The following is a 169,712-nucleotide window of genomic DNA, read 5'->3' as shown; positions in this document are numbered from 1 at the left end:
GACTGCAGCAAGGCAGCCATTCCAACATCTTTCGATTCTCCTAGAAATAATTGATGCAAAAGTTCGGAATCTACGCTAATCTGATATTGAGTCATACCAAAATCCCTCCAATGAATGTTGTCTCGACAACTCCATTCTAAACGAGGATTYTGGCTATGGCTCCCTTTTTTTGAGATCCTAGCTTTTTACACAAGTATACGGACTCAACTTATATTAGTCCGTTTTGCTTACGTATTGTATGATAAATCGTACAAAGTCATTGACCAGGGGCACCACGAGTTCGACTATTATTTTTCGCGAATCCAAACCAGCATTTCCCCCGGCGTCCGGTTACCCCAGTAAGCGTATGGGACGGCCGTTATGGGAACGCTCTTCTTCTTTCGCGTAACCGGCCTGTACAGTTCATCTTCCCAGGTATGATCAGATCGCAGCCCCTCTCCTGACAAAACGACGATACCGCCTAGTACGTCTTCCCTATTCACCGCTATGAATTCAGAAGCCTCGGAAAGGCAAATATCCGTGAGGTCTGGGCCGTTGTCCACTTCCTCCAAGCAATAAACGAGTGGACCGTATTGCAAAGCGATTTTACCGGCATTCTCGTGCACTTTGGGATTCGACTCGATACGCTCGACGACCATCGGGAAATGCAGCTTGATGTTGTCGCTATCCATCCATTTTCTATTGATATATGCATATCCGCGCTTGACGATCGCATCCAGCGCCAGCAGCTCCCCGTTTACCGTGATGGAGGGGTTTCTGCACCAGGAAGGAATCCGGAAAGAAAGCGTGCAGCCCGTCGGCTCATCCGTTTGCATTCGGATCTGAATCTCTCCGTTCCATGGATAACGCGTTTCCGTATGCAATATTATTTTTTGCCCTTGAACGTCGAATGTGCTCTCATTGGAGGCATAAAGATGCATGGCGATCTCCGCCCGGTTTTGCGTAAAGAAGTAAGTATCCAAAGATGTCATCAGCCTCGCAATATTGGGCGGACAGCAAGCGCAGCCGAACCACGGAACGCGTTCGGTTTTGACATGCTGCATATCGTAACGGTACTCCGCGACAGCAGGATGGACTTCCAATGGATTCACGTAAAAATAACGCGTGCCGTCCAGCGACATCCCGCTCAGCACCCCGTTGAACAGAACGCGTTCCATCACATCCCCGTAGCGGCTGTCATTTTCAATTTGAAGCATTCGGAATGCCCACATGACAAGTCCGATGGACGCGCATGTTTCCGTGTATGCCGTGTCGTTAGGCAAATCGTAATCAATCGTAAACCGTTCGGCATGGCCTTGCGAGCCGAGCCCTCCCGTAATATACATTCGCTTGGTGGTCACTTGATCCCATAGTTTGCGAAGCGCTTTGGTTAGCGTAGCGTCTCCGTAAGCAATCGCGAGATCCGCCATAGCCGTATACAGATACATGGCACGGACAGAATGTCCGTCTGCCGTTTCCTGTTCTCTCACGGGGGCGTGGGCCTGATGATAATCCAGATCGAACCAGCGATCATTGGATGGGCTGCGAAACCCCGGATCCTCCTTCAGGAAACTCGGCTGCTTGCCGCGCTCCTCCACGAAGTATCGGCTTAATTGCAAATACCTTTGTTCTTTCGTCGTCCGGAACAGCTTTATGAGCGCGAGCTCAATTTCCTCATGACCGCAATACACGTGCATTTGGTCCGAATCAGGTCCTATAATCCCGTCTATATAATCAGCGTAGCGGCACATCATGTCCAGAAAGGCCCGCTTGCCCGTGGACTCGTAATAAGCCACCGCAGCCTCGATCAAGTGTCCGGCGCAATAAAGCTCATGCCCGAAAGAAAAATCGTTCCATCGCTTTTCCGGTTCGGCGACCGAATAATACGTATTCAAGTAGCCGTCCGGCCGTTGAGCCCGTCCCATCAAATCTACAACCGCATCGATGACGGCTTCTAGCTGCGGATCAGGAAATTGCCGCAGGCTGTACGCGGCAGCTTCGATCCATTTCGCCACGTCGCTATCCTGGAAGACCATGCCGTAGAAAGTTCCCGTCTGATCTCCTGCCGAGATGCGGAAGTTTTCTATGGCATGACTCGGCTCGGCGCCTTCGATTTCATCGTTCAACGCCTTCCACTGATAAGGAATCGTTTCCTGGACAGTCTGCCTCACCTTGGGCTGCCAGAATTGATCAATAAGCTTAACATGCATATCGATAATTCTCCTTTCAATAACACAACGACCGGACTAATTTTTCAACCCGGTCATCGTGATTCCCTCTACGAAATACTTTTGACCGATCAGGTAAAAAATGACGCCAGGCGCAAAGGACATGCACGTGGCTGCCATCGTCAGCGACCAGTCTGACTTTAATTGACCTCTAAAGTTGGTAAGCCCGAGCGCTATCGTATATTTGTCGCTCGAATTAATGTAAATCATCTGTTGGAGCAAATCGTTCCATAAGCCGATAAAGATAAACAATGCGACGACGATCATAGCCGGCTTGATCACTGGAATAATAATGCTGAACAAGATGCGGAAGTATCCGGCGCCGTCGATTGTTGCCGCTTGGTCGAGTTCTCTCGGTATGGAAAGAATAAACTGCCGGATCAAAAAGATATTAAAAGCGCCGCCGCCGCAAAAATAAGGCAAAATCAATGGCAGATAGCTGTCGCTTAGCCCTAGACCCCGCGTCCACCCGATATATAGCGGGATGAGCGTTACCATGGCAGGCAATAGCATAGAACCGACGCAAAGAGCCCAGATCAACTGTTTACCTCTAAACCGCAGCCTTGCAAAGGCATATCCGCACAAGGTGGCCGTAAACGTTCCCGCCAAGCAGGAAGGAATGATGATTATCATCGTATTCCATAAATACTTCCAGAATTTAAATATTTCCAGTGTCTTTTCATAATTGGAGAACAGCCAACTGTCCGGCAACAATGAGGGAGGAAATCTATAAATCTCGGCATTCGTCATCAGAGACGTTCGGAATATCCACCAAATCGGGAAGAGTACGAGTACGGCAAAGAAAATAACGACGGCAAGCGTTAGGAAATTCATAATTCGATCATTGCGTTTTTTGCTCTTTAGTCTGCTATATGCGGCTTCGCTCATTTGTCATCGCCTCCTTCAGAGAAGATCCACCGATTTGACGTTTTGAACAACACGCCGGTAAAGGCGGCAAGGATGGCAAAAATAATAAAGGTCGTCGCACAAGCATAGCCCAACTTGTAATTGACAAAAGCTTGATCGTACATCAGGTAAGTCATGAACCTTGACGAGTTGCCCGGGCCGCCATTAGTCAGAGCAAGGGCTGGCGTAACGATTTGGAGATTGGCGATCAGGCTCATCAGCAAATTGTAAAAGATAATCGGCGTCATGCAGGGCAACGTGATATGCAAGAAACGTTTCCATCCGTTCGCGCCATCCATTTCCGCCGCTTCGTAATAGACGTTCGGAACGTTCTGAAGCCCGGCCAAAAAAATAACGATCAAGTTCCCAGACAGCCAGACCGCAATCATGGAAAGGGATGGGACCACGTAGCTGGAATCTGCAATAAACAGAACTTTATTTAATCCCATTTCGGAAAGGATATAATTGAAAAATCCGAAATTCGCTTCATACAGCCAAGACCACCCTACGTATATGGCTACGGCAGGCAAAACAAACGGCACATAAAATATGGCTCTAAAGAAACCTCTTGCCGGAATTTTTCGGTTCAACATGATTGCGATAAAAAGCGAATAAATCATGCTTCCGACTACCGATAACATGGCGAAGTAGATCGTCGCGATTATCGAATCTTTGATATAAGGATCGGTAGTAAATAGATTGATATAATTATCGAAGCCGATGAATTCCGGTTTGGCCAACCCCGTCCAATTCGTCAAGCTGATCCCGAGCACCCCGACAAGAGGCGCATAGGTCAGAAAGAACAGCCCAAGGAATGCGGGAATCAAACAAATATATGCAACGCGTTGCTCGCTCGAATGTATGCGGGAACGACGTTTCACCGTACGTTTATTGATTGTTTCCATAGCTCGCTCCCCACCTCATGTAGGAAGGATGACCGCCATTTAACGTGATTTGGCGGTCACCCTTCAAACCTTTATTTTTCGCCTTTATTTGCCGCTTTCAAAGCATCGAGATTTTTGGTAATCGCGTCCTTGGCAGTCGTCTTACCGGTCCATACATCCCCAAGAACCGATCCGAGCAAGGTGTTGAACTCCGTCGTATTATTCGTAAAGAACCAGGAAGCCGGTCTCGCTGCGGAGGATTGCGCATAATCGACTACCGCAGACTTGTATTCCTCATACGGAGGGAAGTTCGGATTCTCAACCCATTTGCGGGTGAGCGTCTCGTCCTTATACCACTTATCCAGCACCGGCATCCAAATGCCCGACGAGATGAGTCCCCAGTTGTTTTCTTCGGAACTGTACCATTTGAGCCATTCCATCGCTTCTTCCGGATGCTTGGTTTGGGAGAATACGACATTGGCGCCGCCTGTGTTAAGGGTAATCTTCTCCTTCATGTAAGGCAGTACGGCTACGCCGTAATTAAGTCCTGCTTCCTTAGCCGTGTTCAAGCTCGTTCCTACGTTCCACTGGCCGTTCGTGGCCATGGCGACCGTTCCCGCAATAATCGTGCGCTGAATGCCGTCATCGGTCTGTCCGACGGACAACGGGGCAACATGATCTTTCAAGTACAGATCCGCGACTTTCTGAATCGCTTCTATGCTGGAGTCTTCCCCGATTTTCACTTCTGTGCCGTCAGCGTTATAGTATCCTCCGCCATTGCTGATCGCCCAAGTTTCCAACTGCCATGGCAAGTTCTCGACGGATGCGCCGTATTGGACGATGCCCTGCGGATCGAAGCCATCATCGCCTGGATGTTTGCCGTTCTTGTCATTCGTCAGCTTCTTGGCTGTTGCTACGAATTCATCCCATGTCCATGCTTTATCCAGTGCTGACGGCGGATAAGGTACGTTCGCTTTGTCGAACATGTCTTTGTTGTAGTATAGAAGGAGGATTTCATTGGCAGCCGCATAGGCAACGGGTTTGCCTTTGTATGTGTAGGCCAAGCTATCCAGCGGCTTGCTGTCGCTTCCCTCGTACATAGCGCTTACGTCGTTCAGCATGCCTTGGGAGGACCATTGGATAACGCCGTCTTCCCGCATCATCCCCGTATCCGGCAGTTGCTTTGCCGTTGCAAGCGTATTCAATTTGGTCATGTAGTTCTCCCATGGAATGGCTTGCACTTCCACTTCGATTCTGTCTTGGGTAGCGTTAAACTTGTCAGCTACTTCCTGCGTTTTGCTTCCCTCTTCTGCGCTTCCCCACATCGAGTAAATAATTTTGACTTTCTCATTCTTGGAAGTCGTTTTTGTATCGTCGTTGTTGCTGCAGCCAATGACCCCGAATACCAATGCAGCCGAGAGCAGACCTACACCAAGTCTCTTTCCTGCTTTCATTGCCTCGTTCCCCCTTCATCATTTGAAATAACATTTATGTCTAACCGTTTGACCCGACTCCTTGGACATCCCAAGTTGATAAGTTAAACGTTTAGCATCAACATAACTGCCCTATCCTCAGGCTGTGTCCGTTATACCAGGACACTTTTTTCGGAAAGCGCTTTAATTGAATTGTGACATGAAATATCTTCAAAAAAAACAACATTTTTCAACCTGATTTTTAATATTTACAACCTTAGCAAGACTGCCTCGGAATTTCGATGCACTCCACGGATCACTCCACCGATTTCCCGATACCGGACGATCTGCAGGAAACTCTTTATTTAAACGATGAGTATGTTGTATCATAAAAATAACAACATTTTCTAGATTTATATTCACTTTACATTGGGAGGAACGAGTGTGGATTCTGCGATTCTTCACTTTATCTCGCCGCCGATTCCCTATTTCGTAGATTGCGGATATGCCCATTACGGGGTAGGAGATACCCATATCGACCGGAACTGCATCAGAGTATTCGATCTGATTGTCGTCCGCAAAGGGGTTCTCCCGATCGGCGAGAACGGCCATACCTGGGAAATCAATGAGGGAGAAGGACTCATTCTTCTTCCTGACGGACACCATTACGGCAGCGCCCCCTGCAAGGTAGACACAGAAATCATCTGGATTCATTTTCAAACCTTCGGCAGCTGGCAGATGTGCGGTGACATGGACGAATGTCTCGGTAACCAGCTGAAATTGATCGAGGAACACAAAAATTTAGCGTATCTCAACCATGCCGATGTCTGCTCTATCTTCATTCCGAAGCATATGAAGCTGTCGACGAAGGCCATGGAGGCGCTGGAGACCTTCTTCCAGCAGGAGCACGAGCCGCAGTCGCTTCGAAACTGGAGGCGACAAGCTTCCTTTCAGTTGTTCCTGCAGCACCTGGATCGCGATCTCGCTTCCCCCACGAACGTCACCGCGATTCAGCTCGCCGAGCGGATCGAGTTGTTCATCCGCCAGAACTATGCCAGCGAAATCACGAATTCGGTGCTGCAAAAGAAGATGAACTATCATCCCAATTACCTGGCTAAGGTGATGCTCAAAGTGTACGGTATGACTCCCATGACCTTTCTCCTGTATTACCGGCTCGAACAGTCCAAGCGGCTGCTATTGCAAACTTCCTGGTCTATTGCCCGAATCGCAGATGAGGTCGGCTTCCATCATATCTCGCATTATTCTACCTCCTTCTCCAAGAAAGAAGGCCTCTCTCCCTCGGGCTTCCGCAGCAAATTCGCCAAGGAGCGCTGACCTCTGCTGACGCAGCTTAGTCGACGAGAACTTTAGCTTGATACAGACAAAGCCTGCCTGAGCATATATTTCTCTGCTCAAGCAGGCTTTGCTTATATCTTTTCTATTCAATTGCTCCTAATGCTTAGAGCAGTCTGATGAATACGACAAGCTGACAAATTCCTTCGTCGTCGGCAGCTTCTCAAGTGCAATGACCGCCGCCAGCATACTCGCCATTTCCTCTCGGGATAGCGGCTGATCGGGGCCTCAAGCTTCCGCTTCCACAAAGTCTAATAGTCCATGCTCCTTGGCTATCGCTACCCCGTCGAAATACCACGCGCTTTGCTTTACATCCTCGTATGGCGCTGTGCTGCTTGCAGCTGTACCGCGTCCAAGCGCTCTGACGAGCATAGCGGTGAACTCCGCTCTGGTCATGGATTGATTTGGCGCGTACTGTCCTCCGCCAATACCGGCTACTAATCCTTTCGCCGCTGCAAGCTCGACGAACGATTTGCCCCAATGCTTCTGCACATCGGTGAAGCTCACCGCATTGTCTGCTACAACGTATATGCTGTTGGTGTACGAGCTAATCATCGCGTACCATACGCCATTGATTTGCACCTTCTTCGCTGCAACAAACTCAAGCTTCTTCGATGTTTCATTATAGCGGAACGCACCCCATTGCTCCGGCATGTCAGACATATTCTTCGGCATCGGAATTACTCTGGTCAGCGCTTGGCTGAACCTATCTGCCGTTCCAATGGTTTCGTTTGTCTTGGTATTGATGATTTCAATGCTGAAATCCACAATCGCGCCCCTCGCTTTGCCGTTCGGCAAACCGTTTGCGAACGCCGCTTGAATGTCCTTAACACCGGACTTGTCAGTCAGTGTGATCTTGAAGCTGATATCCACGGCTGTAAGGTTATTAGCGGCAAGTAAATCCTTAAGACCCGGTATAAGCGATGCCAGATTGACTGGTACCTGATAACTGCCGTAGGGAGTCTTTATCTCTATGACGAAGATTTCGTTTTTACGCTACCAGCTGGATAATACTTTTGCCGGAATAGTCACAAAAGCTACGCCTTCCTTAGGCTTTACCTCCAACGTAACGGAAGGCTTCGACGCGTCGATAGTCGACGAATCGAGCGGTTGCCCGTTCAAGTCGATTAGAGGCGAGCCGTTTGACGTTGAGGCGTTTGGCGTTACTGTATTGATATTATTGATTGTGATAATCTCGACCGCTCCGTTGCCGGCTTGATCCTCCGTGTATACTGTATAGACTCCGTTTGAAGTTATGTCAAAGCTGTCTCCAGTCAACAGCGTACCGACGCTTGCAAAAAAGTCTTCTGTCCGCGCACCATTCGTCCACTTCATTTTCACAATATCGCTACCCGTTCCGTCGGTTGCCACTGTTATCTTCACCGATCCCTTGGTCGGCGATGCGCTGAATTGCCTCTTTTCCTGAGCTGACGGGAGAGTTAGCTAAAGGCTTTTTACCTTATTGGAGCCAAGGGGGATATGACTCGCTCTAGCTCGTCTTTTCATTATGGGATGTCCGAATCTTGATTAAATGGCTCACGAGGCTTAGTCGACGAGGACTTTTAGCGGTAGATTCAGACGCCGTGCTCCTCCGCATTCGCTCCGTCCGCGCGGGCTGAACCTCGGGGTTCGCCCCCTTTTTGGCTCTACCAAACAATAAAAAAACCACTTCGGATGAAGTGGTTGAATTTATTGTTTGGTGGAGCCAAGGGGGATACGACTCGCTTGGCTCGTCTATCCAACATGGGATGTCCGAATCTTGATTGAATGGCTGTCGAGGCTTAGTCGACGAGGACTTTTAGCGGTGGATTCAGACGCCGTGCTCCTGCACTTGATGTAATTGCTTCGAAGCATTATCAACCGCTCCGTCCGCGCGGGCGAACCCCAATCTAGGGGTTCATCTCCCCTTGGCTAACCATCATAATAAACAGAAAACCACGTCCGGTGGACGTGGTTGATTTGTTTATTATGGTGGAGCCAAGGGGGATCGAACCCCTGACCTCTTGCATGCCATGCAAGCGCTCTCCCAGCTGAGCTATGGCCCCAAATGACGACAAAGATGATGATAGCATGATGTCGCCAAAATTGTCAATCTATATCTCTTAAGCTGTTCAGTGGGCTGTTCAAAGGGTGCTTGGACAACAGGTTGTTAAGCTCTTTCATGAACATATCGATGTCCTTGAACTGGCGGTACACGGACGCGAAGCGAACGTACGCCACCTCGTCTACAGGGTAGAGCTGGCTCATGACGATCTCGCCGATATCACGGCTCTCTACCTCGGCCAGTGCCGTCGTGCGGAGCTCCTTCTCGACCTCTGAGACAATAACCTCGAGGCGCTCGACTGGAACGGGACGCTTCTCGCAGGCGCGGATAAGTCCGCGCAATATTTTGTCGCGGCTGAATTCCTCGCGGCTGCCGCCTTTTTTGATGACGATAAGCGGTGTTTCCTCAATCATTTCGAACGTCGTAAAGCGGCGGTTGCACTTCTCGCACTCGCGGCGGCGGCGGATCGATTTGTTCTCGTTAGCCGGACGTGAATCTAACACTTTCGTACCTGCGTAATCGCAATAGGGGCACTTCATTGGATTGTTTCCCTCCATTCATCCTGATGCTTTATTTATCATACCGATATCGACTTTAGCTTAAGTTATTCCCATACCTTACCTGTAATGAACTCTAGAATAACGCACATAATACAGTTACCAACCGCAAGGAGGTGAACATACATGAGCGCAAACAGCAGCAACAGCAACCAATTGCTTGTACCACAAGCCACTGCAGCATTGGACCAACTGAAATATGAGGTGGCACAAGAGCTGGGTATTGCCATTCCGCAAGACGGATATTATGGAAACATGGCAACCCGTGACGCAGGCTCGATCGGTGGTTCCATTACTCGTCGCCTGGTGCAAATCGCCGAGCAATCTCTTGCCGGCCAATACAAATAATGATTCATTAAGTTTGTATGAATAACAGAAGCCTTGGGAAGCTCGTCCATGAAGCGGCGAGCCTCTCAAGGCTCATCTTATGTTCTAAGTTAAAAGTCAGGGTACAATTCCTTGTACTTATTATAATAATAAATGACGCGTTGTACATAGTGGCGGGTCTCGCCGTACGGAATTTGCTTCACCGTATCCAGCTTTCCATCCCACTCTCCCGTATTCAGCCATTCACTGACTCTCGTCGGTCCGGCATTATATGCGGCAATTGCAGCGATGGAGTTCTGATCGAACCTTTGATGCAAGGAGCTTAAATACCATGACCCAAGCTCTATGCTAACATCCGCGCGATGCTTGAGCATGTCCTCCGTCACTTCGGTGAATCCTGCCCTCCGAACAACATCCTTAGCCGTATTCGGCATCATCTGCATTAACCCAACAGCGCCTTTATCCGACTGACTGCTTGTTTTGTAATTGGATTCCGTTCGAATAACGGCAGCTACCAAATGAGGCTCCAATCCGTAGTTCGAGGCGCTTGCACGAATATCGTCCTTATAATACACGGGATACATATACTCGCCAAGCCAGTCCGACTTCAAGAAAAGGATAGCGATAAATCCTAGCAATAATACGAGCACAACTCGTTTGCGCAAAAGTACCTTCATAATATTCCCTGACTGCGCCAAAAATCATCGATCTGGCGTTCCGTTTCTGCTAGCGGACCGCTATTGTCGATCACCCAATCTGCGCGTCTTCGCTTCTCTTCAATATCCATCTGCAGCGATATTCGCCGCTTCGCTTCCGTCTCATCCATCTGATTACGCCCCATTAACCGCGTAAGTTGAATCGTCTCAGGTACATAAACGACCATTATACCTTCATATAATGCTTGCTGATTCGTCTCGTATAGCAACGGGACGTCGGCAACAACAAGTGCCCCCGGATTCTGCTCGGCATATGTATGTATTCTGTGCTGCATGCGCTGTCTAATCGCGGGATGCGTGATCGACTCGAGCTTCGCTAACGACGCCTTGTCCTGGAACACAATTGCGCCAAGCGCGGAACGATCCAAGGAGCCGTCCGCCTGAAGTACAGCTTGTCCGAAAGAAGAGGCGATCGCCTCAAGTGCCGGCTCTCCCGGCTGAACAACCTCTCTTGCTACTTGATCGGCATCGACCAGCAGCGCGCCGCGGTGGGCGAGCAGCTGAGCGATGGTGCTTTTGCCGCTGGCTATACCGCCGGTTAATCCGATTATCATTCCATTCACCTCGAAGTTATAACAGCTTCATAATACCCATGATGATCAATAATATCCCTGGAAGGAAGGACAGCGTCTGCATCCCGCGCCAATTCGAGCATTGGAACCCAAACCGGATTCCCCCAAGGAGAAAAATAGCGCTGAACGCAGCGATAATAAGCGCCGTCATTAGAGCAGGCAAACCTATCATCGCGGCGCCAAGCCCTGCGCCGAAAGCATCAAGCGACAAAGCGACACCGAGCATAACGGCCTCCGAGGCCGAGATCGTACCCGACTTATCGACGTCGGCGACCTGTGGCGTACGCAGGATCTGGATGACGAGGCCGAGCCGTTTAAGCTCCACCATCACTACGAGCGCTGTGTTGGAAGCGAGAATACGCTCCGTTGCAGAAGCGGAAGACGTTTCCACAGCCTTATGCTCGATAGTTGCCGCCACTTCCTCCGCATCGGCTGTAGCGCTCTGATCGTCGCGCCCGCGCCTTAATTGGAACAAGGCGAAACCGCCAATCACGATGAGCACGCATGCGCCGATCAAGCGAGCGGCGAACTCGGATAAGTAACCCGACAGCCAGCTTCCTACTTGCATCGATAGCCAAATAATAAGTCCAGAGCAGCAGGCAATAATAAAAACCGATAAAAACGGAATTTTGATTCGCCTCAGCCCGTACGTAACTCCAACGCCAAAACCATCCAAGCTAACTGCAAAAGCGATCACTAACAGTGGAGCCAAATGCGCGAACAACGAATTCCCTCCCCGCATCGCGACTGCCCGGTATTAGCGGCCTATGTCTAGGACAGAAGCCGTTGATACGGGCGATCGCCTATGTTCTCTTAACAAGAACATCATATGCGGATAGCGGATGACGGTGCATAACTGTAAGCCTAGCCGATTAAGCGGCTTATGATACTTCGGTGCAGCTATTCCTTAGGAACGGGCTGACACTTCTCGCATATATGCGTTCCTCTGCCGCCCAGGACGAACTTCTTGATGGGACGCGAGCATACTTTGCAAGGCTCGTCCTTCCTGCCATATACAGAGAATGAATGCTGGAACATGCCCATCTCGCCTTGCCCGTTCACATAGGATCGGATCGACGAGCCGCCCGCCTCGACAGCGCGTCCAAGCGTTGTGCGAATCGCCTCATGCAGCCGTTTCCACTCTGCAGGCTTCAGCGAATTGGCTGATCGCTCCGGATGAATCCGCGCCAAGAACAGCGCCTCATCGACATAAATATTGCCTAACCCGACGATATGCTCTTGATTCAGCAGAAGCGGCTTAATGCTCATCTTGCGTTTATCCAGCTTATCGCGAAGCGCCTGCAGGGTGAACCCCGGCTCTAACGGCTCGATGCCCAGCTTGTTAAGCGGCGCCATCTCGAAGTGCTGCCCAGGCTCGAATAGATGCATCGTTCCGAACTGACGGACATCCTTATAACGAAGCTCTGTGCCATCGTCAAAATGAAAAATGACATGCGTATGCAACGGAGTCGGCTCATCAGCCCCATTAACGCTATAACGCCCCTCCATACGAAGATGCGATACGAGCACCAGACCGTCGAGCATGATTAGCAGAAACTTCCCGCGCCTTTCTACGGTTTGAATCGTATGTCCAGCTAAAGCGGCAGCGAACTGCTCCGGCTCAACAGGACGTTGTATAATACGCGGCAGCTTAACGGTTACGGATTGAATACGTTTGCCCGCGACTAGATCGATCAATGTACGTCTTACGGTTTCTACTTCCGGCAATTCCGGCATTTGTCCTCACCTCGCCATCTATTATAACGCAAATAGAGAGCTAGCGGGTTACTTTGCCTCATACCAATTGACACCGAAACTGACATCTGCTTTCAGCGGAACATGCAGCTGCAGCGCGCCGGACATCACTTCCGGAACAAGTGACTTCATGAGCTCCAGCTCGTCCTCAGGCACTTCGAATACAAGCTCGTCATGTACTTGGAGCAGCATGCGGCTCTTCAGCTTGCGCTCGCGCAGCGCTTCGTCCATCTGCACCATGGCTAGCTTAATAATATCAGCGGCAGTCCCTTGAATAGGGGAGTTCATTGCCGTTCTCTCCGCGAATGAGCGCAGATTGAAGTTCGACGCCTTAATCTCCGGCAAATACCGTCTGCGTTCAAGGAGTGTCGTTACGTAACCGTCGCGTCTTGCTTGGACGACGATATCCTCCATGAATTGGCGGACGCCCTTGAACACTTCCTTGTACTGCTCAATGAACTTAGCGGCATCATTCCTTGTAATGCCCAAGTTCTGCGAAAGACCATAATCGCTAATGCCATACACGATGCCGAAGTTAACGGCTTTTGCTTGACGGCGCATATTGGAATCCACTTGCTCGGCAGTAACGCCGAAGACGTCCATCGCCGTCTTCGTATGGATATCCATATCGTGAATGAACGCTTCCTTCAAGTTCTCGTCGTCTGCAATATGAGCTAATACACGAAGCTCGATCTGCGAATAGTCGGCGGCAACGATGTACCAGCCCGGCTCGGAAGGGACGAAAGCCTTACGGATCTGACGGCCTTCCTCCAGCCGGATCGGGATATTTTGCAAATTCGGAAATTGGCTGCTAAGACGTCCGGTTGCCGCTATCGTCTGACGGTAATACGTATGGATCTTGCCCGTCTCTCCGCGCACTTCCTTCAGCAGCCCCTCGACATACGTCGATTGCAGCTTCGCAAGCTGGCGGTAATGCAGAATAAGAGGAATGATCTCGTGATACGGAGCCAGATCCTCCAGCACCTCGGCATCGGTTGAATAACCGGTCTTCGTCTTCTTGCGCGCAGGCAGACCAAGTTTCTCGAACAATATATCGCCCAGCTGCTTAGGAGAACCTATGTTAAACTCCACGCCCGCATGCTTGTATATATCGCTCATAATCGTGGTCAGCTGCGACTCCAAGCTGCGCCCCAAATCTTCAAGCTCTTGTTTCTTCACCGTTATGCCTTGAAGCTCCATCCCTGCAAGCACGCGAGACAATGGCTGCTCCAATTCAAAATACAGCTTGCTCATGCCGCCCTTCGCAAGCTCTGCCGTCAAGATCGGCACAAGCTTCCGAACCGCGTCAGCGCGCAGCGCCAAATGGCGATACAGCGTGTCCGGTTCCGGCACCTTGAACTTCGCTCCCTTGCCATAGACCGCTTCATCGGAAGCGATACCAGGCAGCCCCTGCTTATCCGTAATTGCGCTAAGCGATAACGCTGTATCAGTCGGATCAAGCAAATACGCCGCTAGCTGAACATCGAATGCCGTTCCCGCATACTTAATGCCGCTCCATGCAAGCGCAAGCTCAACCTTATGTAAATCAAAGCCATACTTCGGCATATCCGACCCAGTAAGCCATTCGACTAACCCCGCTGTGAAAGGCTGCTTAAGCGCGCTGTAAGGAAGAACGTACACGGCTTCCGCAACAGCTACAGATACGCCGATGATCTCCGCCTGATGCGGGTTCTCGCCGATGGCTTCGATGTACAAGCCGTGTTCCTCGTTCGTCTTCAGCGCAGATAGCAGCTGCGCCAGAGAATCGCCATCCGATTCGGATGCGATGATCGAAATATTCAGTTCGGCAGCGGACTGTTTCGCCGCCTCGGCTGAATCCACGACTGACTCGCCGAAATCCATACGCTCCAGCAAGGATTTGAACTCCAGCTTGCGGAACGCCTCAGCCAAGGCAGCGCCGTCATAACCGCTATAGCGCATCTCCTCCGTTCCGCTCTCGACCGGAACTTCGCGGAAGATCGTCGCAAGCTTCTTGCTCATCAGAGCGCTGTCTTTGTGCGTCTCGATATTTTCCTTCAGCTTGCCTTTCAGCTCGCCTACATTTTCCAATACTTGCTCTACAGAGCCATGCTCATGCAACAGCTTAAGCGCTGTCTTCTCGCCTACGCCGGGCACGCCAGGAATGTTGTCGGACGTATCGCCCATAAGACCCTTCAGATCGATAATCTGCTGCGGCACTAACCCGTATTTCTCTTGAATCGCTTCCGGCGAGTACATGTCGACCTCGCTTACGCCTTTGCGCGTTACGGCAATCGTAACTTTGTCCGAAGCAAGCTGCAGCATATCTTTATCGCCGGATACGACGACCGTCTCTACCCCTTGCTCATCGGCCCGCTTGGTGAGCGTGCCGATAATGTCGTCCGCCTCATAGCCGGACAGCTCGAATTGCGCGATGCCGAAGGAACGAATCAGATCCTTCAGAACCGGGAATTGCTCGGACAGCTCCGGCGGCGTCTTCTGCCGTCCGCCCTTGTACTCGCTATAGCCTTCGTGGCGGAACGTGACCTTCCCCGCATCGAAAGCAACAAGAACATGGGTAGGCTTAAGCTCGTCCAATAGTTTAAGTAGCATCGTCGTGAAACCGTACAACGCATTCGTATGCTGACCCGCCGAATTCGTCAACGGCGGCAGTGCGAAGAATGCGCGGTACGCTATACTGTTGCCATCAATTAACATCCATTTTTCCATTAACATCAACACCTCGCCTAATGACCTGCTTGCCTTCTATCATACCATAAAATGCCTAGCGCAAAATGGGCTTTCCCAAAGCATCGTCCGCTTTGAGAAAGCCCATACCTGAAGCCTATCCATTCACAACATGCCATGATCGTCCGACATCGCAGCCGGGCGTCCAAGCAAGTACCCTTGCGCATAAGAAGCGCCAAGCTCTCTAACCTTGGCAAGCTCCTCCTGCTGTTCAATGCCTTCGGCTATGATCGATATGTCCATCTTGGCAGCAAGCTGCGCCAATGTATGAAGAATGTGAGCCTTCATCTCATCGAGATGAATATCTTGAATAATCGACCTGTCGACCTTCAAGTAATCCGGACGCAGCTCGACGATCGATTGCAGGGATGAATAACCGGCGCCTACATCGTCGATGGCAATCTGATAGCCTTGGCTGCGGTAATGCTCCAGCGCCTTCTTGACGGCTCCGAAATCCTCGATCGAATTGCGTTCCGTTATCTCGAAAACAACGTTATGCGGCGACAAGCCCCGCCGCTCCAATAAGCTAAGCGTCTGACCGGGCGAGAACTCCGGGTCCTCGATAATTTGAGCCATCACGTTGATGAACAGCTTCTGCTCGCGCTTAAGACCGCCGCAGCCTTCGATCGCCTTCTCTCTCGCCAGTCGATCAAGCGCATAGGCTACCCCTTCCTGCTCAGCGAACGAGAATAAAGCCAGCGGTCCTTCGAACCAAGTTCGCTCCCGCGTCCTCGTCAGTGCCTCGAAGCCGAACACTTTATCCTCGCCGAGTGCCATGATCGGCTGGTAGACAGGATCGATCGACCGCTGCTCCATCAGTCGATCGAATGCCCTGCGCTTGATGCTCCGCTCCATGCCGCCCGCCGATTGCCCGTGCAGCATCGCCTGCTTGACCGCTTCGTACCAAGCAGGTTCTTCGTCCTCGCTGCTCGTGAGCTCGGCCACGGCTGCGCCGATGTACAGCTTGCCGCTCCAGTTCTGCTCGGTCTGCTCCCACATATGCGCAGCGAAGCGCTGTTCCCAATTCGACGTATGCTTGAACGCCGTCTCCAGCAGCCAGCCCTCCATCGTTTCTCGGCGACCGCCCGGAAGACGCATATAGATGAATAGATCGTCATGAATCCAATCCATTCCCTCGAACAACACAGAGCTCTGGAACGCCGCCTCGCTCTCGCGCTGGGCGAACTGCTTCCACTCCGCTCGAAACGACTTGCCGCTGCCGCTCTGTTCCGGTTCGCCGGATTGCTGCCATGACAAATACAGAACGCCGATTAATCCGGATTGACCGGCTAATACGCCTGACATTGTCCATATTCCGCTTCCAAACTGGCTGATACGCTGACTTTCACGTAGACGTTTCACGTATATTTTCGATCCTCTCCATGATGCATTCCTGTTATATGCTCGAGCACATAGACGCTGCCCTTGCTCGCCTTCGCCCGCTTCTTCAGCTTCGCGGCAAGTCTTGATATGTCCTCAGGCGTCAAGGGCACAATGCCGTCCCAGAGCATGAGCGATAAGGATAACGTGACGCCTTCCTGCTCGACGATATTGCCGTGGCGGTCTTCTACGGATGTAACCTCGACTCCCCCATAGAAAGCTTTGACACCTTGCTCGAACCTCATAATTAACGATTGGCAGATCAACTCTGCTTGGCCGGCTCCCGCTACGATAATGAAGTCATCGCCGCCGATATGACCGACGAAATCACCCTGCGTTCCTTGCAGCTCCAGCTCCTTGCATAACGTCTCGGCCAAGTATCGAATCATTTCATCGCCAAGTCCGAAGCCGAAGCAATCGTTGAACCATTTGAAATAGTCTAGATCCGCATAAATAACAGCGAAGGGAATACCTGCCTGAATTCTTCGCTGAAGCTCTGACTGAATGCCTTCATTGCCTGGCAGACCCGTCAACGGATTGGCCTCCCTAGCCGCCTCCGTTCGCATCGCAGTCATACATTCCAGTATCGACCGAATCGAGGCCGCACCAGCCAATTGACCGTTCTGAGTGATAATAACGACATCGTACAGATGGGCATAATGCCTGCTCATCGCCAGCTGCGACACTTGCTCCACCGGCATCTGCTCGTCCACGATAAGAGGCTGATCATTCATGATTCGCTCCACCCCCCTGTTCCAATAGAGCGGCAGACCGAATTGCCCCGCCAGCAGCTGATGCAGCTTTTCCTTCATGAGCAGCCCGACTGGGCGGTTGTCTACGACTATTATCGCGCCGGGCGCCTTCGGGTTCGTGTCGAACATGTAGGCAACCTCAGAGACGAGCGTCTTTGATTGGAACACGGGAAAAGGACCTGCCAGCTGTCCGATTGCAATAGGCTTACCCGTATGGTAAAGCACAATCGGCTGCTTTCTTGCTTTCTCGCTCGGCTGAACGGTTAATTCAGCCGGCTCCCCTGCATCAGCCTGCCCGAAGACGTATGGCACGGCAGCCGAGTATGTATTCAGCAGCATAGCGTCCCGCAGCAATCGGTAGACGACCGTCTCTGTCGAGCGGCCGGCGGAGGAAGGGAACGCCACGGCGAATCCGATATGCGCCTTCACCGAATCCCTCCTCGTGTGGGAATCGCCCATATTCATTCGATTGTTCAATTGATCGGCGGCCGATTGCGCGAGCTGCTCGATTGGCTGATCACCGGTCTGCCTAGCAAGCAAATAATAATATTCGTTCTCCAGTCTCAGCCGCCAAAACATCCTTCGTTGGTCGCTCTCCCATAGCAGAAGCGACGGCTCTGCTGCCGTCTGCCCGCTATCGATGCGGACATAGATCGCGCCGATGCCTCCATTATTCCAGCGCTCCTTAATTCCCCGAATCATATCCCTGTTGAACAGACCATAACCAATCTCTTCCATTAGGATCCCCTCGTTGCTTGCATGTCGTTAATGCTCACTTTAGTCTTAACACTAACAAACATTTGTGAAGTAAGATGCGTGAAAACGTTAAATTTCGGTAAACTTCTACAAATTGTGACATTAGGAATCGATATCGACTCAGCCAAGCTTATCGTTCATTGAAGGACAATGACGTGGATGTTTTAAAAAAAATGAACGGAGCCCATCAACAGATGTTGATAGGCTCCATGGGTTTATAAATTAGAATGGATTCATGACGTGGAAGAACACATTCGGACTCGCCATCCGGTAGTAATGGCTGCTCCAGCCGACGCCTTTGCTATTGAACCGATTAACGGTGCTGAACGGCAGCCGCTCCTGCTCCAATTCCTCGATCCGGTCGAGTTCTCCGCTCGCGTAAGCGAGCAAACGGACCGCTGCGGTATCGAGCCTATTGATGACGCCGCCGTAGCGAATGTCTAGCACCTCCCATCCGAACGGCTTGAACATCTTCAGCCATTGCGTGCGGTGAGCGATGCGAAGCTCATTGACCGCCGCCGCGATAGCAGGAATCCCCTCGGTCGCCGCATGGCGCAACGTCGCCTTATCCCTGTTATCATACGCTCGCTTCAATTGTAAGCCTAATTCGCTCTTCTGCTTCAGTACCGCGCTCAGCTTCTGCGGAACGTCGAAGATCCAATCAAGTGAAGCGCCTTCGACTCTCGCATTCTGGAATTTCTCTTCAAGCGCCGCATAATGCGCATTTAACGGCAAGCCGTCGATCTGGAAGTCGAACAATCCGAGCAAAACGTCTTGATACAGCAGAAACTTCGAAGGATTGCTCTGCTTCCGGTTGTCCGGCTCGGAGCCGGGCACCTCGTCCAAGTCCTTCATCAGCAGGTATGCGTCTGCCTCGATGCCGGTGCAGAACTTCGCCCGTTCGGCAACGACGCTCCAGTCCGGCTTCTCTTCCGAATAAGCGTGCTCCGCGTAGAGTTGCAAGCCTAGCAGCGCCGCGAACGGATTGCCTTCGTTGCCGTCGTCGCCCCACATCGTCGCGTACGCCTCGCGTATGCCTTCGCGCTTGCATGCTTGCAGCGCGACATCGGAAGCGTTCAACGACATGCCGTAATTGACGCCGAATGTATTGAAGATCCACACCGCTCCGGCAAACACAAGGTTGCAGCCGAGCGGGCGGTGATTGGATATGACGCTCGCATAATGCTTTGGCTCCATATGAACATAATCCCAGTACACCATGTCTACATCCTTCGGAATTCGACTGGCCATCTCTTCTGGAATTTTCGTATCTGTATTGTAATAATCGCTTTCAGTGCCTCCGTTGCCGACCGCGAGCTTCAAGAACATATCGCTCCACATCATCGACTTCAAGCCAAGGCGACGAGTGACGTCAAGCACCTTATTCAGATGTCCGGTCATGATGTCTATTCGGTCAGCATATCCGTAGCGATCCAAGTACTTGCCCCGCCCAAGCTCTTCCGCCTCGTCCATTCCGATATGGATTTTGCGGCTGCGGAATGGCGCGGAAGCCGAAAGAATCATGCGCTCGACGAGCTGGTCCACCCGTTCATCGCCGACGAGCAGCGCGCCCTTCGTGTCCTTGTACGCTTTCACCGGCTCCCACTTGAGGAACTCCTCCAGATGCGCGAGCGTCTGGATGCTCGGGAACGCTTCGATACCGAACATGTCGGCGTAGTCGTCGATTTCCTTCAATTCCACCGCCGAATAGCGCCCGCGCATGTAGCCGAAATAAGGCTCGCCCTCGATCGCGTAAGTATCTTCCATATACAGCATGACCGTATTAAGTCCCATAAGCGCCATTCGATTCAGCATCGTCTTGAATGCGCCTACCGTCAGCACGCCGTTGCGGGATAGATCGAACATCGGTCCGATCGAATCGAACTGCTGCTTCTCTATGCGCATTAACGACTCTCTCTTGCGCGCATGCTGCACGACCAGGCCAAGTCCGCGATAGAATTGATGCTTTCGCTCATAACGGATACACGCTTTCCTCTCTCCCGGCACGTATCCGACTTCCAAGCCGTCCGATGCACGGCCGACGACCACCTTTATCCCCTCATTCTCTTCGAGCGCATAATCCGATTCAAGCTCAATGCCTAGCTCTGTCGCGATGGCCCGAATGCCCGGCAGTAACTCCTCGTATAAACCTTCGAAATACAATTTCATAAGGAACACTCCTCCCCGAATATGACGCTGAGCCCGCACCACCGTGGTACGGACTCAGAGAGTTTGGCTTAACCTTTGACGGCGCCTGCGACCATGCCCTGCATGATCGATCGTTGGAATATCAAATAGACAATAATCGTCGGCACGACCGCTATCGCCAGCGCGGCCATCGTCAATTCGTAGTCGGTCATGTAGCCCGTTGCGAACTGCGACAGACTCAGCGGCAACGTCTTAAGCGCAGGCTTGCTGATGAACACGAGCGCGAAGGAGAAGTCGTTCCAGAACCGCAGGACAGCTAAGATGCCCACCGTCGATAACGCCGGAGCAGATAGCGGAAGCATGATTTTCGAGAAAATCCCCCAGTATCCCAAGCCGTCGAGGTGTGCCGCTTCTTCGATTTCTTTCGGAAAAGTGTTCATGTATGCTTGGATGATAAAAATAGCGATTGGCAGCTCGAACGCAACGTACGGAAATATAAGCGCACCGTATGTGTTGAGAAGATGAATCTTGTTCATGACGATGAACAGCGGGACGAGCGTGCTATGGATCGGAATGAGCATGCCAAGCAGGAATATGCCCATGACAGCTAACTTGAAACGGAACTGGAACCGGGACAGAATGTACGCGGCGAGTGCACCGATCGCGAGCGTAAGCACGAGCGACGCACCTGTCACGATGACGGAGTTGAGCATGCTCGTTCCCATATCGGATACTTTCCACGCACGGGCGAAGCTGTCGAACTTCCAGCTGGTCGGCAGTTGGAACGGGCGGGAGTAAAATTCCTCGTTCGATTTGAATGCACTAATGAACAACCAGTATAGCGGATAGAGCGTGACGAGCGCGTAAAGGGTCATCAGACCATTCGCGAGTCCGCTGCTGAAACGGCGACGCAACATGTGAGGTCCCCCTTATCGGTTTTTCGATTTCATGAGATATTGGCTGCCGGCGACCAGGATCAAGCTAATGATGATGATTGCGGTCGATACTGCGCTGCCGTAACCGAAACGGTAAATCGCGAATGTATTATTGTACATATAAGACGCGAGCAATTCTGTCGAATGTGCAGGACCGCCTCCGGTCATGATATAGATCAAGTCGAACGACTTGAGACTGCCGGAGATGCAGAGGACTACAGCGACTTTGATCGTGTCCCATATTAATGGCAAAGTTAGTGAGAACAGTTTGCGGGAGCCTTGAGCTCCGTCGATTTTGGCTGCGTCGTCAATCTCGCTTGGAATGTTGTGAAGCGCAGCTATGAACATGACCAAGTAAGGACCAATGTAGTTCCATATGATTGGGACCATGAGCGAATACATCGAGATGTCCGGGTCGCCTAGCCATTGACGCTTCCAAGCTCCGAGGCCGAGACCATCCATCAGGAAGTTTAAGATACCGATTTCCGGGTGATAAATATAGCCCCAAATGATACCGACGACAACCGACGACAACACCATGGGCATGAATACTGCGGTACGGATGAACTTATGAAGCCAATTGTTTTTGAGTAGCAGCAACGCCAGCACCAACGCGATTGGCACTTGGCCGAACACGGATGCGACAACGACGAGCATGTTGTTTTTTAATGAACGCCAGAACACTTCGTCATGAATAATTTCCGAATAATTCTCGAAGCCGATGAATTTCGCGGCTCCGATTCCTTTCCAATCAAAGAAACCATAATAGGCAGACCATATAATCGGGACAATGACGAAGAAAGAAAACAAAAGCAGCGCGGGAAGAAGACCGATAACGATAAATCTTCTGGTGCGTACGGCAGACGTCATAACGCCCCCTCCATTTCGATCGCTAGTAGAATGGTAATCCGTTCTTCCCCCCAGCCTTAACTAAAGAGGAAGAACGAATCCCGAATGAATTGTTATTGTGTGAAGAGTGAAGATTACTTCGATTCTTTCTCGATTGCTGCTTGTACCTTCTTCGCGATTGCTTCCGGCTTGCCGCCCATGAGCAGCTCCTGCAGGCCGTTGTTCAGTTCGTCGGCTACTGCGGAGGACAAGACACCGTCATATACCGGAGTACGAGTAACGCTGTTCACAAGCTCGTATACTTCGGCGAAGATCGGAGTAACCTTCGATTTATCAAGATCAACCTTGTAGCTGACGAGTTGGTTGCTTTCCAGAACGCGCTTCTGAGCGTCCGGACCAGCCATCGCGTACATGAGATCATATGCCGCTTGCTTCTTCGCGCCATCTACTTTCGCGCTCATGCCGATACCTGTTCCAACGACACCGGAGATCGTGTTCGGATCACCTTTGCCGCCAGGGATGGAAGGCAATACGGCCGCACCCATCTGATCAAGAGCTTCCTTCGAAGCCGAAGCCGCTAGATTCGTCAATGCCCAGCCGCCGTCGATCATCATAGCCGACTTGCCTTGAGCGAAGTATTGTTCCATTTGCGTATTGTCGATGGAGTTGAAGCCTTCTTGGAAGGCGCCTGCATTACCGAGCTCTTGAAGGTAAGCGAGCGACTGCACGAACTCAGGATCCGTGAATTTCGCACCATCTTGGGCTGCCGCTTTCAAGAACCATTCCGTACCCGTCACGCGGTCAGCCAGCGAGCTGAAAATACTCGATTGCGCCAGCCATGCCGCTTTGTTGCCTAGCGAGATTGGCGTAATTTTCTTTTCTTTCAATACTCCGACAGCATTCATCAGATCGTCCCACGTTTTCGGAGGCTGCAAGCCGTTCGCCTCGAGAATCGATTTGTTATAGAACAGAATCGAAGTCGGGGACAACGCGATCGGTGCGCTGAAGATGTCTTCGCCGATCGTGAAGCCGTCGAAGGAGCCTGGGAGGAATCCTTCTTTCCACTCCGGCTTGCTGTCCAGCAGCTCGTTCACTGGTTGAAGCAGGTTGCCAGCTTGGAATTCCTTTGTCATAACGCCCGGCCACATCACGAACAGGTCAGGCATTTCATTTGCTGCCGCTACCGTTTTAAGTCGCGTGCGGTAGCCGTCTGGCGGAATAGCCTGAACGTCTAGCTCTACTTCCGGGTGATCCTTCTGATACTGCTCGATGATGGAGCGCATCGTTTGGGCGCGTTGATCGTCGCCTGTATAGTTGTGCCAGATCGAAAGCGTTACTTTCTCCTTGCCGTTGTTATCGGAACCGTTGGGAGCCTTGCCAGCTTCAGTATTGTTGCCGCAAGCGGCCAGTACGAGTGAGGCGGTGACGAGCGATGTAGCAACGATAGAAAGCTTCTTGTTCATCTAAAAATCCCCCCTGATAAATGTTTGTAGTCTTCTGCAACAGTGTTGCGATGGAATACTTTCAGTATAAGCCCGTCGATTGCGGAGAGGCAGGGGACACACTTCAGATCGAGGGGGGACATCGATCAGGTCTTATTGCGGTATTCGGACGGCGTCTGCCCGGTCGCCTTCTTGAACAGCTGGCCGAAATATTTAACGTCCTCGTAGCCGACACGGCCCGCGATATCGCTGATCTTGATCGGGGTGCTGTCCAGCAGTTCCTTGGCGCGGGTAATACGTTCCTTTGTTACAAACTCAATATAGGTAAAACCGGTCTCCCGTTTGAACACTTCGCTGAAGTGGTTCGGATTCAGATGGACATGCTTCGCCACCTGCTGCAGCGTTAAGTTTTTGTCCAGATGGTCGTTAATGTACGCAATCGCTCGTTTGATATATGATACCCGCTCTCCAGACATCGTTTCCGTGTACAGGTCCATGATCGACTTCAGCGAGCGGAACAACGACTCGTGCACATTTTCCGAGCGGTTGAGTAGATCTGTGCGTAACTGCTCAGCCATGGGAGGCTGGCCCCCAACCGTTGCAATGACTCTCTCCAGCCAACGTCGTCCAGACAGAACGATCGATTGTAAATACGCGTGCATAGTGTCCGGCGTCACTTCGGGATCAGACAGCTGGGCGGACACCGTCTCGTCGACCCAGTGGCGCAGCTGGATCACGCTTCCGGACTTTACGATGGCGATGAACTTCGTTTCCTCCTCTTCCGAGCAGACCGTCTTGCCCCCCGCCCGGTCCTTCACCATCTCATACCGGATGAACGCATCTTCTTTGGAAATGGATAGGTACGTGAATGCATGCTCGGCTTCCTCAAATGATCGCTTCAGTTCCTCGATCGACCTTGCGGCAGAACCAATGGCCACGAACAACTTGCACTTGAGCTTCCTGCTGACTCTTCCGAGCTCCATCTCGAGCCTCTCCGAAGTTGTCACGCCTGCATTGAGGTTCACGACAACGAGAACCCGATCCTTATGCAGCAGCGTCTCGCAAGGCAATATCTCCTGTACCATGTTTGCGACGGCAAAATGCGCGAGCGACAAGTCCTCCGGCCGTCCTCCCCACCCGCTCGCAGACAGCAGCAGCACCTGCAACGACAACTTCTGCTCCGCAAGCCCAAGACACGGCAGCAGCACGCTGGCCGATTCGACCGTCTGATCGCTTAGCATCCCTTCTCTGGCCAGCTTCTCGAGCAGACGATCGCGGACCGCCGATCGGCCGCGGCTCTCCTGCTTAATGGACTCCCAGCGCAACTGCAACCGCTGCTTCGCCTTCATCGCCGCCCTGATGATTTCTTCGGGTCGGCTCGACTTCAGCAAGTAATCACTCACCCCTTCGCGGAGTGCTTGCTGGGCATAGGAGAACATATCGAAGCCGGTCAATATAATGATTTCCGTATCCGGCGAAAGCTTCTTTATCTCGGCCGCCAAGCCGATGCCGTCCATGCCCGTCATCTGTATGTCGGAGAGCACTATGTTCGGCTGTTCGTCCTGGAACCGGTCCAGCGCTTCCTCGGCTGAAGCGGCGGGCGGGAGAAGCTTGAAGCCAAGCTCCTCCCAATTGATGACAGTGCTGAGTCCGTTGCGGATGATGACCTCGTCGTCCACGATCATGATTTTCATGCGATTGAATCCTCCGTTACCGGCAGCGCGAACGAAATTTTCGTCCCAGCGCCTGCCGTGCTTTCGATTTTTAGCCCCGCGTCGGCACCATAATGAAGCAGCAGCCTCAGATGCACGTTCCGAAGTCCGTAATGGTCCTTGGACTCGCCTCTTGTATCTTCCGGCTCGTTAAGCCGGGCAAGAATAAGCGCCAGCTTGTCCGGCTCGATGCCCGCTCCCGAATCTTCCACGGTGAACACCATCGACGACGCTTGCAGATTCGCATACACGCTGATCTCCCCCCTGCCCGGCTTCTTCAGCAAGCCATGGACGAGCGAGTTCTCGATAAGGGGCTGGAGCAATAGCTTCAGTATCTTCTTGCGGTACAATTGCGGATCGATCGCGAACTCGATGTCGAACTGATCCGGGTAGCGGATCGCCTGAATGTTCGCGTAATGGCGTACGTGAGCGATCTCCTGTTCGACGGAAGTGAACTGGGCGCCCTTGTTGAGACTGAAGCGAAGAAAGTCGCTTAAGTTGCCGACCATATCTGCCGTCTGGTGATCCTTGCTCATTAGTGCCATCCAATGAATGGACGAGAGCGTATTGTATAGGAAGTGAGGATTGATCTGCGCCTGCAGCGCCTGCATATCGGCTTCCGTCCTTATCGCTTCGTTGCGCTTTACCTGGTCGGTCAACGCCTCGATTTTGCCGCTTAGCCTGTTGTAGCTGCGCACGAGCTGACCTACCTCATCCATCGATTCCACCGGATACATGCGCATCGGCTCCTCTGGGTCGGTCTTGTTCAAGAAATTCGTCAGCATGCGAAGCGGACGGGTGAGCCGTTGAACGAAGAACACGACGAGCACAACGATGGCCAGCAGCGAGACGCCGACTGCCACGGCGGTAAGCGTAAGCACGTATCGGTTCTGCGCCTTGTAGTCGGCGAAAGGAATGACGCCGATTAACGTCCAGTCGGCCTCGGACAGCTTGTGATACAACACCGTCTTCTTGTCTCGCCCGATTCCGTAGTTGACGGAGCCTGCTCCTTCTTCTAGGCGCGACAGCTCCGGCAGAATGTTGGCGATGTTGTTCGGAAGCGGGGACATCGAGCCCGACAGGACATTACCCTTCCCGTCAATGAGCAGCATGAAACCGTTAGCGCCGATACCTGATTTCTTGAGCGTATTCTCCACTACCCTCTCATCAAGGCTGATAACGAGCTTACCCAAGTTTTTGAACGAATTTACGTTGCGGATCGGACGAATGAGCGAAATGATGTTCTTCTTCCCCGCCGCCGTATGAATCGGATAAAGCGACGTCCACCAGTAGGGATGATTGGCGAAATAATCCGGATCGTGAATCGTAATATCGGGTACGCTTACCTTGAAGATCGTCGTGTTGGACACTGGAAGCGCTTCGCTAGCGGGATAAATCGTAATATCCGATATATAATTCTTGGAATACATCAGGTTGGACAAAAATTCGGTCATACGGTTCTGCCGCATGTTCGCTTCTTCCTTAGAGACGTTCAAATATAGCTGAACGTCCTTATTTCCGATGAGGAACAAAGAACTGTTCTCGATGTCGCGCATAATAAACTCGAGGTTGGAGGCCATCTGCTTCATGATGCTCATACCCGATTCCTTCTGTTTTTTCTCGGTTAAATCGGACGCGATAAAATAAGAAAACAAACCTAATGATAATAGCGGCAACAAAATCGAAATGAGGAGCAGGAACGTGATTTTGCGCTTCAACGATCTTCTGAACCAGCCGTTCATGCCGTCCATTCGACCTCCGTCCGTTCAAAATGAAGTTCATTTATATAGCAGCTCTACTACATATTCTGAGCTATTAAGCCAGAGTGAATATTATAATTTCCTATATTTCAAAACAAACTCCCTCTCGGAAGAGAGGGAGTAAGCCGTTCACACGTCGTAATTGACGACGTAATGATGTTGATCTGTATCGTACAAGCCTTCGCTATATTCGACCGGCTCGCCATTCTCGTCGTAAGAGTAGCGCGCTCGCTTCAGCAGCGGTTTGCCTGTTCGGAGCTCAAGCGCCTCCATTGCACGTGGAGGCGCGCTGGCTGTAACGGAAAACTCGTCGCGGTACTTGTCCAGCGTCACTTGACGCTCTTCGAGTAAGTCGTATAGTGACTGCTCATTCAAGTCGTTAGGTTCGATCCCGGACACCTTGTCAGTCAAATAATGCGTGTAGTAAATATAAGGCGCACCGTTAAGCCGATATAGGCGCTCGATCTTCACGCATCGATCGCCAAACAATTGCCTGGCGACCGAGCCTTCCTCGGTCAAGATGACTTCCGCAGCAAGCAGCTCCTTGCGGATGCGGTATCCTTCGTCGACGAGCACCTCCGTGAACCGCTTCAGCTTCGACAGCTTCGAGGACGAAGTGTTGCGGATGACCTTCGTGCCTTTGCCGCTTCCCTTGTCCACGTAGCCATCTTGCGCGAGCTCCTTGATGGCGGCGCGCACCGTAATTTTGCTGACGCCAAATTCCGCTTCCAATTGCGGCTCGGAAGGAATCAACGTGCCTACCGGGTACGTCCCGTGAAGAATTCGGTCCTTCAATACGCTCATGACCTGCAAGTAAAGCGGTTTGTTGCGAGAACGCCGCACAGCGGCACCTACCTTTCCACGTCGCCGACGGCTCCCGTCATGGCGCGAATAATGTCTTGCTCACCCGACATCGGCGTATCTCCGCTAATCGTATGAGCGAGCATGGCTGCCGCGACGGCGAAGCGGACCGTACGGTCCGGCTCGAATCCGCTGAGCTCGCCATGCAGGATACCGCTTGCGAACGCGTCGCCCGCTCCAATTCTGTCGTGAACGGCAAATGTTACCGGATCAGCGAAGAAGAAGCCGTCTTTGTACAAATAACCTTGCAGCGTATGCGTATTATTCTCGTTGATGGTGCGATGCGTGCCCGCGATCGCGGAGATGCCGTACTTCCTTGCGACTTGGGGCATAAGCTCGGTCAACTGGTCGAACCGCCCTGTTTGTTCCGTTGCCATGCCAAGCGTTCGTATGGCGTCTTGCTCGTTCATCAGGACGATATCGGCCAGGGAAAGCATCTCTTCGTAATAAGGCCGCGCCTTCGCATGGCCGTCTTCTCCCCAATGACCAGGACGATAGTTGCAATCGAATACGATCCGGCGGCCCTTCGCCTTGACCGCCCGTGCCAGCGCGATCAGGTGGCTGCGGACGAGGTCGTTCATCGCCAGCGTAATGCCGCAAAAATGCGCGATTTCGACGCGCTCTGCGATTGACTCGTAATCGTATGTTCCGGCTGGCGCCGTGTTAAAGCTGCTTGCCTGACGATTGGAATAAGTGACCCGGCCAGGGCGTGCGCCGAAGCCGTTCTCCAGAAAATACATGCCGATGTATTGCCCCGACCTGACGACGAAATCCGTCGACAACCCGAGCTTGCGCGCGAACGCTGCGGCCGCGTCTCCAAGCGGATTGCCCGGCAACGTCGTGACGAGCTCCGCACGATGCCCGAAGCGAGCGAGCGCGGAACCGACGTTAACGCCTGTTCCGGAGAACGAATAATGCAAGCTGCTTGCTTGTGTCAGCAGCTCGTAACCAGGCGTCTGCAGCCTCATCATCACTTCGCCGAAGACAGCAACTGCCTTACGATCGTCATGGTTACGTTCAGCCATGGGCGTCAACCAATCTCTTCATCGTAGCCAGCAATGTCTGGACGTCTGCCACGTTCGTCTTGCCCGTCGCCTTGTCGATGATCGACGAGTAGACATGGGGGATAACTTGAGGGACGCCCGCTTCCAGCGAAATGCGCAAAATCGGTTCGAAGTTGTCCATGTCAATGCCTCCCGTAGGCTCAAGCGCGAAGCCTTCCTCGCCGCATGCTTTCGCTACTGCTCGAAGCTCGTCTTCCCGGCTTAATCCGTTCATCGGGAAATACTTGAGCGCGTTGCCGCCCATGTCCCGGACGAGCGCGATCGCGGTCTTGACCGGCACGATCGCTTGCTCCGGCTGAGCAGCGCTGTAGGGTCCAGTCGAAATGTTGACGTACCCCACTTGCCCCGTCGGCGAGACAAGGCTGTTGATCCAGCACTCTTGACCGTTCAAGTTGGCACGAGTCGCGCCGACCGCCGGGAATACTTGGTTAATATGCGTGCCCGGATAATATTTCGCAATCTCCGCTACGACCGCCGCTTGCCGATTGTCTCCCGCTCCGAGACCGATGGAGACAGCGTCGTCGATCGCCTCTCCATACTGCTTCATCGCTTCGACGGCTGCTTCGACAGTCGGATAGTCTTTGGACAGTACGCCAACAAGCACATGCCCTTCTGCGGCATCGAATACTTCTTTGGCATTCTCTACGCTGTTCGCAAGCACATTCAGCGCTGCGCGGCTATTATACAATCGTCTGTTCATGTTGGACATATTAGTTGCCTCCCGTTAGCTTGCTAATAGTTGCTGCAATCACGTCAATGTCGTCGCCGAGCAGCGGACGCGGATCGATGTCGAAGTAGCCCTGCTTCACGCCGTAGTCGCGCGTATAGATAGCGATGTCGCCGTTCTGCAGCCGCTGGACGACTTCTTTGGCCGATGTGCCCGTCAGCGCAGGATCGATCTGAATTCTAGCGCGGAATATCGCCCGCCCCGCCTCGTCCTGTACGATCGTCACTTGAACGCCCGGTTGTTCGCCGAGCGGCATAAGCGCTTGAAGCGCCGCCTTCTCCCGCTCGCTGTTATCCGGCTTGTTCAGATACTCGTCCAGCGCTTGGAGCAAGCCGAACGTCGTCTCCTTGCCGACCTTCATGCTGCGGCCGATACCATGCAATTGGACCTTCACCATCTCCACGTAATGCCGTTTGCCGCCGACAATGCCCGATGTCGGCCCTTCGATCGCTTTGGAGCCACTATAAATCGCCAAGTCCGAGAACTTCACGTACTTGCGAATATCCTCTTCCGCTGCCGCATCGACGATGAGCGGCACGCCGCTCTGCTGCGCTACCTCCCATGCCTCCTCGACGGAAATCATGTTCTTCTGCACCGCGTGATGGGATTTCACATACAAAATCGCTGCCGTACGTTCGCTGATCGCATCCTTGATATGCTCGGCTTTGCCTTCGTTCGCGTAACCGACTTCTAGCAACTTGCCCCCGCCGAGGAATACCATCGTCTCCACCGGCGCTCCGTATTGAACGTTATGACCCTTCAAAATAATGATTTCGTTCTTTTCTATCGGATCTTGGTGCAGCCGTTCGCTTCTGCGCCGATTGCCTTGCGTTACGATACCGGCCACGCATAACGCGATACCGCTAGAAGCAGAGTTGACAACGACTGCCGCTTCCGATCCGAGAATCCCGGCGATATGATCGCCCGCCTTATCAACGAGATCGGCGATTTCCACGTAGCTTTGCCCCCCGCGCTTCATCGCATCCATAACCGTGTCGGTTGGTGCCGATACGCCGAGGATGCTCATGCGCCCGCTTGCGTTAATGACACGCTTCAATCCGTATTTAGCATTCAACAAATTTGCCATTGACGATTACCCCTTTTGCCCCAATATGTTGATCTCCCACGCGCTTCTCCCCTTCGGAGTCGATAAACTCCGTCTTCTCATGCTTCACGGCGAAAAAGGTAAGATGCGCTTTGTCGCCTACTTGGATACGTCCGAGTTCGGGCTTGTTCAACCAGTTCGCTGCCCGAACGGTAACGGCGTCAACCACATCGGCTAGCGGGTAGCCCAGTAACAAGAACTTGGACATGACATGCGCCAAGCTGTGAACGGGACCTCTCAGTCGGTTGCCTCTATAGATATCGGAGCTAATAGTGTCGAACCCGATCCCGCTCTCCTTCGCGGCTTCAGCCGTCTTGAACGAGAAGCTGGCTGTGCCGTGTCCGACATCCATACGCACCCCTCTGGCGATTGCTTCCTTAAGCTCCGGCAACGGTTGCCCGGCATCGTCGAACAAATTATTGCTCTTCCCGTTCAAATAATGAGTTACGACATCGTTCTCATTCAACAATGGCAATATATCCTGGATTCGAGGCGGCGCCGAGCCAATATGAACCATAATCGGCAAGCTCATCTGATCTGCCATTGCTCTAGCTATCCTCAGCGGTTCAATGCCGCTTTCCTTCACGACGCTCCCGCTCATTCTTGCTTTCAAGCCGACGATGAAGTCTGGGTAGCTGCGAACGGCTTCTACCGCCAGCTCGCGGTCGATCCAGCTGAGGTCGGATAACTCGTCAATCCGATGCAATCCGATCTTCGAGACGTTCAGCAACGCCAGCACGTTCGTGAGCGCTTGTTCCCGGCTTGACGCCAATTCGCCGATCCGATCCGCCCCGCAGCTTCCCGCGTCGACGATCGTCGCGACTCCTTGCCCCACGCCGATCTCGTCGATCTCATCTCCGTACGGGTCGAGCTCGGCGAACGCGTGAACATGCACATCGATCCAGCCGCTGGAGACATACAATCCAGAGCCGTCTCTGACGTCATTCCCTTCATTCGCGCGGCCCGCAGCCGTTACTTCCGTAATGATGCCGTGCTCGACGGCTATATCGATTGCTTCGCCATTCGTTCGCTTAACGTTGCGCCATACGATCCGTTCTTGCTTCATGCAGCTCACCTTCAATCCAGTTAAGATTATAACGTTATAATGTTTAAAGTACACTGATTTTAGGCTCAGGTCAACAAACATTATAATGTTTGTTTGTTCACATAGAAAAAAACCGCAGAGGAAGTCCAGCTGCGGCGCGGACTTCCTCTGCGGTAAGGTTTATTGTTCGATCATTTAAATTATTGATTCAGGTCAGGACGGTTGCCCGTAACCAAGTAAACGACGCTTTCGCCAATATTCGTTGCGTGGTCGCCGAATCGCTCCATATAGCGGCCAACGAAGCTAAGCAGTGAAGCCTGGGCGATATTGCGAGGGTTCTCCATCATGAGCGAGAATAGCTCGCGCGTGATCTGACCGTACAACGCATCGACCTGATCGTCGTCCTTTGCCATTTTGTAAGCAAGATCTACATTCTCCAGCACGAAGGATTGAATCGACTCATACGTCATCGTCTGAACGATCTCCGCCATGCGCGGCAAATCGATCAGCGGCTTAATGAGCTCTTGTCCTTCTAAACGCAATACGACCTTCGCCACGTCAACCGCGAGATCGCCCATTCGTTCGAGGTCGCTGGCAATCTTGAACGCCGACAAAATGCGGCGCAAATCCTTCGCAACCGGCTGCTGAGTAGCGATAAGGCGCGAGCCGATCTCCGTAATTTTTTCTTCCATTTGATTCAATTGCGGATCTTTCTTAATAACAAGCTTAGCCCGCTCAACATCAACGACCTTGAGCGCTTCCATGGAATCCACAAGCGCGGCCTCTACGAAGCCGCCCATCTCCACCAGCAAATTATGAAGCTGTTCCAGTCCTTGATCGAATTCTTTGCGTTTCGTCATCACAGCTAGTTTCCCCCTATTAGGTATTCGTTCAATCGCGAATACAGTCGCGGCTTAGCCGAAACGTCCGCTAATATAATCTTCCGTGCGCTGATCGGTCGGGTTGGAGAACAGCTTCTCCGTATCCGAATATTCAATGACCTCGCCGTTCAAGAAAAATACCGTTTGGTTGGAAACCCTTGCTGCCTGATGCATATTGTGCGTAACCATAACGATCGTATATTTATCCTTCAGCTCCTGCGCCAGCTCTTCGATCTTCAGCGTGGAAATCGGGTCAAGCGCCGAAGTAGCCTCGTCCATGAGCAAAATATCAGGGTTCACCGCAAGCGCGCGCGCAATGCACAGACGCTGCTGCTGCCCGCCGGATATGCCGAAGGCGGAGCGCTTCAAGTGGTCCTTCACTTCATCCCAGAGCGCGGCCGACTTCAGACTCGTCTCCACGATTTCATCGAGCTGCTTTTTGCTCGATACGCCATGCAGGCGCGGGCCGTAGGCAACATTATCGTAGATCGATTTAGGAAAAGGATTCGGCTGCTGGAACACCATGCCCACCTTTTTGCGGAGCGTCTCGACATCTACTTCGTTCGAATAAATTTCCGTTCCGCCGATGGCGATGCCGCCTTCGATGCGCGTGCCGGGAATCATATCGTTCATACGGTTGAGCGTGCGGAGCAGCGTCGACTTGCCGCAGCCGGACGGGCCGATGAAGGCGGTGATCGCTTTCTCCGGAATCGTTAGCGATACATTTTTGAGTGCATGGAAAGTGCCGTAGAACAAATTCAACTTGTTAATATTAATAAGTGCTTCCATTTCGCTCGTCTCCTCCAACCGTTATTAAACGTTTTTGCTATATTTGTTGCGAAGCAGTATAGCCGAGAAATTCATAAGCAGCAGCAGCGCCAGCAATACGATAATGCCGCTTGCCGCAAGCTCCTGAAACTCCACCTTAGGCTTGGACAGCCAGTTGTACACTTGAATCGGAATAACGGTGAATGAATCCGTAATGCCCTTCGGCAAGTAAGCGACGTACGTAAGCGCGCCGATCATAACAAGCGGAGCCGTCTCCCCGATCGCCCTCGACATCGCGAGAATAACGCCGGTCAAGATGCCGGGAATAGCCGACGGCATTACCGAGCGAGCCACGGTTTGCCACTTCGTCGCGCCTAGAGCGAACGAGGCGTCGCGGCGAGACTTCGGCACGGCGCGAATCGCTTCCTGCGCCGACACAATGATAATCGGCAGCACGAGCAGCGTCATCGTAAGTGCGCCTGCGATCAAACTCTTATCGAGCGCCAGCAGCCTTACGAACAAGGCGAGGCCGAGAATGCCGTATACGATCGAAGGAACGCCGGCAAGCGTACTAATGTTGAGCTGAATGATCCTTGTGAAGCGGTTTTTGCTTGCGTATTCCTCTAGGTAAATCGCTGCTCCTACGCCGAAGATAAAGGAGATCGGCGCCATAATGAGCAGCATATAGATCGTGCCGACAAGAGCGGACTTCATGCCTGAGCCGTCTGCCTTGCGGGACGGGAAGTTGGTGAACAAGTCTGGCTGAAGACGTGCAACACCGTCGATCAGTATGTCGATAAGCAGAGCGCAAAGCGCGATTACGCCGATCGAGGTTGCCGTAACGAACAAGATATGCAACAGCCAGTCCGTTCTGCGGCGGCCGGCAATCTGCTTGCGGTTCGCATCGTGAAAGATGTTCATATTAATACTCCTCCCTGAATCTTCTTGCTACGTACTGGGCAAGAATATTAAGCAAGAACGTGATGACGAACAACGTCATGCCTACTGCAAATATCGAGCCGTATTCGACAGTACCGTGCGGCGTATCGCCTAAGCTGACTTGAACGATGTAGGCGGTCATGGTCTGAATACTATCCAGCGGATTCATCGTCATGTTCGGCGTCGATCCCGCTGCAAGCGTCACGATCATCGTCTCGCCAATTGCACGTGAGAATGCAAGTACAGCAGATGCTACGATACCCGATAATGCGGCAGGTACAACGATTTTAAGGGCAACCTCGAACCTGGTAGCTCCAAGCGCATAAGCGCCGTCGCGCAAGCTGCGCGGTACGGACGACATCGCGTCCTCGCTTAGCGAGCTGACCATCGGGATAATCATGATCCCGACGACAATTCCGGCGCTGAGCGCATTGAATATGCCGGCGCTTGGGAAGATGCTTTGAATAATCGGCGTAATCAAGCTTAGCGCAAAATAGCCGTATACGATTGTCGGCACGCCGGCGAGCACCTCAAGGATGGGCTTTACGACTTTTCGTACTTTTTTGGGCGCATATTCCGATAAGTAGATGGCACTTGCAAGCCCGATCGGCACGGCAACAAGACAAGCAATGACGGTAATCATCAGCGTTCCGGTAAGCAGCGGCAGCACTCCGAAGCTCTTAGGCGGGATTAGCGGCGACCATTTCGTTCCGAACAAAAAGTCCGTTATCGGTATCGTTTTGAAAAACTGGATGGTTTCGGTTAACAATGTCACAACGATTCCGATCGTTGTCATGATGGATACGGACGCGCAAAGAAACAGCAGGATTGGCATTACTTTGTTCATGATGCTGACGCGCTCGTTTTTGAAATTGTATGCGTCGACTTTTACGGTAGTGGTTTGCGCATTATCTTTGCTTTGCAGAGCTTCGCTTTGCATGCCGGCGGCCTCCTTCTTGCCATTTACAATTCATTAACATATGCGGCGTGAAAAATGTGATGTCTCGCGAGACATCACATATTCATCACCAAGTACGAGCTTATTTATTATTGGATTTTGGCAGCTTCTGTTGCGTATTGCTCATCTGGCAACGATACGTAGCCAACTTCGCCAGCCAATGCTCCGATGTTTTCAATGTAGAACTTAGCGAATTCTTTCACTTCAGGACGCTCAAGCTCTTTGTTGTTCAGGTAGATGTAGAGCGGACGGGACAATGGCGCGTAAGTGCCGTCTTTGATCGTGTCGTACGTAGGCTCGATTGGGCCGGAACCGCCGTCAACCGGAACGACTTTCAGCTTATCGGCGTTTTCTTCGAAGTATGCGAAGCCAAAGTAACCGATGCCGTATTTGCTGCCTGCTACACCTTGAACGAGTGCGTTGTCGTCTTCGCTGAAGCTGATTGCTTTATCGTTGCGAATGCCTGCTTTTTCAAGGATTGCTTCGTTGAAGTAGTCATAAGTGCCGGAATCAGCACCTGGCGAGAACATAACGATCGGTTCTGCAGGCCATGTGTCGCGAACGTCTTTCCAAGTAGCAACCGTGCTGCCTGTTGTGAAGATTTTGTTCAATTCTTCAACCGTCAGGTGGTCTACGAAATCATTTTCTTTGCTAACGACAACCGACAAACCGTCGAATGCTACCGAAAGCTCCGTGTATTCGATTGCTGCGTCCTTACAAGCTGTAGCTTCTTCGTCCTTGATCGGACGCGATGCGTCTGCGATTGCAATTTCGCCAGCGCAGAACTGCTTGAAGCCACCGCCTGTGCCGGATACGCCGACTGGTACGCGTACATCCGAATGCTCTTTGTTGAACTCTTCAGCCGCTGCTTCCGTTAATGGAAACACTGTGCTGGAACCGTCTATTTTAATTTCGCCCGACAGCTTAACCGCTTCTTCAGTTGGCGCATTGGTTGCCGTATTGTTCGTTGCTGCTCCGCCATTATTCTCCGAGCCGTTATTTCCGCTATTGGCGTTATTGCCGCAAGCTGCTGCGAATACGATCAACATGGACATCATCAACGTTACTACGACTTTCTTTTTCCCCTTAAACAACTCTACCACTCCTCTTAATTTGTCTAGTATGTGTTTTCCCTAACGAGTTCAATACTACTAGCCGTTTGTAAATCGGGTACTCTCTTTTTGTAAACTTCATGTTAAAAATACGACTGCCGCAGTTTCTCCATTTCATCGGCGACATGAATCGACTGACGATGCGCTTGCTCCGACAGTTCTCCGACTTGCTTCGCGCTTCCGCGATTATCCGCAGCCGCTTGGAACAAGCGATTGAACGCTTCAACCGCGGCGAGAACATACGCTTCGCTGGCCGTCGTCTCTGTCCGCCCCGATCGCGTAAGCGCCGCCGTCTCGCCGATCGCATCGACGATCGACTTCGTCAGCATCGTAATCTCTCCGGCCAGCTGCTTCGTCTGGCCTGCTAGTTTCATAACCTCGCCGGCCACAACGGCGAAGCCGCGCCCGTGATCGCCCGCACGCGCTGCTTCTATAGAAGCATTGATCGCGAGCAGATTGCTTTGGTCCGCCAGCTCGCGGATCACCTTGGACACGCGGCTGATGGATCCCGCTTCCGCTTGAAGCTCGTTCATGCGCTGCTCTTGACGCTGTGAGGAGTTCGCTATCGATACGAAAGCGTTGCTTACCTTGTCCAGCTCGTTCTTGCCGCTTAACGTCAGATCAACCATCTCTACAGACAGCGATTCCCCTTGTTCGGTTGAGCCTCGGACTGCGCTTGCCGCCTGCTCAATCTGCCTTACCCGCTGTTCCGCCGATTCAATGATGCGGCGCTGCGCATGAACCGCTTCCTGCTGCAGCTCTCTCGACATCTTAAGCATGTCCGAAACGGTCAGCACGCCAACCAACAATCCGTCCTGCTGCGTCACGATCACGCAATCATATAGGATGCCCTCATCGCGGCTGAGCGCGCTGTCGATGATCTGCTGCGGCGCATCCGCTCTATGTACCATTAACGGGCTTGTATCCATCAGCTTCGTTACAGGCTTCTCATAGTACAGATCGGCGCTGAACCGATGACCCAGCTTTAAGAAAAACCGGTTGCGCATCATGAGACCGACCGGAATCTGATCACCGCTTCGTATGACGACTACGCACTCGCAATCGGGATGCTGCTTGAACACGCTTATCGTCTCGCGGCAGGTGCGCTCTTCTTCAACGGTCGGCGCCCCGCGCATATAATCGGCAATCCGAACGGACCGCTCCTCTGTCATTTCATCTGTTGTTTCTTCTTTAGCTGTTAATGATGTTTGATTAAGTTCTCTTTCAATAAATAGGAGCTCCGATTGTACCAAAGCTTCTGTTGCAGCTTCGGAAACGGCCTCTGCGGCAGGTGGTACAACTTCAGCTGCAATCGCTGCCGAAGACTTTCCTTCTTCGTGCTCAACCACTTCTTGCTTCATTTGCTTATCCAGAACGGACACCGTCATTCACGATCACCCTTCCTTCCATATCCTCTCAGAAACACTATAGGTCTCAAGCATCAACTGTAGAGGCGCGAAATGTTATCGGAATGTTAAATTCGACAATAATTGATAAATAGATTTATGAGTTGCCAGTCTGCATGATCGAATGTGAGCTGTAAGTGCCCATGTGCTCTTATGGCGAAGGAGTAACTTGGTGGGACAGCCTGTAAGAGCTTATGTGAGCTTACAGGCCCAGTTTGAACAAGCTACTTATTCGAATGTGAGCTGTAAGTGCGTATGTGCTCTTACGGCGAAGGAGTAACTTGGCGAGGCGGCGTGTAAGTGCGCATGTGCGCTTACAGAGGCAGTTCAACCACAACGCAAAAAAACTGTGCAGCACGTACGTCTTTCGTACGTGCTGCACAGTTTTTTAGGAATACAAGAATGTTATTTCGATGCGCGCTTCAGAAGCTTCATGCTGTGGCCTTCAAGCTCAATTGATGAGCCTACAGCCGCACCTGTCAGCAGTTCCGTGTATACGCGGCCGTCCAGCTCTACCGACTTGCTAGCATCCGTGAAGTTCGAGACGAATACAAAGTCTTGCTCGCCGTCCGTACGAAGCTGAGCGGTTACGCCTTCCGGCAGCTCCGACTCGATGACGCGTTTCACGCCAGCTTGCTCGAGTACGCTTGCCGTCAATTGTTTAATGAATTCATTGTCATTGCGCGACGCAATATAATACGCTTTACCCTTGCCAAGCTTGTTCACCGTTACGGCTGGACGTCCTGCATAGAAGTCTTCACCGTATACTGCGAGCGCCTCAGCGCCTTCGAGATGAATAAGGTCGCATAGCTCGCGAGCAGTAAACTCGCCGCCGAAGCCTAGCTCGTTGCCTTCGTTCATCACGACACGGTTCGAGTCGTGATCATGGAGCGAATCGATCTCCTCAGACCAGATGCCCAGCGTCTTGCGAAGCGGACCTGGGAAGCCGCCAAGGAAGCAAAGGTCGTTCTCGTCGACAATGCCGCTCCAATAAGTCGCGATGAACGTACCTCCGTTCTCGACGAAGCGTTCAATGCGCTCGCCAACGCCCGGACGCACCATATAGAGCATCGGCGCGATAAGCACCTTATAAGAATCGAAGCTGCATTCGGAATCAATAACGTCAACCGATACACCCAGATCCCACAGCGGACGGTAATGGTTGTGCAGCGTTTGCTCGTAGTGCAATCCGCCGTTGCGCGGTCCTTGCGAATCTTTCACCGCCCAGCGGTTTTCCCAATCGTTAATAAGCGCTACTTCCGGCTTCACCGAAGTGCCAACGACTTCCGTCAGCTTCTCCAGCGTCTGTCCAAGTTCGGACACTTCGCGGAAGACGCGTGTGTGCTCGTTGCCGACATGGTCAACAACCGCACCGTGCAGCTTCTCGCTCGAGCCCCTGCTCTTGCGCCATTGGAAATATTGAACCGTGTCCGAGCCATGCGCTACCGCCTGCAAAGAGGACAAGATATGAACGCCCGGACGCTTAAGCTTGCTGACCGGCTGCCAGTTCGTCATGCTCGGCGTGCTTTCCATCAGCATGAACGGTTTGCCGCCTTTGAGCGAGCGGAACACATCATGGTTAAAAGCAATCCAAGACGCCAGCGAGCTGTCGTCGCCAAAATTGTCATGCCATGTCGGATAAGCGTCCCATGAAATCATATCGAGCAGGTCGCTGAACTTCCAATAGTTAAGCGGCTCGAAATCAAGCATGAAGTTAGTCGTAATCGGCAGTTCCGGATTAGCGGCACGCAGCGGCGCAATCTCATGACGGCAGAAATCGACCGTTTGATCCGTAACGAACCGTCTCCAATCCACGTTTTGACCATGAACGGCATTCTCGCCGCGCGCGGTAGGGGATTCCACCTGCGTCCAGTTCGTATACGTGTGGCTCCAGAACGTCGTCCACCATGCATCGTTGAGCGCTTCGAGCGAGCCGTATTTATTTTGCAGCCAGCCGCGGAATGCGTCTTCGCAGTAATTACAGTGGCACTCGCCGCCGTATTCATTGGAGATATGCCAGCCGATAACGGCAGGATGCTGCGAATAACGTTCAGCCAGCTTGCTGTTCATAATCTCTACCTTCTCGCGGTAAACCGGCGAGGAGAAGCAGTGGTTATGTCTTGCGCCATGCAGATTGCGAATGCCGTTCGGGGCAACGCGCAATACTTCCGGATACTTCTCCGACATCCAAGCCGGACGCGCGCCGCTTGGCGTTGCCAGCAGGGCAAAAATACCGTTCGCAGCGAACTTGTCCAGCAGCGTATCCAACCACTCGAAAGTGAATCGGCCTTCCTCTGGCTCTAGCGCCGCCCATGCGAAGATGCCTACCGACATCACATTGCAGCTAGCCAGCTTCATTAAGCGTATATCTTCCTCCAGCACCTCGGGATACTTCTGCCATTGGTCCGGGTTGTAATCTGCTCCATGCAGCATTTGCGGGATCTTGCTACTGATCGGCGGGAACTTTGTTGTCATGATGTGAGCCTCCTATATCGTCTTGTGAATCGTCGTAATTGGGTAGACTATAATGATATTCATATTATAAAATGAAAGCATCTCCATTAAAATAATAGTATTTTCGCATTGATATCAAAATATGAAACAGGAGTGCTGCATACAGATGGACACGATGGTCTTCCCGACGCTTACAGAAGCCGATACAACGCTTCCCCTCTACCTTACGAGCATCGGTCATTGGAGCAACCAAGAAACGATCGACCGTCCTGACGGATATCCGCATTTTCAGTGGCTGCAGGTCATGAACGGAGCAGGCATTCTTCAGGTCGGCGAGCATAAAATGTCTGTTCAAGCCGGACAAGGCTTCTGTCTCTTACCGGGCGATCCTCATGCTTATTATGCAACGGAAGAGCCCTGGGAAATCTTCTGGCTTAGCTTTCGCGGCGATCTATCGGAAACGATGCTGCGGCAAGCAGGGATTAAGCAATCTGGCGTCTATTCGACAGCCGATCATGATATGATGTTGACACATATGAAAAATATCTTTGCGATGACGCAATCCGGCCGCTCTTTTCTCGGCTTGGAATGCTCTAAGCTCGTTTACATGTTTTTGCTTGATTTGATGAAAGTTATTCTCGTAAGCTCGCAATCGGCGGAGCATCATATATTGAAGCTGAAGCCGGTACTGAAGTATATTGAAGACAACTATGACAAGCTTATTACGATCAAGGACTTAGCCGCTTGTATCGACATTACGCCGCAATACTTATGCCTGCTGTTCAAGAAAGCGCTGAAGATGCGGCCGCTGGAATATGTGAACCGTGAGCGCATCAACCGCAGCAAGGAGCTTATGTTCCATGAAAGCGATATTAAGATGAACGAGATCGCAAGGCGGGTCGGCTTCGACTCCCCCAGCTACTTCAGCTCGGTATTCAAGCGTCTTGAAGGCCTTAGTCCTGAGCAATTCAAAAAAATTCACGGCATGCGGTAAAATGAGACTAACGATATGAGGAGGCATATTCTCTGCGATGACCAACAAACAAACCGTATTCAATACGATTGACGAGCATGGCGAAACTTTCCGCTCTATTTCCCGCTCGATCGGGAACAGGCCGGAGCTTGGCCATGAGGAGTTCTTCGCTGCGGAGCTGCTAACAAAGGAGCTTGCGCGCTTCGGCTTCGAGGTTACGCGCGGCATTCTTGACATAGAGACTTCTTTCATCGCCGTTTATGATTCCGGCAAGCCTGGTCCTACCGCGGGCTTTCTTTGCGAGTATGACGCTCTTCCGGAGATCGGCCACGCTTGCGGGCATCATCTCATCTGCTCGATGAGTATTGCGGCGGCCGTTGGACTGAAGTCGGTGATCGATCAATTAGGCGGCCGAATCCGCATCTACGGCACGCCTGCCGAAGAAACGAAAGGCGCGAAGGTGCCGATGGCTGCAGCCGGACTATTCGATGATTGCGACTTCGCCTTAATGGCGCACCCTTATTACACCTTCGAGCGCTCCGGCGAATCGCTTGCGCTTGACGCGATTCAATTCGAATATGCAGGCGTTGCCGCTCACGCAGCGGCAAGTCCGTACGAAGGCGTGAATGCGCTCGATGCGGTGCTTATGCTGTTCAACAGCATCAACGCGCTTCGCCAGCAATGCCGCAGTGACGCTCGCATTCACGGCATTATCGACAACGGCGGCAAAGCGCCGAATATCATTCCCGATTATGCTTCGGCCAAGTTCTACGTGCGCTCCGCTTCACGCACCTACACGAACGAGCTAACAGAGAAGGTGCTGCGCTGCGCCGAAGGAGCCGCTCTGCAAACCGGATGTACGCTAACCACGAACAAATATGAGTTCTCGTATGACGAGCTGCTTACGAACGAAACACTGTCGGCTCAATTCAACCAAAATCTGATTGACGCTGGCATCCTACCCGAAGAAATTGCATTCGGCAAGGACCACGGATCCCTCGATCTCGGCAACGTATCCGTTCGCTGTCCGGCCATTCATCCCTACGTCAAAGTAGTCGAGGAACGATTCCTGCTGCACACGGAAGCGTTCCGTGATGCGGCTATGACAGAACAAGCGTACGACCGCATGTTGTTCAGCGCCAAAATGCTTGCTGCGACGGCTTATGACGTATGCGCCGATCCAGCCCTGCTCGCTCGCATCCGCGAGGAGTTCGAGCGGCAGACGAAGCAGCCATGACGGCAAACGCTCAGTCTACCGACGATAACGGCCGCTGCGACATCTCGCAGCTCTGCTTGCTGGCAGGTAAGATCATCCTCCAGAACGGCGGCGAAACCTACCGCGTGGAGGATACGATGGTGCGCATCGCTGCCGCCTGCGGCGTCTCGCAATCGCAAAGCTTCGTAACGCCGACCGGCATTATTTTCGCCATCGAGGGCACTGCTCATACAACCAGACTCATGCGTATCTCTGAGCGGTCGACCAATCTGTTGAAAGTTACGCTTGTAAACGATATTTCGAGGCAGATTAGCCGCGGAGAAGTGACGCCCGAGGAAGCCTATCAGCTGCTCCAGCGCATCGATTCAGGCGACGGCGGCTACAGCTACCCGAGTTGGCTGCGGGTCATCACCGCCGCGATTGCCAGCGGCTGCTTCCTCATTATGTTCCAAGGCGTCTGGTCGGACTTCTGGCCCGTCATCGTTTGCGGCGGCATCGGCTATTTATTTTTCGTGACGCTCCACCGTATCGTCCCGATTACGTTTTTCGCCGAATTTCTGACCGCTGTCCTGATCGGCCTGCTGTCCGTCCTTACCGTCCATGTCGGCTTCGGCACCGACCTCGACAAAATTATTATTAGCTCCGTCATGCCGCTCGTTCCCGGGCTTCACTTAACGAACGCGGTGAGGGATCTAATGGCAGGACATCTGGTATCCGGCCTGTCAAAGGGGGCGGAAGCTTTTCTGACCGCCTTCGCCATTGGGGCCGGCATCGCAGCGGTGCTTTCATTTTATTAACGGATATGGAACGAGAAGCTTGAGAGGAGAAGGGACGGAGTGGACATATTCGCACAGCTCGTAACGAGCTTTATCGCTTCTGCTGCATTCGGCCTCATTTTCAACGTGCCCAAAAACGCTTTGCTGCAGTGCGGCGCCGTCGGCATGCTCGGCTGGCTTATCTATGTAATGGCTACCGAACTTGGCATGGATGCGATACCGGCTACGCTGATCGCCGCCTTCATCGTCTCTGTCGTCAGCCAGCTGTTCTCCAAGCTGTATAAAATGCCGATGATCGTATTCAGCGTGTCCGGCATCATTCCGCTTGTGCCCGGCGGCATTGCGTACGACGCCATGCGCAATGTCGTGGAGAATCAATATGATGCCGCTGTAGAGCTAAGCGCCAAAGCGTTCATGATCTCAGGCGCAATCGCGATCGGCCTTGTATTCTCGGAAGTGATCGGTCAAATGATCAAACGCTCGGAGCGCCAGCGGCAATAATCGGGGGAGGGGACAGGAGAAGATGGATACGTCATGGATTGATCAATACGGCAACGTTATTGCGTCTCGAATTGTAAGCAGACAAATCCTATACAAAGGAATGAACGGGAAGTCGGTTGAACGAATTCATCCAACAGGCGCAGACAGCCTCATCTTCAAGCCGCTTACGAATGACAGCCAGTCCGGTGCAGAGGCATGGGTGTATGAGCATATATTGCCACGCTTGCAGCCGGTCTACCCGATGCTGCTGGCGAAGTCGCCAAAAGATGCCGTCCCCGAGCATAGCTGGACGCTTTATGAGGATCTTGGTCCATTAAGCCATCAGTTCGAGCTCAGGGCGTCATTAGCATTAATACCGCATATCGTCTCTTGGCATGCATTAGCGATCAATATCCCCGCGTTCTCTTCCTTGCAAGGCCCAAAACCGAATGCTGATCATGTTGCAGCGGAGCTTCTGGAGAATCGCGCTAGCTGGTTTAGCTTAGCCTCGCAACTCCAACTTCCGCAGCATGACATCAGTCTTGTACTCGATACGCTAGAGCGCGAGGGGCGTAAGCTGCTGCTCGATCAACCGCTCGTTTTGTCGCATGGCGATCTTCATCTAGGCAACTTCGCTATCGTTATGGGCAACCTTAAAGTGCTTGACTGGGAACATGCTCATTTGAACATCCCGTATTGGGACTTGTATCATGTCATCGACATGTCTCATCCTACATTTCCGAAGGAAATGACCATTGCTCACAGAGAGCGTCTGCTAGACGAATATGTAGCTTTGGCTGCAACGACGCCTGCCGAGTTCAAGCGAGGTTATTATTTGTTCGCAGCCGTCTACTCGCTATGGATGCTCCGCCTCATCGCCAAGGATATCGAGTCCGATGCCGGCATCTGGCCGCTGCACCAATTGCGACGACAGCTGGATGAGACAATCGCCAGCTTCCTCCAATGCGCCCAAAGCTTATGAGCTCCTGCTAATGCGAAGTGCTGGCATATCTGGCTCGCAGCGCTGCAATATCCTTCTCCAGCTCCTCGGCCGCAGGCATCGCGAGCCGTTCGGCAGCGCTTGAGAGGCCTGCTTCCGTCTGTCCCCCACTCACGATTCGCCGCAGCTGCTGCGCGAACGCTTGACCGGCCTGCGGCCCTAGTCCCGCAAGCTCTTCCAGACTGGCTGTACTGCCAGCCTCCACGATCGGATATTCGCCATTATTGCTTTCCGCTTCCGTATCGGAAGCACCAGCTGCCCGCTCATAGAAAGAACGCACAAGCTTCGCCCGTTCCGCTCCCGAGCCTTCCGCGACAACGAACGCCTGCACAATGAACGCATGCGTCTGCCTGCGTTGCGCAATGCCGCAGAACTTCAGCCCGCCAATGCTCAGATCGTAATCTCCCGGACAATAAGCGCCTTGGATTTCTCCCTTGTCCACCTGTCTTCCCGTCATCCGCAGCGCATCCTGAATGAAGCGGTACATCAGTTCAAAGTCATTATGATAGTGCATGTGGTTCACGCTAGGCTTCGGCATAATAAGCGAAACATTGACGACGCCTAGATCTAACGGAACGGCCGCTCCTCCCGAATGGCGTACAGCCGTGCGCCAGCCTCCAGCTTCAAGCCACCCGCGCGCCTCGTCCGCATGGGGGAGCCTGCTGTCACGCATTCCGAGAATGAATGCTTGCGGATGGCGCCATAGATGGCATATCGCCGGGCCTCCTTGCCCCGTTCGTCGACATAACCAGTCGTCAAGCGCGAAGGCGTGCAGCGGATCAAGCTCCCTCACCTCGTTCATTCGATCGAGCAAAAGCATACCGCTCATCCTGTCCTTCAGCTCCTGTTGCCATTCCATGATACTTACGCCCTCCCTTTCCCGTATTGCCTTTGATAGATTTCAGCACTAAAATATAAGTATTGCAGGCCGCGCGCCAAGGAGGACAATTTGATTGGAAGCCTTTAACGAGAAGGTAGCTTATGAGAACCCTTTGCTATCGATACGCGTATTCCGCTCCATCCGCAATGAAGAGGGGCTAACGAATTGGCATTATCATAAGCAGTTGGAGCTGCTGCTCGTTCTCGGCGGCGAGCTTGACGTCTACGTCGAGGAAGAGCACTTCCATCTAGCAAGCGGCGATGTCGTTCTTATCGGCGCATCAGAGCTCCACCGCGACCGCAGCATCGGCGTTCTCGACTATATCGTGCTTCAATTCGATTTGGAGCAATTTTACGATCAGAGCACGATTCCTTATATGCGTTATTTTTCCGAGACACAGATGCCGTTAAGTAAAGCGAACTATATTTTCCATCTGAATCATACCATTAAGCAGCAGACCGCTTCATTAGCGAAAGAGATTCTTGAAGAGGCTACCCGCAAGGATACCGGCTACGAGCTTGCCGTGAGCATACTCATTAAGCAGATTCTATTGCTGCTGCTGCGCGGCGACAGCCGCAAGGTGCTTACGCTGCAAGAAGACTTCGACCGAACACGGCTGCGCCCGGTGCTTGATTATATCGAGACGCACTTAACCGACCGCATTCAGGTTGAAGAGGTATGCAAGATCGCCAATATGAGCTATTACTACTTCGTCAAATATTTCAAAAAAACGATCGGCCTCTCGTTCACCGAATATGTCAATTATCGCAAAGTCAAATGGGCCGAGCGCATCCTGCTTACGAAGGATCTCAGCATATCCGAGGTCGGCGAGCGAATCGGCATGCCCAACATGGCTCACTTCTACAAAATGTTCAAGAAATACAACGACTGCTCGCCGAAGCAATTCCAGCGCAAGATGCTTGTATGGAATAAGCAATAACGCAAGCCACTCGCATAGCGGAAGACAAAAAAAGCTCGTCCACCCTATACTTTGGGGGAGGCGAGCTTTTTGGGCATTACGAGCTTGTAGCCGACGCCGCGAATCGATTCGATCTGAACCGATTGCTGGCCGAGCTCCAGCTTCTTGCGCAGGGAGCTGACATGAACGTCAACCGTGCGTTGTCCGCCGATGTAATCGAAGCCCCATACGACATTCATAAGATCGTCGCGCGTAATGACCATTCCGGGACGCTGCACAAGATACAGCAGCACTTCGAATTCCTTCGGCCTAAGCGGGATCGACTCCGCATTCAGCACGACTTCGTACTTATCGGGATAGATGGACAGATCGCCAGCCGTTATTACCTTCTCCGAAGTCTGCAGCGGCTTCACATCGCCTTCCTGCGTGCGGCGAAGGACGGCGGATACGCGGGCCAGCAGCTCGGCAACGCCGAACGGCTTCGTAATGTAATCGTCGGCGCCGTGCTTCAACCCTTGCACGACTTCCTCCTCTGCATTGCGCGCCGTCAATATGATGACCGGCGTTCTGACGCCGTTCTGGCGTAGTCTGTTCAGAATTTCGAAGCCGTTCAAGCCCGGCAGCATAATATCTAGAATAACAAGGTCGAAGCTGCGCTGCAAAGCCGTCTGCAGACCTTCTCCGCCGTGATCAATGACCGTTGTTTCATAGCCTTCCTGCGTCAGGTTGTACGACAACAATCGCGCTAGTGTCGGTTCGTCTTCAATTACGAGCACTTTATGCGGCATACTTACCTCCAACTTCGCGAACGGAAAACCCGTCCGCATAGTATCGAATTCTCCTATAGTTTATCACGGTTTCATAAAGAATAGGTAAATGTTTTTGTCATCGGCGCGCAGACACGCCCCCGTCCCTAGTGCAGAACGGGCAATTCAATATCAAATGTCGTCCCGACGCCAACGGTGCTCTCCACCGTAATCGTCCCTTTATGCAGCTCGACGAGATGCTTCACGATTGACAAACCAAGCCCCGTGCCGCCTGAACTGCGTGAGCGGGCCTTGTCCACGCGGTAGAAGCGCTCGAAGATGCGCGGAAGGTCTTTCTTTGGAATGCCGATGCCGGAATCGCTAATTTGGAAATGAATATGCTCTTCGCCGCGGGCATGCACTTTAATCGATACGCGGCCGCCCTCCGGCGTATAGTTGATGCCGTTCGCAAGCACATTCATCATGATTTGCCGCAGCCGATCCTCGTCCGCTTCCATATAGAGGCCTGGCTCGATCTGCATATGGAGCTTAATATTTTTGCGCGCCGCTTCCGATTCAAGCAGCGTTACCGTCTTCGAGACGAAGGAATCGAGCTCAATCGGCGAGAAAATAAGCGGCACGCGGCGCGACTCGATCTTGGACAATTCAAGGATGTCGCCGATTAACCGATTCAACCGATCGCTCTCGTCAAAAATAATTTGCAGGAACGATCTCGCCGTCTCCTCGTCCTTCACGACACCGCCAAGCAGCGTCTCCGCGAACCCCTTCACCGCTGCGATCGGCGTCTTCAGCTCATGTGATACATTCGCTACGAATTCGCTTCTCATCCGCTCCAGCCTGCGGATCGCCGATACGTCCTGCAGCACGAGCAGGACGCCGGTGAACACGTGCACTTCCCGGTGAATCGGAACGACGTTCAGCTCCAGCAGCCGCTCCTCAGGGAAGTAGAACGTAATCTCCTCGCGAAGATGCTCCCTCGTATCGAGTCCCTCTTGAATCATTTGCGCCAGTTCATACTGCTGCTTCGCTTCCGCGAAGTGACGGCCGACAAGCTCGCGCGCGGAGAAACCAAGCACTTCCTCTGCGCGGCGGTTCATAAGCAGAATACGCCCTGTTTGATCGATCATAACGATACCGTTAATCATATTGTTCAATACGCTCTCGAGCTGTCCCTCATTCTCTCGAATGCGCGTCATTTGCTCATTCAGACTGTCTGCCATTGCATTAATAGCATAGCCAAGCTCGCCTATCTCATCCTGCTTCGTTACTTTGACGCGCGCGGCGTAGTCCATATTTTTGATCCGCTTAGCTACCTTCGTTATTTGCTCCAGCGGTCTCGTCAAACTGAGCGCTAATCGATAGCTGATCAACGCTACAATAAGGAACAACACGAGCAAGCCCATAATGAGCACCGCCGTCATCCTGTGGATGCTTTCATCGACCTGCTGCAGGCTCATTGCCAGCCGAATAATATAAGGCTCCTCGCCTGGAATAACCGACACCGGTATCGCGACATAGATCATATTTTGACCGATCGTTTCGCTCTCCCGGATCGATCTTCCCGTGCCTGACTCCAGAGCCTCTCTTACCTCCGTCCGGTCTAGATGGTTGTCCATCTTCTCCGGCTCGGTATCCGAATCGCCAAGCACGGCGCCGTCGCTCCGTATGAAAGTGACCCTAGCGTCCGTATAACTCTTCAATTCCTTCGCTTCTTTATTGTAGAAGACGTACAGCTCGTCGAGATTGCCGGATCTCCAATCCATCTTCGAGGATATGATGCGCATCTCGCGAATCATATTTTCCTCCAGCGCCTGGATATGATTATCCTTGAACGTCTTCGCCATGAATACGCCTGCCGAGCTGACGGATATAGCAACCATAATGATCATAATAAGCGTAAGCCGATTGCGAAAGCTGTTCATCTCTTTCTCTCTCCTTCATCTTCTTGCCTGCCCCTATCGTACCTGCGATGGCTTAGGTTTGCCAGCCGTCTTATTGTTAAGTTTTTGTAAAATGTAATGGTGAACGGTCGCGAGCGGCTGCTGGATCAGGATCGACAGCACGACAGGAACTGCCGTCAAAGGACTGAAATAACCAAGCGCCAGCACGATGCCAAGCGAGATGTTGCGCATGCCGGTTGCGTACGATACCGTAACCTGCTGCTCACGGTTGCGGAGCTTCGCCGTTCCGATAAAGCCGAGCGCATAGCAAGCTCCAACCAAGAGGACGGTAAGCGGTATAAGCGTTGCCATATCCTCCTTGAGCTTGTCCAGATGGGGCGCAATAGCTGAAGCATTCAGCGCAACGACCCCTACGAAGCAAAGTTTGGACAGCGGTGCGGTATACGGCATGACGATGCCCTGGATGCGCCCTTTGCTGAACTGATTAAGCACGACCCCGATTATAGTAGGCAGAACGATTAAGATGAACAGATCGGCGATAAGCGGTCCTGCTTCGATCTCTACCGCTGTATTGAAGAACAGATGGATGCCCGCCGGAACAACAAGCGGACTCAGCGCCGAATCAAGCACGACCATCGCCAGCATAAGCGGCACGCTGCCGCCCGACAGCCCTACCCATAGCACCGTTGAGACGCCAAGCGGTATGATGGTGAATAATACGAGTCCGATGACGTACGGCGAATCCGCTCCGTATAGGAGCGTACCTGCCCCATAAGCGAGCAGCGGCGACACGATGTGAGCGATAACGAACGTAAGCGCCATTATCCCCGGCCGCTTCGCGACCTCGCGCAGTTGAGTCAAACCGCAGCCGATAGCCATCGTCAGCGTCACATAAGCGAACATATACGGCACAGCCTTGATTAACGGCTGCAGGCTAGACGAGAAAATGAAGCCGAGAATAAGCGATCCGGGTATGATAACGAACATCCATTTTTCAAAAATCCGATTGAAAGCAAGTCCTAACTCTCTCGTAAGTCATCCCATCCTTAATGGTTTGCGCAGCATACACGCTTGCTGAGCGTATCCCAGTTGTATCTATTCGGTTCAGATGATAAGCATTATAATAACATAGTCGGGCATGTTGCAGCCCGAATAGATGCGCCGACGCAATGAGGCGCTGCTAAGGAAGTGTTGATATGAAAAACGGTAAATTCACGAACACGATCATCCGCATGCAATACGTCCCGCGATGGAGCGAATACGCGCCAAGATTCGAGGACAACGCGGCAAGCCATAGCTTCCGATGCGCTGCGTTATCGATCGTTATCGCCGCAGCCGAGGATCATCTATATAACAACCCTATCGACAAGCTGAAGCTGCTCGGACGCTGCCTATGGGGCGATCTCAAAAACACGGGCACAGGCTCTATTAAATACGTTACGAAAAAAGAAACGCTCGTCATGAACCATATCCGCTCCTTCGAGAAGGAGCTCAGCAAGGAGATCGTCTCCTACTTGTCCAAGTCGCTGCAGCCCGCCGCGGCCGACTTCATCGTGGACGCCCAAGACGACACGTTTGTCGGACAATTGGTCGAGGCAATCGATACCTTCGATGCGATGCTCTTCTGCCACCGCGAAGCGAAGTACGGTTCGAATCCGTTCTTCCAAGCTAAGTACGAGGAGCTGCGCCAGCTGCTGGCAGGCTCCAAGCAGCAATCGATCGTGTGGCTGCTCTCCGAATACGAGAAGCAGGAAGGCGTTGCCGCCTTCCTTGGTTATATCGTTGATCTCGATACGGTCAAGCGCTGGAACGGCAGCTATAACCTCGTGCCGGATAATGATGCGACACATTCTTTCCGCGTCGCATCGCTTGCCTTGTTCAACGGCCTGCTCGAGCGGGAGCGATTCGGCCGCCAAGCGGAGTTCGACCTGTATGAGCTGGTCGCAAAGGCAGTTCTTCACGATCTGCCGGAGGTGCTGTCCGGCGATGTCGTGACGAACTTCAAACATAACAATGAAGAGATTAAGCTCGCCTTCGAGCAATATGAGAAGGAAACGGCCGCGACTATCGTTGAATTGCTGCCTGCTGTCTTCCACAAAGAGATGACCAGTTACATCGTAGACAGCAAATCGGATGATTACGCAGGCGAAATGGTCGATATCGCCGATAAGCTCGACGCGTTAATCAAGGCCGGTCTGGAAATGCGCAACAATCCGCATTATGCGGAGACGTACTATCAGCAGTTGATCAAAATTCAGCATCGGTACGAAAACCCTTGCGTCATCTTTTTCCTCGCTTACATTTTGCATGACTTAACGTATTCGAATCTAATTGGACAATAATGATTCCCGGCTCAGCTCACTTGCTGTCCAGAAGAACCGCACCGGTGAGCGAAAGATCGTAACCCTGTATCGATCGCAGCTCCTCTTGATAAGAGGGGGAAGCAACGATTGATTGAACGAGCTCAATCCACGCTATATTTTGGGGCGTTTGCAGCATGACTAGGTCGCAGCGCTCCTTCGCAAGCGGTATGAACTCCGCCCCTACGATGTAAGCCGCCTTCTCAATGCCGACTCCCGCATCTGCCGCTCCCGTTACTACTTTCCCCGCTACGCCCAAGTGATTCGATTCCTCATCCTCATACCCTCTCACACTGTTGCGTGATAGTCCATGCAGCCTCAGCTGTTCATCGAGCAGCACCCTAGCTCCCGAACCCTTCTCTCGATTCACGATTCGAACATCGTTTCGCGACAAATCTGCCCAGCTGACAATATTTTTCGGATTCCCTTTTTGCACATAAAGCCCGGCAGTACGAGTAAGCAAGTTAATGACGATATAAGGGAAGCCGACGAGCAGCTTCCGTATGTAAGGCAAGTTATATTCGCCTGTATCCCCATCCAGCAGATGCGTGCTAACAATATCAGCCCGTCCTTGATACATGGCGATCAAGCTGTCCATGCTGCCCATATGAGAGCGAAGCGGACGATATTCTTTCGTATGCTTCTCGATATGCTTCGATAATATATCGAGACTCACATCCTGTCCTGTAATGACGAGGCTGCGAACATCGGTGGCTGCCGTCTGCGCTTGACCGCTATGCGGCATAACGTTCGTCATTCGGCTATTGCTCCCTTTTGCCCGATGCTTGTACCGCTCAAGATCGTCAGCATCCACACGCATCTGACGACCGACGCGATAGGCGGGCAGCTCGCCTTTCTTTATTAAGTCGTACACCGTTAGCTTCGAAATGCGAAGCAGCTTGGCGATTTCTTCCGTCGTATAGGACACTTGTTCCGTCATTCCTTCACCTGCTTCCGCAAGCGTAAACGATTGCCGCCTCCGAGAGCGGCCCTAACCCGTTTCGCGTTGAATACTAAACCAAAGTATATCGCAATCATTGATTTCTGGCATCATATTGCGTCCATTCATATTTAGTTATATCTATTTATATCTAGTTATAACAAAACATATTTATTTATAATCAAACATATGTTAACATAGCTAACAAATAGATAGATACATAATGGAGAGGAAKAATCGATCAATGAACAAAATAACCAAATGGMTAACGCTAGCTTTGCTCGCCGCGGTAATCGCAATTGCCGGCTGCTCCAGCAATACGCCAGCCAACACCGACGCGGATAACAACGCTCCGTCGAAGAAAGTCGAGTTGCTTATCTCGGCTGCGGCCAGCTTGACGGACAGCTTGAATGAGCTTAAATCCGCATACGAGTTAGAACATAATAATGTCACGCTTACCTTCAACTACGGTGCATCCGGCACGCTGCAGCAGCAGATCGAGCAAGGCGCTCCCGCAGACTTATTCCTATCTGCAGGTACGAAGCAAATGAAAGCCTTGGTCGACAAGCAGCTTATCGAGGAAGCTCAGCAAGTAAATGTTCTGGCGAATGAACTCGTGGCCGTTGTGCCAACGGATTCAGATTTGGCGCTCGGCACGATGGAGGATTTATCCCAAGCAGCACTTGGCAAAATAGCGGTCGGCGAGACAGCAACCGTACCGGTAGGCGGCTATACGAAAGAAGCGCTCGACTATTACAAGCTATGGGAAGCCGTACAGCCCAAGCTTGTCTTCGCCAAAGACGTTAGGCAAGTATTGACCTACGTGGAAACAGGCAATACCGACATTGGCTTCGTCTACGCCACAGATGCGCTCACATCCGATAAAGTGAAGGTAGCGTTCAAAGTAGACGCAGCCAGCCACAAACCGATCGTATACCCAATCGGCATCGTGAAGGCGACCAAATATCCCGATGAAGCAGCAGCGCTCTACGATTACTTGCAAAGCGATGAGGCGATGGCCGTGTTCACGAAATACGGCTTCACCGCTCCCGGTCAATAGCTTCAACCTACTCCAGTGATCCTTCACACACCTTTGCTTAAATAACCGGAAAAACTCCCGTTATATTCACGTCCAAGACCAATACCTGGCTGCTTAACTGGAAAAACTCCTGTTATTCCCTCCGGTTTCGCCCTATGCAGCTATTTCAGGTAAATATAACAGGATAAATTCCCGTTAATGGTTTCTGCAACTTGAAATACACGATAATAACGGGAGTAATTCCTGTTAATCAGAGCTATTGCAATCAATCATAGGCGAGTTAAACAACAAATGTGTCCAATGAACATGCGGCTTCATACTGCCTGAGCCGATGGGATGGAAAACTTCTGTTTTCAAAAGTCAGATTACTAGTAAAAAACGGCTGCCTCACGAAGCTCATAGCTTCGAGAGGCAGCCGTTTCCATATTATAACGCCGATGCGCCAGCGCTCCAGCCGAACGGGTAGTCGCTAGAAATGTCGAGCGGCAGCTTGCCTTGCGGGATAAGTTCGCCGACGAGCGCTTTCGCCGCAGCCGCCAGTGCCAGCGGTCGGCATTCGTAGACCGCGATGTACGCAAGCACTTCCGGATAGAGCAGCAGATCAAGCGGGTTGCGGACGGATACCGCAACCGTGCGGTCGCCTGCGAGCTTCACAACCTCGCGCGCAATGTCCCGCTCCAGCGGATGCTTGGAAGCGTCATAGGTGACGACGACGATTTGCTCGAATGTATCGAGCTCTGCCAGCGCGTGACGATCGCTCAATCTACGTTCCACTAGATTCGAATGAAACTGACCAAGGAAATCGCCAAGCGTACCTTGACCTGACAGCATCTCGTCAGCTACCGATACCGGCACGATATCCGGCCACAGGACAAGCGTTCTCGCTGCTTTGCTCAGCGGGAGCAAGCCGCCTTCGTTCTTAACAAGCGTCACGGATGCTTCGCTCCAACGCGCGGCTACCGCTTGATTGTCCTCCGTGGCAATCTCCCTCCGTGCATCTTCCCATGGAAGCAATGGCTCATCGAGTGCCAACTTTTCCTTCAATGCCATGACGCGGCCTACGGCTTCGTCAATCCGATCCATCGCAAGCTCACCGCTCTCCACCGCGCTTGCGACAGCTTCCAGTGCAGCCAATTGCTTCTCGTACGTATGGCTGACGAGCACCATATCCGCTCCGGCCCGCAGCGCCTGTACAGCGCCCGGTCCCGGACCATAAAATTCGTCGATTGCGCTCATCTCGAGGCAATCGGTCACGACGATGCCGTCGTAGCCAAGCTCCTCGCGCAGCAGCCCGGTCAACACCGGCTGCGACAGCGTCGACGGCACGCCGCTCGGATCAAGCGCCGGCAAGCATACATGCGCCGTCATAATACAATCCGTTCCGGCTTCGATCGCCGCTCGGAACGGCTTAAGCTCGATCGCGTCGAGACGCGCGCGATCATGGAGCAATACCGGCAGCGCATGATGCGAGTCTACCGACGTATCGCCATGCCCTGGAAAATGCTTCACCGTCGCGGCAATGCGCGCCGCCTGGTAGCCTTGAACCGCCGCCGCGCCCAGCTCGGCAACGACCTCCGAGCGGTCGCTGTACGAACGAACGTTAATAACCGGATTGTCCGGGTTATTGTTAACGTCAATGCACGGCGCATAGTTCATCGTAACGCCGAGCTTGCGAAGCTCCTCGCCGCAGACTCGCGCCGTCTCGCGAGCACCTTCTGCTTCACTGGCAGCACCTAATGCCATGTTTCCCGGCATAAGCGTCACGCCCTCTACTAGCCTTGCAACCATGCCGCCTTCTTGATCAATAGCGACGAATACAGGCGGCTTGCCCGCATCGCTTGCGATGCGCTGCAGATTGCCGCTCAGCTCATGAACCTGCTGGGCATCCACGACATTACGGGAGAAGTAGATCGTTCCCCCGATCCCATATTCGCGAATTAGAGCCTGAATCTGCTCCGTCGGCTCCGTCCCATGAAAGCCGAATACGAACAGCTGTCCGATCTTCTCCTTAAGACTCCATTGCTTCCAATCGCTCTTATTAGACACCGCTTTCCCATCCTCTCTCATGCTCCCCATCTTGATGCTTGCTTCTATAATCCGTCGGATTCTCGCCCGTATATTTCATGAATACTTTCGTAAAATACCGCCTTTCCGCGTATCCTACCTCTTTCGCAATCTGAGCGACGCTCTTCTGCGTATCGGCGAGCATGACTTTCGCCCGCTCCATCCTTTGCCTCGTTACATATTCGATGAACGTCTCGCCGAACGTCTGCTTGAACAGCAGGCTAAAGTACGACGTGCTTAGGCCCACATGCGTCGCCGCTTCCTCCACGCTAAGATCGCGGTATAGGTTACGATCCAAGAACGATCTTGCCTCGGCCATCGAACGCTCCGATTGCTTCTTCTTATCCATTGATTTCTCGGATACCGCGCTTGTCACTTGCCTGATAACTGACAACAAATCCTTAATGCCGAATCTGCGGTCCAACCTGCGCCACAGCATATCCTCCTGCTCGCGGGTAAACACGCCCATTTCCTTCATCTCCCGCATCAGATGCAGGACGAAGAAATGGAGCAGCGGCTTCACCCGGCCGAGACTCGGCTCATTCATCTGCTGGAGCAGCAGCGTCACGCTCTGCAATTCGAAATCCACGGTGATCGAATCGCCGCGCTTCACCGCGCCGATGATTTTCTCCGCCGTATCCCAGAACGCTTGATCTGCCTTCGACGATCTCATCTGCTCCGATGGATAGACCGCCATGACATCGTGCACGGGTGTAAGCTGCATGCCTTGCTGTACAACCTTATACGCACTGGACAAGTCTGCTACAGAGGCGAATTCTCGGAATATGCCGGCGAATAGGTTCAGCTTCACATGACCGCTTACGGTAATGAGCAGCATCTCCGTCCACTCTTTGATTTGAGCCAAATTGTATGGAATATCTTTATCCACCTCAATCAGCACGCACCACTCGCCATCGCGAATTTGTATGACCGCATGGTGAAGCGACTGCTGATGCAGCTTCTCGCGAAGCACGTTGCACACCGCGAAGTTCCACAGCTTACGCTCCTTGTCGGACCAGTCGCGCCAATCCTTCGTTTTCTCCGAGCTGACGTCCAGATCCAATACAATCAAGACGAACTGTTGCTCCTTAAGCTGCTGTTCATCGCCTGTAAGCAGCCAATTGTCTGCCGTCACATCAGTATAATCCATGATGATGTCGTACAATATTTTTTCGCTAGCAAGATCGATCATTCGCCCCAGCTTCTGCTTCTCTTCGAGCTTCTGCTTCTGCTTGTTCCGCTGGTTCGCCATAATGCGGGCAATGACGCCCGTCAGCTCATCGTATGGAATCGGTTTCAGCATATAATCATTGACGCCATATTGAATGGCGGTACGCGTATAAGTAAAATCTTGGTATCCCGAAAGCATGATGATATCGCAAGCTATTTCTTTCTCGCGAATATGGCGGACAAGCTCAAGACCGTCCATAACCGGCATACGAATATCGCATAGCAGCAAATCTATCGGCCCTTGTTCCATCAGCTCGAGCGCCTCGACGCCGTTTTTGGCAACGCCAGCTACGGTCAAGCCAAGCATTTCCCAGGGGATGACCTTTTCTAAGTTTCGTGTAATATGTGCTTCGTCGTCGACTAAGAGTACTTTACCGCTCATTGCTGTTCACCTCTGCTCTTTGGAATGACGCAGCGGATAACGGTACCATATCCCTCGCCGCTGCAAATCCATAAACCGAAGTTCGGTCCGTAATGGATACGCAGCCGGTCCGCTACGTTTCTAAGACCAAGTCCTCTTCTTTCGCCAAGCTCCGCTGCATTCTGACCCTTGCTTGTTGGACTTGAACCCTGCGCCAGCTTTTGCAATACGCTTTCGCTCATCCCGACTCCATTGTCGCGGATGAACAACACAATTTGGTGAAGTTCAACACGCACTTCGATCGTGATAACCCCTTCTCCGTCGCCATATCCTTCAAGTCCATGCTGTATGCTGTTCTCGACAAGGGGCTGGAGCGTCAGCTTCAAAATCGAATAATCGAGCGCTTCATCCGGAACGTTCATCTCGTAGGTGAACAGCTCCTCAAAGCGGTATTTCTGAATTTCCAAATAGCTTCGCACATGCTCAATTTCTTGCGCGATCGTAATTTCCTCGGAATGATGCATGCTCGTACGCAGCAGGTTGCTCAGACGGCGAACCATCAGCATAATCTTCTTGCCTTCGTTCTGAGCGGCAAGCGCATTAATGGACTCCAACGTGTTGAACAGGAAGTGAGGCTTGATCTGCGCCTGCATAAGCATCATCTCCGCATGCTGCTTGCGCTGCTGCTCTCTGCGGACTTCATTAAGCAAACTGCCGATTCGCTCGACCATGCTATTGAAACTATTTGCGAGCAGCACCGTCTCATCCTTGCCTTGGGCGGTAATACGAATATCCAATAGACCTTGCTCTACAAGACGCATTTTGCGAACGACCTTAATAATCGACCTCGCTACGCGGTTAACAAAGAATACGTTGAACAATATCGCCGAAATAACGCCAAGCGCCGTAATCATGCCGATCCACTGCACGAATCGTACATTCTCGTTCGTCAGCGAATTCCACGACTTAATCGAAACGAGAATCCACCCGCTCCGATCGAGCTGATAGGACGAGACAAGCGCGTCAATCGTATCGAAGGTCTCGCGCGAGCTCTCGTAATTGACCGTATTTTGCAGCTTAAGCGCCGTGTATTCGTTGATTTTGTTGCCCTGCGCTTCTCCCATGCTGTCCAGCATAATGAGTCCGCTATTATTAATAATCATATAACGCGTTTCTGGCACATCGCTATCGGGATTCTGGAAAGCTTTGAGCATGCTCATCACTTCTTCGGTCTTGTACTGCGTAATCATAACGCCTAGATCGTTGAACGTCTCAATATCCTTTACGACGCGAAGCTGAGTAAACAAGGGCGGGTCAACACCCGTCAGCTCTCGCTGCTCATAAGGTCCGATCCATAGCGGACGGCCCCCTAGCGCTATCACCTCGTCATAGATCGAATGCAGCTTGAACATATCGAAGGTAATCGGCTTAAACGTCGTCGGATCGTTGCGATAGGAGCGGAACATCGTACCGTCCTTCGCGTAAAGCACGACGAAGCTGACCGCCGGATGCTGGAACAGTATCCGGTTCATCTCCTTCTCCGCCTGATTAATCGCGATGAGCGTACTTGGATCGATTGCCGTATAAGTGCTGTACTTGAGCGTATCCTGAACCTCGGAGCTTGTCAGATTGCCGTCTGACAGTTGATCGAGTTCCCGGAAGAAATAGCGGATGTTGCCTCCTACCGCCTTGAGCGAAATTTCCGTCTGCTCGCTATATTTTTCCTCAAGCAGCGTTTCTGAATTCAGAAACGAGAAGATGCCGAGGCCGATCATCGGAATGACGATCAGAGCTATGAATGCGAGCATAAGCTTCGGTCTCAAGTTCATCTAGGGAGCCTCCTGGTTGGTAACTAGCATAAACAGCAGATGCCGTCCATGGACGGCAAGCTGCTTCTGATTGAAAAGCGATTCTATTAACCTTTGACGCTGCCCGCAGTCATTCCTTCTATAATCTGACGTTGCAGGAACACATAGACGATAAGAACGGGAATGATACTTATAATTACGGCAGCCGATAGGGAAGCAAAGTTCGTTCGATAACCGTCGTTAAAGGTCGCCATGCCTGTCGGCAGCGTTCGGAGCGATTCGGAAGTTATGAACAATTGGGATAAAATATACTCGTTCCAGTTGCCGATGAAGTTCAATATAAACACCGTAACGAGCGCCGGTACAGAAATCGGAACAATAATTCGGAAAAACAGCCCCGATGCGCCTAATCCGTCCATAATGCCTGCCTCCTCGAGCTCGCTTGGAATCGAAAGCATGAAGGCGTAAATAATGAAGACGGTAATCGGCAACGCATATGTGGAGTATACCAAAATTAGCGACAAATGCGTATCATAAAGCTTATGTCCGAACAGCTCAATCCCTTGAATCAAGCGGTACAGCGGGATGAACAAGGCGCCAGCCGGAACGAGCAGACCGAGCAGGATGAATTGATACACGATTTTATTCATCTTCTCGTATTTCATTCGGGAAATGGCGAATGAAGTCATCGCAGCGAACAGCAGCGTCAGCAGACATGCGGCGACGGTTACGTACACGCTATTCAGCGCATACTTGCCGATATTGGCCGTACCCCATGCGGCTACATAGTTGTCGAAGTTGAACGAAGTCGGGAAAGACCATGTATTTTCCGTAATTTGACGATTCGTTTTGAAGGAAGACATGAACAGCCATAATAACGGGAAGAGCAGTGCGACGACATAGACGAACAGGAAGCTGTGCATCCACCATTGTGAGTTTTTCATTCGTGCTGTCATTAGTACTGCACCTCCTCGCTCTTCGTTAACCGTTGCAGAATGCCAGTCAGAACCAAAATAATGATGAACATCGCAACGCCGATCGCGCTGCCGTAACCAAGCTCCATTGAACGGAAGCCTACCTTAAGCATGTATGTTGCCATAACCTCGGTCGATTGGAACGGTCCGCCGTTCGTCATAATTTGGACAATGTCCAGCACCTTCATTGTTCCGGATACCGAGAGCAGCAGCATAACGAACAGCACCGGCTTCACGAGCGGAAGCGTAATGCTCCACGTTTCTTGCCAGCCGTTAACGCCGTCGATCTTCGATGCTTCAACGATTTCCTTCGGAATGTTCAAGATCGCAGCAAGGCATAATACGATGAAGAAACCGACGTTCTGCCAAGCATTGGCAATCAAGATGGAGAGCAGCGCGAGCTTCGGATCGGACAACCATTCGCGCGCCCAGCTTTCCGGAGCAACGAGGCGAATGAACTGATTGATCAGACCGGAATCGTAATTGTATAGAACGCCGAACAGAATCGCTACGGTAGCTGTCGATATAACAACCGGCACGAACACGGCCGATTTGTAGAAGTCACGCATCCGTCTAACTTTGCTGATGATGATCGAGATCAGGAAGACGAGCGGAATATTCACGATTAAGGAAAATACCATGAAGTAGAAGTTGTTCAGTAACGCTTTTCTAAATACTTCATCGTCCCAGAGCCTTACGAAGTTGTCGAAACCTATAAATACTTTCTCGGTAATGCCATCCCACCGGAAGAAACCGTAAATGAAAGAAACGATAACCGGATAACAGAAAAATATGGCGTACAAGACGAGCGTTGGAATAATGAACGCGATATAGGTGATCGGGTTTTTGAGCGCTTTGTTCATAGCTTCCCTCTCCTTAACAGTTTTGCGAATACGATTCACTTGTAAGCGATACCGCGTCCAAGGGTGAAAGAGGGTGTCCTCCTGCAAGGAAGGACACCCTCTCGCCCATCAGGATCGATTGTCATGTGTCGCTATTGTCAATTACTGAGCTGCATTCGCTTTCACTTGGGAAGCTTGAATTTTCTCAGCTACTTTTTCAGGCGTGCTTACTTTACCGATCAGCTCTTGGATGCCAACGTTGATATCAGCGCCTACTGCCGGTTGAACGATAGCGTCGTATGCTTTCCACGAGCTCGAAGCGTTAGCCATTACCGTCAAGATTTCAGTTGTAAGCGGATCTACACCGGACAGGTCGCTCAGCTTCATGGAAGGAAGCAATTTGTCTTCCACTAGCGTACGTTTTTGTACTTCTTCCGTATAGAAGTTAGCGATGAATTTCTTAACCGCTGCGATTTGATCTTCGTTCAGGTTAGCCGAGAAGCCGAAGCCGTTCGAGTACGATGCGTTGATCGACGTTTGATCGCCTGCGCCGCCTTCGATGGACGGGAATGCGAAGTAGCCGATTTGACCTTTCAGTTCGCCAGCTTCGTCGCCGGAGAAACGGTTCGCGTCCCATGTTCCCGTGAACACCATTGCGGCTTTGCCGGAAAGCAATTGCGCGCCTTGATCTGCGTATGCAAGTCCGAGAGCGCCTTTCGTGAAGTAGTCTTTGTTCACAAGCTCAGCGTAGGAAGCAAGACCTTTAACGAAGTTTTCGTCTGTCCATTTCGCTTCGCCGGATACGACTTTGCTGAAAGCGTCGATGCCTACGTTACGTTCCATAATCGTGTTCCACATCATGCCGTTAACCCAGCCGTCTTTGGCAGCAAGACCAAATGGCGTGTAACCTGCAGCTTTGATTTTGTCGGAAATTTCAAGCAATTGCGCCCAAGTCGTAGGGATTTCCAGACCTAGCTCGGAGAAAATTTTCTTATTGTAGAAGATAGCTTCGCTATAGCCGCCGAAAGGAAGGCCGTATACTTTGCCGTCGATCGTGAACTCATCCAAGCTCGCGAACTTGTCTTTAATGCCAAGCTCTTCGATGATCGGTGTCAGGTCAAGCATGCGGTTTGCTTTCACATACAGGTTAAGGTCAGCGCCGCCGAATACTTCGAAGATGTCTGGAGGATTGCCTGCAGCCATCTCGGCTTTCAGCTTCTGATCGCGGTTAACGATCTCGTCGATGCCTTCAAGCTTGAACGTCAAGCCTTTGTTCTCATCTTGTGTTTTTGCAACGACATCTTCTAGGATTTTCAAGCGTGTTTTGCTTGTTTCTTTAATTTGTGTGTGACGAAGGGACAATGTTACGTCTTTCGCTTCCGCTTCCGGCGCTTTCGTCTCTACCGGTGCGTTCGTTGCGTCCGTGCCTTCGTTAGCCGGCTTGTTGTTGCCGCCGTTGTTGTTGCCGCCGCAAGCGGATGCGACCAACATCACGGATACCAATGCAACAGCGATACTCGTAAATTTTCTTTTCATTTGAAAGACCTCCTCGTTTATGGTGTTGCCTGTTTGCCTCGCACACTCATTATAGGACGCCGAAGCCTATCGCTAGGAGGTCCAAAAAACAATAAGTTAGGGATACAATTCTACTTTTTTGATGAGGAGGGATAAAATCTTATAGCCCGCCGGGTTACTTTTCCCGACAGGCTATGTAAATTTATCTTACGTATTAGTGACGCAAATCCTCGGTTATTTGCTTGACTACTTCGTAAAACCGTCTCCACTCTCCGTTTTCACTATGCAATCCGCCAATTTCTTTGGATTTCGAAGGTTCCTCATGTGAGTTTTCCTTCAACATGGGAGCGTTTTCTTGCCGCAGTCTCTCCAGTCTTTGCTTAAACTGAGCATTATCGTCCGACATTTATATCCCTCACCCCTTCAGCCAGCTCTTGCGGAGTGCAAAAATCTCTTTCAAGTCGTCGGTAGACATTTCCGTAATCCATTGCTCCGATTGTCCGACGACTTGCTCGCTAAGCGATTGCTTGCTCTCGATCATCTCGTCGATCTTCTCCTCCAGCGTGCCAAGCGTAACGAACTTATGCACCTGTACCTGCTTCGTCTGCCCGATCCGGAACGCTCGGTCCGTAGCCTGATTCTCGACCGCCGGATTCCACCACCGATCGAAGTGAAACACATGGTTGGCCGCTGTCAGGTTAAGCCCAGTCCCGCCAGCCTTAAGCGATAATACGAAGGCGCAGCACGGCTCATCCTGATTCTGGAACCGTTCAATCATTTCATCGCGCTTCGCCTTCGGCACGCCGCCGTGCAAATACGGCACCGGCATCCCGAGACGCTCTTCGAGCAGCTTCTGAAGCTGCTCGCCCATATCAACATATTGGGTGAAGATGAGGCAGCGCTCGCCTTCAGCGGCGATCTCCTCGCACATCTCAAGCAGCCGCACCACTTTATTCGAGCGCTCGGGTTCCCATTGCAGCTTGCGTTCCTCAGCATTAAGAAGCGAGGGATGGTCGCATAGCTGCTTGAACTTCGTGAGCGCGGACAAGATAAGCCCGCGACGCTGCATCGGCCCCAGCTTGTCGAGCTTATCCAGCAGATCGGCAACCAGATTCTCGTAGATGACACCTTGCTCTGCTGTAAGCGTCATATACGTCTTCGCCTCATTCTTCTCCGGCAGCGACAGCTGAATGGAAGGATCCTTCTTAATTCTGCGCAGCATGAACGGCTTCACCCAGCGCTGCAGCCCTGCAATCATCGCTTCGTCGCGCGTCTTCTCGATCGGAGCAACTACGGCGGTGCGGAATTCATTCAAGCTGCCTAAGTACCCTGGGTTAATAAAATCATAGATCGACCACAGTTCCGTAAGTCGATTCTCCATCGGCGTGCCGGTGAGAGCGATTCGGTGCAAGGCATTGAACCTGCGTATCGCGCTCGACTGTTTCGTATATACGTTCTTTATATTTTGCGCTTCATCCAAGCACAATACATCCCATTCAACGAGACTAAGCACTTCTTCATCTAATTGAGCAAGCGAATATGAGGTTATAACAATATCCGCTTGATCCGCCGCCTCTCTGAACGCTTCACCCTTGTCGCGCTTCGCGCCGTAATGAAGCATCACCTTCAGCGATGGGGCGAACTTCTCAAGCTCTTTCTCCCAGTTGCCTATGACGGAGGTCGGACAGATGAGCAGCGACGGACCTCTGAATCCGCCCTGCTTCTCCTTCACTACCATCATATAGGCCATGAACTGAATCGTCTTGCCGAGACCCATATCATCGGCCAACACGCCGCCAAGTCCGAATCTGCGCAAGAACAACAGCCATGACACGCCTTCCAACTGATAAGGACGAAGCTCTCCGAGAAATTGCGGAGGCAGCTCGGCTAGCGGAATCTGCGATGCTTGTTGCAGCTGGGCAAGCCAAGTCGTCAGATGCTCGTTCAGCTCAACCTCCGCGCGAAGCTCTGATTCATAGACACTATCGTCCTCTAGCGGCGTTCCGCCGCGCAGGTGCATCTCCAGCACGTCGCGGAACGATAATCCGCTGCGCTTGCCCATCTTATTCAGCCATTGCTTTATTTGGTCAACATCCTGCGGGTCAAGATGCACCCATTCGCCGCCCACTTGGAAGAGTCTTCGATTCTGCTCGGCAAGATGAAGAAATTCCGCCTCTGACAGATCGACATTGCCAAGCGCCAGCTTCCAATCGAATTGAACGATCTGATTCAGACCGAACATCGGCTGGGCAGCCGACCCCACCGACGACTTCATCTTCGCCTTCAGACGCAGCTTGCGCGAACGCACCGCTTCCCACCAGCTCGGAAGCAGTACCGGACAGCCAGCCTCCAGCAGTTGCACGCTTGCTCCCTCTAAAAACATCCACGCTTCATTATCCGTCAGCTCTGCGCGAATCACACCTTCTGCCGCCGTATCTTCCCACTCCGGCAGCGCGTCAATCCACTTCGCTTGCTCCTTCGCAAGCTTCGCCTCAATAAGCGGCAGCCACGCTTCATCGATCGCGCGGCCATCTGCCGTGTCTGCTTCCCAGCCGGTATAACCGTCATGGCGAATCGGCAGCCACGGCCCGCCTTCCCGGCTTTGAAGCGCCGGGCGCAGACGCCAGCCGCTCGTCTCTTGAGGCTCGACGAGCTGTAGCGCTACGCGGAACGGCAGCGTATCCTTGCTCAGTCCAATAGCAATGAGCCAATCTTCCTCGTCCGCCGACTTGCGCCTTAGCACGCCTTCGCCCGATAACAGGCCGATCTCTCGCCATGCTTTTGCAGCTAGCTCATTCTCCTCGATCATCTGCTCGACGGCATAACCGATCCATCTATCGACACCTTTATCTCCGGCATCAGCTGCCTCCTGCATGGACTGCTCCCACTTGAGCAACTTCTGCTCTTCTTGCCTCGGAATCGCCATCCGCCAGCTGCGATGATGCTCGGTCCATGTCGCCCAATCAGGCATGAACCAACCGTTCAATAACGCTTCTCTTATTTGCTCTGCGATTCGCATAAGAAGCGTTAGCCTCGGCGTCCATTCGAGCTGCAGCAGCCTTACCGCCTGAGGGGCGGATAAATAATCGACCGCTATTAGCGGCTTTAGCTGAAGAAGCGTCCTGCCGCCAGCGCTGATTTCTTCAACCTCCGTACCGTACCATGAAGCCTTATGCCATGCGAACAAAAGAGAGCGCAGCCGATTGTCTGCCGCATCCTTCCGACCTTCTGCGACCAGCATAATCGCTGACTCTTCCGCGTTCTCGTTCCAAAATCCGTCAACCACCAGTTTGCGAACGCTGCTTTGTACTCTCATGTTACGATTTTCCCTTTCCACAATTCCTCCTGGAATGCGCGCAAACGCTGATATTTCGAAGTTAAGCCTTTAATATAGTTATCCCAGCGAGCATCCTCCTGCTCGGATTTGTACAGACGCTCCAGCTTCTTGAGCTGCTTCACCGCCATCTTGTACCCTTGCCGATTACGAGACTGAATGCTTGCGTCAATCGATTGATGGTATAGCGGCAGGAGCACCTGCGGCGCTGATTTGGCTACTTCTCGCAGCGCTTGAACCCCAACATCCTCAAGCCTCGCTCCGGTCAGCAGCTGGAGATCGGCCCATTCCTCATAACGCTGCTGACCCAGCCAATGCTCCGATAATTCTAGATAGGAAAATGGCAACAGCTCTGTCATATAGGTGGACCATTGCGGCAGGTCGGGACGATCCTGATCCGCTCTCCGGCACAACGTCACGAAGACGCCTACCGTTCTGCCGTTGCGGTTCGGATAGATTCGCTCATACAGGAAGCTCATCCAGAGCTCTACAAGCTCCCACTTCTCCTCTTCCATCCGTTGTGCTGCGCAAGGATAAATAACCCTTTGTGCTTTATCGAAGCTAGCCTTGGCGAAATGCTCCATCGACTTATCATCCTGTTTATCGAAGAAATACATCATGGCAATTGCAATCTGCACGAATGCCAACGGCTCTTCTTTCTCCGCCTCCAGCATCGACGCCAGCTCACGCTCGAACCATTCCCTATTGCTCGACAACTTCTCGCTTAGTGACAAATAAATATATTCCCATTCAAACAGTTGGCGTTCTACGTTAGAAGCCCGCGCTTTAATGACCGCTACGAGCAGATCTGCCCACCGTGTCTCCGCGTCATCCATGTCAGCGGGTACAAGCTCTCCAATGAGTGTATATAAATGCTCAACCCAAGGCTCAGCCATTCGAATAAACGACATTTCATGATAATACCGGCTGAACGAATCGACTGTCGTAATAGCCATCTCAGCCTGCTCAAGCACGAAAATAACCGCAGTTGCCCAGTGCAGCCGTTGACGCGGCTTCTCCCAATCCTTGGATAACCCTTTAAGGGATTGAAGCACTGGCTGCAGGGCATGAAGCGAATGCCGGCATTTGCGCCATGTCTCTCCTTGGGATTGCTCCATCCAAGCAAGCCACTCCTCGCCGCTTGCTCTCTCGGACGGATGAGTGACGCTCCCCGCTGCTACAGCAGCTTGATCCCGACTGTCTATCGTCACTTCGCTAGCAGACGTAAGTCCGAGCATTCGAAAGTAGGTCCTCTCCGCCGTCTTATGACCATCTGGGAGCTCGCTGCATGCTTGGAATAAGACAGCAGCCATATGCTTGCAGTAATGATCCTCCGGACAAGTACATGAGCTGTAAGCAAAGTGACTTGCATCCATGACGACCGAATAAAGATCGCTGCCTTGCACAATCCCATACAGCGTATCGTATTCGCTCGCTCGAGTATTTTGAACGCGGCCGTCTACATAATATTGCCAACCCCGCTTTAATACGGATGCATCTATATGATCGCGCAGCTCTTGTTCCAGCGCAGTGTGCAGCTTTTCACTAAGAGGCATAAATGACATTCACCCGCTTCCTTTCCGTTCCATTGCATTCTTACTATTATACCACATGACGACTAGTCAATTGCCTCTCTAAGTGCCTAATCCTTCATTCTTGAAACAAAAATAAGCCAATCCGACGAATCATACTCGTCGAATTGGCTTATTAGTAGCGTTAAATAGGAATGATAACTGAAAACGTAATCCAATTATTAGGTTCGGCAGTTATTTTCACCGATCCCTTATATTTGTCTGTAATCGACTTCACGATCGACAGGCCGAGACCTTGATGTTCATCCTGCTTCGTCGAATAACCAGCCTCCATAAGCGGCTTCGTTATGACTCTCGGCGCATCTGAGCAAATATTGCTGATCGTCAGCTCCAACTCGCAATCAGTCTGATTGCCGACCAAATTGACGATTCGCTGCTCATCCGGGTACTTGAGCACTTCATCGAAGGCGTTATCGATAAGATTGCCGAGTATACGATTCACATCCAGCGTCTTAGCTCCCATCTCCTGCATATTCAATCCGCTGAATGAGCAAGCGAACTGAATTTTGTGGCTCTCTGCCTGCGAGATCTTCGAGCGGATGAGCGCCGCAATAGCCGGGTTGCCGATATTAATAATATCGTTCATTAAGCGAATTTCGCCGGTTAGCTCCTTCGTATAGGCAGCAAGTTCCCTCGTCTTTCTTAATTCGGCTAAGGAGTGGATCGTCTGTACGTGATTGAGGAAATCATGCCTTTGGGCACGAATCGAATGGAACATTTGGTTAATTTCATCAATATAGGTTTCCTGCGTAACACGAACCGCCTTGTCGCGAGACTGTCTGAAATAACGCATGGCTACAAAGGCAATGAGCAAACTAAAGCCCGTAAGAATGATAATAATAAGTCCAAGATTTAGAAACTGCTTGTCGAGCTGCTTCTGAACAACATTGTAGTCGGATACGAGACTGAGCACATAGCTGTTCATCGGAACGCCGTTCTCATCCGTAATGCTCATGCCCTTATCCGTTACATCGACGGGAATGAACATTTTGAATACATGCTTGCCGTTTATCTTTTCTTTCAACGTTACCATTTGCTTCGACATATACGCATGTCTTACGAGCTCAACATCCTTCTTCGACTTAAACGTATAATTGCCGTAGAAAATCGGCCGCTGCACTTGATGCTCCTGCACATCGCCATTAGGATGAATCGTTTGATTGCCGTCTGGGAACATTTCCGGATTAATAAAAGCAATTTCGAGCAAATCGTCGTTATGCTTGACCGAATTCTCGATCATTCGATCGACACCCGTCATCTTCTCGAATTGATCCAACAGCTCATAGCTGACATACGGGTCAACGATGTAATTGGAAGCTCCGTCGAAATAATAGCCCCATTTATAAATTTTGCTGACGTCAGTGGAAGATACTTCAAAGGGCCCGCTCCAGAAATTAGTCAGCGTTTGACCTAACCAATCAACCTTCACTTCCTTATTGTCGAAAAGCTGATTGAAGGCGGTGTACCAAGGATCCCATGATTTCGTGCTCTTGCCAAGCTGGGTTGGGTCGGATGATTTGTACAGTATAATGTCGTCAGGCTCTCGCTTGAGCAGTGTGATGTGGCTAAGATCAAGCTTGTCTCTCAGCTCCGCTAGCTGCTCGTTCGTCACATTCTCAACATCCGGATCAAGCGCGTATTGCGTTGCGATCGAAGCAGTGCGCAGCTCACGACCGATTTGATTTTGGTATAGCTCCGCGCCGAGCCTTGATTGCTCGAGAGATATCTCAAGCTGCTTCGCCAGTGCCAACATTTCATGATTCAACGACTCTTCCAGCGTCTTCTTCGTCAAAAAATAATAGACCGTATTATTGATTAAAATAAGAATGACGATAATGCTAACCGCCATTAGCCAAATGTTGCGCTGCATCCCCTGCATCTTGCCCTTCTGTATATTATAGCTCTCATTATGTCTCATGATCGCTTAATGGACAATCCAACTCTTTTTGACAATTGAGTAATGGCAAAAACCTTAAGAAAAAAGAGCAAAATCTTTAGCCTTTAGCCATGTAAACTTTCATTACAATACGGAACAATATTCCTAGCAACATAACAAAACGTGCAAATTTTATGAAATTTTAACCTGAAAAGCGTGAATATGCGTATGTATTGGTTCTATCATACCATATAATTCATATTTTTTGAGCAAATTGATCTATATTGTCCCATTCTTTTTTATATGAATAAAAATATTTATGCCGCTTCATACTAAAGCAAGGATCCACATGATTCCAATATGGAGGGTAGCTGTGCTATGAGTACAAATGAAACGAATGACAATAAAGGCAGCGTAGCTCCCGGTGAGTCGGAGCAAACGTTAACGAATCGCCAAGGCCATCCGATAACCGACAACCAAAATATTAGAACGATTGGCAACCGTGGCCCATCCACACTCGAAAACTACCATTTTATCGAGAAAATATCGCACTTCGACCGCGAACGCGTGCCTGAGCGGGTCGTTCATGCCAGAGGCGCCGGCGCTCACGGCTACTTCGAAGCCTACGGCAAGCTTGGCGATGAACCGATTGCCAAATATACGCGCGCGAAGTTATTCCAGACGGCAGGCAAGCAAACACCGGTGTTCGTGCGCTTCTCCAGCGTTATTCACGGCGGCCATTCTCCGGAAACGCTGCGCGATCCGCGCGGTTTCGCAACGAAGTTCTACACCGAAGACGGCAACTGGGATCTAGTAGGGAACAACCTCAAAATCTTCTTCATTCGCGATGCGATGAAGTTTCCGGATATGGTTCACGCCTTTAAGCCCGATCCGGTAACGAATGTGCAGAGCATGGGGCGATTCTTCGACTTTGTCTCGCAGACGCCAGAAGCTACACATATGATTACGTTCCTCTTCTCTCCTTGGGGTATACCGGCTAACTATCGCCAGATGCAAGGCTCCGGCGTCAATACATATAAGTGGGTGAATGCGGAGGGCAACGCCGTTCTCGTCAAATACCATTGGGAGCCCCTTCAAGGCATTCGCAACCTGACCCAAGACGAGGCAGAGAAGCTGCAAGCCAAAAACTTCAATCATGCCACACAGGATTTGTATGAAGCGATTGAACAAGGCAAATATCCGGAGTGGGAGCTTCAAGTACAGTGGATGAGCGACGATGCTCATGAAGAGCTGGACTTCGATCCGCTTGACGATACGAAGCTGTGGCCGCCAGAGCAATTCCCTATGCTGCCCGTCGGCAAAATGGTTCTGAACAAAAACCCGGAAAACTATTTCGCCGAGGTCGAGCAAGCTGCCTTCGGAACAGGCGTCCTCGTTGACGGACTCGACTTCTCCGATGACAAAATGTTGCAAGGTCGTACCCTTTCCTATTCCGATACACAGCGTTACCGGGTAGGCAGCAATTACTTGCAGTTGCCGATTAATGCGCCAAAGAAACGGGTGGCGACCAATCAGCGCGACGGCCAAATGGCGTTCTACGTCGATATAGCACCTGGTCAAAATCCGCATGTCAACTATGAGCCATCATCGCTCGGCGGACTGCAAGAGGCAGACCGCCCCGGCGCCCCATATGAGCCGTTCTACTCGGACAAACTTACGAGGGCGACGATCGACCGCCAGAACAACTTCAAGCAGGCAGGGGATACGTACCGCCAGTTCAGCCAGCTTGAGCGCGATGACCTAATCGCTAACCTGGTAGATGCATTAAGCAACTGCACGCCGTACATTCAAGAGAAAATGATCAGCCATTTCACCGAAGCGGATGCCGATTATGGCGCTCGCGTCGCTGATGGCTTGAAGCAAGCGAATGCGAATGGACAAGGCGCTTCCGGCCATGTCGGCACGCATCCAGCGAACGAAGGTATGGAAATAGCGGAAGAGCTGGGCGAGCAAACGGACGGATACTGAGTCGAAGTAACGATAGGATACAAAATGAGCCATGCAGAGACATCTGTCGCTTCAGCGGCAGCAAACCCACTCTCACATGGCTTATTTAATAGCGCTTTTTAAATTTTCCCAAGGAGTATCTTACGATATGCTAACTAAGCTATTTGGCAAGAGCAAGCATACAAAGGTCGACATCGCTTCTCCCCTATCAGGTGAGATTCTAGCGGGACCCCGCGAGGATGCGCTCGCCATCAACCCGGAGAGCGGACAAATCGTCGCACCTTTCTATGGCACCGTATCGCATATTGCCGATACCAGCCACTCCATTGTCGTCGAGCACGCATCAGGCTTAAGACTCCAGATCGATATCGGCGTTCGTACCGGCGAGCTTGGCGGCGATGGTTTTATGTCTCATGTTCGAGCTGGAGATACGTTCCGAGCAGGCGAAACGCTCATTGACTTCGACATTGATGCGATTGTTGCATCCGGCTATTCGCCGGTTACATCCGTTGCGATCGAGAACGAAGAGCTGATCAAGACCGTCGAACAGCTGGTTACGGACGGCAACGTCTCATCTGGCCATGAAATTATTTTGCGCGCCGAGTTGAATGGGCATTAATCTTTTGAGAATAGCCTGTTCATTAACCTGCGCAGTCCACAAATCAAAGACAGCATATCGCTATGCTGTCTCGTTGACTTTATTAAGCTATTTTTTGGATTACAATCGAAGCACTAACGGTTGGTGCACTATTCGGCCCAGTCAAATTACCTTGGAGAACTACCGTACCCGTTTGGTCAATGCGATTAAGTGTCAACACTCCGCCTGCGGATAATTGAGCCACGACTTGACCTTGGTAAGGATTGTTGCCAGCTGCTGATCCATAGTTGCTGCAAGGAACTAGCGTTGCTGCGCCAGGACCTGCGCCATCGGCATCGAACCACAGGCCGAACGCCGAATTGCCCTCCATTGGGTAAACTTCCCAACTAATATGATAGAAGCCGTTCTCGATAATATTCAGGCTAGATGGAGCAGTGAAAGTAATTGCAGTTCCAACTACAATCGGTGGATTCTCGAACGTAACAGCTCCGCCTTGTGCGCCAGCGGCAGGAGCAGCATCAACCTCCTGGTCTACATCACTGCACACGAAAGCGAACGCGGATATGCCTCCCGGAGGGCCTTGCATCCCCGGGACGCCCTGAATGCCTTGAGGTCCTTGAACGCCTGGAGTGCCCGGAGTGCCAGGAGTGCCTTGAGGGCCCGTGAGCCCCGTATTTCCTTGAGGACCTTGCGCACCTTGTGGTCCTTGCGGCCCTGGAACAGGACGAACTCTAACAATAGGAGCTGGACAAGTTACTTTTACGACTTTCTTTTTCAAAACAATATTTTTATGACATTTCGGTTTACATTTAGGTTTAACAATCGGTTTCCACTTCGGCTTACAATTAGGTTTAAACTCCGGTTTCCACTCTGGTTTAAATGCTGGCTTCCACTTCGGCTCACACTTAGAAACTACTCTCTTATGAGACCTTTTGTTCACAAACTTATACAATATATACACCTCCTATGGATTTGTATATATTACTCATAGCCTATCAAAGATGATCGTATATTAACCCACCTGCTGCTAGACTTTAGTCTATTTATTACAAAATCAGGCGTTTGCCGATTGAAATTGATAGATTCGGGGACAAGCGGCTGCAACAAAAAACTTACTCTCATGGTCGCTACCCTTCAAAGCTTGTCTCCTCGCCACGCAAAACAAAGACAGCATATCGCTATGCTGCCTCATTGACTTTCTCTATAAGCATGTAGAAAGGGCGAGAAGCCCTGACAAACGAGAATGGAGAGAGCTTACTATGTTAAATTTGTAACTCCCCAAGCTTAATCAGCTCGACAACCGCTTGCGAACGACCTTTTACATTTAATTTTTGCATGACATTCGAAATATGGTTGCGGACGGTTTTCTCGCTGATGAATAATTGCTGTGCAATATCCCTCGTTGTCTTATCCTGTACCAACAGCTCGAATACCTCGCGTTCACGATGCGTCAATAAAAACTTGCTCTTATGGTCGCTACCCTTCAATGTTTGTCACCCCTCCTTGCTCGGGTTTTTATGGTTTAACAAGGTTAAGGGATACAGTCAACTTATCTTATGAATGGTGGGTCTTATTGGTGCGGCAATCAAATAAAATGGGCGGTCGGCATTCCAAGGCATTTGGAGTGGAAAAGAAGTACCAAGGCTAGCGGCCGTAATGGGAGAATGCCGTGTCATAGAAGAAGCTACCGAATATACTATGCTATCAAAAGATACGAGGGAGTGCTTCTTCATTATGGCTGATGTTGGGATAGTCATGCCTGTATACACGCAGGACAGTATGCTGTTCAGGCAAGCAATACGCTCCATTCTTAAACAAACCTATCGGAACATAAAGCTCATTATCGTCATTGACGGCGTTACGCCCAACGTGCTGCGGATTGCAAGAAACTTTGCACGAAGAGATGCTAGAGTTCAAGTTATCCCGAGACCCCAGAACCAAGGTACGGACACGGCGCTTAATGTCGGCTTCAACGTCTTGAAACAGATGCGCAGCATCAAATATTTGACATGGGTATCCAGCGATAACTACTATTACCCCAATTGCATCCGCATCCTCCGCCGAAACTTGAAGAACGCGCCTCCGAATGTCGGCTTCGTTCACTCCAGCTTTCGCTTCGTCATGCATTACCAAAGAGTTCCCGTCGACGTCGAGAAAATGAAAGGGTATATCCAGTGGCAAAGCCAGCAAACGAAAGAGAAGCTGCTCGAAACCTATTTTATCGGTTACGCGTTCCTCTACAAGAAAAGTTATGCCAAGCAGGTTGGCGAGTACCGTTATACTCCCGTCGAGGATTACGATTATTTCCTGCGGCTAACCGAAGTATCCGATATGATATTTGTGCCGCGAATTCTGATGGACTTCCGAGTCCGGTCGCCCCATAGCAACTCCCTCGAATTGCGCAATTCGAAGAAAAAATACTACTTGAAGCGATACCTGCTTAACCTATGCGTGCAAGAAGCTCGGGCAAGACGTAATATTCCTTATGAAACAAGCGTTATCTTCCCGGTCCAGGACGCCTCCGAAGAAACGCTGCATCGCCTCGACAGCTTGTTGGAGCAGGTTTATTTGAACCAAAAAATTTATCTTCTCGATTTAACGCCGGACACAAGCGCCATGCCCGTGCTCGGGGAGATGCCCGATCCCCGTATTGATTACATCGCGTACCCTGGTTTATCGTATGTCGAGGCAATCAATCGCGGACTAGAGCTTGTGCAGACGCCTTATGTTGTATTCTACGGCCGAGGCGATTACTCCGCCGAAATCGACTATTTCGAAGAAACGATCAAGCAAATCCGCCAAATGGTCCATGTTCCGTATGCCCGCCCCATTCAATCGCTTGCCGAAATATCCTTCCAGACGTTTTACCGAAATTCGCGATAGCGCGTAACGACGGAAAGGCCGCCCCCAAGGGGCGGCCTTTCCGTCCATCTGCTACAAGTAACCGAGCAATTTCATATTCCTTCGGCACACTCGCCTAATGACGGCAGCCTGCTTCGGCGTTATCGTTTTTTTGCGCACCGAGCCGCGAATCTTCTGCGCGAGCACCCCGTCAAGCTCTTCTTTCGTAATTTGAGCCAGCTCCGTCAACCGGCCAACGGTACCCGTTTCCTTGGCAATCAGCTTCTCGTATTGAATAAATACGGCTTGCGGATTGCTTCTCGACATGGCCAAATAATCGTTCACGTTGTTGTTCCACTGCCTGGCGAATTGAAGCGCGCCGCTGTATTCTCCCCATGATTTCGGATAGCTCTCCCATGCCTTCAGCGGATTGCGGACGAGCAGGAGCAGCTTCGCCTCGGGATAACATTTTTGCAGTATCGTCAGTTCCTTGGCGCCGTAACGGACTTCCTTGAAGCCGATCATATCATGGCCTTCTTTGTTTTGTTGATAAAGCTGATCCAAGAATGTCCGCACCGACGAAATCGTCGCATTCTCAATGAACTCTGGCGACGGCGTCATTAAGGCTAGCCATTGGTTCGGATTTTCTCCGCTTTGGAAGTAAGCTTGCCGGCTCGACTTCCCTTTCTCCGATAACGTCTGCACTTTCTGGTATATCGCGTGAAACTGGCTTAGAACGCCCAGATGCTCTCCCCAAATCAATGTCTGCGGCCTCGCATTCAGTATGCGCTGCACGAGCGTGGATCCCGATCGATGCGTAGCCGCCGATAATATCACGTTCAATTCCGCTGTCTCCTCTCCTACATGTTTATGCTTGTTCTACAGACATATTATGCAGATGAAATGCCCCGGGAAACGGCGCAGTCGCCGCTTCCGTGTTCAACGCCTCACTTTAACGAAAATGGACGGCATGACGAGCACCGAACGTCAAATCTAGCATTTAATAAATAATAGATTGCGATATGAATCAAAGAGGAGGTTCATTCTATGAGTAGCGATCAAAATGCCAACAACAACTTTTCTTCGGATAATGTCGTCATGCTCGTTTCCTATCCGAAATCGGGCAACACCTGGGTAAGATTCCTGCTCTCATCCTTATTGTTCGATCAGGCGACGGATTGGACCAACTTCCACAGGACGACCACGTCTATTTATTATCCGGATTTTAACCTGGAGAAAGCCAGTCAAAGCAGTCATCCCTATATTGTAAAAAGCCATTCCGAATTCGACGGCAGATACGCAAAAGTGATTTATATCGTTCGGGATGTCCGCGATGTGGCTATCTCGTTCTATTTCTATCATAAGAAAACCGTTCCGGAATACGATTTAAGCTTTGATCAATTTCTGCAGCATTTCTGCGCAGGCGGAATATGGCCAGGCAATTGGGACGAGCACGTGAACGGTTGGCTTAACCGCAAGGATGAGATCAAGAACGGCGTTCTTATCATTAAATACGAAGACCTTCACTCGCATACCGGCAGGACAATGAGGAAAATCATGAAGTTTCTCGGCATCAAAAAAAGCGCATTAGACATCTACCGCGCCATTCGTTGGTCTTCGTTCGACAATATGAAGAAGCTGGAGCTTGCCCAACAGGATCAGTGGGAAGAATATAAGGATACGAATAAAAATATCGCTTTTATGCGCAAAGGAATCGTTCATGAATGGAAGCAGCGATTGACGAACGAACAAATGAAAATGCTAACGGTTCGCTACGGGMAGACGCTGCAAGATCTTGGATACGAAAGCGACATGCCCGCAGACGATGAGGATAGCCGCTCCTGACAGGAAGCGGCTTGTTGCGAATTATACTGCTGCAAGAGCGGCTGACATATAAAGCTGGTTGTTGGCCATTTGATCTACCCTTGCCATATACGGCATAGATCGCAGGTTGGCTGCCATGTTCTCCAAATATCCCGCTTCCAAAGTCGCTCCATCCAGCGAATAGAACAGCACGAACGGAGTAATCGCATAGTTGATGGCCGCTTGCCGTACCTCGTGTTCGCCGGCCGACGGGATGGACACGTAATCGATTCTAGCATCCGGAATCAGTCTTAAAGCTTGAGCCGCGCTTCCATCAGGAGAAGTATCGATCAAGTAAATCCGGTAGTTGGAATAATTCTGATTCAGCAGCTCTTCCAGCCTATTGACCATTTGTTCGGAAAAGCCGTTCACCGAATAGATGATGCTCGTCTCGGGAGCGATTCCTCGCCTCATTCGCGCAAGATGTTTGACTAGTTGATATTTGTAACGATTGTACCGGAATGAAGCAGGGTCGGTCTTAATCTTCAACGAATTGCTGAGAGGAGCGAACATCCGGTACGTGACCAAAGCCCTCGGCACATACTTAATGCTGCAATGTTCCGCCAACTTCAGCCAGAAATCGTAGTCCTCGACTGGTGTATGCTCATATACGCCGGCCATTGCCGCATACTTCTTCTTGTACATGAACGATCCGTAGATGAAGTTATAGTCGAGCAGCTTCTCCTTTGGCTGATTCTGCCAAGTATTCGTATATGCAAGAAACTGGCCTGTTCCTTGAATGAGTTTCATGCTGCTATAGACCAACCCTACATGATCCGGGCTAAGCCGTAAATTTCTTCTGAGCACTTTAATGAAATTGTTATGGTAGATGTTATCACTGGCAACCCAAGTCAAGTACCGGATGCCCGGAACTCGGTTTAAATAGTCGAAACCGACGTTCAGGGCATGCTCGGTGCCTCTATTTTGCGCGTAGGCAATGACGTGAATCCGCTTATCCCGTCTCGCCTCCATGCGCACGACTTGCTGCACCGCTGGGGTAACCCCGTCAATGACGATGACAAGCCTATAATTCCGGTATAGCTGGTTACGGATCGAACGAATGGCGGCGCGCAGATAATCTCTTCTTTGCACGTATACCGGAAGAACGATTCCTACATCGGGCACGGTTATTTCCTCCTCAAAAAGAACATGTTCGATTTCGCATAAGGATTTTTCACTTTGGGGAAAAGGCGAGTACGGTATCTGAATTTATGCCTTGCTTTCAGCATGACCGACCTGCCGGAATGGAAAAACGAATAGCTCCAAGGCAATTGATAATAGCCTCTCAGCGGGCTAATCTCATGCAGATACCCGTTGACGAGCATGACCGTTGCATCGTTGATCGGCGCTTTCTCGTACCCTTCCTGCAAGAAGCTTACGTAATCAGGATTCCTAAGGACGCTGGAGTAATGAAACACTTTGAGCGGCTGGCTGTTCACAAGAAACGTGCCCGTATCCGAAATGCTAATGATGCGCTCATTCAAATTCCAAGGCCCCACGTTATAGCCTGGATGCGGAAATATATAGCCGCCGAACAATTGTGGCACGTAATCGAGCCACTTCTGGTCCGCATTAAGCCCTTTATCAACATCCAAATAACAACTTGTATCCAGCTTATGAGCCCACCACTTTAGAAAACGATTGGCTGCAGGCGATTTGCGCAAGGCGAACAAACCTGCATTGAATACTCCGTGACGGATAACGGCCGGCTTCGGTTGGAAGTTATGCGGCGTTAGGATGATCGGATAATAGTCCAATGCGTCGAGAAGTTCTGAAATATCGCCGTACAGCATCAGATCCGTATCCGTGTAAACATACTTGCTCTCTTGCGGAAACCGATTAAAGGCATATTGCATCAATCTCGCCTTGCAAGAGCACGGACCTTCAATTTCGCTATGCTTGAAAATATGGCGGTAGAATTGGGGAAAGCCGAGGTTTTTAGCCAATACGACATCGTCGAAAAGCGACATATAAGGCGCCAGCACGGATTTGTTTTCTTCTACCAGACATAATACTATTTTCGCTCCGGGATAATATTTTTTAATGGAGCATGCCATCATAACGGCTAACCCAAGATGGTTATTCGTCGTAACGCTGCAAAAAATCATATGCTCTCTCCTATCTACTCTATTCTTGATCGCGGACGGCAGCGCGAAGGCATAACGCAAGTCCCTTCTCGATCGGGGTGGCCGCTTGCCAGTCAGGCAGCAGGATCCCTTTGCTCCAGGGCACCATGATCTCCCGGCTGCGATAGCCGCGCTCCCCCCACCCGATTGGCAGCTTTGTCCGCGTAACGTCTTCCAGCTTCGCTACCAGCTCTCTCAACGTGAGAGGCTTGCCGGTCGCGACAACGAACCGCTCCCTCTTCGCCGCGCGCCCGTCCAGCAATCTAGCCGCCGCCGCTGCATAAGCGTCCACGATGTCTTCAATATAGACCAAATCAAGCAGCTGCTCGCCTGGCGACATCGCAAGTTTACTGCCGCTATGATAAGCGGCGATAAGCAGAGGGACGATTTTGGGACGCGGATCGTCTGGCCCGTAACTGTCGTACAGCTCAAGCGTTGTGCAGCATAACGATGCCGTTTCCGTGTAATAAACGAGAATATCGTCAAAAGCTTGTTTCGTAGCCGCGTATAGGCTTTGCGGATTGTACGCTTCGTTATCGTAGTGCTGCGAGTACGTGCCCGTATTGACGAGATACGGAACGCCATGCTTCGTCATGGCCTCTGCAAGCTGTGTTCCGAATAGGATATTGCTCTGCAGCATCGGCTCTAAGTTCTTCAGGTCATGCGTGACGGTAGCGAGCGAGGCCAGATGCACGACAATGTCGATATGCGACTCCGCGAACAGTTTGAGCAGGCTGGCCGTCGTTCCGTCATAAGGATGAACGTGGACGGCTCCTTGCGCAGCGCCTAACGAATCGAGCTTCGATTGCGGCCGTGCAACGATGTGAACGCGATATCCGGATTGCACCAGCCGTCTCGCCAGACGGGAACCGATGTAACCGGTCGCGCCCGTCAGCAAGAAGGAAGGCTGCTCGTTCATGGCAATCGCCTGTTTCTGTCCAGCATCTCGTATTCGTGAATTTGCTCCAGGCATAGTTCCGTAACATTCTCTAAACCCTGGTACCGCTTATGCCACTCTACGATCTTGCCGACTGCCTCCGACAGGTCCCATTTCGGCTTCCACCCCAATATCGTCTTGGCTTTGGAGCAATCAAGTTTAAGCAAGGTCGCTTCGTGGGGCTGAGGCTGCACTTCGAATTGAAGATCTACTCCTTCCCCCCATTTCTCGCCAAGCTGGCCGACGACCCACTCAACGGGTTGAACGGAGTCATCGTCGGGTCCGAAGTTCCATGATCCGCTGTAGCGGGAGCCCTCTATCGCCAGCTTCTCAGCCAGCCGCATATATCCGCTAAGCGGCTCCAGTACGTGCTGCCAAGGACGAACGGCATGCCGGTTGCGAAGCGTGATCGCCTCGCCTGCATCGATGGCGCGCAGAACGTCCGGGATAAGCCTGTCGCTCGCCCAATCGCCTCCGCCGATTACATTGCCCGCTCTGGCTGTTGCTATCGCCGTGCCGCCGCGATTCTTGAAGAAGGAATTCCAATAGCTGTTCGTCACGAGCTCCGAGCAAGCCTTGCTGTTGGAATATGGATCATAGCCGCCGAGAACGTCGGTCTCCCGATAGCCCCATATCCATTCCTTGTTCTCGTAGCATTTGTCCGTCGTCACGTTCACGACTGCCTTGACAGGCTTGCCGGCGTCGCTCAATTGCTTCACCGAATCAAGCAGATAAACGGTGCCAAGCACGTTCACTTCATACGTCTCTACGGGAAGATTGTACGATTCGCGCACAAGCGGCTGAGCGGCCATATGGAACACAATATCCGGCTCGGCCGAGAACAATGCCTCGCGCAGCTTCGTCCTGTCTCTTATATCCCCTATAACGGAATGGATCCGCGAATCGAGACGGCTTAAACGAAACAAGGAAGGCGTCGTAGGTGCATCCAGCGCATATCCCGTCACTTTAGCGCCTAGCGAGTCTAGCCAGATACTGAGCCACGAACCCTTGAAGCCCGTATGTCCGGTAATAAATACTTTTTTCCCATTCCAGAAGTTTGCTCCATTCATCGCAATCACCATTTGCTCCATGGCGCTTTTTTGTTTTTGCACAGCTCATCCAAATACGTTTTGTCCCTGAGCGTATCCATTGGATGCCAGAAGCCTGCGTGCGGATAAGCCATCAGATTTCCTTCTGCCGCCAGCCTTTCGAGCGTCTCCCGCTCCAGAATGGAGTGATCGCCTTCAATGTAATCCAGAACCTCTGGCTGCATAACGAAGAAGCCCGCATTAATCCACCCGCCGTCACCTTTCATTTTCTCGGTAAAGCCCTCTACCTTTTGCTTCCCGTCAATCTTCAAGGAACCGAACCGTCCCGGAGGCTGCACCGCTGTTACCGTTGCCGCTTTGCCATGTTCCTGATGATAGCGCACCAGCTCGCTGATGTTGATATCCGCCACGCCGTCGCCGTAGGTCAGCATGAAGGGCTCGTCGCCGATATAGTCTTTGACCCGCTTCACCCTTCCACCGGTCAACGTATCCTTGCCCGTCTCTACGAGCGTAACCCGCCATGGCTCGGCAACGTAATGATGCGTCTTCATGAGTCCTTCATTGCTGAAATCGAAAGTGACGTCCGAGTTGTGAAGCGCGTAATTGGCGAAATATTGCTTGATCTTGTCTCCCTTGTATCCTAGGCAAACAATGAAATCATTGAATCCGTATGAGGAATAGATTTTGAGAATATGCCATAGTATCGGTTTGCCGCCGATCTCGATCATCGGCTTGGGCGTCAATACGGATTCTTCGCTAATTCTCGTACCGTAGCCGCCCGCAAGGATAACTACCTTCATATTCGTAACGGGAGCCTGCTCAGTCATTGTTGTTCCCTCCTGTTGTTCAAGCGGCTACACCTTGCTTGGATACGTGTCCGGCCTATCCGCTTGAAAGATTTCATTTGCCCAAAACAATACGATCAGCTCTTCCTCCGAGGCGTTCTCGATCGAATGCGTATATCCGGGAGGAATGTCGAGAACGACTCTCTTGTCTTCCGATAGTTCATAGGAGAATACGGACTCCTCAAAAATATGCCTGAATTTTACGATCGCCTTGCCCTTGATGACGCAGAACTTCTCCACTTTCGAATTGTGGTAATGATGCCCCCGCTCTACTCCTCTAAAGGATGTGGAAACGAATATTTGTCCAGCGGCTTCGGATTTGATGACTTCGAATAAGCTGCCTCTATGGTCGTGGAAAGATTTGATTTCGTAGGAAAAGTCGTCTCGCGACAAGTAGGAAAGGTAGGTCGAATACAAATTTTTCGTCAAAGGATCGTTTAGAAGCGGTAGTATTCCTGTCTCGCGGAGTTGTTTAAATGCCGTTATTGTATGCGCCAGCTCTCCCAGCGTAACGGCAAAGGTAGGGGATATTGCGGAATAGGGGCCGTCGGCTCTCTCGTTCTCGCCTAGCAGCCCTATGAATCGGCTGACGACATCGTCGACATAAGCGAGCTCCAGTTGCTTGTTCGGATCGCTAATCGTAATGGGAAAACCTCTGGCAATATTGTGGCAGAACGTGGAGACGACCGAGTTGTAATTCGGCTTGCTCCATTTGCCGAATAGATTCGGCAGCCTGAAAATATAGATGGGCGCATCGGTTTCCTCCCCGAACCGAAGCAACGCATCTTCAGCTGCTTTTTTGCTTCTGCCGTAAGCATTCGCATTCGAAGCTTGAATCGTTGAAGCATAGACGACTTTTGGYGATCTATCGTGTTTTCGCAACAAGCGCGTGATCGCGTTCATTAATTCCTCATTCATATAAAAGTCGGCTTCCCGCTCTGTACGATTGATTCCTGCCAGATGATACACGACATCAGCCTTGACCAAGAGCTGCTCGAGCTCCTCGATGCTGTTTCCCCTTCCATAGGAATGGATCTGGACATCGCTCGACCGGCTAAGCCCTTCCAGCAGATTTCTCCCCAGAAATCCGTTTGCTCCAGTGACCAATACATTCACCTGGACATTCTCCTTTCCGTTATACTTGCATCCCCTATTGCTCTGCCCTAGTATATGTCGCATCGGCTAGATTGCGATTGATGCTAGAAAAATAAGGCTACTATCGGCTGGTTGAAAAACTATATTCAAAGAAATAGATCATAGCCGATAGCAGTCGGCAAAGACAGCGAATAACTTGGAGAATATCCATTAATTCGTCAGAGAGGAGGCAATTTCATGGCGGATGTAGGCATTGTTATGCCTGTATATAAGCAAAAAACGAGTTTTCTGCAGGCAGCCATTCGTTCCGTATTAAAACAGAGGTATAGAAACTTCAGACTTATTATCGTAATAGACGGTATAACTGCCAATGTGGTAAGAACGGTGCGTAGAGAGACTCGAAGAGATTCACGCGTGAAAGTAGTCTCGTATCGGGTCAATAGGGGCACAAGCCATGCGTTGAATACAGGCTTCGGCATGCTTATGGGTGATCCCGGCATTCAGTATCTTACTTGGGTATCCAGCGACAATATTTATTTTCCTCAATATGTCGGCACCTTGCGCCAAAGCCTCTTGGAAGCTCCCGAGCACGTAGGCTTCGCATACAGCAGCTGCTATCATATCAACAACCTTGGCAAAATCCTCCACTCTCCCGCCCGGCAGGTGCTGCTGCGCCAGTGGAGAGGACAGCCCATCGAGAACCTGATCGAATCTTGTTTTATCGGTGCCTCTTTCATGTATCGCGCCTCAGTGGCAAACGCTGTCGGCGAATATCGGTATACGCCCGTCGAGGATTACGATTACTGGCTTCGGCTTACAGAGCAGTGCGGCACGGTCTTCCTTCCCGTCGAATTGATGAAGTATCGCGTTCATTCCACCTTCAGCATGTCTAGAAAACTAGCAAGTTCAACCCTTCTATATCGAAGCAAACGATATATTTCCCAGCAGATTCGCCTGGAAGCCCGCCAAAGACGCCAAATTCCGCTAGAAACGACGATCATCCTCACGTACTCGGGCACTCCTAACCAGCTCGAAAGATTAAACCAGCTGCTAGAGCAGAGCTACTTCAATTTCCTCTGCATCGTCATCGATCAATCGCCGAATCAGGAGCTGCATCCACCCGTCGTAAAATTGCCGGATCCAAGAGTGCACTATATCAGCATGCCAATGGCCTCCGATCAAGACGTCTTCTTGAAAGCACGGGAACTAACGACATCTCCCTACTTGCTGTTTTACAGAGACGCTGCTCCGCTTCCGAAAGACTTCATGCGAAGCGCGGTCTGGTCGTTGTATGGCCAACTGCAATCCGGCTATGACGACCCTGCGAAGCCGTTGTTCAACCAGCTTCATCTGAGTGACCGTTTGTTCCAACTCATGGTTAACCATTTATATCCGGAGGCGGTATAACGTGAAAAAATTGAAAGTGATGACGGTGCTGGGTACACGACCGGAGATTATCCGGTTGTCTGCCGTAATCAAAGCGTGCGACATATATTTCGATCACATCTTCGTGCACACCGGACAAAACTGGGATCCTAAGCTGAACGATATCTTTTTTGAAGATCTTCGGCTCCGCAAGCCCGATTATTATTTGAACGTCGTCGGCCAGCATCTCGGCGAAACCATTGGCAACGTCATTGCCCGCTCCTATGAGCTAATGGAGCGCGAGAAGCCGGATGCCGTGTTGCTTCTCGGCGATACGAACAGCGCGCTTGGCGCCATTGCCGCCAAAAGGCTCAAAATACCGATTTTCCACATGGAGGCCGGCAACCGCTGCTTCGACCAGAACGTGCCGGAGGAAACAAACCGACGGATCGTTGATCATATCAGCGACGTCAACCTGCCCTATACGGAGCATAGCAGACGTTATCTGTTGGCCGAAGGCATACGCAAGGAACATATTTTCGTAACCGGTTCGCCGATGACTGAAGTGATACGCGATTTCCAGAAAGAGATCGATGAGCGGGATATTATCGATAAACTCGGCCTTGAGCGGAACAAATATATCGTGCTTAGCGCTCACCGCGAGGAAAATCTAGATATCGACGCTCAGCTTTTCTCGCTTATGAATGCCGTGAACGAAGTGGCCGAGCAATTCGGTTTTCCCATTGTTTACACTGCCCACCCGAGGTCGCTCAAAAAGTTGGAAGCGAAGCAGATCGTTCTTCATCCGCTCGTGCAGATTCATCAGCCCTTCGGCTTTCTCGACTACAACCAGCTTCAGCAGCACGCCTTTTGCGTATTGTCCGACAGCGGCACATTAAGCGAGGAGTCCGCCATTCTGAATTTTCCCGGCGTCTTGATTCGCACAAGTACCGAACGTCCCGAAGTGCTCGACAAGGGGACGATCGTAATCGGCGGCGTTACGGGAGAGCATTTGGTGAAGTCCATTACGCTCGCAGTCGGCATTCATGCCCAGAAAGCGGTCAATTTACCAACGCCGCCGGATTACGCCGACACGAACGTTTCCATTAAAGTCGTCAAACTCATTCAGAGCTATACCCCGATCATTAACAAAGTGATCTGGAATAAATAAATGCTTGCCGCGCCATCGTTCAGCGCTAAGACTTGAAGGCATACAAGGAGGATTCACCATGTTTACGAACAAAACGATACTCGTTACTGGAGGTACGGGCTCTTGGGGGCAAGAGTTGACGCGGAAGCTGCTGACCGAGAAGCCGAAGGAAATTAGAATTTTCTCCCGTAACGAATTTACGCAAGTCGAGATGAAACGAAAGTTCAACAGCCCCGTTCTAAACTTCCTGATCGGCGATATTCGCGATTACGAGGCCGTATCCGACGCTTGCCAGAACGTCGACTACGTGTTCCATCTGGCTGCGCTCAAGCATGTTCCGATTTGTGAATATCAGCCGCTGGAAGCGCTCAAGACGAACGTGAACGGCACGCAGAACATTATTCGCGCCAGCATCGAGAATGGCGTAGACAAAGTGATCGACGTCTCGACCGATAAGGCGGTTGACCCGATCAACTTCTACGGCTTGACGAAGGCGATCGGAGAGAAGCTGATCATCAAAGCGAATGATCTTAGCGAGCACACTCGTTTCGTCTGCATTCGAGGCGGCAACGTCCTTGGAACAAATGGCAGCGTCGTCCCTTTATTCAAACAGCAAATTTTGGAAGGCAAGCCTCTCACCCTTACGGATAAGGAGATGACCCGCTTCTTCCTTACAATTCCGGAGGCGATCGAGCTTCTTATCAAAGCCGCTTCCGCAGCCATCGGCGGAGAAACGTTCGTAATGAAGATGCCGGCTTGCAAAATCACCGATCTCATTGAAGTGCTGAAGTCGGTCTTCGGCCAAACGAGCCTCCCCGTCAAGGAAATCGGGATGCGGGAAGGCGAGAAGCTGCACGAAGTGCTCATTTCCCGCACCGAGTCGCAGACGACCTATCAATATGACAAACAATATTACGTTATTTTACCCTCCCATTCCGCCGAAAAGCTATTGAACCAGTACAACCATCTAAACAAAATCAGCTTCCCCTACTTCCAATCTGACCAAGAGCTGATGTCTCATGAAGAAATCAAGCTGCTGCTTCAGAAAGGAAAATTCATTTAATCCTATCGACGAGGTGATCATATGATAAAGGAAGCTAGCCTCTCCAATAGGACGATCAACGGCGTAACCATCATTACGAGCACGAACAAGCCCCAATACATGAATAATATATTCGACAATTACATCCGCCAGTTGCTTCCTAACAAGCAGCTGATCATTGTATTGAACAGCAGCGTGATCGATTCAGGCCCATGGGTTGAGAAAGCGAAGGCGTACCCGGACGTCCACGTCTATCAGTTGCCCGAATCTGTATCGCTTGGGGAATGTCTCAACTTTGCCGCCGATCGGAGTGGGTACAACGTCATCGCCAAATTCGATGATGACGACTTCTATACCAAGTATTATTTGACCTCTTCCTTGCGTGCCATGCGGCTCAAAAACGCCGATATGGTCGGCAAGCGCACGGTACTCACTTACTTCGTGGATGACAAGACGCTCATCCTTCGTTTTCCTGGACACGAAAACAGCTATCAAAATTATGTCGCCGGAGGCACGATGGTCATTCGCAAAAGTGCTTTCCAGCGCGTGCGGTTCGGTGCCATATCGCTTGGCGAAGACGTCGATTTCATGACCCGCTTCCGGCGCCAGGGCTACAGAACGTATGCGACAAGCCGTCACAATTACGTCTACATGCGTAAGTCCGACCCGGGCATGCATACGTGGAAGCCGTTGAAATCCTACTTGATGAAGACGGGAAGATTCATCGCCCGGACAACCAACTTTCGCAAATATGCGCTTAAAAAAAGATAACCACGACCGCGCTGCCTGGGGGCGGCTCGGCGCGCTTATCGTCGAGGGGTGATTCCACGTGATTCGCAAAGCGATTATTCCGGCAGCAGGCTACGGAATACGCAATCTGCCGGCAACAAAGGTCATTCCAAAGGAGTTATTTCCGATCGGCAACAAGCCTGCGATTGATTACGTCGTTGCTGAAGCGGTACAAGCGGGAGTTACGGATATTCTCATCGTCCTGTCCCGGAACAAGACGGAAGTGATGAATTACTTCGATCGTTCTCCCGAGCTGGAATCCTACTTGATAGAACGCCAGAAGGAGAGCTTGCTTCCGCTTATCGCTCCGACTACGCTCCGCATCCAATACGTCCGGCAGCAGGATCCGCTCGGCCTCGGTCACGCGATTCAGCTTGGCGAGTCTTTCGCGGCCGGCGAACCGTTCGCCATCATGCTCCCGGACCAGATTAGTTTAAGCCGGACATCGATGCTTTCTCCACTAATCAAATGTTTTGAACAATACCGCACCAATGTCATCGGACTGCAGAGTATGAAGCAGGAGCTGCTGATCAATTACGGCGTTGTATCGGCTTCGCGTATTAAAGCGCGAACGTACGATATCGACTCGATCGTCGAGAAGCCAAGCGTCCCTCCTTCTCAGCTTGCCGTGATGGGCCGCTATATCGTCAAGCCGAATATCTTCGACAAGCTGCGCCAGACAAAGCCCGGCTTTAATGGTGAAATTCAATTAACCGATGCGCTCAACAACGCTTGCCAATCGAGCAGGATGATCGGTTATGCGTACAACGAACGTTGGTACGATACAAGCATCGAAGAACAATATATAAAGCTGCAGCATAGGGCGCTTCAACTAAAAACAAGAAATAATAAATAGAGGCAGAATGGCTCTCGATTTCAGGGAGCTGTTCTGCCTATCGCTTTATCCTGTTAAAACAAGAATCCGCTAACGGCTTTGAGCAGGTGCTAAGCTGCTGAAACCGAAAACGGATCGTTGCCTTACATAAGATGGATATTAATAACGCGTTTTTAAAAGCGGCTTAGAGGTCCTTCTCTTATAGGATGGAACAGCTCTTCTGCTGCCTTCCTTCAGTCGGTTTTTCTTTCTTAGCGGTTTGCGTGAAGGACGTAAGTCAACATTAGAGGACGATCTGTAGTAGGAGGCTCCAGGCTGGAAGAACCCGTTGTTAAGCTGGAACGGATTATCAATGACCGGATTATCGTAGTAATTGCTGCGGAACGCTTGCTTGGCTTCCTTGTCGATGATCTCTCCGCTTGCAAAGCTGCCGAAGCTCCACGACATAGCGGTTCCGAGACCATTAGCCGCCTCGGCCACCTCAAGGGCGTAACTTTGATAAATCTGACTATACTTCCAAGCTTTGTTATCATCCAACCACCTTGCGGCCGCAGCAAGCTCTGGCGAGAAGTGGATGAAGCGAAGCGGTTTGCCATTAACCGTGTAAGCGTCTTTGGCAATCTGTTCAATATTCCATCGCTCTACTAGATTTCGATGTTCTATGCCATAGCCGTTATGACGAAGCGTATGAACATTATCAAAGTAGATCGGCGCCAAATCCAGATACGAATATTCGTTGCCTGCATAACGCTCCGATATTTTACTCCACCAAGCCAAGAAACGTTTGGCCTCGGAATGCCTTGTTAAGGCTACCATACCTGAGCTGTATATGCCTGCCTTGCCTGCTTCCATTTGCCAATCCCATTCCATGAAGTCAGAGTTCGTATGATGTCCGGCAATTACAATGGGATGCTGCTTCGGAATTTCGATAAGCTCGCTGAGCGGGGAGTAGATCCTAGTATTCGAATCCAAATAAACGAGCAGATGCTCTTGAACATAACGATCGTAAATATAGCTCATAAGCGGAGCTTTGCTTGCATTTTTCGCTTCCTGTTCATCATATTGAAACCAGAACTTCGATAGATTCGGGTAGTGCAGCACGTTATTCATCAAAATAACCTCATCAAAATACGGACACTGGGATACATGGGCAGGCAGTGTGCTTTCCACAATCCCCACGACAATTTTCGTTCCGGGCATATGTTCCTTAACCGACTTAGCCAATACAATCGCATTCGGCAAATCACGAGCTGAAGCAACCGTCCCAACAATCATTCAGGGCTCACTATACGATAGGAAGATAGTCGATGCGCATTCACTTTTGCAGATCTCTCCTCTCTTCCTTTAGTATATGATTGTCCCCGATCATATGACTCCCTGCTAAAAGTCTATCTTTGCGAGTCTAGCTTAACTTAGCATGAACAATAAGACGATGGGTCGGCTTTACGATCGGGTCACATGTAATAAGCGTAAGCAGCTTATCCTTATTATTGTAGTTCAAGACAGACACATCGGTAGGCTCAACAATGGAAACGTCATAGACCGTATAGGTGAACGTCTCATCCTTCGTCTCGACCGTTATTTTATCGCCGACCTTCACTTCCCCTAGCCGATTGAACAGCTTTCCCTTCGCTCTCATCCGGTGGGCAGCGATTGCGGCATTTCCTACCTGTCCGACCTTAGCCGTCTCCTTCAGATGAGCAGCCGCATACTTCATATTTTTCTGCGTCGCCCCTTCCAGTACGGGCAGACTTAGCTTGATGCTCGGAATCTTGATCGTGGCGATCGCTTGCAGCTTCGGCGTCTCCGCCTTCGGCTTATCGGTAGGCGCAATTGTGGCTGTTGGCGCATCCGTCGTTACAGCTGCGGTATCGACAGTCTCGACTGAATTACCCGGCTCTTCGCCGAATAGGTTCGTCAGATCCTCGTACTGCGCCTGCGCCTCATCCTCTGCGGTTTGATCGAAGCTCGCATCTTCCCATTCCGCCATCAGCCGGTCCTGCTGCTTCGTTTCGTACCATTCGCTGGCCTTCGGGTAGAGAAGCACTAATATGCCAAGTATGACTAAAGTATAAGACAATATTTTTCTCATTCTGCTCACCTCTTGTTTCTAGAGCTTATTCACCTATCCATTGACACGCGCGCCTGCGAATACCCAGCGTTTGCTGCCATAGAAATTAATGACTACCGTCACCGCCGTTGCAATCAGCTTTGCGTATAGCTCCTCCATACCGGCAAGCTTCGTCAACAAAGCCAATAATAGAATTGAGACTGCTAGTATAACACCGTTCCATACTACGAAGCGAATCAACTTCTGCAAGCGCCCCGGCTTGTGAGTCGCAGCTGTTCCTCCGGTCTCTCCGCCAAATGTGAATTTGCTGTTCAGTATGTAGCTGTTAACCATTCCCGCACCGTAAGATATCACCTGCGCGATCGCAAAGTGAATGCCTAGCCATACGAGCAGTGCAAATAGAACAATATCAATTGCCGTATTTAGCAGCCCTACTGCATTGAACGTTAAGAATTGAATGGCTAACGCCTTTCGGCTGCGGCCGTTGCTAGACATATTGTTTATCCCGATCTCGACTCCTGCCTGTACTTTCCCCATCTTCATCCGCTTCACTGCCAGCGCTGCTCGAATAACCCTGCACTTCACGGACGATATACAACGGACGTCCCTTCGACTCGTCATAGATTCGACCAATGTATTCACCAATAACGCCTAGAATCATGAGAATAATTCCGTTAAACAGCAAATTGACAGCAACTATAGATGCCCAGCCCTGTACAGGGAATCCCGAGAACAGCTTTTGGAACACTACGACTAGCAAATACAGGAAGCTGCCGATCGATAGCGTGAAGCCGACATATGTCGCAATCTTTAAAGGCTTATAGGAAAAGGACGTAATGCCGTCAAGCGCGAAGCCGATCATCTTCTTCAGCGGATATTTAGTCTCGCCTGCGAAACGTTCCTCGCGAACGTATTCGACCATCGTTTGACGGAAACCGATCCAGCTGACAAGTCCCCGCACGAAACGGTTTTTTTCCTTCAATCCGCGCAATACGTCGCACACTTTGCGGTCAATCAGACGGAAGTCGCCTGTATCGATCGGAATATCGAAGCTCGTCATGCTGCGCAAAATTCGGTAAAACACCTTAGCTGTCACTTTCTTGAATAAGGTTTCCCCTTTACGCTTCAGACGCTTGCCATAGACGACCTCGTAGCCTTCCTTCCACTTAGCGATCATATCGAGAATGACCTCTGGCGGATCCTGCAAATCGGCATCGATCACGACAATCGCATCGCCTTGCGCGTAATCCATCCCTGCGGATATCGCAATCTGATGGCCGAAGTTGCGCGAGAAGTCGATCAGACGGACATTGGGATCGAATTCGCTAATCATGCTAATTAGCTCGACTGTCCGATCACGGCTACCGTCATTGACGAAGATAAGCTCATAGGCCTCATCAGTGGTGTCCATAACTTGCTTGAGACGGTCATACGTATGCTCGATGACCTCCTGTTCATTGTACATCGGTATAATAATGCTGTATTTGACTTTAGCGGCTTTCATTCATTCGCCTCCATTGAACGATCTAGAATACCCAACTACTGAACCAACGCAGCCAATGTCTGATGTAATCGCTGCTTACGGTCATTCCGGACAAGACCGGGTAGAACATGATAAACAAAGCAACAGATACCGCAGTGAATATAGCTCTGATGCGACTGAAGTTTGGCTTCTTCTCTTCGATCGCTTTGAAGATATAGACGATGCTTAGGATGATGAACGGCACCATTGCAAAATAATGATACAGGAAGGTCAGCCTGGTGACGAGCATCCACGGCACGTATTGCGCCAAGAAGGCGATCCATATCATAAAGGCCGACCGATCGCCGCGCTTAATGCTAAGCCAGAACGCACCTGCCATCGCAAAGATCCCTGTCCACCATATGAGCGGATTGCCTAACGCAGCAATGGACGATGCCATTCCGGCCGTCATATCATCTCCAGAGTAATACCAGACTGGCCGCTTCATGAACGGCCATTCCCACCACGACGAGGAGAACGGATGCGTTGACACTAAGTTGCTGTGGTAGTTGAACATATTTTTCTGATAATCAATAAAGCTTTGAACCGTATACCCTTTGTCCATCACGTTAAGCACTGGAATATAACTAAGAGCGTAAATAAGCAACGGAATGACAATATAGAAACCGATGCAGCTGGCTAGTGTCACGATCGTATATTTCGGGAATACCTTCACAATTAACGTTAATTGTTCCTTATCCAAGTCCTCTGTCCGATTCGCCGCAAGCAGCCGCTTAGCTGCGGCATATTGTCTGTACCGATCATATAACGACAGGGCAAGCATAACGGCAAGCCCGATGCCTCCGTACAAGACGATCCACTTCGATGCTACGCCGATTCCGAAGAAAAGTCCTGCAAGGAACAGCGGCAGCAGCGTCGTTTGAAGCTTAACCTTATAGAAGCTAAGCGCATTGTAGCGATGCATGAAATAAAACATTAACATAATGAAAAATACGCCATAAACGTCAATCGTAGCAATCCGCGTCTGTGTAAAATGCATGAAATCAGCAGCCAGCAATATCGTTGCCGTCGCCGCGTAGGTCGTTCTGCCCAGCAAACGTCTTGCGATCAAATACATAAGCGGAAGCATTGCAATTCCCACGAGTGTGCCGGCTATGCGCCAGCCGAACGGATTAAGACCGAACAGCTTGATTCCGAGCGCGATCAAGAGCTTACCCAGGGGCGGATGCGTATTTTCATAAGCCACAATATGCTCCAGATGCTCATATGCTGTTCTCGCATGATAGATTTCATCGAAGTAAGAGCTGTTCGTGAAGGTTTCCTTAACCTTCACTTCGTCTTGCTCGTCGAACAGCTGCTGTACGCTGCCGCGCTTTGCATCAACGGCTTCTTCCGCATGGACTGCCGCGATAGGGAGCGGCTTCTCACTGCCTTGCTCGAAGAAGGCAAGCTCATGCATCGAGAATCCGGTATTAACAGTCGTTAGACGAACATAACGGGCAGCAACATCAACCTGTTGGCTATTCCACTTGAATACGGCCACATGACTGCTCTCGACCTCTACAGCGCTGCTCCAATCGTCAGCCGTTTCACTGAACTCGTATTTGTACTTGCCGGTCCCTACGCCTCCGAAGCTGTTAATCATCGTGAGCTGCTTGCTCTCTCCAAGGTCGACGTAGAAGCTTTGTCCAGACGAACTCGGCTGCCACACGGTTACTGGGGCGTGATGTGAGCCTAGATTGATCAAAGCAATTACAGCATAGATTAGGGTGATGGCGCCCATCCATATCCAATCCCGCCGCGATAGCCAAGCAAGCTTCGACGTCTTAGCGCCTACTTCTGCCGCCTGTTGCTTGAACTCGGCTACAGCGGCATAGTCAGATGCCTTCGCATCTGCTTCAGTAAACGGCACAATACCGACGGTTCTTCCCCTCTTATACATATCATATCCGATATAAAGCATGTATAGCAGTAATCCGATATTGGCCATGGAAGTAAGCATCAGGATACCGTTCATCGGTACGAAAGTGCCTGCTTTGCTGAAATCGAGCACATAAGCGACATTAATGAAGCTGGTCAGACTGAAGCCAAAATATAAATAAAGCATTCTTCGATCGAATGACTGCATGAACGATACGAGGCTCAGCAACAATACAGGGAACAAGTATCGTTCATGCATCTTCGTTACAAGCATAAATACAACGGTAATGAGAAGCGCCGCGAGATAGAAAGAATGATCAGACGTCTCCCCATTGTCCTTCTTTTTCCTGAATGAGAAGTATACGGCAAGAGCTACCGCAGCAATAATGAACAGATTGCCCCATGTTTTGAATGGAAGCAGCAGCCATTGTTGGTCTAGCGCTTTCMAGTTCGCGCCGATCAGCGTATAGAGATTGAACGCATTAAGCGAAGCATACGGATAAGACGATAAAGTGCCTGAATACAAATCCAGAAGCGCGCTGAGGCCTCCATTGCCCCAGAAGTACGGAACAGCGAGCAAGCCGAATGTAGTGAAACCGAAGAAAGCGCTGACCGGAACCTGCTTCCATGCTCTGCGGTGAATGAAGTACAGCAGCAGTACAGGCATGAAGATGAACGCTTGCGGCTTGATAAGCGCCGCTATCGCGAACCATACAGAAGCCCGCTCGATTTTGCTTTCACTCAGATTATAGAACGAGAGCACAAGAACTAACGTAAAGATCGAATCGACCTGCCCCCATGCAGCGGAATCTACGATGACTGCCGGATTGAAGGCATATAGAACAGCTAGTCCAAGCGCGAACGCCGGGCTTAGCTTCTTTCTTGCAATCTGGAAGATAAAGTAAGCAGCGCCAAGATCGGCGAGAATTGCAGGCAGCTTGAACAACAGCAGCGCTGCATCTGTCCCAGCTTGAATGCCAAGCAAAGATTTGAGTGTACCCAGCACGTACAGGACATAAATATAGCCTGGCGGATAATCGACGAATACGCCGGAATTATAAAACCCCGATAAGCCTTGCGACGCGGCATGGTCAGCCCAAGCGATAAATAAGGCAATATCCGTTCCATAGCCGCTTGTCGATACCGCAATTGCCGCCCGTAAAGCAAATGCGGAGATAAGAAGCAACGACAGCAATATGTAAGGTGAATTTCCTTTCAAGTCTAGCTTATCGTTACGGAATACCGTTTTGTAAATAAATATGAACAACAGCGTGAACAATAAGGAATAGATTAAGAGCGGTATAATGGATACATGATGCTCGGCTTTCGCGGCATCATCATCAGGCTGGGCTGGGGCAGTCGCAACCAGATCGAACACCTGCGCTCCATTAGGAGCAGCGGCAACCTTCTCCATGCTAACATCATCGAAGTACGCTTTGCCGGCGTTCAAGCTTCCATACCCGCCGAGACTTGCGCCGAATATAATCTCTTTTTGATCCTTGCCCGTCTTGCCATAGAACTCCAAGTACTCCCATTGACCATTCGTTTCCGACTTATTTGGGTACTGGGCGGCCACTCCGTCCACGAAGAAATGCGCACCGGTTCGGTCCTGCATTAAACCCTCTGTCTTCACATATCCCGAGAACTTATACGTTTTCCCTGCTTCAACAGCTACGCGCTGCGTCCAGCGGGAATGGTTCTCTTCTTTGTTCTCAATAACGGCAGCAACTTGGCCGGATTGGGCGCCTACATCGGCAATGCCATAGTCGGTAACCCCGCTTTCCGTTACATATTGAGCTTGATCCCATCCTTCAGGCTTGAGTGAAGTCAATTGTTCGAAGCCGCCATTTTTGAGAAGATTGTCCGCAGCATAACCTGTTGTCACAGGCAATAATGCAAGCAGCATAAAGAGAGCGATAAGGACGCGACGCGACTGAGTTCTAATCATTATATATTCCACCTCATAGGGATAAATAAGCGCTTTTTTTTACATGAAAATACAGTTTAACTCTATCGGATATTGCCGGCTCGGTCAAATAAAAAAACTTCAATCCAACTGAAAAATAAACCGGCGAAGGAGAGCTTCCCTTCAACCGGCTTATGGCTGTCATCGCATATTGCGCAACTTAATCGTAAATGATTGTTTTAGGCTTCGTTCCCTTAAGGTTCAGTACGTTGCTGTCTCCGGATTTCGCTGGAAAGATCCTCTCGACCATCGCGCTAAACTCGGCTACGAAACCTTGGATAGGATGTCCCAATCTCACATCATTCATATAGCCATTCATCCTGCCGACAAAGTCCGGATTGGCGGATACGTACACATGCTCTACGGTTGGACTTAACCGCTTGACCTCATTAGCGATCTGATCCTTGATCTCGTCAGTAAGCTTATCCTCTCCGGTCGAGAGACTGCTCATTCGTTTGCTCATTTTAATTCCGTCCTTGCCGATATACCCGTAATTCGAACGGCTCATCAGTTTGGAGTTGCCTTTAGGCTCGCTTTCATCAAGCGATACGGCAACGTACGCATTAGAATCCGTAAGCATGACATAGGATGACTTGACCGCATCCATAGAGGTAATGCGGTCAGCGATCTTGTCGCTCATTTCCATCCGATACACTTTATGCGATCCGACTACATTATTGCTATTTAACCTACGGCCATTCACCCGGTTCATTTCGTTCATCTGATCGTTTGCGAACCGCTTGTCCTTTATAAGGTTGCCGTTAGCATCATAACGAACACTATTAGGCCGTATATTTTTGTTGCCGACATCGCCTTGATATTGACCGCAACCAGCCAGCATTGTGCCGAGCAGAACGCTTGCTGCCAAAGCTGCCATTTTGCTGCGCATGCTTATTCGCCTCCAAACCTGTAGTTTCGAGCACTGTTGGCCCGATTTTTAGGATAAGCAGTTCGGATGACACCTATTCTTGCCGTTGACAAAATCTCATTGGTAATATAAATTAGTATCAAGTATTAGTACCTGATACTAAATCGAAAGAAGGGTTAAGCTATGAGCAACGCTGCTGCGAATCATGCTCCGAATCAGATTCAGTCCAATGCCGCCATAACGGCCATTGGCTCTTATGTGCCAGAACGCAGAATGACGAACAGTGATTTGGAGAAATTGGTGGATACGAATGATGAATGGATAGTTCGGCGTACGGGTATCCATGAGCGTCGGATAGCGGCCGAACATGAATTCACGAGCGACTTATGTATTGCTGCCATTCAAGATATGATTGACCGGTACGCTGTAAGTGTTGATGATGTAGACTACATTATTGTGGCGACCACGACACCTAATGCCGTCGTTCCCGGAGTCGCTTCGCTTGTCCAAACGAGGTTCGGTATCGTCAGCTGCGGCGCGGTGGACGTGCAAGCGGCTTGCGCAGGCTTCGCCTCGTCGATTCAACTTGCTAACGGCCTCATCCTATCCGGGATGTGCCGCAAAATATTGGTTATCGGCGGAGAAACATTGTCTAAAGTAACGGATTACACAGACAGAGCGACGTGCATTCTGTTCGGCGATGGTGCTGGCGCTATTCTTATGGAGAAAGACTCCGCGGGGAGCGGTAACGTTACCGCCATGTATTCCACTACAGACGGCTCGCTCGGGCATCAGGTCTATTTAAGCGGACTAGCACCTTCGATTGGCGAGCATCCGCTACAGCAGAACGGCCGATTGGTGCAGAACGGTCAAGAAGTTTACAAGTGGGCGATTACACAAGTGTCGGAAGGCATTACGAATATGCTTACCCAATATGGCCTGCAGCCAGACGACATCGACTGGTTCGTGCCGCATAGCGCGAATATGCGAATTGTAGATGCAATCTGTGAAAGAACTGGCATTGCTAAGGAGCGCGCGCTTACTAGCATGGGTGATTACGGCAATACATCAGCCGCTTCGATCCCTCTTGCGCTCGATAGCGCTGTACGAGAAGGCCTCGTTAAACCAGGCCAACTCGTGCTGCTGTATGGATTCGGCGGAGGACTAACGCAGGCGGGCGTACTTATTCGCTGGTCCATGCAGTAGGTTCGCCTACTGCTTCTCATCATAAGCCTTCAAATGACCGTCCTCGAAGCCTTTCGCGAAGCCGGAATTGTATCCTTCATTATAGAAGTGCTTTTGGCTCGTTAACTCCTTGTCATCACTAGATAGACGCTTCCGTATCACCGTAGTGCGGCGTAGAAGCGTCTTTTTTCGTTGGCTGCCCTTCATTCCGTAGCCGGTCCGCTTAACTGAGGAGGACGGGCTCGACGTTTTTCTGCCAGTGCCAGCAGCTTTGCGTTTATTTCTTATCATGACGGCTGCCTGCCTTCCTTGGAGAGCTGCCTGTCTTCGCTCCACGGCGGCTAGCAGGGTGCGGAGACCAAAGCGTCTTCCTCCGGTTCATCTCTGATTCCGTTAACTTCCCGGTCTTGCCGGAGTGGCTATTACCGGTATTGCGGCTTTTTCCCCGATTGCTTTGCTCTGTCCTTAATATTGCTTCTGCCATAGCTCTTTGCATATCGGTCAGCATACGAATATTATCCCGAAGCAGCTTGGCTGTTTCGGGTGATTGCTCGGCAACGTTCGCTATGCTATCCAAAATTCGCGCCAAGGCATGCTGGCTTTTTGCAATCGAACTAATGAGAGACGCTCTGGCCGCTTGTTCCGTCAATAATGTACTCATCTTCTTCTATCCCCGAACGCTGGATTGTTCCCGAAGCCGCCCTCCATACCCGCGAAGCCTTCGCTTGCCTCTTCTTTATCGAGGACTGCCTTCAGGATGGAAACCATACTCTGATTTACCTTCGTAATCCCTTCGATCGTCTCCAGCACCATCTCATGATATTGGACAGACTGATTCAGTTGCGACTGCTGGCTGTCAAAGATGCGGCTCTCGACATGATTCAAGACCCAAGCTTGCTGCTTCTCCGCTTCAGTCGCCTTAGCCTGGAGGATGAAGGCAATGCTCCACTGCATGCTGGCTGCTGAGCTAACCATTTTCAAATAGGCTTCTTCACGATTCATATAGTCGCCCCACCCCCGCTAATCATTCTTCTTCAGCTACCTTAAGCTCTCGAATAATGATTGATAAATGTGAAGCTATCGTTTCTTGCAAATCCGCAATGCTGTTCAAATAAGCGACAAGATTTTGGGATACCGCTAGCGAGTTTTCCACGATTGCCGATACTCCGCCGTCGAAGCTCGGCCTCAGATCTGGAATGACCTGAACGATATCCGACATTCGAACGGCGACATGCTTTTCCGCCTCAAGGATGCGCGCCAGTTCCGCGCTCGACTGGGCCATATGCTCAACCATTTCGTTTATATAATTTTGCACAAAAGGTCACCTCTCTCTAACCAATCACTTTGCTTACATCATATGCGCTGATCCCGGCAGTGCCACAACCTCTCTTTGCTTTCCAGCCGGAGAACCTTCTTTAGGCTACAGCGCTTGCCGGAGCGAGCAAGGAGCGATAATAGGCAAGCCAGACGGCAGCTCCTCTAATTGCTGTTCCGATAGATTGGCAATCGGATATAGATGCATGAGCCAAGACTGCTCGGCAACAGGACCCGCTACCTCTCGTTTATTACCATTTTCCAAATAATAGAGTATCCCTTCACTGCTGCGTATGACCGATCCGTGCAAAGCCGCCCCCGGCACAGTATCAAGGCGTTTGGCCGCCTCCTCTGCCGTTATTGCTTCACCTGACTCCCATCGTCTAACATCGAGCTGCGACAGCTGCACAGCGTCCCGCTCCCACTCTCCCATAATCAGCCGTTTCTTCTGATCCTCGATCCAGTAGATCCGATTGCCGGTTCCTTTGACCACGGCCTGCAAAGGGTAATAAGCAGCCTCTCCGAGGTTCGTCGTCCACCCAAGTTCTTCTCGATAGCGCATTATTTCATTTGGGTTCAACCATTTGTCCATAAAATAAAGCATTGACGACGTGCTCGCCTCGCTCGTCACTTCATAGTGCTCTACCAGCTCTGTCCGATCAGAATAGATAGGCGCGAAATGTACATAGGCCTCTTCCGTATACAAGAGCGTGTATCCTTGCAGCCTCACTCGCAGACTATAATCCTCTTCGCAGAATGCTTCATGCTCAAGCGCCTCATCCAGGTAACCTGTTTTCTCCAGCAGCTCACGTCTAAACAGCAGACATTGCTTGGACAGCCGCTCCGTCCTCTTCCTAGTACCAGCATCTATGACATTGTTGATTCTTGCTTGCTCATGCATATCTTCCAACTTCTCGCAGCGCAGAACCTTATGCTGATTGCCTTCCCAGCCATTCGACACAGGACCGACCATTCCGATCGAGCTGTCGCTATTCAAACAATTCAACATATTTTCCAGCCAATATTCGGTTGCAATGATCCGATTGCTAAGCAGCAGCATTGTCGTTCCCTTCGCCATCATCAGTCCCCGATTGGCAGACATCACAAAACCAGCGTCGTTGCCAAGAAGACAATATCTCACTTGGCCATCCAACCCTTTCAAGTATTGTTGCGTGTGATCGGTAGAACCGCTATCAATAACGATTACTTCATAGGGCAATTCCGTATGCTCCATAATACTGTCGATGCATCGCTTCAAATATTCAGCTTCATTGCGACAGGTAATGATAATACTGGTTCCGTCAAAATAGTTTCCGTAGCTGTCATAGCCCGCTTTCAAGCCTTCTTTATAGCCGTTAGCCACGCCCAGCTTTGGACGACGGGACTGATCTTTCTTGCGCCTCATCGGCACTCTCTCCAATTCGTCAAGTTATGATAGGGGTAACACGTTATTGTATGTACGGGGAAGCGCTCTGCAACGGCATTTGTACAACTACCTGTTCGCCCTTTCCTTTCTCGCAATAGAAATAGAGACGATGCAGGTAGACCTGCACCGTCTCTTCTCATTCATTTACGATTATTTGCCAATCGCTATCCAGTTGATATTGCCTTTCAGTACTCGGCTGAATCGCGTACGAACGATCGTAATCATCGCTTGCTCTTCGGTCTTTGCTTGGATAATCGCATAACAAGCCGTATTATCCGTTGACGCAACAATCACATAATTATCGTCTGCGAAAGGCTCATCGAACGTAATCGTGACTTCAATCTGCTCTTCTTGCATCGAGAAGCTGTAAGGCTCAAGACCGAATTGCTGCTTCGTTATGCCCGTGCTGCTCGGCGTTACAATCGGCGTGAAGCTGAGTGCGGAAAGTCCGACCGAACCGGCCTGAAGGTGCTGGCTTGTGATGGAATGATCGGCGATATCCTCGGGCTTCAGGGCTGATGTTCGACTGCCGCTTTCCAAGAAAAGTCCTGGGGCAAGCTTATCGGCTGTTATGCTGCCTGGAGCCAGATGTTCCGTTCCGACGCTCTCGGCTGCCAGCTTCTCGAACGTAACAGCGCCGTCCGCCAACTGCTCGGTGTCCACGCTGCCGCGCGCAATCTTATCCGTCGTGACGCTGGCGTACAGCAATTGCCCTGTACCGACGCTGCCAAGTGCAAGCTTCTTCAGCGTTACACCGCCGTTCGCAATCTGCTCGGCGCCTACGCTTCCGGGCGCCAGCTTCTCCGACGTCACGCTGGCTATATACAAGTGCTGCGTCCCAACGCTGCCGTTGGCAAGCTTGCTCGTCGTTACACTGCCGCTCGCAAGCTGCTCCGATTCAATAGTTCCCTTAGCGATATGCACAGAGCCAATGATGCCGCCCGCCGCGATATGCTCGGCTCCTACGCTTCGTTGCGCCAGCTTGCTCGTCGTCACGCTCCCATTTGCCAGCTGCTCCGATCCAATACTGCCGCTTGCGATATGCACCGTTCCGATAATGCTGCCTTCTGCGATGTGCTCGGCTTCTACACTTCCGTGCGCCAGCTTACTCGTCGTCACACTGCCGCTCGCAAGCTGCTCCGAGCCGATGCTTCCAGGAGCTAGCTTCTCCGTCGTGACGCTGTGATAAGTTAATTGCTCTGTTCCGACGCTGCCGGAAGCCAGCTTCTCTATCGTGACACTGCCATCGCTTAGTTGTTCCGTTCCGACACTGCCGCCCGCGAGCTGCTCGGCTCCAACGCTGCTTGCAGCAAGCTTCTCCGTCGTAACGCTGTAATTCATTAATTGTTCTCGCCCTACGCTGCCAAACGCCAGTTTCTCGTTCGTCACGCTGCTCTCGCTTAATTGATCCGTACCAACGCTGCTGCTTGCGAGCTGCTCCGATCCAATGCTGCCTGGCACGATATGCTCGGTTCCAATGATGCTGCCTTGGGCGATATGCTCCGTTTCGACACTTCCGGAGGCTAGCTTGCTCGACGTCACAATCCCGCTTGCCAGTTGGTCCTCGCCTATGCTGCCGGCGACGATATGCTCCGTTCCAATGATGCTGTCGGGTACGATATGCTCCGATCCGATGATGCTGTATGCCAGCTTGCTCGTCGTCACACTGAATTTGGCAAGCTGATCCGAATCAATGGTGCCAGCGACAATATGCTTTGTTCCAACGATACTTTCCGGTACGATATGCTCCGAGCCGATACTGCCGTATGCCAGCTTGCTCATCGTCACACTGTTATCCGAGAGCTGATCCTCGCCAATGCTGCCGGCAACGATATGCTCCGATCCAAAGATGCTGTCTGGCGCGATGTGCTCCGTTCCCACGCTGCTGTATGCCAGCTTGCTCGCCGTCACGCTTCCGCTGGCAAGCTGCTCCGCTCCGATGCTTCCAGCCGCGATATGGTCAGCCCCGATGATGCTGCCTTGGACGATATGCTCCGTTCCCACAATTCCGGATGCCAGTTTGCTCGCCGTCACGCTTCCGCTGGCAAGCTGCTCCGCTCCGATGCTTCCGGTCGCGATATGCTCCGCCCCGATGATGCTGTAAGGTACGAAATGCTCCGTTCCCACGCTGCCGTATGCCAGCTTACTGGATACAATGCTGCCCGCTAGGAGCTGTTCTGGCCCTACGCTGCCTGCTGCCATCTTCTCCATCGTCACGCTGCGGTTCGCTAATTGCTCCGTTTCGACGCTTGCAATCGACAGCTTCTCATTCGTTACACTGCCTTCGCCTAATTGATCCGTTCCGACACTGCCAGAGGCAAGTTTGTTCGTTGTCACGCTGCCGTATGCAAGCTTATCGCTTCCGATAGTGCCATTCAAGATATGCTCGGCTCTTACGCTTTCGGAGGCAAGTATGCTCGAATCCACGCTGCCTGCCAGCAATTGCTCCGTCCCGACGCTATCTGCGGCAAGCTTATTCAACGTCACGCTGCCTTCGGCCAGTTGGGCTGTTCCGACACTGCCTAGCGCCAGCTTTCCTGTCGTCACGCCGCCTTCGGCCAATTGTTCCGATCCAATGCTGCTGCTGGCAACTTTACTTGACGTTACGCTGCCATTAGCAAGATGTTCCTCTCGAACGCTGGACAAAGCGATTTTCTCCGATGTGACGCTGCCGTTCAACAGCTGCTCCGTTCCAACGCTGCCTGTCGCCAGCTTCTCCTGCGTCACGCCGCCGCTCGCAAGCTGCACCTCGCCAACACTGCCCGCTGCCAGCTTCTCTGCCGTCACGCTGCCTTCGCTCAATTGCTCCGTTCCGACGCTGCCAAGCGACAGCTTCTCCTGCGTTACGCCGCCACTCGCTAGCTGCTTCTCGCCTACGCTTCCCGCTGCCAGCTTCTCGGCTGTCACACAGCCATCGTTCAATTGCTCTGTTCCGACGCTGCCGCTAGCGAGCTTGCTTCTTGTCACGCTTTCGCTTGCAAGCTGCTCCGTTCTAATGCTGCCTGCGGCGATATGCTCAGCCTGAATACTGCCATAAGCAAGCTTGCTCGACACAATGCTGCCTGCCAGCAGCTGATCGGATCCGACACTTCCGGGCGACAGAATATGCGCGGTCACGCTTCCTGCCGCTAATTGTTCCTCTCCGACGCTTCCTGGAGCAAGCTTCTCTCTCGTTACGCTGTTATCCGCCAATTGTTCCGTTCCGACTGCTTGCGATTTAATATGACTGCCGAGAACAGCTTCGTTTGCGAGCTTCGTGCTTATAACAGAACCTGCCATGAGCTGTGCGCTGCCGATGCTGTCAATCCCAAGCTGCCTCGATCCAATCGAACCTATCTTAATCTTGCTGCCTGGAATGATATCGTCAGCCATCTTGTCGAAGGCGAGCACGTCTCCGGCTAGATGAGCGTTTGTAATCGTTCCCTTACGAATATGATAGCCTTGAAGCGTATCAGCCTTCAGATGTTTGCCGGCCAGCGTCTCGAGCTGCACATGCTMACCGGCAATTGCGCYGTGCGCCAGCTTCACGCTGACGATTGCCCCATCTTGAATGGCATCGGCGCCTACGCTTCCGAGCGCCAAATGCTCGGCTTCAACAGCCTGCGGGCGAAGATGCTCAGGGCCAACGGATAATTTCGTTAGATGCTCGTAAGCGACTACGTTTAGTCCGAGGTGCTCCGCAGCGATTGCGCCCTTTTGCACCGTTTCCGATCCGACCGAGCGCGCCATCAGATGGGCTTCCCCAACACTGCCAGCCGCCAGCTTCGTCGTCGTTACCGAACCATCGGTCATATGAAAGCCATGAACGCTGTTCTCGCCTAAGTGGATGCCGAGTACCGATTGGCCTGCCAAATGCCGGCTGGCTACCGCTTCTTCCACGATATGCGCGCTGTGAACGGCGCCTTGCGCCAACTTCGACTTCGTAACGACACCGTCCTGCAGCGCCTCTGCCGAGATCGACTTGATTGACAAATGCTCCGCAGCAATCGAGCGGTGTTGCAGGTGGCTGGCGTGAATCGTTCCGTGTTGAATATGCTTTCCTTCCACCGAGTTGTCGGCGAAATGTTCGGGCAACAATGTCCCAGGCGCGATCTTGGAATGTGTTACGCTCCCGTCCGCAAGCTTAGCTCCCGTTACGCTAAGGTCAGCTAACTTATCGGACGTTACCGCTTCCGGCGATAGCTTAAGCGAGTTCACAATATGGTCGGCCAAGTGATGCGAGAGCACGACGCCTGGCCCGATATAACGCTCCGTTATCGCTCCGAACGCAAGCTTGCCGCTTGTAACGGAGCCGTCCTGCAGCTTATCCGTTGTTATGACGTTGTCTGCCAGATGGGGGACGTCAACAACGCCTGGCTTCAAATGGCTTCCATTCACAGAACCCGGCGCTATCGCTTCCTCGGTTACAGCCTGCTTCGATAGATGGAAAGCTCTTAGAGAGCCAGGGGCGATCTTCTGGAAGGTTACTGAATCATCGTTCAGATGCTTCGTCTCTACAGCATCGGCGGCAAGCTTGGCGGAAGTTACTGCCTGGTCCAACAGCTTTCCTGTCGTTACAGAGGCGTCGATGAGTTGACCCGTCCCTACGGCAGCTGTATCGATATGCCCGAAGCGGACGGATTTGGCTGCAAGCTTCTCATCATTAATGATGCCGTTCTGCAGATGATTTCTCGCAATCGCCTGTGCGGAAAGCTGCTTGGAAGAAACGGAATCTGCAGCGAGATGGGATTGCAACACCTGCGATTCGGCTATTTTGTCAGACGTAACACTGAAGCGCCCGAGATGGCGATTGAGTACAGCTTCATTAGACAGCTTCTGAGCGTTGACGCTTTGATCGGACAGCTTCGACAAGGTGATCGATTGATCGACGATCTTCATTGTCGTTACCGATTGGTCGGATAGCTTGGTCGTCGTTACCGATTGATCGGATAGATGCTCGCTCATAATTTGGCCAATCCCGATATGAGCACTTGTTACGCCGCCCGCTTGAAGATGGGTTGGACCGACAGCCGACTCGGCGATTTGCCCCGAATTGACAGCGCCGGTTTGAAGCTCTCTGGAGCCAATCGTCCCTATGGCAATGTGCTGCGATTGAATAGAGGCTTCAAGGATATGGCGACCTTCGATCATACCATCGGACAAATGCTCGGATTGTATGCTGCCATGCTTTACATGAGCTGAACTAACTGCTTGCTCAGCGATCTTATCTTCTGTTACGGAGCCATCGCGAAGCTTTGAGCTTGTAATCGCCCCTTCAGCAAGTTTGGAATTATTAATCGCTTCATTGGCAATGTTCTCTGCTTGAATGGAGCCGCTCGCGATCTTATCGGCCGTAACGGATTGATCGCCTAGAAGCTCGGTCGTAATAATAAGCTCTTTCAGATGCTTCGCTTCGATGGAATGATCGGCGAGCTTATAAGCGCTTATCGTGCGATCGGCAAGCTTCTCAGAGCTGATGCTGCCGTCCTGCAGCTTGCTGCCGTCAATGGAATGGTCGAGCAGCTTAGCGCCGGAGATGGAGCCGTTAGCTAGATGCGTACCTGTTACCGATTCCGGAGAAAGCTTCGTCGAAGTGACTGAACCATCGGCAATATGAATGTTTTTGATGGCGAAGTCTGCAAGCAGCTCGGAGCCGATGCTGCCCGCTTGAATCTTGGAATTATTAATAGAGCCCGGTGCAATCTTGCTTTCGGTAATCGACAGATCCGCCAAATCATCGGTGTAGATGAATGGCAGCGGACCTTCTGGCCCTTTCTTCTCTTCAATCTTCTCCAGCTTATCTTCATAGCTGATTTCGTTTATTTGATCAATCAACTCTTCCAATTGCTCCAATTGTTCCGATTGCTCGCCTGCTTCATCGTTAGCGCTTGCTTCAATTCCCGTTATGAGATCAGTCTCGATAGCAGTTCCTTCTTCTTCTGCTTCAAGCTCCAGTACAGGTGATTCCATAGCAGCTATTTTCACCGCATCCTGTTCCTGATCATGTTTCTGATCCTCGTCCGTGTTCGCAACTGGAACAACTTGCTTGAACGGCGAGGTTCTCTCTGCTTCCTTGCGCCTTCCCGCCTCATCGAGCCACTTTAATTCGGAAGTATTCGGATTATCAACATAAAAAAGCGGCTTTCGCCCCTTCGGGCTCTTCCCTGATCTGCTTTTTGCCATTGCCCTCTCCTTCTTCCACCTGAAATGTCTTAGGTAATATATGCAACTACCCATGGGCTGGCTACACGGCACACGACAAAAAAACCGCAGAGACAGATTGTCTCCGCGGTATCGCCGTGAAATATAAGAACAGTTTAAGCAGCGAATTTATTCTTTCTTATGTTTTAAAAAAGGTATTTATCGCGTTTTGGCCAACAGGTAAAGGAAGTATGGCGCGCCGATAACCGCTACAACAATACCCGTCGGAATATCGGTAGGCTGGAAAGCCCATCTCGCAAGCGTATCTGCTACAATAAGCAGCAATGCTCCGATAAGTGCCGATGCCGGCAGCACATACTGATGCTGCGGTCCTACAAGTCTACGTGCCAAATGCGGCGCGATCAAGCCAACGAAACCGATGCCTCCGCCAACCGCTACACACGCACCGGCAAGTCCAACAGCAGCAGCAATAAGCCCTAGCCGCTCTCTGTTCACGCGTGCTCCAAGACCGATTGCTAGCTGGTCGCCAAGATTAAGCGCATTGAGCACCTTCGCCTTCGCGAAGGAATACGGCAGCAAAATAAGGATCCACGGCAGCAGCGCAAGCACGAATTTCCAGTTCGTTCCCCAGATGCTGCCCGCCAGCCATACCGAAACGAATTGATAATCGTTCGGGTCAAGTCTGATCGTCAGCACAAGCATTGCTGCGCTAATGCCTGCGGCAACTGCGATACCGACCAGAATCATCCGAGTCGGCATGAGGCCGTAATGCTTTCTATATGATAGCGAGTATATAAGCAGCGCTGTCGCCCCAGCCCCTACAAGCGCAAGGAATGGCATGAAGAACAAGGGGGCCGCTTCATTGACCGGGTAGAAGCTAATATAGAGAACAACGGCTAGACCCGCTCCGGCGTTAATGCCGAGCAGCCCGGGATCAGAGAGCGGATTACGCGATATGCCTTGAATAATCGCACCCGATACAGCGAAGCCTGCACCGATCAATACCGATATTACAATCCGCGGCAGACGGAAGTCGAACAAAATAAGCTCTTGCTTACCCGTTCCCGAGCCAAACACAGTCTTCAGCACATCAAGCGGCGATAATCGGATATAGCCTGTGTTCATACTGATAATAAAGGAAGAAATAATGAGAATGCCGAGAACGGTCATGACGATGATCGCTCGACTTCTTCTGTTCTTCTCTGTTGCGGTAATATACAATTCGTTCATCGTTATTCCCTCCTCATCTTCGTCACGAGATATAAGAAGTAAGGAACACCGATTAACGCAATAATCGCACCGACTGGCGTCTCAACCGGCGGATTAATCATCCGGGCGCCAATATCGGCAACGACCATAAGCAGACCGCCTAATATCGCCGAGCATGGAATAATGAATCGATAATCGACGCCTACGAGAATGCGCGCGATATGCGGAATGACAAGCCCTACGAAGCCGACTGCCCCAACCACGGATACGGCAGCTCCGGCAAGCAGCAGCACGATAATAATCGATAACGCTTTAACCCAGCCCGTGCGTTGGCCCAGTCCTTGAGCAACCTCGTCGCCCATACTAAGCACTGTAATCTGACGGGAAATCACGATCGCTCCGAGCAATCCGCCGAGAATCCATGGAGCGATAATTTTGATCTGCACCCACTTCGTGCCTGCAACGCCCCCGGCATACCAGAAAGCCATATCCTGACCAATCCGATAATAGATCGCAATTCCTTCCGTAATGGCAAGCAGCAACGCGCCAACAGCAGCGCCTGCAAGCGTCAGCCTGACCGGCGTCAATCCGCCTTTGGCAATCGATCCGATGCCATATACGATACCTAGGGCAACAGCCGCGCCAGCGAAACACATGAACATAATTTCCAAGTAGGAGAGTCCTGGGATGAACGCAAAGCAAATCGCGAGCATTAAGCCAGCGCCGGCATTAAGACCGACCAAGCTTGAATCTGCTAGCGGATTGCGTGTCATTCCTTGCATGACTGCTCCGGCAACGGCGAACGCAGCACCTACTAGTGCGCCAGCGAGTGCACGCGGCATGCGAAGCTCTTTGATAATAAGATGCTGCACGTTTTCCCCATCAAAGTGGAAGATAGAATCCCAGACCGTCGACAGATTAATATCGGCGGCGCCAACAGAGATGGACAGTGCCAGCGAGAACAGCAATACGGCTATTCCGCCAAAAAAGATTACGGTGGCCGCCAGCGGCCTCGTGCGCAGCGGTACGGCTTGCTGCTCGTTGGTTTGCGACTTGGAAGACATCTGAAACTACCTCTCTGTATGTAAACTTTTGTACTGCCGACAACATAACGATGATCATTATAATCGTTAACAAATGGTATAAACCATATTTTCGGCAAAAAAAAACGACAAATCCGATATAGTGATAACGATTCTCGTTTTCAATATATCAGAAATGATCGTTTTTTTCAATGGAAGAATTGGTCGAGCCTTTTCTCGTTATTCGTTAGCGCATTTGTCCCTCCGTCTCAAGAAGCTGCAGCCACCTGTCAGCCGTATGCTGCCAGGTGAACATCTGTTCTACACGCTCCCGGCTTCGCATGCCGTAGTCCCGGCGAAGCTCATGGTTGCTTAGCAGCAATTGCAGCATCTCGAGCAGCTCTGCCTCACCCCGTGCAGGGTCGACCAAAAAGCCCGTGCTGCCATGCTCAATAATTTCCCTCATGCCGCCTACATTGGTTGCCACAACGGGTACTCCGCATGACATTGCCTCGACATTCACGAGTCCAAAAGCTTCACGCTCGACGGACGGGACGACTGCGATATCCGCAAGCAGATTCCAATCCGCCACCTCCGTGTAGGGGACGTAAGGGACGAACCGAACATGCTGGGGGCATAGCCGTCCAAGTCTTTCTAGCTCAAGCGCGTACCTCGTCTTGCGGTGAGAGCCGTAGAACGGACTGCCGACGATAACGACCAGCACCTCAGGGTTGCTCCGTGCAAGCTGGGGGACGATTCTGAGCAGATGGTGAACTCCCTTAAGCGGAATAAGCCTGCCCATAAAGAGTACAACGCTTCTGTGAGCGACCCCTTCTCTCTGGCGCAGCGCTTCTCGGCGGACCATTCCTTCGGGCGAATACTGAGATAAGAAACGAGACGTATCGACGCCGGGATAAATAACTCGCAGCTTGGCTGCTATGTCCGGCACTTTGCTTGCGACGACAATCCGCAAATAATCGCTGTTGACGATGATTCGGTCTGCAGCGCGCAGGCAGTGACGCAGCGTTCGAGGCGTAATATGCCTTGGACTTATAAACGTAGAGGAATGCAAATAAAGCCAGACTCTCTTTCTCGGGTTTGAACGTCTCATAGAGAGCACATATTTAGGTCGATTCTCTACATCGATGACATCTGGATTKAATCGTTTAATTGCCTTGCCAATCGATTGAAGATAACGAGTTGTGCTTTTTTTAGAGTAACGCTCGTACACAACGCCAAGAAGCTCACCCTTGCGGGGGAGCTTCTTGGACAGCTTGCCATATATTCGCGGTTCCGCGCGAGGCTGCAGCAGCGGAGCAAACTTCTCTATGACTCGCTCGACGGAGCTGCTCATAGGTGAAGGAATTGAGTAAGATCCGGGTGTAACGATCGCTACTTTCATCGATGCCATTGGGTTCGTCTGCCTCCTGCTCATACGCATGATGCAGTATTATACGCCTTTGGACGAATCGATGACCTATACATGTGACCTAACTCAAGAAGGTATTTTCTCTGCTTATCCGAAATCAAAGCTTTAGCTTCGTTTGGAATAAGCCAGCCTTACGCGCCGCCATATAGATGATGATAACGAGCGGGCCTAAGAATACACCGATTACACCAACGAGCTTAAAGCCCACATACAAGCTAATGAGCGCCGACAACGAACCGATGCCGACCGCATCGCCAAGTATTTTCGGCTCTACAATACGGCGGAATACAGTAATGACTAGGAACAGGACGAACAGACCAATCCCCGTATAAAGATCGCCGGTTACCGCCAAGTATGTACCCCAAGGGACAAGAACCGAGCCCGTGCCGAGAATCGGCAAAATATCAACTACGATAATCAGGAGCGCGATTGCAAGCGGATATTTGATGCCAAGAATAAGCAATCCGATCAACGATATGACATAAGTCATGGCGCTCAATATAATCTGCGAGCGTAAAAAGCCGAATATCGACTTGCGCAAATTGCCTAATACGTCATCGACTTGTTGTCTCGACTTCTCCTCGAACAACGACAAGACGGAAGCCTTCATCGTATTGAGGCTGAAGCTGAACATGTATACCGCCACCAAAAAGACGATGAAAAAGATGAACATGCCCGGAATGCTGGACGCAAACGAAATGACAGTGTTGGACAAGGAGCCGACCATGCTMGTCAAATTGTCCGTCAGCCCCTTCAGCCAGCTTTCGACCTGCGATACGGCGTCAGGAGACAAATGCTGATAGAGCGAGTCTGCTTGATCCATCAGATCCTGTACGATGCCGTTCGCATCCTCGAAATAGTTGGGCACTTTTTTGAAAAAAGCGATAATCTCGGCTACAATCTTAACGCCTAGAAGCGCGATCAGCCCGATCAATCCAACTGTGAAGATGGTGCTGGATATTGTGGCCGAAACAAGCCTATTCATCCGGAACTTCGTCATAAACAATTGATTAAGCGGCTCTAGGAAGATCGCTACGATTAGCGCGAGAAGAAAAGGTGCGCCTACTGTAAATAACAGATACAGCAGCAATAGACCTACTGCTATAAACACGAGCGTTTTTATGGACATATGTTACCTCCTCTCCGATGTCTGAACTTCTATACGGATAGTATACGAGCGGGTTTCAGCTTTTAGCTTTACAATATCGATCGGAATATATAAAAATTGTCCCTTAATCGAACAAAGCCGTCTTCGTATGAAAGTCTGTATCCTTATAATACATATCCTTGACGAGCAGATTCGGACCACAGCAGCCGGCTGCTGGACAATGGCAATCGACGCTGCGCGCAAGCGAATGATCGAGCCAGCGATCGAACAAGTCATCCAGCTTGGACGAAGCTATGTTGCCGAAGGCTGGAACGTCGGAGAAGTCCGTTACGAATACGTCGCCCGTGAATAGATTGACATTCAACCGGTTGCGTCCGTCAGGATCGTTCCTAACCGTAACATTCGGCTCAGATGCCAGTCTCGCAAGCAGCTTTCGTTCTTCTTGGTTATCGCTGCATTGGTAGAAGGGCAAAGTGCCAAACAGCATCCATATCGATGGATCACGCTTGCTAAGCAGCAGCTCGATCGATTGGCGCATCTGCTCTCTTGTAATGACAGGCAGATCCTTCGCGAACGCGCTTGGATACATCGGATGAACCTCGTGGCGCTTGCAGCCCATTTCAACGATTAGTCTATGAATTTCATCGATCTTATCGAAGGTACGATAATTAATCATCGACTCCGCGGATACGAGCACGCCCGTCTCGCTTAGACGACGCGCATTGTCAATCATACGATCGTACAGCTTCACTGCAGCTTCCCTTGATACAGCATGACCCGCCTTGGCGAAGCCGATCTGGTGAAAGTCGTCTGCATTGGTATAGTTGAAGGAAATGTGCATAACGTCCAAATACGGCGCAAGCTGCTCATATCTGCTATAAGGCAAAGTAACATTGGAATTGATTTGGGACCGTATGCCGCGGCTGCGCGCATATTGAAGCAGCGGCACCATATAATCGCGAACCGTACGATCGGAGAAGGAAGGCTCGCCGCCAGTAATGCTTATGGTCTCGAGATGCTCGACCTCATCGAGCCTCTCCAGCATCTGCTTAAGCGGCAGCTTATGCGGCTCCGCCATAACAAGCGTATCGCCAACGGCGCAATGCTCGCAGCGCATATTGCATAAATTCGATACCGTCATCTCAACGCTCGTCAATCGATGGCGGCCATGCTGGCGTAAGGAACGGATCGGATCCCACGGATCATTGACCGGGGACAAGGGAGGCAAAACAGCTAACGGGGCGTTCACCTGGCTTATGCTAGTCGTTGTTTGTTGCAATTGAACAGTATTCATCTATATCAGCACCTGACTTAATTGACTGGATTTTATATCTTCATATTAACATATAACAGAATACAAGCTTCGATATGCTTATTATTTCATTGTAATGTCCGATTCCTCAGGAAGCAAGCTTAAGCGTAAACGACTATGAAGATGCCGCAGTCCGCTTGCAGCATTAAGCTCCCAATCCCCTATACTCGATCCTATCAAGCATAACAGGCCAGCCAGAGTATTCTGGCTGGCCTGTTATGACGCAAGACGTCTTATCAGACTCCTGCGTTTCTATATGATCTCGGATGCTAGATCCCTGACACAAGCTTGTCCATCGGGTCATCATTCACATGTGTGATCATAACCGTCAATTGCTTCGACAAATCGATTTCGTACGGAACGGCCAGCTGCTCTCCTGCCTCGTTGTTCAGCACGCGAACGATTGGCCGGTGCGGATAGGACGAGTTAAGATCTACGACGACCCCTGATTCCCCTGACTGCAGCTTAACGGTAATGCCTATCGGATAGATGGCTACCTTGTCTCGGAACAGCTGGAGCATCTTCTGCTCATATAAAGTTCCTGAGCCTGCATACAGGCGCTCGATCGCGTGATGCGGCAGCATTGGAGCTCGGTAAATCCGGTTCGTCGTCATCGCGTCATAGGAATCGACGAGTCCAATCCACTTCGCATAATCATGGATTTCATCGCCCTTAATGCCTCGCGGATAACCGCTTCCGTCTAACCGTTCATGATGCTGGAAGGCGCAATGTGCCACAAGAAGCGGTAAGTTTGGCTCGTCCTTCAGCAGCTCATAACCTATTCGCGCATGCTGCTTCATAGCCTGGAATTCCTCTTCCGTCAGAGAGCCCGGCTTCTTCAGAACATCGATCGATATTTGCGTCTTTCCAATGTCATGCAGAAGCGCGCCCATGCCAAGCGTCATCAGCTCTTCGCGCGAATATCCGTGCGACATGCCGAGCAGCGTGGTATAGACGCACACATTAAGAGAATGCTGGAATAGATAATGGTCGACCGACCCCATATCCATAAGCATAATCATCGCATCCTGATGCCCGGAAAGATCGTCTATAATCATATTCATCATTTGCTTAAAGGGCTGTGCAATATAGGGGTATGTTACCCCTTTTTTCTTCTTTGGGCGATCCATCATCTCGCGAAAATTCGACTTTATGTCCTTCAAAGCGACACGAATCGTATCTTCACTAATTAATGACGGCAGCACAATGTCATCCGTTCTTGCATCGGATATGTATACGTACTGTATCCCGCACTGCGCCAGGCGGGTTATTAGTCTTTGGGTTAGCTCTATATTCTCGCCGAGAAGCACCATGCCTTCTTGTGAAAATATTTTTTTGGCAAGCTTCATCCCCGGCTCGCATTTTGTAATCGGCACCAAACGCATTTTCTCGATCCTTCCCCCAAATGGTCTCCTCAATACTATCATCGGAAAAAGCCGTTCGTAATGTTAATGTACGGGAAAAACGGGGATTTCGCAACCATTTTCTTCTATATTTTTCGACAGCGACCGATTATAACCGCGTTGACCTCGGATCCGTCGCCACATTATGCCAACGGGTTCTACGGCAATCCGCAATATTTGCGCTGTTTTGCAGTTGTTGGGCGATCACGTCGCGAATAAATTCAGGCAAATAATAATCGATAGAGTGCCCGTTCGCAAGCGATTCGTAGCCAGCCTTGAAGGTGAACATATCGATCGTTCCTACACGATAGACCCGCTGATCGTCCAACGGTTCTCCATTCACCATCACCGATTGCAGCTTCATGTAATCCGGGCAATTGCTGTCATATTCAATTCGCATGCCGTCAACGGCGATATTCCCAAGCACATGTCCGCGAAAGCCGTAGCCCTTGATCGGCTTCTCGATATACTCGGGGAGCAGCGACTGCTCCAGCGCTTCCCGTATATATTTGCCTTCTATACTGATTCTGCAAGGATTGATTGGTGATGGGCATAAGGCATGCAGCTCTCCCGCTGTCACTTCACCTTGCGCAAGACCTCCCAGCAGCTGCCCTGTGTTCACAATACCAATGTCGGCATCCGTCCAGCGGCGCAGTCCAGAAGCAAGCAAATTACATAACGGAGACTCTCGATTCGTAAATGCTGGCAGCGGTTCGTTAAGCACGGATACGACTTCGCTTAGTCTCTGCCGCCCAGACTCCAGATACGTGCTTATCAGCTCTGCGGCTTCTTGCTGCTCCTCGAATGCGGCTGTCGGTATGACGCTTGCGCGAAAAACAGGCCGATGCGACAACTCATCCATGCTAATCTCCACTCGGCCGACATACTCGCCGAACTTGCCTGCGGCGCAAATCGTCGTTCCGCAGATTTCGAGAGGCTCTTCCAATAGATGATGCGTGTGCGCCCCTATTATGAGATCGATACCGTCAATGCTCTCCGCCATCTTCTCATCGTACCTAATTCCAAGATGGGACATCACAACAACAACTTGCACCTGTTCCCTTAATAAAGCTGCCTGCTTACGCACAGTCTCTATCGGATCTGCAGCCTCCCAGCCAAGCAAGGAATAAAAATCGGTGTATGCTGTCGTAACGCCAATAAGTCCAATAGACAGACCATTCTTCTCGATTATGGCATGCGGCAGCAGCCATTCGGGAAGCTCTCCTGTCGCTGTCTGTTTCATATTGGCGCAAATAACAGGAAATCCCGCATGATCGCGATACAAGCTCTCAAGTACTTGTATGGAATACGTAAGTCCCTCGTTATTGCCAAGCGTGACAGCTTCATAACCTGCCAAGTTCAATAAAGCCACGTTAACGAGTCCGTCGCTACCTTCTGTCTCGACTCGCATCCGATCGATATGATCGCCGCAATCTATAACGAGTACGGAATCGCTGCCGTATTTACGGCGCTCCTCGGCAATGTAACCCGCTATCTTAGCTGCGTTCTCCAGTCGGCTATGTACATCGTTGCTATGCAGAAGCACAACTTGGGTCTGTATGTTGTTATTCAATGTCGATGCACGCCTCCTCATTACTCCGCTTCAGCGCCATGAAGATCTGCCTTATTTTTTGAACATATCATCCCTGCTAAATGTATGCTTGAAACCGTAACTCGCCTCTTGCTCTGCTTCTGCAGCGCCGCTTGCTTCGCATTCAATACGTATAGTGACGATGCTTTTGACATTCAAGCATTTGCTGCTGCCGTCAGGTACATAGAGACGAATCGGACCGTTCTGCCCGAGCGGCTCGCCGTCCTTCTCGAATAGAACGGCAGCTTGGGTAAGTTGATTCCATGGGATCGTTGCCTCGAATGTATCGACAGCTTCGACCTTCAGGATAGAGGGCAGAACGGGATTTGCTTCTCGATCTTCACGCAGCGCGAGCCAGTTCATGTACCACGTCAACAGATCGAACGCTTTACCGCTCACCTCAGGCACTCGCTGACCTATGTCGAAGTGTTTCCCGGCGATCTCGGCCATCTGGGTAGCTTCAGTTACCGAATGTCCATAATGGGAATGATATATATTTATTACACGCATAATCGATTATTATCCTCCAATTTGCGACATACGCCGTTCTGTTGGAACATGCGATTGCGCCCCGTCTGCCAGCTTAGCTGCCATCTCGTGATTTTCCGGCTTAACGTCCATCGCCCGCAGGAGAAGCTCCTGCATCGCTTCAGGATTGCCAAGAGCCGTCTTCACGTTCAATTCATCTACCCAGTACAGACATGGTTTAATAGAGCCGTCTGCCGTTAATCTGAGCCTGTTGCAGCTCTTGCAGAAGTGGTCGCTGATTGGATGAATAAGACCGAATGACCCCTTGCCTCCTTCGATTTGCCAATCGTCGGAAGGTCCGTTCCCCTTTATATTCTCCTTGCGCTTAATGTCGTAGCCTTCGGAAGAGGCAATCTCCAATACGCGAGATAGCGGCAAGTACATCTTTTTCCAATTCTCGTCGGCATGACCGATTGGCATATATTCAATGAATCTGACATGAAGCGGCTGTTCGAAGGCAAGCTTCAAGAAATCTGCGATTTCGTCTTCATTGATATCCTTGAGCAGCACACAATTCAGCTTAATGGGGTCGAAGCCCACCGCGCCTGCCGCTTCAATTCCTTCCATAACCCGCTTGAGCTCACCGCGCCTAGCGATAAACTTGAACCTCGTATGATCGAGAGTATCGAGGCTAATGTTGACGCGGTTCAGACCGGCCTTCTTAAGCGCCTCTGCTTGCTTCGCCAAAAAGATGCCGTTCGTCGTCAAAGCTATATCGCGAATGCCGGGAATTTCGGCAAGACGCTTAACTAAGCCGTCAAGGCCAGGTCGCACTAATGGCTCTCCGCCAGTAATGCGTAATTTGGATATACCAAGCGAGGCGCCGGAACGGGCAACCTCAACTATATCGTCATAAGAAAGCAGGTTTGAGGATTCCGTAAACTCGACGCCTTCCTCGGGCATGCAATATAAGCAGCGCAAATTACAGCGATCCGTAACGGATATGCGCAAATAATCATGTACGCGTCCAAAGCGGTCTATTAATTCAGGCATATCTCTCCCACTCCTCCAGTGTTTGTGCAACAAACACACTTCGTAAGCATTCGCTTAGTGATTGTGTAACAAACACACCTCGTAAGCATTCGCTTAGTGTTTGCGAAGCAAACACACGTCGTAAGCATCCGCTTATCTATCTATGTATCAGCATAACATTTTTTCGTGAATTATGATATTCTATAAACAACTTCAACCTATACCATGAGAGGTTTTGTGACATGACATATACGTGGACCATACAATTATTCGCAGGATTACCAGAGCGTTTCGGCGTCTCTTCCATAAAGGTTCAGCATGATGCAGAAGCGGTTACTGCCGCTGAACTGAAGCAACTGCTTGCCGCTGCATATCCTGAACATGCCAATCTAATTTCAATTTCATTCCTCGCTTGCAACCATTCATATGCCGCAGATCATTCGACCATGCACGCGTCGGACGAGCTTGCCCTTCTCCCTCCTGTATCGGGCGGAGAAGAGCCTGCAAGCATAACAGCAACCAACCAAGAGCTATACGTCATAACATCTGATCCGATAAGCGAGGGCGATGTGATAGCCAAAGTTATTGTCCCCGCGCATGGCGCCAGCCTGGCTTTTGTCGGCACGACACGTGAATGGACACAAGGACAGCGGACGGTTAGGTTAGAGTACGAGGCCTATGCACCGATGGCTGTAGCAACAATGAAGCAGATTGGCGATGAGATTGCGCAGCGCTGGCCGGGAGCACTATGCGCGATCAGTCATCGGATCGGCGTAGTCGGCCTTGCCGAGACAAGTGTCGTTATCGCGGTATCCGCACCTCATCGAGGAGACTGCTATGACGCCAGCCGATATGCGATTGAACGGCTGAAACAAATTGTACCGATATGGAAAAAAGAAATATGGGAGGACGGCTCCGAGTGGAAAGGCCACCAGCTTGGCCCTTGGAATCCAACCGTGCCTTTAACGGATTATTAGAAGGAGTATATGCCCGCATGAACGATATGAACGCTGCTATAAATGATGCTAACCGTGATCGGGCTGCTTCTGCTTCCCAGACAACTAGCCGATATGCTAGACAAATACGATATGCGCCAATCGGCGCTTCAGGACAACATTCGATCAACGAGAGCCGTGTTGCCATCGTCGGGATGGGAGCGCTTGGCTGCGTCATCGCCTCCCACCTCGTTCGCTCTGGCGTTGGACATGTGCGTATTATCGATCGTGACATCGTCGAATGGAGCAATCTGCAGCGCCAGATGCTTTATACGGAAAGAGACGTTCAGCAGCTTCTACCGAAGGTAGAGGCCGCCGCCGTTCATCTGCGCGAGATTAACAGCTCTATTGTCATTGAACCTATTGTGGCCGATGTCACACCGCTCAATGCAGAGCAACTGCTCTCTAATATGCAGCTCATTATTGACGGAACCGATAACTTCAGCATTCGCTACTTACTTAATGACATAAGCGTAAAACATAACATTCCATGGATCTATGGAGGTGCTGTAGGCGCTTCCGGCATGACTATGACGATTATGCCTGGCGACTCCCCTTGTTATCGCTGCTTATTTCCGGAGCCGCCTGCACCTGGCATGACGGACACCTGTGAGACAGCTGGCGTTCTGTCCCCGATTATCGATATTATCGCTTCTGTCCAAGCGAGCGAAGCAATAAAGTTGTTATCAGGCAACGAACAGGCGCTTCACCGCACATTATTTCAAGTCGATCTATGGAATCATGCTTGGATGCCTGTAGGCCTAGCTGGCGCTCGAAAAAACGAATGTCCAACATGCGGTCAGCATCACTACCCTTTCTTAGAGGAGAACGGAGCAGAAACCGCCGCCGCAACGCTATGCGGACGTCATACCGTTCAGATAACGCCAGGTAAACCGGCAAACTTGGACTTGGAGCAACTTAAACTTAGGCTCGCTCCGGCAGGCCGTACGACCTATAATCGATACCTCCTGCGAGTTGAACTGCCAGAAGGACTGACTTTTGTGCTATTTAGCGATGGCAGAGCGCTTGTTCAAGGCACCGATGAGTTGTTGAAGGCAAAGTCGGTTTATGCTGAATTACTAGGAGTTTAGTCTTATTTACAAGTTCCTCATATTGCCATTCTATCGAATCATTGCTACTATTGTAGGTATATTCGTACAAACAATATACTAATCAGAGGTGTCTTAATGAGGGTTCAAGTCATAGATTTGAATGAGGGAGACGTACTAAGCCGGGATACTTTCAACAATTTTGGGCTCCATGTTCTTTCCAAGGGGACGACGCTGCAACGCTATGACATTGCTAGGCTTATTCAGCATCAGATTGATTATGTTGACATTAACGATAAACCAGCAACTCAAACTCAGACCTCTAGAACGATTGAATCTACTACTAGTCCGAAATGGCTGCCCACTGTCGAGCCTATATACAAAACCGCTGTAAGTAAATTCGAAACCCTTTTTTCGAAAGCGCTTAACGACGGAGAAGTAGACCATGATGAAGTTACCGCTACGCTTCAGCCGCTTCTAAGCAACCTGCAACTTGAGCGCGACGTCGTATCGATGCTGTTGCTTCTAAATACGAGCGATGATTATACATATCAACATTCCGTACAAGTCGGCATGTTATCGTACTATCTTGCCACTTGGGTCGGATATGACAATAAAGAATCCCTTCAGATCGGCAAAGCCGGATTCCTCCATGATATCGGCAAATGCCGGATCGATTTAGACATCCTAAACAAACCTTCCAAGCTCACGAAAGACGAGTTCGACGAAGTAAAGAAACATACGCTATATGGTCATGAAATTATTAGTAAGTCGTTCGACGAACCTTATCTCGCCGTCAGCGCTCTTCAGCACCATGAGCGTGTCGATGGCAGCGGATATCCGCATGGCTTAAAAGGTGAAGAAATTCATCCCGTTGCAAAAATCATTTCTGTCGTCGATATATATAGCGCGATGATTTCAGAGCGAGTGTACCAGCAAAGACGTGATTTGTTCGACGTCCTCAAGGAGCTGTACAACATGAGCTTCGCAGAACTGGACGCTTTCACGACACACATCTTTATCAAACATATGATTCCGAACTTTATCGGCAAGAAGGTTGAGCTGGTAACCGGAGAGATTGGCGTCATTGTGATGACCCACCCGACCGAGTTCTTCCAGCCTCTTATCCGCATCGACGAGCGCTTCATCGATCTAACCGTCGAACGCGGCTATGAGATTAAACAAGTGTACCTGTAAGAGCATAAAAATCAATAAGCGCAGCTAGGATGCCAATCGGCATTCGAGCTGCGCTTTGCTTTGTCACATTATACTATGATGCTCATATATTTTGCTTGGACGCCCCCACTCGAACTGGCTAATTCCGATTTCACGGAAACCATACTTCTCATAATATCCAATATGATCCGTAGTTAAGTACACCTTTTCATAGCCGAGCTGTCCTGCCGTTTTTCTTCCATGTTGCAGCAGCAGCGCTCCTAATGCCTGTCCTCGCTCGCTTTTGTCAATGAATAGCGGTCCAATCCAAGGTGACAAATCTTTTCTGACTAGATATTCCTGTTCATTCAATTGATAAAAGCCGATAATCCGCTCGTTCCGGAACATTAATAACGTCAACGGTAAACCATTTGCCGTTGCTAAGCTTTGTTCCAATTGGTTTATCGCGATATCCTTTACGCCGGGCCAAGCTTCAGATATATAATTGATGAACGCGTCTCGATGTTCTGGAGACTCTTTAATAGACTGGATTACAATACTTTCAAGCGAGTTTACATTCATTGCAGTCGAAGCCGCGTAAATTTTCTTTTTCACACCATTAAATATGAAACCGTCAGATAGGCGGTACCAGCCGTATTTTTCGTAATAGCCTTCCAAATCGGTACAAAGATATAGGTAGTCATGTCCCTTCCTTCTCGTTTCGTGAAGGGCGTGCTCTAGCAATTTGGCCCCCCTATTCTCCCCTCTGTATTCCGGAACGACATACAAACAGGCTAGCCATGGAAATAGATCTTGGCGGCTAATTAAATCATTTCTCAACAACGCATAAGTGCCGATGATTGAATCGTTCTCCAAAGCAATATAAAATCGCGGCAGCTGGCTGTCAGTTGTCATTGAATGAAGCATACAGTCGTAATAAAAATGAAAATTTTCATTGCTTCCCCACTGGCTCCAAAATAGGTGGACGGCTTCTTCAAACCGTTCCGCCTTTTCCTTAAGCTCGTATACTTGGAACAAGGTATCACTCCGATTCGGTTTTTCTTTCAAGTATACGTTTATGCCCGGAGCAAACAAATGGAAAAGTTAATTATAGTTAATTAAAACGAAAATATCGCAAAAAAACCGTCCCCTCCTGAAGAGGGGACGGTTCATGGGTATAGTCTTATTAACCGATCGAACCTTCCATCTCGAACTTAATGAGACGGTTCATCTCTACCGCGTATTCCATCGGCAGTTCTTTCGTGAATGGCTCGATGAAGCCCATAACGATCATTTGCGTAGCTTCCGCTTCGCTAAGACCGCGGCTCATCAAGTAGAACAATTGATCCTCGGACACCTTCGACACCGTTGCTTCATGCTCAAGCGTGATGTTGTCGTTGAAGATCTCATTGTATGGAATCGTATCGGAAGTGGATTCGTTATCAAGGATAAGCGTATCGCACTTGATGTTCGCTTTCGCTCCGTCGGAGTTGCGTCCGAACGATGCAAGACCGCGGTACGTTACTTTACCGCCGTGTTTACTTATCGACTTGGAAATAATCGTCGAGCTTGTGTCAGGTGCCAGGTGAGTCATCTTAGCGCCTGCATCCTGATGCTGGCCTTTGCCTGCAACGGCGATCGACAATACCATGCCTTTCGCGCCGCGGCCGCGCAATACGACTGCCGGGTATTTCATCGTCAGCTTGGAGCCGATGTTGCCGTCTACCCATTCCATCGTTGCGTTCTCGTCCGCTACTGCACGTTTCGTTACAAGGTTGTAGATGTTCGGCGCCCAGTTTTGGATCGTCGTGTAACGAACGCGAGCGTTCTTCTTGCAAAGAATCTCAACAACTGCGCTATGCAGCGAGTTCGTGCTGTACACAGGTGCTGTACAGCCTTCTACGTAGTGAACGGAGCTGTCTTCGTCGGCAATAATAAGCGTACGCTCGAATTGGCCCATATTTTCGGAGTTAATCCGGAAATATGCTTGAAGAGGAATTTCACACTTCACGCCTTTCGGAACGTAGATAAAGCTGCCGCCCGACCATACCGCACTGTTAAGCGCCGCGAACTTGTTATCGTTCGGAGGAATGATCGTACCGAAATATTCTCTCAACAGCTCAGAATGCTCGCGAAGCGCCGTATCTGTATCCGTGAAGATAACGCCTTGCTTCTCAAGATCCTCTTGCATGCTGTGGTAGACAACCTCGGACTCGTATTGAGCCGATACGCCTGCAAGGAACTTCTGTTCCGCTTCAGGAATACCAAGCTTGTCGAACGTTTCCTTAATTTCCGAAGGAACCTCTTCCCACGTCTTGCCTTGTTTCTCCGAAGGCTTAACGTAGTATTGAATGTCTTCGAAGTCCAGATCGTCCATGTTGCCGCCCCATTTAGGCATTGGCATCTTATTGAATTGCTCCAGCGACTTCAAGCGGAATTCAAGCATCCATTCCGGTTCGTTCTTCATCTCCGAAATCGTACGTACGATTTCCGGCGTCAAGCCTTTACCCGATTGGAAAACTGCTTTATGCTCATCACGGAAGCCATACTTATACTCTTCCATTTCCGGCATTGATTTTGCCATCGTATTCACTCTCCTCTTTCATTTCGGGATTTTGTATCCTTAATGCTGCTCGTTCTCGATCCCTTTGCGCAGCGCGTTCCAAGCAAGTGTTGCACACTTGATCCGTGCCGGGAATTTATTGACACCCGACAACGCCTCAATATCCTCAAGCTCTTCGAACTCGACCTCTTGGCCCTTCATGAGACCGGAGAAACGTTCCGCCATGTTAAGCGCTTCGTCGAACGACTTGCCCTTAACGGCTTCCGTCATCATCGATGCGGAGCTCATGCTGATCGAACAGCCCTCGCCCGTATACTTAGCATCAACGACTTTACCGTTCTCTACTTGCAGCTGCAACGAAATTCGGTCGCCGCAGGTTGGGTTATTTAGGTTGATCGTAACCGCCTCATCGTTCATTGTTCCGCGGTTGCGTGGATTTTTATAATGATCCATTATGACTCTGCGATACAAATCATCCAATTGCATGACCGAAGAACTCCTTTGTTTGGATTAATGCTTCGGCTAAGCGGTCAACATCCTCTTCGGTATTGTATATATAGAAGCTTGCTCTAGCCGTTGCCGAAACATTCAGCCAGCGCATAAGCGGCTGGCAGCAATGATGGCCAGCGCGTACCGCAATCCCTTTGGAATCAAGTACCGTAGCGACATCATGCGGGTGAACATCTTCAAGGTTGAAGGTGACTAGACCGACTCGGTTTGTCTTAGGCCCGTACAGCTCAATGCCTTCCATCCTGGACAGCTTCTCGTAAGCATAAGCAGCAAGATGCTTCTCATGTTTATCGATATTGTCCATTCCGATTTCATTCAGGAAGTCGATTGCTGCGCCAAGTCCGACTGCACCGGCAATAATCGGTGTGCCGCCCTCGAAGCGGTAAGGAATATCCTTCCACGTCGATTCGTACAGATCTACGAAGTCAATCATCTCGCCGCCGTACTCGATCGGCTCCATGCTTTCAAGCAGCTTCTTCTTGCCGTACAGAGCGCCGATGCCCGTAGGTCCGCACATTTTGTGGCCGGAGAACGCATAGAAATCAACGTCCAAATCCTGTACGTCCACTTTCTTATGCGGCGTGCTTTGTGCGCCGTCAACGACCATGATCGCGCCGTTGCGATGCGCAATCTGAGCCAGTTCCTTAATCGGATTCACTACGCCAAGCACGTTCGATACGTACGTGACGGATACGACTTTTGTGTTAGGCGTAATCGTCTTCTCGGCATCCTCCAGCGAGATCGTGCCGTCAGGCTGAAGCGGAATATACTTGAGCGTCGCGCCTGTAGCTTTCGCTGCTTGCTGCCACGGAATCAAGTTGCTGTGATGCTCCATTGGCGTAATGACGATTTCGTCGCCTTCGCCGCAGACGGAACGGGCATAGCTTGAAGCAACCAAATTAAGTGCCGTCGTCGTACCCCGCGTGAAAATAATTTGTTCCGCAGCGCCGGCATTTAGCAATGCCGCCACCTTCTCGCGCGCTCCCTCATAAGCGTCGGTTGCTCTCGAACCGAGCGTATGCACGCCGCGATGAACGTTCGCGTTATCCAGCTCGTAATATCGTTTAACCGCATCAATGACGGAACGCGGCTTCTGGGAAGACGCCGCGCTATCCAGGTAAACGAGCGGATGCCCGTTTACCTCTTGATGCAATATCGGGAACTGCTCCCGAATCGCATTTATATTCATCCCTCTAGCTTCCTTTCGAGCAAACGCTGAAGCTGCTCGCGTACCGCCTCGACCGGAATTTCCGATACGACCGGAGCCAAGAAACCGTAAATAATTAATCGTTCAGCGTCCTGCTTAGATATACCGCGAGACATCAGATAATAGACCATCTCTGGGTTAACTTGCCCTACGCTTGCTGCGTGACCAGCTGTAACATCGTCTTCATCGATGAGCAGGATCGGATTCGCGTCGCCGCGCGCTTTCGGGCTCAACATGAGAACTTTCTMGGTTTGAACGCCGTTTGCTTTCGTTGCGCCGTGCTCAATCTTCGTAATGCCGTTGATGATCGCCGAAGCGGAATCTTTCATAACCGCGCGCGTTACCATGTCGCTGTCCGAGCTTTTGCCGAAATGAACGGCTTGTGTCGTCAAGCTCATTTGCTGAGCGCCGGTTCCTACGCTGATTACTTTCGCGTCGGATGTTGAGCCTTTGCCTTTCAGCACCGACTTCGTATCCGATACGGTGTTGCCGTCGTTCAGGTCGCCGATAATCCATTCCATCCGGCCGTCATTTTCGATTACGGCACGGCGGATAGACATATCCACGCCCGTCTCGCCCATATGATGAATGGAGCCGAAACGAACATGCGCCCCTGCTTTAACGAATACTTCGACAACCGAAGGATGCATGAACGGCGCGGATGCCGCACCTGGTTCAGATACTACGGAATCGACATAAGTTACACGGCTATGCGTGTCTGCAACGATCAGAATATGCGGTGCAAATGTAGCAGCTGCATTGTCGTTGAACAGAATCGCTTGCAGAGGAATTTCCACCTCTACATTCTTAGGCACGTATACGAATACGCCGCCGTTCCATAGTGCTGCATGCAATGCAGTCAATTTGTCTTCGTTCTTCGCTACTGCTTGGAACAGATATTGTTGAACGAGCTCGCCATGCTCTTTGCATGCCGTCTCGAGATCTGTGAAAATAACGCCTTTGCTAGCAAGCTCTTGCGAGAATTGCTTCCATACGACGCCGGAATTGCGTTGTACGAGCAAGTTCTCCGTGCCTTCTGCAATCAATTCGCGTACGACTGTCGGCAATTCGCCGATCGAAGCCGCCGGTGATGGCTGCTCATAGTTGCCTACCGCTGTCAGGTTCCAGCGCTCAATGCGCACCTTCTCTGGTTTCGGCCAGCCAAGTGTTCCAGCCAATTCAGCCGCTTCGCCGCGCAATGCCACGAGCCAGTTCGGCTCGCCTTTGCTGCTTGCCAGCGCTTCAGCAGACTGACGAGTGGCTCCCGTAGATAGTTCTGTACTCATCCGTTTTGCCCCCTTCTCCGCTTAAGCCTGGCCTACAGTTTCGTCAACGATGCCAAGTTCTTCTTTAACCCAATCATAACCTTCGTTCTCCAAACGCTCAGCAAGCTCAGGACCGCCGGATTTAACGATGCGGCCTTGCATCATAACGTGAACGAAATCAGGTTTGATGTAGTTAAGCAGGCGCTGATAGTGAGTGATGATCAAGAAACCGCGATCTTCGGAACGCATTGCGTTCACGCCGTTCGAAACGATGCGAAGAGCATCGATATCAAGACCGGAGTCAATTTCGTCAAGTACGACGATCTTCGGATCAAGCAGCATCATTTGCAAAATTTCGTTACGTTTTTTCTCGCCGCCGGAGAAACCTTCGTTCAAGTAACGGTGAGCGAACTCGGGATTCATTTCGAGTTCTTTCATTTTGCCTTCCATTTTGCGAATGAACTTAATGAGCGAAATTTCGTTTCCTTCGCCAAGACGTGCGTTAAGCGCGCTGCGCAAGAAATCGGAATTCGTAACGCCTGGAATTTCGCTAGGGTATTGCATAGCGAGGAACAAGCCCGCAAGAGCGCGCTCGTCAACGCCCATTTCAAGCAGATCTTCGCCGTCAAGCGTAGCAGAGCCGCCAGTTACTTCATATTTAGGATGTCCCATAAGAGCGGACGCCAATGTACTTTTACCTGTTCCGTTAGGACCCATGATCGCGTGGATTTCTCCACCTTTGATCTCAAGGTTAATGCCTTTCAAAATTTCTTTTCCTTCGATCTCAGCTTTCAAGCCGTCGATGACAAAATGCGTTGCCATAATATCTTTACCCCTCCAAGGTTGGTTTATTTGAAAATATAGGAAAGCATAAGTTTGACTCTTAAACTTACTCCTACATTTCACCGCGAAACGAAAGCCTATGCCGCTTAAGGACGGCGACAGCCGTTACAATTGTGTAGTCACTACTGTAAAAAGACAAGCCTGTCTATTATAGAGTGATTCTCACTGATTCTCAATAATCATTTTAATATAATTTTAGTTATAAATCAACGTAAGTTAGCCTTCGAGCGTGACTTCGCATATTTTTTTGTCGAACCTATGCTAAAGCGGCCCTTATTTGCTCCAATTCCGACTGGAACTTGTCATCGTCTACGACCGGTTTCATCGAGGCAGGACGGGACTCGGCGTTCCCCTCCAGTTTTACCCAAGATTTGCACCCATTATAAGCAGGCTGCATCGGTAGTTTAATCGGCTCATCCAGCTTGTAGACGCGCATAATCAGAAGATGCAGCGGTTTCGTCTTCTTCCACTTCAGCCGTTCTTCGGCAAAGCCGTCCGTCCATATGTGAAAATCACGCAGCTTATTCAACGTTTCTTGATCCGTTATCTCGATGTCCTCCGCAACTTCTGCGTAAGCTTCAAGAGTAATCGTCTCCATCTCCGGAGTCCAGTCCTTCAAGGTCTCGTCCAACTGCTCTTCGTACCCTGGCTTCAGCAAATGCTTCTTCTGATGCTCGTATGCGGGCATTAAGTAGAAGCTTGGGCTGATCAGCTGAAAGTCGCGAGTTTCTTCCACGATTCCGCCTTTGCGCATCACGATGATTTGCTCTCCCTCGGCCAATGCCTTCACCGATACGGCCCATTCCTTGAGGGCGACCGGCTGCAGCTCATTGCTCTCTGTCATTATCCATCATCCACCTGTCTGCTCTAGATTTGACACTATTATATCAAAGGTAGGTATTCCATGGCGAAATAATATCCTATATACTATGTGGAGATGATTACTTGGCATTTATGCTTGACCTTATAAACCTATATTCGGAGGTGGACAGCCATGTCTGCATATCACCCTTTAAATGAACAAGAAGCGATTCAGATATCCCGTTCGATTGAAGGCTTTTTTCCACAGGAAGCAGAACTTAGCTGCCGCGAGATTGGCGACGGCAACTTGAATCTTGTCTTTCACATTACCGATAGCGTCAGCGGCAAAAGCCTCATTATGAAGCAAGCGTTGCCGTATGCAAAGGTCGTAGGCGAATCATGGCCGCTCACGCTGGACAGAGCGCGCATCGAGAGCGAGAAGCTTATTCTTGAGGCGAAGCTTGCTCCAGGACTCGTGCCGACCGTGTATAAATACGATTCTGATCTCGCACTTACAATCATGGAAGATCTAAGCGATCATGTTATTATGCGTCAAGGATTAATAAACGGTACGCGATATCCGAAGTTCGCTGACGATATTTCGACGTTCATGGCTCGCACCTTATTTTTCACATCGGATCTCGGTATGAACCAACAAGATAAGAAAAATCAGGTGAAGTCGTTTATTAATCCGGATTTGTGCAAAATAACGGAAGACCTCATATTCGACGATCCTTATACCGTATCGTCCAACAACAGTTTTGATCCTGCCATTGCCGACGCCGCAGAAGGGCTGACGAAGGATAGCGAGCTTCACCTGGAAGTCGCGATCCTGCGCGAGAAGTTCCTGACCAACGCGCAAGCGCTGCTGCACGGCGATCTGCATACAGGCAGTATATTCGTAACTCCTGAATCAACGAAGGTCATCGATCCGGAATTCGCTTATTATGGTCCAGTCGGCTTCGATGTCGGCGCTGTCATCGCGAATCTGCTGCTCAACTATGCCGGACAAGAACATTGGTTGTCCGATGAAGCTGAACGTGCGGACTACCGCCAATATTTAATTACCTCCATCATCGATATTTGGAATCAGTTCGAGTCGAAGTTCCGTGCCTTGTGGAATGAGAATGGCGTCGACAGACTTGCAAATTTCGCAGCAGGCTATCAAGATTATTATATGAACCGGCTCCTTCAGGACGCCGTCGGCTTCGCTGGCTCCAAGATGGTGCGCCGTATCGTAGGTCTTGCGCATGTAGCCGATATTGACCGTATACCGAATGATGCTACACGCGAGAAGGCGCAGCGCCTTGCGCTGGCAATCGGCACAACGCTAATTCGCGGCAACCGTCAGACGCAATCGATCGAACAAGCTATTGATGCCGCGCTAACTGCCGCAAACAAATGAAAGAAGCAGAGAGGAATTAACAGCATGACTACAAATACAGCTTTGCAATCCGTTTTATGGACAGAGGATCGGCTTGATTTGCTTGATCAACGTCTGTTGCCTGAAGAAATCGTGTATCTGCCGCTTACAACATCAGAGGACGTATGGGAAGCGATCCGTCACCTTAAAGTACGCGGTGCGCCAGCTATCGGCATAAGCGCTGCTTACGGCGTAGTGCTCGGCAGCCGTGATGCGGACTCCGTTCAGACTTGGCTCGCTGCCGTTAATAAGGAAGCTGAATACCTTGCAACTTCCCGTCCGACAGCAGTCAATCTATTCTGGGCGCTTGATCGCATGAAAGTTGCTGCCGCAGCATTCGCCGGTCAAGAGCTTTCGCTTGATGCATGCAAGGAAGCGCTGTTGTCAGAAGCCATCGCGATTCAGAGTGAAGACGAGGAGACGAACCGAATGATCGGCGAGCATGCACTCTCTTTGTTCAAGGACGACATGGGCGTACTGACGCACTGCAACGCGGGCGGACTTGCAACTGCCAAATACGGTACGGCGCTTGCTCCATTCTATTTAGCTCTTGAGAAAGGCATTACGCTTCGCGTGTTCGCCGACGAGACTCGCCCCGTTCTGCAGGGCGCACGCCTTACCGCGTTCGAACTTCAGCAAGCGGGCGTTGATGTAACGCTTATCTGCGATAATATGGCCGGCATGATCATGGCCAAGGGCTGGGTCGACGCCGTCATCGTCGGTACAGACCGCGTAGCTGCCAACGGCGACGTAGCCAACAAAATCGGCACATACAGCGTTGCAGTACTGGCGAAGGCGCATAGCATTCCGTTCTATGTCGCTTGCCCGTTGTCGACGATTGATCTGAACACGCCTACCGGCGCTGAGATTCCAATCGAAGAACGCAACGCCGAGGAAATTACAGAAGGCTTCGGTAAACGCACGGCTCCGAAAGGGGTCAAAGTTTACAATCCAGCCTTCGACGTTACGCCTAATGAATATGTAACTGCGATTATTACCGAAAAGGGTATCATTCAGGCTCCATACGGTGACAATCTGCGCAAACTGTTCGAATAAGCGAGAGAACAGACACCCCGGTTCGCTTCCCCCTTCGATGGGTACGGGCGTGCCGGGGTTTTCTTCATCAATAAGGCCAAATAAGTTTAATTACAGCATAAGACGGAGTGCATCCGATCCTTTCATACCGGCAACGATCCCGAGCTTCTCGGCCGTGAACGTTACAGATTCGAGCGGCGCTTCCATCAGCTCTTCCAATGTTCGAACGCCGACAGCGCGGCCTGCAATGATTTCTCGGGTTTTCAATCGTTCGTTCAATAACGCGACATCAAGCGCGCCGCACATGATATATCCTTTATCCGTCGTTATTGCGAGCAGGTTTGTTTTGGGCAAATTAACTTCAACGCCAAGCACGGTTTCGCCATTTTCGAGCGTAAATGGAATCATTCGCATCATACTGGATCCACCCCCTTCATCCACGTCTTTAGAGGCATAAGTCTGCATCCACATTATATGCATCCCGCAGGCGAGAGCCACCCGATAAATGCTCATTTTATGACTACATGAACGATCGATTTGGTGGTATATTAGAGATATCATTTTCGTACGGAGGGTTTATGAAAAAACCACTTACATCCACTGATAAATCATCCTTCATTTTCCAAATCGAAGTGCTTGTAGAGGGAACGACGAACGGCGAAGCGCTCGAACAGCTGTTGCGTCAACTCAATAATGGGGAGTTCCTCGACTATAAGGTCCAATCCGGCATTCAGCTCGGGCAACTGCTAGAGGAACGCAAAGCAGCTTCGACAACGCAGCAGTCGATTCCGGTTCAGCTCCCACTCCAGGAGAAGCCGAAGAGCATGCCTCCGATAACTAATTCTGAAAGCGTTAATTACGGGCTTGAGCGTATTAAACAAATCATTAAGAACAACTCCCTCATCCGACTCGTCGTCAACAAAGGACTTGGCATCACGCTTAACATTCCTTGCCGAATACTCAACATGAACGAGAGCGAGAACTTAATTACTGTCTACCATGTCGATGAGAAGCAAGTCTATACGTTCCGATTAAATGAGATTGAAGATTATAAGGAGCAAGCTTAATAATTGTCCGAAAGAAAAAACAAAACCCCGTACAAAGCGCGCTGCACCTGCAGCCCTTGTACGGGGTTTTGTCTTCAGAGCGTTCTAGCTGGCGGCCAGCATCTGCTCAATATTGTCACTGGATACCGGCGGACTCCAGAAGTAGCCTTGCATCTCGTCGCAATTATGTTTGCGAAGGAATTCCATCTGCGCCTCTGTCTCAACGCCTTCTGCAATTACTTGGATGTTCAAGTTATGCGCCATCGCAATGATAGCTGCAACGATCTCGGCGTCGCTCGGATCCTGCTGAATGTCTCTTACAAAGGAACGGTCGATCTTAAGCCGATCGATCGGGAAGTTCTTTAAGTAATGGAAGGAGCTATACCCTGTTCCGAAGTCGTCTACGCTAATGCCGACGCCCATCTCGGTCAAATCAAGCAGACAGCGCGATACATGGCTGACATCCATCGTCATCGATTCTGTAATCTCGAGATCCAAATACTTGGAATCCAGTCCCGTCTTCTTAAGCACAGCGGCTACCTTGCTTGCCAGATCGTTCTGAACGAATTGTCTTATGGATAGATTGACGGATACCGGTATTGGCGTTAAACCTGCGTCTTGCCATGCTTTGTTTTGTCGACATGCTTCCTCAAGTACCCAATCTCCGATCTGGACGATCATGCCGCTTTCCTCCGCTAGAGGAATGAAGCTGCCTGGCGGAATCATTCCTTTGACGGGGTGCTTCCAACGGACAAGCGCCTCAACGCCGACCATGGTTCCGGATACGAGATCATACTGCGGCTGATAATGAAGAATAAATTCGCTGCGCTGAATCGCTCGGTACATCTCATGTTGAAGCGTCAATCGCTCGAATGAAGAATTGCTCCAAGTCTCGGAGTAAAGCAAGCAATCATTTTTACCGCTTTCCTTCACTCTTACGAGAGCCATATCCGCTTTCTTAATTAGCGTATAAGCATCATCTTCGACATTGCGGTTCGTCACGGAACCGATGCTTGCCGTAATATGTAACGGGAATCCTCTGAGCTCGTACGGCTCCTCAATGGATTTAAGCACATCGCGCGACAGCTCTAGAAGATGCTGCTCGGAATTAACGTTATGGAACAGAAGCGCGAATTCATCGCCTTCCATACGGCCAGCGAAATCGGATTCTGACATGCCGCGGTTAAGTCTCTCGGCAACCTGCATGAGCAGTATATCGCCAAACTCTCGGCCGAACGAAGCATTCACAAGCTTGAACCGATCCAAGTCCAAATAACAGATGCCAACGATTCGCTCTTCCTCGACTGCACGGCTTATGCTCTCCGTCAGCTTCATCTGGAACAGCGTCCGATTCGGCAAGCCCGTCATATCATCATAATAGGCCATATATCGTATTCGCTCGACATTCCGCTTCCGATCGCTTAGATCATGAATGATCATAACCGTTCCGATCACTTCTTCATCCCTTATCATAGGCGTGCACACGATCTGCAGCTCAAGCGGGAATCCAGAACGATGCGTAATATTAATGTTCGTCTGCTTCGCCTCTCCAAGGAGCGCCTGCTGGAACGTTTCCTGAAGCACCTGCCGGCTGGCTGGTTCTACAAGGCGCTCAAGCGGCTCGCCAAGCAATTCGTTGCGAGAATAGCCAAGCGTACTGCTCGACGCTTCGTTCATCTCTATAACCGTTCCGCTTCGATCCAGGACAGCAAGCGGAATTGCCTCGGAACGAAGCAGCGTCTCCACGATTGCTGTATGATAATTATTGAAGCTGAATGATTGTCTTCGACGTATATAGATAATAATTGCGGTAACTAATAATGACGCAGCGATAGCTGAAGCAGACCATCGATACATCGGATTAATTAATATAAAGGAAACGACGATCCAGACCGCAGCGAGTAAAGTTAATACGATACTTATCGTCCAAGGGCCGCTAAGCGGCTCACCTAACGATCGGCGGGTTCGTCTATTAGTTCTATTATCCATCCGTCTCGTCACGCACCAACTTCCTTCCTCTTGTTCGAGTCAAGTGAGTGTTAGCTTTATTATAAACGATGAAGTCGCTGCGGTATAGAAATATTTACTAATGACAACCGGATTAATGTTGGATAACGGCGATTCTTGTCGAATCGCTATATTTATTTCATTATTTTCGTCCAAATTTTATTGCGGAAATGATAACGCATACCCACCCAATTAGCATCGCTACCCCGCCGAGCGGCGTGATCATACCGAGCTTGCTAATATCCGTAAGCGTCATGACGTACAGGCTTCCGCTGAACAAAATAATGCCGGCGAAAATGAATCTTGCGCCATTCAGCAGCAGTTTGCCGCCGTCAATAATTTTGGCCAGCAATGAAATCAGCATTAAACCTAGCGCTCCGTACATATGGTATCGCGCCCCTGTTTCGAATACTTCTATGAGGTGCTCACTCACTTTATCTTCAAGACCGTGCGCGCCGAACGCGCCTAATGCGATGGAAAGCGCTGCGTTAATCGCACCTATTACAAAATATTTTGGAAACATTATGTTTTCAACCCTTTCGTTGTTGTGTATAATTTTACCGTAATTGTGATTTTTAAAAATATAGGTAAGTATAACATTAACACTCTTATACTGGGCCTATATTTCATCCGCGTTACACCGCCAAAGGACGGCGTTAGCCGTTTACGCTTGTCACATGACATTAACCCTATTACAAGGAGCTGACCCGTATTGAATAACGAAAACAACCATCCGCCCGATTTGTCGAAGGATACGGCGGAACAACCATCCTCGGATCAACCGAGAGATAACGGATATTCTCCTTATTCGACAGCCCCGCGATTTTCGGACGACAACTCGAATGAAACCGGTCCGTTAAAGCAATCGAAGCTTGGCATCGCTTCCTTCATCATCGCTCTCGTTGCCGTCTTGCTTATTATTATCACCTTCGTCCTTGCAACGTCAAACTCCGCCCAATTCATTGAATTTGTCGAAGAAGTGAATGCACGCAACGGCGTAGTTACACCGGAAGACATTGAAACGCTCGGCGGTGACATTCTTGGGGTGCTCGTGCTGATTATGATCTGCATGTTCGGTTCAATAGGCGTTGCGCTTGTAGGCGCGATTCTAGCTTTCATCGGCATATTCGCCAAAAACCGCCGCAAAGCGTTCGCGATTATCGGGCTCGTGCTTAACGGCTTGCTGATTGTTGGCGCGATCGCTCTCTTTATCATAGGCATCGCTATGGGAGCAACTTCCGGCGGAGTCGGCTAATCGTTACAAGCCTTAAAGAGTCTGCCGCTTAAGTGCCCGACCGGGAACTTCATGCGGCAGACTTTTTTTAGTCTTCACTTCACAACAATCTTCGTTCGGCTATAACCTTCCTTCGTCTTCTGCACCTCAAGCCGGGCTGGGAATGCATCCTTTAGCTCCTGCACGTGGGAGATAACGCCAATCATCCGCCCCGCCTTCTGCAAATCCACTAATGCATGGATTGCCTTGCCCAGCGACTCCTCGTCTAAGGAGCCGAAGCCCTCGTCGATGAACATCATTTCGATCGTGACGCCGCCTTGATGCGACTGGATGACGTCCGTCATACCGAGCGCAAGACATAAGGAAGCATTAAACTTTTCGCCGCCGGACAACGTTTTTACATCGCGATTTTGCCCCGTATAAGCATCATACACATCAAGTCCGAGACCGCTCTGCTTGCCGCTCTTCTCAAGCCGGTCGCTGCGCTCCAGCAGGAACTGCCCGTTCGACAGCTCCGCGAGCCGCGCATTAGCCGCAAGCAGGATTTGCTCTAAATACTCGATCAGAATATAACGTTCGAACGATATTTTCATAGCGTTGTCACCCTTGAGCATCTGATAAAGATCGAATACTTCGGCCAGCTTCGCTTCATGCGTCTTAACCCGCTCGGCAGCCCGCTTAATCGATGCTGCCAGCCGTCGCGCCTCTTGCTCATTATGCAGCAGCGTCTGCGAGGCTGCAATTAAGCGCTCCAGTTCGTCCCTCATGCCGACCAGCTCGGCTTGCAAACCTTCAGCATCGATACGCGGCTTGTCCAGCAGTTCTTGTTCAAGCTGTATAATCTGCTGTGCAAGCAGTTGAATGGCCGATCGATACGCCTCCAGCTGCAATCTGAGCGCATCACGATCGACCGCGTTCATGGCCGCAGATCGGTATTCAGCTGCATCTGCGAAACCCGCATTCGCAAGTTCTTCCGTTAACCGCGTCTCGAACTCTTGCAGACGCAGCTTCGATTCTTCAACCTGCACAGCAGCCTGCTCTGCATGCGCCATCGCTTCCGCCAACAAAGAAGCTTGCTGCTGACGCTGCTCCTGTGCAGTCTTCCAAGCGAGCGCAAGTGAAGCGGTCAGCTTCTGCTGCTCAGCAAGCTTAGCCGTCATCCGCTCTTCCGAGCGAAGTGCAGCCGGGATTCTTTCAAGCTCCTGCTCGAGCAGCGATTGCTGCTTCGTCCGCTCAATTACAAGCTGCTGCCAATGCTGTTGCAGACGTTCCTTGTCCGCTTGACGCTTGTCCAGCTCCTGCTCAAGCTGATGCAACTGCTCGCCCAGCTTCTGTTGTTCCTGCGCCTGCTTCTGCAGCTCATCCGTCTCATCCTTAAGCTCGCGCCACCGCTTGCGAAGCTGTGCTTGCTGCTCCTCCAGCTTTACGATCTCAATGCCTGAAGCCGCAAGCTCCTCAGCGTTGCTGTCACGAGTGGATTTGGCTGCCGCCGCTTGCGCTCTTGACGAGTGAAGCTCGCCTTCGATAGCCGAGAGCTGCTCCTTCGCCTGCTGCAGCTGCTCGCGTGAAGGCACATCCTCAGCGACGGCCTGCTTGGCCGGATGCGACTCGCTGCCGCATACCGGACAAGGCTTGCCGTCATGCAGATGAACCGCAAGCATACCGGCCTGACCTTCAATCCACAGCTGTTCCAGCCGATCATATTCCGACTTCGCTTGCAGCATCGTATTCCTATTTTCGCGCTCGAGCAGCGAGATACGCAGCAGCTCTTTATCCAACTCGATCATCTGCGTCAATTGCTTGCCCTGCTGTTGAACTTGCGACAGCTCGGTTAACTTGTTGGCGAGCAAGCCCGCATTCGCGCTTAGCTTCTGCAGCGCCAGCTGCATCCCTTGCTTACGTTCGCGCTGCTCGGCAAGCGCGGCTTCCGCCGCCGCATGCTTGACAGCAGCGCCCTGCTCCTCCTGCTGCAGCCGAGCAAGCGTCTGCTGCTGGCTCGCAAGCGAGCGAACGAGCGGCGCAAGCTCTGTCAGCTTATGTAGCTCGCGCTCCGCCTCGCGGCGCTGCTCTTCCTTCGCTGCTTCCGACGCATGCCGCTCCTCCGCAGCCGCCGCTGCGCTTTCCACCGCCGCAAGCCTCTCGCGACGGCTGTCCAGCTGGCCGCGCTTCGCTTCGCTATCCGCCTTCGCGCGTGTTGCTTGCTCCTCGTACGGCGTCAGCTTCGCCGCCTTCTCGGCAAGAGCGAGACGCTTCTCCCGCGCCTCGAATGCAGGCCGCTCCGCTTCGGATTGCCGCTCTTGCTCCCGAAGCTTGGCTAACGCATCATGCCGCTGATTGAGCGCCAGCGCATCGTTCAACGCGCTTTGGCGAAGCTCGATGCGGCCCGACAACTCCGCCTTGCGCTGCTGCGCATCCGCCGACAACTGCTCGTAATAAGCGGCCTCCTGCTCCAACGCATCAGTCATTTGCAAAGCATTATACGACTCCTGCGCCAGCGTCAGCGCAAGCTGACTTCCCTCGCGCTGCGGCAATGCCTCCTCCGCTTGCTTCATATATGCGGCAGCTCCCGCTCGCGTTTCCTTGAGCTGCTCTTGCAGCTCCCTGTTCATCGCATAGAACTTCGCTTCGAGCTTCTCATACAGCTCCGTTTGGAATATTCGACGCAAAATATCCTCTTTGTTGTCCGTATCCGACGTTAACAGCTTGCGGAATTCGCCCTGCGGGAGCATCACGATCTGACTGAACTGCTCTTTCGTCAGTCCGACAATCGACAAGAGCTTCGTATTCACTTCCGTAGAGATAAAGCGGTCAACAATTGGCGTTGCAATGCCGTCCTCCGTAAGCTCGAACAGCTCGGTTTTCTCGCCGGTTTCACTTTTGTTCGCGCCCTTGCGATGCTTCATCTGCCTGAATACACGATAAGCTTTGCGCCCGATGGCAAAATCGAACTCCACCGCCGTATGCGTGTCCTCATCGGCGAATTGACTGCGCAGCATGCGCATATCGGAACGATCCTCACCGCTTGCCGAACCGTAGACGGCGAAGCAGATCGCGTCAAATATCGTTGTTTTGCCCGCGCCTGTGTTGCCTGAGATAACGAACAGCCGCTGGTCCTGCAGCAGGCTGAAATCGATCGTCTCCACATCGCGGTATGGCCCGAAGGCCGTCATCGTTAACTTCAGCGGTCTCATACTGCTCCCCCCTCCTCGCGCAGCAGTGCTGCGAATGTGTCAGCGAACAGCTGCTGCTTCTTATCCGAGAGCGGCTCGCCCTTAACCTCCAGGTAGAAAGCGGCGAACAGCTCGATCGGATCGGCCTCGCGCCTGCCTTGTTGTTCTCCCTCTTCCCGTCCATTGCGAAGGGTGGACAAACTAGCCATGCGGCGCTCCACATGAAGCGCATTCGGGTAAACCGCCCTTACTTTCTCCATCGGGAAGAGCACCGGATTATCGTTAAGAAGCGTTACGAACACATAATCCTCGTTCACGCTATGCGTCTCTATTTCTTCTATTGAAGCGGTAATTCTGCGCATGTCTCGCAGCGGCGCAAGCTCGCGCTTCTCTACTGCCACTTTGCCGTCGCCATCCATCTCAACGACCAAATACCCTTTGGCATGGCTTTCTTCGGAAATCGAATATTTGAGCGGAGAACCCGCGTATCGAATCGTATCGTTCAGCACATAGTGGGCTTGGTGCAAATGGCCGAGCGCCGTATATTGAAACTTCGCAAAGTGAGCGGCGCTCACATGCTCCGCTCCGCCGATGGCAAGCGGACGCTCTGAATCGCTTGTATTGTTCTCATGCGCCCCGGTCGGCGTAATAAAGGCATGTCCAACGAGCACATGACGCGCCGATGCATCCATCGTCTCGGCAATCCTTGCCGTTATCGCCTTCATCGCATCATCATGCGAGCGAATCGTTTCATCTCCGAGCAGATGGCGAACCTGTGCGGGATCCGCATAAGGGATGAGATGGAAATGCACCTCGCCGAATTCATCGCTTAAGACGATCGGCTCTAGCTCCCGCTTCATCTGCCCAACCAAATATAGGCCGCGGCCTGCCATCAGCTTCGTCCCGAAGTCGATCCGGTCGGGGCTGTCATGATTGCCTGAGATCGCGATAACCGGCGTATTCAGATCGATAACAATACGCTCCAGCAGCTCGTCCAACAGCTCAACCGCTTCTGTCGGGGGGACAGCCCGGTCATACAGATCGCCTGCTATCACTACCGCATCGGGCCTTTCATTCTCAATCGCTTGCAGCAGCTGTTCGAGTACATGCCGCTGATCCTCCGTCATATATACGCCTTGGACAAGCTTGCCCAAATGCCAATCCGCCGTGTGAAAAAATTTCATGTCTAGCAACCTACCTTTCCCCGCGGTTCGACATGCTTCCGCCTATTTCTATCCGTTATTTTACCATTCTAATCTATGAATCGCATAGTCTGCGGCTTGCCATTCCGATCTATTCGCGATAGAGTGAACAAGGCGATATTTTGCGTGCAGCATAGCTGCTCCGAAGACAACAATGGTCTCATTACAGTAACTTTTTTGGAGGTTTTCCGCTTGCAACTAGAACGAGAAAAAGCATCATCCCTACGAAAAAACTACATTCTATTATTAATCGTCGTATTCGGCGGTTTCCTTGTGTTCGGTTTCTCTGAAAATATTAAGGGACCCGCGCTCCCCAAAATGCAAAGCGACCTCGCATTAGACGAGTTTCAGATCGGCATGCTGCTCGCCTTCAACTCGCTAGGCTACTTGCTCGCCTGCAGCTTCACCGGCTGGCTGTCCCGCAAGGCGGGCATGAAGCTGACCACGATGCTTGCGCTCAGCTCCATGGCGGTATCCGGCATCTTTATCTATATCGCGTCTAATTACACCGCTTTATCCGCGTCTTATTTTCTCATGTATATCGGCAACGGGATACTGGAAATTGGTCTCGCCTTGCTGGCCGCGCGCATTTTTGTCAAAAACACCGGAACGATGATGAACCTCTCCCACTTCTTCTATGGGCTCAGCTCGATGATCGCGCCGATGCTCGCCGCCTCTCTTATGGGTGTTTCGTTGTTCGGATCGGACCTTGGATGGCGCGGGATGTACGCGCTTATGCTTGCGTTGTCCGTTCTTCCGATGCTGCCTGCGTTAATCGCCAAGTTTCCTGCTGAAGAGAGCAAGCAGGAGGAGCGAATATCGCTGCGGCAATATATGAAAGATCCCATTGCTTGGTTGATTGTTATTGTTCTTTCGCTCGGAGTTATATCGGAGCTTGCCGTCGGCGGCTGGCTCGTCAACTTTCTTGAGAAGGCATACGGATGGAGCAACGACGCGGCTGCCCGCATGCTGTCAGCCTTCTTCCTATGCTTCATGCTGGCCCGTCTATTTCTCGGGCCTGTTACGGACAAGATCGGTTATACGAAGGCGCTTATTTATTTATCCGCCGCCTCCGGCCTTTGCTCAGTCGCCGCTATTATCGTAGGTGAGCAGGGCGCCGTTCTGTTCGCGCTCGCTGGCGTAGGCATTGCGCCAATCTACCCGACCGTTATGGCGCTGCTCGCTCGCAGATACAAGAACAACGCCGATACGGCCATTACATTCACGGTCACGCTAATGGGCATTGCCAGCGTCATCGGAAACTTCGCCATTGGTGCGATCATTGACTGGATCAAGCGGCTGTTCGCTTCCGGACATGACGAAGAGGCCAGTCTCATCGCTGGCCTCCAAGCGGGTTATTTGTTCATCGGCGCTTGTGCGCTATTGTGCTCGATCGCGTCGATCATTCTCTATCGCATGCTGGTGAAACGGAACGAAGTGTTATAAACCGAATGTCTGCGCTATGCCGATACCGATTCCAGACATTGGCCAAGCGCAGTATACGATAATCCATGCGCATTTGCTACCGCTTCATAAGTAATGCGGCCAGACATCGTATTCACTCCGAGACCGAGAGCGGCATTGCCTAGCAGTGCCGCTCTCGCGCCTTTTGTTGCAAGCTCGAGCGCATATGGCAGCGTCGCGTTCGTCAGCGCTGCCGTTGCCGTCCTCGGCACCGAGCCTGGCATGTTGGCCACCGCATAATGGAGCACGCCATGCCTCTCAAATACGGGAGCCTCATGCGTCGTTATTTGGTCTATCGTTTCGAAGATGCCGCCTTGGTCAATCGCGACATCGACGATGACCGAACCATTGCCCATTGCGCGGACGACCTCCTCACCAACCAGCTTAGGCGCGCGTGCCCCAGGAATAAGAACAGCTCCTATAACGAGATCAGCATCTGTTACTGCGTCCGCAACTTGCCTAACGCCCGATGCCAAAGTCCGCAATCTTCCGCTGAACCTCTCGTCCAAATAACGAAGCCGGTTCATATCGGTATCGAGAATCGTCACCTCCGCGCCGAGACCAAGAGCGATCTGAGCCGCTCCCGTCCCGACCACGCCTCCTCCGATAATGACCACTTTTCCTTTGCGAACGCCAGGAACTCCGCCAAGCAGCAGTCCTTTGCCGCCCTGCGGCTTCCCAAGAAAATGAGCTCCAAGCTGGGCAGCCATTCTGCCGGCGATATCGCTCATTGGCGTCAGAAGAGGCAGTCCTCCGCTGGCAAGCTGAACCGTCTCATAGGCAATCGCCGTTACCTTCTCCCTTACAAGCGCTTCCGTCAGAACAGGCTCGGCCGCCAAATGCAAATACGTGAACAGCATCAGCTTCTCATGGAAATACGCATATTCCGCTTGCGTCGGCTCCTTCACCTTCAGAACAAGCTCCCTGCACCAGGCATCGGGAGCAGAAGGCACTATGACAGCGCCAGCAGCTGCAAATTGTTCGTCCGAGATGCCCGCCCCCGAACCGGCATCCCGTTCAATGAACACTTGATGTCCGAGACGAATAAATTCGTGAACACCGCTGGGAGTGATTGCGACCCTATTTTCCCCGTTTTTCACTTCTTTAGGAATGTCGATTTCCATGCCGAAGTCTCCTCTCTCGCAATCTATCCGCTCAGCCATCAAAGCCTAGAAATACCGCGAAGTTATCATTTTTTTCTTCGTATAAAATTCAATGCCGTCTCCGCCGTTCGCATGCAAATCGCCATAGAAGGAATCCTTCCAGCCCGAGAATGGGAAAAAAGCCATCGGGGCAGGAACGCCAACGTTAACCCCCAGCATCCCCGCTTCGGCCTCCTCTCGAAATTGTCTAACTGCCTTCGCATTCTCGGTGTATATGACTGCCGAGTTGCCGAACCGCGAGCTGTTCACAATTCCGATGGCATCATCGAGGCTTGATGCTCGCAGAACAGACAGCACCGGACCGAAGATTTCCTCTTTCGCGATCGTCATATCCGGCTTAACCTCATCGAACAACGTAGGACCAAGAAAGAAGCCTTCCAATCCGCGTGCCTCCGCTGTGCGTCCGTCGAGCAGCAGCTTCGCTCCCTCCGCTTCGCCTTGGACAATATAAGCTTCAATTCGCATTTGATGCTCCTTGCGGATGACGGGCGTTAGCGTGACGTCCTCCCTTAGACCGTTGCCTATCACCATCTCGGAAGCCGCAGCGTGCAGTGCATTCATGAATGCTTCTCCGTCTCCAACGACGACAACAGCCGAACAGGCCATACAACGCTCACCCGCGCTGCCGAAGGAAGAGGCGATTATGTTCTCGACCGTCTTGGGAATATGGGCGTCCGGCATGACGATATGCATGTTTTTGGCGCCAGCCAGCGCCTGAACCCTTTTGCCGAAGGAAGACGAACGCTCATAGACGTACTTGGCGACTGGCTGCGAACCCACGAAGGATACTGCCTTAACGGCCGGACTGCCCGTCAGAGCATTAACGACCTCCTGGCCGCCGTGCACGATATTAAGGACGCCCTCCGGCAATCCAGCTTCGTGGAAAAGCTGCGCTAGCCGGTTAGCTGTCAGCGGCGTTCGCTCCGAAGGCTTCAGCACGAATGTATTGCCAAGCACTATAGCCAGCGGGAACATCCAGCATGGCACCATCATGGGGAAGTTGAACGGTGTAATGCCGGATACAACGCCAACAGGCACTCGGAACAGCTCCGAATCCAGATCTGTGGCGATATTAGCCAGCGTCCGTCCCATCATATGCGTTGGAGCTCCTGCGGCGAATTCAACGTTTTCAATGCCGCGCTGCACCTCGCCAAGCGCTTCCTTGTAGCTTTTGCCATTCTCCGTCGTTATGATTTCGGCTAACTCCTCTGAGTGCTGCTGCAGCAGCTGCCAATATCTGAACAGGATGCGCGCTCGGCGCGGCACCGGCGTCTTGCTCCATCCAGGAAACGCTTGCTCCGCCGCTCGTACAGCTTCCTCCACGTCGGATTGAACGGACATTGGCACATAAGCGATCGTCTCCCCGGTCGCAGGATTGTACACCGGCTCTATCTGCCTACTTTCCGATTCGATCCAAGAGCCATTAACGAAGTTACGCAACCGGTTCTGTTCCGTAAGGGGATCGGATACCGACTTTATGGCCATCTCTCTCATCTCCTAAGCTGCAAGTTAACTTCTAAATACGATCAGTACGAATAAAAGTTTTCCATTCGAAAAAGACATTTAGTATACTATTGAAAATAAAGTGAAGTTTTCAGACTTTTCCAATAATAATAGAATGGCGGTGAAGGACGATGGTCAACACGATGCTGCAAATGACCATAGGAGACATTTTGAAACGGCCTTTATTCGCTAGAGCGGAAGCCATCGCCAGCCCCGAAGCATTACAGCGCTCCGTCCGGTGGGTGCATATTATGGAAGTTACGCAGGTTGGCCATTTGCTGAACGGACATGAACTCATTCTGAGTACAGGCATCGGTTGGCGTGACGATGAGGAGCTTAGTGTCTCCTTCCTCCGTCAACTAATCGACAGCGGCGCTTCCGGCTTATGCATCGAGCTTGGCACTTATGCGAAGCAGCCCATCGAGAGGATGAAGCAGCTCGCGGAGAGCGAGCATTTTCCGCTTATCTTTTTTCACGAGGAAGTCCGTTATATCGATATTACGCAAGATTTGCACGCCTACTTCATTAACCAGCATCATCAGATGGTGTCACGGCTCGAACTGCTGTCCACCGAGCTTAACCAATTGCTGTTGTCCGGCAAGGGGATGATGTCGCTGCTTCGGCTTCTTCATCAGACGACCGGTGCCCAAGTTGCTTTCTTCCCGCTCGGAGCGGAAGCGCAGTTCGTACCGCATATGCCTCGTGCCAAAGCCGGAATCTTCTATGAGCAATGGATCTACGGTAAAATGTTCGCTAATGCGGAGCAGAAGCAAACCATCGCACATCGGCCGATTCTAGCACTCGACCATTTGTTTGCGGACTTGCTGCTCCAAGGCAAAACCGAGCTGAGCGAGTTTCAAATTTTAGCGCTAGACCGCTGCGCCACTGCCATTGCCCAGGAAATGATGCGTACCAAATATATGGAGGAACGCCGCAGGCTTAAGGAGGATTTATGGGCTGTTGACTGGCTAAGCGGAAAACACACCGAGCAAGAAGTTCTTGATTATATTCAGACCTTGAAGCCGTCCGCCAAGTTAGGGGGAGCAACGGTCTGCCTATTCGATCTCAATGCCGAGACGAAGCGCGAAGCCGAGAAGGACGACGGGGCACTGCTTATTCAGAAACATATGGTCGCGCGGGCGATCTTCGAAGGAGAAGGTTATGTGCTGCTGCCGCTGCTTCATCACGATCAGATCGTCTTCATTGTCATTGACCAGCTAGGCGAGATTAAGCATAGGGAGCGGCTTCTTCGCGCCATTGATCGGGTACGGCGAACGGAGCAGCTGCAAGAGCAAGCGCTTTTCGCACCGCGTCTATCCATCGGCTGTTATATGACCAAGCTGAGCCGGCTCCATGAAAGCTACGAAACCGCCAAAGAAATACTCACTATACAGAGAGACGTAGGCCCGCTTGCCTCGCCTTTCTATCAAGACTTGCATTTGCACAAAGTGATGTATGCGCTCAAGAAAACTGGAACGCTTCACGCGCTTGCCGAGCAATATATCGAGCCTGTCGCAGCTAGCGACAAAGAACGCAACGGTCATCTTCTGCGAACGCTTTCCGTCTACTTGTCACTGTCAGGCTCCAAGCAAGAAACGGCCAAAGCGCTGCTCATTGCCCGCCAAACGCTTTATCATAGGTTAGAAAGGCTGGAGACGCTGCTTGGCAGCGACTTCGCAAGCGATCATGAGAAAAGGTTGACGATCGAGCTTGCCCTTCGTGCATATGAATACATTCATGGGCCGGTTATTTAAGAGACGCTCATCTGCTTAATCACTACATTAACGAGGTATTTCCTGGCATCTGCCGTCAAGATTTGAACGACGGTCTGTTCACCTCCGGGATGCTCCATATGCACCGTCGATCCGCTCAGATCCTCCGTCACTGCTTTAATTTTGTAGCGGCGCTCAATGAAATTGTCGATCCTCAGCTTCTCTTCCATATATTGCTCATATGCCGACAATACGCGTACACCTCCTCCTGGACTTTACTTATGCTTCGGTGCTAGCAGCGGAGCGATGAAAGGACTCCCCCAGCGCTGCGATAAGGCGATCTCTTCAAGTAACGTCCGCTACCAAGTTCGCCTACGAATTGCCTATCGCGAATGACGTATTCGCCTTTGGACAGTACGCTTACCGGAACGCCGGTTACCTGCATGCCTTCGAACGGGTTATAGTCCACATTCATATGATGTGTCTGAACGGACAGCGACCTTTCCGCCAACGGGTCGAAAATAACGACATCCGCATCGCTGCCTACGGCAATCGTCCCCTTCTGAGGGAACAGTCCGAACAGCTTGGCGTTACGCGTCGATACCATCTCTACGAATTCATTCAGTGTAATGCGGCCTTTCGCTACCCCCTCCGAGTACAAAATGGAGAAGCGGTCCTCGATAACCGGGCCGCCATTCGGTATTTTGCTAAAGTCGCCAAGTCCAAGATCCTTCTGTCCGTCATAATTGAACGAGCAATGATCTGAGCCGATCGTCTGCAGCTGGCCGCTCTTCAATGCATTCCATAACACCTCTTGGTGCCTCGACTCGCGCAGCGGCGGCGACCATACATACTTCGCGCCTTCGAAGCCCGGCTGAGCCAGGTACGATTCGTCGAGCGTCAAGTATTGCGGGCAAGTCTCCCCCCATACGTCGACACCGCGGCTTCTCGCTTCCGCAATCTGATGCACCGCTTCCTCGCAAGTAACATGCACCACATACAATCTCGCTCCGGCTAGCGCTGCAAGATTCGCCGCTCGGCCCGTTGCTTCGCCCTCGATAACAGACGGCCTCGTACGCGCATGATAGATCGGATCCGTCTGTCCGGCCTCCAAAGCTTGGCGAATAAGAAAATCGATGACATCGCCGTTCTCCGCATGCACCATCACCATGGCGCCTAGCTCCTTGGCCGCAAGCATCGTGCGGAAGAGCGTCCCGTCATCGGCCTGGAATACGTTCTTATAAGCCATAAATACTTTAAGCGAAGTAATGCCTTCTTCCTTCACCACAGTCGGCAGCTCCGCCAGTACCTCATCATTGATCTCGCCGATCATCAGATGGAAGCCGTAATCGATAGCCGCCTTGCCGGCCGCTTTGCGATGCCATGCCGCGATTGAATCGGCAAGCGGTTTGCCTTTGGCCGTAAGACAGAAGTCAATGACCGTCGTCGTCCCGCCGAATGCGGCCGCCCGCGTCCCTGTCGCGAAGTCATCCGCCGTCACCGTACCGCCGAACGGCATATCAAGATGCGTATGCGGATCTACTCCCCCCGGGAATACGAGCTTACCGGATGCATCGACAGCTTCGGCGCTTTCCGTCGCCGCCTCGGCAGACAGATCAAGCCCAATCTTCGCGACAATTCCGTTCTTAATAAGCAGATCGGCGCGATAAGTGTCAGCCGCCGTAACGATCGTTCCGCCTTTAATCCATTTGGAAGTCATCTTCTATACCGCCTCCTTTGCGCTCGAGCCGTCCGCATCATCCTTACTGCTGCCGTTAAGGGCGCTAATCGCCTTCTGCCGCTCATTCCAGCTCATCGGCATTTCCGAAGACGGCACCTCGACCATCGTGATCGCACCTTCGACTGGACAAACGATCGAGCATAGATTGCAGCCGACGCAATCCTCTTCACGTACTTTCAGATACGCGACACCATTCTCATCGGTATGACGCTCAATACATTGATGCGAAGCATCCTCGCAAGCAATATGGCATTTGTTGCATACGATGCAATTCTCTTCCTCAATACGCGCCACAACTGCATAATTCAGATCAAGGTCGCCCCAGTCCGAGAAGCGCTGAACCGACTTGCCAATCAGCTCGGTAACGGAAGCAAGGCCTTTGCCATCCAAATAATTGTTTAATCCGTCAATCATATCCTCGACGATGCTGAAGCCGTGGTGCATGGCTGCCGTGCAGACCTGTACGCCCGTTGCGCCCATCAGTAGAAATTCGGCAGCATCGCGCCAGTTGGATACACCGCCGATGCCTGATATAGGAATACCAACCTGCGGATTGCGGGCGCATTCCGCGACCATGTTGAGCGCGATCGGCTTCACTGCCGGACCGCAATACCCGCCATGCGCTCCTTTGCCTCCGACATGCGGGATCGTATTCCATGTATCGATATCTACGCCTGCAAGCGAATTGATCGTATTAATAAGCGATATCGCATCCGCCCCGCCTCTTGCTGCCGCCTTCGCCGTAGCCGTAATATCGGTAATGTTCGGGGTCAGCTTCACAATAACCGGCGTCTGTGCCACTTCCTTGGCCCACATCGTCTGCGCTTCAACAAGGTCCGGCTGCTGACCGGAAGCCGAGCCCATGCCGCGCTCCGCCATCCCATGCGGACAGCCGAAGTTCAGCTCCAGCCCGTCAACGCCGATCGCTTCGACCTTCTTCACGATTTCATGCCATTTCTCCCGCTTCGGTTCAACCATTAGCGATACGACGAGCGCATGATTCGGAAACCGTTTCTTGGTCTCATAGATTTCCTTCAAATTGATCTCTAGCGGACGATCCGTAATAAGCTCGATATTGTTGAAGCCCGCTACACGCTGGCCGTTGAAGTGAACTGCAGCGAAGCGCGACGACGTATTAATGATCGGATCGCCAAGCGTCTTCCATACCGCGCCTCCCCAGCCCGCTTCGAAAGCGCGCTGTACCTGATAGCCGGTATTCGTCGGCGGCGCGGATGCCAGCCAGAACGGATTCGGAGACTTGATGCCTGCCAGATTAATGCTGAGATCAGCCATAGCGTTCCCTCCTCGCACAGAGCGAATTGTATATCGAATAAGCGGCGAGCTTCCCTTGCTGCGCTGCGGATACGACCATTGCATCGCCCTGCTGCCCTTCGCCGAATACGATATCTCCTGCCGCATAAACTTGCGGATTGGACGTTTGATGCGTTGCGGCATCAACCGTTACGACGCCTCGTTTATGAGCGATCCCTAACTGCTCAATGAGCGGCAAGTGCCGAGTCTGTCCGATTGCCTTAATAACGACATCGACTTCCATGGAGAAAGCCGAACCTTCTATCGGTACAGGCTTTGCTCGCCCGCCGGTTGCATCCTCCTCAAGCCTCATTTCGATGCATTCAAGCGCCTTGACCTCGCCGTTCTGTCCAGCGGCGATGCGTGTAGGCGCGGTCAACCATTTGAACGATACGCCGTCCTGCTTTGCGAACTCGAACTCGAAGTCGTAAGCGGTCATCTCCGCGCTCGTTCGCCGATAGACGATCTTAACATCATCCGCGCCAAGCCGGACAGAGCAAGTCGCCGCATCAATAGCCGTATTGCCCGCTCCGATAACCGCTACCTTCTTGCCTGCGAACTCTGCCGATAGTCCCGTCTTAGTTGCCTCTACGAAATCGATAGCATCATAAACTCCGTTCAAGCCTTCGCCCTCGATGCCTAGCATAGGTACTTTAGACATTCCGATTGCAAGTACAACGGCATCAAATTGTTCGAGCAGCTGCTCGGCGCTAATATCGACGCCAACCTTCGTATTCGTCCGTATATCGACGCCAAGCTGCTTCACTTGTTCGACTTCCCAAAGCGATATGTTTTGCGGCAGACGGAACGATACGATGCCATACGTATCGAGCCCTCCAGCCTGCTCCTTCGCTTCGAAGATCGTAACGGCGAAGCCGAACCGCGCAAGCTCCCGCGCCGCCGACAGCCCCGCAGGTCCGCCGCCGATAATGGCTGCCGTCATGCCGTTGCTGCGCCCGGCCGAGAACAGCACCTGTTCATTGCGGATCGCCCAATCGGTTGCATAACGCTGCAGGTCGCCGATCATAATTGGCTTCGAGGAATGATTAAGGACACATGCGCCTTCGCAGAGCTCCTCTGTCGGACATACCCGCGAGCAGGTAGCTCCTACCGGATTCGCATCCATAATGGCCCGTGCCGACCCGAGCATATTGCCTGAGGCGATTTTTTTGATAAAAGAGGGGATATTGATGCCGGTTGGGCATGCCTTAATACATGGCGCATCGTAACAGTACAAACATCGATTCGATTCTTCCATCGCTTCCTTCGGCCTCATGCCCGCCTTAACCTCGGCGAAGTTGCGCTTCAATTGCTCTAGAGATATGAAGGCCGATTGAACTTTACCGCTCATGCCATCCGCTCCTTTCCTCTCGTCCTATCACAGGCTAACGATATTGTCGTACGTCTCCGGTCTGCGATCTCGATAAAACTGCCACACATTGCGCACTTCGCGAATAAGCTCCTTATCCATCTCGCCAATAACGATCTCATCCTTGTCGCGGCTTCCTATAGATACAATCGAGCCTCGCGGATCGACCAAATACGATTGGCCGTAAAACTCGCCCATATTCCACGGCGCTTCGACGCCAACCCGATTGATAGCCGCCACGTAATACCCGTTGGCTACCGCATGGGCGGGCTGTTCCAGCTTCCACAAATATTCGCTCGTACCAGCCACCGTCGCCGATGGGTTGAATACAATTTCCGCGCCGTTAAGCCCTAGCGCCCGCGCTCCTTCCGGGAAGTGGCGGTCATAGCATATATAGACCCCGACCTTCGCAAATGCCGTATCAAACACCGGATATCCGAGATTTCCGGGCTTAAAATAATATTTTTCCCAGAAGCCGCATGAACCGCCTCCTGCCGCCACATGCGGAATATGATGCTTCCGGTATTTGCCGAGATACGAGCCGTCTGCATCGATTACCGCTGCGGTATTGTAGTAGGTTGCTATCCCTTCGCGCTCATAGATCGGGAGTACGATGACGACGCCAAGCTCCTTCGCGAGCTCTTGAAACACTATTGTCGTAGGGCCCGACGGAATTTCTTCCGCTGCCTCATACCACTTCGTCTGCTGCTCGGAGCAGAAGTACGGACCATAAAAAATTTCCTGCAGCGATATAATCTGAGCTCCCTGAGCTGCAGCTTCTCTAACTAGCTTTAAGTGCTTGCGGATAGCCGCTTCCTTATGAGCGGCAACCGGCTCGTCGCCATGCAGTTCGTTCGATGCTTGGATTAAACCGATCTTCACCTTCGACATGCGTCTATCCCTCCTTCACGGCTTGCGATTCGCCTTGCCGCGAGATACAGAAGCTCTGCGCCGAGCGCTATATCCTCCGGCGACGAATATTCCTTCGGATTGTGACTGATGCCCTCCTTGCACCTGACGAAAATCATCCCGTAATCGCATACGTAAGACATCGTAAGCGAATCGTGGAACGGACCGCTCATAAGCTCTGGCGGAGGCGTTATGCCCATGTTATCCGCTTCGATCCGCAACGTCTTCTTGATCCAGTCGGCGCAATAGCGCGGATCACTCTTCGTATCCTCGCGAATCGTATACGTAAGACCGTGCTCGGCGGCGGTCTCCTCTATTTCCTTAAGCAGCCGAGCCTCCAGCCCATTCCTCCTGCTAAGCTCAATATCGCGAAAATCGACGGTGAAGCTCACCTTCTCCGGAATAATGTTGCGCGAGTCAGGAAAGACGGTTAACGATCCAACCGTCCCGACCGTCGGCGCACCAGGTGACTCCCTCGCGAGCCGATCGAGCGCCGTGATGACTTTGGCCGCTCCGACCAGCGAATCCCGCCGCATCGGCATAGGCACCGAGCCCGCATGTCCGGCGAAGCCGTTCATTTCGACCGTCCACCATACCGGCCCGGAAATACCGCTCACGATGCCGATCGGATGCTCCAATGATTCAAGTACGGGCCCTTGCTCAATATGAAGCTCAAGGAAGGCGCCGATGCGATCGGCCGTTACCTGGTAGCTTTCTATTAGAGCGGGGTCGCAGCCGAATTGCCTTAACGCTTCTTCACGCGTTACCCCGTTTTTATCCATCCGCGCGAGCTCGCCGTCCTCCAGCTTGCCCGTCATTCCTCTTACGCCGAACAATCCTTTATTGAATCGGCAGCCTTCCTCGTCACAGAAGGCAACGACCTCAATGTTCATCATCGGTACAAATCCGCTTTCCGCCATCGTCTGAACGGCTTCAAGCGCTCCGAGCACTCCGATAACGCCGTCGAATCGGCCGCCGTAAGGCTGCGAGTCGATATGAGAGCCGAGCATTAAGACTGGCAGCGTGGGGTTCGCACCTTCCATAACGCCGATCAAATTGCCGAATGGATCGATATGCGCCTCAAGCCCCGCTTCCTCCATCCAGCTCTTAACGAGCATGACCGCCTCGCGGTCCTCCTGGGAGAGCGCAAGACGGCAGACGCCGGTATCTCCGATCTTCCCGATGAGCGACAGCTCCTCAATTCTTCTGTGGAGCCTCTCCTTATTAATCGCTCCCGAATATAGGCTCAGCGTCATGCAATCACCTTCTCCTCATCCTTCATCGAGATTGAAAATGCCTTCAGAAGCGTATCCACGATGAATGCAACGTCTTCATCGGTCGAACTAAGCGGCGGACTAATGGTCAATATATTGGCAAAGCCGGGCACCGTATCGCCGTTTTTGCTAATGATCAAACCTAACCGCTTGCACGACGCAATATAGGAAGCGACAAGAGATGCATCCGCTGGCCGTTTCGAACCCTTATCCTCAACGAGCTCAATCCCGAGCGCAGATCCGAAATGCCGGATCTCTCCGACATGCGGGTGTGCACCCAATGGCTGCAGGCCCTCACGAAATTGATCCCCGATCCAAGCAGATCGGCTAACCAGCTCTTCGCGCTCCAGTATCGCTAGATTCGCCAATGCAACCGCGCAGGAAACCGGATTGCCGCCGAATGTATTCACATGCCGCAAATGATTGTCCGCCTTGCTCGTATCCTTGAAGCTGTCATACAGCTTTGCCGACACCGCCGTTGCCGATAGAGGGGAATACGCGCTCGTCATTCCTTTCGCCATCGTTACGATATCGGGCTTCACGCCGTAATTATGATGGCCGAACTTCATCCCCGACCGGCCGAAGCCGCAGATCACTTCGTCTACGATAAGCAGCACATCGTGTTTGTTGCATATTTCCTGCACCCGCTTCATGTAACCGTCGGGCGGTACGATCATGCCCCCGCCCGTAATAACCGGTTCCATGATGACGGCGGCAACCGAATCCGCACCTTCCCATGTAATCGCGTCGTCGAACGCCTCCGCGCATTGCATGCGGCAGGCCCCCTCCTGTTGGCCGAAAGGACAGCGGTAGCAATACGGCGGCGGCACATGCGAGAAGCCCATCGCCAGCGGCTCATATTTCAGCTTGCGCTGCGCCTGTCCCGTCGCTCCAAGCGAACCGAGCGAGCTGCCATGATAGGCGCGATGCCGAGAAATGAACTTATGCTTGCTCGGCTTGCCGTTCTGGTGATGGTATTGGCGGGCGATTTTGAAGGCGACCTCATTGGCGTCCGAGCCCGAATTGGAGAAGAAGATGCGGTAGTCTCCTTCCAGCCACTCGTTAAGCTTCTCGGCGAGCTTAATCGCCGGAACATGCGATTGAATGAGCGTGGAATAGGCAATCGTCTTCATTTGCTTAGCTGCCGCTTCCGCAATCTCCTCGCGCCCGTGCCCGACATTCACGCACCATAATCCCGACATCCCATCCAAATACCGGTTACCGTCACTATCCGTAATCCAGCTGCCTTCCCCAGATACGACAATCATCGGATGGTCGTTATGCGGCGAGATATGATGCCATACATACCTGCGGTCCTTGTCCAGCCATTCCTCCTTGCTCATCCCGTCCATAGCCGGTTCTTTCACACGCTATCGCCTCCTCCAGCTCGCCGCTAAGCGGTGGGGAAGCGCCGAAGACAACTGCTCATCGGCGCTTCTTCCTTGCCGTCAGCCCTTAGCAAGCAATCCTTTATTTCAATGCATCTTCCAAAATCGTCTTGTCGATCGCCGCAGCCAAATCCGGCGTTTTCTTGATCAACTCGTACTTCAGCGAGATATCGACCGTTCTCTGTACCGCATCGTCGACGAAGCTGCCAACCTGTGCCTCTGTGAACCCTTCCGGCTTCACAAGCTTAGCCATCTCCATAAGCATCGTTGTTTGATGTTCCTTCGTCGTGCTGCCCTCGGTTACCGCCTTCATTACGATGTCAACCGACTCCGGCTGATTCGTGATAGCATAATTCCAGCCCTTCATCGTCGCTTTAATCGCTTTGACCGCAAGCTCTCGGTTGCTCTTCAGCCAATCCTCCTTAACGACCAGCGTATCCTCCAGCATACCTACGCCCGCATCCTCGAAGTCATATACATACAAGTCCTCTTCCTTTACGCCGCTCTCGAGCACGACATGATATTCGTTATAGATCGTAGAGATTGCTACATCAAGCTGTTTGTTAAAGAACTGGTCCATTGTAAAACCTTGCTTCACGAGCTCAACATCCTTCTTCGGATCGAGGCCGTTTTTCTCCATGAAGGCAAGCACTTGGAATTGCTGGCTTCCCGTCCACATGCCAACCTTCTTGCCCTTCATCTTAGCCGGCTCGTCGATGCCCGACTCCTTGCTGGCAACGAAGCGGTACGAGCTTTGCTGCAGAATTTGCGCTACTGATACGAGAGGCAAACCGTTGTCGCGGTTGACGAGGAGGCTGTCAAAGCTTGTTACGCCAATGTCGGCTGCTCCGTTGACGACCTGCTGTTCAATGACAACGTCCGGGCCTCCGGGGATGATTTCAACGTCCAGCCCCTCCTCTGCATAGAACCCCTTCTCCTTGGCAACGAAAATACCCGCGAACTGCGCCTGAGGCACCCATTTCAGTTGAATCTTCACTTTAGTAAGAGGAGCGTCGGACGGCTTATCCGTCGCTTCTGTTGCTGCCCCCTCCGTAGGCTTCGGATCGTCTTCAGCAGGCGGTGACTCGTTCGAGTTGCCGCAAGCGGCGACGAAGAGCAGCATTAATGCGAGTAAAGCGGTTGAAACGGCTTGCATCGTACGGTTTCTCTGTTTCATGAAGACCATTCCTCTCCCTATTGTTTTCTATATGAGAAAAACTCCATTCGGAGTACTTCCAGGATGAACGTTGTCAGGAATGTCTACGATGCGATACATGCCACGGTATAGCAAGCCGCTCAACAAGCTGAACGATATAATAGAGAACGATGCCTAGCGCTGCGGCGATTACGATGCAGGACCAGGCGAGTGGCATGTTGCCAAGCTTGATCTGATCCGATAATAGAAAGCCCAGCCCCCGTGAAGATATGAAAAACTCCCCGACGATTGCACCGATGATGCTCGTGGACATATTGATCTTCAGCGCCGTGAAGATAGCCGGCTGTGCCGCTCGAAAGCGCAGCTTCAGAAACACGGTCGTTCTCGGCGCAGCATAGGCATGCATGAGATCGAGGTAAGCAGGCTGTATGGATCGCAGCCCTTTGAAGGCGCTAATCGCCATCGTGGCCATCGTCATGACGGAGACGATCGCAATTTTGGAGGAAACGCCGTTGCCGAACCAATTGTTCATGACTGGCGCAAGCGCAACGATAGGAACGGCGTTAAGCGACGCTAGCAGCGTAATCGCGCCTTTGCCCGCATTCGGGAACAATGAGGCTGCCACAGCAGCCGTAAGACCGAGCAAAGAACCAATGATGCAACCACCTATGATCTCAATTCCCGTATAGATTGAATAGCTCCAAAGCAAATCGGCGTTTTCCTTTATGGAAGATACGATCGCTGACGGAATCGGCAGCTGATAGCGCTCCAGCCTGAACAATCGATGGAATCCCTCAAGCTGCCAGACGAGCAGGAATACAATCGCGAAGCCTACCGGAAGCAGCATCGGCTGCAAAGCTTTCCAGCCCGCTGATATACGCGGCAGACCTCTCTCATTTGCTTTGATGTTAATCGTTATAGGGTCGCGCCCTGAATCCAGCTCCTGTACATTGCCCGCGGCAGGCAGCGCCGCCATACCTGACTGAGGTTCTGACTTGACGGCCGCAAGCTCCTTCATGCCTCGTCCCTCCCCTTCGCCCGGAACTCGGGCTGCCACGGTGTAAGCAACCTTTCGGCTGCCGCGATAAGCAGATATAATGCGATGCCGATTACCATGCTGATGAGCACCGTTGACCAGAACATATATACCTGTGACGTCCCATAGTAGAGCGAGCTGACCATGAGCACCCCGATACCGTCCGGCGCTCCCATCAGCTCCACGATGATAGATGCCGTTATGGCGAGCGGCGCGGACAGCTTCAGACCTGCGAACAAGCCGGGAAGCGCGGCACGTAGCTTCAGCTTGCTGTAGAGCGTCCATGTCGAGGCTGCATACGTGCGCATAAGCTCCAACTGCTCAGGACTTACGCTTCGCAGCCCGCGAAGCATATGGATCGCGACCGGAAAAAACGTCACGTAGCCAGCCATCAGCACTCTGGACAGCTCGGCATCGCGGACAATCCCGTAAATAATTGGGGCTAGGCCGATAATTGGTATCATCTGAGAGGCAATCATATATGGAGACAGCGTATACTCGGCTGCTCTCGATACACTCATTACAATCGCAAGTGCTGCACCGACTATCGAACCGATGACGAAGCCGGTAATCGAATTGCCGAACGTCACCGTCCCTTGCTTAAGCAAGGTCGGCAGATGATCGGCTAGTGTTCCCAGCACCTTATGCAAGTATGGAAGCTTCGAGGCTGGGGCGGTCGTCTTCATGACGTCGGCGATGAACCATGCTCCAGCTTCCCATAAGAGCAGGACGGCGGCGACCCATAAGGCAAGGACAGCGCCCTGCCCCCCTCTTTTAAACAATCTGTCCGTCAAAGGAATCACTCTCCTTGTAGAAACAATTCCTCACCGTCCTCGACATCTCGTGGAAATGGGCTGATTCGCGGATATGGGACAGATCGCCCTCCTCCCTAATCATTTCCACGACCGAATGGACGCGTCCGGGATGAGCAGATAACACAATGACGCGGTCCGACAAGAACACCGCTTCGGGAATGCTGTGCGTAACGAATACGATCGTCTTGTTCGTTTGCTTCTTGATCTCAAGTAGCTCCAACTGCAGCTTCTCCTTCGTGAACTCATCAAGCGCGGAGAAAGGTTCATCCATGAACAGAATAGGTGGATCAAGCGATAGGGCGCGGGCAATTGCGACACGTTGCTGCATGCCGCCGCTTAGCTGCCAAGGGTAGTAATTACGGAACGAGGATAGCCCGACCATCTCGAGCAGCCTCTCGATAAGAGGAGTGTATTGCGATTTGCGCTCACCGAGCACCTCTAGCGGCAGCTCGATATTCTCCTTCACCGTCCGCCATTCGAAGAGCGTCGGGTTCTGGAACACAATGCCGAATTTACGGCGGAGTCGGACTTCACGAGGGTGGTCATCTTGGATCGTAATCGTGCCGCTCGTAGGCTCAAGCAAGTCGGCCATCAGCCTGAGCAGCGTCGACTTGCCGCAGCCGGACGGTCCTAGCAGCGATACGAATTCATTGCGATAGATTTCGAAGCTTACGTCTTGGAGCGCAGTGAACTCCTGCCCCTTTTTCCCAAAACGCATACTCACTTGATCGACGATGATCTCTGCCTTCTTGGCAGCTTCAGGTATATGCATGCAGTCCCTCCTCAAAACAAACATAGTTTGCGTTAAGTATGCGAAAGCCTTCATCACTGTATATGTCATATTATATAACATTAACTTTTGATTACATTATACAAAGTGGTTAAAAATGAGCAGTCGAACTGGACACAATGTCACCCCCAGCCGCAAGACCGTTAGATAGATTGCTAGAATTAGACGTTTTATTCTTTCACATAACCGCTCGGCTGTTGAATATATTGATTAACAACAGGTGTTTTAACAACAAATAAGCGGGGGAGGTGCTCCGAAATGGGTTCATCGGACAACGGCATGTTCAGCGTCTCACGGGAAGATTGGTCATTGCATCGCAAAGGGTATCAAGATCAGGCCAGGCATCAGCAGAAGGTAAGGGAAGCGATTAAGCAAAATTTGCCCGATCTCGTGTCTGAGGAAAGCATCGTCATGTCAGACGGCAAACAGGTTATTAAGGTGCCGATTCGGAGCCTTGATGAATATCGGTTCGTCTATAACTACAATAAAAATAAACATGTCGGCCAAGGCGATGGCGACAGTCAGGTCGGCGACGTGCTCGGCGTCGACCCTTCATCGGCGCAGAAGGGCGGCAAAGGCGACAAGGCCGGAGATCAGCCCGGCGAGGATATAATCGAGGCGGAGATCAGCCTTGCAGAGCTGGAAACGATGCTGTTCGAAGAGCTGGAGCTTCCGTTCCTGAAGCAGAAAGACAAGGATCAGCTCGAGACGAAGGAAATCCGGTTCAACGATATTCGTAAAAAAGGCATCATGTCCAACATCGACAAGAAACGGACGATCATCGAGAACTTGCGCCGCAACGCCACCTCCGGCCAACCTGGCATTCACGGCATAACGCCCGACGACCTGCGCTACAAGACGTGGGAAGAGATCGTTAAGCCGCAGTCGAATGCCGTCATCTTGGCCATGATGGATACGTCTGGCTCGATGGGCTCGTTCGAGAAATACGTGGCTCGCTCCTTCTTCTTCTGGATGACACGCTTCCTGCGGCACCAGTACGAGAAGGTCGACATTGTTTTTATTGCGCATCATACAGAAGCGAAGGAAGTAACAGAGGAAGAGTTCTTCACCCGTGGCGAGAGCGGCGGTACGATCTGCTCGTCGGCTTACATGAAAGCGTTGGAAATTATCGACAGCCGCTTCAATCCGAACCTGTACAACATCTACCCGTTCCACTTCTCTGACGGCGACAACCTGACGAGCGACAACGAACKGTGCGTGAAGCTCATCGGTGAGCTGCTTAAGCGTTCCAACCTGTTCGGCTACGGCGAGGTTAACCAATATAACCGCTCCAGTACGCTCATGTCAGCCTACAAGCATATTAACTTGCAGCACTTCATGTATTATGTCATCAAGGAAAAAGGCGAGGTATACAACGCGCTGAAGTCGTTCTTCCGCAAGCGCGAGGGCGTGACGGGCTAATCAGGACGAAATCTTTACGAATAAACTAAGGGAGGCAGCCTGCTGCCTCCCTTTGTTTTGATCATCATTATGCGTGTATTTCGAATTGGTTTCATCGAATACGCGCGTTTGACTTATAAAATCCCCCAAAATTCGGAATGTTAAAGAAGTGCTTTTATTCAATTATGATCCATGGGGGATAAAGGAAATGGAATGGAGTCAAGTAAAATTGAAGGAACATGCCCATAAGCTCGCGTTGGAACATGACCCTCACGGCAAACGGATATCGTCTAAGTCGCTGTCGTTTTGGCTGGAGGAAGATGTCAGGGAGCTCCGGCAGTTTATCGCCGAGTTGAACGAACGGGCCATCGCCTGCGAGCAGCCGGCCGAGGAATGGTTTCTCGACCATTCGGAATTTTTGGAAGCGGAGCTGGCTGGCATCAAGCTGGAGCTGGCCGGCTTCCCGGTCAAATCGCTTCCCGTGCTTGGAAAGAGCGCGAGGACCAGAGTTTCTTCGATATGCGAAGCATACCTTGCGTATACCGATGGATTGCTAGACGAACAACTTTTCATCGCTTATTTGGACGCTTATCAGGAGGTTGCCGTGCTGACTGCCGCCGAGGCTTGGTCAATCCCGCTCTTCCTTAAGATGGAGCTCGTTCGCAGGCTTGTGTCCCTCGCGGGGCCGCTGAAGGAACGCCGGGCCATCTGCGTACAGGTTGAGCGCATGCTGTCCTCCATTCCCGCATCGGAGCTGACACCGGAGCGGTTAAAGCAAGCACTCGAGGCGGAGCATGTCGAAATGCCGTTATCCGGCGCCATGACCGTTCATCTCGTCAAACATCTCAGAGAACATGCGGAGGATTCGGCGCATGTCGGGGAATGGTTGATCTGCAAGCTGGAGAATGAGCCCTCGGATTTGGACGCKATCCTATCTTACGAGTATAGGCTGCAAGCCGAATATCAAGTCGCTGTCGGCAACGTACTCGGCAGCTTGCGCAAGCTCTCGCGCTGGTTGTGGAATGAACTTTTCGAACGCGTCAGCATTATCGAGCAAACGCTGCGGCAAGAGCAGGCAGGCGATTATCCGCGATTGGATGGAGCAAGCCGGCATACGCTGCGATATCGGGTAGAGCTGCTTGCCCGCCGCATGAAGGTGCCAGAAAATTTGGTGGCATCCCAAGCCGTCCGTTTGGCCGACGATCGCTACTTAACCGCCGCTTCGGAGAAGACACCTCAGGCTTCCCCTTCCAGAAGCAGCTATGTGTCCTATTATTTGCTGGACGCGCGCGGCATGAAAGAGCTTCAGCAGGCGTTGAAGCAATGCGGCAAAGCCGGCGCCCTTCCGGAGGTCGGTCTTCGTCTTCGCGCATCCGGCCTGTATTTGCAGATGGTCGCATTAGGAACGTTAATCGCTCTCGTCGGTTTCTTCATCGCGATCGGCGCGCAGGGAGGACTGGACCTCCCCCTTTCCGTAGGCGCTCTTTCGGCCTGCTTAATGCTACTTCTGATCCCGGCAAGCGAATGGGCCATCACAGTCGTTCACTGGCTCATCGAACGAATGACGCTGCCGACCCGTCTGCTGCGCTACGATTTCTCTGAAGGCGTGCCGTCTGAAGCGTCGACAATGGTCATCATTCCCGTCATTTGGAGCAGGCCAGACAATATTAGAGCGACGTTCGACCGTCTGGAGCTTCATTATTTGGCGAATCGAGAATCCAATATCCATTTCGGCATACTAAGCGATTTGCATGATGCGGACGCGGAGAAACTGTCCGAGGATGATAGCCTGCTGCGGCTGGCGAAGGCGGAAACCGAACGGTTGAACCTTAAATATCCTGCAGCCACGTTTCATTGGTTTCACCGCAGCAGGCTATGGAATCCTTCCGAACGTTCATGGATGGGCTGGGAGCGCAAGCGGGGCAAGCTGGAGGAATTCGTAAAGCTTTTGAAGGGGGAACGTAATACAAGCTACGAAGTAATTTACGGTGATAGCACCGTGCTGGAGGGGATCCGCTACGTCCTCACGCTTGATGCGGATACGCAGCTTCCACTCGAAAGCGCTCGCCGCATGATCGGAGCGATCCATCTGCCGTACAATCGTCCCAGATTGGATTCAAGCGGTACGAAAGTAGCCGAGGGCTACGGCGTGCTCCAGCCGAGGATCGGCATGACCTACGAAAGCGCGCGGAAGTCGAGGCTAACGGCTCTCTTCGCTTTCGAAACCGGCCTCGATCCTTATGCCTTCGCGGTGTCGGATCCGTATCAAGACGCGATCGGCCAAGGCATATTTACCGGCAAAGGAATCTTCGACGTCGACGCGTTCCACCGCGTTCTTGGAGGACGATTCCCGGAGAACCGCGTGCTCAGTCACGATTTGCTGGAGGGCAGCTTCCTGAGAACCGGTTTCCTGTCGGATATCGAGTTGATCGACGATCATCCGCCGACCTTCCTGTCGCAGCAAAAGAGGCTTCATCGCTGGACGCGCGGAGATTGGCAACTGCTGCCTTGGCTTAGGAGTGCAGCGAGAAACGCCAAGGGAATGGTCTCGCCCACTAACTTATCGGCGATGACTCGCTTTCAAATTGCGGATAATCTAAGGCGCAGCCTGCTTCAGCCTGTGCTTCTGGCGATTCTGCTGACGGCGGCACCGCTGCTGCCGGGTTCTCCTCTCAGTTGGTACGCCATCGTACTGGCAACCATGCTGCTGCCGGTCATTCGCCAGCTCTTCTCGTTCGCCGGCTTGATTCGGCGTCCCGGCAGCATACTGCGGACGGCCGCACATGCGCTTCTATCGTTCATTGTGCTCCCGTTCCAGAGCGCGATGCTGCTCGATGCCATTTTTCGGACGCTGTACCGTTTGATAGCGTCCAAACGATTGCTGCTGGAATGGACAAGCCAAGCGGAAGTGGAGCGGTTAAGCAGCAAGGCGGGAGCGTCACCGCTCGCCGGCATGCCCGGCGGCTACACGCTTACCGCGCTTATGCTTGCCGGCGCCTTTCTGCCCGGATCTTCGGCCGCGACGAAGGCAGTCGTCCTCGTAATCGCGCTTCTCTGGTGCGCGGCGCCGCTTGTCGTCCGGTGGCTTGACGGTTCGCCCGAGCATAGCGATGCTTCCTTTAGTGAGCAGGAAACGGAAACGCTTCGCAATCTTGCTAGCGATATATGGTCGTTTTATGAAGATTTCGTGACCGAACAGGACAACTGGCTGCCTCCGGACAATGTGCAGCTTGAACCGGATCGAGGCGTCGCGCACCGAACCTCTCCGACCAATATCGGCATGTACGCCATATGTGCGGTTGCGGCAAGGGACTTCGGCTTTATTGACACGACCGGCTTGATCGAACGGCTCGAGCGGACGGTCGGTACGATAGAGCGGCTTGAAAAGTGGGAAGGACATCTATACAACTGGTACGACACGGAATCGCTCGCTCCGCTTATGCCTATCTACGTGTCCACCGTTGATTCGGGTAACTTGGTGGCCGCCCTTATAACGGTAAAGGAAGGTCTAATCGAGTGGATGCGCGCGGACTGGGGCAGTAAAGCGGGCATGCCAGATTATAAAGGCATGGAACACCGGCAGAGTAAACGATACGAGGTCGCTTTCGCGGATGAGCTGGGGAATGCCGGCAAAGGCGACTTGATGACGCGAGGCAATCGGTTGGCCGACCGGATCGATGACTTAACCCAGGGCACCGACTTCCGGCATCTTTACGATTCAAAGACGAATTTGTTCTCGCTCGGCTATCATGTCGCCCGTCGCGAACGGGACGAAGTGTTATACGATCTGCTCGCTTCCGAAGCAAGGCAGGCGAGCTTCGTCGCCATCGCGATGGGACAGGTGCCGGTCTCCCATTGGAACGCGCTCGGGCGTACGATGACGAAGGTCGGCGGCAAGTCGGCGCTGCTCTCCTGGAGCGGCACGATGTTCGAATATTTGATGCCTTGGCTGCTCATGAAGACATACCGGCATACGATTTGGGACAGCACTTACAAAGCCGTGGTCTCTCGCCAGATTGAATACGCCAAGCAGCGGAACGTGCCGTTCGGCATATCCGAGTCCGGCTATTTCGCTTTCGATCATCAACTGAACTATCAGTATCGCGCCTTCGGGGTGCCGGGTCTCGGCTTCAAACGCGGACTGGAACAGGACTTGGTGTTGGCCCCTTACGCAACGATCATGGCTTTACCTTATGCACCCCAAGAGGGGCTTCGTGCGTTGCATCGGATGGAGGAACTTGGCGCCCGGGGACCGTACGGGTATTACGAAGCGATGGATTTTACGCCGCGACGGCTGAAGCATGATGGACAGCACGCGGTCATCCGAAGCTTCATGGCGCATCATCAAGGCATGAGCCTGGCGACCTTGTCCAATATGCTACTCCCTCATTCCATGATCGACCGTTTCCATCGGAACAAAGAGGTGCGCGCGGCCGAGCTGCTGCTTCAGGAGCGGATTCCTCGCCAAGCCAAATTAATCCGGCATCCCGCTTTGCACCGCTCGCAGACCGATAGGGAAACACTGCCGATTCAAACCGAGCCGGTTCGCGAATTCACCTCCCCCCATACCGCGACGCCCGAAGCATGCGTGCTGTCCAACGGCCGATTCAGCACGATCGTCACGGCCAGCGGCAGCGGCTTCAGCAGCTGGGAAGGTCTTTCCGTCTCCAGATGGAGAGAAGATCCGGTGAAGGACGCTTGGGGATCCTATATTTATGTTCGCGATGTCGCTTCCGATCGGATATGGTCCCCCTCCTTCCAGCCATGCCGGACTGAAACGCCGGAGCAACGCATTCGTTTCGAGCCGGACAAAGCAACGTTCGAACGCCGCGTTGGCGTTGTGAGGACGCTCATGGAAATTTGCGTATCTCCTGAAACCGACGCGGAAGTACGGCGCATCACGCTTGTCAATGAAGGAGACGAGCCGTTGATGCTGGAGGTCACGTCGTACCTGGAGCTAGCACTTGCAAATCCGATCGCGGACGATGCGCATACCGCCTTCAGCAAGCTGTTCATCCGCACTGCATACGACGAAAACAGCGGTTGTCTCGTGGCCAGCCGCAGAAAACGCGAGGCCAAGGATCAAGCGCTATGGGCTGCCCATACCCTCGTGGCGGAAAGAGGAACGTTCGGCGGACCGGAATTCGAAACCGACCGATCGGCTTTCATCGGACGAGGGTACCGCTTGGAGGAGCCGCAAGCGATCCGGAACCGGCTAAAGGGAAAAACGGGCTCCGTCGCGGATCCGGCCTTCGTAATGAGGCGGCGCGTACAAGTAGAGCCCGGTGGACAAGCCATCTTCTACGCCGTAACTTCGGTAGCTGAAACGAAGGAAGATGCGCTTGAAGGAGCAGCAGGATTAGCAAAGCCGCAGCAGGTAGAGCGGACGTTCCAGCTGGCCTGGACGCGAAGCCGAATCGAGCTCCGCAGCCTAGGGCTGGAGCTGGAGGAAGCGTTCGTCTTTCAACGACTTGCCGCGCAAGTGTTGTATACGCCTCCGCTTAGCGGCGAGCGCGGCAAGCGAATTCTAGCCAACGTCAAGGGACAGCCCGGGCTGTGGTCCTTCGGCATATCGGGAGACAGACCGATCATCGTCGCCGAAATCGATAACCGAAGCCGCCTGCCGTTCGTAATTAAGCTGCTTACCGGACATGAATATTTGCGCAGGCTGGGCATCCGCTTCGATCTCGTCCTACTAAACCGATCTCCGGTCGGATACGAACAGGATTTGCAGGATGCGCTCAGCCGGGCCGTCGAGCACGGCGTCGACCGATTCGATGCCGGGCACGCGAATATTCAAGTCCTTCCCGCCGACAGACTGTCGGAAGACGACGAAACACTTCTCCTTTCCGTAGCGAGGTTATCGCTCCGGGCGAGCGGACCTTCCTTGGCCGTTCAACTTCGGAAGCCGCGCGGGACGCGGGAAAGCGATTCGGCCTCAAAGAGACCGACCATGTCTGAGGGCACGCATCTCCTTGCGCCTCGGCAGCAGGAAGCCCGCGCCGTCAAGCTCGAAGCCAAGGACGTATTATTCCACAACGGCTGGGGCGGCTTTACGCCGGACGGCAAAGAGTACAAGCTGCTCATTGAAGACGGCAAGCATTTGCCCGCACCGTGGATCAATGTCCTTGCCAATCCCGAGTTCGGAACGATCGTGTCTGAGCTCGGAACCGGGTATACGTTCTGGCGCAACAGCCGGGAGTGCAAGCTAACCCCTTGGTCGAACGACCCGGTGCTCGACCCGCCCGGAGAAATGGGTTACCTCCGCGATGAAGATTCCGGCAGCGTATGGACGATCGCTCCTGCCGCCGGCGGCCATGTGGCGCCGTACCTGGTCACCCATGGCCTCGGCCACACGACCTTCGAGCACGAGCGCGATGGCATAAGCCATACAATGAAGATGTTCGTGCCGATGGACGATCCCGTCAAAATCATGCGGCTGAAGCTGAGGAACGACTCTGCGTCGGAAAGACGCCTGTCCGTAACCTATTATGCGGAGTGGGTAATCGGGGTACATCGCCAATCGAACGCCTCCTTTATCGCAAGTGAATGGAACGAGGAAGCCGAAATCATGACCGCTCAGAATCGCTATCAGGACATCTTCCGTGAAGCGACGCCGTTCCTCGGCGTCTTCCCGCAGCAAGCGGCGGAAGAAGATGGACTATCGTGGACAGCGGATCAACTGGCTTTCGTCGGAAGAAACGGAAGCATGGAACGGCCCGCCGCTTTGTCGCGCCCAAGCCTGGACATGCGGGACGGCGTCCATTACGCAAGCTGCGGAGCCGTCCAACGCAAGCTGAAGCTTCAGCCTGGCGAAGAAACGGAAGTGATCATGCTGCTCGGTTGCGCCTCTTCCAGAAGCCAAGCCGCGATACTTGCTCGGCAATACGCCGACGAGGGACGCTGCGATGCCGCTTGGCAGGAGACAGCCTCTTATTGGGAGGAAACGCTCGGCCAGATCGTCGTGGATACGCCGTCGGTCGAGAGCAATATTCTCCTCAACGGCTGGCTGCTGTACCAATCGCTTGCATGCCGCATGTGGGCGCGAACCGCCTTCTATCAAGCCGGAGGCGCCTTCGGTTTCAGGGATCAGCTTCAGGACTCGCTCGCCATTCTCCACACGAGACCCGAGCTTACGAGGCGTCAGATTTTGCTAAGCGCATCGCATCAGTACGAGGAAGGCGACGTGCAGCATTGGTGGCATGAAGAAACGAATCGCGGCATCCGCACTTTGTTCTCCGACGACTTGCTCTGGCTGCCGTATTCGGTCTCTCGATATATCGAGCATACGGAAGACGCGACGGTACTCGATGAACGAGTCGCCTATCTGACCAGCGAAACGCTGCGGGAAGGCGAGCATGAGCGATACGAGGAGACGGTCCGCTCCGATCGAATCGAAAGCGTCTACGAGCATTGCGCCAAAGCCATCGACAAGTCGCTGCAGCGGATCGGCGAACATGGCTTGCCGCATATCGGGGTGGGCGATTGGAACGACGGCATGAATCTGGTCGGCGACGAAGGCAGGGGCGAAAGCGTCTGGCTCGGCTGGTTCCTCAGTGAAGTGCTTAAACGCTTTGAGCCTTTATGCGATTCTCGAGGCGAACAAGAACGCAGCGCAATGTACAAGACGGCCCGCGAGAAGCTGGCCGAATCGCTTCACGAGCATGCGTGGGACGGACAATGGTACCGTCGAGCCTTTACGGACGGGGGTACCTGGCTCGGCTCCTTGCATAACGAGGAATGCCGGATTGATGCCATCGCGCAATCCTGGTCCGTCATTTCCGGCGCGGCCGCGCCGGATCGCGCGCTACAAGCGATGAAGTCGTTCGATCGCGAGCTGGTCGACCGTGAGATGGGGGTCGTAAGACTTCTCACTCCGCCGTTCGACCGCACCGAGCCGAGCCCCGGCTACATTCAGGGGTATCCGCCGGGCATCCGCGAGAACGGCGCGCAATACACGCACGGCGTCATCTGGAGCATCGTCGCCTGGTGCAAGCTGGGTCGCGGCGACAAGGCGTTCGACCTGTTCCGCATGCTGAACCCGGTCAACCATACGCGGACCGAACGCGAGGTTAGAACCTATTACGGCGAGCCTTACGTCATGGCGGCGGACGTGTACACCGCCGAACCTCATCAAGGCCATGCGGGATGGACCTGGTATACCGGGGCATCGAGCTGGATGTATCAAAGCGGAATCGAATGGATTTTGGGTATGCGCAGGCAAGGCAGACGTCTATACCTGAATCCTTGCGTCCCGTCCGAATGGGCCGGCTACAAAGCGATCTACCGCTTCGGCCAAACCCGCTACCATCTTCATTTCATCCGCAACGGGGACGGCAACGGCGAAATCGAACTGAACGCCGGTCCCGATGCCTACGTCGAGCTGGAAGACGGAGGAGGAGAACGTTTTATCACCATCCGAATAACGTAAAATACAAGCGAAAGTGCTGCAACCGGCGTTGCCGTCTTACGGTAAAATACTGCAAAKAGAAGAGACTGCGGCATCGTTATCGATGTACGCAGTCTCTTCGATGTACGTCTCGCACTCGCTTGCCTTTAGCGCTTATGACTGACTATGACGAAAACAAAAACGACGCAGGAGTTTTCTCCTGCGCCCTTTCTAACTATCTATTCGTTGGCGAAGACGGAGCGCACGGCCACTCAGAGCAAGCCAGCCATCAACTCGTCCAAGCTCTTGAATTCATAACCTTGCCGTCTAGCTTCGTCAATGATGCCCCCCAGCGCCTCCGTATTGTCCTTCGACACGGAATGGAGCAAGATGATCGCACCGGGATGCAGCTGCTTAATGACGGAGCTATAGGCATACTCGCGCCCTCGCTGTGCATTAACATCCCAATCCTTATAAGCGACTGACCAAAATACGTTCGTATAGCCGACCTGCTTGCTGACAGCGAGCACCCTTTCGCTGAATATCCCTCTTGGCGGCCTAAGATAGATCATTTCCTTCTGTCCAGTGAGCTCGCGCACTTGTACATTTACTTTGTCCAGCTCGGATTTGATCTGCTCGTCGGACAACGTCGTCATATCCGGATGACTCCACGAATGGTTGCCGATGATATGCCCTTCCGATACCATTCGCTTAAGCAGCTCAGGCTGATCCTTAATGTAATGACCGGTCACGAAAAAAGTCGCCGGCGTCTTCTTATCCCTCAATATGTCAAGAATTTTCGAGGTGTAGCCGTTCTCGTAACCGTTATCGAACGTTAAGTACAGCTCCTTCTTGGTCGAGTCGCCAAGAAACAAAGCGCCGTGCTTCATCACAATCGGTTTGAAGCCCTCATCGTCTATGGAGGGAAGCCTCCCCTCGGCGCTCTTCCGAAAACCAAAATGATACACGCCAGGCGAGCCAGCCGCATTCACTATACTTGTCGTGCCGCTCAGCATAACCATAAGCAGCAAAGCCGCAACGATACGAATCAAACGCATAACCACTCATCCGCTCCTTCTCTTGTCCCGATCGTAACCGATCATAATAAAAATAGCTGCTCCAACGAATAAAAATCGTCAGCGCAGCTATTTTCCCCTGATTTTCGCTATTATATCCATCATTCTCCCTTATTGCCGCTCGCCGTACAGTCCGTTTACCTCTTTGATCAGCACCTCGAGAAGCGGAAAGGTTGATTGATAGCCAATGCTCTCAATGATCGAACGATGATACCATTCCTGCTTATCGCGTCCGCGCTTGAACCGCTGCCACGCTTTCTCGCCCTCAGCCTCAATGGCTGACCGTGTCGATCGAATATTATGAATCTTATCTGCGCAGGAAACCATTCTGATCGGAAGCGATGCTGTCTTCAAGAAAGCAATCGTATGCGACTTGCGCTCTTCCCAGGACTTGCTCTTGTCAGGCTCTGAGCATCCGATAACAATATCAGTCACCGTCTGTCCGAATGTCTCGAGCAGATCTGCTTCCGTAATTTCGGTATCCTCCAGCGTGTCATGCAGGATGCCTGCAGCTACGATCTCAGGCTCGCACTGAGCTTGCATCAGCATCATTCCGACTCCGTACGGGTGGCTAATATAAGGCAGGTTTGTACCTTTCCTCACTTGATTTTTGTGAGCCTTTGCTGCAAGATCAATTGCTTTCTGTATAAGCTCCATTACCAATGATCGCTCCCTCTCCTGCATGGCCGCCTTTCGTCTCTGTTCCATCTTCTTCGTATGCAGCCTATAAACGTAATATATACGCTTTTTTGCTTCAACTAGACCATATGCGTATGCTTAATGGTCGCCAAGTGTTCGTAGTGTATCCGAATATCGCTGCTTATACCACATAATATCGTCTAATCAACCATGACTGCTTATGTTCAAATCGAATAACTCCGACAGGAGCTTATACGAATGTACACGCGCCTCGTAATTATGAATCGGGCTATTAATGAGAATCTCGTTAACATTGTAAGCCCCGCTTAGCTCGATAAGCTGCTGCTTCACTTTCTCGGGAGAACCTACGACTCTCGTTTGGCGCGTATGCTTAATTCTTAAATAGTCTGCTTCCGTATATGGGTAGTCGTACGCCGTCTGCACAGAAGGCAGATTAAGCAGTTGCTGTCCCGTCGACAGCTGCAGGAAAAATAAATCACTGCTTGTCGCAAGCGCATTCGCTTCCTCGTCCGTATCMGCACAAATAACTAATGCAGCAATCATAGCCTGCGGCTTATCGCCGAGCAGCTTGGAAGGCTGGAAGTGAGTCTGATAATATCGCATGGCTTCCTCTCCGCCCGGTGTGCCGAAAAACTGCGCGAAAGCATAAGCCGAACCTAGCTGCGCGGCCATTCTTGCGCTTTCTCCGCTAGAGCCGAGCATCCAGATCGGCGGCGCGCTCGGGATCGATGGAGAAGTCAACAGCCCCTCGAAAGGATGTCCCGAAGGCTGTTTATCACGCAGAAAGCCTGCCAAGTCCAGTACCTGCTGTGGGTACTTATTCACATCAACGAACTTATCCGCTTGCAGCGCTCTTGTCGCGATCGGCATACCGCCCGGCGCTCGGCCTAGCCCAACGTCGATTCTGCCCGGGTGGAGCGCCTCTAGCAGCTTAAAGTTTTCAGCTACCTTGTAGGCACTGTAATGAGGCAGCATGATCCCGCCTGATCCTACGCGTATCGTCGACGTAGCCGCTGCCAAATGCGCGATAAGCACTTCAGGGCTAGAGAATGCAAGCGCTCTTGTCGCGTGATGCTCCGATACCCAGAACCGGCTATAGCCTAGCCTCTCCGTCTCCTGAATGAGACGCGTCGCTTCCTGCAGCGCTTGTCCCGCTGTCTGACCTTCACTTATATGCACCTGATCKAGAACTCCGAGCTTAAGCATAACCTACCTCCTAGCGATATAATGAGCAGCAATACGAGTAAAATAATTTCAAAAAAAACCACTCCCGTTCGCCTCAATTCGACGAAGTTAGTGGTTACCGTTTAAGTAAAAAATGAAAATGGTCGGGATGACACGATTTGAACATGCGACCCCCTGGTCCCAAACCAGGTGCTCTACCAAGCTGAGCTACATCCCGAGAAAAGATGGAGCGGAAGACGGGAATCGAACCCGCGACCCTCGCCTTGGCAAGGCGATGCTCTACCGCTGAGCCACTTCCGCAAAAAAACTGGTGCCGTCGAGAGGACTTGAACCCCCAACCTACTGATTACAAGTCAGTTGCTCTACCAATTGAGCTACAACGGCAAGGTATGGTTTCATCTGCTTCTAGATGAAGGAATTGGTTGCGGGGGCAGGATTTGAACCTGCGGCCTTCGGGTTATGAGCCCGACGAGCTACCGGGCTGCTCCACCCCGCGTCGTTAAACAAATAATAATGGTGACCCGTAGGGGATTCGAACCCCTGTTACCTCCGTGAAAGGGAGGTGTCTTAACCCCTTGACCAACGGGCCTAGCTATGATGATAAAAAAGTTCGTACGGAGAGAGAGGGATTCGAACCCTCGCACCACTTACGCAGTCTAACCCCTTAGCAGAGGGTCCCCTTGAGCCACTTGGGTATCTCTCCAAACAGTGTTTTTCACTGATTGTACCTCTCGAATTACTTCGAAAAACACAACCATTTTCATTTGATTATGCTTCCCGAATCACTTCAGAAAAGACATAACCATGAATTCCAGAGCGGTATTGCGCCCTGAAAACTGGATACGAAAGATGTTGCTGCTGAACTTTAGCTGTTGCCTACAGGTTGTATGGACCATATAAGCTCTTTAGGATAAGCCCTCGACCGATTAGTATTCGTCAGCTACACACATTGCTGTGCTTCCACCCCGAACCTATCAACCTCGTCGTCTTCAAGGGGTCTTACATACTGGGAAATCTCATCTTGAGGGGGGCTTCACGCTTAGATGCTTTCAG

135 protein-coding genes, 7 tRNA genes and 1 rRNA gene are annotated in these 169,712 nt (G+C 51.6%); 31 read left to right on the top strand and 112 right to left on the bottom strand.

Annotated features, from left to right (window positions below):
• Positions 1-287: 287 nt before the first annotated feature.
• The 4 genes from AC1DF0_RS25960 to AC1DF0_RS25945 all read right to left on the bottom strand — a co-directional run bounded on the left by AC1DF0_RS25960 (position 288) and on the right by AC1DF0_RS25945 (position 5,451).
• Positions 288-2,189: a glycoside hydrolase family 127 protein gene (locus AC1DF0_RS25960; protein WP_477576110.1), complete on the bottom strand. Its 1,902-nt coding sequence runs from the start codon at positions 2,187-2,189 to the stop codon at positions 288-290.
• A gap of 36 nt (positions 2,190-2,225) precedes the next feature.
• Positions 2,226-3,095: a carbohydrate ABC transporter permease gene (locus AC1DF0_RS25955; protein WP_477576108.1), complete on the bottom strand. Its 870-nt coding sequence runs from the start codon at positions 3,093-3,095 to the stop codon at positions 2,226-2,228.
• Positions 3,092-4,018, bottom strand: a complete 927-nt coding sequence (locus AC1DF0_RS25950; protein WP_442051169.1) for a carbohydrate ABC transporter permease — start codon at positions 4,016-4,018, stop codon at positions 3,092-3,094. Before AC1DF0_RS25950 ends, AC1DF0_RS25955 begins: the two co-directional genes overlap by 4 nt.
• A gap of 71 nt (positions 4,019-4,089) precedes the next feature.
• Positions 4,090-5,451 (bottom strand): ABC transporter substrate-binding protein, encoded by a 1,362-nt coding sequence (locus AC1DF0_RS25945; RefSeq protein WP_442051168.1) that lies wholly within the window; start codon positions 5,449-5,451, stop codon positions 4,090-4,092.
• A 402-nt stretch (positions 5,452-5,853) separates the two neighbouring features.
• Here AC1DF0_RS25945 and AC1DF0_RS25940 point away from each other — a divergent pair, with 402 nt between their 5' ends.
• The gene (locus AC1DF0_RS25940) at positions 5,854-6,744 is read left to right on the top strand and encodes an AraC family transcriptional regulator (protein ID WP_442051167.1); all 891 of its coding nucleotides are present in this window, start codon (positions 5,854-5,856) and stop codon (positions 6,742-6,744) included.
• Between the two features lie 246 nt (positions 6,745-6,990).
• Here the strand turns inward: AC1DF0_RS25940 and AC1DF0_RS25935 are convergent, their stop codons facing one another.
• From AC1DF0_RS25935 to nrdR, 4 genes are all read right to left on the bottom strand, one after another.
• Positions 6,991-7,635: an S-layer homology domain-containing protein gene (locus AC1DF0_RS25935; RefSeq protein ID WP_442051166.1), complete on the bottom strand. Its 645-nt coding sequence runs from the start codon at positions 7,633-7,635 to the stop codon at positions 6,991-6,993.
• A 123-nt stretch (positions 7,636-7,758) separates the two neighbouring features.
• The gene (locus AC1DF0_RS25930; RefSeq protein ID WP_477576104.1) at positions 7,759-8,133 is read right to left on the bottom strand and encodes a hypothetical protein; all 375 of its coding nucleotides are present in this window, start codon (positions 8,131-8,133) and stop codon (positions 7,759-7,761) included.
• A 598-nt stretch (positions 8,134-8,731) separates the two neighbouring features.
• A tRNA-Ala gene (locus tag AC1DF0_RS25925) sits at positions 8,732-8,807 on the bottom strand.
• A 43-nt stretch (positions 8,808-8,850) separates the two neighbouring features.
• On the bottom strand, positions 8,851-9,345 hold the full coding sequence (gene nrdR / locus AC1DF0_RS25920; RefSeq protein WP_337099079.1) for a transcriptional regulator NrdR: 495 nt from the start codon (positions 9,343-9,345) through the stop codon (positions 8,851-8,853).
• A gap of 144 nt (positions 9,346-9,489) precedes the next feature.
• On the opposite strand from nrdR, the gene AC1DF0_RS25915 reads away from it, so the two are divergent.
• Entirely contained in the window at positions 9,490-9,711 is a 222-nt protein-coding gene (locus AC1DF0_RS25915; protein ID WP_477576101.1) for a small, acid-soluble spore protein, alpha/beta type, read from the top strand.
• Positions 9,712-9,800: 89 nt separating this feature from the next.
• On the opposite strand, the gene AC1DF0_RS25910 is transcribed toward AC1DF0_RS25915, so the two are convergent.
• From AC1DF0_RS25910 to AC1DF0_RS25790, 25 genes are all read right to left on the bottom strand, one after another.
• Positions 9,801-10,367: a lytic transglycosylase domain-containing protein gene (locus AC1DF0_RS25910; RefSeq protein WP_442051163.1), complete on the bottom strand. Its 567-nt coding sequence runs from the start codon at positions 10,365-10,367 to the stop codon at positions 9,801-9,803.
• On the bottom strand, positions 10,364-10,960 hold the full coding sequence (coaE, locus tag AC1DF0_RS25905) for a dephospho-CoA kinase (protein ID WP_442051162.1): 597 nt from the start codon (positions 10,958-10,960) through the stop codon (positions 10,364-10,366). Before coaE ends, AC1DF0_RS25910 begins: the two co-directional genes overlap by 4 nt.
• A 16-nt stretch (positions 10,961-10,976) precedes the next feature.
• Positions 10,977-11,702 (bottom strand): MntP/YtaF family protein, encoded by a 726-nt coding sequence (locus AC1DF0_RS25900; RefSeq protein ID WP_442051161.1) that lies wholly within the window; start codon positions 11,700-11,702, stop codon positions 10,977-10,979.
• 176 nt (positions 11,703-11,878) lie between these two features.
• Positions 11,879-12,715 (bottom strand): DNA-formamidopyrimidine glycosylase, encoded by an 837-nt coding sequence (gene mutM, locus AC1DF0_RS25895; protein ID WP_442051160.1) that lies wholly within the window; start codon positions 12,713-12,715, stop codon positions 11,879-11,881.
• A 48-nt stretch (positions 12,716-12,763) separates the two neighbouring features.
• Positions 12,764-15,442: a DNA polymerase I gene (gene polA / locus AC1DF0_RS25890; protein ID WP_442051159.1), complete on the bottom strand. Its 2,679-nt coding sequence runs from the start codon at positions 15,440-15,442 to the stop codon at positions 12,764-12,766.
• A gap of 123 nt (positions 15,443-15,565) precedes the next feature.
• Positions 15,566-16,822: an EAL domain-containing protein gene (locus AC1DF0_RS25885; RefSeq protein WP_477576097.1), complete on the bottom strand. Its 1,257-nt coding sequence runs from the start codon at positions 16,820-16,822 to the stop codon at positions 15,566-15,568.
• Complete coding sequence (locus AC1DF0_RS25880) at positions 16,819-18,330, bottom strand: GGDEF domain-containing protein (RefSeq protein ID WP_477576095.1); 1,512 nt, start codon at positions 18,328-18,330, stop codon at positions 16,819-16,821. The genes AC1DF0_RS25885 and AC1DF0_RS25880 overlap by 4 nt, the downstream gene beginning before the upstream one ends.
• 240 nt (positions 18,331-18,570) lie before the next feature.
• Positions 18,571-20,517 carry a beta-N-acetylhexosaminidase gene (locus tag AC1DF0_RS25875; protein WP_477576093.1) on the bottom strand — a complete coding sequence of 649 codons (1,947 nt, stop codon included), beginning with the start codon at positions 20,515-20,517 and terminating at the stop codon, positions 18,571-18,573.
• Positions 20,518-20,585: 68 nt separating this feature from the next.
• On the bottom strand, positions 20,586-21,413 hold the full coding sequence (locus tag AC1DF0_RS25870) for a carbohydrate ABC transporter permease (RefSeq protein ID WP_477576091.1): 828 nt from the start codon (positions 21,411-21,413) through the stop codon (positions 20,586-20,588).
• A 12-nt stretch (positions 21,414-21,425) separates the two neighbouring features.
• Positions 21,426-22,301 (bottom strand): carbohydrate ABC transporter permease, encoded by an 876-nt coding sequence (locus tag AC1DF0_RS25865; protein ID WP_442051154.1) that lies wholly within the window; start codon positions 22,299-22,301, stop codon positions 21,426-21,428.
• A 113-nt stretch (positions 22,302-22,414) separates the two neighbouring features.
• Entirely contained in the window at positions 22,415-23,743 is a 1,329-nt protein-coding gene (locus AC1DF0_RS25860) for an extracellular solute-binding protein (protein WP_442051153.1), read from the bottom strand.
• 125 nt (positions 23,744-23,868) lie between these two features.
• Positions 23,869-25,416 carry a response regulator gene (locus tag AC1DF0_RS25855; RefSeq protein WP_442051152.1) on the bottom strand — a complete coding sequence of 516 codons (1,548 nt, stop codon included), beginning with the start codon at positions 25,414-25,416 and terminating at the stop codon, positions 23,869-23,871.
• On the bottom strand, positions 25,413-27,185 hold the full coding sequence (locus AC1DF0_RS25850; protein WP_477576088.1) for a sensor histidine kinase: 1,773 nt from the start codon (positions 27,183-27,185) through the stop codon (positions 25,413-25,415). The genes AC1DF0_RS25855 and AC1DF0_RS25850 overlap by 4 nt, the downstream gene beginning before the upstream one ends.
• A gap of 138 nt (positions 27,186-27,323) precedes the next feature.
• The gene (locus AC1DF0_RS25845) at positions 27,324-28,037 is read right to left on the bottom strand and encodes a GntR family transcriptional regulator (protein WP_442051150.1); all 714 of its coding nucleotides are present in this window, start codon (positions 28,035-28,037) and stop codon (positions 27,324-27,326) included.
• Between the two features lie 8 nt (positions 28,038-28,045).
• Positions 28,046-29,080, bottom strand: a complete 1,035-nt coding sequence (locus AC1DF0_RS25840) for a sugar kinase (protein WP_477576085.1) — start codon at positions 29,078-29,080, stop codon at positions 28,046-28,048.
• Complete coding sequence (gene dagF, locus AC1DF0_RS25835) at positions 29,073-29,828, bottom strand: 2-dehydro-3-deoxy-phosphogluconate aldolase (RefSeq protein ID WP_442051148.1); 756 nt, start codon at positions 29,826-29,828, stop codon at positions 29,073-29,075. Before dagF ends, AC1DF0_RS25840 begins: the two co-directional genes overlap by 8 nt.
• A 1-nt stretch (position 29,829) precedes the next feature.
• Complete coding sequence (locus AC1DF0_RS25830) at positions 29,830-30,933, bottom strand: DgaE family pyridoxal phosphate-dependent ammonia lyase (protein WP_442051147.1); 1,104 nt, start codon at positions 30,931-30,933, stop codon at positions 29,830-29,832.
• Positions 30,911-32,017, bottom strand: coding sequence for an amidohydrolase/deacetylase family metallohydrolase (locus tag AC1DF0_RS25825; protein WP_477576083.1), 1,107 nt, complete (start codon positions 32,015-32,017; stop codon positions 30,911-30,913). Before AC1DF0_RS25825 ends, AC1DF0_RS25830 begins: the two co-directional genes overlap by 23 nt.
• Before the next feature lie 179 nt (positions 32,018-32,196).
• The gene (gene phoU, locus AC1DF0_RS25820) at positions 32,197-32,856 is read right to left on the bottom strand and encodes a phosphate signaling complex protein PhoU (protein WP_442051145.1); all 660 of its coding nucleotides are present in this window, start codon (positions 32,854-32,856) and stop codon (positions 32,197-32,199) included.
• Between the two features lie 54 nt (positions 32,857-32,910).
• Positions 32,911-33,666 carry a phosphate ABC transporter ATP-binding protein PstB gene (pstB, locus tag AC1DF0_RS25815; protein WP_337099055.1) on the bottom strand — a complete coding sequence of 252 codons (756 nt, stop codon included), beginning with the start codon at positions 33,664-33,666 and terminating at the stop codon, positions 32,911-32,913.
• Between the two features lie 24 nt (positions 33,667-33,690).
• Positions 33,691-34,566: a phosphate ABC transporter permease PstA gene (gene pstA, locus AC1DF0_RS25810; protein WP_477576080.1), complete on the bottom strand. Its 876-nt coding sequence runs from the start codon at positions 34,564-34,566 to the stop codon at positions 33,691-33,693.
• A 1-nt stretch (position 34,567) separates the two neighbouring features.
• Complete coding sequence (pstC, locus tag AC1DF0_RS25805; RefSeq protein WP_442051173.1) at positions 34,568-35,431, bottom strand: phosphate ABC transporter permease subunit PstC; 864 nt, start codon at positions 35,429-35,431, stop codon at positions 34,568-34,570.
• A 200-nt stretch (positions 35,432-35,631) separates the two neighbouring features.
• Positions 35,632-36,636: a PstS family phosphate ABC transporter substrate-binding protein gene (locus AC1DF0_RS25800; protein ID WP_442051143.1), complete on the bottom strand. Its 1,005-nt coding sequence runs from the start codon at positions 36,634-36,636 to the stop codon at positions 35,632-35,634.
• Between the two features lie 101 nt (positions 36,637-36,737).
• The gene (locus tag AC1DF0_RS25795; RefSeq protein WP_477576077.1) at positions 36,738-38,042 is read right to left on the bottom strand and encodes a methyl-accepting chemotaxis protein; all 1,305 of its coding nucleotides are present in this window, start codon (positions 38,040-38,042) and stop codon (positions 36,738-36,740) included.
• Positions 38,043-38,465: 423 nt separating this feature from the next.
• Positions 38,466-40,535 (bottom strand): beta-galactosidase, encoded by a 2,070-nt coding sequence (locus tag AC1DF0_RS25790; protein WP_477576075.1) that lies wholly within the window; start codon positions 40,533-40,535, stop codon positions 38,466-38,468.
• Positions 40,536-40,680: 145 nt separating this feature from the next.
• Here AC1DF0_RS25790 and AC1DF0_RS25785 point away from each other — a divergent pair, with 145 nt between their 5' ends.
• The 5 genes from AC1DF0_RS25785 to AC1DF0_RS25765 are packed head-to-tail and all read left to right on the top strand — an operon-like array spanning position 40,681 to position 44,941.
• Complete coding sequence (locus AC1DF0_RS25785; protein ID WP_442051140.1) at positions 40,681-41,508, top strand: AraC family transcriptional regulator; 828 nt, start codon at positions 40,681-40,683, stop codon at positions 41,506-41,508.
• Between the two features lie 37 nt (positions 41,509-41,545).
• Positions 41,546-42,724: a M20 family metallopeptidase gene (locus AC1DF0_RS25780; RefSeq protein ID WP_477576072.1), complete on the top strand. Its 1,179-nt coding sequence runs from the start codon at positions 41,546-41,548 to the stop codon at positions 42,722-42,724.
• Positions 42,721-43,500: a threonine/serine exporter family protein gene (locus AC1DF0_RS25775; protein ID WP_442051138.1), complete on the top strand. Its 780-nt coding sequence runs from the start codon at positions 42,721-42,723 to the stop codon at positions 43,498-43,500. Before AC1DF0_RS25780 ends, AC1DF0_RS25775 begins: the two co-directional genes overlap by 4 nt.
• A 3-nt stretch (positions 43,501-43,503) precedes the next feature.
• A complete protein-coding gene (locus AC1DF0_RS25770) occupies positions 43,504-43,980 on the top strand; it encodes a threonine/serine exporter family protein (protein WP_442051172.1) in 477 nt (158 codons plus the stop codon).
• 22 nt (positions 43,981-44,002) lie between these two features.
• Entirely contained in the window at positions 44,003-44,941 is a 939-nt protein-coding gene (locus AC1DF0_RS25765; RefSeq protein ID WP_477576069.1) for a phosphotransferase family protein, read from the top strand.
• Positions 44,942-44,948: 7 nt separating this feature from the next.
• On the opposite strand, the gene AC1DF0_RS25760 is transcribed toward AC1DF0_RS25765, so the two are convergent.
• Positions 44,949-45,818 carry a lipoate--protein ligase family protein gene (locus AC1DF0_RS25760; RefSeq protein ID WP_442051136.1) on the bottom strand — a complete coding sequence of 290 codons (870 nt, stop codon included), beginning with the start codon at positions 45,816-45,818 and terminating at the stop codon, positions 44,949-44,951.
• Positions 45,819-45,912: 94 nt separating this feature from the next.
• Between AC1DF0_RS25760 and AC1DF0_RS25755 the strand changes: the two genes are divergently transcribed.
• Entirely contained in the window at positions 45,913-46,779 is an 867-nt protein-coding gene (locus AC1DF0_RS25755; protein WP_442051135.1) for a helix-turn-helix domain-containing protein, read from the top strand.
• Between the two features lie 44 nt (positions 46,780-46,823).
• On the opposite strand, the gene AC1DF0_RS25750 is transcribed toward AC1DF0_RS25755, so the two are convergent.
• The 3 genes from AC1DF0_RS25750 to AC1DF0_RS25740 form a co-directional block, all read right to left on the bottom strand.
• Entirely contained in the window at positions 46,824-47,546 is a 723-nt protein-coding gene (locus AC1DF0_RS25750; RefSeq protein WP_442051171.1) for a response regulator transcription factor, read from the bottom strand.
• 125 nt (positions 47,547-47,671) lie between these two features.
• Positions 47,672-49,447 carry a two-component system histidine kinase PnpS gene (gene pnpS, locus AC1DF0_RS25745; protein ID WP_442051134.1) on the bottom strand — a complete coding sequence of 592 codons (1,776 nt, stop codon included), beginning with the start codon at positions 49,445-49,447 and terminating at the stop codon, positions 47,672-47,674.
• Positions 49,448-49,480: 33 nt separating this feature from the next.
• Positions 49,481-50,413, bottom strand: a complete 933-nt coding sequence (locus AC1DF0_RS25740; RefSeq protein WP_477576066.1) for a bile acid:sodium symporter family protein — start codon at positions 50,411-50,413, stop codon at positions 49,481-49,483.
• 209 nt (positions 50,414-50,622) lie between these two features.
• Between AC1DF0_RS25740 and AC1DF0_RS25735 the strand changes: the two genes are divergently transcribed.
• The gene (locus AC1DF0_RS25735; RefSeq protein ID WP_477576064.1) at positions 50,623-51,768 is read left to right on the top strand and encodes a YfbR-like 5'-deoxynucleotidase; all 1,146 of its coding nucleotides are present in this window, start codon (positions 50,623-50,625) and stop codon (positions 51,766-51,768) included.
• A gap of 16 nt (positions 51,769-51,784) precedes the next feature.
• Here the strand turns inward: AC1DF0_RS25735 and AC1DF0_RS25730 are convergent, their stop codons facing one another.
• Positions 51,785-52,726: a substrate-binding domain-containing protein gene (locus tag AC1DF0_RS25730; RefSeq protein ID WP_442051131.1), complete on the bottom strand. Its 942-nt coding sequence runs from the start codon at positions 52,724-52,726 to the stop codon at positions 51,785-51,787.
• Between the two features lie 244 nt (positions 52,727-52,970).
• Between AC1DF0_RS25730 and modA the strand changes: the two genes are divergently transcribed.
• Positions 52,971-53,786 carry a molybdate ABC transporter substrate-binding protein gene (modA, locus tag AC1DF0_RS25725; RefSeq protein WP_477576061.1) on the top strand — a complete coding sequence of 272 codons (816 nt, stop codon included), beginning with the start codon at positions 52,971-52,973 and terminating at the stop codon, positions 53,784-53,786.
• A gap of 405 nt (positions 53,787-54,191) precedes the next feature.
• Here modA and AC1DF0_RS25720 read toward each other — a convergent pair whose 3' ends face one another.
• The 9 genes from AC1DF0_RS25720 to AC1DF0_RS25680 form a co-directional block, all read right to left on the bottom strand.
• Positions 54,192-55,811, bottom strand: a complete 1,620-nt coding sequence (locus AC1DF0_RS25720) for a glycoside hydrolase family 3 protein (protein WP_477576059.1) — start codon at positions 55,809-55,811, stop codon at positions 54,192-54,194.
• A complete protein-coding gene (locus AC1DF0_RS25715) occupies positions 55,804-57,441 on the bottom strand; it encodes a response regulator transcription factor (RefSeq protein WP_477576057.1) in 1,638 nt (545 codons plus the stop codon). Before AC1DF0_RS25715 ends, AC1DF0_RS25720 begins: the two co-directional genes overlap by 8 nt.
• Entirely contained in the window at positions 57,438-59,249 is a 1,812-nt protein-coding gene (locus AC1DF0_RS25710) for a cache domain-containing sensor histidine kinase (RefSeq protein ID WP_477576055.1), read from the bottom strand. The genes AC1DF0_RS25715 and AC1DF0_RS25710 overlap by 4 nt, the downstream gene beginning before the upstream one ends.
• A gap of 86 nt (positions 59,250-59,335) precedes the next feature.
• Complete coding sequence (locus tag AC1DF0_RS25705) at positions 59,336-60,184, bottom strand: carbohydrate ABC transporter permease (protein ID WP_337099032.1); 849 nt, start codon at positions 60,182-60,184, stop codon at positions 59,336-59,338.
• Positions 60,184-61,065: an ABC transporter permease subunit gene (locus AC1DF0_RS25700; RefSeq protein ID WP_475821082.1), complete on the bottom strand. Its 882-nt coding sequence runs from the start codon at positions 61,063-61,065 to the stop codon at positions 60,184-60,186. Before AC1DF0_RS25700 ends, AC1DF0_RS25705 begins: the two co-directional genes overlap by 1 nt.
• Positions 61,066-61,206: 141 nt before the next feature.
• Entirely contained in the window at positions 61,207-62,580 is a 1,374-nt protein-coding gene (locus AC1DF0_RS25695) for an extracellular solute-binding protein (RefSeq protein WP_477576052.1), read from the bottom strand.
• A 394-nt stretch (positions 62,581-62,974) separates the two neighbouring features.
• Positions 62,975-65,875 (bottom strand): DEAD/DEAH box helicase, encoded by a 2,901-nt coding sequence (locus tag AC1DF0_RS25690; protein WP_442053038.1) that lies wholly within the window; start codon positions 65,873-65,875, stop codon positions 62,975-62,977.
• On the bottom strand, positions 65,872-67,458 hold the full coding sequence (locus AC1DF0_RS25685; RefSeq protein WP_477576049.1) for an SWIM zinc finger family protein: 1,587 nt from the start codon (positions 67,456-67,458) through the stop codon (positions 65,872-65,874). Before AC1DF0_RS25685 ends, AC1DF0_RS25690 begins: the two co-directional genes overlap by 4 nt.
• Positions 67,459-67,609: 151 nt before the next feature.
• Positions 67,610-69,364 carry a sensor histidine kinase gene (locus AC1DF0_RS25680; protein WP_477576047.1) on the bottom strand — a complete coding sequence of 585 codons (1,755 nt, stop codon included), beginning with the start codon at positions 69,362-69,364 and terminating at the stop codon, positions 67,610-67,612.
• Positions 69,365-69,739: 375 nt separating this feature from the next.
• Between AC1DF0_RS25680 and AC1DF0_RS25675 the strand changes: the two genes are divergently transcribed.
• Both AC1DF0_RS25675 and AC1DF0_RS25670 read left to right on the top strand, forming a co-directional pair.
• Positions 69,740-71,350, top strand: a complete 1,611-nt coding sequence (locus AC1DF0_RS25675) for a catalase (RefSeq protein ID WP_477576045.1) — start codon at positions 69,740-69,742, stop codon at positions 71,348-71,350.
• A gap of 127 nt (positions 71,351-71,477) precedes the next feature.
• Complete coding sequence (locus tag AC1DF0_RS25670) at positions 71,478-71,948, top strand: PTS sugar transporter subunit IIA (RefSeq protein ID WP_442053034.1); 471 nt, start codon at positions 71,478-71,480, stop codon at positions 71,946-71,948.
• An 82-nt stretch (positions 71,949-72,030) separates the two neighbouring features.
• Here the strand turns inward: AC1DF0_RS25670 and AC1DF0_RS25665 are convergent, their stop codons facing one another.
• Both AC1DF0_RS25665 and AC1DF0_RS25660 read right to left on the bottom strand, forming a co-directional pair.
• On the bottom strand, positions 72,031-72,513 hold the full coding sequence (locus AC1DF0_RS25665) for a collagen-like protein (protein ID WP_477576043.1): 483 nt from the start codon (positions 72,511-72,513) through the stop codon (positions 72,031-72,033).
• Positions 72,514-73,189: 676 nt separating this feature from the next.
• Positions 73,190-73,414, bottom strand: a complete 225-nt coding sequence (locus tag AC1DF0_RS25660; protein ID WP_006040330.1) for a helix-turn-helix domain-containing protein — start codon at positions 73,412-73,414, stop codon at positions 73,190-73,192.
• A 247-nt stretch (positions 73,415-73,661) separates the two neighbouring features.
• On the opposite strand from AC1DF0_RS25660, the gene AC1DF0_RS25655 reads away from it, so the two are divergent.
• Positions 73,662-74,810, top strand: coding sequence for a glycosyltransferase family 2 protein (locus AC1DF0_RS25655; protein WP_477576041.1), 1,149 nt, complete (start codon positions 73,662-73,664; stop codon positions 74,808-74,810).
• A gap of 51 nt (positions 74,811-74,861) precedes the next feature.
• Here the strand turns inward: AC1DF0_RS25655 and AC1DF0_RS25650 are convergent, their stop codons facing one another.
• Positions 74,862-75,605: a sulfotransferase gene (locus tag AC1DF0_RS25650; RefSeq protein WP_477576117.1), complete on the bottom strand. Its 744-nt coding sequence runs from the start codon at positions 75,603-75,605 to the stop codon at positions 74,862-74,864.
• A gap of 210 nt (positions 75,606-75,815) precedes the next feature.
• Between AC1DF0_RS25650 and AC1DF0_RS25645 the strand changes: the two genes are divergently transcribed.
• Entirely contained in the window at positions 75,816-76,613 is a 798-nt protein-coding gene (locus AC1DF0_RS25645; protein ID WP_477576039.1) for a sulfotransferase domain-containing protein, read from the top strand.
• A gap of 21 nt (positions 76,614-76,634) precedes the next feature.
• Here the strand turns inward: AC1DF0_RS25645 and AC1DF0_RS25640 are convergent, their stop codons facing one another.
• The 6 genes from AC1DF0_RS25640 to AC1DF0_RS25615 are packed head-to-tail and all read right to left on the bottom strand — an operon-like array spanning position 76,635 to position 82,704.
• Entirely contained in the window at positions 76,635-77,756 is a 1,122-nt protein-coding gene (locus AC1DF0_RS25640; protein WP_477576037.1) for a glycosyltransferase family 2 protein, read from the bottom strand.
• 2 nt (positions 77,757-77,758) lie between these two features.
• The gene (locus AC1DF0_RS25635; protein WP_477576035.1) at positions 77,759-78,739 is read right to left on the bottom strand and encodes a DUF1647 domain-containing protein; all 981 of its coding nucleotides are present in this window, start codon (positions 78,737-78,739) and stop codon (positions 77,759-77,761) included.
• A gap of 19 nt (positions 78,740-78,758) precedes the next feature.
• Positions 78,759-79,676: an NAD-dependent epimerase/dehydratase family protein gene (locus tag AC1DF0_RS25630; protein WP_477576033.1), complete on the bottom strand. Its 918-nt coding sequence runs from the start codon at positions 79,674-79,676 to the stop codon at positions 78,759-78,761.
• Positions 79,673-80,764, bottom strand: coding sequence for a CDP-glucose 4,6-dehydratase (rfbG, locus tag AC1DF0_RS25625; RefSeq protein WP_477576115.1), 1,092 nt, complete (start codon positions 80,762-80,764; stop codon positions 79,673-79,675). The genes AC1DF0_RS25630 and rfbG overlap by 4 nt, the downstream gene beginning before the upstream one ends.
• Positions 80,765-80,769: 5 nt before the next feature.
• The gene (gene rfbF, locus AC1DF0_RS25620; protein WP_442052955.1) at positions 80,770-81,543 is read right to left on the bottom strand and encodes a glucose-1-phosphate cytidylyltransferase; all 774 of its coding nucleotides are present in this window, start codon (positions 81,541-81,543) and stop codon (positions 80,770-80,772) included.
• Positions 81,544-81,597: 54 nt separating this feature from the next.
• Positions 81,598-82,704, bottom strand: coding sequence for a polysaccharide biosynthesis C-terminal domain-containing protein (locus AC1DF0_RS25615; RefSeq protein WP_442052953.1), 1,107 nt, complete (start codon positions 82,702-82,704; stop codon positions 81,598-81,600).
• A 216-nt stretch (positions 82,705-82,920) separates the two neighbouring features.
• Between AC1DF0_RS25615 and AC1DF0_RS25610 the strand changes: the two genes are divergently transcribed.
• The 5 genes from AC1DF0_RS25610 to AC1DF0_RS25590 are packed head-to-tail and all read left to right on the top strand — an operon-like array spanning position 82,921 to position 87,885.
• Positions 82,921-84,090, top strand: coding sequence for a glycosyltransferase (locus AC1DF0_RS25610; protein WP_477576031.1), 1,170 nt, complete (start codon positions 82,921-82,923; stop codon positions 84,088-84,090).
• 1 nt (position 84,091) lies between these two features.
• Positions 84,092-85,219 (top strand): non-hydrolyzing UDP-N-acetylglucosamine 2-epimerase, encoded by a 1,128-nt coding sequence (wecB, locus tag AC1DF0_RS25605; RefSeq protein WP_442052951.1) that lies wholly within the window; start codon positions 84,092-84,094, stop codon positions 85,217-85,219.
• Between the two features lie 58 nt (positions 85,220-85,277).
• Positions 85,278-86,261: a UDP-N-acetylglucosamine 4,6-dehydratase family protein gene (locus AC1DF0_RS25600; protein WP_477576030.1), complete on the top strand. Its 984-nt coding sequence runs from the start codon at positions 85,278-85,280 to the stop codon at positions 86,259-86,261.
• A 21-nt stretch (positions 86,262-86,282) separates the two neighbouring features.
• The gene (locus AC1DF0_RS25595; protein ID WP_442052949.1) at positions 86,283-87,011 is read left to right on the top strand and encodes a glycosyltransferase family 2 protein; all 729 of its coding nucleotides are present in this window, start codon (positions 86,283-86,285) and stop codon (positions 87,009-87,011) included.
• 58 nt (positions 87,012-87,069) lie between these two features.
• Positions 87,070-87,885: a UTP--glucose-1-phosphate uridylyltransferase gene (locus tag AC1DF0_RS25590; protein WP_442052948.1), complete on the top strand. Its 816-nt coding sequence runs from the start codon at positions 87,070-87,072 to the stop codon at positions 87,883-87,885.
• Positions 87,886-88,023: 138 nt separating this feature from the next.
• Here AC1DF0_RS25590 and AC1DF0_RS25585 read toward each other — a convergent pair whose 3' ends face one another.
• The 6 genes from AC1DF0_RS25585 to AC1DF0_RS25560 all read right to left on the bottom strand — a co-directional run bounded on the left by AC1DF0_RS25585 (position 88,024) and on the right by AC1DF0_RS25560 (position 96,193).
• Positions 88,024-89,139 (bottom strand): hypothetical protein, encoded by a 1,116-nt coding sequence (locus tag AC1DF0_RS25585; RefSeq protein ID WP_442052947.1) that lies wholly within the window; start codon positions 89,137-89,139, stop codon positions 88,024-88,026.
• A 127-nt stretch (positions 89,140-89,266) separates the two neighbouring features.
• Positions 89,267-89,956, bottom strand: a complete 690-nt coding sequence (locus tag AC1DF0_RS25580; protein WP_442052946.1) for a class D sortase — start codon at positions 89,954-89,956, stop codon at positions 89,267-89,269.
• Positions 89,957-89,989: 33 nt separating this feature from the next.
• Entirely contained in the window at positions 89,990-90,430 is a 441-nt protein-coding gene (locus AC1DF0_RS25575; protein ID WP_477576027.1) for a GtrA family protein, read from the bottom strand.
• A complete protein-coding gene (locus AC1DF0_RS25570) occupies positions 90,423-91,439 on the bottom strand; it encodes a glycosyltransferase family 2 protein (protein WP_477576025.1) in 1,017 nt (338 codons plus the stop codon). The genes AC1DF0_RS25575 and AC1DF0_RS25570 overlap by 8 nt, the downstream gene beginning before the upstream one ends.
• A 22-nt stretch (positions 91,440-91,461) precedes the next feature.
• Positions 91,462-95,286, bottom strand: coding sequence for a glycosyltransferase family 39 protein (locus AC1DF0_RS25565; protein WP_477576023.1), 3,825 nt, complete (start codon positions 95,284-95,286; stop codon positions 91,462-91,464).
• A 178-nt stretch (positions 95,287-95,464) separates the two neighbouring features.
• The gene (locus AC1DF0_RS25560; protein WP_442052942.1) at positions 95,465-96,193 is read right to left on the bottom strand and encodes a YhcN/YlaJ family sporulation lipoprotein; all 729 of its coding nucleotides are present in this window, start codon (positions 96,191-96,193) and stop codon (positions 95,465-95,467) included.
• A 162-nt stretch (positions 96,194-96,355) separates the two neighbouring features.
• Between AC1DF0_RS25560 and AC1DF0_RS25555 the strand changes: the two genes are divergently transcribed.
• Complete coding sequence (locus AC1DF0_RS25555; protein ID WP_477576020.1) at positions 96,356-97,378, top strand: beta-ketoacyl-ACP synthase 3; 1,023 nt, start codon at positions 96,356-96,358, stop codon at positions 97,376-97,378.
• Positions 97,379-97,384: 6 nt separating this feature from the next.
• Here AC1DF0_RS25555 and AC1DF0_RS25550 read toward each other — a convergent pair whose 3' ends face one another.
• The 15 genes from AC1DF0_RS25550 to moaA all read right to left on the bottom strand — a co-directional run bounded on the left by AC1DF0_RS25550 (position 97,385) and on the right by moaA (position 116,833).
• Positions 97,385-97,648 (bottom strand): hypothetical protein, encoded by a 264-nt coding sequence (locus AC1DF0_RS25550; protein WP_442050650.1) that lies wholly within the window; start codon positions 97,646-97,648, stop codon positions 97,385-97,387.
• A complete protein-coding gene (locus AC1DF0_RS25545; RefSeq protein WP_442050649.1) occupies positions 97,635-98,018 on the bottom strand; it encodes a hypothetical protein in 384 nt (127 codons plus the stop codon). The genes AC1DF0_RS25550 and AC1DF0_RS25545 overlap by 14 nt, the downstream gene beginning before the upstream one ends.
• A complete protein-coding gene (locus AC1DF0_RS25540; RefSeq protein WP_442050648.1) occupies positions 98,015-98,359 on the bottom strand; it encodes an alpha-helical endospore appendage domain-containing protein in 345 nt (114 codons plus the stop codon). Before AC1DF0_RS25540 ends, AC1DF0_RS25545 begins: the two co-directional genes overlap by 4 nt.
• A 22-nt stretch (positions 98,360-98,381) precedes the next feature.
• Positions 98,382-98,672 carry a nucleoside-diphosphate sugar epimerase gene (locus tag AC1DF0_RS25535; protein WP_442050647.1) on the bottom strand — a complete coding sequence of 97 codons (291 nt, stop codon included), beginning with the start codon at positions 98,670-98,672 and terminating at the stop codon, positions 98,382-98,384.
• Positions 98,673-98,777: 105 nt separating this feature from the next.
• Positions 98,778-100,076 carry a glycosyltransferase family 2 protein gene (locus tag AC1DF0_RS25530; protein ID WP_477576017.1) on the bottom strand — a complete coding sequence of 433 codons (1,299 nt, stop codon included), beginning with the start codon at positions 100,074-100,076 and terminating at the stop codon, positions 98,778-98,780.
• A gap of 171 nt (positions 100,077-100,247) precedes the next feature.
• The gene (locus tag AC1DF0_RS25525; RefSeq protein WP_477576015.1) at positions 100,248-106,259 is read right to left on the bottom strand and encodes a WIAG-tail domain; all 6,012 of its coding nucleotides are present in this window, start codon (positions 106,257-106,259) and stop codon (positions 100,248-100,250) included.
• Positions 106,260-106,436: 177 nt separating this feature from the next.
• Positions 106,437-107,468, bottom strand: a complete 1,032-nt coding sequence (locus tag AC1DF0_RS25520; protein ID WP_477576013.1) for a FecCD family ABC transporter permease — start codon at positions 107,466-107,468, stop codon at positions 106,437-106,439.
• A gap of 2 nt (positions 107,469-107,470) precedes the next feature.
• Positions 107,471-108,511: a FecCD family ABC transporter permease gene (locus AC1DF0_RS25515; protein ID WP_477576011.1), complete on the bottom strand. Its 1,041-nt coding sequence runs from the start codon at positions 108,509-108,511 to the stop codon at positions 107,471-107,473.
• Between the two features lie 205 nt (positions 108,512-108,716).
• Positions 108,717-109,880 (bottom strand): glycosyltransferase family 4 protein, encoded by a 1,164-nt coding sequence (locus AC1DF0_RS25510; protein ID WP_477576009.1) that lies wholly within the window; start codon positions 109,878-109,880, stop codon positions 108,717-108,719.
• Between the two features lie 115 nt (positions 109,881-109,995).
• Positions 109,996-111,027 carry a sporulation integral membrane protein YtvI gene (ytvI, locus tag AC1DF0_RS25505; protein ID WP_477576007.1) on the bottom strand — a complete coding sequence of 344 codons (1,032 nt, stop codon included), beginning with the start codon at positions 111,025-111,027 and terminating at the stop codon, positions 109,996-109,998.
• Positions 111,028-111,130: 103 nt separating this feature from the next.
• Positions 111,131-112,300, bottom strand: coding sequence for a radical SAM/CxCxxxxC motif protein YfkAB (gene yfkAB / locus AC1DF0_RS25500; protein WP_477576005.1), 1,170 nt, complete (start codon positions 112,298-112,300; stop codon positions 111,131-111,133).
• A gap of 287 nt (positions 112,301-112,587) precedes the next feature.
• Entirely contained in the window at positions 112,588-113,703 is a 1,116-nt protein-coding gene (locus tag AC1DF0_RS25495) for an HD-GYP domain-containing protein (protein WP_477576003.1), read from the bottom strand.
• Between the two features lie 127 nt (positions 113,704-113,830).
• A complete protein-coding gene (locus tag AC1DF0_RS25490; RefSeq protein ID WP_477576001.1) occupies positions 113,831-115,294 on the bottom strand; it encodes a bifunctional metallophosphatase/5'-nucleotidase in 1,464 nt (487 codons plus the stop codon).
• A 51-nt stretch (positions 115,295-115,345) separates the two neighbouring features.
• Positions 115,346-115,822: a hypothetical protein gene (locus tag AC1DF0_RS25485; protein WP_442050637.1), complete on the bottom strand. Its 477-nt coding sequence runs from the start codon at positions 115,820-115,822 to the stop codon at positions 115,346-115,348.
• Between the two features lie 9 nt (positions 115,823-115,831).
• Positions 115,832-116,833, bottom strand: a complete 1,002-nt coding sequence (gene moaA, locus AC1DF0_RS25480; RefSeq protein WP_477575999.1) for a GTP 3',8-cyclase MoaA — start codon at positions 116,831-116,833, stop codon at positions 115,832-115,834.
• Between the two features lie 221 nt (positions 116,834-117,054).
• Here moaA and AC1DF0_RS25475 point away from each other — a divergent pair, with 221 nt between their 5' ends.
• The 3 genes from AC1DF0_RS25475 to AC1DF0_RS25465 all read left to right on the top strand — a co-directional run bounded on the left by AC1DF0_RS25475 (position 117,055) and on the right by AC1DF0_RS25465 (position 120,053).
• Positions 117,055-117,789 (top strand): molybdenum cofactor biosynthesis protein, encoded by a 735-nt coding sequence (locus AC1DF0_RS25475; protein ID WP_442050635.1) that lies wholly within the window; start codon positions 117,055-117,057, stop codon positions 117,787-117,789.
• A gap of 26 nt (positions 117,790-117,815) precedes the next feature.
• Positions 117,816-118,898 (top strand): ThiF family adenylyltransferase, encoded by a 1,083-nt coding sequence (locus tag AC1DF0_RS25470; protein ID WP_442050655.1) that lies wholly within the window; start codon positions 117,816-117,818, stop codon positions 118,896-118,898.
• A 96-nt stretch (positions 118,899-118,994) separates the two neighbouring features.
• Positions 118,995-120,053, top strand: coding sequence for an HD-GYP domain-containing protein (locus AC1DF0_RS25465; RefSeq protein WP_477575996.1), 1,059 nt, complete (start codon positions 118,995-118,997; stop codon positions 120,051-120,053).
• 63 nt (positions 120,054-120,116) lie between these two features.
• Here AC1DF0_RS25465 and AC1DF0_RS25460 read toward each other — a convergent pair whose 3' ends face one another.
• From AC1DF0_RS25460 to AC1DF0_RS25430, 7 genes are all read right to left on the bottom strand, one after another.
• Positions 120,117-121,049, bottom strand: coding sequence for a GNAT family N-acetyltransferase (locus AC1DF0_RS25460; protein WP_477575994.1), 933 nt, complete (start codon positions 121,047-121,049; stop codon positions 120,117-120,119).
• A gap of 148 nt (positions 121,050-121,197) precedes the next feature.
• Complete coding sequence (gene sufB, locus AC1DF0_RS25455; RefSeq protein ID WP_442050632.1) at positions 121,198-122,595, bottom strand: Fe-S cluster assembly protein SufB; 1,398 nt, start codon at positions 122,593-122,595, stop codon at positions 121,198-121,200.
• A 39-nt stretch (positions 122,596-122,634) separates the two neighbouring features.
• Entirely contained in the window at positions 122,635-123,060 is a 426-nt protein-coding gene (gene sufU, locus AC1DF0_RS25450) for a Fe-S cluster assembly sulfur transfer protein SufU (RefSeq protein WP_442050631.1), read from the bottom strand.
• On the bottom strand, positions 123,047-124,273 hold the full coding sequence (locus AC1DF0_RS25445; protein WP_475820963.1) for a SufS family cysteine desulfurase: 1,227 nt from the start codon (positions 124,271-124,273) through the stop codon (positions 123,047-123,049). Before AC1DF0_RS25445 ends, sufU begins: the two co-directional genes overlap by 14 nt.
• Positions 124,270-125,577, bottom strand: coding sequence for a Fe-S cluster assembly protein SufD (gene sufD / locus AC1DF0_RS25440; RefSeq protein WP_477575991.1), 1,308 nt, complete (start codon positions 125,575-125,577; stop codon positions 124,270-124,272). Before sufD ends, AC1DF0_RS25445 begins: the two co-directional genes overlap by 4 nt.
• 21 nt (positions 125,578-125,598) lie before the next feature.
• Entirely contained in the window at positions 125,599-126,378 is a 780-nt protein-coding gene (gene sufC, locus AC1DF0_RS25435; RefSeq protein WP_307205760.1) for a Fe-S cluster assembly ATPase SufC, read from the bottom strand.
• A gap of 277 nt (positions 126,379-126,655) precedes the next feature.
• Entirely contained in the window at positions 126,656-127,243 is a 588-nt protein-coding gene (locus AC1DF0_RS25430; RefSeq protein ID WP_477575988.1) for a DUF1802 family protein, read from the bottom strand.
• A gap of 150 nt (positions 127,244-127,393) precedes the next feature.
• Between AC1DF0_RS25430 and mtnK the strand changes: the two genes are divergently transcribed.
• Both mtnK and mtnA read left to right on the top strand, forming a co-directional pair.
• Positions 127,394-128,605 carry an S-methyl-5-thioribose kinase gene (gene mtnK, locus AC1DF0_RS25425; protein ID WP_477575986.1) on the top strand — a complete coding sequence of 404 codons (1,212 nt, stop codon included), beginning with the start codon at positions 127,394-127,396 and terminating at the stop codon, positions 128,603-128,605.
• 24 nt (positions 128,606-128,629) lie between these two features.
• Positions 128,630-129,679 carry an S-methyl-5-thioribose-1-phosphate isomerase gene (gene mtnA, locus AC1DF0_RS25420; protein ID WP_477575984.1) on the top strand — a complete coding sequence of 350 codons (1,050 nt, stop codon included), beginning with the start codon at positions 128,630-128,632 and terminating at the stop codon, positions 129,677-129,679.
• Positions 129,680-129,769: 90 nt separating this feature from the next.
• Here the strand turns inward: mtnA and AC1DF0_RS25415 are convergent, their stop codons facing one another.
• Positions 129,770-130,075, bottom strand: a complete 306-nt coding sequence (locus AC1DF0_RS25415) for a YunC family protein (RefSeq protein ID WP_337098967.1) — start codon at positions 130,073-130,075, stop codon at positions 129,770-129,772.
• 161 nt (positions 130,076-130,236) lie between these two features.
• On the opposite strand from AC1DF0_RS25415, the gene AC1DF0_RS25410 reads away from it, so the two are divergent.
• Positions 130,237-130,725 carry a hypothetical protein gene (locus tag AC1DF0_RS25410; RefSeq protein WP_477575981.1) on the top strand — a complete coding sequence of 163 codons (489 nt, stop codon included), beginning with the start codon at positions 130,237-130,239 and terminating at the stop codon, positions 130,723-130,725.
• Between the two features lie 84 nt (positions 130,726-130,809).
• Here AC1DF0_RS25410 and AC1DF0_RS25405 read toward each other — a convergent pair whose 3' ends face one another.
• The gene (locus tag AC1DF0_RS25405) at positions 130,810-132,693 is read right to left on the bottom strand and encodes a putative bifunctional diguanylate cyclase/phosphodiesterase (RefSeq protein ID WP_477575979.1); all 1,884 of its coding nucleotides are present in this window, start codon (positions 132,691-132,693) and stop codon (positions 130,810-130,812) included.
• Between the two features lie 160 nt (positions 132,694-132,853).
• Positions 132,854-133,234 (bottom strand): DUF423 domain-containing protein, encoded by a 381-nt coding sequence (locus AC1DF0_RS25400; RefSeq protein ID WP_477575977.1) that lies wholly within the window; start codon positions 133,232-133,234, stop codon positions 132,854-132,856.
• Positions 133,235-133,423: 189 nt separating this feature from the next.
• On the opposite strand from AC1DF0_RS25400, the gene AC1DF0_RS25395 reads away from it, so the two are divergent.
• On the top strand, positions 133,424-133,966 hold the full coding sequence (locus AC1DF0_RS25395; protein ID WP_477575975.1) for a hypothetical protein: 543 nt from the start codon (positions 133,424-133,426) through the stop codon (positions 133,964-133,966).
• A 74-nt stretch (positions 133,967-134,040) separates the two neighbouring features.
• On the opposite strand, the gene AC1DF0_RS25390 is transcribed toward AC1DF0_RS25395, so the two are convergent.
• The gene (locus AC1DF0_RS25390) at positions 134,041-137,136 is read right to left on the bottom strand and encodes an AAA family ATPase (RefSeq protein WP_477575973.1); all 3,096 of its coding nucleotides are present in this window, start codon (positions 137,134-137,136) and stop codon (positions 134,041-134,043) included.
• Positions 137,133-138,299, bottom strand: coding sequence for an exonuclease SbcCD subunit D (locus AC1DF0_RS25385; RefSeq protein ID WP_477575971.1), 1,167 nt, complete (start codon positions 138,297-138,299; stop codon positions 137,133-137,135). Before AC1DF0_RS25385 ends, AC1DF0_RS25390 begins: the two co-directional genes overlap by 4 nt.
• A gap of 210 nt (positions 138,300-138,509) precedes the next feature.
• On the opposite strand from AC1DF0_RS25385, the gene AC1DF0_RS25380 reads away from it, so the two are divergent.
• Positions 138,510-139,763 carry an MFS transporter gene (locus AC1DF0_RS25380; RefSeq protein WP_477575969.1) on the top strand — a complete coding sequence of 418 codons (1,254 nt, stop codon included), beginning with the start codon at positions 138,510-138,512 and terminating at the stop codon, positions 139,761-139,763.
• 14 nt (positions 139,764-139,777) lie between these two features.
• Here AC1DF0_RS25380 and ald read toward each other — a convergent pair whose 3' ends face one another.
• Positions 139,778-140,905 carry an alanine dehydrogenase gene (gene ald, locus AC1DF0_RS25375; RefSeq protein ID WP_477575967.1) on the bottom strand — a complete coding sequence of 376 codons (1,128 nt, stop codon included), beginning with the start codon at positions 140,903-140,905 and terminating at the stop codon, positions 139,778-139,780.
• 45 nt (positions 140,906-140,950) lie between these two features.
• Positions 140,951-142,429, bottom strand: coding sequence for a CoA-acylating methylmalonate-semialdehyde dehydrogenase (locus tag AC1DF0_RS25370; RefSeq protein ID WP_477575965.1), 1,479 nt, complete (start codon positions 142,427-142,429; stop codon positions 140,951-140,953).
• A gap of 149 nt (positions 142,430-142,578) precedes the next feature.
• On the opposite strand from AC1DF0_RS25370, the gene AC1DF0_RS25365 reads away from it, so the two are divergent.
• Entirely contained in the window at positions 142,579-144,201 is a 1,623-nt protein-coding gene (locus AC1DF0_RS25365) for a PucR family transcriptional regulator (RefSeq protein WP_477575963.1), read from the top strand.
• On the opposite strand, the gene AC1DF0_RS25360 is transcribed toward AC1DF0_RS25365, so the two are convergent.
• From AC1DF0_RS25360 to AC1DF0_RS25310, 11 genes are all read right to left on the bottom strand, one after another.
• Entirely contained in the window at positions 144,198-144,410 is a 213-nt protein-coding gene (locus AC1DF0_RS25360; protein WP_442050615.1) for a hypothetical protein, read from the bottom strand. The genes AC1DF0_RS25365 and AC1DF0_RS25360 overlap by 4 nt on opposite strands.
• 41 nt (positions 144,411-144,451) lie before the next feature.
• Complete coding sequence (hydA, locus tag AC1DF0_RS25355) at positions 144,452-145,879, bottom strand: dihydropyrimidinase (protein ID WP_477575961.1); 1,428 nt, start codon at positions 145,877-145,879, stop codon at positions 144,452-144,454.
• 3 nt (positions 145,880-145,882) lie between these two features.
• Positions 145,883-147,193: an NAD-dependent dihydropyrimidine dehydrogenase subunit PreA gene (preA, locus tag AC1DF0_RS25350; RefSeq protein ID WP_477575959.1), complete on the bottom strand. Its 1,311-nt coding sequence runs from the start codon at positions 147,191-147,193 to the stop codon at positions 145,883-145,885.
• Positions 147,186-148,562, bottom strand: a complete 1,377-nt coding sequence (locus tag AC1DF0_RS25345) for an NAD(P)-dependent oxidoreductase (protein ID WP_477575957.1) — start codon at positions 148,560-148,562, stop codon at positions 147,186-147,188. The genes preA and AC1DF0_RS25345 overlap by 8 nt, the downstream gene beginning before the upstream one ends.
• A gap of 27 nt (positions 148,563-148,589) precedes the next feature.
• The gene (locus AC1DF0_RS25340; RefSeq protein WP_477575955.1) at positions 148,590-149,471 is read right to left on the bottom strand and encodes a nitrilase-related carbon-nitrogen hydrolase; all 882 of its coding nucleotides are present in this window, start codon (positions 149,469-149,471) and stop codon (positions 148,590-148,592) included.
• Positions 149,459-150,745 carry a M20 family metallo-hydrolase gene (locus AC1DF0_RS25335; protein WP_477575953.1) on the bottom strand — a complete coding sequence of 429 codons (1,287 nt, stop codon included), beginning with the start codon at positions 150,743-150,745 and terminating at the stop codon, positions 149,459-149,461. The genes AC1DF0_RS25340 and AC1DF0_RS25335 overlap by 13 nt, the downstream gene beginning before the upstream one ends.
• Positions 150,742-152,115 (bottom strand): aminotransferase, encoded by a 1,374-nt coding sequence (locus AC1DF0_RS25330; protein WP_477576112.1) that lies wholly within the window; start codon positions 152,113-152,115, stop codon positions 150,742-150,744. Before AC1DF0_RS25330 ends, AC1DF0_RS25335 begins: the two co-directional genes overlap by 4 nt.
• Positions 152,116-152,233: 118 nt before the next feature.
• Complete coding sequence (locus tag AC1DF0_RS25325) at positions 152,234-153,328, bottom strand: ABC transporter substrate-binding protein (protein WP_477575951.1); 1,095 nt, start codon at positions 153,326-153,328, stop codon at positions 152,234-152,236.
• Positions 153,329-153,401: 73 nt separating this feature from the next.
• Positions 153,402-154,325, bottom strand: a complete 924-nt coding sequence (locus AC1DF0_RS25320) for an ABC transporter permease (RefSeq protein ID WP_477575949.1) — start codon at positions 154,323-154,325, stop codon at positions 153,402-153,404.
• On the bottom strand, positions 154,322-155,137 hold the full coding sequence (locus AC1DF0_RS25315; RefSeq protein ID WP_477575947.1) for an ABC transporter permease: 816 nt from the start codon (positions 155,135-155,137) through the stop codon (positions 154,322-154,324). The genes AC1DF0_RS25320 and AC1DF0_RS25315 overlap by 4 nt, the downstream gene beginning before the upstream one ends.
• Positions 155,118-155,930 (bottom strand): ABC transporter ATP-binding protein, encoded by an 813-nt coding sequence (locus tag AC1DF0_RS25310; protein ID WP_477575945.1) that lies wholly within the window; start codon positions 155,928-155,930, stop codon positions 155,118-155,120. Before AC1DF0_RS25310 ends, AC1DF0_RS25315 begins: the two co-directional genes overlap by 20 nt.
• A gap of 276 nt (positions 155,931-156,206) precedes the next feature.
• Here AC1DF0_RS25310 and yhbH point away from each other — a divergent pair, with 276 nt between their 5' ends.
• Together yhbH and AC1DF0_RS25300 are read left to right on the top strand one after the other, a co-directional pair.
• Positions 156,207-157,370: a sporulation protein YhbH gene (gene yhbH, locus AC1DF0_RS25305; RefSeq protein ID WP_477575943.1), complete on the top strand. Its 1,164-nt coding sequence runs from the start codon at positions 156,207-156,209 to the stop codon at positions 157,368-157,370.
• A 187-nt stretch (positions 157,371-157,557) separates the two neighbouring features.
• Complete coding sequence (locus AC1DF0_RS25300; protein ID WP_477575941.1) at positions 157,558-165,780, top strand: glycoside hydrolase family 94 protein; 8,223 nt, start codon at positions 157,558-157,560, stop codon at positions 165,778-165,780.
• A 230-nt stretch (positions 165,781-166,010) separates the two neighbouring features.
• Here the strand turns inward: AC1DF0_RS25300 and pdaA are convergent, their stop codons facing one another.
• The 10 genes from pdaA to AC1DF0_RS25250 all read right to left on the bottom strand — a co-directional run.
• Complete coding sequence (gene pdaA, locus AC1DF0_RS25295; protein ID WP_442050653.1) at positions 166,011-166,760, bottom strand: delta-lactam-biosynthetic de-N-acetylase; 750 nt, start codon at positions 166,758-166,760, stop codon at positions 166,011-166,013.
• 165 nt (positions 166,761-166,925) lie between these two features.
• On the bottom strand, positions 166,926-167,471 hold the full coding sequence (locus tag AC1DF0_RS25290) for an HD domain-containing protein (protein ID WP_477575939.1): 546 nt from the start codon (positions 167,469-167,471) through the stop codon (positions 166,926-166,928).
• Between the two features lie 186 nt (positions 167,472-167,657).
• Positions 167,658-168,680 (bottom strand): LLM class flavin-dependent oxidoreductase, encoded by a 1,023-nt coding sequence (locus tag AC1DF0_RS25285; protein ID WP_477575937.1) that lies wholly within the window; start codon positions 168,678-168,680, stop codon positions 167,658-167,660.
• 119 nt (positions 168,681-168,799) lie between these two features.
• Positions 168,800-168,876 (bottom strand) — tRNA-Pro (locus AC1DF0_RS25280).
• An 8-nt stretch (positions 168,877-168,884) separates the two neighbouring features.
• Positions 168,885-168,959, bottom strand: a tRNA-Gly gene (locus AC1DF0_RS25275).
• Positions 168,960-168,967: 8 nt separating this feature from the next.
• A tRNA-Thr gene (locus AC1DF0_RS25270) sits at positions 168,968-169,043 on the bottom strand.
• A gap of 35 nt (positions 169,044-169,078) precedes the next feature.
• Positions 169,079-169,155, bottom strand: a tRNA-Met gene (locus AC1DF0_RS25265).
• 18 nt (positions 169,156-169,173) lie between these two features.
• Positions 169,174-169,248 (bottom strand) — tRNA-Glu (locus AC1DF0_RS25260).
• Positions 169,249-169,274: 26 nt separating this feature from the next.
• Positions 169,275-169,362, bottom strand: a tRNA-Ser gene (locus tag AC1DF0_RS25255).
• A 203-nt stretch (positions 169,363-169,565) separates the two neighbouring features.
• A 23S ribosomal RNA gene (locus AC1DF0_RS25250) occupies positions 169,566-169,712 on the bottom strand; the annotation flags it as partial.

The organism is Paenibacillus sp. 05T425 (assembly GCF_056396205.1).
Note: the sequence above shows the minus strand (reverse complement) of the source record. Positions and strands in the feature narration are given on the sequence as shown.

What these genes read in the sequence shown, in the direction of transcription:
- AC1DF0_RS25960 (WP_477576110.1), bottom strand. Translation starts at nt 2,189, where the DNA reads ATGCATGTTAAGCTTATTGATCAATTCTGGCAGCCCAAGGTGAGGCAG.
- AC1DF0_RS25955 (WP_477576108.1), bottom strand. Translation starts at nt 3,095, where the DNA reads ATGAGCGAAGCCGCATATAGCAGACTAAAGAGCAAAAAACGCAATGAT.
- AC1DF0_RS25950 (WP_442051169.1), bottom strand. Translation starts at nt 4,018, where the DNA reads ATGGAAACAATCAATAAACGTACGGTGAAACGTCGTTCCCGCATACAT.
- AC1DF0_RS25945 (WP_442051168.1), bottom strand. Translation starts at nt 5,451, where the DNA reads ATGAAAGCAGGAAAGAGACTTGGTGTAGGTCTGCTCTCGGCTGCATTG.
- nrdR (WP_337099079.1), bottom strand. Translation starts at nt 9,345, where the DNA reads ATGAAGTGCCCCTATTGCGATTACGCAGGTACGAAAGTGTTAGATTCA.
- AC1DF0_RS25915 (WP_477576101.1), top strand. Translation starts at nt 9,490, where the DNA reads ATGAGCGCAAACAGCAGCAACAGCAACCAATTGCTTGTACCACAAGCC.
- AC1DF0_RS25910 (WP_442051163.1), bottom strand. Translation starts at nt 10,367, where the DNA reads ATGAAGGTACTTTTGCGCAAACGAGTTGTGCTCGTATTATTGCTAGGA.
- coaE (WP_442051162.1), bottom strand. Translation starts at nt 10,960, where the DNA reads ATGATAATCGGATTAACCGGCGGTATAGCCAGCGGCAAAAGCACCATC.
- mutM (WP_442051160.1), bottom strand. Translation starts at nt 12,715, where the DNA reads ATGCCGGAATTGCCGGAAGTAGAAACCGTAAGACGTACATTGATCGAT.
- polA (WP_442051159.1), bottom strand. Translation starts at nt 15,442, where the DNA reads ATGGAAAAATGGATGTTAATTGATGGCAACAGTATAGCGTACCGCGCA.
- AC1DF0_RS25880 (WP_477576095.1), bottom strand. Translation starts at nt 18,330, where the DNA reads ATGGAAGAGATTGGTTATGGTCTGTTCAACAGGGATATGATTCGGGGA.
- AC1DF0_RS25875 (WP_477576093.1), bottom strand. Translation starts at nt 20,517, where the DNA reads ATGAAATTGTATTTCGAAGGTTTATACGAGGAGTTACTGCCGGGCATT.
- AC1DF0_RS25870 (WP_477576091.1), bottom strand. Translation starts at nt 21,413, where the DNA reads ATGTTGCGTCGCCGTTTCAGCAGCGGACTCGCGAATGGTCTGATGACC.
- AC1DF0_RS25865 (WP_442051154.1), bottom strand. Translation starts at nt 22,301, where the DNA reads ATGACGTCTGCCGTACGCACCAGAAGATTTATCGTTATCGGTCTTCTT.
- AC1DF0_RS25860 (WP_442051153.1), bottom strand. Translation starts at nt 23,743, where the DNA reads ATGAACAAGAAGCTTTCTATCGTTGCTACATCGCTCGTCACCGCCTCA.
- AC1DF0_RS25855 (WP_442051152.1), bottom strand. Translation starts at nt 25,416, where the DNA reads ATGAAAATCATGATCGTGGACGACGAGGTCATCATCCGCAACGGACTC.
- AC1DF0_RS25850 (WP_477576088.1), bottom strand. Translation starts at nt 27,185, where the DNA reads ATGGACGGCATGAACGGCTGGTTCAGAAGATCGTTGAAGCGCAAAATC.
- AC1DF0_RS25840 (WP_477576085.1), bottom strand. Translation starts at nt 29,080, where the DNA reads ATGGCTGAACGTAACCATGACGATCGTAAGGCAGTTGCTGTCTTCGGC.
- dagF (WP_442051148.1), bottom strand. Translation starts at nt 29,828, where the DNA reads ATGTCCAACATGAACAGACGATTGTATAATAGCCGCGCAGCGCTGAAT.
- AC1DF0_RS25830 (WP_442051147.1), bottom strand. Translation starts at nt 30,933, where the DNA reads ATGGCAAATTTGTTGAATGCTAAATACGGATTGAAGCGTGTCATTAAC.
- AC1DF0_RS25825 (WP_477576083.1), bottom strand. Translation starts at nt 32,017, where the DNA reads ATGAAGCAAGAACGGATCGTATGGCGCAACGTTAAGCGAACGAATGGC.
- phoU (WP_442051145.1), bottom strand. Translation starts at nt 32,856, where the DNA reads ATGACGAAACGCAAAGAATTCGATCAAGGACTGGAACAGCTTCATAAT.
- pstB (WP_337099055.1), bottom strand. Translation starts at nt 33,666, where the DNA reads ATGGAAGCACTTATTAATATTAACAAGTTGAATTTGTTCTACGGCACT.
- pstA (WP_477576080.1), bottom strand. Translation starts at nt 34,566, where the DNA reads ATGAACATCTTTCACGATGCGAACCGCAAGCAGATTGCCGGCCGCCGC.
- pstC (WP_442051173.1), bottom strand. Translation starts at nt 35,431, where the DNA reads ATGAACAAAGTAATGCCAATCCTGCTGTTTCTTTGCGCGTCCGTATCC.
- AC1DF0_RS25795 (WP_477576077.1), bottom strand. Translation starts at nt 38,042, where the DNA reads ATGACGGTGTCCGTTCTGGATAAGCAAATGAAGCAAGAAGTGGTTGAG.
- AC1DF0_RS25790 (WP_477576075.1), bottom strand. Translation starts at nt 40,535, where the DNA reads ATGACAACAAAGTTCCCGCCGATCAGTAGCAAGATCCCGCAAATGCTG.
- AC1DF0_RS25785 (WP_442051140.1), top strand. Translation starts at nt 40,681, where the DNA reads ATGGACACGATGGTCTTCCCGACGCTTACAGAAGCCGATACAACGCTT.
- AC1DF0_RS25780 (WP_477576072.1), top strand. Translation starts at nt 41,546, where the DNA reads ATGACCAACAAACAAACCGTATTCAATACGATTGACGAGCATGGCGAA.
- AC1DF0_RS25775 (WP_442051138.1), top strand. Translation starts at nt 42,721, where the DNA reads ATGACGGCAAACGCTCAGTCTACCGACGATAACGGCCGCTGCGACATC.
- AC1DF0_RS25765 (WP_477576069.1), top strand. Translation starts at nt 44,003, where the DNA reads ATGGATACGTCATGGATTGATCAATACGGCAACGTTATTGCGTCTCGA.
- AC1DF0_RS25760 (WP_442051136.1), bottom strand. Translation starts at nt 45,818, where the DNA reads ATGGAATGGCAACAGGAGCTGAAGGACAGGATGAGCGGTATGCTTTTG.
- AC1DF0_RS25750 (WP_442051171.1), bottom strand. Translation starts at nt 47,546, where the DNA reads ATGCCGCATAAAGTGCTCGTAATTGAAGACGAACCGACACTAGCGCGA.
- pnpS (WP_442051134.1), bottom strand. Translation starts at nt 49,447, where the DNA reads ATGAACAGCTTTCGCAATCGGCTTACGCTTATTATGATCATTATGGTT.
- AC1DF0_RS25740 (WP_477576066.1), bottom strand. Translation starts at nt 50,413, where the DNA reads ATGTTCGTTATCATACCCGGATCGCTTATTCTCGGCTTCATTTTCTCG.
- AC1DF0_RS25735 (WP_477576064.1), top strand. Translation starts at nt 50,623, where the DNA reads ATGAAAAACGGTAAATTCACGAACACGATCATCCGCATGCAATACGTC.
- AC1DF0_RS25730 (WP_442051131.1), bottom strand. Translation starts at nt 52,726, where the DNA reads ATGACGGAACAAGTGTCCTATACGACGGAAGAAATCGCCAAGCTGCTT.
- AC1DF0_RS25715 (WP_477576057.1), bottom strand. Translation starts at nt 57,441, where the DNA reads ATGAGCGGTAAAGTACTCTTAGTCGACGACGAAGCACATATTACACGA.
- AC1DF0_RS25710 (WP_477576055.1), bottom strand. Translation starts at nt 59,249, where the DNA reads ATGAACTTGAGACCGAAGCTTATGCTCGCATTCATAGCTCTGATCGTC.
- AC1DF0_RS25705 (WP_337099032.1), bottom strand. Translation starts at nt 60,184, where the DNA reads ATGACAGCACGAATGAAAAACTCACAATGGTGGATGCACAGCTTCCTG.
- AC1DF0_RS25700 (WP_475821082.1), bottom strand. Translation starts at nt 61,065, where the DNA reads ATGAACAAAGCGCTCAAAAACCCGATCACCTATATCGCGTTCATTATT.
- AC1DF0_RS25695 (WP_477576052.1), bottom strand. Translation starts at nt 62,580, where the DNA reads ATGAAAAGAAAATTTACGAGTATCGCTGTTGCATTGGTATCCGTGATG.
- AC1DF0_RS25690 (WP_442053038.1), bottom strand. Translation starts at nt 65,875, where the DNA reads ATGAGAGTACAAAGCAGCGTTCGCAAACTGGTGGTTGACGGATTTTGG.
- AC1DF0_RS25685 (WP_477576049.1), bottom strand. Translation starts at nt 67,458, where the DNA reads ATGTCATTTATGCCTCTTAGTGAAAAGCTGCACACTGCGCTGGAACAA.
- AC1DF0_RS25680 (WP_477576047.1), bottom strand. Translation starts at nt 69,364, where the DNA reads ATGCAGGGGATGCAGCGCAACATTTGGCTAATGGCGGTTAGCATTATC.
- AC1DF0_RS25675 (WP_477576045.1), top strand. Translation starts at nt 69,740, where the DNA reads ATGAGTACAAATGAAACGAATGACAATAAAGGCAGCGTAGCTCCCGGT.
- AC1DF0_RS25670 (WP_442053034.1), top strand. Translation starts at nt 71,478, where the DNA reads ATGCTAACTAAGCTATTTGGCAAGAGCAAGCATACAAAGGTCGACATC.
- AC1DF0_RS25665 (WP_477576043.1), bottom strand. Translation starts at nt 72,513, where the DNA reads ATGCAAGGCCCTCCGGGAGGCATATCCGCGTTCGCTTTCGTGTGCAGT.
- AC1DF0_RS25655 (WP_477576041.1), top strand. Translation starts at nt 73,662, where the DNA reads ATGGCTGATGTTGGGATAGTCATGCCTGTATACACGCAGGACAGTATG.
- AC1DF0_RS25635 (WP_477576035.1), bottom strand. Translation starts at nt 78,739, where the DNA reads ATGATTTTTTGCAGCGTTACGACGAATAACCATCTTGGGTTAGCCGTT.
- AC1DF0_RS25630 (WP_477576033.1), bottom strand. Translation starts at nt 79,676, where the DNA reads ATGAACGAGCAGCCTTCCTTCTTGCTGACGGGCGCGACCGGTTACATC.
- rfbG (WP_477576115.1), bottom strand. Translation starts at nt 80,764, where the DNA reads ATGAATGGAGCAAACTTCTGGAATGGGAAAAAAGTATTTATTACCGGA.
- rfbF (WP_442052955.1), bottom strand. Translation starts at nt 81,543, where the DNA reads ATGAAGGTAGTTATCCTTGCGGGCGGCTACGGTACGAGAATTAGCGAA.
- AC1DF0_RS25610 (WP_477576031.1), top strand. Translation starts at nt 82,921, where the DNA reads ATGGCGGATGTAGGCATTGTTATGCCTGTATATAAGCAAAAAACGAGT.
- AC1DF0_RS25600 (WP_477576030.1), top strand. Translation starts at nt 85,278, where the DNA reads ATGTTTACGAACAAAACGATACTCGTTACTGGAGGTACGGGCTCTTGG.
- AC1DF0_RS25595 (WP_442052949.1), top strand. Translation starts at nt 86,283, where the DNA reads ATGATAAAGGAAGCTAGCCTCTCCAATAGGACGATCAACGGCGTAACC.
- AC1DF0_RS25585 (WP_442052947.1), bottom strand. Translation starts at nt 89,139, where the DNA reads ATGATTGTTGGGACGGTTGCTTCAGCTCGTGATTTGCCGAATGCGATT.
- AC1DF0_RS25580 (WP_442052946.1), bottom strand. Translation starts at nt 89,956, where the DNA reads ATGAGAAAAATATTGTCTTATACTTTAGTCATACTTGGCATATTAGTG.
- AC1DF0_RS25575 (WP_477576027.1), bottom strand. Translation starts at nt 90,430, where the DNA reads ATGTCTAGCAACGGCCGCAGCCGAAAGGCGTTAGCCATTCAATTCTTA.
- AC1DF0_RS25570 (WP_477576025.1), bottom strand. Translation starts at nt 91,439, where the DNA reads ATGAAAGCCGCTAAAGTCAAATACAGCATTATTATACCGATGTACAAT.
- AC1DF0_RS25560 (WP_442052942.1), bottom strand. Translation starts at nt 96,193, where the DNA reads ATGCGCAGCAAAATGGCAGCTTTGGCAGCAAGCGTTCTGCTCGGCACA.
- AC1DF0_RS25555 (WP_477576020.1), top strand. Translation starts at nt 96,356, where the DNA reads ATGAGCAACGCTGCTGCGAATCATGCTCCGAATCAGATTCAGTCCAAT.
- AC1DF0_RS25550 (WP_442050650.1), bottom strand. Translation starts at nt 97,648, where the DNA reads ATGATAAGAAATAAACGCAAAGCTGCTGGCACTGGCAGAAAAACGTCG.
- AC1DF0_RS25545 (WP_442050649.1), bottom strand. Translation starts at nt 98,018, where the DNA reads ATGAGTACATTATTGACGGAACAAGCGGCCAGAGCGTCTCTCATTAGT.
- AC1DF0_RS25540 (WP_442050648.1), bottom strand. Translation starts at nt 98,359, where the DNA reads ATGAATCGTGAAGAAGCCTATTTGAAAATGGTTAGCTCAGCAGCCAGC.
- AC1DF0_RS25530 (WP_477576017.1), bottom strand. Translation starts at nt 100,076, where the DNA reads ATGAGGCGCAAGAAAGATCAGTCCCGTCGTCCAAAGCTGGGCGTGGCT.
- AC1DF0_RS25520 (WP_477576013.1), bottom strand. Translation starts at nt 107,468, where the DNA reads ATGAACGAATTGTATATTACCGCAACAGAGAAGAACAGAAGAAGTCGA.
- AC1DF0_RS25515 (WP_477576011.1), bottom strand. Translation starts at nt 108,511, where the DNA reads ATGTCTTCCAAGTCGCAAACCAACGAGCAGCAAGCCGTACCGCTGCGC.
- yfkAB (WP_477576005.1), bottom strand. Translation starts at nt 112,300, where the DNA reads ATGAATACTGTTCAATTGCAACAAACAACGACTAGCATAAGCCAGGTG.
- AC1DF0_RS25495 (WP_477576003.1), bottom strand. Translation starts at nt 113,703, where the DNA reads ATGCGTTTGGTGCCGATTACAAAATGCGAGCCGGGGATGAAGCTTGCC.
- AC1DF0_RS25485 (WP_442050637.1), bottom strand. Translation starts at nt 115,822, where the DNA reads ATGCGTGTAATAAATATATATCATTCCCATTATGGACATTCGGTAACT.
- moaA (WP_477575999.1), bottom strand. Translation starts at nt 116,833, where the DNA reads ATGCCTGAATTAATAGACCGCTTTGGACGCGTACATGATTATTTGCGC.
- AC1DF0_RS25475 (WP_442050635.1), top strand. Translation starts at nt 117,055, where the DNA reads ATGACATATACGTGGACCATACAATTATTCGCAGGATTACCAGAGCGT.
- AC1DF0_RS25470 (WP_442050655.1), top strand. Translation starts at nt 117,816, where the DNA reads ATGAACGCTGCTATAAATGATGCTAACCGTGATCGGGCTGCTTCTGCT.
- AC1DF0_RS25465 (WP_477575996.1), top strand. Translation starts at nt 118,995, where the DNA reads ATGAGGGTTCAAGTCATAGATTTGAATGAGGGAGACGTACTAAGCCGG.
- sufB (WP_442050632.1), bottom strand. Translation starts at nt 122,595, where the DNA reads ATGGCAAAATCAATGCCGGAAATGGAAGAGTATAAGTATGGCTTCCGT.
- sufU (WP_442050631.1), bottom strand. Translation starts at nt 123,060, where the DNA reads ATGCAATTGGATGATTTGTATCGCAGAGTCATAATGGATCATTATAAA.
- AC1DF0_RS25445 (WP_475820963.1), bottom strand. Translation starts at nt 124,273, where the DNA reads ATGAATATAAATGCGATTCGGGAGCAGTTCCCGATATTGCATCAAGAG.
- sufC (WP_307205760.1), bottom strand. Translation starts at nt 126,378, where the DNA reads ATGGCAACGCATTTTGTCATCGACGGCTTGAAAGCTGAGATCGAAGGA.
- AC1DF0_RS25430 (WP_477575988.1), bottom strand. Translation starts at nt 127,243, where the DNA reads ATGACAGAGAGCAATGAGCTGCAGCCGGTCGCCCTCAAGGAATGGGCC.
- mtnK (WP_477575986.1), top strand. Translation starts at nt 127,394, where the DNA reads ATGTCTGCATATCACCCTTTAAATGAACAAGAAGCGATTCAGATATCC.
- mtnA (WP_477575984.1), top strand. Translation starts at nt 128,630, where the DNA reads ATGACTACAAATACAGCTTTGCAATCCGTTTTATGGACAGAGGATCGG.
- AC1DF0_RS25415 (WP_337098967.1), bottom strand. Translation starts at nt 130,075, where the DNA reads ATGATGCGAATGATTCCATTTACGCTCGAAAATGGCGAAACCGTGCTT.
- AC1DF0_RS25410 (WP_477575981.1), top strand. Translation starts at nt 130,237, where the DNA reads ATGAAAAAACCACTTACATCCACTGATAAATCATCCTTCATTTTCCAA.
- AC1DF0_RS25405 (WP_477575979.1), bottom strand. Translation starts at nt 132,693, where the DNA reads ATGGATAATAGAACTAATAGACGAACCCGCCGATCGTTAGGTGAGCCG.
- AC1DF0_RS25400 (WP_477575977.1), bottom strand. Translation starts at nt 133,234, where the DNA reads ATGTTTCCAAAATATTTTGTAATAGGTGCGATTAACGCAGCGCTTTCC.
- AC1DF0_RS25390 (WP_477575973.1), bottom strand. Translation starts at nt 137,136, where the DNA reads ATGAGACCGCTGAAGTTAACGATGACGGCCTTCGGGCCATACCGCGAT.
- AC1DF0_RS25385 (WP_477575971.1), bottom strand. Translation starts at nt 138,299, where the DNA reads ATGAAATTTTTTCACACGGCGGATTGGCATTTGGGCAAGCTTGTCCAA.
- ald (WP_477575967.1), bottom strand. Translation starts at nt 140,905, where the DNA reads ATGGAAATCGACATTCCTAAAGAAGTGAAAAACGGGGAAAATAGGGTC.
- AC1DF0_RS25370 (WP_477575965.1), bottom strand. Translation starts at nt 142,429, where the DNA reads ATGGCCATAAAGTCGGTATCCGATCCCCTTACGGAACAGAACCGGTTG.
- AC1DF0_RS25365 (WP_477575963.1), top strand. Translation starts at nt 142,579, where the DNA reads ATGGTCAACACGATGCTGCAAATGACCATAGGAGACATTTTGAAACGG.
- hydA (WP_477575961.1), bottom strand. Translation starts at nt 145,879, where the DNA reads ATGACTTCCAAATGGATTAAAGGCGGAACGATCGTTACGGCGGCTGAC.
- preA (WP_477575959.1), bottom strand. Translation starts at nt 147,193, where the DNA reads ATGGCTGATCTCAGCATTAATCTGGCAGGCATCAAGTCTCCGAATCCG.
- AC1DF0_RS25345 (WP_477575957.1), bottom strand. Translation starts at nt 148,562, where the DNA reads ATGAGCGGTAAAGTTCAATCGGCCTTCATATCTCTAGAGCAATTGAAG.
- AC1DF0_RS25340 (WP_477575955.1), bottom strand. Translation starts at nt 149,471, where the DNA reads ATGTCGAAGGTGAAGATCGGTTTAATCCAAGCATCGAACGAACTGCAT.
- AC1DF0_RS25335 (WP_477575953.1), bottom strand. Translation starts at nt 150,745, where the DNA reads ATGACGCTGAGCCTATATTCGGGAGCGATTAATAAGGAGAGGCTCCAC.
- AC1DF0_RS25330 (WP_477576112.1), bottom strand. Translation starts at nt 152,115, where the DNA reads ATGGACGGGATGAGCAAGGAGGAATGGCTGGACAAGGACCGCAGGTAT.
- AC1DF0_RS25325 (WP_477575951.1), bottom strand. Translation starts at nt 153,328, where the DNA reads ATGAAACAGAGAAACCGTACGATGCAAGCCGTTTCAACCGCTTTACTC.
- AC1DF0_RS25320 (WP_477575949.1), bottom strand. Translation starts at nt 154,325, where the DNA reads ATGAAGGAGCTTGCGGCCGTCAAGTCAGAACCTCAGTCAGGTATGGCG.
- AC1DF0_RS25310 (WP_477575945.1), bottom strand. Translation starts at nt 155,930, where the DNA reads ATGCATATACCTGAAGCTGCCAAGAAGGCAGAGATCATCGTCGATCAA.
- pdaA (WP_442050653.1), bottom strand. Translation starts at nt 166,760, where the DNA reads ATGGTTATGCTGAGCGGCACGACAAGTATAGTGAATGCGGCTGGCTCG.
- AC1DF0_RS25290 (WP_477575939.1), bottom strand. Translation starts at nt 167,471, where the DNA reads ATGGAGCTTATACAGAAAGCAATTGATCTTGCAGCAAAGGCTCACAAA.